The sequence below is a fragment of the Rhabdonatronobacter sediminivivens genome (assembly GCF_013415485.1).
GTDB lineage: Bacteria > Pseudomonadota > Alphaproteobacteria > Rhodobacterales > Rhodobacteraceae > Rhabdonatronobacter > Rhabdonatronobacter sediminivivens.
In genome coordinates, this window is record NZ_JACBXS010000002.1 from 1 (window position 1) to 173,642 (window position 173,642).

169 protein-coding genes, 4 tRNA genes and 1 riboswitch are annotated in these 173,642 nt (G+C 66.1%); of the genes, 103 read left to right on the forward strand and 70 right to left on the reverse strand.

Features of this window, described 5'->3' with window-relative positions; genetic code table 11:
* Nucleotides 1–1,068: VCBS domain-containing protein (locus HUK65_RS00925; RefSeq protein WP_235441688.1), on the forward strand; the 1,068-nt coding region annotated here is incomplete at its 5' end.
* A 90-nt stretch (nucleotides 1,069–1,158) separates the two neighbouring features.
* On the opposite strand, the gene HUK65_RS00930 is transcribed toward HUK65_RS00925, so the two are convergent.
* Nucleotides 1,159–2,001 (reverse strand): LOG family protein, encoded by an 843-nt coding sequence (locus HUK65_RS00930; RefSeq protein WP_179904247.1) that lies wholly within the window; start codon nucleotides 1,999–2,001, stop codon nucleotides 1,159–1,161.
* 81 nt (nucleotides 2,002–2,082) lie between these two features.
* Here HUK65_RS00930 and dapD point away from each other — a divergent pair, with 81 nt between their 5' ends.
* From dapD to trpE, 8 genes are all read left to right on the forward strand, one after another.
* Nucleotides 2,083–2,922, forward strand: a complete 840-nt coding sequence (gene dapD / locus HUK65_RS00935) for a 2,3,4,5-tetrahydropyridine-2,6-dicarboxylate N-succinyltransferase (RefSeq protein WP_179904248.1) — start codon at nucleotides 2,083–2,085, stop codon at nucleotides 2,920–2,922.
* Nucleotides 2,923–2,960: 38 nt separating this feature from the next.
* A complete protein-coding gene (locus tag HUK65_RS00940) occupies nucleotides 2,961–3,296 on the forward strand; it encodes a hypothetical protein (RefSeq protein ID WP_179904249.1) in 336 nt (111 codons plus the stop codon).
* A gap of 106 nt (nucleotides 3,297–3,402) precedes the next feature.
* Nucleotides 3,403–4,569 (forward strand): succinyl-diaminopimelate desuccinylase, encoded by a 1,167-nt coding sequence (gene dapE / locus HUK65_RS00945; RefSeq protein ID WP_179904250.1) that lies wholly within the window; start codon nucleotides 3,403–3,405, stop codon nucleotides 4,567–4,569.
* Complete coding sequence (locus HUK65_RS00950; RefSeq protein ID WP_179904251.1) at nucleotides 4,562–4,993, forward strand: GNAT family N-acetyltransferase; 432 nt, start codon at nucleotides 4,562–4,564, stop codon at nucleotides 4,991–4,993. The genes dapE and HUK65_RS00950 overlap by 8 nt, the downstream gene beginning before the upstream one ends.
* 38 nt (nucleotides 4,994–5,031) lie before the next feature.
* Complete coding sequence (rnr, locus tag HUK65_RS00955) at nucleotides 5,032–7,284, forward strand: ribonuclease R (protein WP_179904252.1); 2,253 nt, start codon at nucleotides 5,032–5,034, stop codon at nucleotides 7,282–7,284.
* A gap of 239 nt (nucleotides 7,285–7,523) precedes the next feature.
* Nucleotides 7,524–8,699 (forward strand): acetyl-CoA C-acyltransferase family protein, encoded by a 1,176-nt coding sequence (locus HUK65_RS00960; RefSeq protein WP_179904253.1) that lies wholly within the window; start codon nucleotides 7,524–7,526, stop codon nucleotides 8,697–8,699.
* Nucleotides 8,700–8,989: 290 nt separating this feature from the next.
* Nucleotides 8,990–10,837 (forward strand): SurA N-terminal domain-containing protein, encoded by a 1,848-nt coding sequence (locus HUK65_RS00965; RefSeq protein ID WP_179904254.1) that lies wholly within the window; start codon nucleotides 8,990–8,992, stop codon nucleotides 10,835–10,837.
* Nucleotides 10,838–10,851: 14 nt separating this feature from the next.
* Entirely contained in the window at nucleotides 10,852–12,378 is a 1,527-nt protein-coding gene (gene trpE, locus HUK65_RS00970; RefSeq protein WP_179904255.1) for an anthranilate synthase component I, read from the forward strand.
* A 6-nt stretch (nucleotides 12,379–12,384) separates the two neighbouring features.
* Here the strand turns inward: trpE and purN are convergent, their stop codons facing one another.
* Both purN and purM read right to left on the reverse strand, forming a co-directional pair.
* Entirely contained in the window at nucleotides 12,385–12,984 is a 600-nt protein-coding gene (gene purN / locus HUK65_RS00975) for a phosphoribosylglycinamide formyltransferase (protein ID WP_179904256.1), read from the reverse strand.
* A complete protein-coding gene (purM, locus tag HUK65_RS00980; RefSeq protein WP_179904257.1) occupies nucleotides 12,981–14,033 on the reverse strand; it encodes a phosphoribosylformylglycinamidine cyclo-ligase in 1,053 nt (350 codons plus the stop codon). The genes purN and purM overlap by 4 nt, the downstream gene beginning before the upstream one ends.
* A 138-nt stretch (nucleotides 14,034–14,171) precedes the next feature.
* Here purM and HUK65_RS00985 point away from each other — a divergent pair, with 138 nt between their 5' ends.
* Together HUK65_RS00985 and HUK65_RS00990 are read left to right on the forward strand one after the other, a co-directional pair.
* The gene (locus HUK65_RS00985; protein WP_179904258.1) at nucleotides 14,172–15,059 is read left to right on the forward strand and encodes an MBL fold metallo-hydrolase; all 888 of its coding nucleotides are present in this window, start codon (nucleotides 14,172–14,174) and stop codon (nucleotides 15,057–15,059) included.
* Between the two features lie 56 nt (nucleotides 15,060–15,115).
* A tRNA-Ile gene (locus HUK65_RS00990) sits at nucleotides 15,116–15,192 on the forward strand.
* A 199-nt stretch (nucleotides 15,193–15,391) separates the two neighbouring features.
* Here the strand turns inward: HUK65_RS00990 and HUK65_RS00995 are convergent.
* The 4 genes from HUK65_RS00995 to HUK65_RS01010 form a co-directional block, all read right to left on the reverse strand.
* Entirely contained in the window at nucleotides 15,392–15,544 is a 153-nt protein-coding gene (locus HUK65_RS00995) for a hypothetical protein (protein ID WP_179904259.1), read from the reverse strand.
* Between the two features lie 100 nt (nucleotides 15,545–15,644).
* The gene (locus HUK65_RS01000; protein ID WP_179904260.1) at nucleotides 15,645–16,289 is read right to left on the reverse strand and encodes a response regulator; all 645 of its coding nucleotides are present in this window, start codon (nucleotides 16,287–16,289) and stop codon (nucleotides 15,645–15,647) included.
* The gene (locus HUK65_RS01005; protein WP_179904261.1) at nucleotides 16,286–17,530 is read right to left on the reverse strand and encodes a sensor histidine kinase; all 1,245 of its coding nucleotides are present in this window, start codon (nucleotides 17,528–17,530) and stop codon (nucleotides 16,286–16,288) included. The genes HUK65_RS01000 and HUK65_RS01005 overlap by 4 nt, the downstream gene beginning before the upstream one ends.
* A 12-nt stretch (nucleotides 17,531–17,542) precedes the next feature.
* Nucleotides 17,543–18,484, reverse strand: coding sequence for a hypothetical protein (locus HUK65_RS01010; protein ID WP_179904262.1), 942 nt, complete (start codon nucleotides 18,482–18,484; stop codon nucleotides 17,543–17,545).
* 229 nt (nucleotides 18,485–18,713) lie between these two features.
* Here HUK65_RS01010 and HUK65_RS01015 point away from each other — a divergent pair, with 229 nt between their 5' ends.
* On the forward strand, nucleotides 18,714–19,388 hold the full coding sequence (locus HUK65_RS01015; RefSeq protein ID WP_179904263.1) for a hypothetical protein: 675 nt from the start codon (nucleotides 18,714–18,716) through the stop codon (nucleotides 19,386–19,388).
* A 651-nt stretch (nucleotides 19,389–20,039) separates the two neighbouring features.
* Here the strand turns inward: HUK65_RS01015 and HUK65_RS01020 are convergent.
* Nucleotides 20,040–20,114 (reverse strand) — tRNA-Thr (locus tag HUK65_RS01020).
* An 89-nt stretch (nucleotides 20,115–20,203) separates the two neighbouring features.
* Between HUK65_RS01020 and HUK65_RS01025 the strand changes: the two genes are divergently transcribed.
* The 28 genes from HUK65_RS01025 to HUK65_RS01160 all read left to right on the forward strand — a co-directional run bounded on the left by HUK65_RS01025 (nucleotide 20,204) and on the right by HUK65_RS01160 (nucleotide 45,030).
* On the forward strand, nucleotides 20,204–20,377 hold the full coding sequence (locus HUK65_RS01025; RefSeq protein ID WP_179904264.1) for a hypothetical protein: 174 nt from the start codon (nucleotides 20,204–20,206) through the stop codon (nucleotides 20,375–20,377).
* Between the two features lie 9 nt (nucleotides 20,378–20,386).
* Entirely contained in the window at nucleotides 20,387–21,652 is a 1,266-nt protein-coding gene (gene murA / locus HUK65_RS01030) for a UDP-N-acetylglucosamine 1-carboxyvinyltransferase (RefSeq protein ID WP_179904265.1), read from the forward strand.
* 4 nt (nucleotides 21,653–21,656) lie between these two features.
* Entirely contained in the window at nucleotides 21,657–22,136 is a 480-nt protein-coding gene (locus HUK65_RS01035; protein WP_179904266.1) for a DUF2948 family protein, read from the forward strand.
* Nucleotides 22,137–23,444, forward strand: coding sequence for a histidinol dehydrogenase (gene hisD / locus HUK65_RS01040; protein WP_179904267.1), 1,308 nt, complete (start codon nucleotides 22,137–22,139; stop codon nucleotides 23,442–23,444). It begins immediately after the preceding gene.
* Between the two features lie 190 nt (nucleotides 23,445–23,634).
* Nucleotides 23,635–24,000, forward strand: coding sequence for an NADH-quinone oxidoreductase subunit A (locus HUK65_RS01045; protein ID WP_179904268.1), 366 nt, complete (start codon nucleotides 23,635–23,637; stop codon nucleotides 23,998–24,000).
* Nucleotides 23,991–24,524 (forward strand): NuoB/complex I 20 kDa subunit family protein, encoded by a 534-nt coding sequence (locus HUK65_RS01050; RefSeq protein WP_179904269.1) that lies wholly within the window; start codon nucleotides 23,991–23,993, stop codon nucleotides 24,522–24,524. The genes HUK65_RS01045 and HUK65_RS01050 overlap by 10 nt, the downstream gene beginning before the upstream one ends.
* A 12-nt stretch (nucleotides 24,525–24,536) precedes the next feature.
* Nucleotides 24,537–25,139: an NADH-quinone oxidoreductase subunit C gene (locus tag HUK65_RS01055; protein ID WP_179904270.1), complete on the forward strand. Its 603-nt coding sequence runs from the start codon at nucleotides 24,537–24,539 to the stop codon at nucleotides 25,137–25,139.
* Nucleotides 25,140–25,160: 21 nt separating this feature from the next.
* Nucleotides 25,161–26,033: a sulfotransferase gene (locus HUK65_RS01060; protein WP_179904271.1), complete on the forward strand. Its 873-nt coding sequence runs from the start codon at nucleotides 25,161–25,163 to the stop codon at nucleotides 26,031–26,033.
* A gap of 4 nt (nucleotides 26,034–26,037) precedes the next feature.
* Entirely contained in the window at nucleotides 26,038–27,255 is a 1,218-nt protein-coding gene (locus HUK65_RS01065) for an NADH-quinone oxidoreductase subunit D (RefSeq protein WP_179904272.1), read from the forward strand.
* On the forward strand, nucleotides 27,255–28,355 hold the full coding sequence (locus HUK65_RS01070; protein WP_179904273.1) for an NADH-quinone oxidoreductase subunit E: 1,101 nt from the start codon (nucleotides 27,255–27,257) through the stop codon (nucleotides 28,353–28,355). Before HUK65_RS01065 ends, HUK65_RS01070 begins: the two co-directional genes overlap by 1 nt.
* Nucleotides 28,356–28,422: 67 nt before the next feature.
* A complete protein-coding gene (locus tag HUK65_RS01075; RefSeq protein ID WP_179904274.1) occupies nucleotides 28,423–28,962 on the forward strand; it encodes a hypothetical protein in 540 nt (179 codons plus the stop codon).
* Between the two features lie 57 nt (nucleotides 28,963–29,019).
* Complete coding sequence (locus tag HUK65_RS01080) at nucleotides 29,020–29,247, forward strand: DUF5337 family protein (protein ID WP_179904275.1); 228 nt, start codon at nucleotides 29,020–29,022, stop codon at nucleotides 29,245–29,247.
* Nucleotides 29,248–29,256: 9 nt separating this feature from the next.
* Nucleotides 29,257–30,555 (forward strand): NADH-quinone oxidoreductase subunit NuoF, encoded by a 1,299-nt coding sequence (gene nuoF / locus HUK65_RS01085; protein WP_179904276.1) that lies wholly within the window; start codon nucleotides 29,257–29,259, stop codon nucleotides 30,553–30,555.
* 174 nt (nucleotides 30,556–30,729) lie between these two features.
* Nucleotides 30,730–31,185, forward strand: a complete 456-nt coding sequence (locus tag HUK65_RS01090) for a DUF5333 family protein (RefSeq protein ID WP_179904277.1) — start codon at nucleotides 30,730–30,732, stop codon at nucleotides 31,183–31,185.
* 3 nt (nucleotides 31,186–31,188) lie between these two features.
* A complete protein-coding gene (gene nuoG / locus HUK65_RS01095) occupies nucleotides 31,189–33,201 on the forward strand; it encodes an NADH-quinone oxidoreductase subunit NuoG (protein WP_179904278.1) in 2,013 nt (670 codons plus the stop codon).
* 50 nt (nucleotides 33,202–33,251) lie between these two features.
* Entirely contained in the window at nucleotides 33,252–33,611 is a 360-nt protein-coding gene (locus HUK65_RS01100) for a hypothetical protein (RefSeq protein ID WP_235441705.1), read from the forward strand.
* 15 nt (nucleotides 33,612–33,626) lie between these two features.
* Nucleotides 33,627–34,664, forward strand: a complete 1,038-nt coding sequence (gene nuoH, locus HUK65_RS01105; RefSeq protein WP_179904280.1) for an NADH-quinone oxidoreductase subunit NuoH — start codon at nucleotides 33,627–33,629, stop codon at nucleotides 34,662–34,664.
* Between the two features lie 3 nt (nucleotides 34,665–34,667).
* Nucleotides 34,668–34,862: a hypothetical protein gene (locus HUK65_RS01110; RefSeq protein ID WP_179904281.1), complete on the forward strand. Its 195-nt coding sequence runs from the start codon at nucleotides 34,668–34,670 to the stop codon at nucleotides 34,860–34,862.
* On the forward strand, nucleotides 34,862–35,353 hold the full coding sequence (gene nuoI, locus HUK65_RS01115) for an NADH-quinone oxidoreductase subunit NuoI (RefSeq protein ID WP_235441689.1): 492 nt from the start codon (nucleotides 34,862–34,864) through the stop codon (nucleotides 35,351–35,353). The genes HUK65_RS01110 and nuoI overlap by 1 nt, the downstream gene beginning before the upstream one ends.
* 78 nt (nucleotides 35,354–35,431) lie before the next feature.
* Nucleotides 35,432–35,833 carry a carboxymuconolactone decarboxylase family protein gene (locus HUK65_RS01120; protein WP_179904283.1) on the forward strand — a complete coding sequence of 134 codons (402 nt, stop codon included), beginning with the start codon at nucleotides 35,432–35,434 and terminating at the stop codon, nucleotides 35,831–35,833.
* Between the two features lie 5 nt (nucleotides 35,834–35,838).
* Nucleotides 35,839–36,453 (forward strand): NADH-quinone oxidoreductase subunit J, encoded by a 615-nt coding sequence (locus HUK65_RS01125; RefSeq protein ID WP_179904284.1) that lies wholly within the window; start codon nucleotides 35,839–35,841, stop codon nucleotides 36,451–36,453.
* 101 nt (nucleotides 36,454–36,554) lie between these two features.
* Nucleotides 36,555–36,860: an NADH-quinone oxidoreductase subunit NuoK gene (gene nuoK / locus HUK65_RS01130; RefSeq protein WP_179904285.1), complete on the forward strand. Its 306-nt coding sequence runs from the start codon at nucleotides 36,555–36,557 to the stop codon at nucleotides 36,858–36,860.
* 4 nt (nucleotides 36,861–36,864) lie between these two features.
* Entirely contained in the window at nucleotides 36,865–38,829 is a 1,965-nt protein-coding gene (gene nuoL, locus HUK65_RS01135) for an NADH-quinone oxidoreductase subunit L (protein ID WP_179904286.1), read from the forward strand.
* Complete coding sequence (locus tag HUK65_RS01140) at nucleotides 38,829–40,382, forward strand: NADH-quinone oxidoreductase subunit M (protein ID WP_179904287.1); 1,554 nt, start codon at nucleotides 38,829–38,831, stop codon at nucleotides 40,380–40,382. The genes nuoL and HUK65_RS01140 overlap by 1 nt, the downstream gene beginning before the upstream one ends.
* Before the next feature lie 14 nt (nucleotides 40,383–40,396).
* Complete coding sequence (gene nuoN / locus HUK65_RS01145) at nucleotides 40,397–41,836, forward strand: NADH-quinone oxidoreductase subunit NuoN (protein WP_179904288.1); 1,440 nt, start codon at nucleotides 40,397–40,399, stop codon at nucleotides 41,834–41,836.
* The gene (locus HUK65_RS01150; RefSeq protein ID WP_179904289.1) at nucleotides 41,826–42,596 is read left to right on the forward strand and encodes a biotin--[acetyl-CoA-carboxylase] ligase; all 771 of its coding nucleotides are present in this window, start codon (nucleotides 41,826–41,828) and stop codon (nucleotides 42,594–42,596) included. The genes nuoN and HUK65_RS01150 overlap by 11 nt, the downstream gene beginning before the upstream one ends.
* Entirely contained in the window at nucleotides 42,587–43,360 is a 774-nt protein-coding gene (locus HUK65_RS01155) for a type III pantothenate kinase (protein WP_179904290.1), read from the forward strand. The genes HUK65_RS01150 and HUK65_RS01155 overlap by 10 nt, the downstream gene beginning before the upstream one ends.
* Nucleotides 43,357–45,030, forward strand: a complete 1,674-nt coding sequence (locus HUK65_RS01160) for a ribonuclease J (protein WP_179904291.1) — start codon at nucleotides 43,357–43,359, stop codon at nucleotides 45,028–45,030. Before HUK65_RS01155 ends, HUK65_RS01160 begins: the two co-directional genes overlap by 4 nt.
* Before the next feature lie 129 nt (nucleotides 45,031–45,159).
* On the opposite strand, the gene HUK65_RS01165 is transcribed toward HUK65_RS01160, so the two are convergent.
* Nucleotides 45,160–45,768: a CDP-alcohol phosphatidyltransferase family protein gene (locus tag HUK65_RS01165; protein ID WP_179904292.1), complete on the reverse strand. Its 609-nt coding sequence runs from the start codon at nucleotides 45,766–45,768 to the stop codon at nucleotides 45,160–45,162.
* A 265-nt stretch (nucleotides 45,769–46,033) separates the two neighbouring features.
* Here HUK65_RS01165 and HUK65_RS01170 point away from each other — a divergent pair, with 265 nt between their 5' ends.
* The 6 genes from HUK65_RS01170 to HUK65_RS01195 all read left to right on the forward strand — a co-directional run bounded on the left by HUK65_RS01170 (nucleotide 46,034) and on the right by HUK65_RS01195 (nucleotide 51,679).
* Nucleotides 46,034–46,990, forward strand: coding sequence for a hypothetical protein (locus HUK65_RS01170; RefSeq protein WP_235441690.1), 957 nt, complete (start codon nucleotides 46,034–46,036; stop codon nucleotides 46,988–46,990).
* An 11-nt stretch (nucleotides 46,991–47,001) separates the two neighbouring features.
* The gene (locus HUK65_RS01175) at nucleotides 47,002–48,726 is read left to right on the forward strand and encodes a hypothetical protein (protein ID WP_179904293.1); all 1,725 of its coding nucleotides are present in this window, start codon (nucleotides 47,002–47,004) and stop codon (nucleotides 48,724–48,726) included.
* Nucleotides 48,723–49,547, forward strand: a complete 825-nt coding sequence (locus HUK65_RS01180) for a glycosyltransferase (protein WP_179904294.1) — start codon at nucleotides 48,723–48,725, stop codon at nucleotides 49,545–49,547. The genes HUK65_RS01175 and HUK65_RS01180 overlap by 4 nt, the downstream gene beginning before the upstream one ends.
* A 226-nt stretch (nucleotides 49,548–49,773) precedes the next feature.
* A complete protein-coding gene (locus HUK65_RS01185) occupies nucleotides 49,774–50,229 on the forward strand; it encodes a GNAT family N-acetyltransferase (RefSeq protein WP_179904295.1) in 456 nt (151 codons plus the stop codon).
* Nucleotides 50,226–50,792 (forward strand): peroxiredoxin, encoded by a 567-nt coding sequence (locus HUK65_RS01190; protein ID WP_179904296.1) that lies wholly within the window; start codon nucleotides 50,226–50,228, stop codon nucleotides 50,790–50,792. The genes HUK65_RS01185 and HUK65_RS01190 overlap by 4 nt, the downstream gene beginning before the upstream one ends.
* A 26-nt stretch (nucleotides 50,793–50,818) precedes the next feature.
* A complete protein-coding gene (locus HUK65_RS01195) occupies nucleotides 50,819–51,679 on the forward strand; it encodes a DMT family transporter (protein WP_179904297.1) in 861 nt (286 codons plus the stop codon).
* Between the two features lie 187 nt (nucleotides 51,680–51,866).
* Here HUK65_RS01195 and HUK65_RS01200 read toward each other — a convergent pair whose 3' ends face one another.
* The 6 genes from HUK65_RS01200 to HUK65_RS01225 form a co-directional block, all read right to left on the reverse strand.
* Nucleotides 51,867–52,274 (reverse strand): F0F1 ATP synthase subunit epsilon, encoded by a 408-nt coding sequence (locus HUK65_RS01200; protein WP_179904298.1) that lies wholly within the window; start codon nucleotides 52,272–52,274, stop codon nucleotides 51,867–51,869.
* A 13-nt stretch (nucleotides 52,275–52,287) separates the two neighbouring features.
* Nucleotides 52,288–53,715 (reverse strand): F0F1 ATP synthase subunit beta, encoded by a 1,428-nt coding sequence (gene atpD / locus HUK65_RS01205; RefSeq protein WP_179904299.1) that lies wholly within the window; start codon nucleotides 53,713–53,715, stop codon nucleotides 52,288–52,290.
* An 18-nt stretch (nucleotides 53,716–53,733) separates the two neighbouring features.
* Entirely contained in the window at nucleotides 53,734–54,603 is an 870-nt protein-coding gene (locus tag HUK65_RS01210) for a F0F1 ATP synthase subunit gamma (RefSeq protein WP_179904300.1), read from the reverse strand.
* A gap of 20 nt (nucleotides 54,604–54,623) precedes the next feature.
* The gene (gene atpA, locus HUK65_RS01215) at nucleotides 54,624–56,162 is read right to left on the reverse strand and encodes a F0F1 ATP synthase subunit alpha (protein ID WP_179904301.1); all 1,539 of its coding nucleotides are present in this window, start codon (nucleotides 56,160–56,162) and stop codon (nucleotides 54,624–54,626) included.
* Nucleotides 56,163–56,723, reverse strand: a complete 561-nt coding sequence (locus HUK65_RS01220; RefSeq protein WP_179904404.1) for a F0F1 ATP synthase subunit delta — start codon at nucleotides 56,721–56,723, stop codon at nucleotides 56,163–56,165. It lies immediately after the preceding gene.
* A gap of 222 nt (nucleotides 56,724–56,945) precedes the next feature.
* Nucleotides 56,946–57,776: a class I SAM-dependent methyltransferase gene (locus HUK65_RS01225; RefSeq protein ID WP_179904302.1), complete on the reverse strand. Its 831-nt coding sequence runs from the start codon at nucleotides 57,774–57,776 to the stop codon at nucleotides 56,946–56,948.
* Between the two features lie 61 nt (nucleotides 57,777–57,837).
* On the opposite strand from HUK65_RS01225, the gene gloB reads away from it, so the two are divergent.
* The 3 genes from gloB to HUK65_RS01240 all read left to right on the forward strand — a co-directional run bounded on the left by gloB (nucleotide 57,838) and on the right by HUK65_RS01240 (nucleotide 59,882).
* Nucleotides 57,838–58,605, forward strand: a complete 768-nt coding sequence (gene gloB / locus HUK65_RS01230) for a hydroxyacylglutathione hydrolase (protein WP_179904303.1) — start codon at nucleotides 57,838–57,840, stop codon at nucleotides 58,603–58,605.
* An 82-nt stretch (nucleotides 58,606–58,687) separates the two neighbouring features.
* On the forward strand, nucleotides 58,688–59,542 hold the full coding sequence (locus HUK65_RS01235; protein ID WP_179904304.1) for an SPFH domain-containing protein: 855 nt from the start codon (nucleotides 58,688–58,690) through the stop codon (nucleotides 59,540–59,542).
* Nucleotides 59,543–59,546: 4 nt separating this feature from the next.
* The gene (locus tag HUK65_RS01240) at nucleotides 59,547–59,882 is read left to right on the forward strand and encodes an NfeD family protein (RefSeq protein ID WP_179904305.1); all 336 of its coding nucleotides are present in this window, start codon (nucleotides 59,547–59,549) and stop codon (nucleotides 59,880–59,882) included.
* Between the two features lie 105 nt (nucleotides 59,883–59,987).
* Here the strand turns inward: HUK65_RS01240 and HUK65_RS01245 are convergent, their stop codons facing one another.
* Nucleotides 59,988–61,010: a ribose-phosphate pyrophosphokinase gene (locus HUK65_RS01245; RefSeq protein ID WP_179904306.1), complete on the reverse strand. Its 1,023-nt coding sequence runs from the start codon at nucleotides 61,008–61,010 to the stop codon at nucleotides 59,988–59,990.
* A gap of 127 nt (nucleotides 61,011–61,137) precedes the next feature.
* Between HUK65_RS01245 and HUK65_RS01250 the strand changes: the two genes are divergently transcribed.
* Nucleotides 61,138–61,737, forward strand: coding sequence for a 2-hydroxychromene-2-carboxylate isomerase (locus tag HUK65_RS01250; RefSeq protein WP_179904307.1), 600 nt, complete (start codon nucleotides 61,138–61,140; stop codon nucleotides 61,735–61,737).
* On the opposite strand, the gene serS is transcribed toward HUK65_RS01250, so the two are convergent.
* A complete protein-coding gene (gene serS / locus HUK65_RS01255; protein WP_179904308.1) occupies nucleotides 61,734–63,023 on the reverse strand; it encodes a serine--tRNA ligase in 1,290 nt (429 codons plus the stop codon). The genes HUK65_RS01250 and serS overlap by 4 nt on opposite strands.
* Before the next feature lie 169 nt (nucleotides 63,024–63,192).
* Between serS and HUK65_RS01260 the strand changes: the two genes are divergently transcribed.
* Entirely contained in the window at nucleotides 63,193–63,783 is a 591-nt protein-coding gene (locus tag HUK65_RS01260; protein ID WP_179904309.1) for a 5-formyltetrahydrofolate cyclo-ligase, read from the forward strand.
* Between the two features lie 34 nt (nucleotides 63,784–63,817).
* On the opposite strand, the gene HUK65_RS01265 is transcribed toward HUK65_RS01260, so the two are convergent.
* On the reverse strand, nucleotides 63,818–64,678 hold the full coding sequence (locus HUK65_RS01265; RefSeq protein ID WP_179904310.1) for an RNA polymerase factor sigma-32: 861 nt from the start codon (nucleotides 64,676–64,678) through the stop codon (nucleotides 63,818–63,820).
* A 98-nt stretch (nucleotides 64,679–64,776) separates the two neighbouring features.
* Between HUK65_RS01265 and HUK65_RS01270 the strand changes: the two genes are divergently transcribed.
* Nucleotides 64,777–65,400: a MarR family winged helix-turn-helix transcriptional regulator gene (locus HUK65_RS01270; protein WP_179904311.1), complete on the forward strand. Its 624-nt coding sequence runs from the start codon at nucleotides 64,777–64,779 to the stop codon at nucleotides 65,398–65,400.
* Nucleotides 65,401–65,404: 4 nt separating this feature from the next.
* On the opposite strand, the gene gpt is transcribed toward HUK65_RS01270, so the two are convergent.
* From gpt to fabI, 3 genes are read right to left on the reverse strand one after another with little or no spacing between them, the layout of a single operon-like run.
* Complete coding sequence (gpt, locus tag HUK65_RS01275) at nucleotides 65,405–65,908, reverse strand: xanthine phosphoribosyltransferase (protein WP_179904312.1); 504 nt, start codon at nucleotides 65,906–65,908, stop codon at nucleotides 65,405–65,407.
* Nucleotides 65,905–66,567, reverse strand: coding sequence for a LysE family translocator (locus HUK65_RS01280; protein WP_179904313.1), 663 nt, complete (start codon nucleotides 66,565–66,567; stop codon nucleotides 65,905–65,907). Before HUK65_RS01280 ends, gpt begins: the two co-directional genes overlap by 4 nt.
* Nucleotides 66,568–66,570: 3 nt before the next feature.
* Nucleotides 66,571–67,395 carry an enoyl-ACP reductase FabI gene (gene fabI, locus HUK65_RS01285; RefSeq protein WP_179904314.1) on the reverse strand — a complete coding sequence of 275 codons (825 nt, stop codon included), beginning with the start codon at nucleotides 67,393–67,395 and terminating at the stop codon, nucleotides 66,571–66,573.
* Between the two features lie 94 nt (nucleotides 67,396–67,489).
* Between fabI and pdxH the strand changes: the two genes are divergently transcribed.
* From pdxH to HUK65_RS01305, 4 genes are all read left to right on the forward strand, one after another.
* The gene (pdxH, locus tag HUK65_RS01290) at nucleotides 67,490–68,095 is read left to right on the forward strand and encodes a pyridoxamine 5'-phosphate oxidase (RefSeq protein WP_179904315.1); all 606 of its coding nucleotides are present in this window, start codon (nucleotides 67,490–67,492) and stop codon (nucleotides 68,093–68,095) included.
* 133 nt (nucleotides 68,096–68,228) lie between these two features.
* Nucleotides 68,229–68,774 carry a cold-shock protein gene (locus HUK65_RS01295; protein ID WP_179904316.1) on the forward strand — a complete coding sequence of 182 codons (546 nt, stop codon included), beginning with the start codon at nucleotides 68,229–68,231 and terminating at the stop codon, nucleotides 68,772–68,774.
* Nucleotides 68,752–69,255 (forward strand): DUF192 domain-containing protein, encoded by a 504-nt coding sequence (locus HUK65_RS01300; protein ID WP_179904317.1) that lies wholly within the window; start codon nucleotides 68,752–68,754, stop codon nucleotides 69,253–69,255. The genes HUK65_RS01295 and HUK65_RS01300 overlap by 23 nt, the downstream gene beginning before the upstream one ends.
* 60 nt (nucleotides 69,256–69,315) lie before the next feature.
* Nucleotides 69,316–69,392, forward strand: a tRNA-Pro gene (locus HUK65_RS01305).
* A 184-nt stretch (nucleotides 69,393–69,576) separates the two neighbouring features.
* Here the strand turns inward: HUK65_RS01305 and HUK65_RS01310 are convergent.
* From HUK65_RS01310 to HUK65_RS01370, 13 genes are all read right to left on the reverse strand, one after another.
* A complete protein-coding gene (locus HUK65_RS01310) occupies nucleotides 69,577–71,235 on the reverse strand; it encodes a BCCT family transporter (RefSeq protein ID WP_179904318.1) in 1,659 nt (552 codons plus the stop codon).
* Nucleotides 71,236–71,269: 34 nt separating this feature from the next.
* Nucleotides 71,270–71,683 carry a universal stress protein gene (locus HUK65_RS01315; protein WP_179904319.1) on the reverse strand — a complete coding sequence of 138 codons (414 nt, stop codon included), beginning with the start codon at nucleotides 71,681–71,683 and terminating at the stop codon, nucleotides 71,270–71,272.
* 377 nt (nucleotides 71,684–72,060) lie between these two features.
* Nucleotides 72,061–73,014, reverse strand: coding sequence for a 2-hydroxyacid dehydrogenase (locus HUK65_RS01320; RefSeq protein WP_179904320.1), 954 nt, complete (start codon nucleotides 73,012–73,014; stop codon nucleotides 72,061–72,063).
* Nucleotides 73,015–73,027: 13 nt separating this feature from the next.
* Nucleotides 73,028–73,363: a tRNA-binding protein gene (locus HUK65_RS01325; RefSeq protein WP_179904321.1), complete on the reverse strand. Its 336-nt coding sequence runs from the start codon at nucleotides 73,361–73,363 to the stop codon at nucleotides 73,028–73,030.
* A complete protein-coding gene (gene proC / locus HUK65_RS01330) occupies nucleotides 73,360–74,166 on the reverse strand; it encodes a pyrroline-5-carboxylate reductase (RefSeq protein ID WP_179904322.1) in 807 nt (268 codons plus the stop codon). The genes HUK65_RS01325 and proC overlap by 4 nt, the downstream gene beginning before the upstream one ends.
* A 95-nt stretch (nucleotides 74,167–74,261) precedes the next feature.
* Nucleotides 74,262–74,765, reverse strand: coding sequence for a type III secretion system chaperone family protein (locus tag HUK65_RS01335; protein WP_179904323.1), 504 nt, complete (start codon nucleotides 74,763–74,765; stop codon nucleotides 74,262–74,264).
* A gap of 214 nt (nucleotides 74,766–74,979) precedes the next feature.
* The gene (locus HUK65_RS01340; protein ID WP_179904324.1) at nucleotides 74,980–75,879 is read right to left on the reverse strand and encodes a bile acid:sodium symporter family protein; all 900 of its coding nucleotides are present in this window, start codon (nucleotides 75,877–75,879) and stop codon (nucleotides 74,980–74,982) included.
* A gap of 36 nt (nucleotides 75,880–75,915) precedes the next feature.
* Entirely contained in the window at nucleotides 75,916–77,658 is a 1,743-nt protein-coding gene (locus HUK65_RS01345; protein WP_179904325.1) for an AMP-binding protein, read from the reverse strand.
* Between the two features lie 106 nt (nucleotides 77,659–77,764).
* Nucleotides 77,765–78,616 carry a hypothetical protein gene (locus tag HUK65_RS01350; RefSeq protein ID WP_179904326.1) on the reverse strand — a complete coding sequence of 284 codons (852 nt, stop codon included), beginning with the start codon at nucleotides 78,614–78,616 and terminating at the stop codon, nucleotides 77,765–77,767.
* A gap of 60 nt (nucleotides 78,617–78,676) precedes the next feature.
* Nucleotides 78,677–79,984: an HlyC/CorC family transporter gene (locus tag HUK65_RS01355; RefSeq protein ID WP_179904327.1), complete on the reverse strand. Its 1,308-nt coding sequence runs from the start codon at nucleotides 79,982–79,984 to the stop codon at nucleotides 78,677–78,679.
* A 90-nt stretch (nucleotides 79,985–80,074) separates the two neighbouring features.
* Nucleotides 80,075–80,782 (reverse strand): MgtC/SapB family protein, encoded by a 708-nt coding sequence (locus HUK65_RS01360; RefSeq protein WP_179904328.1) that lies wholly within the window; start codon nucleotides 80,780–80,782, stop codon nucleotides 80,075–80,077.
* A gap of 147 nt (nucleotides 80,783–80,929) precedes the next feature.
* A complete protein-coding gene (mgtE, locus tag HUK65_RS01365; RefSeq protein ID WP_179904329.1) occupies nucleotides 80,930–82,294 on the reverse strand; it encodes a magnesium transporter in 1,365 nt (454 codons plus the stop codon).
* A gap of 390 nt (nucleotides 82,295–82,684) precedes the next feature.
* Complete coding sequence (locus tag HUK65_RS01370) at nucleotides 82,685–83,905, reverse strand: MFS transporter (RefSeq protein ID WP_179904330.1); 1,221 nt, start codon at nucleotides 83,903–83,905, stop codon at nucleotides 82,685–82,687.
* Nucleotides 83,906–84,001: 96 nt separating this feature from the next.
* On the opposite strand from HUK65_RS01370, the gene HUK65_RS01375 reads away from it, so the two are divergent.
* From HUK65_RS01375 to HUK65_RS01410, 8 genes are all read left to right on the forward strand, one after another.
* Nucleotides 84,002–84,631 (forward strand): DNA-3-methyladenine glycosylase family protein, encoded by a 630-nt coding sequence (locus tag HUK65_RS01375; RefSeq protein WP_179904331.1) that lies wholly within the window; start codon nucleotides 84,002–84,004, stop codon nucleotides 84,629–84,631.
* Nucleotides 84,628–85,314, forward strand: coding sequence for an alpha/beta hydrolase (locus HUK65_RS01380; RefSeq protein WP_179904332.1), 687 nt, complete (start codon nucleotides 84,628–84,630; stop codon nucleotides 85,312–85,314). Before HUK65_RS01375 ends, HUK65_RS01380 begins: the two co-directional genes overlap by 4 nt.
* A complete protein-coding gene (locus HUK65_RS01385) occupies nucleotides 85,311–86,444 on the forward strand; it encodes an acyl-CoA dehydrogenase family protein (RefSeq protein ID WP_179904333.1) in 1,134 nt (377 codons plus the stop codon). The genes HUK65_RS01380 and HUK65_RS01385 overlap by 4 nt, the downstream gene beginning before the upstream one ends.
* Nucleotides 86,441–87,592 carry a CaiB/BaiF CoA transferase family protein gene (locus HUK65_RS01390; protein ID WP_327787009.1) on the forward strand — a complete coding sequence of 384 codons (1,152 nt, stop codon included), beginning with the start codon at nucleotides 86,441–86,443 and terminating at the stop codon, nucleotides 87,590–87,592. The genes HUK65_RS01385 and HUK65_RS01390 overlap by 4 nt, the downstream gene beginning before the upstream one ends.
* Nucleotides 87,593–87,714: 122 nt before the next feature.
* Nucleotides 87,715–88,005, forward strand: a complete 291-nt coding sequence (locus HUK65_RS01395; protein ID WP_179904334.1) for a glycine zipper 2TM domain-containing protein — start codon at nucleotides 87,715–87,717, stop codon at nucleotides 88,003–88,005.
* Between the two features lie 176 nt (nucleotides 88,006–88,181).
* Entirely contained in the window at nucleotides 88,182–89,210 is a 1,029-nt protein-coding gene (locus HUK65_RS01400; protein ID WP_179904335.1) for a homocysteine S-methyltransferase family protein, read from the forward strand.
* A complete protein-coding gene (metH, locus tag HUK65_RS01405) occupies nucleotides 89,207–91,918 on the forward strand; it encodes a methionine synthase (RefSeq protein ID WP_179904336.1) in 2,712 nt (903 codons plus the stop codon). Before HUK65_RS01400 ends, metH begins: the two co-directional genes overlap by 4 nt.
* Nucleotides 91,919–92,012: 94 nt before the next feature.
* Nucleotides 92,013–94,343: a mechanosensitive ion channel domain-containing protein gene (locus HUK65_RS01410; RefSeq protein ID WP_179904337.1), complete on the forward strand. Its 2,331-nt coding sequence runs from the start codon at nucleotides 92,013–92,015 to the stop codon at nucleotides 94,341–94,343.
* 61 nt (nucleotides 94,344–94,404) lie between these two features.
* On the opposite strand, the gene alr is transcribed toward HUK65_RS01410, so the two are convergent.
* On the reverse strand, nucleotides 94,405–95,457 hold the full coding sequence (gene alr, locus HUK65_RS01415) for an alanine racemase (protein WP_179904338.1): 1,053 nt from the start codon (nucleotides 95,455–95,457) through the stop codon (nucleotides 94,405–94,407).
* Between the two features lie 90 nt (nucleotides 95,458–95,547).
* Between alr and radA the strand changes: the two genes are divergently transcribed.
* Both radA and HUK65_RS01425 read left to right on the forward strand, forming a co-directional pair.
* Nucleotides 95,548–96,912, forward strand: a complete 1,365-nt coding sequence (gene radA / locus HUK65_RS01420; RefSeq protein WP_179904339.1) for a DNA repair protein RadA — start codon at nucleotides 95,548–95,550, stop codon at nucleotides 96,910–96,912.
* A 33-nt stretch (nucleotides 96,913–96,945) separates the two neighbouring features.
* Nucleotides 96,946–97,506: a CvpA family protein gene (locus HUK65_RS01425; RefSeq protein ID WP_179904340.1), complete on the forward strand. Its 561-nt coding sequence runs from the start codon at nucleotides 96,946–96,948 to the stop codon at nucleotides 97,504–97,506.
* Nucleotides 97,507–97,565: 59 nt separating this feature from the next.
* On the opposite strand, the gene metG is transcribed toward HUK65_RS01425, so the two are convergent.
* Nucleotides 97,566–99,284, reverse strand: coding sequence for a methionine--tRNA ligase (gene metG / locus HUK65_RS01430; protein ID WP_179904341.1), 1,719 nt, complete (start codon nucleotides 99,282–99,284; stop codon nucleotides 97,566–97,568).
* Between the two features lie 150 nt (nucleotides 99,285–99,434).
* Between metG and HUK65_RS01435 the strand changes: the two genes are divergently transcribed.
* The 3 genes from HUK65_RS01435 (at nucleotide 99,435) to aat (ending at nucleotide 103,485) form a co-directional block, all read left to right on the forward strand.
* Nucleotides 99,435–101,012, forward strand: coding sequence for a gamma-glutamyltransferase family protein (locus HUK65_RS01435; RefSeq protein ID WP_179904342.1), 1,578 nt, complete (start codon nucleotides 99,435–99,437; stop codon nucleotides 101,010–101,012).
* Between the two features lie 276 nt (nucleotides 101,013–101,288).
* Nucleotides 101,289–102,710, forward strand: a complete 1,422-nt coding sequence (gene murD / locus HUK65_RS01440) for a UDP-N-acetylmuramoyl-L-alanine--D-glutamate ligase (RefSeq protein WP_179904343.1) — start codon at nucleotides 101,289–101,291, stop codon at nucleotides 102,708–102,710.
* Nucleotides 102,711–102,822: 112 nt separating this feature from the next.
* Nucleotides 102,823–103,485, forward strand: a complete 663-nt coding sequence (gene aat, locus HUK65_RS01445) for a leucyl/phenylalanyl-tRNA--protein transferase (protein WP_179904344.1) — start codon at nucleotides 102,823–102,825, stop codon at nucleotides 103,483–103,485.
* Here the strand turns inward: aat and HUK65_RS01450 are convergent.
* Both HUK65_RS01450 and HUK65_RS01455 read right to left on the reverse strand, forming a co-directional pair.
* Nucleotides 103,449–103,796, reverse strand: a complete 348-nt coding sequence (locus HUK65_RS01450) for a DUF2155 domain-containing protein (protein WP_179904406.1) — start codon at nucleotides 103,794–103,796, stop codon at nucleotides 103,449–103,451. The two genes, aat and HUK65_RS01450, sit on opposite strands and share 37 nt — an antisense overlap.
* 56 nt (nucleotides 103,797–103,852) lie before the next feature.
* Nucleotides 103,853–104,227, reverse strand: a complete 375-nt coding sequence (locus HUK65_RS01455; protein ID WP_179904345.1) for an NADH:ubiquinone oxidoreductase subunit NDUFA12 — start codon at nucleotides 104,225–104,227, stop codon at nucleotides 103,853–103,855.
* A gap of 334 nt (nucleotides 104,228–104,561) precedes the next feature.
* On the opposite strand from HUK65_RS01455, the gene HUK65_RS01460 reads away from it, so the two are divergent.
* From HUK65_RS01460 to HUK65_RS01470, 3 genes are all read left to right on the forward strand, one after another.
* Entirely contained in the window at nucleotides 104,562–104,969 is a 408-nt protein-coding gene (locus HUK65_RS01460; RefSeq protein WP_179904346.1) for a helix-turn-helix domain-containing protein, read from the forward strand.
* A 116-nt stretch (nucleotides 104,970–105,085) separates the two neighbouring features.
* Nucleotides 105,086–105,787, forward strand: a complete 702-nt coding sequence (locus HUK65_RS01465) for a LuxR family transcriptional regulator (RefSeq protein ID WP_179904407.1) — start codon at nucleotides 105,086–105,088, stop codon at nucleotides 105,785–105,787.
* Between the two features lie 239 nt (nucleotides 105,788–106,026).
* Nucleotides 106,027–106,194: a YdcH family protein gene (locus tag HUK65_RS01470; RefSeq protein ID WP_179904347.1), complete on the forward strand. Its 168-nt coding sequence runs from the start codon at nucleotides 106,027–106,029 to the stop codon at nucleotides 106,192–106,194.
* 97 nt (nucleotides 106,195–106,291) lie between these two features.
* On the opposite strand, the gene phbB is transcribed toward HUK65_RS01470, so the two are convergent.
* Both phbB and HUK65_RS01480 read right to left on the reverse strand, forming a co-directional pair.
* Nucleotides 106,292–107,014: an acetoacetyl-CoA reductase gene (phbB, locus tag HUK65_RS01475; protein WP_179904348.1), complete on the reverse strand. Its 723-nt coding sequence runs from the start codon at nucleotides 107,012–107,014 to the stop codon at nucleotides 106,292–106,294.
* A gap of 103 nt (nucleotides 107,015–107,117) precedes the next feature.
* Nucleotides 107,118–108,290, reverse strand: coding sequence for an acetyl-CoA C-acetyltransferase (locus HUK65_RS01480; RefSeq protein WP_179904349.1), 1,173 nt, complete (start codon nucleotides 108,288–108,290; stop codon nucleotides 107,118–107,120).
* A 224-nt stretch (nucleotides 108,291–108,514) separates the two neighbouring features.
* Here HUK65_RS01480 and hspQ point away from each other — a divergent pair, with 224 nt between their 5' ends.
* The gene (gene hspQ / locus HUK65_RS01485; protein WP_179904350.1) at nucleotides 108,515–108,841 is read left to right on the forward strand and encodes a heat shock protein HspQ; all 327 of its coding nucleotides are present in this window, start codon (nucleotides 108,515–108,517) and stop codon (nucleotides 108,839–108,841) included.
* A gap of 55 nt (nucleotides 108,842–108,896) precedes the next feature.
* Here the strand turns inward: hspQ and HUK65_RS01490 are convergent, their stop codons facing one another.
* Together HUK65_RS01490 and HUK65_RS01495 are read right to left on the reverse strand one after the other, a co-directional pair.
* Nucleotides 108,897–109,352 (reverse strand): ATP-binding protein, encoded by a 456-nt coding sequence (locus HUK65_RS01490; protein WP_179904351.1) that lies wholly within the window; start codon nucleotides 109,350–109,352, stop codon nucleotides 108,897–108,899.
* 32 nt (nucleotides 109,353–109,384) lie between these two features.
* Nucleotides 109,385–109,726: an STAS domain-containing protein gene (locus HUK65_RS01495; RefSeq protein ID WP_179904352.1), complete on the reverse strand. Its 342-nt coding sequence runs from the start codon at nucleotides 109,724–109,726 to the stop codon at nucleotides 109,385–109,387.
* 124 nt (nucleotides 109,727–109,850) lie between these two features.
* On the opposite strand from HUK65_RS01495, the gene HUK65_RS01500 reads away from it, so the two are divergent.
* Nucleotides 109,851–111,017 carry a thiolase family protein gene (locus tag HUK65_RS01500; protein ID WP_179904353.1) on the forward strand — a complete coding sequence of 389 codons (1,167 nt, stop codon included), beginning with the start codon at nucleotides 109,851–109,853 and terminating at the stop codon, nucleotides 111,015–111,017.
* 41 nt (nucleotides 111,018–111,058) lie between these two features.
* Here the strand turns inward: HUK65_RS01500 and moaA are convergent, their stop codons facing one another.
* Nucleotides 111,059–112,063 (reverse strand): GTP 3',8-cyclase MoaA, encoded by a 1,005-nt coding sequence (moaA, locus tag HUK65_RS01505; RefSeq protein ID WP_179904354.1) that lies wholly within the window; start codon nucleotides 112,061–112,063, stop codon nucleotides 111,059–111,061.
* A 121-nt stretch (nucleotides 112,064–112,184) separates the two neighbouring features.
* On the opposite strand from moaA, the gene HUK65_RS01510 reads away from it, so the two are divergent.
* A complete protein-coding gene (locus tag HUK65_RS01510; RefSeq protein WP_235441693.1) occupies nucleotides 112,185–112,661 on the forward strand; it encodes a D-galactarate dehydratase in 477 nt (158 codons plus the stop codon).
* A gap of 138 nt (nucleotides 112,662–112,799) precedes the next feature.
* Here HUK65_RS01510 and speB read toward each other — a convergent pair whose 3' ends face one another.
* The 5 genes from speB to HUK65_RS01535 all read right to left on the reverse strand — a co-directional run bounded on the left by speB (nucleotide 112,800) and on the right by HUK65_RS01535 (nucleotide 119,053).
* Nucleotides 112,800–113,654, reverse strand: coding sequence for an agmatinase (gene speB, locus HUK65_RS01515; RefSeq protein ID WP_179904356.1), 855 nt, complete (start codon nucleotides 113,652–113,654; stop codon nucleotides 112,800–112,802).
* Nucleotides 113,651–114,817 (reverse strand): carboxynorspermidine decarboxylase, encoded by a 1,167-nt coding sequence (locus HUK65_RS01520; RefSeq protein ID WP_235441694.1) that lies wholly within the window; start codon nucleotides 114,815–114,817, stop codon nucleotides 113,651–113,653. The genes speB and HUK65_RS01520 overlap by 4 nt, the downstream gene beginning before the upstream one ends.
* Nucleotides 114,817–116,043, reverse strand: a complete 1,227-nt coding sequence (locus HUK65_RS01525) for a saccharopine dehydrogenase family protein (RefSeq protein WP_235441695.1) — start codon at nucleotides 116,041–116,043, stop codon at nucleotides 114,817–114,819. The genes HUK65_RS01520 and HUK65_RS01525 overlap by 1 nt, the downstream gene beginning before the upstream one ends.
* Entirely contained in the window at nucleotides 116,036–117,946 is a 1,911-nt protein-coding gene (speA, locus tag HUK65_RS01530) for a biosynthetic arginine decarboxylase (RefSeq protein WP_235441696.1), read from the reverse strand. Before speA ends, HUK65_RS01525 begins: the two co-directional genes overlap by 8 nt.
* Nucleotides 117,947–118,051: 105 nt before the next feature.
* Complete coding sequence (locus tag HUK65_RS01535; protein WP_179904358.1) at nucleotides 118,052–119,053, reverse strand: Hint domain-containing protein; 1,002 nt, start codon at nucleotides 119,051–119,053, stop codon at nucleotides 118,052–118,054.
* A 151-nt stretch (nucleotides 119,054–119,204) separates the two neighbouring features.
* Between HUK65_RS01535 and HUK65_RS01540 the strand changes: the two genes are divergently transcribed.
* Both HUK65_RS01540 and rpsA read left to right on the forward strand, forming a co-directional pair.
* Nucleotides 119,205–119,363, forward strand: a complete 159-nt coding sequence (locus HUK65_RS01540; RefSeq protein ID WP_268839214.1) for a DUF2256 domain-containing protein — start codon at nucleotides 119,205–119,207, stop codon at nucleotides 119,361–119,363.
* A gap of 171 nt (nucleotides 119,364–119,534) precedes the next feature.
* Entirely contained in the window at nucleotides 119,535–121,214 is a 1,680-nt protein-coding gene (gene rpsA / locus HUK65_RS01545; RefSeq protein WP_179904360.1) for a 30S ribosomal protein S1, read from the forward strand.
* A 65-nt stretch (nucleotides 121,215–121,279) separates the two neighbouring features.
* Here the strand turns inward: rpsA and HUK65_RS01550 are convergent, their stop codons facing one another.
* From HUK65_RS01550 to HUK65_RS01560, 3 genes are read right to left on the reverse strand one after another with little or no spacing between them, the layout of a single operon-like run.
* Nucleotides 121,280–121,753, reverse strand: a complete 474-nt coding sequence (locus HUK65_RS01550; RefSeq protein WP_179904361.1) for a CinA family protein — start codon at nucleotides 121,751–121,753, stop codon at nucleotides 121,280–121,282.
* Nucleotides 121,750–122,247 (reverse strand): phosphatidylglycerophosphatase A family protein, encoded by a 498-nt coding sequence (locus HUK65_RS01555; RefSeq protein WP_179904362.1) that lies wholly within the window; start codon nucleotides 122,245–122,247, stop codon nucleotides 121,750–121,752. The genes HUK65_RS01550 and HUK65_RS01555 overlap by 4 nt, the downstream gene beginning before the upstream one ends.
* Nucleotides 122,244–123,398: a bifunctional 2-C-methyl-D-erythritol 4-phosphate cytidylyltransferase/2-C-methyl-D-erythritol 2,4-cyclodiphosphate synthase gene (locus HUK65_RS01560; protein ID WP_179904363.1), complete on the reverse strand. Its 1,155-nt coding sequence runs from the start codon at nucleotides 123,396–123,398 to the stop codon at nucleotides 122,244–122,246. The genes HUK65_RS01555 and HUK65_RS01560 overlap by 4 nt, the downstream gene beginning before the upstream one ends.
* Nucleotides 123,399–123,607: 209 nt before the next feature.
* Here HUK65_RS01560 and dusB point away from each other — a divergent pair, with 209 nt between their 5' ends.
* The 5 genes from dusB (at nucleotide 123,608) to ntrX (ending at nucleotide 130,918) form a co-directional block, all read left to right on the forward strand.
* A complete protein-coding gene (gene dusB / locus HUK65_RS01565; protein ID WP_268839215.1) occupies nucleotides 123,608–124,624 on the forward strand; it encodes a tRNA dihydrouridine synthase DusB in 1,017 nt (338 codons plus the stop codon).
* Nucleotides 124,621–125,739 carry a two-component system sensor histidine kinase NtrB gene (locus tag HUK65_RS01570; protein WP_179904364.1) on the forward strand — a complete coding sequence of 373 codons (1,119 nt, stop codon included), beginning with the start codon at nucleotides 124,621–124,623 and terminating at the stop codon, nucleotides 125,737–125,739. Before dusB ends, HUK65_RS01570 begins: the two co-directional genes overlap by 4 nt.
* Nucleotides 125,740–125,742: 3 nt before the next feature.
* A complete protein-coding gene (locus tag HUK65_RS01575; protein ID WP_179904365.1) occupies nucleotides 125,743–127,128 on the forward strand; it encodes a response regulator in 1,386 nt (461 codons plus the stop codon).
* 150 nt (nucleotides 127,129–127,278) lie between these two features.
* Nucleotides 127,279–129,522, forward strand: coding sequence for a sensor histidine kinase NtrY-like (locus HUK65_RS01580; protein ID WP_179904366.1), 2,244 nt, complete (start codon nucleotides 127,279–127,281; stop codon nucleotides 129,520–129,522).
* Between the two features lies 1 nt (nucleotide 129,523).
* Nucleotides 129,524–130,918, forward strand: coding sequence for a nitrogen assimilation response regulator NtrX (gene ntrX, locus HUK65_RS01585; RefSeq protein WP_179904367.1), 1,395 nt, complete (start codon nucleotides 129,524–129,526; stop codon nucleotides 130,916–130,918).
* A 45-nt stretch (nucleotides 130,919–130,963) separates the two neighbouring features.
* Here the strand turns inward: ntrX and HUK65_RS01590 are convergent, their stop codons facing one another.
* Nucleotides 130,964–131,623 carry an alpha/beta hydrolase gene (locus HUK65_RS01590; protein WP_179904368.1) on the reverse strand — a complete coding sequence of 220 codons (660 nt, stop codon included), beginning with the start codon at nucleotides 131,621–131,623 and terminating at the stop codon, nucleotides 130,964–130,966.
* A gap of 226 nt (nucleotides 131,624–131,849) precedes the next feature.
* Between HUK65_RS01590 and iscR the strand changes: the two genes are divergently transcribed.
* From iscR to HUK65_RS01645, 11 genes are all read left to right on the forward strand, one after another.
* The gene (iscR, locus tag HUK65_RS01595; RefSeq protein WP_179904369.1) at nucleotides 131,850–132,308 is read left to right on the forward strand and encodes a Fe-S cluster assembly transcriptional regulator IscR; all 459 of its coding nucleotides are present in this window, start codon (nucleotides 131,850–131,852) and stop codon (nucleotides 132,306–132,308) included.
* A 100-nt stretch (nucleotides 132,309–132,408) separates the two neighbouring features.
* Entirely contained in the window at nucleotides 132,409–133,455 is a 1,047-nt protein-coding gene (locus HUK65_RS01600) for a cysteine desulfurase family protein (RefSeq protein WP_179904370.1), read from the forward strand.
* 41 nt (nucleotides 133,456–133,496) lie between these two features.
* On the forward strand, nucleotides 133,497–135,017 hold the full coding sequence (sufB, locus tag HUK65_RS01605; protein WP_179904371.1) for a Fe-S cluster assembly protein SufB: 1,521 nt from the start codon (nucleotides 133,497–133,499) through the stop codon (nucleotides 135,015–135,017).
* Between the two features lie 5 nt (nucleotides 135,018–135,022).
* Entirely contained in the window at nucleotides 135,023–135,256 is a 234-nt protein-coding gene (locus HUK65_RS01610; protein WP_179904372.1) for a hypothetical protein, read from the forward strand.
* 59 nt (nucleotides 135,257–135,315) lie between these two features.
* The gene (gene sufC / locus HUK65_RS01615; protein WP_179904373.1) at nucleotides 135,316–136,071 is read left to right on the forward strand and encodes a Fe-S cluster assembly ATPase SufC; all 756 of its coding nucleotides are present in this window, start codon (nucleotides 135,316–135,318) and stop codon (nucleotides 136,069–136,071) included.
* The gene (gene sufD, locus HUK65_RS01620; RefSeq protein WP_179904374.1) at nucleotides 136,071–137,375 is read left to right on the forward strand and encodes a Fe-S cluster assembly protein SufD; all 1,305 of its coding nucleotides are present in this window, start codon (nucleotides 136,071–136,073) and stop codon (nucleotides 137,373–137,375) included. Before sufC ends, sufD begins: the two co-directional genes overlap by 1 nt.
* Before the next feature lie 132 nt (nucleotides 137,376–137,507).
* Nucleotides 137,508–137,999, forward strand: a complete 492-nt coding sequence (locus HUK65_RS01625; RefSeq protein ID WP_179904375.1) for a YIP1 family protein — start codon at nucleotides 137,508–137,510, stop codon at nucleotides 137,997–137,999.
* Nucleotides 138,000–138,012: 13 nt separating this feature from the next.
* Nucleotides 138,013–138,600, forward strand: a complete 588-nt coding sequence (locus tag HUK65_RS01630) for a Yip1 family protein (RefSeq protein ID WP_179904376.1) — start codon at nucleotides 138,013–138,015, stop codon at nucleotides 138,598–138,600.
* Nucleotides 138,593–139,813 carry a cysteine desulfurase gene (locus HUK65_RS01635; RefSeq protein ID WP_179904377.1) on the forward strand — a complete coding sequence of 407 codons (1,221 nt, stop codon included), beginning with the start codon at nucleotides 138,593–138,595 and terminating at the stop codon, nucleotides 139,811–139,813. The genes HUK65_RS01630 and HUK65_RS01635 overlap by 8 nt, the downstream gene beginning before the upstream one ends.
* Before the next feature lie 12 nt (nucleotides 139,814–139,825).
* Nucleotides 139,826–140,623 carry an aspartate dehydrogenase gene (locus HUK65_RS01640; RefSeq protein WP_179904378.1) on the forward strand — a complete coding sequence of 266 codons (798 nt, stop codon included), beginning with the start codon at nucleotides 139,826–139,828 and terminating at the stop codon, nucleotides 140,621–140,623.
* A 1-nt stretch (nucleotide 140,624) separates the two neighbouring features.
* Nucleotides 140,625–141,167: a DUF2726 domain-containing protein gene (locus HUK65_RS01645; RefSeq protein ID WP_179904379.1), complete on the forward strand. Its 543-nt coding sequence runs from the start codon at nucleotides 140,625–140,627 to the stop codon at nucleotides 141,165–141,167.
* A 1-nt stretch (nucleotide 141,168) separates the two neighbouring features.
* On the opposite strand, the gene HUK65_RS01650 is transcribed toward HUK65_RS01645, so the two are convergent.
* Complete coding sequence (locus HUK65_RS01650; RefSeq protein ID WP_179904380.1) at nucleotides 141,169–142,995, reverse strand: ATP-binding cassette domain-containing protein; 1,827 nt, start codon at nucleotides 142,993–142,995, stop codon at nucleotides 141,169–141,171.
* Nucleotides 142,996–143,056: 61 nt separating this feature from the next.
* On the reverse strand, nucleotides 143,057–143,383 hold the full coding sequence (locus HUK65_RS01655; protein WP_179904381.1) for a hypothetical protein: 327 nt from the start codon (nucleotides 143,381–143,383) through the stop codon (nucleotides 143,057–143,059).
* A 103-nt stretch (nucleotides 143,384–143,486) separates the two neighbouring features.
* Nucleotides 143,487–143,707: riboswitch (cobalamin riboswitch) on the reverse strand.
* A gap of 119 nt (nucleotides 143,708–143,826) precedes the next feature.
* On the opposite strand from HUK65_RS01655, the gene ccmA reads away from it, so the two are divergent.
* The 5 genes from ccmA to HUK65_RS01680 are packed head-to-tail and all read left to right on the forward strand — an operon-like array spanning nucleotide 143,827 to nucleotide 146,577.
* Nucleotides 143,827–144,453 carry a heme ABC exporter ATP-binding protein CcmA gene (ccmA, locus tag HUK65_RS01660; protein ID WP_179904382.1) on the forward strand — a complete coding sequence of 209 codons (627 nt, stop codon included), beginning with the start codon at nucleotides 143,827–143,829 and terminating at the stop codon, nucleotides 144,451–144,453.
* Nucleotides 144,450–145,106 (forward strand): heme exporter protein CcmB, encoded by a 657-nt coding sequence (ccmB, locus tag HUK65_RS01665; protein WP_179904383.1) that lies wholly within the window; start codon nucleotides 144,450–144,452, stop codon nucleotides 145,104–145,106. The genes ccmA and ccmB overlap by 4 nt, the downstream gene beginning before the upstream one ends.
* 54 nt (nucleotides 145,107–145,160) lie before the next feature.
* Nucleotides 145,161–145,892 carry a heme ABC transporter permease CcmC gene (ccmC, locus tag HUK65_RS01670; protein WP_179904384.1) on the forward strand — a complete coding sequence of 244 codons (732 nt, stop codon included), beginning with the start codon at nucleotides 145,161–145,163 and terminating at the stop codon, nucleotides 145,890–145,892.
* On the forward strand, nucleotides 145,889–146,047 hold the full coding sequence (ccmD, locus tag HUK65_RS01675) for a heme exporter protein CcmD (RefSeq protein WP_179904385.1): 159 nt from the start codon (nucleotides 145,889–145,891) through the stop codon (nucleotides 146,045–146,047). Before ccmC ends, ccmD begins: the two co-directional genes overlap by 4 nt.
* Nucleotides 146,044–146,577 carry a DsbE family thiol:disulfide interchange protein gene (locus HUK65_RS01680; protein WP_235441698.1) on the forward strand — a complete coding sequence of 178 codons (534 nt, stop codon included), beginning with the start codon at nucleotides 146,044–146,046 and terminating at the stop codon, nucleotides 146,575–146,577. Before ccmD ends, HUK65_RS01680 begins: the two co-directional genes overlap by 4 nt.
* A gap of 108 nt (nucleotides 146,578–146,685) precedes the next feature.
* On the opposite strand, the gene ftsH is transcribed toward HUK65_RS01680, so the two are convergent.
* The 8 genes from ftsH to HUK65_RS01720 form a co-directional block, all read right to left on the reverse strand.
* Complete coding sequence (gene ftsH, locus HUK65_RS01685) at nucleotides 146,686–148,503, reverse strand: ATP-dependent zinc metalloprotease FtsH (RefSeq protein WP_179904386.1); 1,818 nt, start codon at nucleotides 148,501–148,503, stop codon at nucleotides 146,686–146,688.
* A 230-nt stretch (nucleotides 148,504–148,733) separates the two neighbouring features.
* Nucleotides 148,734–150,362 carry an alpha-D-glucose phosphate-specific phosphoglucomutase gene (locus tag HUK65_RS01690; RefSeq protein WP_179904387.1) on the reverse strand — a complete coding sequence of 543 codons (1,629 nt, stop codon included), beginning with the start codon at nucleotides 150,360–150,362 and terminating at the stop codon, nucleotides 148,734–148,736.
* On the reverse strand, nucleotides 150,359–152,224 hold the full coding sequence (gene malQ / locus HUK65_RS01695) for a 4-alpha-glucanotransferase (RefSeq protein ID WP_179904388.1): 1,866 nt from the start codon (nucleotides 152,222–152,224) through the stop codon (nucleotides 150,359–150,361). The genes HUK65_RS01690 and malQ overlap by 4 nt, the downstream gene beginning before the upstream one ends.
* The gene (glgX, locus tag HUK65_RS01700; RefSeq protein WP_235441699.1) at nucleotides 152,221–154,305 is read right to left on the reverse strand and encodes a glycogen debranching protein GlgX; all 2,085 of its coding nucleotides are present in this window, start codon (nucleotides 154,303–154,305) and stop codon (nucleotides 152,221–152,223) included. The genes malQ and glgX overlap by 4 nt, the downstream gene beginning before the upstream one ends.
* Entirely contained in the window at nucleotides 154,306–155,727 is a 1,422-nt protein-coding gene (gene glgA, locus HUK65_RS01705; RefSeq protein WP_179904389.1) for a glycogen synthase GlgA, read from the reverse strand.
* A gap of 10 nt (nucleotides 155,728–155,737) precedes the next feature.
* Nucleotides 155,738–157,006 (reverse strand): glucose-1-phosphate adenylyltransferase, encoded by a 1,269-nt coding sequence (gene glgC, locus HUK65_RS01710; protein ID WP_179904390.1) that lies wholly within the window; start codon nucleotides 157,004–157,006, stop codon nucleotides 155,738–155,740.
* A 48-nt stretch (nucleotides 157,007–157,054) separates the two neighbouring features.
* Nucleotides 157,055–159,250 carry a 1,4-alpha-glucan branching protein GlgB gene (gene glgB, locus HUK65_RS01715; protein ID WP_179904391.1) on the reverse strand — a complete coding sequence of 732 codons (2,196 nt, stop codon included), beginning with the start codon at nucleotides 159,248–159,250 and terminating at the stop codon, nucleotides 157,055–157,057.
* A 28-nt stretch (nucleotides 159,251–159,278) separates the two neighbouring features.
* Nucleotides 159,279–160,145, reverse strand: coding sequence for an SDR family oxidoreductase (locus HUK65_RS01720; RefSeq protein ID WP_179904392.1), 867 nt, complete (start codon nucleotides 160,143–160,145; stop codon nucleotides 159,279–159,281).
* A 102-nt stretch (nucleotides 160,146–160,247) separates the two neighbouring features.
* Between HUK65_RS01720 and HUK65_RS01725 the strand changes: the two genes are divergently transcribed.
* The gene (locus tag HUK65_RS01725) at nucleotides 160,248–161,042 is read left to right on the forward strand and encodes an alpha/beta hydrolase (RefSeq protein WP_179904393.1); all 795 of its coding nucleotides are present in this window, start codon (nucleotides 160,248–160,250) and stop codon (nucleotides 161,040–161,042) included.
* 4 nt (nucleotides 161,043–161,046) lie between these two features.
* On the opposite strand, the gene truA is transcribed toward HUK65_RS01725, so the two are convergent.
* The gene (gene truA, locus HUK65_RS01730) at nucleotides 161,047–161,814 is read right to left on the reverse strand and encodes a tRNA pseudouridine(38-40) synthase TruA (RefSeq protein ID WP_179904413.1); all 768 of its coding nucleotides are present in this window, start codon (nucleotides 161,812–161,814) and stop codon (nucleotides 161,047–161,049) included.
* A 119-nt stretch (nucleotides 161,815–161,933) separates the two neighbouring features.
* Here truA and HUK65_RS01735 point away from each other — a divergent pair, with 119 nt between their 5' ends.
* Nucleotides 161,934–162,506 (forward strand): antibiotic biosynthesis monooxygenase family protein, encoded by a 573-nt coding sequence (locus tag HUK65_RS01735; protein ID WP_179904394.1) that lies wholly within the window; start codon nucleotides 161,934–161,936, stop codon nucleotides 162,504–162,506.
* A 7-nt stretch (nucleotides 162,507–162,513) separates the two neighbouring features.
* On the opposite strand, the gene HUK65_RS01740 is transcribed toward HUK65_RS01735, so the two are convergent.
* From HUK65_RS01740 to HUK65_RS01765, 6 genes are all read right to left on the reverse strand, one after another.
* Nucleotides 162,514–163,338 (reverse strand): universal stress protein, encoded by an 825-nt coding sequence (locus tag HUK65_RS01740; RefSeq protein ID WP_179904395.1) that lies wholly within the window; start codon nucleotides 163,336–163,338, stop codon nucleotides 162,514–162,516.
* A gap of 88 nt (nucleotides 163,339–163,426) precedes the next feature.
* Complete coding sequence (locus tag HUK65_RS01745) at nucleotides 163,427–164,356, reverse strand: hypothetical protein (RefSeq protein WP_179904396.1); 930 nt, start codon at nucleotides 164,354–164,356, stop codon at nucleotides 163,427–163,429.
* Between the two features lie 147 nt (nucleotides 164,357–164,503).
* The gene (locus tag HUK65_RS01750) at nucleotides 164,504–165,040 is read right to left on the reverse strand and encodes a winged helix DNA-binding protein (protein ID WP_235441700.1); all 537 of its coding nucleotides are present in this window, start codon (nucleotides 165,038–165,040) and stop codon (nucleotides 164,504–164,506) included.
* The gene (locus HUK65_RS01755; RefSeq protein ID WP_179904398.1) at nucleotides 165,037–166,341 is read right to left on the reverse strand and encodes a TRAP transporter large permease; all 1,305 of its coding nucleotides are present in this window, start codon (nucleotides 166,339–166,341) and stop codon (nucleotides 165,037–165,039) included. The genes HUK65_RS01750 and HUK65_RS01755 overlap by 4 nt, the downstream gene beginning before the upstream one ends.
* A complete protein-coding gene (locus tag HUK65_RS01760; protein WP_179904399.1) occupies nucleotides 166,341–166,895 on the reverse strand; it encodes a TRAP transporter small permease in 555 nt (184 codons plus the stop codon). The genes HUK65_RS01755 and HUK65_RS01760 overlap by 1 nt, the downstream gene beginning before the upstream one ends.
* 71 nt (nucleotides 166,896–166,966) lie before the next feature.
* Nucleotides 166,967–167,950, reverse strand: coding sequence for a TRAP transporter substrate-binding protein (locus HUK65_RS01765; protein WP_235441701.1), 984 nt, complete (start codon nucleotides 167,948–167,950; stop codon nucleotides 166,967–166,969).
* A gap of 147 nt (nucleotides 167,951–168,097) precedes the next feature.
* Here HUK65_RS01765 and HUK65_RS01770 point away from each other — a divergent pair, with 147 nt between their 5' ends.
* The 3 genes from HUK65_RS01770 to HUK65_RS01780 all read left to right on the forward strand — a co-directional run bounded on the left by HUK65_RS01770 (nucleotide 168,098) and on the right by HUK65_RS01780 (nucleotide 172,402).
* Nucleotides 168,098–171,712 (forward strand): hydantoinase B/oxoprolinase family protein, encoded by a 3,615-nt coding sequence (locus HUK65_RS01770; RefSeq protein WP_179904400.1) that lies wholly within the window; start codon nucleotides 168,098–168,100, stop codon nucleotides 171,710–171,712.
* Between the two features lie 224 nt (nucleotides 171,713–171,936).
* Nucleotides 171,937–172,215 carry a DUF4389 domain-containing protein gene (locus HUK65_RS01775; RefSeq protein WP_179904401.1) on the forward strand — a complete coding sequence of 93 codons (279 nt, stop codon included), beginning with the start codon at nucleotides 171,937–171,939 and terminating at the stop codon, nucleotides 172,213–172,215.
* 99 nt (nucleotides 172,216–172,314) lie between these two features.
* Nucleotides 172,315–172,402: transfer RNA gene (locus HUK65_RS01780), tRNA-Ser, on the forward strand.
* Between the two features lie 589 nt (nucleotides 172,403–172,991).
* Here HUK65_RS01780 and HUK65_RS01785 read toward each other — a convergent pair.
* Nucleotides 172,992–173,642, reverse strand: a 651-nt coding sequence (locus HUK65_RS01785; protein ID WP_235441702.1) for a hypothetical protein, incomplete at its 5' end; no start/stop codon positions are given.

The window sequence follows — 173,642 nt, forward strand, 5'->3', positions numbered from 1 at the left end:
GCCGATCTGGACCCGGACGCGCTGGTCGGCACCTACGGCAGCTTCACCTTCGACGCCGACACCGGCGCCTGGGGCTATACGCTGGACAATGATGCCGACAACGTCCAGGCGCTGCCCGAAGGGATGGAGGTCACCGACACCCTGACCGTGACCAGCCTGGACGGCACCGCATCGGAAACCGTCACCGTCACCATCACCGGCGTCAACGATCCTGCCAGCATCGACGGCGATACCACCGGCGCGGTGACCGAGGATGACCCCGACGCCCAGACCGCCGCGGGGGTCCTGAGCGTGAGCGACCCGGACATGGGCGAGGATGTCTTCGCCGATCTGGACCCGGACGCGCTGGTCGGCACCTACGGCAGCTTCACCTTCGACGCCGACACCGGCGCCTGGGGCTACACGCTGGACAATGACGCCGAAGCCGTACAACTGCTGGACAAGGGGGTCGAGGTCACCGACAGCCTGACCGTGACCAGTCTGGACGGCACCGCGTCGGAAACCATCGCCGTGACCGTGACCGGCAGCGGGTTGCCGAACGCCCAGATCAGCGGGACCGTCACCGACCGGATGGGCGACGGGTCGAAGGACACCACCGTCACCTTTGCCAGTGCCACGGATGCGGATCTGAGCACCGAGACCGATGCCGCAGGTGCCTTCGGCTTCGAGGTGCCCACGGGCGACGCCGGGGTGCTGGATGCCACGCGGGACTATAACCGCGGCGATGTCGATATCACGGCGATGGATGCGCTGAACATACTGCGCCTGGCTGTGGGGCTGAACCCCGGCTGGGGCGCCCCGGCGACGGCGCATGATTTCATCGCCGCAGATGTCAACGGGGATGGTGCGGTGACGGCAATGGATGCGCTGGAAGTGCTGCGCCATGTTGTCGGTCTGGAAACCGAGGCTGCACCGCGCTGGGTATTCGTGGATGATGCGGCTGATCTCAGCGCTGTCAGCCGGGACAATGTGACCTATGAGACAGGCGTGGCGCTGGACGATATCGAGGCGGACATCGACGTCAGCATGACCGGTATCTTGCTGGGGAACATGCAGGAGTTCGCCTGATCCCCTTGCCCGGCCCGGCAACGGACCGCACCCCGGACATCCGGGGCGCGGTTTCGTGCTGGTCGTGGGGGTTTCGGTGGCGCGGGCGCCTCAGTCGGAGCCGCTGGTCGTGGTCGGCTGCGGGGCAAAGGCATCCATGCGGGCCAGTGCCTCATCGGCGCTGTCGACATAGTGGAACAGGTTCAGATCCTCGGCGCTGATGGTTCCGGCCTCGACCAGCGCGTCCCAGTTGATGACCCGTTCCCAGAACCCCTGGCCAAAGAGCAGGAAGGGGATCGGCCGCATCCGCCGGGTCTGGATCAGGGTCAGGGCCTCGAACAATTCGTCCATGGTGCCAAAGCCGCCGGGAAAGACCGTGATCGCCTTTGCCCGCATCAGGAAATGCATCTTGCGGATGGCGAAGTAGTGGAAGTTGAAGCTCAGGTCCGGGGTGACGTATTCATTGGGCGCCTGTTCATGGGGCAGGACGATGTTCAGGCCGATCGAAATGCCGCCTGCATCGGCAGCGCCGCGGTTGCCCGCTTCCATCACCCCCGGCCCGCCGCCGGTGACGATCACATCCTCACGCCCGTAGGACCGGACCGAGCGTTCGGTGATCAGCCGCGCGAACTTCCGGGCCTCCTCGTAATAGCGCGACAGTTCGGCCAGCATGGGGGTGGCGGCGGTGTCCTTTGCCTCGGGCGCCGGGATGCGGGCGCCGCCGAACATCACCACGGTGGAGGTGATGCCCCGCTCAGTCATCAGCAGATCGGGCTTGAGCAGTTCCAACTGCAGCCGCACCGGGCGCAATTCATCGCGCAGGATGAAATCGGCGTCATGGAAGGCCAGCCGATAGGCCGGGTGCCGCGTCTGCAAGGTGTCGCGGATCTCGGCCGCGTGGCGGGCGTCTTCGCCCGCATCGGGGAAGGGGCGGAAATGGTCATCCTTGCTCAAGCGAAGCTCCTGACGTTGCGTGTTTCAATTGCGAAGGCTATAGGCTGCGCAACCGTTTCACCAGCCCAGAGCAGAGAACCCATGACCGACACCGACCGCAACGACCAGCTGGAAGCCGCCATCGAAGCCGCATGGGAGGCGCGCGACACTATCAACCCGGCCACCACCGGGCCCACGCGTGACGCGATCGAGGCTACGCTGGACGCGCTGGACAGCGGCCAGCTGCGCGTGGCCGAGCGGCGCGACGGAGGCGACTGGCATGTGAACCAATGGGCCAAGAAGGCCGTGTTGCTGGGCTTTCGCATCAAGGACATGGAGCCGCAATCGGGCGGGCCGCAGGGCGGCGGCTGGTGGGACAAGGTGGACAGCAAGTTCAAGGGCTGGGATGCCGCGCGCTGGAAGGAGGCGGGGTTTCGCGCCGTGCCCAACTGCGTGGTGCGCCGGTCGGCCCATATCGCGCCGGGCGTGGTGCTGATGCCGAGCTTCGTCAACCTGGGCGCCTATGTGGACAGCGGCACCATGGTGGACACCTGGGCCACGGTGGGCAGCTGCGCGCAGATCGGCAAGAATGTGCATCTTTCGGGTGGTGTAGGGATCGGCGGTGTGCTGGAGCCGATGCAGGCCGGGCCGACCATCATCGAGGATCACTGCTTCATCGGCGCCCGGTCCGAGGTGGTCGAGGGTGTGATCGTGCGCGAGGGGGCGGTGCTGGGGATGGGCGTCTATATCGGCCAGTCCACCAAGATCGTGGACCGCGCCACCGGTGAGGTCATGTATGGCGAGGTGCCCGCCGGGTCGGTGGTGGTTTCGGGGTCGATGCCCTCCACCGGCGGGGTGAACCTCTATTGCGCGGTGATCGTCAAGCGGGTGGATGCGCGGACCCGGGCCAAGACCTCGATCAACGAATTGCTGCGGGATTGAGCGCGGCGCGCCCGGCGGTCACGGCAGGGAGGGTGGCGATGGCTGACGCAAAACCGGAGCGCGGCGGGGTGGAGGTGTTCACGCTGCTGGTCGAACTGGGCCGCGCCCGCGATGACGGGTTGCCCGAGGGCGCCACGGGCGGGGCCTTTCTGTGCTACGCCGCCGGGCGGGACGAGGCCGAGGCGGTGCGCGAAACCGTGGCCGTGCTGAAGACCGCGGGGTTGAACCCGTTGGAGGTGACGGGCCAGGGAACGCTGGCCGAGCGCCGCGCGGCGGGCGAGGAGATCGGCCCCGAGGATGAGGCGCTGATGGCGCGGGCGCTGGCGGAGAATGCGGTGATCGTGGCGCAGAAGACCTGGTTCGGGGACGCATAGGCTGGCGTGGTCGGGGGGGCTGTCTGCCCCCCGTCGCCCGTTCCGGGCGACTCCCCCCGAGGATATTTTGCAAGGGTGAAAGCGGCAGATGCGGGAAGGGGTGGCGATGGCAGGGCAGGTGGATCCGGTGGAGTTGACGGCGGCGTTGGTGCGCTGCCCGTCGGTCACGCCCGCCGAGGGTGGCGCGCTGGTGTTGCTGGAGCAGGTGCTCTCGGCGGCCGGGTTTGTCTGCACGCGCGTGGATCGGGGCGAGACGGCGAACCTGTTTGCGCGTTGGGGGGCAAAGGGGGCGGCGCGGAGTTTCGGGTTCAACGGGCATACGGATGTGGTCCCTGTGGGCGACGAAGCGGCCTGGAGCTTGGCGCCCTTCGGGGGCGCGGTCTTGGACGGCAAGGTCTGGGGGCGCGGGGCCTGCGACATGAAATCCGGGGTGGCGGCTTTTGTGGCGGCGGCGGTCGGTTTTGTGCGCGATACGCCGCCTGACGGTGCGGTGATCCTGGCCATCACCGGAGATGAGGAAGGCCCCGCCACCGATGGCACCGTGGCGCTGCTGGACTGGATGGACGCGCAGGGCGAGCGGATGGAGGTCTGTCTGGTGGGCGAGCCGACCTGCCCCGCGCGGATGGGCGAGATGATCAAGATCGGCCGCCGGGGGTCCTTGACGGCGACCATCGCGGCCACGGGGCGGCAGGGCCACGCGGCCTATCCGCACCGGGCGCTGAACCCCTTGCCGGCGCTGGTGGCGCTGCTGGACCGGCTGGCGCGGGCGCGCCTGGATGCGGGAACCGAAGCCTTCGACCCCTCGACCCTGGCGATCACCACGGTGGATGTGGGCAACCCTGCCTCCAATGTGATCCCGGCGCAGGGGCGGGCGGTGGTGAACATCCGGTTCAATGACCTGCACAGCGGGGCCTCGTTGGGCGACTGGCTGCGCGCGCAGGCGGCGGCGGTGGCGGGCGAGACCGGCGTGGCGCTGGAGGTGGCGGTCTCGGTCTCGGGCGAGGCGTTCGTGACGCCGCCCGGCGCGTTGTCGGACCTGGTGGCCGGTGCGGTGGAGGCTGAAACTGGCGTGGCGCCGGTGCTCTCGACCTCGGGCGGGACGTCGGATGCGCGGTTTGTGCGGGCGCATTGCCCGGTGGTGGAATTCGGCCTGGTGGGCAGTTCCATGCACCAGGTGGATGAACATGCCGAGGTCGCCCATATCCGTCAATTGACCGCGATCTACGGGCGCATCCTGCGGGACTATTTCGCAAAAGGGGGCGTTGATGCTTGAGATTGCGCGCAGCGATGATTTGGTCGCCTGTCAGGCCCTGCGCCGGGCAGTGTTCATTGAGGAGCAGGGCGTGTCCGAGGTTGACGAGGTGGATGGCCGCGACGGGCAGGCGCTGCATCTGCTGGCGCGCTGGGCGGGGCAGCCGGTGGGCACGGCGCGGATCCTTGTGCAGGGGGATGCGGGCAAGATCGGGCGCGTGTGCGTGTTGCGCGCGGCGCGGGGGCAGGGGATCGGCGCGGCCTTGATTCGCGCCGCCGTGGCCGAGCTGTCGGCCATGGACGGCGTGGCCGAGGCGCGGCTGGGCGCGCAGACCCATGCGCTGGAATTCTACACCCGGCTGGGCTTCGTGGCCGAAGGGCCGGAGTTCATGGACGCGGGCATCCCGCACCGGATGATGGCCCGCCCGCTGCATCCCGGCAAATGACCGGTGACGCGCCCTGGCGGCCATGCTAGGGGCAGGGGATGAAACAGCTCCCTTCTCTGGATGAATTGCGCGACTGGCTGGCGCAGAACCCTGGTTCGGGCGTGCGTGAGATTGCGCGCGCCTTTGGCATCAAGGGCCCCATGCGGCGCGAGCTGCGCCCGCTGACCGATGCCCTGGCCGACGAGGGGCTGCTGCCCCGGCGCCGCGCCAATGCCCGCGACATGGGCCGTCTGCCCCCCGTGGCCGTGCTGGAGATCACCGGCCCCGATGACGCGGGCGATCTGTTCGCCACGCCGGTGGAAGCGCGGCTGGAGGGCATGACCCCGCGTATCCTGGTGGTCACGGGCCCGCGCGACGGGGCGCTGGGGGCGGGCGACCGGGTGCTGGCGCGCCTGCAGGAGGTGCGCGCCCCGGACCACGACTATCAGGCCCGGCCCATCCGCAAGTTGGGCACCAACCCGGCCCGGGTTCTGGGGATCTTTCGCGCCGGCAGCCAGGGCGGAAGGATCACGCCCATCGACAAGGGCGCGGACCGCGAATGGATCGTCCCGGCGGGTGAAACCGGCGGCGCGCAGGACGGCGAGCTGGTGGAGGCGCAGGCGCTGGGGCGGGCCTCGATGGGCTTGCCGCGGGCGAAGGTGACGGATCGGCTGGGCGATCCCGGCGCGCCCAAGGCGGTTTCGCTGATTGCGATCCATCAGCATGGCATCCGCGATCATTTCCCCGATACCGTGGTGGCCGAGGCCGACGCCATGACGCCGGCGGGCCCTGAGGGGCGCGAGGATCTGACCGGCCTGCCGCTGATGACCATCGACCCGGCCGATGCGCGCGACCATGACGATGCCATCGCCGTGCTGCCCGATGACGACCCGGGCAACGATGGCGGCTTTGTGATCTGGGTGGCGATTGCCGATGTGGCCCATTACGTCCGCCCGGGATCGGAGCTGGACCGCGAGGCGCGGATGCGCGGCAATTCCACCTATTTCCCCGACCGGGTGGTGCCGATGCTGCCGGACCGGCTGTCGGGGGATCTGTGTTCGCTGCATGAAGGGGTGGACCGGGCCTGCATGGCCGTGCGCATGGTGATCGACGCGCGCGGGGTGAAGCTGGCGCATCGGTTCGTGCGCGGGGTGATGCGCTCGCGCGCCTCGTTGACCTATGGGCAGGCGCAGGCGGCCGAGGACGGGCGCCATGACGCGCAGACTGAACCGCTGGCCGCCGAGATCGGCGCGCTGTTTGCCGCCTATCGCGCGTTGCGCGCGGCGCGGGCGCAGCGCCAGCCGCTGGACCTGGACCTGCCCGAGCGGCGGATCGAGCTGTCTGAGGACGGGCGTGTGGCCTCGGTCGCGTTTCGTGAGCGGCTGGATGCGCATCGGCTGGTGGAAGAGTTCATGGTGCTGGCCAATGTTGCCGCCGCCGAGGAACTGGTCCGCCGCCGCAGCCCCTTGTTGTTCCGAGTGCATGAGGAACCCAGCCCCGAGAAGCTGGACGCCCTGCGCGAGGTTGCCGTGGCCTCGGGGTTCACGCTGGCCAAGGGGCAGGTGCTGCAGACGCGGCATCTCAACAACCTGCTGGCGCAGGCCGAAGGGACGGAGTTTGACGAGCTGATCAATATCTCGACCCTGCGGTCCATGACCCAGGCCTATTACGCGCCGCAGAATTTCGGGCATTTCGGGCTGGCGCTGCGGGCCTATGCGCATTTCACCTCGCCCATCCGGCGCTATGCGGATCTGATCGTGCACCGGGCGCTGATTGCGGCGCATGGCTGGGGGGATGACGGGCTGGCGCGGTCGGACACGGAACGGCTGGAGGAAACCGCGACGCTGATTTCCGAGGCCGAGCGGCGGTCCATGGCGGCGGAGCGGGACACCAATGACCGCTATCTGGCGGCGTTCCTGGCGGATCGGATCGGGGACGAGCTTTCGGGGCGGGTGTCCGGCGTGACGCGCTACGGGTTGTTCATCAAGCTCGATGAGACCGGGGCGGATGGGCTGGTGCCGGTGCGCTCGCTGGGGGATGAGTATTTCCGCCATGACGCCGAGACGCAGCAGCTTGTGGGCGAACGCTCGGGCGTGGTGTTCGGGTTGGGGCAGCGGGCGGTGGTGAAGCTGGCCGAGGCCGAGCCCGAGACCGGGGGGCTGGTGCTGGAACTGCTGGAGATCGAGGGCCAGGCCGTGGTCCGCTCCCGCGCACGCCCGGGTCGGCGCGGCGCGGTGGGGCGCAAGGCGGGCAAGTTGCGTGCGGGCAAGGCCAAGGCGCAGCGCAAGGCCGAACGCAAGCGGCGCGGGTAGGGGGTTCTCCCGCCCGTCGGCGCGGCGCAGGCGCCGCACCTCCCGTTGGGCCGGGCGCGCGCCTGCGGCGCGCGATGGCGCTCTGGCTGATGTGACATGCTGCGGAAGACACGGGACGTCTGCGGTGGTGGCCTGCCCCCTGTTCCGATGCGAATGGCGCGACGCGGGCTTGACAGGGCATGGCGATTCCGAAGGGAATGGTGGCAATCCAATGGCAAGCGTAAAGGTGAGGAGTGGAGATGGATGAAATCGTGATTTTGGGCGGCGCCCGGACGGCTATCGGGACCTTTGGTGGCAGTCTTGCGGGCACCAGTGCCATCGAGCTTGGCGCCATTGTCGCGCAGGCGGCGCTGGACCGCGCCGGGGTCGAGGCGGCGCAGGTGGGACATGTTGTCTTCGGTCATGTGATCAACACCGAGCCCGCGGATATGTATCTTTCGCGCCGTGCGGCTGTTGCGGCCGGGATTCCGGACAGCACACCGGCGATGAATGTCAACCGGCTGTGCGGTTCCGGGGCGCAGGCCGTGGTTTCGGCCATGCAGTCCCTGGCGCTGGGGGATGCCGATTTTGCCCTTGCTGGCGGGTCCGAGACCATGAGCCGCGCACCCCATATCCTGCAAGCGGCGCGCAGTGGCCAGAAAATGGGCGATGTGCGCGCGCTGGACATGATGACCGGGGCACTGACCTGCCCGTTCGGCACAGGGCACATGGGGGTGACAGCGGAGAATGTGGCGCGCGAGCATGACATCAGCCGCGAGGACCAGGACGCCTTTGCGCTGGAAAGCCAGAAGCGGGCGGCGCGCGCCCTTGAGGAAGGGCGGTTCGCGGATCAGATCGTCCCGGTGACGCTGAAGACCCGCAAGGGTGAGGTGGAATTCGCCCGGGACGAACATCCCAAGGCCACCACCCCCGAGGCGCTGGCCGGTCTGCGGGCGGTGTTCCAGAAGGACGGCACGGTGACCGCGGGAAATGCCAGCGGGATCAACGATGGCGCGGCGGCGCTGGTTCTGGCGCGGGCCGAAGCCGCAGAGGCCACGGGGCTGCGCCCGCGCGCGCGTCTGCTGGGCTATGCCCATGCCGGTGTCCGCCCCGAGGTTATGGGCATTGGCCCGATCCCGGCGGTGCAGGCACTCTGCGCGCGCATCGGACTGACGGTCGCGGATTTCGATGTCATCGAATCGAATGAGGCATTTGCGGCACAGGCGCTGGCGGTGAGCCGCGGACTGGGCCTCGACCCTGAAAAGGTGAACCCCAATGGTGGTGCGATCGCGCTTGGGCATCCGGTGGGGGCCACGGGTGCGATCATAACGCTCAAGGCATTGCATGAACTGGAGCGGATCGGTGGCAAACGGGCACTTGTGACCATGTGCATCGGCGGCGGGCAGGGGATTGCCCTGGCCATGGAGCGGCTCTGACCTGTCCCGCAGCGCGTGGGGGTGCTGCGGCGCGCTCCGGGCGCATTTGGCGCCTGATGTGCCATCAGAGGGCAGGGGCGCGGCGGGCGTGAGCGCTCCCGGGCAGCGCCCGGGAGCGCAGCCCGGGCCAGGCCCGGGCATCGCGGGGGCATGGCCCCCGCGGCACGCCCGTTGCACACCGCTCGGCCCGAGGCGTCTCACGGCCACGTCAGCACAGGCAAGAGCGCTTGCCCCCGCGCGCGGCTTTCCTTACACACCGGGGTCAACTCCGACGTGACATGAGGCAGGACATGGCGAAGAAAACCAGCACGGCCACCAAGATCGGCGGCGGCTTTCTGCTGCTTCTGCTGATTGTCGCCATGGCGGGTTTCGGCGTTGAAGGCTTCGGCACATCAGTGCGCAGCATTGGCAGCGTGGGTGATCGCGATATCTCCACCGATGAGTATGCGCGCGCCCTTCAGGAAGAGATGCGCGCCCTGTCCCAGCAGACCGGGCAAGCCGCAACCATGCAGCAGATGCAGATGATGGGCGTTGATCAATCGGTCATGCGCCAGTTGGTCATGCGCGCCACGCTGGACAATGAGGCTGACACGCTTGGCGTCTCGGTCAGCGATTCCATCGTGCAGCAGGAGATTCTTGCGATCTCGGCCTTTCAGGGGCTGGACGGCAATTTTGACCGCGAATCCTATCGTTTTGCCCTGCAGAGCGCCGGTTTGTCCGAGACGCAGTTCGAGGAACAGTTGCGCGCGGATGCGGCCCGGGGCCTTCTGCAGACCGCCGTTGTTGCCGGGGTTACCGCACCCGCCGCGCAGGCCGAGCTGTTGCTGGAATTCGCCGGAGAACAGCGTGACTTCACGGTTGTGACGCTGGGCCGGTTCGACCTGGATGCGCCGTTGCCCACAGCCAGTGACGCCATCCTGCGCCAGTTCCATCAGGACAATATCGACCAGTTTACCCTGCCCGAGGGCAAGCGCCTCTCCTATGCGCTGGTCACTCCGTCAATGCTGCTGGAAACGCTTGACGTCGAAGATGAAGCCCTGCGGGAAGAATATGAACGGCGCGCCGGCGAATTCCGCCGCCCCGAGCGGCGCCTGGTCGAACGGCTGGTCTATCGCGATGAAGCCACCGCATCCGAGGCCATGGCCCGCATGGAGCAGGGCGAGGCCACGTTCGAGACCCTGGTTGCCGAGCGTGGGCTGGACCTGGAAGACACCGACATGGGCGATGTGACGCAGGACCAGCTTGGCGCCGCGGGGGCCGAGGTCTTTGCCCTTGACGGCCCTGGAACGACCGGTCCGCACCCCACAACGCTGGGTCCGGCGCTGTTTCGTGTGAATGCGGTCCTGCCCGCGCAGGAAACGCCGTTCGAAGCCGTCCGCGATGACCTGCGCGCGGAACTGGGCGCCGACATGGCCGCCCGCATCCTGGCCCAGCAGCTCGATGATTACGAAGACCTGCTGGCCGGGGGCGCCGATGTCGCCGATCTGGTCGCCGAGACCGAGATGGAGGGCGGCGAGATCGACTGGCGTGAGGGCGAGCGTGACGGTGTGGCCGCCTATGCCGAATTCCGCGAGGCCGCCCGCGCCGCCGAGCCAGGCGATTTCCCCGAAATCCTGCTGCTGGACAATGGCGGTTTGCTGTCGGTGGAACTGGTGGAGCCGCTGCCGGCGATGCCCCAGGCCTTCGAGGATGTGCGCGAGGAGGTCCTGCGCGCCTGGGAGGAAACCGAGATCGAGGCCCGCCTGCTGCGCCAGGCCGAAGCGGTGCGCGAGGGCATGATGCAGGGGGAGCCGCTGGATGCGCTGTCTGGAACGCAGGTGAGTTTCGAAGGGCTGACCCGCACGGATTTCCTGCCCGATCTTCCGCGCGATCTGGTGACCATGGCCTTCGATCTTGGCCCCGGTGAAACCGCCGTCATGGCCGAAGGCGCGCAGGTGCATGTCATCATGCTGGACGATACGCGGGGGCCGGACCGGATGAACCCCGATGTCCAGCGGCTTGGCATGGTGATCCAGCAGCAACTGGAACAGGGCGTGGCGCAAGATGTGTTCGCCTATTTCACCACCGCGTTGCAGTCAGAGGTCTCGATCCAGCTGAACCAGTCGGTGATCGAGGCCGTTCACGCGCAGTTTCAATAAGGCAGGACCGGGCCATGGCCAGATTGACCCCCGATTTCGCGGAATTCGAGGCTGGCTGGGCGCGGGGCAGAAACCAGCTTGTTCATGCCCGGCTGGCGGCGGACCTGGACACGCCGGTGTCGCTATACCTCAAGCTGGCAGGCGCCAGCCGGGACAGTTTCATGCTGGAATCGGTCACCGGGGGCGAGGTCCGGGGCCGATACTCGATCATCGGGCTGAAGCCGGATCTGATCTGGGAATGTCACGGCACCCAGGCGCGCCTGAACCGCGAGGCGCGCTTCGACGCCGAGGCCTTTGTCCCCGAACCCCTGCCGCCGCTGGACAGCCTGCGCGCGCTGCTGGCCGAAAGCCGGATCGACATGCCCGCCGACCTGCCTGCGGCGGCGGCGGGGCTGTTCGGCTATCTGGGCTATGACATGATCCGTCAGGTCGAACACCTGCCCAACGTCAACCCTGATCCCATTGGGGTGCCGGATGCGCGGATGCTGCGCCCGTCGGTGGTGGCGGTGCTGGACGGGGTGAAGGGCGAGGTGATCGTCGTCGCCCCGGCTTGGGTGGGCTCTGGCCTGTCGGCGCGGGCGGCCTATGCGCAGGCGGCCGAACGGGTGATGGACGCGGTGCGCGATCTGGACCGCGCCGTGGCCGGTGCCGCGCGCGATTTCGGCGAGGCGACGCCGGTGGGCGAAGCGCAGTCGAACTTTGCCAAGCCGGACTATCTGGCCGCCGTGGCCAAGGCCAAGGAATATATCCGCGCGGGCGATATCTTTCAGGTCGTGCCCTCGCAACGCTGGGCGCAGGAATTCACGCTGCCGCCCTTCGCGCTTTATCGCTCGCTGCGGCGGACGAACCCTTCGCCCTTCATGTTCTACTTCGATTTCGGTAGCCCCGGCGCGGGCTTCCAGATCGTTGGCGCCAGCCCCGAAATCCTTGTGCGCCTGCGCGAGGGCGAGGTGACCATCCGCCCCATCGCCGGGACCCGCCCCCGTGGCGCCACGCCTGAGGAAGACCGCGCGCTGGAGGCCGATCTGCTGGCCGATCAGAAGGAACTGGCCGAGCATCTGATGCTGCTGGATCTGGGCCGCAACGATGTGGGAAGGGTGGCGAAGATCGGCACCGTCCGCCCGACCGAGGAATTCATCATCGAGCGTTACAGCCATGTGATGCATATTGTCTCGAACGTTGTGGGCGAGATTGCGCCTGAACATGACGCGCTGTCGGCGCTGCTGGCGGGGCTTCCGGCGGGCACGGTGTCCGGCGCGCCAAAGGTCCGCGCGATGGAGATCATCGACGAGCTGGAGCCCGAAAAGCGCGGCGTCTATGGCGGCGGCGCGGGCTATTTCGCCGCCAATGGCGAGATGGACATGTGCATCTGCCTGCGCACTGCGGTGGTCAAGGATCAGGTGCTCTATATCCAGGCCGGGGGCGGCGTGGTCCATGACAGCGACCCCGAGTCCGAATATCAGGAAACCGTCAACAAATCCCGCGCCCTGCGCCGCGCCGCCGAGGATGCGGGACGTTTTGTGGAAGGCACCAACCGCTAGCGCGGCTCAGGGCAGGTAGAGCGGCGCGCGCTCCCCTTCGGCCACGCGGCGCAGGACGGCCGGGTAAAGCTGATGCTCCATGGTCAGGACGCGGGCGGCAAGGGTATCCTCGGTATCGCCGGGCAGGACCGGCACCCGCCCCTGACCAAGGATCGGCCCGGCGTCCAGTTCGGCGGTAACCTCGTGGACGGTGCAGCCCGCCTGCGCGTCCCCGGCTTCCAGCGCGCGGCGGTGGGTGTGCAGCCCGGGGTATTTCGGCAGAAGCGAGGGGTGTATGTTCAGGATCCGCCCCCGGTAATGATCCACAAAGCGCGGGGTCAGCACCCGCATGAAGCCCGCCAGCGCAATGAGGTCGGGCGCGGCGCGGTCCAGCAGCGCGATCAGCCCGTCCTCGAACGCCGCGCGGTTGCGCCCAAAGGGGCGGTGATCCAGCGCGGCGGTGGGGATGCCCATGGCGCGGGCCTTCTCCAGCCCCCCGGCATCCGGGTCATTGGCCAGCACCAGACAGGGCCGCGCCGGGTGATCGCCGGTCATGGAGCGCGCCAGCGCCACCATGTTCGACCCCCCGCCCGAGATCAGGATGGCAACCCGCCTGGCCCCGCTCATGCCCGCGCAAGCGCCCCGGTGTAGCGCATGCCCGCGCCTTCGGTCACGGTGCCGATGCGGTGGACGGTCTCGCCCGTCGCCGCCAACAGATCGGCCAGCGCATCGGCCCGGTCGGCGGCCACCACCAGCACCATGCCGATCCCGGCGTTGAAGGTCTTGAGCATCTCGGCCTGGTCCAGCCCGCCTTCATCCGCCAGCCAGCCAAAGACCGGGGGCAGGGGCCAGGCGTTCAGGTTGATATCGGCGCCCAGGGCTTTGGGCAGGACGCGGGGCAGGTTTTCGGTCAGGCCGCCGCCGGTGATATGGGCCAGCGCATGAACCCCGCCCGCGCGGATCGCCGCCAGCGCGGGTTTCACATAAAGCCGCGTGGGCGCCAGCAGCGCCGCACCCAGGGCGGCATCAGCAAAGGGCGCGGGCGCGCCCCAGCCCAGACCCGCACGCTCCACCACCTTGCGCACCAGGCTGTAGCCGTTGGAATGCACCCCGTCCGAGGCCAGCCCCAACAGCACATCGCCCGCCGCCACATCGCGGGGCAGGGCGGCGCCGCGCTCCATGGCGCCGACGGCGAATCCCGCCAGGTCGAAATCCTTTTCGGCATACATGCCGGGCATTTCCGCCGTCTCGCCGCCGATCAGGGCGCAGCCGGACCGGCGGCAACCTTCGGCAATGCCGCCGATGATGCGGGTTGCATCCGCGACCTCCAGCTTGCCGGTGGCAAAGTAATCCAGGAAGAACAGCGGCTCGGCCCCCTGGCAGACCAGATCGTTGACGCACATGGCCACCAGGTCGATCCCGATGGTATCCAGATGCCCGGTGTCGATCGCGATGCGCAGCTTGGTGCCCACCCCGTCCGTGGCCGCCACCAGCACCGGATCGGCAAAGCCTGCGGCCTTCAGATCGAACAGCGCGCCAAAGCCCCCCAGCCCGGACATCACCCCGGGCCGTACGGTGGCCTTGGCCGCGGGCTTGATCGCCTCGACCAGCGCGTTTCCGGCGTCGATATCCACCCCGGCCTGGGCATAGCTGAGCCCGTTCCTGTCTTCTGACATGCCTGTTGTCCCCTGCGCTGCGTGGCCTTGCGCGCGCGATAGCCGATTGCGGGCCGCAGGGCAACCGGACCCGGACCCTTGACATTCTCCGCAAGGATGCCAAATACATTCCAAGTTTAGAATATATAGGAGCAGATCATGTCCACCACCCCACAGCACAGCCCCGTCGTGCGCGCATTCTTTGACCGGCCCACCGGTAGCCTGCAATACGTGTTCCATGATCCCGCAACCCTGCGCGGCGCCATCATCGACCCGGTCTGGAATTACTACCCTGAGGCCGGAGCCGTCACCACCGAGAGCGCCGACGAGATCCTGCGCTATGTGGCAGAGGCCGGTCTGACCATCGACTGGGTTCTGGACACCCACCCCCATGCTGACCATTTCAGCGCCGGGCCTTACCTGAAGGAGAAACTGGGCGCTCCGCATGGCATTGGTGAGCGGGTGACCGGCGTGCAGGAGCTGTGGCAGAAGCTCTACAACCTGCCGCAGGATTTCCCAACGGACGGGCGCCAATGGGACCGGCTGTTCGCCGAAGGCGACACGTTCATGGTTGGCGAGATCCCGGTGCGGGTCATGTTCTCGCCGGGGCACACGCTGGCCTCCATCACCTATGTCGCAGGGGATGCGGCCTTTGTGCATGACACGCTGATGATGCCGCAATCGGGCACCAGCCGCGCCGATTTCCCCGGTGGCAGCACCGAGGCGCTGTGGGACTCCATCCGCGCCATCCTGGACCTGCCGGCGCAGACGCGGATCTATGTGGGCCATGATTATCCGCCCGCGGGGGTGGACCCGCAATACATGGCCACGGTTGCCGAACACCGGCTGACCAACCGCCACGTCAAGGACGGCATCAGCAAGCAAGAGTTCATCGCCACCCGCAGCGCCCGCGATGCCACGCTGAAACTGCCGGACCGGATGCTGGAGGCGCTGCAGGTCAACATCCGCGGCGGCCGCCTGCCCACCCCCGAGGCTGATGGCCACAGCTACCTGCGCAAACCCATCGGCCGCTTCGATCCGCGCTGAGCGGGCGCGGCCAGCGACTTGACCCGGCGCCCGCATCGGCGTAGCAGACAGGCGCCGGGCCTGTAGCTCAATTGGTTAGAGCAGAGCGCTCATAACGCTTTGGTTGGGGGTTCGAGTCCCTCCGGGCCTACCAAACCTCATGGTGTTGTCGGTTCTTGGCAGATGCCCGAGGAGCATTCCCGGCGAACCTATGGGCAGGTTCATGACGGCTTGCGTCCGGTATGGGCGCGGCAGAGGCCTGGCCAAGGCATCATCCGCCACCCCTTTGCGCATCACAGATTCGGTGCCTCTGCGCCTCCGCCAGCGTCAAATGGCCGGACACTGCCATGATCTCATGCCCGAAGGTGCCAGCGGCCGCCATCCTCCATGCGCTCGACAAGCACTGCTGAAAAACAGGTGTTGCGCGAAATCCGGTCTTTGCCTTCCGCCATGCGCCGGATCGGATCGGATGGATGCGGCATCGGTATCGCGCGGGTGTTCGGCATTCAGGGCGGCCTGCCCAGGCGCATGGCCCCGCGTCTGGGGGCCGCAGGTGCCATGTCCGCGCGGCGGCAGGCAGGGCGCCCGCACCCATGTAACGGCGGCCTAGTCGCCTTCGGGCGCGCCAAGGCCCAGCCGCGCCGCATGCCATGAGGCCTCGGCGCGCGATGAAATGCCGAGTTTGCGATACACGTCCTTGATGTACCCGGCGATGGTGTGTTCGGACAGTTGCAGCGCCTGCGCCACTTCGGCATTGCGCAGGCCACGCCCGATGAGGCCCAGAACCTCGCGTTCGCGGGCGGTCAGCCGGTCATCGGCTGTGCTGGGGCCGGTGCGCTGGAAATGCTGCATGATCCGGCGCGCCACCGAAGGGGACAGGGCCGGAATGCCGGCCACCACCTGTTCAAGCTGCTTGACCAGCAGAGTGCGCGGCTGTTCCTTCAGCAGATAGCCATGGGCGCCAGCCGAAAGCGCCCCGACGATGGACGCATCATCGCCCATCACGGTTGTGACCACGCAGACTGCATCGGGCTGGGTCTGGCGCAGCCTGCGCAGCACATCCAGCCCCGATCCATCCGGCAGACCCAGATCAATCAGCGCAAGGTCGTAGCGGGCGCGTGCGCATTGCGCCAGCCCTGCGGATTGGCTGCTGGCCTCGTGCAGGCTGACCTCGGGGAAGGCTGCTGCCACGATCCCGGCCAGCCAGCGGCGGGTTTCGCTCAGATCCTCGACGATGAGCACCCGGGTCATGGGGCACCTCTGCGCTGGGTATCCAGCGGTATGTCCGCCGTGATGCATGTGCCCGCGGTATCGCTGTCAATCCGAAGGGCGCCGCCCACGGCCTCTGTCCGGTCCCGCAGATTGGCCAGCCCATTGCCCGGCCGCGCCTCATCCATATCAAAACCCCGGCCGTCATCGGTCACGCTGACATGGATCTGGCCATCGGCAAGCCGCACGGTCACCGCCACCAATGTCGGAGCGGCATGTTTCAATGCGTTCTGGACAGCCTCGCGGATGATGGAGCGCAGCATATGCGCCGTCTGCAGGGGCAGAGCGGCGGCCAGCGCATTTTCGACCTGCCAGCGCATCGCCACCCCGGCCACGAACAGTTGTTCGGCGATCCGGACGCGCAGATCGGCCAGCATTTCGTCAAAGGACAAATCCGGGTTCGAGGCGTTGTTGATGATGTCCCGCAGATCCGTCAGCGTTTCGCGGATCATCAGATCCTTGCGGGTATGGTCCGGGCTGTGCAGTGCGGCCATGAGCTGCACGCCGATATTGTCATGGATGTCGCGCGCGATCCGGGCGCGTTCTTCGGACACGCCCCTTTCATGGGCGGCGCGGCTTTCCAGGGCCTGTGCCAGCATGGCGCTCAGCTCCCTTGCGCGTTCCAGGTCGCGCGCCGAAAACAGCCTGCGCCCGCCATCTGCGTAGCGCAGCTCCATCGAGGGCAATGTGCTGATCGCAGGAATGGCCAGGGCAAGCCCGTCTTCGCGCAGGGCTGCGACGCTGACGGGGGCGACGGGCGCAATTTCCAGCGGGTTGAACATGTCGGACAGCAGTCTGTGCCAGCGCTGCTTCTGCTCCGGTTCCGGCAGGGTCAGGGCAACATCCATGATCATGCGGAACCGCTCGGCATGCGGGGGGTCCTTGCGGTGCAGCACCCACCGCGCCAGGCTGTCGCGCAAGGGCAGCCAGAGCAGCGCCACGATCAGCAGCGAGAGGGCAAAGGCAGGGGCGCGTTCGTCCACGATGGTAAAGATCAGGATCGCATCGATCCCCAGCAGCAGGATCACGCCCACCACATAGAACAGGATGCGAAAGGCCCAGGTTTCCAGTTGGAACAGCTGAAAGCGGGCGACGCCCAGGGCAACGCCCAGAAAGATCAGCAGGAAGAACACAAAGGCCACGCCCTGCGACAGAAACGCCTCCATGCCCAGCAGGTGTGGCCCGATGACGGTCACCACAAAGGCGCCGGATCCCACCAGCACCGCCAGTCCCAGCTAGGACAGGGCTGCGCGGTCGCGCAGATCGCCGCGCGTGGCATGGAATTGCAGCGCCACAAGGGTCACGATCGCCAGAAGCGCCAGGATCACCCCCAGATGAATGCCGATGGCCGGGCTTTCCATGGCCCCCAGTTGCGCAAGCGCAAACCACAGCCCCAGCACGACCACCGGCACCGCCAGCCAGCGCGGGGCAAACAGGGGGCGCGGATAGACCATGAACAGCCCGATCATCCCCATGCCAAAGACAAAGGCGCCCAGTTGGTTGAGCGCCGAGAGTGTCTGAAACACCCCTCCCGGCAGGGCCAGTTCCCGCGTTGAATACACCGCGGCCGCAAAGGCCGAGACCATCAGCCCCAGGCCGCTGAACGCAAGGCAGCGCGTTGCCCATTCGGCCCTGCGCAAGGCCCATATCCAGACACCGATCCATACCCCGCCCAGCCCCACAGCAATCTGCAGCCAGAAGGCGAAGGGCAGGCTGGTGACGGGGCGATTGGGCGCGGGCAGAAGGGTCTCGGACCGGCTGCCCCCGGGAAGCTGGACCTCCAGCGTGACCGGGCCCGCGCGCAGCATTCCCGCGATCATGTCCTGGCGGGCAAAGAAGGCGTGCATGGCGGCGTAGCTGTCCAGGGCATCGGGTTCCTCGATCAGGTCGGCGGGCGACAGCGCGAAAGTCTCGCCCTGGGCACCGGTCAGCGAGACAAGCGTCCCGATACCGGCCGCCACCGCGATGCCCGGCCGTTCGGCTGCGGGGCTTGCAGGGATCACCGCGTCGATCCGGATGCCTTCGGACAGTCCGGGCGCCGCGTTCGGAGCCGCAGCCGCAAGGCGCAATCCCAGAAAGCGCTGATCCACGGCCAGCCACAGGGTCAGGGCGGCAAGGCCAAGGCTGACCGCGACAGGGATGAAGATATGAACGACCGGCGGAATGCGTACTGGCAATGGAGCGACACCCGGTTCGGACAGGCGGTTCTGCGAAAGGGAAACAGGCAGTCGGAAACAGACCGAGTTTACCCGCCCCTTGAACATTATCAATCAGGGAAAGCGGCCTTGGCCCCCCCTGTTCAGGGGGGTGACGCTGCGGGTGGCGTTCGTAACCTCAACGCGGCGAGGAGAGGGGTCCGGCGGGCCGTCTTGCCCCTTGCTGATCGGACATATCCCGGAGGAAAATATGGACAAGCGGGTTCCCTTGCTGCGCAGGCTCTTGGTGATTTCGGCGACTGCCGCCCTGGCGGGCTGCCTTGGCAGCAACAGCGGCGGCGGCGGTGGCGGCGGCGGTGGAGGTGGAGGCGGAACCATCGGCGCGCATGATGCCCGGTTTGACGAGATCGCGGCCATGATGCCGACCACCGACATGCCCACAAGTGGGAGCGCCAGCTACGCAGGGTCGGTCAAGACCATCCTGAACGAGGGCAGCACACCCATCGGCACCTTGCTGGGCGATATCGAGTTGCAGCTTGATTTCGGCCAGGCTTTTGCAGATGCGACCTCGCAGAGCGTGACCGGGCGGGTGCATAACATCCGCGGAACGGTCGGGGATGATGATGTGACCTATGAAGGAGAGCTGACCACGGCCGCAGCACTGGACAATGGCGTGCCAAGCACCATGGCCATCAACCAGATGGCCGTCGCGGGAACGACAGTGACAACCGGCGCGATCCAGTCGAATTTCGGCGGTGAGCTGACATTGGGCGAAGAAACCGGCCAGGCCAACCTCTTGCTTGGCGGCGCCTTTTCCGGCCCCGGCGGGCAGGCGGCTTCGGGGGCGGCGGGCGGCACCCTGTGGCGGCCCGGCGGGTTGTCCGACTACACGGTGGGCGGCAACTGGTATATCGAACAGGAGTGATCAGCGCCGGACCGACGCAGCGGATCAGTGGGTTCGGGCTGCCCATCCTGTGGACGGCAGCCCGCACCAGTCCGGCTCTGTGCCATTGGCTGAGCCTTGCAAGGCCGCTTGCCCTGACCGCGCTCAGGCATCAGGTGGTGGCCCATCCGAACGCCCCTTCGGCAGATATCCGGTTCGCCGCCACCCTGTTGTACTCCGGGACGGCGGACCCGGCGCGCAGTCACCTGCTGCGCGCGGCCAAGGATCACGGCGCGGTCCGGTCACACAGGCTGGCTGAGTTTTGCGGCCCCGCCGGAAACTAACCCTGCCCAACCCACCGAAAGCGATTCACTCCAGACCGGTGATCTGCCCTTTCGGACCCATGTTGCCTGCGCAAGTTGTTCCCTGGGCCGCCATCGGACCCGCCGTTGAAGCGAACGCAACCTGGCTTCTGTCAGCGATCTGAAAGACGCAGCCCGCGGCGCTGGTCACCTCTGCGTGGTGGTGAAGAGCGCTCCAGGGCCTGTCAGGATTGCGGCCCGGCCCCGGACGCGGTCGCCCTCAACTTTCCCGTGACGTCACTTCGAAGCCCTTCGCAAACGCGACTTCGGCACCGGGTGCGTCACCAACACCCTGACGCCACAGGATTTTCTTCGGCTCATATAGGGGGAATGGTGCTGCGAGAGAGGATCGAACTCTCGGCCTCACCCTTACCAAGGGTGTGCTCTACCACTGAGCTACCGCAGCATCTGCTTCGGCGGGGTGATTAGTCGGATTTGCTGCGGCGTGCAAGGGCAATCTGGACGGTTTATGTCAGTTGCGCTACCAAGCTTGCCATGAAAAGACCGCCACAGGAAAAAACGGCCGCCGGGCCCCGCACGGATCCGCGCAAGGACCGTCTGAAAGCCGCGCTGAAGGCGAATATCGCCCGGCGCAAGGCGCAGGCGGCGGCGCGGCGCGGGGCAGGGGCGGACCGGGACGGCGATACAGGCAGCGACAGCGAAGAGTAGGAAGCGCCCATGGATTCGATCATCGTTACCGGAAATGGGCCCTTGCACGGCGAGATTCCAATTGCCGGGGCCAAGAACGCCTGCCTGGCGCTGATGCCGGCGACCCTGCTGAGCGAGGAGCCGCTGACGCTGACCAACGCGCCGCGGCTGTCGGATATCCGCACCATGACCGCGCTGCTCGAATCACTGGGGGCGGAGGTGGCGCCGCTGCAGGGCGGGCAGGTGCTGGCGCTGTCCAGCCATGCCATCGACAACCACCGCGCGGATTATGAGATCGTGCGCAAGATGCGCGCCTCGATCCTGGTGCTGGGGCCGATGCTGGCGCGGGACGGGCAGGCGGTGGTCTCGCTGCCCGGGGGCTGTGCGATTGGCGCGCGCCCCGTGGACCTGCATCTGCGCGCGCTGGAGGCGATGGGCGCCGAGCTGGACCTGCGCGATGGCTATGTCCATGCCCGCGCGCCCGGGGGGCTGAAGGGGGCCACGTTTGAATTTCCAATCGTCTCGGTCGGTGCCACCGAAAACGCCCTGATGGCGGCGACGCTGGCGCGCGGGACCACCGTGCTGAAGAACGCCGCGCGCGAGCCCGAGATTGTGGACCTGGCGCAATGCCTGCGCCGCATGGGTGCGCAGATCGAGGGCGAGGGCACCTCCACCATCACCGTTCAGGGCGTCGATCGGCTTGGCGGGGCCACGCATCCGGTGGTGGCGGATCGGATCGAACTGGGCACCTACATGCTGGCCCCGGCGATTGCGGGCGGATCTGTCGAATGTATCGGCGGGCGGATGGATCTGGTGGCGGCCTTTGCCGAAAAGCTGCGTGAAACGGGGGTCGAGGTGGAGCAGACCGAACGCGGGTTGCGGGTCAGCCGCACGGGCGACCGGGTGCGCGCGGCGAATGTGGTGACCGAGCCCTTTCCCGGCTTTCCCACCGATCTGCAGGCGCAGTTCATGGCGCTGATGTGCATTGCTGACGGGACTGCGGTGCTGGAAGAGCGGATTTTCGAAAACCGCTTCATGCATGCGCCAGAGCTGTTGCGCATGGGGGCGCAGATCGATGTCCATGGCGGCACCGCCACGGTGACGGGTGTGGAGCGGCTGCGCGGGGCGCCGGTGATGGCGACGGATCTGCGGGCCTCGGTCTCTCTGATCCTGGCGGGGCTGGCGGCCGAGGGCGAGACCGTGCTCAGCCGTGTCTATCATCTTGACCGCGGGTATGAGAGCGTCGAGTCCAAGCTGGGCGCCTGTGGCGCGCGGATCGAACGGGTGAAGGGTTGACGCCATGGCAGATGCGCGTTTCGAGGATACGAACGAGGCCCCGCTGCGCCTGCGCGCGCAGGATGCCGAGGATCTGAAGGTCATGGCGGCGCTGTTGCAGGACGCGGTCTTTCCGGTCACGGAAATGACCTATGACCGCCGCCGCCGCCGCTTCGCGCTGCTGGTCAACCGCTTCCGGTGGGAGCATGACGCCCGCCCGCCCGAACGGGTGCAAAGCCTGCTGATCGTCAACGATGTGCTGGCTGCGGCCACGCAGGGCGTGGATCGCGCCGAATCCGATCTGGTCCTGTCGCTTCTGTCGCTGGAGTTCACGCCGGGCGAGGATGGCGCGGGCACGCTGGATCTGGTGCTGGCCGGGGATGGCGGCGTGCGGTTGTCGGTGGAATGTGTGGATCTGGCCTTGCGCGATGTGACACGGCCCTATGTTGCGCCTTCGGGGCGGGTGCCGTCGCATCCGCAGGACAGCGCCGACGGAGAAAGCTGAATGCCCGTATTCCTCAACGCCGCGGACCCCGGCTTCTCGGCCGAATTCGCGGCACTGCTGGGCGCCAAGCGCGAAGATGCGCCCGATGTGGATGACACGGTGGCGGCCATCATCGCCGATGTGCGCACCCGTGGCGATGCCGCATTGATTGAGCTGACCGCCCGATTCGACCGTCTGGAACTGACCGCCGAATCCCTGGCCTTTAGCGCCGCCGAGATAGACGCCCACTGTGCCCGGGTCTGTGCCGAAGACCGCGCCGCGCTGGAACTGGCGGCCGAGCGTATCCGCGCCTATCACACCCGCCAGATGCCCGAAGATGCCCGCTGGACAGATGCCAGCGGCGCCGATCTTGGCTGGCGCTGGTCGGCGGTGGGGGCGGCGGGGCTTTATGTGCCCGGCGGGCTGGCGAGCTATCCGTCCTCGGTCCTGATGAACGCGATCCCGGCGCGGGTTGCCGGGGTGGAGCGGCTGGTGATCGCCTGCCCAACGCCTGACGGTGTGGTGAACCCGCTGGTACTGCTGGCCGCAAGGCTGTCGGGCGTGGACACCGTCTATCGCATCGGCGGCGCGCAGGCGATTGCGGCGCTGGCCTATGGCACTGAAACCATCGCCCCGGTGGACAAGATCACCGGGCCGGGCAACGCCTATGTGGCAGCCGCCAAGCGCCGCGTCTTTGGCCGCGTCGGCATCGACATGATTGCCGGGCCGTCCGAGATTCTGGTGATCGCCGATGCCGACAATGACCCGGACTGGATCGCACTGGACCTGCTCTCTCAGGCCGAACATGACGAAAGCGCGCAGGCGCTGCTGATCACCACCGATGCAGCCTTCGGGCAAAGGGTCGCGCAGGCGGTGGACCGGCGCCTGGAAACGCTGGAGCGCCGCGCCATCGCGGGCGCAAGCTGGCGCGATTTCGGCGCCGTGATCGTGGTGGAAACTCTGGATCAGGCGGCGGAACTGTCAGACCGGATCGCGCCCGAACATCTGGAACTCTGCGTCGCCGACCCTGAGGCGCTGCTGACCCGCATCCGCCACGCCGGCGCCGTCTTCATGGGCGCCTGGACGCCCGAGGCCGTGGGCGACTATATCGGCGGGCCCAATCATGTGCTGCCCACGGCGCGCTCGGCCCGTTTCTCCAGCGGGCTGTCGGTGCTGGATTTCCTCAAGCGCACCACCATCGCGCGCATGACCCCCCAGGCGCTGGCCGAGATCGGCCCGGCGGGCGAACGGCTGGCGCAATCCGAAAGCCTCGAGGCGCACGGGCTGAGCATCCGCGCCCGCCTGGACCGCCTGAACCGGCGCGGCTGAGCGCCGCAGGCGGCGCGCGCCCTGCTCTGGGGTGCGGGATTTTCTTGCAAGTCTCTGGTATACCTAATACCGTCCGCGCGAAGTGATTGCGATTTCGGCCCGGTGCGAGTTGACCGCAGGTATGGGGAAGAGTAGATCATCTTCAAGCCAACCGAAGCCGCACTGCGGCAACGCGCCAGAGGAGCCCGACGTGGAAGAACTGCTCAGGTCCTACCTTCCGATTCTGATTTTCCTTGCGATTGCCATCGGGCTGGGGCTTGTGCTTCTGCTTTCGGCAATCATCATTGCCGTGCGCAACCCGGACCCGGAGAAGGTCTCGGCCTATGAATGCGGGTTCAACGCCTTTGACGATGCGCGGATGAAATTCGATGTGCGCTTCTATCTGGTTGCCATCCTGTTCATCATCTTTGACTTGGAAATCGCCTTCCTCTTTCCCTGGGCCGTGGCCTTTGGGGAAATAAGCATGACCGCCTTCTGGTCGATGATGGTGTTCCTGGCCGTGCTGACGGTCGGTTTCGCCTATGAATGGAAGAAGGGAGCCCTGGAATGGGAGTGAGCACCTCCGTCAATACCGCTGGCCCCGACCGCGAAATCGCCGCGCAGGAGCTCAATCGGGAGCTTCAGGACCGTGGTTTCCTGCTGACCGCGACCGAGGATATCATCAACTGGGCACGCAACGGCTCGCTCCACTGGATGACTTTTGGTCTGGCCTGCTGCGCGGTCGAGATGATGCACACCTCGATGCCGCGCTATGATGTGGAGCGGTTCGGAACCGCGCCGCGCGCCAGCCCGCGCCAGTCTGACCTGATGATCGTCGCCGGAACGCTGACCAACAAGATGGCGCCGGCCCTGCGCAAGGTCTATGACCAGATGCCGGAACCCCGCTACGTGATCTCCATGGGGTCCTGCGCGAATGGCGGCGGCTATTATCATTACAGCTATTCGGTGGTGCGTGGCTGCGACCGGATCGTGCCCGTGGACATTTACGTGCCCGGCTGCCCCCCCACGGCCGAGGCGCTGCTTTACGGGATCCTGCAGCTTCAGCGCAAGATTCGCCGCACCGGCACGCTGGTCCGGTAAGGAGTGGATGGTATGACCGAAGCCCTTTCGGAACTTTTCGCGCATATCGAGCAACGCCAGCCCGAGGCGATCCTGGATCACGGTATCGCACTGGGCGAGCTGACCGTGACCATCGCGCCCGACCATCTGGTCCGCTTTGTTCAGTTTCTGCAGGTTGATGAAAACTGCAGGTTTTCTACGCTGGTGGACATAACCGCGGTCGATTACCCTGAACGGCGCACGCGCTTCGATGTGGTCTATCACTTCCTGTCCATGTATCGGAATCAGCGCATCCGGGTGAAGCTGGCAGTGGGTGAACAGGACATGGTGCCGTCGATCACCGATCTGCATCCCTCGGCCAACTGGTTCGAGCGTGAGGTGTTCGACATGTTCGGGATCCTGTTTTCAGGCCACCCGGACCTGCGCCGCATCCTGACCGACTACGGGTTCCGCGGCTACCCGCTGCGCAAGGATTTTCCGACCACCGGCTATACCGAGGTGCGCTATGACGATGCCGCCAAGCGGGTGATCTATGAGCCCGTGAAGCTGGTGCAGGAATACCGGCAGTTCGATTTCATGTCTCCCTGGGAAGGCGCCGAGTATGTGCTCCCGGGGGATGAGAAGAAAGGGGCCTGAAGGGTGGCGCAACCGGCACTCATGTTCGGGATTGGTGCGACGCGGGCAGGGACAACCTGGCTCTACCGCTACCTGCGCGCCCATCCCCAGTGCCATTTGCGCGCGGTAAAGGAACTGCATTGGTTCAACACCCATGAAAGCGCGCGGTTCGACGGGCGTGTTGCAACCCTTGAGAAGGTGCGCGACCGGGTCGCCGATGACCTGTCCCGCGCGCAGGCCGGGGGGCGCGGGACTGTCGCGGCCCTGCAGACCCGCTTGCGCGACCATGACGCGCTGATCGAACTGACCCGCGCGCGCGCCGGTCACGATGCCTATCTGGACTGGATTTCCGCCGGGCAGGGCGCGGACACGCGGCTGGTGGGGGATATTACCCCGGCCTATGCGTTGCTGTCCGAAGCCTCTTTGCGGGTGATGCAGGGGTTGCGCCAGAGCGTGCGCTTCGTGCTGATCCTGCGTGACCCGCTGGAGCGGCTGTGGTCCAATATCCGCCAGAGCGTGGGCCGCAAGGCCGCCGATGCCGACACCCTGCGCCGCAAGTCCCTGCGCGCCCTGCGCCAGTATCTGGCCGGAGAGAACGCCGCCATTGCCGCGCGCGCCGATTATCAGGGAATCCTGCAGCGGCTGGACCGGGCGCTGGACCCGCGCAACCTGCATCTGGAGTTCCATGAGCGGCTGTTCTCGGATGCCGCCATCCGGCGCCTGACCGGGTTTCTGGGGATCGACCACATGCCGGCGCCGCTGGAGCGCAGGGTGCATGCCGCCGCCCCGCTGACACTGGACCCTGATCTGGCCGCCGCCGCCCGCGCGCGGCTGGAACCGCAATACGCCTTCATGCGCAACCGTTTCGGCAGCGATCTTCCGCCGGAATGGGACTCGCACAAAACCGAGGTCTGAGACGATGGATGGAAGCCCCGCCACGGACACGCTGACGCAAGAGCAGAAGATCCGCAACTTCAATATCAACTTCGGCCCGCAACACCCTGCGGCGCATGGCGTTTTGCGTCTGGTGCTGGAGCTTGACGGCGAGATTGTGGAACGCTGCGATCCGCATATCGGGCTGCTGCATCGCGGCACCGAGAAGCTGATGGAAAGCCGCACCTATCTGCAGAACCTGCCCTATTTCGACCGGCTGGATTATGTGGCGCCGATGAACCAGGAACACGCCTGGTGCCTGGCGATCGAGAAGCTGACAGGGGTTGAGGTGCCGCGCCGGGCCTCGCTGATCCGTGTGCTTTTCAGCGAGATCGGGCGCGTGCTGAACCACCTGCTGAACGTCACCACGCAGGCCATGGATGTGGGGGCGCTGACGCCTCCGCTCTGGGGGTTCGAAGAGCGCGAGAAGCTGATGGTGTTCTATGAACGCGCCTGCGGGGCGCGGCTCCATGCGGCCTATTTCCGTCCCGGGGGTGTCCATCAGGACCTTCCGCCCGAGCTGATCAATGATATCGAAACCTGGGCGCATGAATTCCCCAGGGTCATCGATGACATCGACGCCCTGCTGACCGAAAATCGGATCTTCAAGCAGCGCAATGCCGATATCGGCGTGATCAACGAGCAGGAGATTCTGGACTGGGGCTATTCGGGGGTGATGGTGCGCGGCTCGGGGCTGGCCTGGGATCTGCGGCGCGCGCAACCCTATGAATGCTATGATGAATTCGACTTCAAGATTCCGGTTGGCAAGAATGGCGATTGTTATGACCGCTACCTCTGCCGCATGGCCGAGATGCGCGAATCGACGAAGATCATCCACCAGTGCATCGCCAAGCTGCGCGCGCCCGAAGGGCAGGGCGATGTGCTGGCGCGGGGCAAGATCACGCCGCCGCCGCGGTCCGAGATGAAGACCTCGATGGAGGCGCTGATCCATCACTTCAAGCTCTATACCGAAGGGTTCCACGTCCCCGAAGGCGAAGTCTATGCCGCTGTCGAGGCCCCCAAGGGCGAGTTCGGCGTCTATCTGGTGGCCGATGGCACCAACCAGCCCTACCGCGCCAAGATCCGTGCGCCCGGCTATCTGCACCTGCAAAGCATGGATCATGTCTGCAAGGGGCACATGCTGGCCGATGTGGCCGCAATCATCGGCACCATGGATGTCGTTTTTGGAGAGATTGACCGCTAATGCTGCGCCGACTGCACCCAGACCAGCCCGAGAGCTTTGCCTTCACCCCCGCCAATCAGGACTGGGCCGAAGCGCAACTGACCAAGTTCCCCGAAGGCCGTCAGGCCAGCGCGATCATCCCGCTTCTGTGGCGCGCGCAGGAGCAGGAGGGCTGGCTGACCCGGCCTGCGATCGAACATGTCGCCGATATGCTGGACATGCCCTATATCCGGGCGCTGGAGGTTGCGACCTTCTACTTCATGTTCCAGTTGCAACCGGTTGGCTCTGTTGCACATATTCAGGTGTGCGGCACTCTGTCCTGCATGATCTGCGGGGCCGAGGATCTGGTTGCCGTCTGCAAGGAAAAGATCGCCAAACGGCCGCACATGCTGTCCGCGGATGGCAAGTTCAGCTGGGAAGAGGTCGAATGCCTTGGCGCCTGCGCAAACGCGCCCATGGCCCAGATCGGCAAGGATTACTATGAGGATCTGACGGCGGAGAAGCTGGCAGAGATCATCGACGATCTGGCCGCGGGCAAGGTGCCGGTTCCGGGACCGCAGAACGGGCGTTTTGCGTCCGAACCGAAGGACAACCTGACCTCATTGACCGAATTCACGGGGGAGGCGCGCAATGGCTCGGTCGCGCTGGCGGTGGAGCTGAAGGACACCGTGAAGCGGATTGACGGGACTGAGGTTCCGCTGGTCACGCCCTGGCAGGGCAAGCCGCCCGCCAAGCGCAAGGATGCCAAGGTCGTGCCCTCGAAGCCCGGGCTGGCCGAGGTGATCGACGAGACTGGCACCACCATGGATGAAGCCCCGGCCAAACCTGCCGCCAAGCCCCAGGCCACCGCGAAAGAGGCCCCTGAGGGGCGCAAGCCGCAGTTGTTGACAGGCGCCAAGGGGGCGGCCGACGATCTGCAACAGATCGGCGGCGTTGGCCCGGTGCTGGAGCAGAAGCTGAACCAGTTGGGGGTTTTCCATTTCTGGCAGATCGCGGCGTGGAACGCGGAAGAGATCGCCTGGGTGGATGACCAGCTGAATTTCAAGGGCCGTGTCGCGCGCGATGACTGGATCGCGCAGGCGCGGGCGCTGGAAGAGAAAAAGGAAAAGGACAAGAACTGACCAAGGGGAACGGGGCGCTACCATCGGGGCGGGCCAAGGCCCGTGCCAGAATCGGAGGACATGACGAATGACCGAACGGAAAATGGAGAACGCCCCGCCGCTGGTGGGTTGGACGATTGCGACCGGCGCCGGGGCTGTCGCCTTCGGGGCCTCGCTGGCCGCGGTGGGGCTGGACGGGAACCAGTCGGTGTTCATCGGCGCCGTGGTGGCGCTGATCGTGGGCACGGTGTTTACGGTGGTGGACCGCGCGCTGCCGCCGCAGATCGGGCCGGGCAATGCGCCGAGCGTGGGCAAATCGGCCCCGGCCAAGGCCGCGCCAGCCGCGCCCTCGGTCGATCTGAGCAAACTGGACGGGGTGCGTCCGCAAGGGATCTCGGGGCCGTTCAACGGCACGGCGGATGACCTGCAGAAGATCACGGGCATCGGCCCGGTCCTGGAGCAGAAGCTCAACGGGATCGGTATCTACCACTACAGTCAGATCGCCGCCTGGAGCGAGGATGAGGTGACATGGGTGGATTCGTTCCTTGAATTCAAGGGGCGGATCGCGCGGGACAACTGGATCGATCAGGCGCGCGAACTTGCGTCGGACGCGACGGCAAAGGATTGAGCGCTTGCCGGCACCGTGCGGGTGACGCGCGGTGCCGGTGGGCTGAAACGGAGAAGGATGACTCGCAAGCGCGACTCCGACGAAAGAAGATTGGCATTGCAGGCCAGGCTGGCCGCGATGGTCATGGCGGGGGCGATGCTTGCCTGGATGGGGTTGCAATGGCTTGGAGGGCAACTGAACTGGGACGCGCGCTTTGTGTTCCTGTTCGATTTCGCCGCCCTGGCCGCGTTTTTCTGGGCGCTGGTGGTCACCTGGCGCATCTGGCGACACCGCCGGAACAACTGAGGGTCTAATATGCTGCAAGATCACGATCGCATCTTTACCAACCTTTACGGGATGCATGACCGGTCCCTGAAGGGGGCGCAGGCGCGTGGCCATTGGGACGGAACCAAGGCGCTGCTGGACAAGGGGCGCGACTGGATCGTGGATGAGATGAAGCAATCGGGCCTGCGCGGGCGCGGGGGCGCGGGCTTTCCGACCGGTCTGAAATGGTCCTTCATGCCCAAGGAATCCGACGGGCGTCCGGCCTATCTGGTGGTCAACGCGGACGAATCCGAGCCCGGCACCTGCAAGGACCGCGAGATCATGCGCCATGATCCGCATACGCTGATCGAAGGCTGCCTGATCGCCAGCTTCGCCATGAATGCGCATACCTGCTACATCTACATCCGGGGTGAGTATATCCGCGAGCGTGAGGCCCTGCAGGTCGCCATTGACGAGGCCTATGATGCCGGGCTGATCGGCAAGAACGCCTGCGGCTCGGGCTGGGATTTCGACCTGTTCCTGGCCCATGGCGCCGGGGCCTATATCTGCGGCGAGGAAACCTCGCTTCTGGAAAGCCTTGAAGGCAAGAAGGGCATGCCGCGCATGAAGCCCCCCTTTCCGGCGGGCGCGGGGCTTTATGGTTGCCCGACAACGGTGAACAATGTCGAATCCATCGCCGTGGTGCCGACTATCCTGCGGCGCGGGGCGTCCTGGTTCGCGGGCTTCGGGCGGCAGAACAACGCGGGCACCAAGATCTTTGCCATCTCGGGGCATGTGAACCGCCCCTGCGTGGTTGAGGAGGCCATGTCCATCAGCTTCGAGGAGCTGATCGACCGCCATTGCGGCGGCGTCCGCGGCGGGTGGGACAACCTGAAAGCCGTGATCCCGGGCGGCAGTTCGGTGCCCTGCGTGCGCGGTGAGAACATGCGCGATGCGATCATGGATTTCGACTATCTGCAGAAGGACTTGCGCTCGGGGCTTGGCACGGCGGCGGTGATCGTCATGGATCAGTCCACCGACATCATCAAGGCGATCTGGCGGCTGGCCAAGTTCTACAAGCATGAAAGCTGCGGCCAGTGCACGCCCTGCCGCGAGGGCACGGGCTGGATGATGCGCGTCCTGGACCGGCTGGTGCGTGGTGAGGCCGAGTTGGAAGAGATCGACATGCTGTGGGATGTCTCCAAGCAGGTCGAAGGCCACACGATCTGCGCCCTTGGGGATGCGGCCGCCTGGCCCATTCAGGGGCTGATCCGCAACTTCCGCGATGAGATCGAGGATCGGATCAAGGCGCAGAAGGCCGGCCGCAGCCCGGCTGTTGCCGCTGAGTGAGGCGCGGGAATGCGGGGCAGGGCGATCAGGACCATGACAGGGGCCAGCGGCAGGGGCCGCGCGGCACGGATTCGTCATGTGACCGCGCCCGGCGCAACTGGCAGGGTGGTCGCGGGGGCGCAGACCCCCTGTGACACTACGGGCGACACATGCCCCAACCCCCGGAGAATGCCGATGTTCCCCCGCTCCCTGATCCGTGTTCTGACCGCCGCTGCCCTGGCCGTGACCCTGCCGCTGGGCGCGGCCCTGCCCCAGGCCGCCGCGGCCATGCCGCAGGCGCAGGTCAATGACACTCTGCGCGGCGAGAGCAGCATCTACAACGCGCTGTTCACGGCGGCGCTGATCCATCATGTGGTGCAGGTCTGCGATGACCTGCGCGGCCCCAACCGGCTGGAGCGTGTGGCCTTTTTCCTGCCGCTCTATCGTGAGGCCCGCTCGCTGGGCTTCAGCCGCAACCAGATCGAGAATTTTGTGAATGACGAGGCCGAGAAGGCACGGATGCAGACGCTGGTGGACCGCCACCTGCAACGCGATGGGGTTGATCCGAAGGATGCCTCGGCCGTCTGTGCCTTTGGCCGTCAACAGATCGAGGAACGCACGCCCATCGGGCGGCGTCTGAGCGAAAGGTAAGCCATGTCCGAGTTGCGCAAGATCATCATCGACGACCGGGAGATCGAAGTGCCCCCGGCGATGACGCTGATTCAGGCCTGCGAGGAGGCGGGGATCGAAATCCCGCGCTTCTGCTATCATGAACGCCTGTCCATTGCGGGCAACTGCCGCATGTGTCTGGTGGAAGTGGTCGGCGGCCCGCCGAAACCCGCGGCCAGCTGCGCCATGCAGGTCAAGGACCTTCGCCCCGGTCCCGAAGGCGCGCCGCCGGTGATCCGGACCAACTCGCCCATGGTGCGCAAGGCGCGCGAAGGCGTGATGGAGTTCCTGCTGATCAACCATCCGCTGGACTGTCCGATCTGCGATCAGGGCGGGGAATGTGACCTGCAGGACCAGGCCATGGCCTATGGCGTGGATTTCAGCCGCTACCGCGAACCCAAGCGCGCGACCGAGGACCTGAACCTTGGCCCGCTGGTGGAAACCCACATGACGCGCTGCATCTCCTGCACCCGCTGCGTGCGCTTCACCTCCGAGGTGGCGGGCGTCATGGTCATGGGCCAGACCGGGCGCGGCGAGGATGCCGAAATCACCACCTATCTGGGCGCGCTGATCGAAAGCGAATTGCAGGGCAATATCATCGACCTGTGCCCGGTGGGCGCGCTGGTGAGCAAGCCCTACGCCTTTACCGCCCGCCCGTGGGAGTTGAAGAAGACCGAAACCATCGATGTGATGGACGCGCTGGGGTCCAACATCCGCGTGGACACCAAGGGGCGTGAGGTCATGCGCATCCTCCCGCGTGAGAACCATGGCGTGAATGAAGAGTGGATCAGCGACAAGACCCGTTTTGTCTGGGACGGGCTGCGCCGCCAGCGGCTGGACCGGCCCTATGTGCGCAAGAATGGCAAGCTGACCCCGGCCACCTGGGCCGAAGCCTTCGCCGCCATCAAGGCCGCCATGGCGGACAAACAGGTTGCCGGGCTGGTGGGCGATCTGGCCTCGGCCGAGGCGGCCTTTGCGCTGAAATCCCTGATCGAAGGGCAGGGCGGCAAGGTGGAATGCCGCACCGATGGCGCGAAGCTTCCGGCGGGCAACCGTTCGGCCTATGTCGGCACCGCAACCATCGAGGATATCGACTTTGCCCGCCGCATCTGGCTGATCGGCGCCAACCCGCGGGCCGAGGCGCCGGTGCTCAACGCTCGCATCCGCAAGGCCTGGCTGGCCGGCGCCGATGTGACCCGCGTTGGCGCGCCTGTGGATCTGACCTATGACGTGATCGAGGCCGGAACCGGGGCCGAGGCGCTGGTGAAGCTGGTTCAGGAGGCAAAGTCCAGCGATGATCCGGGTGTGGTGATCCTCGGGCAGGGCGCGTTACGGGGCGCCGATGGCGACGCGGTGCTGTCGCAGGCCATGGCGCTGGCCGAACGCACCGGCGCGGGGCTGCTGGTGCTGCACACCGCTGCGGCGCGCGTGGGCGCCATGGACCTGGACTGCGTGACCGAAGGCGGGATTGATGCGGCGATGGATGGGGCGCAGGTGATCTACAACCTTGGCGCCGATGAGATCGAAATCCCCGCCGGGCCTTTCGTCATCTATCAGGGCAGCCACGGCGACCGGGGCGCACACCGCGCCGATGTGATCCTGCCCGGCGCCGCCTGGACCGAGGAGCCGGGGATTTTCGTCAATACCGAAGGCCGCCCGCAAATGGCATTCCGCGCCGGGTTCCCGCCGGGGGATGCGCGCGAAAACTGGGCGATCCTGCGCGCGCTGTCGGCCGAACTGGGGGCGCCCTTGCCCTTTGACAGCGTGGTGCAACTGCGCCGCGCCATGGTTGCGGCCGTGCCGCACCTGGGCGAGATTGACCTGGTGCCGGAAAACGACTGGCAACCGCTGGCACCGGCGGAGCCTGCAGCCGGCGATTTCGCGGCGGCGGTCAGTGAGTTCTACCTGACCAATCCGGTTGCGCGGGCCTCGCAGTTGATGGGGGAACTGGCCGCGCAGGCCAAGGAACGCCGCAACGCCGCTCTGGCGGCCGAGTGAGCATGGCGCGCCCGCGCACCAGTTGGGCGGCTGCCGCCGCTCCGGCGCTAATGGGTGTCGTGGCCTGTGCCGAGGGCGCCGGGGGCAATGACCGACCGTTTGCGCCAGACTACAAGGGGGTAGAGACGCGGCTGATGGATGGTGATCTGGTCAATTTCCGCGTTGCCATGCGCGGCGCGCGCGATGAGGCCGATGTGCTGGCCTATGCACGCTGCGCTGCGGCGCAGTATGCGCTCATCCGCGGCTACGGATTTGCGCGCCATCTGCGCACGAATGTGACGCGAGAGGGTGGAATCTGGAGCGCAGATGCTGTTTACACCATCTCGCCAGCCCTGCCGCGCGGGCTGCGCACCATCGATTCCGAGGTGGTCGTCGACGACTGCCTTGAACAGAACATACCGACGGTCTGAGGGACGGGACAAACGATGGCAGATTTCTTGGATACCGGGCTGGGCATCACCCTGATGATCGTGGCGCAATCGCTTCTGGTCGTCGGGTTCGTGATGATCTCGCTCCTGTTCCTGGTCTATGGCGACCGCAAGGTCTGGGCCGCGGTTCAGATGCGCCGTGGGCCGAATGTGGTGGGGCCGTTCGGGCTGCTGCAATCGGTCGCCGACGCGCTGAAATACGTGGTCAAGGAGGTCGTGATTCCTGCCGGTGTGGACCGGCCGGTCTATTTCCTGGCGCCGCTGCTGTCCTTCGTGCTGGCGGTCCTGGCCTGGTCGGTGATCCCGTTCAACGAACGCTGGGTGCTTTCGGACATCAACGTGGCGATCCTGTTCGTCTTTGCCGTGTCATCGCTTGAAGTCTATGGCGTGATCATGGGCGGTTGGGCGTCCAACTCGAAATACGCCTTCCTCGGCTCTTTGCGGTCGGCGGCACAGATGATCAGCTACGAAGTCTCGCTGGGTCTGATCATCATCGGGGTGATCATTTCCGCCGGCAGCATGAACCTGGGCCAGATCGTTGCCTCGCAGGACACCGGCTATGGGGTGCTCGGGTGGTATTGGTTGCCGCACCTGCCGATGGTGGTGCTGTTCTTCGTCAGTTGCCTGGCCGAGACCAACCGACCGCCCTTTGACCTGCCAGAGGCGGAATCCGAACTCGTGGCCGGGTTCATGGTGGAGTATTCTTCCACGCCCTACCTGCTGTTCATGGCGGGCGAATATATCGCCATCTTCCTGATGTGCGCGCTGATTTCGCTGCTGTTCTTTGGCGGCTGGCTGTCGCCGATCCCGGGGCTGCCCGATGGCGCCTTGTGGATGGTGGCGAAGATGGCGTTCTTCTTCTTCCTGTTCGCGATGGTCAAGGCCATCGTGCCGCGCTACCGCTACGACCAGTTGATGCGCATTGGCTGGAAAGTGTTCCTGCCGCTGTCGCTGGGCTGGGTGGTTCTGGTGGCGTTCCTGGCAAAATTCGAAGTGGCCGGCGGCCTGTGGGCACGCTGGGCGATGGGAGGCTGACAGATGGACCGGCAGGAACTTTGCGAGGCACTTAGAGCCGCCAACCCAAGCGATTTGCAGCATTTCGCTATGCTTCTGGCCCATCATTTGGAGATGTCTGGGGCACGTGTGGAGGGCGGCGGTTTTCTTGGCGAGAATGAAGTGTCGGAAGCAATGGACCTCGCTATTAACGACTTATCGTCAGAAGGAGTCGAGTGATGGGTATCGACTGGGGCCGGACGGCCAAATACTTCCTGATGGTTGATTTCATCAAGGGGTTTGGGCTGGGGCTGAAATACTTTGTCGCGCCCAAGGCGACGCTGAACTATCCGCATGAAAAGGGGCCGTTGTCGCCACGGTTTCGCGGCGAACACGCCCTGCGCCGATACCCCAATGGTGAGGAACGCTGCATCGCCTGCAAGCTGTGCGAGGCGATCTGCCCCGCGCAGGCCATCACCATCGATGCCGAACCGCGCGATGACGGCTCGCGCCGCACCACGCGCTATGACATCGACATGACCAAATGCATCTACTGCGGTTTCTGTCAGGAGGCCTGCCCGGTGGATGCCATTGTCGAGGGGCCGAATTTCGAGTTTGCCACCGAAACCCGCGAAGAGCTGTTCTATGACAAGGCCAAGTTGCTGGAGAACGGCGACCGCTGGGAAGCCGAGATCGCCCGCAATTTGGAAATCGATGCTCCGTATCGGTGATCATATGACCCGTTTCGCCCGCACCCTGTCAGCGGCACCCGCATTGCGCGGGGTGGCTGTCCCTGAATGGGGGCGGGCATGAGCGAAGCGCCGAAAAACCCCTTTGCCGAGATGATGGCCCAGGCGCAGGACATGGCGCAGGCCTTCAACCCGGCGCTGCGGTCCTTTGATCCCAAGGAGATGGAGGCCCTCTGGCCCATGCTGTCGCGCGATGCCATGGAGATGTGGTTCGGCAAGACGATGAACCGCGACGGGCTGGATGCGAAGACGCGGCTGATGGTATCGCTGGCCGCGCTGGTGGCGCTGGGAGCGCAGGCCGAACCGCAGATCCGCCTGACCGTGCGGCATCTGCTGGAGGCCGGGGCAACGCAACGCGAGATCACCGAGGTGATCTGGCAGATGAGCATGTTCGGCGGCCTGCCCGCCATGCACAAGGCGCTCGAGATCGCGCAGGGCGTGTTCGACGAGACGAAGGAGTAGACCCGATGGGTGTTGCAGATATGGCGTTTTACGCCTTCGCTATCGTGATTGTGGGGGCGGGCCTGATGGTCGTCACGGCCCGCAACCCGGTGCATTCGGTGTTGTGGCTGATCCTGGCCTTTCTTTCGGCGGCGGGGATGTTCGTGCTCCTGGGGGCCGAGTTCATCGCCATGCTGCTGATCATCGTCTATGTGGGCGCGGTGGCGGTGCTGTTCCTGTTCGTGGTGATGATGCTGGACATCGATTTCGCCGCGCTCAAGGGCGAGATGGCGCGGTATTTCCCCATTGCCAGCCTGGTCGGTCTGGTGCTGCTGATGCAGCTGGCGCTGCTGTTCGGTGCCTGGACCCAGGCCGATGGCGCGCTGGGGCTGCGCCAGGCTGTCACCCCGGATCTGGATCAGGTGCACAACACCAAGGCGCTGGGGCTGATCCTCTATGACCAGTATTTCATCCTGTTCCAACTGGCCGGGCTGATCCTGCTGGTGGCGATGATCGGGGCGATCCTGCTGACCCTGCGCAAGCGCGAGGGCGTCAAGCGCCAGGACGTGATGGCGCAGATGTATCGCGACCCGGCCAAGGCGATGGAGCTGAAGGATGTGAAGCCCGGACAAGGGCTGTAGGGGATACGCGGGGCCAGTGCGGCCCCACGCATCCGACGCGATGGGCGGCGTTCAGACGGGGCAACAGACCCCGCGTGCGCCGGAAGGGAACGAGGGACCAGATGGTTGGACTTGAACATTACCTGACGGTGGCAGCGGCGCTGTTCGTCATCGGGATTTTCGGCATCTTCCTGAACCGGAAGAATGTCATCGTGATCCTGATGTCGATCGAGCTGATGCTGCTGTCGGTCAACATCAATCTCGTGGCTTTTTCGTCCTACCTGGGGGATCTGGTCGGGCAGGTCTTCACCATGTTCGTCCTCACCGTGGCTGCCGCCGAGGCGGCGATCGGTCTGGCGATCATCGTGTGTTTCTTCCGCACCCGGGGCACGATCGACGTCGAAGACGTCAATGTGATGAAGGGCTGAGAATATGGCTGTAACACTTGTCCTTGCCCCCCTTCTGGGGGCCATCATTGCCGGGCTGTTCTGGCGTGTCATCGGGGAGCGCCCCGCGCAGATCGTTTCCACGGGGCTGCTGTTCCTGTCGGCTTTCCTGTCCTGGATCATCTTCCTGACCCATGACGGCGGGGTTCAGCAGATCCAGATGATGCGCTGGATCGACAGCGGCACGCTGGTGGGTGACTGGGCGCTGCGGATCGACCGGCTGACGGCGGTGATGCTGATCGTCATCACCACGGTCTCGGCCTTGGTGCATCTCTACAGCTTCGGCTACATGGCCCATGACGAGAATTTCGCCGAGGACGAAAGCTACCGCCCGCGCTTCTTCGCCTATCTCTCGCTCTTCACCTTTGCCATGCTGATGCTGGTGACGGCGGATAACCTGGTGCAGCTGTTCTTTGGCTGGGAGGGGGTGGGGCTGGCCTCTTACCTGCTGATCGGCTTCTATTTCCGCAAGCAAAGCGCGGGCGCGGCGGCCATGAAGGCCTTCATCGTCAACCGTGTGGGCGATATGGGGCTGATCCTGGCGCTGATGGTGATCTACTTCCTGGTCGATTCCATCCAGTATGATGACATCTTTGCCGCCGCCGGAACCCTGTCGGAGACCACCGTCAGCTTCCTGTGGACCGACTGGAACGCGGTGAACCTGATCGCCTTCCTGCTGTTCGTCGGCGCCATGGGCAAGTCCGCGCAGCTGTTCCTGCACACCTGGTTGCCGGACGCGATGGAAGGGCCGACGCCGGTTTCGGCCCTGATCCACGCGGCCACCATGGTGACGGCGGGTGTGTTCCTGGTGGCGCGCATGTCGCCGCTGATGGAATATGCCGAAACCGCCATGGCCTTCGTGGTGCTGATCGGCGCCTTTACCGCCTTTTTCGCGGCCACCGTGGGGCTGGTGCAGAATGACATCAAGCGCGTGATCGCCTATTCCACCTGTTCGCAGCTGGGCTTCATGTTCGTGGCCGCCGGTGTTGGCGTCTACTCGGTGGCCATGTTCCACCTGCTGACCCATGCCTTCTTCAAGGCGATGCTCTTTCTGGGCGCGGGCTCGGTCATCCACGGGATGCACCATGAGCAGGACATGCGCAATTACGGCGGCTTGAAGGACAAGTTTCCCTATACTTTCTGGGCCATGCTGATCGGCACGCTGGCGATCACCGGCGTGGGGATCCCGCTGACCATGATCGGCTTTGCGGGTTTCGTGTCCAAGGACGCCATCATCGAGAGCGTCTTTGCCGCCGGTGCGGGCTATGCGTTCTGGATGTTGGTGATCGCAGCGCTGATGACCAGCTTCTACAGCTGGCGTCTGATGTTCCTGACCTTCTGGGGCGAACCGCGCGGCGACAAGAACACGCATGAGCACGCCCATGAAAGCCCCATGGTCATGCTGGTTCCGCTGGGTGTTCTGGCGGTGGGCTCGGTGCTGGCGGGGATGGTCTGGTATGGGCCGTTCTTCGGCTCGACCGAGCAGGTCTCCGAATGGTTCGGCGCCTCCATCTACATGGCACCGGACAACAACCTGATCACCGAGGCACATTACGTGCCCAACTGGGTCAAGGTCTCGCCCTTCGTGGCCATGCTGATCGGACTGGGATTGTCCTGGCTGTTCTACATCCGGGACACCTCGCTGCCCGGCAAACTGGCGGCGACCTTCCCGGGCGCCTATCAGTTCCTGCTCAACAAATGGTATTTCGACGAGATCTACGAGTTCCTGTTCGTGCGCCCGTCGATGGCGGTGGGGCGGTTCTTCTGGAAGAAAGGTGACGGCGCTGTGATCGACGGCGGAATCAACGGGTTGGCCATGGGGGTCATTCCCTTCTTCACGCGGCTGGCGGGACGGATGCAATCGGGCTTCGTGTTCCACTATGCCTTTGCCATGGTGCTGGGGATCGTGGCGATCGTCACCTTCGTCATGCTGACCGGGGGGGCACGCTGATGCTGAACCTTCTGTCCATCATCACCTTCACGCCGCTTCTGGCCGCCGCCATCATGGCGCTGTTCCTGCGCGGCAATGACGAGGCCACGGACACCAACGCCAAATGGCTGGCCTTCATTGCCACGGTGGCGACCTTCCTGTTCTCGCTCATCCTGCTCTTTGGCTTCGACCCGCAGGACACCGGCTTCCAGTTCGTGGAAGAACGCGACTGGATCATGGGCCTGACCTACAAGATGGGTGTGGACGGTATCTCGATCCTGTTCGTCATGCTGACGACCTTCCTGATGCCGATCACCATCGCGGCCTGCTGGACCGTCACCCACCGGGTGAAGGAATACATGATCGCCTTCCTGGTGCTGGAAACGCTGATGATCGGTGTTTTCACCGCGCTGGATCTGGTGCTGTTCTACCTGTTCTTCGAGGCCGGTCTGATCCCGATGTTCCTGATCATCGGCATCTGGGGCGGCAAGGAGCGTATCTACGCGGCGTTCAAGTTCTTCCTCTATACCTTCCTCGGCTCGGTGCTGATGCTGGTGGCGATGATCGCCATGTATGTGGACGCGGGCACCACCGATATTCCCACGCTGCTGACGCATGAGTTCAGCGCCGGGACGATCACGCTGGCCGGATGGCAGATCGTGGGCGGGGCGCAGACGCTGATGTGGCTCGCGTTCTTCGCCTCTTTCGCGGTGAAGATGCCCATGTGGCCGGTGCATACCTGGCTGCCCGATGCCCACGTGCAGGCGCCCACCGCCGGGTCGGTGATTCTGGCTGCGGTGCTGCTGAAGATGGGCGGCTACGGGTTCCTGCGGTTCTCCTTGCCGATGTTCCCGGTGGCCTCGGACCTGCTGGCGCCGCTGGTGCTGTGGCTCTCGGCCATCGCCATCGTCTATACCTCGCTGGTTGCGCTGATGCAGACCGACATGAAGAAGCTGATCGCCTATTCCTCGGTCGCGCATATGGGCTTTGTGACCATGGGGATCTTTGCTGCCAACCAGCAGGGGATCGACGGTGCGATCTTCCAGATGATCAGCCACGGCTTCATCTCGGGCGCGCTGTTCCTTGGGGTCGGCGTGATCTACGACCGGATGCACACGCGCGAGATTGCGGCCTATGGTGGGCTCATCAACCGGATGCCGGTCTATGCGGCGGTGTTCCTGCTGTTCACCATGGCCAATGTGGGGCTGCCGGGGACGTCCGGCTTCGTGGGTGAGTTCCTGACCTTCCTGGCGGTGTTCCAGGTCAACACCTGGGTGGCGCTGTTTGCGGCGACCGGGGTGATCCTGTCGGCGGGCTATGCGCTGTGGCTCTATCGCCGGGTGGTGATGGGCGAGATGATCAAGAACAGCCTGAAATCCATCACCGACATGGACCGGCGCGAAAAGGCAATGATGGCACCGCTTGTGGTGATGACCCTGCTGCTCGGCGTCTATCCGGCGGCGGTGACGGATATCATCGGCCCCTCGGTCACAGCGCTGGTGGATGGCCATGTGGCCGCGCTGGCGGCTTATGAAGCGACAACCGACGCCGCCGTGCGTCTGGCCCAGAACTGAGAAGGGGACACCCAATGATCGCGTCTGATCTGACCGTTGCCCTGCCCGAGGTGCTGCTGGCGGTATTTGCCATGGCCGCCCTGATGGCAGGGGCCTATGGCGGCAAGGACAAGCTGGCGGTGCCGATCCTGTGGGCCACGGCGGCGGTGTTCGTGCTGATGGCCTTGGTGATCGGGGTTGGCAGCTATGAGACCCGCACCGCCTTTGGCGGGCTGTTCATCGCCGATGCCTTTGCGCAGTTTTCCAAGTTGATCATCCTGATCTCGGCGGCGGTGGTAATGGTCATGGGGCAAGACTACCTGACCAGCCGCAACTTGATGCGGTTTGAATACCCGGTGCTGATCACGCTGGCCGTGGTGGGGATGATGGTCATGGTCTCGGCCGGGGATCTGATCACGCTCTACATGGGGTTGGAGCTGCAGTCGCTCTCGCTCTACGTGATTGCCGCCATGCGCCGTGACAGCCAGAAATCGACCGAGGCGGGGCTGAAATACTTCATCCTTGGCGCGTTGGCCTCGGGCCTGCTGCTCTATGGCGCCTCGCTGGCCTATGGCTATGCCGGGACCACGCAATTTGCGGGCATCATCAGCACCATTGATGAAGATGGCATGTCGCTGGGGCTGCTGATGGGGCTGGCCTTCATCCTGGCCGGGCTGGCGTTCAAGGTGTCGGCCGCGCCGTTCCATATGTGGACGCCCGATGTCTATGAGGGCGCGCCCACTGCTGTCACGGCGTTCTTTGCCACCGCGCCCAAGGTCGCGGCCATGGCGCTGCTGGCGCGGGTTGTGCATGAGGCCTTCGGCGCCGTGCCCGGGGACTGGTCGCAGATCATCGCGCTGCTGGCGGTGCTGTCCATGTTCGTAGGCGCCATTGCCGCCATCGGCCAGCGCGACATCAAGCGGCTGATGGCCTACAGTTCCATCACCCATATGGGCTTTGCCATGGTGGGGCTGGCCGCGGGCTCGGCCCAGGGTGTGCAGGCGATGCTGATCTACATGGCGATCTATGTGACCATGAATATCGGCATGTTCGCCTTCATCCTGAGCATGAGCCGTGATGGCCGTCCCGTGACCACCATCGACAGCCTGAACCAGTATGCCAAGGCCGAACCCCTGCGTGCGCTGGCGCTGCTGATCCTGCTGTTCAGCCTGGCGGGGGTGCCGCCGCTGGTCGGGTTCTTCGGCAAGTTCTATGTGCTCTGGGCTGCGGTGGAGGCCGGGATGATCTGGCTGGCGGTGGCGGGCGTGATCGCCAGTGTCATCGGTGCATTCTATTACCTGCGGATCGTCTACTACATGTATTTCGGGGTCGAGACCGACCCGCTGGACAGCGCCATGCCGCCCATTCAGTCCGGGCTGCTGATCGCCTCGGCGGCGATCATGGTGCTGGGGGTGGTGAACCTCTTTGGCGTCGAAGGTCTGGCAGCCATGGCGGCGGACAGTCTTGTCCGCTGAACCATGGCCGGAGGGTGTGGGCAAGCGCATCCTTGAAAGTGTTGACAGCACCAATGCCGAGGCCGCGCGCGTCGCGGCCTCGCTTCGTGGTCCCGAATGGATCCTGGCGCGGCGCCAGACGGCGGGCCGGGGCAGGCGGGGGCGCGGCTGGACGGACCCGGCGGGCAATTTCGCCGCCACGCTGGTCATGCACCCGCAGGAACCGCCCGAGCATCTGGCCCTGCGCTCCTTTGTGGCGGCGCTGGCGTTGCAGGATGCGTTGATCGCCGCCACCGGGCGGCCGCCCGGATTTGCCCTGAAATGGCCCAATGACGTGCTGCTGAACGGCGGCAAGCTGGCGGGTATCCTGCTGGAGACCATCCCCACCCCTGGCGCGCTGCATCTGGCCGTCGGGATCGGCGTGAACCTGCGCCATGCGCCCGCTCCGGAACCGGGCGCCGTGGCGCCGGTGGACCTGATGTCGGCCACCGGGGTCGCGCTGGACCCCGAGGACCTGCTCAACCTGCTGGCCCCGGCCTTTGCCCGCTGGGAGGGCCGGTTGCAGACCTATGGGTTCGAACCCTTGCGCCAGGCGTTCTTGCAGCGTGCGGCACGGTTGGGCCAGCGGATCACCGCGCGCACGGTGAGCGAAACCCATGACGGCACCTTTGACGGGATCGATGCGCGCGGCGCGCTGATCCTGACAACGGCGCGCGGGCGGATCACCGTGCCCGCCGCCGATGTGTTCTTTGATGAAAACGAGGCCCGCCCATGCTCCTGACCATCGATTGCGGCAACACCAATACCGTGTTTTCCATCTGGGACGGGACCAGGTTCATTGCCACCTGGCGCACCTCGACCGAGCATCAGCGCACGGCGGACCAGTATTACGTCTGGCTGTCCACGCTGATTGACGCGCGCAAGCTCAGCGTGCAGATCACCGATGTGATCATCTCCTCGACCGTGCCGCGGGTGGTGTTCAACCTGCGGGTCCTGTGCAATCGCTATTTCGATTGCCGCCCCCTGGTCGTGGGCAAGCCCGAATGCGCACTGCCGGTGGATGTGAGGGTGGACCCGGGCACGCAGGTTGGGCCGGACCGGCTGGTCAATACGGTCGCCGGGTTTGACCTCTATGGCGGCGATCTGATCGTGGTGGATTTCGGCACCGCCACCACCTTTGATGTGGTGGACAATGACGGCGCCTATGTGGGGGGCGTGATCGCGCCGGGCGTGAACCTCAGCCTGGAGGCGCTGCATGCCGCCGCCGCCGCGCTGCCGCATGTGGATGTGACCAAGCCCGAGCGCGTGGTGGGCACCAACACCGTGGCCTGCATGCAATCGGGCGTTTTCTGGGGTTACGTCGGACTGGTGAACGGGATATGCGACCGGATAAAGGCCGAGCGTGACCGCCCCATGCGGGTGATCGGCACCGGCGGGCTGGCGCCCCTTTTCGCCACGGGCGAGGCGCTGTTTGACGATATTCAGGATGACCTTACCATGCATGGTCTGCGCATCATCCACGAGCATAACAAGGACGAAACATGAGCAGCGACCGTTTGATCTATGTGCCTCTGGGCGGGGCGGGCGAAGTGGGCATGAACGCCTATGTCTTCGGCTATGGGCCCAAGGGGCGCGAGCGGCTGATCCTGGTGGATCTGGGCGTGACCTTCCCGGATATGGACAGCACGCCTGGGGTGGACCTGATCCTGCCGGACATGGCCTGGCTGGCCGAGCGTGCCGACCGGCTGGAGGCGATCTTCATCACCCATGCGCACGAAGACCACGTCGGCGCGCTGGGGCATCTGTGGCCGCAACTGAAGGCGCCGGTCTATGCGCGCGATTTCACCGCCCGGATCGCGCGCAACAAGATGGCCGAGCAGGGCCTGGACGAGGCGCAGGTGAATGTGGTCAAGACGCTGCCCGAAACGGTCGCGGCAGGTCCCTTCAAGGTGCAGTTCTTTCCGGTCTCGCATTCGCTGCCCGAGGCCTCGGGGCTGGTGATCGACACGCCTGCGGGGCGGGTGGTGCATACCGGTGACTTCAAGGTGGACAAGACCCCCGGCGTGGGTGAGCCCTTTGACCCGGAAATGCTGGGCGCGATCGGAGCCGAGGGCGTGAAGGTGCTGGTCTGCGACAGCACCAATGTCCACCAGCCGGACCCTGGCCGGTCCGAGCTTTCCCTGGCACCGGCGCTGAGCGAGCTGGTGGCGAATACCAGGGGCATGGTGGTGGCGACGACCTTTGCCTCCAACGTGGCGCGGCTGCGGACGCTGGCAAATGCAGGCGTGGAGAACGGGCGGTCGGTCTGTGTCATGGGCCGTGCGATGCTGAAGATGATCGACACCGCCCAGCAGGCCGGATTGCTGACCGATTTTCCCTCGACCATCAGCCCGGAAGAGGCCAAGGCCATCCCGCGGGAAAACCTGATGCTGCTGGTCACCGGCAGCCAGGGTGAGCGGCGGGCGGCCTCGGCGCAGTTGTCGCGCGGAACCTATATGGGCATGACCATGAAGGAGGGGGATCTGTTTCTGTTCTCCTCGATGACGATTCCGGGCAATGAACGCGGGGTGATCCACATCGCCAACGCGCTGTCGGAAATGGGCGTCGATGTGGTGGATAATGCCAGCCGGCAGTATCACGTCTCGGGGCACCCCAACCGCCCGGATCTGGAGGAGATGCACCGCCTGATGGGCGCGGGGGTGATGATCCCCATGCATGGCGATCACCGGATGCTGCGCGAACACGCCCGGATTGCGATTGCGGCCGGAATGCGCAGCGCCGTGGTGACCAATGGCACCATGATCGATCTGACCGGCGATGCGCCGCAGGTGGTGGATGAGGTCCCCACGGGCCGGGTCTATCTGGATGGCAGCCAGATGGTCGGCGCCCGGGACGGGGTCATCCGTGACCGTATCCGCATGGCGCTTGGCGGGCATGTGTTGCTGACCCTGATCGTCGATGAGGACGGCGTGCCCCTGGGCGAGCCCTGGGCCGAGGTCATGGGCCTGGCCGAGCGCGGGCGCGGCGGCCGCAATCTGGCCGAGGTGCTGGAAGATGCCGCCGCCGATTTCCTGGACCGGGCCGACCGCAAGACCATGAATGACGATGACAAGCTGAATGACGCGCTGCGCCGGGTGGTTCGGCAGACCTGCATGGAAGAACTGGGCAAACGGCCCGAGATCACGGTGGTGGTCAGCCGACTTGTGGACGGCTGAGCGCAGTCTGCCCGGCGTGACGCAGGTGTGTGCCGGGTGGGGGAAGCGCCCCCGAGCCGCGCGCCCACCCGCCCACCCTGCGCTGCTCGGGGGCGCTGTCCGGTGCCTTTGGGCACCGGACAGGGGCGGTCACCGGCCAAAGACCTTCCACGCCAGTGCGATGCGGGCCGCGGTTGTCACCAGCACCAGCACCCCGAAGCCCCATGCCAGCGGTGCAAACCAGTCCGGAAAAAGGCAGAGCGCCACGAAGAACAGGATGGTTTCGGTTCCTTCAAGCAGTCCGCCGGTGAAATAGAGCGTCTTGGTGCCATGGGTCTGGCTGCGCATACTGTGCCGTTCGGCCAGCACGGCGAAGCCCAGAAAGGACCCGCCGTTGACATAGAATGTCAGCAGCAGGAAGGCCCCGGCCACCCCGTTGGCGCCCGGGTCCAGCAGCACAAAGGCAAGCGGCACCGCAGCGTAGAAGACGTAATCGGCGGTGATGTCCAGATAGCCGCCGAAATCCGTCACGCCATGGGCGCGCGCCACGGCCCCGTCCAGCCCGTCTGCCAGGCGCGAGGCCAGCACCAGCGCCAGGGCCAGCCAGAACTGCTGGGCAGCAATCATTGCCGCTGCGGCCAGCCCCAGCACCAGGCCAATCAGCGTGACCGTATTGGCGGAAATCCCGTGCCGGGCAATGCGCAGCCCCATCCGGTTCAGCGGCGGGTCGATGATCGGGCGCAGGTGGCTGTCTAGCATCGTGGCGGGCTCCGAGGGACAGTCTACGCTATGGCAGTCCGCTCCGATGGGCGAAAATGTTTCAGGCCGGGCGACGGGGTTGTGAGATTTGCGCCACCAGTCCCTGTGCTACGTATATCCGCGGGTGGTGGATGTCTGCAACGCGCTGGAAACAGTCTTGTGATGGGGCGACTTCGGCACCGGGTTGCGCTGGCCTGTGGGGCGGCAAACGGTTTAGGCTGCGCCTGCAGAGCGGTGGCCAGGGACAGGAGGTGCGCAGGTGCGCATGGGAGTGATTGCAGCGCTGGCACTGGTGGTGCTGGCCGGATGGGCGGGATGGCGGCTTCTGGCGCCGCCCGCCCCCGCGCTGGATGGCGAAACGCGCGCGGCGCTTTACCGCGCTCCGCTGCCGGCACCGCAGGGCGGGATGGACCTGTTCCATCTGGGCCACAGCCTTGTCGGGCGTGACATGCCCGCCATGGTCGCCCAACTGGCTGCCGCCGCCGGGTTTGCGGATCACACCTACCACAGCCAGCTTGGCTGGGGCACCAGTCTGCGCGATCACTGGGACCCTGACAGGCCCATCAACGGGTTCGAGGTGGAGAATGACCATCCCCGGTTCCGCGATGCCCGCACCGCCCTGGCCGGTGGCGTGGATGCACTGATCCTGACCGAGATGATCGACCTTTCGGATGCCATCCGCTACCACGACAGCCCCCGCTATCTGGCGCATTGGGCGCATGAGGCGCGCCAGCACGCCCCCGAAGCGCGCGTCTATTTCTATGAAACCTGGCATCACTGGTCGGCGGGCGATACCTGGCTGGAGCGTCTGGACAGCGACCCCGAGGCCCTGTGGGAGGGCACGATCCTGGCACAGGCCATGGCGCATGAGGGTGTGGGCACCGTTCATGTCATTCCCGGGGGCCGTGCCATGGCGGCGTTCGTGCGCGCGTTGGAGGGGCAGGGCGGTTTGCCCGGGCTTGCGGACCGCGCCGGGCTTTTCGCGCTGGACCCCGAAGGCGCGGTCGATCGCATCCACCTCAATGACCTTGGCGCCTATCTGATCGCGCTGGTGCATGTGGCCACGCTCTATCATCTGGACCCGCGCGGATTGCCGCATGCCCTGTTGCGCGCGGATGGATCTGCGGCGGATGCCCCTTCGGCCGAGGCCGCCGCGCTGATGCAATCGGTGGTTCATGATGTGGTCCGCCAGATACCGACTACCGGCCTGCCCCCTGCCTGAACGGAGTTGCCATGCGCCTGCTTTCCCTGTGCCTGTTCCTGCTGTTGCCCCTTCACGCCCAGGCGCAACAGGGCACTGAATCCCCGCAGGCCGCGGGCACCGCGCCCTGGCTGGCCTTCAATCTGTCCGGCGTCAGTGACTGGAGCGCGCAGGTCCCCTTCATCGACCAGATGCGCAGCGCGCGGAGTTGGACGGGCCATCTGCCGGGACAATGGGGCGGATGGGACCATGATGAACTGGACCGCCGCGGCTATCTGGATGAAGACGGCTGGCCGCTTCGTGTGCCCTCGGAGCTTGAGGGGATCACCACGCTGCTCCTGACCGACATGGCACCGGATCATCAGGGGTTGGCCGGGCGCTACCGGCTGACCCATGACGGGCAGGGGCGGCTGGAGATTTCAGGCCGGGTGCAGAACCTGACCCCTGGTCGCGGACGCATGGCGGGAAGCTATACCTTCGATTATACCCCCGGCGATGGCGCCGTGATGATCACCATCCGCCGCAGCAACCCCGATGATCCCATCCGCGATATCTCGGTCATCCATGAACGCCACCAGGCCGCCCATGACGCGGGCGCCCTGTTCAACCCTGACTGGATCGCCCGGCTGCGCGGCGCACGGGCGCTGCGCTTCATCGACTGGGGGCGCACGAATGACTCCACGCTGCAGCACTGGCAGGACCGGCCCCGGGTGTCTGATTACAGCTGGGAACCCATGGGCGTGCCGATGGAGATCATGATCCGCCTGGCCAACAAGCTGGAGGCCGACCCGTGGTTCACCCTGCCGCACAAGGCCGATGATGACTACATCCGCAACGCCGCCGAGCTGGTGCGCGACCAGCTGGACCCCGCGCGCCGCGCCTATGTGGAACTGTCGAACGAGGTCTGGAACTGGCAATTCAGCCAATCCCACTGGGCCGAGGAACAGGCCCGCGCGCGCTGGGGCCAGGACAGCCAGTGGCAGCAATTCTACGCCATGCGCGCCGCCCGGATGGTGATGATCTGGGATGAGGTCTTTGCCGACCAGCGTGACCGGCTGATCCGCGTTCTGTCCACCCAGGCCGGCTGGCAAGGGCTGGAGGAACAGCTTACCGCTCCCCTCTGGCAGGCCGAAGACCCCGCCAATCCCGCCCCGCCAGAGCTCTTCGATGCCTATGCCATCACCGGCTATTTCAGCGGCGCCCTGGGGCAGGACCCAAAGGTCCATATGGTCCGCGACTGGCTGGCCGATTCCCTCGCCAAGACCGAAGCCGCGGCCGATGCCCAGGGGCTGCAAGGCAGTGAGGCGCAGGATTACATCGCGGCCCACCGTTTTGACCATGCCGCGGATCTGGCCGCGCAGGAACTCCGGGATGGGTCCATCAGCGGCGACAACGCCAATACCCTGCAGAGCGAGATCGACACCACCTTCCCCTATCACGCCGCCGTGGCCGCGCGCTGGGGGCTGGATCTGATCATGTACGAAGGCGGCACCCATGTCGTGGGCATCGGCGCCGAAACCGGGGATGACACCCTGACCGAATTCTTCGCCCATCTGAACTACGCCCCGCAGATGGGCCCGCTCTACCGAGAGCTGCTGACGGGCTGGTATCGGGCAGGGGGGGACCTCTTCAATGCCTATACCGATGTTGCCCGCCCCGCGCGGCATGGCAGTTGGGGCGCCCTGCGCCACCCGCTTGACCACAACCCCAGATGGGAGGCGCTGGTGACATTCGACCCCGAAGCCATCGCGCCATGACCGGGGGGCTCAGCATCCTCATCCCGGCCAGCAACGAAGGCCCCTGGATCGGCGCCTGCCTGTCGGCCCTGGCCCAAAGCTCGCCCGCGCCCGATGGCCCGGTGCAGGTGATCGTCATCGCCAATGGCTGCCAGGATGATACTGCCGCAAAGGCCCGCGCCAGCGCCCCGCAGATCCAGGCCCGCGGCTGGCAGCTAGAGGTGCTGGAACTTGCACAGGGCAGCAAACCCGCAGCCCTCAACGCAGGCGATGCCGCCGCAAGACACCCCGCCCGGCTCTATCTGGACGCCGATGTGCGCCCCGAACCCGCCCTTCTGGCCCAGATCTCCCAATCCCTGTGCAGCGCCGAACCGCGCTATGTCACCGGCACCCCCCGTATCGCACCCCCCCGCAGCGCCGCCACGCGCCTCTATGCGCGCGCCTGGTCCATGGTCCCCTTCAACCAGAGCGCAGCCCCGGGCTATGGTCTCTTCGCCGTCACCGCCACGGGCCGCGCCCGCTGGCAGGACTGGCCCGATATCATCTCCGACGACACTTTCGCCCGGCTTCAGTTCGCCCCGTCCGAGCGTATCCAACTGCCCGCGCAGTATGACTGGCCCCTCCCCGAAGGCCTCAGGCCCCTGATCCGCGTCCGCGCCCGCCAGGACCGTGGCGTGCGCCAGATCGCCGAGCGCTACCCCCATCTGCCTGGCCAGGATCACAAATCCCGCACCCGCCTGACCACCCTGTTCCGCGCCGCCCCCCTCGGCACGCTGGTCTATGCCGCCGTGATCCTGCTCGCCCGCCTTCAGGGTGCCTCCGGCTGGGCACGTGGCCGCTGACCTGCGCCTGCGGGTTTTACTTGCCGCACATACGCTCAGGGGGTGAATGCGCGCCTGCGCGCAGAGGGGGCAGAATGCCCCCTTGTCCGCACGCAGTGCCAGAAGGCTTGCGCGCGGAACGCGCGCTCCGCATGACTCCCGTTGCCAGCACCCCCGAATGCCGCCTGCACATTGCAACCCCCGCGCCAACCCCGTATCCCTGACGCATCTGCCGGAGTCCCTGACCATGACCACCCTCCAGATCCGCCCCGCCGCCCCTTCCGATGAACCCGCCTGGCGCCAGCTCTGGGCGGGGTATCTGCGCTTCTACCGGGCCGAGGTCCCCGAAGACGTCACCGCCGGCACCTGGGCGCGCCTCCTGGACCCGGAAAGCACCATGGGCTGCCTGCTGGCCGAACAGGATGGCCGGGTGATCGGCCTGTGCAACTATCTCTTCCACGCCAACACCTGGTCGCTGGCCCCCACCTGCTACCTTCAGGACCTCTATGTGGACCCGGCAGCCCGTGGCAGCACCGCTGCCCGGGCGCTGATCGAAGGGTGCGAAACCGTTGCCCGTGACAGGGGCGCCTTCCGCCTCTACTGGCTGACGCAGGAATACAACGGCCCCGCGCGCTCGCTCTACGATACCATCACCCCACGATCGTCCTTCATCGTCTATCGCAAGGGCCTCGCACCCCAATGAGCGTCACCCCCGAACCGCCCGACTGGTCCCGCATTCCCGCCCCCGCCGATGATGGTGCGGCGGCTCACCTGCAGGGCGCAAGGCTTCCGGCGCTGGCGCTTCCCTCGACCGAAGGTCCGCCGGTGGACCTCTCGGCGCTGCCCGGGCGCACGGTGGTCTATGTCTACCCCATGACAGCGGTGCCGGGCCGCGCGCTGCCCCGGGGCTGGGACGAGATCCCGGGCGCGCGCGGCTGCACCCCCCAGTCCTGCAGCTTCCGCGACCATTTTGCCGAGCTGCGCGCCGCGGGGGTCGATCATCTCTTCGGCCTGTCGGCCCAACCCCTCGCCGAAGGCGCCGAGGCCGCCCGCCGCCTGCACCTTCCCTTCCCTCTGCTCTCGGACGCGGCGGGGGCGCTGCGCCGCGCGCTCGCCTTGCCCAGCTTCACCGCCGACGGGATCCTCTGCCTGCACCGCATGAGCTGGGTGATCGAACAGGGCAGCATACGCCACTGCTTCCACCCGGTGTTCCCCCCCGATGCCAGCGCCGCACAGGTGCTGGACTGGCTGCGCCAACAGAGATGAGCCGACCCGCTGCAAGCCCCGCCGCCATGAGCGGGCAAAACCAGATGCTGCTGGTCGTGACGGCCGCCTCTTTCGGGGCCTCGCCGCTGCTGCTGACGCTTGCCGTGCAGGAGATCCCGCCCTTCCAGCTGGCTGCCCTGCGCGCGCTGCTGGGACTGCCGCTGATCGCGCTTGTGGCGCTCAGCTTCGGCAAGCTGCAGCGCCCCTCGGTCGCGGACGGGATCACGGCGCTGGTGGGCGGCGTCTTCGTCATTGCCATAACCTATGTGACCATGGCGGCAGGGATGCAGTATATCCCCAGCGGTCTGGGCGGCATCCTCTACGCGACCATGCCGCTCTTTACCTTTGCGCTGGCGGCGCTGTTTCTGGACGATGAGCCGATGCGGCTGTCGCAACTGGTCCGCATCGCCCTGGGCTTTGCCGGGGTGGCGCTGATTGTCGGCCCGCAACTCCTGGCCGAGGGGGTATCAGGCGCAGGCTGGGGCACGCTGATCACGCTGATCTCGCCGCTCGCCTATGCCATCGGAAATGTCTGGCTGCGCCGGCGCCCGCCGGTCAACGCGCTGATGCTCAGCACCGGCATGTTTCTGGGCGGCGCGCTGGTCCTTGTCCCCGCGGCACTGCTGGTCGAGGGCCTGCCACAACTCTCCCCGGACGGCGCCTTGCTGCTGACCTTGACGGCGCTGGTGGTGCTGGCGACGGTGCTTCCGGCGGTGCTGAACTATGTGCTGGTGCGCCGGGCAGGGGCCAATGCGGCGTCGCTGGCCATGTTCCTTTTGCCAGCCTTCTCGGTCATCTATGGCAGCATCTTTCTGGCCGAACGCCTGCCACTGCTGGCTTTTCTTGGCCTGGCGCTGGTGATCGCCGCCTCGCTCCGCCGTCACTGACGCATTGCCCCAGTCACCTGCCGGATCGGCGCGCCTGCGCGCCGGTCAGCGCCCCCGCGGCGCGCGGGTGGGTGGGTGGGGCGTGACGCGGGGGCGCTTCCCGCTTGGAACGGGCGCCAGATCCCACCCATGGAAAAGCCCCCGGCCACAGGGGCCGGGGGCGTCAATGCACGGAAGCTGCGCGCGATCAGTCTGCGCGCAATCCGTTTTCGGTGGCCAGCGCCTGCAGGTCGGCAACAGCCTTGGCCAGCATGTCCATATGCTCTTGCGGCGCCTCATCCAGCGCGCGGCGGGCATCCGTGATCATCTCGCCATAGATTTCCTGGGTGAAATCCACGGTGCCCATGCCCTTCTCGGCCAGGACCGACACACCTTCGGCACCGATCTCGGCAAAGCCGCCGGTCACCACGAAGCGCTCCTCGCCCGCGTCGGTTTCCACCGCCACGATTCCGGGGCGCAACGTGGTCAGGGTCGGTGCGTGCCCGGGCATGGCGGTCATGTCGCCTTCGGCCCCGGGGATGCGCACCGCCTTGGCCGCGACCGAGGCCAGTTTGCGCTCGGGCGAGACAAGGTCGAATTGCATTGTATCGGCCATAGCGGCGCTCTCCTCAGGCTGCGGCAGCGAGTTTTTCGGCCTTGGCGATCACATCCTCGATGCCACCGACCATATAGAAGGCAGCCTCGGGCAGGTGATCGTATTCACCGGCGACAACCGCCTTGAACGACCGGATGGTGTCTTCCAGCGGCACCTGAATCCCGTCCGAGCCGGTGAACACCTTGGCCACGTCAAAGGGCTGCGACAGGAAGCGCTGGATCTTGCGCGCGCGGGACACGGTCAGCTTGTCCTCTTCCGACAGTTCATCCATCCCCAGAATGGCGATGATGTCCTGAAGCGACTTGTAGCGCTGCAGGATGCCCTGCACGTCACGCGCGACCTGATAGTGCTCTTCGCCGACAATCTGCGGGTCCAGGATCCGGCTGTTGGAGTCCAGCGGGTCCACGGCCGGGTAGATGCCCAGCTCCGAAATCGCGCGCGACAGAACGGTGGTGGCGTCCAGGTGCGCGAACGAGGTCGCAGGCGCCGGGTCGGTCAGGTCGTCGGCGGGCACGTAGATGGCCTGCACCGAGGTGATGGACCCCGCCTTGGTCGAGGTGATGCGCTCCTGCAGGGCGCCCATGTCGGTGGCCAGCGTCGGCTGGTAGCCCACGGCCGAAGGGATCCGGCCCAGCAGCGCCGACACCTCGGACCCTGCCTGGGTGAAGCGGAAGATGTTGTCCACGAAGAACAGCACGTCGGTGCCGGACTGGTCGCGGAACTGCTCGGCCAGGGTCAGGCCGGTCAGCGCCACACGGGCGCGCGCACCCGGAGGCTCGTTCATCTGGCCATAGACCAGCGCCACCTTGGATTCGTCCAGCTTGTCGATGTTGATAACGCCCGAATCCATCATCTCGTGATAGAGGTCATTGCCCTCACGCGTGCGCTCACCCACCCCGGCAAAGACCGAGTAGCCCGAGTGCACCTTGGCGATGTTGTTGATCAGTTCCATGATCAGAACCGTCTTGCCCACACCGGCGCCGCCAAAGAGGCCGATCTTGCCGCCCTTGGAATAGGGGGCCAGCAGGTCGATGACCTTGATCCCGGTGACCAGGATTTCGCTTTCGGTGGACTGCTCGGAAAACCCGGGCGCGGGCTGGTGGATGGCGCGGTATTCCCCGGCCTTGACCTCACCCTTTTCGTCGATGGGTTCGCCCACCACGTTCAGGATGCGCCCCAGCGTGGCATCGCCCACGGGCACCTGGATCGCCTGGCCGGAATCGGCCACGTCCTGGCCGCGCACCAGACCTTCGGTGGCGTCCATGGCGATGGTGCGGACGGTGTTCTCGCCCAGATGCTGGGCCACTTCCAGAACCAGCCGCTTGCCATTGTTGTCGGTTTCCAGGGCGTTCAGGATTTCGGGCAGGTCGCCTTCGAACTGAACGTCCACAACGGCGCCGATCACCTGGGTGATCTTGCCGACGGATTTCTTGTCTGCCATGTCGTTTCTCCGGTTCCGTCAGAGCGCCTCGGCGCCCGAAATGATCTCGATGAGTTCCTTGGTGATCGCAGCCTGGCGCGAGCGGTTGTATTCGATGGTCAGCCGGTCGATCATGTCGCCCGCGTTGCGGGTGGCGTTGTCCATCGCGCTCATCCGTGCGCCCTGTTCCGATGCCGCGTTCTCCAGCAGCGCCGCAAAGACCTGCGTGGCCACGGACCGTGGCAGCAGCTCCTCCAGGATCGCTTCCTCGGACGGCTCGTAGTCATAGAGCGTGCTGGCCTCGGCATCCTCGGGCACCGGGGCGGGGATGATCTGCTGCGGCGTCGGCACCTGGCTGATCACCGACTGGAAGCGGTTGTAGAAGATCGTCGCCACGTCGAATTCACCGGCGGCAAAGCGCTTGAGGATATCCTCGGCGATGTCGCGGGCGTTGACATAGCCCACGCGCTTGACCTCGGACAGGTCCACATGGCCGATCAGATGATCGCCCAGATCGCGGCGCAGCTGTTCGCGGCCCTTCTTGCCAACGGTCAGGATCTTGACCGTCTTGCCCTCGGCCTTCAGCTTCTCGGCGCGGTAGCGCGCGATCTTGACGATGGACGAGTTGAAGCCGCCGCAGAGCCCCCGCTCGGCGGTCATCACCACCAGCAGATGCGTCTGTTCGCTGCCCGTGCCCGAGAGCAGGCGCGGGGCCGTGTCCGACCCTTGCACCGAGGCGGCAAGGCCGTTGACCACGGCCTCCATGCGTTCCGCATAGGGCCGGGCGTTTTCGGCGGCTTCCTGGGCGCGGCGGAGCTTGGCCGCCGCGACCATCTGCATGGCCTTGGTGATCTTCCGGGTCGATTTGACCGAGTTGATCCGGTTCTTGAGGTCCTTGAGGCTTGGCATGTTGCGTTCCCCTCACGCCCTCAGGCGAAATCTTTTGCGTAAGCGTCCAGCGCGGCCTTGATCTTCTCTTCCAGCTCGCCCTTCACCTTGCGATCGTTGTTGGTGATGTCATCCAGCAGATCGCGGTGTTTGGTGCGCAGGTGGTTGAGCAGCCCGGTTTCGAACCGGCCCACGTCCTTGACCGCGATCTTGTCCAGGAAACCCTGGGTGCCGGCGTAGATCACGCAGACGATCTCGGCGTTGGTCAGGGGCGAATACTGGGCCTGCTTCATCAGTTCGGTCAGGCGCGCGCCCCGGTTCAGCAGCCGCTGGGTCGATGCATCGAGGTCCGAGCCGAACTGCGCAAAGGCCGCCATTTCACGGTACTGCGCCAGTTCCAGCTTCACCGGCCCGGCAACCGATTTCATCGCGTCCGTCTGCGCCGAGGAGCCCACGCGCGACACCGACAGACCGGTGTTCACGGCCGGGCGGATACCCTGATAGAAGAGTTCCGTTTCCAGGAATATCTGCCCGTCGGTGATCGAAATCACGTTGGTCGGGATAAAGGCCGACACGTCGCCGCCCTGGGTTTCGATGATCGGCAGCGCGGTCAGCGACCCTGCGCCGTGATCCTCGTTCAGTTTGGCCGAGCGTTCCAGCAGGCGCGAGTGGAGGTAGAACACGTCGCCGGGGTAAGCTTCACGGCCCGGCGGGCGGCGCAGCAGCAGCGACATCTGGCGGTAGGCAACGGCCTGCTTGGAGAGGTCATCATAGATGATCAGCGCGTGGCGGCCGTTGTCGCGGAAATATTCGGCCATGGCGGTGGCGGCATAGGGCGCCAGGAACTGCATCGGCGCGGGGTCCGACGCGGTGGCAGCCACGACGATGGTATAGTCGATCGCGCCCGATTCCTCGAGCTTCTTGACCAGCTGCGCCACGGTGGACCGCTTCTGGCCGATGGCGACATAGATGCAATAGAGCTTCTTGCTCTCGTCATCGCCAGCCGCTTCGTTATAGCTCTTCTGGTTCAGGATGGTGTCCAGCGCCACGGCAGTCTTGCCGGTCTGGCGGTCACCGATGATCAGCTCGCGCTGGCCGCGGCCGATCGGGATCATGGCGTCCACGGATTTCAGGCCGGTTGCCATGGGTTCATGGACCGACTTGCGCGGGATGATGCCGGGCGCCTTGACGTCGGCGACACGGCGCTCGGCGGCCTTGATCTCGCCCTTGCCGTCGATGGGGTTGCCGAGGCCATCCACAACGCGGCCCAGCAGGGCGTCACCGGCGGGCACGTCCACGATGGACTTGGTGCGCTTGACGGTGTCGCCTTCCTTGATCGAACGGTCATCGCCGAAGATCACGATACCAACGTTGTCGGCTTCCAGGTTCAGCGCCATCCCGCGGATACCGCCGGGGAACTCCACCATTTCACCGGCCTGGACATTGTCCAGCCCGTGGACACGGGCAATCCCGTCCCCGACAGAGAGCACGCGCCCCACTTCGGCGACTTCGACCTCGGTGCCGAAGTTCTTGATCTGCTCCTTGAGGATCGCAGAGATCTCAGCTGCTTGGATACCCATTTATCCGACCTCTTTCATTGCATTCTGGAGGGCCGCGAGCTTCGAGCGGATCGAGGTATCGATCATCCGGGAGCCCACTTTGACAACAAGGCCGCCGATGAGCGCATCATCGACAGCCAGCTTGAGTTTGACGTCCTTGCCGATGCGGTCCTTCAACGTGCGGACCAGATCGGCCTCCTGCGCGGCGCTGAGCGCGCGGGCAGAGGTGACTTCGGCGGTGACTTCGCCCTTTTCCTCGGCGATCAGGGCGCGCAGCCCGGACAGCATCTGCGGCAGCACGAACAGCCGCCGCTTCGAGGCCATCAGCCCCAGCGCACCGGCCACCGTCTGCGACAGGCCCAGCTTGGCGGCCAGCGCGGCCACGGCGCGGGTCTGGTCGGCGCGTGAATACACGGGTGAAGCAATGAGGGACCGGAAATCGGCGCTTTCGTCCAGCGCGCTGTCGAGGGTATCGACATCCTTTTCGAGCGCGGCAAGGGCGGAGTCTTCTTTCGCCAGTTCAAAGATGGCGGTCGCATAACGCATGGCTATGCCGGAGGAGATCGAAGCTGGTTCGGACACGTCCACCCTTTCGATTCTGGTTGATCACCAACCCTCGCGCTGGGTCCGGTGACGGGGATGCACTTGTTGACGCGGCATTGCAAATCGGCGCGGGTTTAGCAGAGGCCTTCGGTCCTAGCAACAGCGAAGGTCACTGCGGCGTGAAAGCTTTCGCTGCCTTTGTGCCTTTGATCTGCGCCGGGATCGCTGCGGTGCAGCATATTCCTGCGGCAAATTGTCCTTTCATGCTTTGTCTGTCAGCCGCCGACCGGCGCCCGGGGGCGATGATTCTGCGCAAACCCGCCGCATTGCGCCATCACGGCGCAGGGCAGGGCGCACGCCGCCGGGCTGGGTCACGCCATCAAGCACCCGCAGCGGCCTGTTCACGGCATCGCGCAGCCCTGGCCGCGTGGGGGCGGGCCGTTCCAGCCGGGCCTGCACCATCAGCACGCCCCCGGCATGATAGCGCGACAGCCTGCGCCCGGCGCGTTCCAGCGGCATGGCCACGCGCAGCCAGAAGGGCGTGTCACGCGGCGGAAAGAACAGCGCGGCCTGATGGTCTTCGGGCACGAAGCCATGGGCACGCAGTTGCGCTTCGATCTGTGACAGCGAATAGGGGCGGCCCAGGGCAAAGGGCGTGCCTTCGCGCCGTGCCCACAGGCCCGAGCGGTTGGGCAGCACAAACAGCGCCTGTCCCCGCGGGGACAGCACCCGCGCGCATTCCTCCAGCACCGCTGCCGGGCGGTGGGTGCTTTCCAGCCCGTGCATGACCAGCAGAAGGTCCACGCTGTCCGTGGCCAGCGGCCAGCGGGTTTCCTCGACCAGGACGGAATGGTTGTCGAGCTCGGGCGGCCAATGCATCACGCCCTGCGGTCCGGGCATCAGGGCGACAACCCGGCGGGCCTGGTCCAGAAAGGGGCGCAGCATCGGCGCGGCAAAGCCGTATCCGGCCACCGTCTGCCCCTTCGGTTCCGGCCAGAGCGCGACAATCCGGTCGCGCACCGCCTTCTGCGCCGTGCGTCCCAGCGTGGTGGTATAGTAGAAATCACGCAGGTCGGTGACATCAAGGTGCATTGAACCCTCGGCGCATGTGTCGCATCCTTTGTCAGGTTAGAGACATTCGGAGAAATAAACCATGGCCTTGACGTTGCGCGCCGTGCCGTGCCTTTCGGACAACTATGCCTATCTGGTGCATGACACCGACAGCGGCGAAACCGCCGTGATCGACGTGCCCGAAACCGGGCCGATTCTGGAGGTGCTGAAGGCCGAGGGCTGGACCCTGGGCCATATCCTGATCACGCATCATCATGATGATCATATTGGCGGCGTGGCAGAGCTTCGCGCAAGTACCGGCGCGCGGGTTGTCGGTGCGGCCGCCGATGCGCACCGCCTGCCGCCGCTGGATGCCGCAGTCTCGGCGGGTGACAGCCATGCCATGGGGCCGGTGCGGGCAGAGGTGATGGATGTTTCCGGCCATGCCGACAATCACATCGCCTGGCATTTTCCGGACGCGAAACTCTGCTTCACCGGGGACAGCCTGATGGCGCTGGGGTGTGGGCGGCTGTTCGAAGGCACGCCTGAACAGATGTGGGCCAGCCTGCAGCGGATCAATGCCCTGCCGGGCGAGACGCTGATCTGTTCCGGCCATGACTACACCGCCGCCAACGCCCGTTTCGCGCTGAGCATCGAGCCCGACAACACCGCCCTGCAGGAGCGGATCGCGGGTTTTGATGCTGACCGCGCCGCCGGAAAGCCGATGGCCGTTGTGCCGCTGGACACCGAACGCGCCACCAACCCGTTCCTGCGCGCCGCCGCGCCGCATATCAAGGCCTCGCTGGGCATGGCCGGGGCGCCCGATGCGGTGGTCTTTGCCGAAATCCGCCGCCGCAAGGATGCATTCTGACCGTCTCCTCACCGGGCTGGCATTAACCCGACAGTCGTATATACCGTGATATGTCAGATCACCGCATTCGAAAGGGTCATGCATGGAACTCGTGATTGCGCTTGCCGGTCTGCTGGTGATCGTGGTCCTGCTGGGACTGAAGATTGTCCCGCAGTCGGAAAACTTTGTCGTCACCCGGCTGGGGGCCTATCACCGAACCCTGGACGCGGGGGTGAATGTGATCGTGCCCTTTCTGGACCGGGTGCATTCCAAGGTTCCGGTCAACGATCAGGTCCTCAACGACATCTCGCTTGAGGTCGTGTCGGCCGATAACGTGGTCTACGGTTGCCAGCTTCTGGTGGTCTATCGCATCGAAAACCCCGAAGCGGCGGTGTTCCGGGTCAACAACATCGACAATCTGGTGATCGGGCTGGTGCAATCGCTGGTGCGGTCCGAACTGGGCAAGGTCGAACTGGATCAGGTGCAGTCTGACCGCGGCTCGCTCAACGTGGCACTGCTGGAGGCGCTGGAGGATGCGGGCAAGACCTACGGCATCAGCATCTCACGCTCCGAGATCACGGATGTGAAGCTCAATGAAACCACGCAGAAGGCCATGGCCGAGGTGTTGGCCGCCGAGCGTGAACGACGCGCCGCCATCACCCGCGCCGAAGGGGTGCGCCGCGCCACCGAGCTGAACGCCGATGCCGAACTCTATGAAGCGCAGCGCCGCGCCGATGCCATCCGCGCCATCGCCGAGGCCAATGCCGAAGCCAACCGCGTGATCACCGCGTCGCTGGAAGGGGACCACGCGCGCGAAGCGCTGGTCTTCCAGACCGCGCGGATGCAGGTCGATGCGCTGGAAGGGCTGGCAAAATCCGACAATGCCAAACTGATCATGCTGCCGGGCGGGCCGTCCAACGCCTTCCGCGAGGCGGCGGCGATCCTCAAGGAGCTGTAACACCATGAGCTTCCTTGACCTTCCGGGCTGGATGATCTGGGGCATCATTGCCGTGGTGTTTCTGGTGCTGGAAATGGTGACCACGGTCTATGTGGCACTGGGGTTTGCCGTGGGCGCGGCCATCGCCGGGCTGGTGGCGTTCATGGCGCCGGACCTGGCGGTGGGCTGGCAGGCGCTGATCTGGGCCGGGCTGGGGCTGGCGGTCTGGCTGGCCCTGTCACGCTGGAGCGCGGGGCGCCGCAAATCCCGCCCCGATATCAACGATTTCGATTCGCGCGATTCACTTCCCGCATCCGACCGCCGCCGCCGCAGCTTGCCCGGCAAGGATGACGCGCCTTAGCGCCGCGGCGGGGCCAGATCGCGCGCAGCGCTTCAATCCACGGGTCAGGGGGCGGGAAACGGGGCCAGCGGCGCCCTTCACGGTCCAGATCGGCGCGGGTCCGCGTCAGTCAGGGCTGTGGTAGAGCCATTCATAGATCGGCGTCAGGGTTTCCTGTTCGAAGAGCGACGACACCGAGGTTCCATGCCAGGTGTTCAGGATCGCCTGCGCGAACAGCGGCGCCGTCGGCACCACGCGGATATTCTCGGCCTCGTTCACTTCGGGGCGGGGCGTTATGGAATCGGTGATCACCAGCGATTTCATCACCGAACTTGTGATCCGCTCCACCGCCGGGCCGGACAGCACGCCATGGGTGATATAGCTGTGCACTTCGGTCGCACCGGCGTCCTTCAGCACCTCGGCGGCCTTGCACAGGGTTCCGGCGGTGTCGCAGATGTCATCGACGATGATGCAGACCTTGCCCTGCACATCACCGATGACGGTCATCTCGGCCACCTCGCCCGGCTTTTCGCGCCGCTTGTCCACGATGGCCAGGGCGCAGCCCACGCGCTTGGCCAGTTCCCGCGCCCGCGCCACGCCGCCGACATCGGGCGAGATGATGACCACATCCTGCAACCGGCCCTTGAAATGGTGCATCACATCCATGGCAAAGATCGGCGCCGCATAAAGGTTGTCCACCGGGATGTCGAAAAACCCTTGGATCTGTGCGGCATGCAGGTCCAGCGTCAGGATGCGTTCGATCCCGGCCTGGGTGATCATGTTGGCCACCAGCTTGGCCGAGATCGGCGTGCGCGCCTTGGTCCGCCGGTCCTGGCGGGCATAGCCGAAATAGGGAATGACCGCCGTGATCCGCGCCGCCGAGGACCGCTTGAGCGCATCAGCGATGATCAGAAGCTCCATCAGATGGTCATTGGCGGGGTTCGAGGTGGACTGCAGGATGAACATGTCCTCGCCGCGGACATTCTCGAACACCTCGACAAAGACCTCCTGATCGCTGAACCGCTCCACCCGCGCATCCACCAGATCCACCGCCATGCCGCGGTGCATGGACATGCGACGGGCAATGGCGCGGGACAGGCCGGGGTTGGCGTTTCCGGCAATCAGTTTGGGCTCTGCGGTGGTTGGCATGGGGTCCTCGGTCTGGCTGGAGCAGGGGGTCAGGGGCTGAAAGCGGGAACGCCGGGGAATCGACACGTTGACACCGCTTACCACCCTGACCAATGCTTGCAAAGAAGCTGCGCAGACCGGAGGGACCATGCCACATATCGATTACTACCTGACGCCCCTGTCCCCATGGGTGCATATGGCCGGTGACCGCCCCGCGCGCATCGCCGCTGCTGCGGGGGCCAGCCTGCGTTATCTGCCGGTGGACCCGGGCGCGCTGTTCCAGCGCACCGGCGGGCTGCCGCTGGCGCAGCGTCATGAAAGCCGCCAGGCCTACAGGATGCAGGAGCTGCGGCGCTGGTCGCAGGCGCATGGGCTGCCCATGGTGTTGAAACCGCGCCATTTTCCCACGAACCCCGCGCCGGCATCTTACGCGCTGATTGCCGCGCAGGACTCGGGCGGGGGCGATCTGGCCGCGCTGCTGACGGGCCTGACCCGCGCCTGCTGGGAAGAGGAGCGCGACATCGCCGAGGATGCGGTGATCCGCGCGTGTCTGTCAGCCGCCGGGTTCGATCCGGGGCTGGTCAATTCCGGCATGTTGACCGGGGCCGAGACCTACGCCCGCAACCTGGAGGCCGCCATGGCCGCGGGCGTTTTCGGCTTCCCCTTCTTCGTGGTCGATGACGGCGAATGCTTCTGGGGCCAGGACCGGCTGGACCAACTGGCCGCGCATCTGGGGGTTGATGCCTAGGCCAGGGTGCCGTCGCGCGTGATCCGGGTGCGGCCCTGCAGATAGGGGTGCAGGGCCTGGGGCAGGATCACCTCGCCCTCGGCCGTCTGGCCGTTTTCCAGCACGGCGATCAGCGCGCGCCCCACGGCCAGCCCGGATCCGTTGAGCGTATGGACAAAGGCGGGCTTGCCGCCTTCGGCGCGGTAGCGCGCGTTCATGCGCCGGGCCTGGAAATCCCCGCAGACCGAGACGCTGGAGATCTCGCGATACTTGCCCTGGCCGGGCAGCCAGACCTCGATATCGTGGGTTTTCTGCGCGCCGAAGCCCATGTCGCCGGTGCACAGGACGACGGTGCGATAGGGCAGGCCCAGCCGCTCCAGCACGGTTTCGGCGCAGCGGGTCATGCGATCGTGTTCGGCCAGGCTGTCCTCGGGGCGGGTGATGCTGACCATTTCGACCTTTTCGAACTGGTGCTGGCGCAGCATGCCGGCGGTGTCCTTGCCCGCGCTGCCGGCCTCGGAGCGGAAGCATTGGGTGTGCGCAGTGTAGCGGCGGGGCAGGGTGGCCTCGTCCACGATCTCACCGGCGACAAGGTTCGTCAGCGTCACCTCGGATGTGGGCACCAGCCACCAGCCGTTGGTGGTCTGGTAGCTGTCCTCGCCGAACTTGGGCAGCTGGCCGGTGCCCAGCATGGCCTCATCGCGCACCAGAACCGGGGTCCAGACCTCGGTCAGCCCGTGTTCGGTGGTGTGCAGGTCCACCATGAACTGCGCCAGCGCGCGCTGCAGCCGCGCCACCGCACCCGAGAGCACCACAAAGCGCGACCCCGACAGCTTGGCCGCCATGGCGAAATCCATGCCCGGGGCGACGGCGGGGATCTCGAAATGCTCCTTCGCGGTGAAATCGAGGCTGGGCGGCGTGCCCCAGCGGCGCAGCTCCACATTGTCGGCCTCGTCGGCGCCTTCGGGGACATCATCATGCGGCAGGTTGGGGATGGCCAGCAGGGCGTCGCGCAGGCGGCTATCCTCGGTGCGGGCTTCGTCCTCCAGCCGGGCCATGTCGGCCTTTTTCCGGGCGACCAGGGCGCGCAGGCGTTCGAATTCGGCCTCATCGCCGCGGGCCTTGGCGGCGCCGACCTGCTTCGAGGCTGCGTTCTGCTCGGCCTTCGCGGTCTCGGCCTCGGTGATGCGGGCGCGGCGGGCGGCGTCGATGGACAGCAGATCTTCGGCCATGGGGGGCAGCCCGCGCCGGGCGAGGGCGGCGTCGAATGCGGCGGGGTTGTCGCGGATGGCGCGGATATCGTGCATGGGCGTCCCTCTGGATCTGGTGCCTGAATCACCTTTGCGCCCCTTATGCCGCAACTGCGGCGGCTGCGGTAGGGTGCGGATTGGCGGAATGGCGCCGCGCGGTGCCGCATCCGGGCTGGCAGGGCGGGCAGGGGCGTGGCATTCCCACTGCAGGAGAACGGGGGACGGTATGGATCAGGATCTGAGCGCGACGAAGAAAGCCACCCGCGCGGGCGCCATGCACGCAAGGGCGCAGGCCTTTGCCGCCCCGGACCGGTCCGCACGGGTCACGGCGGCCAACGCGGCGCTGCAGGGGTATCTGCACCAGCATTTCGGCGGCGATCTGAGCGCCGTGGTGCTGTCAGGCTACATGCCCATGCGGACCGAGATCGACCCCCTGCCGACCATGCGCGCCCACCCGGGGCCGGTCTGCGTGCCGGTGATCGAAGCCAGGGCGCAGCCGCTGAAGTTCCGCGCATGGCACCCCGAGGTCAGGATGATCCCCGGTCCGTTCGGCGCCGATATCCCGGCCGAGGGCGCCTGGCTGGTGCCGCAGGTGCTGATTGTTCCGCTGCTGGCCTTTGACAGCGCGGGGTTCCGGCTGGGCTATGGGGGCGGGTTCTATGACCGCACATTGCAAGCCCTGCGCGCGCCCGGGTCCGTGCTGGCCCTGGGTCTTGCCTTTGGCGCGCAACAGGTGGAGGCCGTCCCGCGTGAGGCCACGGATGAACGGCTGGACGCAATCATCACCGAAAACGGGGTGATCCGCCCCGCCGGATAACGGTGCGGCCCCGCCGTGATCCGCAGGCCGTCCGTTACTGCATCACCTCGGCACGCGCGGTGCCCGGAGGCATCAGCCTGTCGCGCAACCGGCCAAGGGCGCGTTCTTCGAGTTGGCGGACCCGCTCCTTTGAAATGCCCAGGTCCACGCCCAGTTCGTTCAGGGTGCAGGGCTCATCGGTCAGGTGGCGCTGGCGCAGGATCTGCTGTTCACGCTCGGGCAGGGCTTTCATCGCCACGCGCAGCTTTTCGCGCCAGCGGTCCAGCTGGATGCGCGAAAGGACCGCATCCTCGACCGGGGCGGCGTCATCCTCGATCGTATCCATCCATTCGCGGCCTTCGTCACCATCGCTCTGGGGCGTATTCAGCGACAGATCCGGCCCGGACATGCGGCCCATCATCAGTTCCACCTGATCGGCGGGGACGTCCAGTTCGCGCGCGACCGAGGCGCTGATGGATTCGCGCCGGGTGGGGTCATCCTCGGCCCGCGCCTGAAGGCGGCGCAGGTGGAAGAACAGCTTCTTCTGCGCGGCATTGGTGCCGGTGCGCACCACCGACCAGTTGCGCATGACGTATTCCTGCATGGAGGCGCGGATCCACCAGGTTGCATAGGTCGAAAACCGCGCGCCATTGTCGGGGTCGTATTTCTCGGCCGCGCGCATCAGGCCCAGGTTGCCCTGCTGGATCAGATCCTCCAGCGGCATCCCATAGCGCCGGAACCGCCCCGCGATGGAGACCGCAAGCCGCATATAGGCCTCGATCAGCTTGTGCAGGGCGGCCTCGTCACGATGGTCACGCCAGGCAAGCGCCAGTTCATGCTCGGTTTCTGCGTCCAGCATCTTCTGCGCCATCGAATTGCGGATGAACTGGCTGGTATGCCGATCATGCTGGGTCATGGGCGCCTCTTGGTAGCGAGTCGAAACAAATTGGTATCGCATCGCTACTATCTGCCCGGCCACTTGTCAAGCAAAGGGGCACGGATTACCTGCCCTGCATGAACGCAACCGGTGAAGATCACAGCCCTGACCGCCCCTGCACGGTGTCTGCCGGTGCGGCGGATTGCGCGGATATGATCGTGCATCTGGCGCGGCTGGCGCAGGGCGGGCCGGGCACGGCAGAATTGAGCGCCGCGCAATGGACGGCGCTGCGCTATTTTTCGCGGGCCAACCGGTTTTCGCGCACGCCGTCGGCGTTTTCGCAATATCACGCCACTACCCGCGGCACCGCGTCACAGACGGTCAAATCGCTGGTGTCCCTGGGGCTTTTGCAGCGCCAGTCCAATGAGAATGACGGCCGCAGCGCACTGATCGAGTTGACGCAGGCCGGTTGGGACACCCTGCGCCGTGACCCGCTGGCCGATCTGCAGCAGGTGCTGGAGGCGCTGCCCCCCGCCACCCGCAACGCCCTGGCCGCGGCTTTGGGCGATGCCACCGGCGCGCTGGCGCAGCGGCGCATGGCCCCGACCTTTGGCCGGTGCGAGGATTGCACCCATTGCGCCCCGTCGCCCGAAGGGGCGTTCTGTCACTGCACCCAGGCCACGCTCATGGCCGAGGAGATGGAGGCGCTTTGCGTGGATTTCACGCCGATCCGCCCCCGCCCGCAGGACGCGGTGCGCTGAGCGGTCAGCCCGCGCGATAGGGCTCCACGTATTGCAGCGCCATATCCCAGGGAAAGAAGATCCAGGTGTCCTGGCTGACCTCGGTGATGAAGGTCTCCACCATGTCGCGGCCCATGGGCTTGGCATAGACCGTGGCAAAATGTGCCTTCGGATAAAGCTGGCGGACCAGTTCCAGGGTCTTGCCGGTATCCACCAGGTCGTCGATGATCAGCACGCCAGCACCGTCTGCGCCCATGACATCGGCTTGCGGGGCCTTCAGCACCACGGCATCGGCCCTTGTCTGGTGGTCGTAGGATTTGACGCTGATGGTATCGACCACGCGGATATCCAGCTCACGCGAGATGATCATGGCCGGGGCCAGCCCGCCGCGCGTGACCGCCACAATCGCGCGCCAGGCGCCATTGTCCGGCCCGTGCCCGTCCAACCGCCAGGCCAGTGCCCGGCTGTCGCGGTGGATCTGGTCCCAGCTGATGTGAAAGCCCTTTTCATGGGGCAGGCGGTCGGTCATGGCAGCACCTCGGACGTGGCGGAAGTGGGGGGTGTGTCGGCGGGCATGGGGGCCAGCAGCCGCAGACCCAGCGCGCCCAGTACCAGCGCGCTCAGCTGGTCCAGCCTGCGGCGCGCGCCCATATAGGCCGCCCGCGCCGCAGGGCGAGACAGCGCCCAGGCGATCAGCCCGTAGCCCAGAACTTCAAGCAGCAGATGATTGCCCACGATCAGCGCAATCTGCGCAGGCGCCATCCCGGCGGGAAATATCACCACAAGGACCGCGGCGGCAAAGAGCACCGATTTCGGATTGGCCAGGTTCACAAGCATCCCCATGCCAAAGGCCCGCAAGGCGACCTGCCCGGTGGCCCGTTCCGGGGTGCCGGGAAGGGCGCCCCCGGCGTTGCGCCAGATATGCCAGGCCAGCCAGATCAGATAGGTCGCACCGGCCAGTTTCATCGCGCCATAGGCCCAGGGCACAAGCAAAAAGACCGCCTGCAGGCCCAGAAAGGCCGCCAGCGTCCAGCCGGCCGCCACCAGACCCAGGCCGCAGCCGGTGACGAAACCCAGCCACAGCCCACCGCGCAGAGTGTTGCGCAGGGCATAGAGCATGGCTGGCCCGGGGCTGAGGAACGCCGCCAGAAGCGTCACGTTGAACGCAAGGAGATGCGCCAGTGTCATGGCTCAGTGATCCTTGCGCCCGGTCACGGCGTCGATATCGGGGGCGTCCACGGCCTTCATGCCCACCACGTGATAGCCGGCATCCACATGCAGGTTCTCACCCGTGGTGCCCGTGCCCAGATCGGACAGCAGATAGAGCGCGGCCTTGCCGACCTCCTCCTGCGTCACGTTGCGGCGCAGGGGCGAGTTCAGCTCATTCCACTTCATGATGTAGCGGAAATCGCCGATGCCGCTGGCGGCCAGGGTCTTGATCGGCCCGGCGCTGATGGCGTTGACGCGGATGCCGTCCTTGCCCAGATCCTCGGCCAGATACATGACCGAGGCTTCCAGCGCGGCCTTGGCGACACCCATCACGTTGTAATGCGGCATCACCCGTTCGGCGCCGTAGTAGGTCATGGTTAGCAGGCTGCCGCCTTGGGGCATCATGGCGGCGGCGCGCTGGCAGACAGCGGTGAAGGAATAGACCGAGATATCCATGGACATGCGGAAATTCTCGGCCGAGGTGTCCACGTAGCGGCCGCGCAGTTCGGACTTGTCGGAAAAGCCGATGGCGTGGACCACGAAATCGATGCTCCCCCACAGATCGCGCAGGCCATCGAAAAGCGCATCCATGGACTCGGCGCTCGACACATCGCATTCGAACAGATGCGGCGTGCCCAGCGATTCCGCCAGCGGCAGGACGCGTTTCTTCAGCGCCTCGCCCTGGTAGGAGAACGCCAGTTCCGCGCCTTGGTTGCCCAGCACGCGGGCAATCCCCCAGGCGATGGACTTGTCATTGGCGACCCCCATGATCAGGCCACGCTTGCCGCTCATCAATTTCTCTGACATTTCCTTGCCCCTGCGCCGTGCTAGCTTTCACGCCGGTTTAGGCGAAAGCCCCGGGCGCATCAAGCCGCCAACGGGGCAGCAGGAGAGGATGACCATGAGCGACAGGACCGGCATTTTCGAAGGCGACGACCCCTTTGCCATCGCCCGGCGCTGGCTGGCCGAGGCCGAGGCGACCGAGCCCAACGACCCCAACGCCATCGCCCTGTCCACGGTGGATGCGGGCGGCCTGCCCAATGTGCGCATGGTGTTGCTGAAGGAAATCGCCGAAGCCAGCTTCGTGTTCTTCACCAATTACGAAAGCGCCAAGGCGGGCGAGCTGGACGCGGCGGGCAAGGCGGCCTTTGTGCTGCACTGGAAATCCCTGCGCCGTCAGATCCGGGTGCGCGGCACCGTGGCGCGCGAGGACGGGCCTGAGGCCGATGCCTATTATGCCTCGCGCTCGCTCAAGTCGCGGCTGGGGGCCTGGGCCTCGCGCCAGTCGCAGCCGCTGGACTCGCGCGGGGCGCTGATGGCCGAGGTCGCCCGCCAGACCGCGCGCCACGGCACCAACCCGCCCCGCCCGCCGTTCTGGGGCGGCTACCGGATCACGCCGCTGGAGATCGAGTTCTGGGCCGATGGTGCCTTTCGCCTGCATGACCGTTTCCGCTGGACGCGGCAGGATCCCGCACAGCCCTGGAGGATAGCCCGTTTGTCCCCTTGACCGGCGCTGTTCTGGCGCCATGCTGCTCCGGCCCGTCAGATGGGTGTTCGGAACTTGCAATTCGCTTTGCAATTTGCAACGAACCATTTGGCAAAATGTCCCAAAGCGGAACCGAAGGAGCAGCGAGTCCTCTATGCCGGGTAACGATGAACTCCGCCCTGTGGAGGGCCGTGTAAAATGGTTTGACAGGTCAAAGGGCTTCGGCTTCATCGTTGATGATGATGGCGGGCAGGATATTCTTCTGCACGTCAATACCTTGCGCAGCTTCGGGCAAAGCTCGGTCTGTGACGGCACATCCATACGAGTGCTTGCTCAACAGACGCAGCGCGGCTGGCAGGCGGTCGAGGTTTTGGAACTGGCCCTGCCGTCGCTTGAGGACATGACCGAAGCCGATGGCTCACCGCTCCCGCCCGGACTGGAAGATATCCCGGGCGAACCTGCGCGGGTGAAATGGTTCGACAAGGCCAAGGGATTTGGCTTCTGCAATGTTTTTGGCGAAAGTGCCGATGTCTTCATCCATATGGAAGTTCTGCGCCGTTCAGGCTATTCCGACCTGCAACCGGGCGAGGCCATCGTGGTCAAGGTTGTCGATGGGGAGCGCGGACGCATGGCGGCGCTGGTGCTGCCATGGGAACAGGGCCTGCAGGATGAAGACCATGACCGGACATCCGATCGCTGAAAGTCGGGCGCGGGCGCTTGTGGCGGCAGGTGTCCTGCTGCTCTTGGCCCTCCTGCCACGCCAGGCTGCGGCCGAATGCGCCGAGAACAGGGTGGATCTGCGCGGTGACTGGGGCAGCGCGCGGTTCAATGTGGAAATTGCCGACACCGATGCCACGCGCGCGCAGGGCCTGATGCACCGCGAATCGATGCCGCGCTGGTCTGGGATGCTGTTCATCTTTGACGGACCGGGGCGGCGCAGCTTCTGGATGGCCAATACGCTGATCGAACTGGACATGCTGTTCATCACCCCTGAGGGCATTGTCGCACATGTTCATGACCGCGCCATTCCCCATGACCGCACCCCCGTAAGCGGCGGTGACGGCATCCAGTATGTGCTGGAGATCAACGGCGGGCTGGCCGCGCAACTGGGCATTTCGACCGGGAGTGAAATGCGTCACCCGCGTCTGGATCAGGGCGTGGCAAGCTGGCCCTGCGAGTGACGACAACTGGCACATTTCGGGCTTTCCTTGCCTGTCGCTACGGGCTAAAGAGCGCGCAGTCGGGGCGTGGCGCAGCCTGGTAGCGCGACGGTTTTGGGTACCGTAGGTCGTAGGTTCGAATCCTGCCGCCCCGACCATTTTCAGCCCTTCATGATCCTTGCATCCGTGCGAAGCGCCCCCGAGCCGCGCCCACCCACCCACCCTGCGCGCCTGCGGCGGGCGCTGCCATGCGCCTGGGCGCATGGCGTGGGGGCAGGGGGGGCGGCCGAAAGGAAAAGGGGGCGCCGAAGCGCCCCCCTGGTTCGTGTATCGGTGCCTGTGCTACCTGGGCTCGCTCATCAACCCTTTGACAAGGGCGTAGCAGGCGATCAGAAGCACGATGGCAAAGGGCAACCCGGTTGATACCGCCGCCGCTTGCAGCGCGATCAAGCCGCCCCCCAGCAGCAGTGCCGCCGCCAGAAGACCCTCGAAGATCACCCAGAACACGCGCTGGCTGACCGGGGCGTTGATCTTGCCGCCGGCGGTGATGGTGTCGATCACCAGCGAGCCCGAATCCGACGAGGTGACGAAGAACACGATCACCAGGATGATGGCGATGATCGAGGAGACCGTTGCCATGGGCAGTTCCGACAGCATGCCGAAGAGCGACAGCTCGGGCACGTAATCGGCGACGACATAGCCATAGACCGCGCTTTCGGCAACGCGATCAATCACCTGCTGGATGGCGGTGCCGCCAAAGCTGGTCATCCAGATAGCCGAGACGATGGTGGGGATCAGCAGCACGCAGATGATGAATTCGCGCACCGTGCGCCCGCGGCTGACCCGCGCGATGAACATGCCGACAAAGGGCGACCAGCTGATCCACCAGGCCCAGTAGAAGGCCGTCCAGCCCTGGCGGTAGCCGTCATCATCGCGGCCCACCGGGTTCGACAGGGCCAGGATCTCGGAGAAATACGCCCCCAGGTTGCCGAAGAACTGCGACACCAGCGCCACCGTCGGACCAACCAGGATGACGAAGATCATCAGAAGGATCGCCAGCACCATGTTGAGTTCCGACAGCCGCTTCACGCCGCCATCGAGGCCCCGCAGGACCGAACCAAGCGCAAGAATGGTGATGACGCCGATCAGCAAGACGGCATAGGTCACGTTCTCGCCCGCGCCTTCGAGGCCGAAGACAAAGCCGATCCCCGCCGAGGCCTGCTGCGCCCCGAAGCCCAGCGATGTTGCCAGCCCGAAGAGCGTGGCAAACACTGCCAGAATGTCGATGACATGGCCCGGCCAGCCCCAGATACGCTCGCCAAAGATCGGGTAGAAGATCGACCGCACCGTCAGCGGCAGCCCCTTGTTATAGGCGAAGAGCGCCAGCGACAGGGCCACCACGGCATAGATCGCCCAGGGGTGCAGGCCCCAGTGATAGATCGTCGCCGCCATGGCGGTCAGGCGTGCGGCTTCCAGCGTTGCCGGATCGGCCAGTTCGCCATCCACCACGCCGATATCGCGCATCAGCGGCTGGTCACCCCAGGGGGTGGCAAAGTAATAGACCGGCTCCAGCACGCCAAAGAACATCAGGCCAATGCCCATGCCGGCGGCAAACAGCATGGCGAACCATCCGGCATAGCCGTAATCAGGCGTGGCATCCGCGCCGCCGATGCGGACCTTGCCCAGCGGCGAGATCAGAATCCCGAGGCAGACCAGCACGAAGATGTTGCCGGCCATCAGGAAGAACCAGTCGAAATTCGAGGTCAGGAAGCCGCGCATGGCGGTGAAAAGCGGTTCTGCCTGCGCCTGAAAGGCCAGGGTGAGGATGACAAATGCCACCGTGACCAGGCCGGAAATGGCGAAAACCGGATTGTGGATATCCAGCCCGAACGGGCCGATCGAGGGCGTGATATTGTCCTGACCGATCTCATAGTCGGTTTCAATGATGTCCGAAGCCCCTTCGGGCGCCGGGATGGACTCCTGCTCCTGTTCGTCACTCATGGGTATCCCCCGTTTGTGTTGTCGTCATGCGGCCTCAGCGGACCAGAAAGACCGAAACATCGCTATGGGCGGAAATCGTCGCCCCATGTCCGGCCCAGAGGTAATCCGTCACCCCCGGAACATGCGAGGCCATCACCACAAGATCGGCCTGCAACTCCTTGATTGCATTAATCAAGGTCTTGTCGGTGTCAATGGCCGGATCATGGCTGGCATAGGCGCGGGAGTGTGCGGTGATCCCGTGTTCCGCAGCCTGGTCCCGGGCAAAGGCGTCAAGCTTTTCGCCAAATTCCTGCGGCGTGCGGGCGATTGGTGTCGGGGTCTCGGCGGTGACGGACACAAAGACCACGCTGGCGCCATAGTGTTTTGCCAGATCGGCCGCGGTATTCAGGGCCTTGGGCAGCCGTTCCACATGGCCCAGATCCACAGGCACAAGAAGTTTCTGGTACACTGGCTCCCTCCTTTCTGCTTGCTTGTTTGGCATTGCGCAAAAACCAGGCGCCTCCGAAGCGCCTGCCGCACAAAAACCCTATCACGCAATCGTAGGGGTCAGAAACCTCCCGCGACTGTGAAAGTTCAAAAAACGACGTTCCGAGGTCGCAACGGGACGCCGTTTTCCAGCGCCCGGGGCACGCATGCACCAGGCACCCGCGGTCGGCGCTTTCGGGGCGGGGTGTTGCAAACCCCGGCCGCAACCCATGTGCATGAGGTTCGGGGGGCCGCCTGCTAGAGCATGTTGCGCAAAAGTGGGAACCGGTTTTGCGCGCAAAACATGCGACCACAATAAGTTAGAGCGTGTCGCGTGAATGCGAATGAACGCGACACGCTCTAGACCGGGTTTGGCAGGTCCCGCCCTTCGGCAAGCGCCACGGCATTGGCCACCGCCATCATCCCCATATCGATCCGCACTTCCAGTGCCGAGGTGCCCAGATGCGGCAACAGGACCACGTTCTCCATGTCCATCAGCGCCTGCGGGACCTTGGGTTCGAACTCATAGACATCCAGGCCCGCGCCGGCGATCCGGCCTTCCTGCAGCGCGGCGATCAGGGCGGCCTCGTCGATGATATCGCCGCGGGCGATATTGACCAGATGCGCATGGGGCTGCATGGCCGAAAGCGCTTTTGCATCAATCAGATGGCGGGTTTCGGCGCCACCGGGGACGGCGATCACCACCATGTCGGCGGCCTGCATCACCGCGGCGATGCTGTCCAGTTGCCGGGCGGCCATCCCCTCGACCGACTTGGCCGAGCGGTTGTGAAACACCACCTCCATGCCCAGCCCGTGATGGGCGCGCCGTGCAATCGCCTGGCCGATCCGCCCCATGCCGATCACGCCCAGCACCTTGCCGCTCAGATGAAGCCCCAGCATCTGCGTGGGGTGCCATCCCTCCCATTTGCCTGCGCGCACCATCCGCTCGCCTTCGCCCGCGCGGCGCGCGGTCATCAGCATCAGCATCAGCCCGATATCGGCGGTGGCCTCGGTCACGGCGCCGGGGGTGTTGGAGACGGCCACGCCCGCAGCCCGGGCCGCCGCCACATCGATATGGTTGTAGCCCACACCAAAATTGGCCAGCAGCTTGCAGCGCGGCTTGGGTACCTCGGAAAAGACCTCGGCCGAGAACTGATCGCCCAGGGTCGGCAGCACCACGTCATAGAGCGTCAGCGCGGCGCGCATCTCGCCCAGTTTCAGCGGCGTGGTCTGGTCACGCATGGTGACGGTGAAATGCTTGCGGGCTTCGGCCACAACCTTGTCGGGCAGGGGGCGGGTGATGAAGAGTTCCATTGCAGCGTTCCTTTCAGTGCATCCGCTGGCCATTGGGCACATCCTGGTCCGGGGTCAGCAGCACAACCCGGCCTTCGGCATCCGAAACCCCCAGCACCAGCACCTCGGACCGGACGGGTCCGATCTGGCGGGGGGGGAAGTTGACTACGGCCATGACCTGCCGCCCGATCAGCGCATCGGGGGTGTAAAGTTCGGTGATCTGGGCCGAGGATTTCTTCTCGCCGATCTCGGGGCCGAAATCGATCCACAGGCGGAGGGCGGGTTTGCGCGCCTCGGGGAAGGGTTCGGCGCGGGTAATCGTTCCGGCGCGGATATCGACCTTCAGGAAATCATCGAAACTGAGGGTCATTGCCCCAACTCGCGCGAGCGGTTGGCGGCGGCGGCCACGGCGAGGCGCAGCAGGGCGGGGAAGCCCTCGCGCTCATCCATAAGCACCTCCAGCGCGGCGGCGGTGGTGCCGTTGGGGCTGGTGACATTGATGCGCAACTGGGCGGGCGAGTCATCGGCGTTCTCGGCCAGGGCACCCGCCCCGGCGACGGTCGCGCGGGCCAGTTGCAGGGCCAGTTCGGGGGCCAGCCCTTCGGCCTCGCCCGCCGCGGCCAGGGTTTCGATCAGGTGGAACACATAGGCCGGCCCTGAGCCCGAGACCGCCGTGACCGCATCCATCTGCGATTCATCCTCCAGCCGCACCACCTGGCCCACGGCGGACAGCAGCGCTTCGGCTAGCGCCAGCCCGTCGGCCCCGGCCGGGTCATTGGCCACGATGGCGGTGATGCCGCGGCCCACGGCGGCGGGCGTGTTGGGCATGGCGCGCACGATCGGGGTCTGCGCGCCCAGTGCCGCAGCGAAGGCGGAAATCGGTGTTCCGGCGGCCACCGACAGGAACAGCGTGGCGCCATTGCCGAAGCTTTGCAGGGCGGGCAGGGCGTCGCCCATCATCTGCGGTTTGACCGCCACCACCACCACCGCCGGATCTGTTGGCAATTCGGCGTTCAGATGCACGCCCTGCGCGCGCAGCCAGTCCGAGGGCTTGGGGTCGATGATCCAGACCGCGCCCGGCTCCACGCCCCGCGCCAGCCACCCCGCCAGCATGGCCGAGCCCATCTTGCCGCAGCCCAGCAAGACCAGTCCCTTGCGGTTGATCCGTTCCATCGCGCCCTCGCTCCCATCGTTGCAGCGCTGCACCCTAGGGCCAGAGCGGAAGCTGTTCAAGCGGGCAGGGGACGCAGGGCAGACATGGGCTGCGCTCAGGCGCGGCCATAGGCCTCGGCGATGGCGATGCCCATGGCTTCGGCCGGGTCACGGTCGGCCCAGGTGACCAGCTGAAACGCCGGGTAGAAGCGTTCGCAGGCGGCAACGGCCTCCTGGATCATGCGGCTGATCTGGGCGCTGCTGGCCATCTGTCCGCCCGTCAGCAGCAACCCATAGCGCCAGACCATCAGGCTTTGCGCGTTCCAGAAGCTGAAACTGCCGGACCACAACAGGTCATTGGCGCGGTTGATCGCATCCAGAAGCGCGGGCTGGCGGCTTTCGGGGGGCTCCATCTCGAACGAGCAGATCAGGCGCAGCGTCTCATCGCCGCCAGACCAGGCGAGGGTCAGCGAATAGGTGCGCCATTGCCCTTCGACGGCCATGGCGATCTGATCCTCACCCACCCGGTCGAATTCCCAGGCGCGGGTTTCGGCCAGCGATTCGACGATGTCGATCGGATGGATATCGGAGGTGGTCAGATCCGTATCGGTGTATGTCATGCCCTGCCCCTTCCGCCTGTGCGGCTTGTTCGCGCCGCCTCTACCAGACCCGGTGTCGCTGGCCAAGAGCTGTGTGACCCGGGGTGCTCGTTACCAGATATGGTGGTCCTATTCCCCGAGTCTGTAAAGCAGAAAATCCGTGACCGTGCAGCGCAAACCGGGGCGGGGCGCAATATGTGGCACGATTGCATTGCCGCTGGTGCGACCGGTCCGGTCAGTTGCGCACCTTGGCGGCATCGCGGGCCAGTTCCTCACGGGTGGCGTTGCGCCGGTACCAGATGGTCACCAGCGTGGAGCTGAGCACGATGAACAGCGAATACAGCACCGGGATGAACAGCACATCCTGCTGCATTTCCCCGGTGAAGGACAGGGTGATGACCAGCACCGCCAGCGGCCCGTTCTGGATGCCGGTTTCCAGGCTGATGGTGCGCGCGCGGTTGGGGTCCTGGCGCAGGGTGCGGGCGAACCAGTAGCCAAACAGCATCCCCGCCAGGCCGATGCCGATGGTGGCCACATAGAAGGGGGCGCCGGTGTCCAGAAGCATCTGATAATTGCGCGGCACCCAGGTGACGATCAGGAACAGGATCACCACCACCCCCATGAGCGAGCCGATCAGTTCGACCGTGGCGCCGATATTGGGGTTGACCTTGCGCAGCACCATGCCCAGCGCCGTGGGCACCAGTAGCACCACCAGCACCTGCGCCACGTTGCCCGCCGGGATCACGAATTCGGCGCCGATCCCCGCCAGCCCGCTGTAGAAGGTCAGCAGGATCGGCACCATCACCACCGCCACCATGGTCGAGGCCGTGGTCATCATGATCGACAGCGCCAGCACGCCCTTGGAGAAATAGGCGAAGATGTTCGAGGTGGTCCCACCGGGCATGCAGGCGATCAGGATCAGCCCCACCGCCATCGCCGGCGGCAGCCCCAGCGCCATGGCCAGGGCAAAGCCCAGCGCGGGCATGACCAGGAACTGGCTGGTCAGCCCCACGATGATCCCGCGCGGCTTGCGGAATGCCAGCATGAAATCGCGCCAGGTCATCGACGCCCCCATGCCCAGCATGATGACCATCATCATGATCCCCAGAAGCGTTGTTTCAAGCGGTGTGATCATGGCGGGGGTCCGTTGTCTGGTGGTGGGGCTTGTGGCTCAGGCGGTTTCGAACTCGCGGCGCACCTCTGCCTTCAGATCCTTGCGCAGGATCTTTCCGATGGGCGATTTGGGCAGCTCATCGCGGATGATGACCGACCGCGGCACCTTGTAAGAGGCCAGCAGCGTCCGGCAATGCTTGATCACCGCGTCGCGCGTCAGCGGATCGCCCGCATGGTCGGGGTTGGGCACGACATAGGCGCGCACGGCCTCGCCGGTCTTTTCGTCGGGGATGCCGACCACGGCGGCCTCCAGCACAGCATCAAGCTTCGCCAGCGCGTCCTCGATCTCGTTGGGGTAGACGTTGAAGCCGGACACAAGGACCAGGTCCTTCTTGCGGTCCACGATATGCAGATAACCTTCTTCATCCATGACGGCCACGTCGCCGGTATAGACCCAGCCGTTGCGCAGGGTGCTGTCGGTATCCTCGGGGCGTCGCCAGTAGCCGTCCATGTTCTGTGGGCCCTTGACGATCAGCTCTCCGGGCTGGCCGGGGTCCACGGGGGCGTCATCGTCATCGACCAGGGCAATGTCGGTGCCGGGCACGGGCACGCCGATGCTGCCGGGGCGCGATTCCGCGCCCATGGGGTTGAAGCTGACCACGGGCGCGCATTCGGTCAGCCCATAGCCTTCGGCGACGGGCTTGCCGGTGACCTCCTGCCAGCGCCTTGCCACGGCGGCGTGCAGCGCGGTGCCCCCGGCGATGGCGGCAACCAGATGCCGGGGCGGGTGGGCAGTGAACCATTCTTCGTTCGTCAGCGCGTTGAAGAGCGTGTTCACCCCGGTGATCCAGGTGATGGGATAATTCTCGATCGCGCGTTGCAGATTCTGCACCGGGCGGGGCGAGGGGATCATCACATTGCGCGCGCCGATGTCAAAGAACGCCAGGAAATTCGCCGTGAAGGCAAAGATGTGATAGAGCGGCAGCGCCGTCAGCACGCAGGTTTCCCGGTCCATATAGGCCCGGCCCATGGCCAGCACCTGGTCGATATTGGCCAGCATCGCGCCATGGCTGAGCATGGCGCCCTTGGCCACGCCGGTGGTCCCGCCGGTATATTGCAGCAGCGCCAGGTTGCGCCGCTCCAGCCCCTGCCACCATTGCTGCGCATCGGCCTTGTGCGCGCGCCCGGCGGCCAGGGCGGCGCGGATGCGGGTGACGGGGATGGGCAGGTCGGGGATCGGCGGCAGGGCGCGCGTCCAGACCTTCTGCACGGTGCGGACGATAAATTCGGGCACGCGGGGAAAGAACTCGGGCACGCCGGCCAGCACCACGCGCTCGATGCCGCTGTCAGGGATCACATCGGCCAGCTTGTTGGCAAAGATATCCACGATCACCAGCACCTTCACCTCGGCATCGGTGAACTGGTGGCGCATTTCCGACCGGGTATAGAGCGGGTTGGTATTGACCAGAACGCAACCGGCCTTGAGCACGCCCAGCGCCACCACCGGATAGGGCAGGGTGTTGGGCAGTTGCACCGCCACCCGGTCGCCGGGGTCCAGATCGCAGTCGATGCGCAGGAAGGCGGCGAAGGCATCCGACATCTCATTCACCTGCGCATAGGTGAGCGAGCCGTTCATTCCGTTGGGCACCACGCAGGTAAAGGCGGTGCGATCAGCGTAGCGGGTGCAGGCGGTGTGCGCCATTTCGGCCAGGCTGGCATAGCGCGGCTCAGGCAGCCTGGCTTCGATATCCTTGCCATAGGCCGCAAGCCATGGGCGCCTCTCCCATTCGGGCGACGTCATTTCCGATCTCCTCCGCCTGGCGGGATCTCCCGCGCAAGTGTCCTCCTGTGCCGATCAGCATTGGCGAGGCGATCACGGTCCGTCAAGGCTGCGCGGGGAGATGACGCTACGGCCCCCCGGGAATGTGACGCTGCGGCGTTTTCGGACCGGGGCGCAGATCAGCCCAACCGCAACGCCACGCGATCTCTTGCGGGTCCAGGGTCGCGGGATCCTGTGCCAGCGACATCCTGAACGCGCGTGAGCGGTAGTTCTTCCAGTGCCAGCGATAGATCGTCAGCCCCGAGCGGGTGATATAGGTAATGGGGCTGCGCAACGGCAGCCGGTCGCGCCACTTGCGTTGCAGATAGCGATAGGCAGTGATGAAACTGGCATCCATGCCTTCGTGGAACTCGTCATTATGGACCAGGGGCAGGGAGCAGACCCAGGCGCCCTTGCCGCGGGCGCGCGCCTCGGCCACGATATCGGTGCCCCAGAGGTGATATCCCGGCAACCCTTCGTCAAAGCGCAACCCCGAGGCCCGGCGCACCACCACCAGCAACTCATCAAAGCCCAGCACCGGCAGGGGCTCCATCCCCACGCGCCCCACAATCATGCCCAATGAGGACGACCACACCGGCCCATAGCCCTTTTCGACCTCGACCATGCCAAAGGCGCCGATCAGCCCCCAGTCCGGGTCAATCGCCGTGACCTCGGCGATGCGCTGTTCCAGCACGGCCTCCCAGCCGCGGGGCAGATAGACGTCATGATGCGCCAGAACCACAATATCCGCCCGGGTGCTGTCCAGCGCGCGGTTGTTCCCTTCGGAGGCCGTGGGCGCATCCGGGATCACCGTGAGCGGCAGCACCCCTTCGGCAACGCAGGGAGAGCGGCGCAGATTGGCCTCCAGCACTTCCGGGCGGTGACTGAGCGTGGCGATTTCGATGGACGGGCGCATCGGGTCGGGCTGAGGGGCGGGCACTCGGTCTGGCATTCGGTCTGGCACTGGGCAAAATCTCCTGCAGGGGTGTGGAAGATGGCGCTACAAGGCGCGGATGCGCAGGCGGGTCAGACGGTTCTCCACGCGTTCCACCACCTCGAAGCGGAAGCCGTGAAAGCCGAACACCTGACCCTGCTGGGGGATCTGCTGTGCCTCGTGGATCAGCAACCCGGCCACGGTGATCGCCTCGTCATCGGGCAGGGACCAGTCCGTGGCGCGGTTGAGGTCACGGATGGTCATGGCGCCATCCACCAGCACCTCGCCGCCTTCGATCGTCAGCAAGGGCGTGCTTTCGGCGGTGTCGTATTCATCCTCGATCTCGCCGACGATCTCCTCCAGGATGTCCTCCAGCGTGATCAGCCCGTGCAGCGCGCCATATTCATCCACCACCAGCGCAAAATGGTTCCGCCGTTGCAGGAAATGGCGCATCTGTTCGTCCAGCGGCGTGGTTTCGGGCACGAAATAGGGCGGGCGGACGATGGATTCGAGCCGCAGGTGACGCACCCGCTTCAGCCGCCCCTTGCCATGGCTGAGATGATGGTGAACCTCGCGCATCAGGTCGCGCACGTTCAGCACGCCGATGATGTTCTCCTGCTCTCCGCGGAACACGGGCAGGCGCGAATGCGAAGACTGCACGCATTGCGCAATGACCTCCTCCATCGGCGTGTCGGCATCAATGAATTCGATCTGGCTGCGGTGCAGCATGATTTCCTCGACCGTGCGCTCGCCCAGATCCAGGGCGCCCAGCAACCGGTCGCGGTGTTCCTTTTCCAGCATCCCCTCGGAATGGCCCAGCGCCAGGGCGCCGGCGATTTCCTCATGGATGGACAGCACATGGCGGTCCGGGTCGATCCGCACGCCAAACAGCGCCAGCACCCGGCGCACGATGAACCGCACCACATTGACCACCGGCGCGAAGATCGCGACGATCGGGCGCAGCACTGGGGCCACGCGTCCGGCGGCGGTTTCGGGGTTGGTGATGGCATAGGTCTTTGGCAGCACCTCGGCAAAGACCAGAACCAGAACGGTCATCATCAGCGTGGCCAGCGCCACGCCGCTTTCGCCGAACAAGCGCGTGAACAGCGCCGTTGCCAGGGACGCGGCAAGGATGTTCACCAGATTGTTGCCCAGCAGGATGGCGCCGATCAGCCGCTCGCTGTCCTCGGTCAGCTTGAGCGCGGTTCCCGCGCGCGTGTCGCCCTTGTCTTCCTGGGATTTCAACTTGCCCCGGCTGGATGCGGTCAGCGCCGTCTCGCTGCCGGAAAAGAACCCTGAAACCGCGATCAGCATCAGGATGCACGCGATGGTGACCCAGAATGCCGTGTCCAGCAACGCACCCGCTTCCGCCATGAACTCCCGTATCCGTTTGAGCGACCGATACCTGTGGTCCGCATCAGGATCATTACGGGCGCCACGGTGGCCCGTCCAGCCCCTGCGGTGTCACGTGTGGTCGCGCGCGTCCACCCGCCAGCGCGCCGCTGTGACCGCAGGCTCCAGGCTCAGCCGCCCCACGATTGTCTCCATGGCGGCATCCGTCGTGCCTTCGGCATTGGCTTCGGCGGTGACCTCCACGCGGTCGCTGTCTTCGATATCGCGCGATTCCAGCCCCGTCAGATGCAAGCCGCCCTCGGCAAAGCCGTTCAGCAGCAATGCGCGGACATGGGCCTCCTGCGCCGAGCGGCAGACGATCTCGACCTCATAGTTGCGGGTCAGTTCGGTGCTTTCGATGGGCTGGCGGTTGAGCCGCTGCACCAGCGGACGCAATGCCAGGTTCACAAACACCACCATGCCGGTCATCAGCGCGGCGAAGTCCCAGGCCCCCGCACCCGCCAGCATGCCGACCGAGGCCGAGCACCACAGCGTTGCCGCCGTGTTCAACCCGCGCACGTTGAAGCCTTCGCGGAAAATGATGCCCGCGCCCAGAAATCCGATCCCGGACACAATCTGTGCCGCCACCCGCGTGGGGCTGATCTCGTCAGGGTAGATCGCCGAGAACACCACGAAACTGGCCGCACCCAGCGCCACCAGCGTGTTGGTGCGCAATCCGGCCAGCCGCTGGCGCCACTGCCGTTCGGCGCCGACCAACCCGCCCAGCACCAGCGCTGCCAGCAGGTTGATCGCCGCCTCTTCGAATGTGATCGGCGCCATGGTTGCCTCCTTCACGGTCTGTGTTCCCTGGACCACGCGGCGTCATCTTGCCGGAAATACGCCCGGCGGAGCCTTGCGCGGACGCGCGACGGGGGGCAGCGCCCCCCGTCCACGGCCTGCCAGCAGCAGGCAAAGGTTTCATGACGTTCAGCCGGCAGCCGCCGCCGATACATCCAGCAGCCAGGTTGCCATGGCGAAATAGATGATCACGCCGATCGCATCGGCCAGCGACGTCACCAGCGGCGCCGAAGCTGCGGCGGGGTCCAGCTTGAACTTGCTCAGGATGAAGGGCAGCGACATCCCGATGAGCGAGCCCACCAGCACGATCAGCACCATCGTCAGCGACACCACCAAGGCGATCTCCGGCCCGCCGCGGAAAATGCCGATGGCCGATACCGCCAGCGCCATGGTCAGGCCCAGAAGCCCCGCCACCGCGGCCTCGCGCGTGACCATCTTGCCCCAGTCCTTCATCCGCACATCACCCGTGGCCAGTGCGCGCACCATCATGGTGGCCGACTGGCTGCCTGCGTTGCCGCCCGAATCGACCAGCAGCGGCAGGAAGAAGACCAGCGCGATATAGGCCGCGATCGTATCCTCGAAATAGGCGATCCCCGCGCCCGAGAAGATGTTGCCGAAGACCAGGATCACCAGCCAGGGCACCCGCTTGCGATACAAGAGCCCGATGGAGGCGCTCAGCATCGAGGTGCCCAGGCCCGCCACGGCCGAGGTCTTGACGAAGCTCACGTCCTCGGCCTCGCGCGCCACGTCCATGGCATCGTCATAGGTGACGATCCCGGCCAGCCGGTCGCCGCCGTTGATCACCGGCAGGGCCAGAAGGTCGTATTTGCGGATCTTCTCCACGGCCTCCTCGCGCTTGTCCTCGGCGCGGATGAAGGGCGGCTCGCGGCGCATGATCTCCTCGACCCGCGCGTCATCGCGCGCCACGATCAGGTCGCGCAGGGACACGGTGCCGATGAGGCGGCGCTCCTCGTCCAGCACATAGGAGTGGTAGATCGTCTCGGCGTCCGGGGCCACGCGGCGCAGATGCTCCACCGCCTGCACCGTGGTCAGATGCGGCGGCACGGTCGCGTAGTCCGAGGTCATGACCGAGCCGGCCGTGCCTTCGGGGTAAGCGGCCAGCTTGCGCATGTCCTCGCGCTCGGCCTGGGCAAGTGCCGGCAGCAGGGCGTTCTTCTGATCGTCCTCCAGTTCGGCGAAGAGGTCGGCGCGTTCGTCATGGGCCATGGCGCCGAAGATCCGCGCCATGTCGCGCCGGTCCAGCGCCTGGGCCAGTTGTTTCTGGGTGTCGTGGCTGAAATAGCCGAAGAGCGTGGCCTGCTTCGCCTCATCAAGGCACAGCAGCACGCGGCTCATGTCCTCGGGCGTCATGTCGCCGATCATGCCGACGATATCGGCCGGGTGTTCGTGGCGCAGCGCGACCTTGATGGAGTTCAGGTCATTGTTGCGCAGGAAGCGGTCGAGCGCCGCCCCGTTCAGGGTTACGGTGTTCATCGGTCATACTCCGATCACAGGGCCGGACGGCCCTGCGCGCGTGACCTCAGATCAGGCGCCCTGCCGTCAGACCGGATTGATGTTCTGGAAGATGACGGCCCCATGGAACGGATCGCACGAATGCGAAACATGGCACGGGGCCGTGATCCTACTTCCGTCGTCCATGGTTGCCTCCGATGATGCGCCCGGACCATCCGGGCGCCAAAAGCGTGGGCGGGGTAACCGGCAGGAGGGGAGGTGTCAACCTCTGTTGGAAGATTTCGGCAGGGTCAGGTCGGTATGTCCACCGGGCCGGAAAAGCGCCCGAAGCGCGCGCCCACCCGCCCACCCCGCGCGCTTCGGGCGCTTTGGGGTCCTGGTGGCGGGCGGTCGCGCGATATCCGGGCGGGGTCAGACCTCACGCGGGCGGGCGGCCAGCCAGATCAGCGCCGCACCCGCCAGCACCAGGAAGGGCAGCATGGCCAGGTTCACCAGTTGCCAGCCGGTCTGCGCATCGCTGCCCACGCAGTTCATCAGCCCGCCGGAGCTGAGCGAGGCCAGGAACACGCCGCCAAAGACGATCAGGTCATTCATGCCCTGGACGCGGCCGCGTTCCTCGGGCGTGTGGTGGGCCGCCAGCATGGTGGTGGCGCCGATGAAGCCGAAGTTCCAGCCCAGCCCCAGCAGGATCATGGCGACGAAGAAATGCTCCAGCTCCACGCCCATCATCGCTACTGCGCCGGAGGCGGCCAGGATCGCCAGCCCCAACCCCACGATCCGCGTGGCGCCAAAGCGTGCGATCAGGTGCCCGGTGAAGAACGAGGGCGCATACATGGCCAGCACATGGGCCGAGACCACATTCGCCGCATCCGCCGTTTCAAACCCGCAGCCGACCACGGCCAGTGGTGACGACGTCATCACCAGGTTCATCAGCGCATAGCTGACCGTGGCGCAGATCACCGACACGGCAATGACCGGAGAGCGCAGGAGTTCCATGCGCGAGCGGGCCCTGGGGGCGCCGTCCTCGGGCTGGGCCGGTTTGGGGATGTCCAGGAACCAGAACAGGAAGATGCCGATGACATTCAGCGCGATCACCGCCAGATAGGTCCCCAGGAAGGGGATCACCATGGAATCGGCCGTGACCTTGACCAGTTGCGGCCCCAGAACGGCTGCCAGCAGCCCCCCGGCCATGACATAGCTGATCGCTTTTGGCCGGAACTCGGGGCTGGCGGTGTCGGTGGCCGCAAACCGGTAGAAGCCCTGCCCGGACATGTAGATGCCGGTCAGCAGCGAGCCCAGCAGGAACAGCCCGAAGGACCCTTGCAGCAGCGCCATGGCGCCGATCACCGCGCCCACCGTGCCGCCCGCGCAGGACAGGATGAACCCAGCCCGCCGCCCGTAGCGCTGCATGAAGGCCGCCAGCGGCGTGGCCGAGAGCATCGATCCCAGAACGATCATCGAAATCGGCAGCGTGGCAAAGCACAGATTCGCCGCCAGCGTCTGCCCGGCCAGCCCACCGATGGTAAAGATCATGGGCATCTGCGCACCCATGATCGCCTGTGCGGCAACCAGAACGGCGACATTGCGCCGCGCGCGGGCGTCGGATGGGGGGGGGAGCGTGGCCTCGGTCATGGCGCTTTGCTAGCGCCGATCCCGGCGAAGGGAAAGGGCTGTTTTCGCCCGCGCGCGCGTGGCACTGTGCCGCGAAGGCAACGGAAAGGGCGCGCAATGGTTGGACGTATTCTGCACAGCGAGGCCTGCATGGCCGAGGGCGCGGACTGGCTGGCCAGGGCCGAGCCGCGCTTCGCCGATGCGCTGGCGCTGACCGGGGTGCCGCCGCTGCGCCGGCGGGCGGACGGGTTCGACGCGCTGCTGGCCGCCATTGTCAGCCAGCAGGTGAGCGTGGCCGCCGCCCGCGCCATCTGGGGGCGAATGGAGGGGGCGGGGCTGATCTCTCCGCCCGCCATTGCGGCGGCCAGCGATGATGATTTGCGCGCCGCGGGCCTGTCGCGCCAGAAGATCCGCTATGCCCGGGCGCTGGCCGATGCGGGGATCGATTTCGACGCCCTGCGCAGCGCCCCCGATGACGCCGTGGTGGCGGAGCTGGTCCGTGTTCCCGGCGTGGGCCGCTGGACCGCCGAGATATACGCCATGTTCAGCCTGGGCCGCGCCGATGTCTTCGCCCCCAACGATCTGGCCCTGCAAGAGGCCACCCGGATGCTGTTTGCCCTGCCGGACCGCCCGCGCGAGGCCGCCCTGCGCCGGCGGGCCGAGGCCTGGTCGCCCTGGCGCACGGTTGCGGCGGGCTTGCTCTGGGCCTATTACCGCGTGGAAAAGGAACGCGAGGGGGTGGCATGACGCGGGAACTTCAATCGGGGCGTCGGGGCGCGGCGCAGGGGCGGGCGCGCTCGGTCGTGGTGTTTGTCCATGGCTATGGCGCCGATGGCGCGGACCTTCTGGGGCTGGCTGAGCCGCTGGCGCCGCATCTGCCGGACACGGCCTTCTACGCCCCCGACGCGCCGGACCCGTGCACCAACAACCCCATGGGCTACCAGTGGTTTCCCATTCCCTGGCTTGACGGCTCCTCCGAGGCGGCGGCCCAGGCGGGGCTGTTGCAGGCCGCCGATGACCTGAACGCCTTTGTGGACCGGGTGCTGGCCGACGAGGGCCTGCCGCCCGAGGCGCTGGCGCTGGTGGGCTTCAGCCAGGGCACGATGATGAGCCTGCAGATCGCCCCGCGCCGGGCGGCGCCGGTGGCGGGCGTGGTGGGCTTCTCCGGCCGCCTCATGCGCCCCGAGGCGTTGGGCGCCGAAACCGTCAGCCGCCCCCCGGTGCTGCTGATCCATGGCGATGCCGACGAGGTGGTGCCGGTGCAATCCCTGCCTGAGGCCGCGCAGGCGCTGCAAGGCGCGGGGTTCGAGGTTTATGGCCATGTCTCCAAGGGCACCGGCCACGGGATCGCCCCGGACGGGCTGTCGCTGGCGCTCAGCTTCCTGCGCGACAAGCTGCCGGGCTACACCGCCCCGGGAGGTGCCGCATGATTCTGACCGATGAACAGCGCCTGATCCGCGACACGGCCCGCGCCTTTGCCCGCGACGTGCTGGCCCCGGGGGCCGAGGCCCGCGCCAAGGCCAAGGCGATCGAGCCCGAGGTTCTGGCCCAGATGGGCGAACTTGGGTTCCTGGGCATGACGGTCCCCGAGGATCTGGGCGGCGTCGGCGCCGATTACGTGGCCTATGCCCTGGCGTTGATGGAGGTTGCGGCGGGCGATGGCGCGGTTTCCACCGTGATGAGCGTCCATAACGCGCCGTTCAATGCGATCCTGCAGCGGTTTGGCTCTCCGGATCAGCAGGCGCGGGTGCTGCGCCCTGCGGCGGAAGGGGCCTTCATCGGCGCCTTTGCCCTGACCGAGCCGCAGGCGGGGTCCGACGCCGCCGCCATCCGCACCCGCGCGCGGCGTCAGGGTGCGGGCTATGTGATCGACGGGGAAAAGGTCTTCATCACCAGCGGTGCAATCGCCGGTTGGGCGATCCTGTTCGCGCGGATGGAAGGGGCCAGCGGCAAGGACGGGATCACTGCCTTCCTCACCCCTACCGACGCGCCGGGGTATGTGGTGACGCGGGTGGAGGACAAGCTGGGGCAGGATGCCTCGGACACCGCCGCGCTGCGGTTTGACGGGCTGGAAATCCCCGAGGATCTGCGTATCGGCGAAGAAGGCGCGGGCTATCGCATCGCGCTGTCCTCGCTTGAAACGGGGCGGATCGGCATTGCCGCGCAGGCGGTGGGCATGGCGCAGGCGGCGCTGGACATCGCGCTGGCCTATGCGCAGCAACGTCAGAGCTTCGGCAAGCCGCTGGTGGCGCATCAAGCGGTGGGCTTCCGGCTGGCGGATGCGCGCACGAAGCTGGAGGCCGCGCGCCAACTGGTCCTGAACGCCGCGCGGCTGAAGGATGCGGGCATCCCCTGCCTGACCGAGGCCGCGATGGCGAAGCTCTATGCCTCGGAGGCCGCCGAGAGCATCTGCTCGGACGCGATCCAGACGCTGGGCGGCTATGGCTATACCGCCGATTACCCGCTGGGGCGCATCTGGCGCGATGTGCGGGTGTGCCAGATCTATGAGGGCACCTCGGACATCCAGAAGCTGCTGATCCTGCGGGGGATGACCGCGTGAGCACGCCGAAGGGTCCGCTGGCGGGGCTGCGGATCATCGAGATGGCAGGGATCGGCCCCGCGCCCTTCGCCGCCATGATGCTGTCGGACATGGGGGCCGAGGTCATCCGCGTGCACCCCTTGCGCGCGGGCGGTGACATCCCGCTGATGAACACGCGGTTTGACGTGCTGGCACGCGGGCGGCGGTCCATGGCCATCGACCTGAAGGCCGAGGGCGCGGCGGCGGTGCTGCTGGATATGATCGCCCGCGCCGACGGGCTGATCGAAGGCTTCCGCCCCGGGGTAATGGAGCGGCTGGGCCTGGGGCCAGCGCCTGCGCTCGCGCTTAACCCCGCGCTGGTTTATGGGCGGATGACCGGCTGGGGGCAGGACGGGCCCATGGCGCCCCGCGCGGGGCATGACATCGACTATATCGCGCTGTCCGGCGTGCTGGGGGCGATGGGGCCGGGCGATGGCCCGCCGACCGTGCCGCTGAACCTGGTGGGGGATTTCGGCGGCGGGGGCATGCTGATGGCCTTTGGCATGATGTGCGGGCTGTGGCACGCGCGGGCCACGGGGCAGGGGCAGGTGGTGGATGCGGCCATGACCGAAGGCGCGGCGCTGCTGGCGACCATGCTCTGGGGCTTTCGCGCCGGGGGCGCCTGGGGCGGCGCGCGGGGCGCGAATCTGCTGGACGGGGGCGCGCCCTTCTATGGCACCTATGAATGCGCCGATGGGGGCTTCATGGCCGTGGGCGCGATCGAGGGCAAGTTCTTTGCCGAATTCTGCACCCGCATGGGGATTGACCCGGTGCCGGCGCAGGATGACCCCACGCTCTGGCCCCAGCAGCGCGCCGATCTGGCCGCGCGTTTCGCCGCGCACCCCCGCGCGCATTGGGAGGCGCTGTTTGACGGCTCGGACGCCTGTGTGGCACCGGTGCTGGACTGGGACGAGGCCCCCGCGCATCCGCATAATGCCGCGCGCCGCGCCTTCATCGCCCCCGGCGGCGTGACCCAGCCTGCACCCGCGCCAAGGTTCTCCTCCACGCCGCCCGCGACGCCGGGCCCGGCGGGGGCGGCAGGGGCGGAAACCGGTGCTGTGCTGGCGGATTGGGGCATCGGCGCCGACCGGATCGACAGCCTGCGCGCCCGCGGGATCATCGAACCTTGATCCATCCCGGGGGAACCAATTCGCACGCAATGTGTTGAACAGTCGGCGCAACTGCACCCTTACGCCAGGTGCAAACGGGTGATACGATGCCTGGGACGTCAGGCGCATCGAAAGGGAAGACCATGACAAAATTCTTTACCGCCGCAGTACTGGCCGGGGCGATGACCGTCGCCGGGTGCCAGATGACCAGCGACCAGCAGATGCTGGCCGGGGGCGTCATCGGCGCCGGGGCCGGGCTGCTGACCGCCAGCGCGCTGCGGGCCAACACCAACTGGACCATTGCCACAACGCTGGCCGGGGCTGCCGTGGGCACGCTGGTTGCACGTAACCAGCAGACCAATGAATGCGCCTATTACGCCGGGCGCGACAGCCGTGGCAATGACGTCTATGACGTGCGGCCCTGCCCGCGCTGACCTTCTTGCAGGGCATGATTCAGAACGGCGCGGCTTTGACCGCGCCGTTTCCTTTTGGGGCCCGGAAGTGCCCGAGCAGAGTCCAGAGTATGAAATCCATTCATATTCATCATCTGAATCATGAATTTCACTTTCTGTTCCGGGTCTGGTAGGGGCAAGGCTGATCGGAGCCAATCATGACCAGACATTTCACACTTCCCGCCGCCGAAACCCGCCTGCGTAAGCTGGCCCGCCAGCGCATCCTCATGATGGATGGCGCCATGGGCACGATGATCCAGGCGCTTGGCATGGGCGAAGCGGACTACGCGGGCCAGGGTTGCGGCTGCGGCCATCACTCCGACCAGCCGCAAAAGGGCAACAATGATCTGCTGAACCTGACCCAGCCGCAGGCGATCGAGGAGATCCATTTCGATTTCGCCATGGCCGGGGCGGATATCGTGGAGACGAACACCTTTTCCTCGACCAGCATCGCGCAGGCCGATTACGGTCTGGAAGGCGCGGTGCATGACCTGAACGCCGAAGGTGCGCGGATCGCACGGCGGGCCTGTGACCGCGCCACCGCCATCGACGGGCGCGAACGCTTTGTGGCCGGGGCGCTGGGGCCGACGAACCGCACCGCCAGCCTCAGCCCCGATGTGAATGACCCCGGCTTTCGCGCCGTCAGCTTTGATGATCTGCGCATCGCCTATGGCCAGCAGATCCGCGGGCTGATCGGGGGCGGGGTGGACCTGATCCTGATCGAAACCATCTTTGACACGCTCAACGCCAAGGCCGCGATCTTTGCGGCCTTCGAGGTGTTTGGCGAAACCGGCACGCCGCTGCCGCTGATGATCTCGGGCACGATCACCGATGCCTCGGGGCGGACGCTTTCGGGGCAGACGCCCACGGCCTTCTGGCATTCGGTGATGCATGCGCGCCCGCTGACCGTGGGGCTGAATTGCGCGCTCGGCGCCAGCGCCATGCGCCCGCATCTGGCGGAACTGGCAGGGGTGGCGGATACGCTGACCTGCGCCTATCCCAATGCTGGCCTGCCCAATGAATTCGGCGCCTATGACGAAGGCCCCGAAGACACCGCCGACCAGATCGCCGATTTCGCCCGCGAGGGGCTGGTCAATGTCGTCGGTGGCTGCTGCGGCACCACCCCGGACCATATCCGCGCCATCGCCGATGCCGTGGTCGATCATCCCCCAAGGACCCTGCCATGACCCGTTACCTGCGCCTTTCGGGGCTGGAACCCTTTGTGCTGACCCCGGATATTCCCTTTGTGAATGTGGGGGAGCGCACGAATGTCACCGGCAGCGCGAAGTTCCGCAAGCTGATCGTCAACCGCGACTATGCCGCCGCGCTGGAGGTCGCCCGCGATCAGGTGGAAAATGGCGCCCAGATCATCGACGTCAACATGGATGAGGGGCTGATCGATTCCAGGGCGGCGATGGTGGAGTTCCTGAACCTTGTCGCATCAGAGCCCGATATCGCCCGCGTCCCGGTGATGATCGACAGTTCCCGATGGGAGGTGATCGAGGCCGGGCTGCAATGCGTGCAGGGCAAATCGGTGGTCAATTCCATCAGCCTGAAGGAGGGCGAGGAGGAGTTCCGCCACCACGCCCGCCTGTGCCTGGCCTATGGCGCGGCGGTGGTGGTCATGGCCTTTGACGAGGCCGGCCAGGCCGACACATTCGCCCGCAAGACCGAAATCTGCGCCCGCGCCTACGCCATTCTGGTGGATGAGATCGGCTTCCCGCCCGAGGATATCATCTTCGACCCCAATATCTTTGCCGTCGCCACGGGGATCGAGGAGCATGACAATTACGGCGTGGATTTCATCGAGGCCACGCGATGGATTCGCGAAAACCTCCCCCATGCGCATGTGTCGGGCGGGGTGTCCAACCTCTCGTTCAGCTTTCGCGGCAATGAGCCGGTGCGCGAGGCGATGCACGCGGTGTTCCTCTATCACGCCATTCAGGCGGGGATGGATATGGGGATCGTGAATGCGGGCCAGCTGGCGGTCTATGACCAGATCGACCCGGAATTGCGCGAGGCCTGCGAGGATGTGGTCCTGAACCGTCGCAGTGAAGGGACCGAGCGGCTGCTGGAGATCGCCGAGCGTTTCCGGGGTGGGGCGCGCGAGGAAAAGGTGCGCGATCTGGCCTGGCGTGACTGGCCGGTGGAAAAACGCCTGGAACACGCGCTGGTCAACGGGATCACCGAGTTTGTCGAGGCCGACACCGAAGAAGCCCGCCAGACCGCCGCCCGCCCGCTCGATGTGATCGAAGGGCCGTTGATGGCGGGGATGAATGTGGTGGGCGACCTGTTCGGCGCGGGCAAGATGTTCCTGCCGCAGGTGGTCAAATCCGCCCGGGTGATGAAACAGGCCGTGGCTGTGCTGCTACCTTATATGGAAGAGGAAAAGCGCCTGAACGGGGGCGCGGGGCGGCAGACTGCGGGCAAGGTGCTGATGGCCACCGTGAAGGGTGATGTGCATGACATCGGCAAGAATATTGTCGGCGTCGTGCTGGCCTGCAACAACTATGAGATCATCGACTTGGGCGTGATGGTGCCACCGCAGAAGATCCTTCAGATCGCGCGCGAGGAGGAGGTGGATATCATCGGGCTTTCGGGGCTGATCACGCCGTCCCTGGATGAAATGGTGCATCTGGCCAGCGAAATGCAGCGTGAAGGGTTTGACATTCCGCTGCTGATCGGCGGGGCCACAACCTCGAAGGTGCATACGGCGGTCAAGATCGCGCCCTGCTATACGCGCGGGCAGGCGGTGCATGTCCATGATGCCAGCCGCGCCGTGGGCGTGGCGGGCGCGCTTCTCAGCCCGGCGCAGCAGGATGATTACACCGCCGGTATCCGTGCGGAGTATGCGCAGGTTGCCGAACGCCACGCCCGCAGCGAATACGCCAAGCAGCGCCTCGGCTATGCTGCCGCCTGTGCCAATGCGCTGAAGCTGGACTGGGGCGCCTATACGCCCACCGCGCCGCAGTTCACCGGCGCGCGGGTGATTGATGACTGGGACCTGGCCGATATCGCGCGTTACATCGACTGGACGCCCTTCTTTCAGACATGGGAGTTCAAGGGCGTCTATCCGCGTATTCTGGAGGACCCCCAGCAGGGCGCGGCTGTCCGCGCGCTCTTTGCCGATGCACAGGCCATGCTGGAGCGGATCATCGCCGAGCGCTGGTTCACCCCGCGCGCCGTGGTGGGCTTCTGGCCCGCAAATGCGGTGGGCGATGATATCCAGCTTTACAGGGATGCGCAGCGCGCCGATGTGCTGGCCACCTTCCACACGCTGCGCCAGCAGGTGCCGAAGCGCAACGCCCGCCCCAATCTGGCGCTGGCCGATTTCGTGGCCCCCACCGGCGCAGACCATATCGGCGGCTTTGTCGTGACCGCAGGCCCCGAGGAAGCCGAGATCGCCGAGCGCTTTGACCGCGCGAATGACAATTATTCCAGCATCATGGTCAAGGCCCTGGCGGACCGCTTTGCCGAAGCCATGGCCGAGGCCCTGCACGAGCGGGTCCGGCGCGATTTCTGGGGCTACGCCCCCGATGAAGCCTTCACCCCCGAAGAGTTGATCGCCGAGCCCTATGACGGCATCCGCCCCGCGCCCGGCTATCCCGCCCAGCCGGATCACACCGAAAAGCAGACCCTGTTCCGGCTGCTCGATGCCGAGGCCGCAACCGGTGTGACCCTGACCGAAAGCATGGCGATGTGGCCGGGATCGTCGGTGTCCGGCCTCTATATCGGCCATCCGGAGGCGTATTATTTCGGCGTGGCACGGGTTGAGCGCGATCAGGTGGAAAGCTATGCCGCCCGCAAGGGGATGGATGTGGCCGAGGTCGAACGCTGGCTGGCGCCGGTGCTGAACTACACCCCCGGCAAGCACGGCACGCGCCGCGCGGCCTGAGGCGGGCATCTGCGCGCGTGTTCGGTCCGCGCGGTTTGCCTTTCCGCCTCAATGAGGTATCTCGCATGCAACATTCATGATTTAGAGGAATCGGATGCTGCTTCGTGCGTTGCTGCTGATCTTTGTCCTTGTCCTGCCTGCACAGGCGCAGACCGTTGCCGGACCTGAAGCGGCGGCTGAACCCGATGTCGCGGCCGTTCTGGCCGACATCCTGCGAGATGAGGACGCGCGGGATGCGCTGATCCGGCAACTGGAAGCTGCAGCTGTCGCCGCCGACCCGCCCTTGGCCGCGGCGCCTGAGCCTGCGCCGGAAACGCAGATGTCGCTGGCCCGCCAGATCGCCGAATACACGCGCGATGTGGCCGAAACGACGACCGGTTTCCTGTTCGGCCTGCTGGGCAATGTGACCGACCTGATGCAGGTTGCAACGGGTGAAACCCGGATCGACTGGGCGGAGCTGACCGATATTGCCTTTGCACTCGGTCTGGTGATGGTGGTCACCATCGGGTTGTTCCTTGCCTTGCGTATGCTTGGCGCGCTGATCTTTGGCGCCATGTCCCGGCGGGCGGGGCGGCGCGGGTGGATCCTGTCGGCACTGTGGCTGATAGGGTCCAGCCTGATCGATGCGCTGATCATATTGCTGGCCTGGGGCGGGGGGTATGTATTCGCGCTGTTCACTGGCGAACCCGGCGCCATGGATTTCCGCCAGAGCCTGTTTCTGAACGCCTTTCTGCTGGTCGAACTGACCAAGGTCATCCTGCGCGGCATCGCCGCGCCGCGCTATCCGAACCTGCGCTTTGCCCCCATGAGCGATGAAACCGCGGCCTATTGGTATTTCTGGGGCTCGCGTCTGGTCAGTCTGCTGGGCTATGGCGCGCTGCTGGTGGTGCCGGTGGTCAATGCGGCGGTCTCGTTCACCGTGGGGCGCAGCGTGCTGATTCTGCTGGTGGTGACGGCGCTGGTGGTTGCGGTGACGGTCATCCTGCAGAACCGCGCGCCCGTGGCCGCGGCCCTGCGCGCCCGCTATGAACGCGACCCGGGCGACATGATCGGACGGGTCGAGGCGATCATCGCCGGGTTCTGGCACTGGCTGGCGATCCTGTATCTGCTGACCCTGTTCACCGTCTGGACCACGCGCCCCGCCGATGCGCTGCAGTTCATGCTGATGGCGACCCTCAATTCGGTGATTGCCGTGGTGGCGGGCGTGGTGGTCATGGCCTTCATCTCGCGCTCGATCACGGGGGGGATGCGGCTTCCGGCGGATCTGCGCGCCAAGCTGCCGTTGCTGGAGGATCGGCTGAACGCCTTTGTTCCCGCCATCCTGCAGGTGGTGCGCATGCTGGTGGCGCTGGCGGTGCTGATTGCCGTTGCCCAGGCCTGGCAGTTCATGGATTTCCTGGGCTGGGTGGCCTCCGAAGTGGGGCGCGATATCACGGGTCGGCTGGTCTCGGCGGCGCTGGTGGTGGTTCTGGCGCTGCTGGTCTGGCTGGGGCTGTCCTCGTTCATCGAATATCGGCTGAACCCGGCAGTGGGCAAGGTGCCCACGGCGCGCGAACGCACGCTGCTGGCGCTGTTCCGCAATGCCTTTACCATTGCGCTGATCGTCATTGCCGCCATGCTGACCCTGGCCGAACTGGGCGTGAACATCGCGCCCTTGCTGGCGGGTGCCGGGGTTCTGGGTCTGGCGATCGGCTTTGGCGCGCAGAAGCTGGTGCAGGACATCATCACCGGCGCCTTCATCCAGTTTGAGAACGCCATGAATGAGGGCGACGTGGTTACAGCGGGCGGCATGACCGGGGTGGTGGAGAAGCTGACCGTGCGCTCGGTGGGGCTGCGCGATCTGAGCGGCACCTATCACCTGATCCCCTTCAGCTCGGTTGATATGGTGTCGAACTTCATGAAGGGCTTTGCCTTCCATGTGGCCGAGGTCGGCGTCGCCTATCGTGAAAACACCGATGAGGTGAAGGCGCTGATGCATCGCGCCTATGAGATCCTGGCCGAGAACGAAGAACTGGCGCCGGAAATCCTGGAACCGCTGGAGATTCAGGGGATCGTTTCGCTGGGGGACTCGTCGGTGGTGGTGCGCGGGCGGATCAAGACCACGCCGGGGATGCAATGGGCCATCGGCCGCGCCTATACCGAGATCATCAAGCGTGTGCTGGATGAGGCCGGGGTTGAAATCCCCTTCCCGCACATGACGCTCTACATGGGCCAGGACAAGGATGGCAGCGCCCCGCCGCTGAACCTGCGTCATCACGGCGGGCAGGGGGTGCCTGCGCTGCCCGCAGGCGGTGCCGACACGCGGCCTGCCGAAGGTTCTACACAGGAACGGCGCGATGCCCCGCAGGTGCCCGCACGCCCCCACGATCAAAAGGACCGCATCGCGCGCCACCAGCCCGGCACGGATGAGGCCGAGCAGGATTGACCCGCAAAACGTGGGCGGCACCCATGATGCCGCCCCTGCGTTGCAGGTCATGCGGTGTGGCTCAGGCGGCGGCTTCGCCTGCGTAGCTGCGCAGATAGCGCGGCCCCAGGGCGGTCAGGATCTCATAGCCGATGGTGCCCGCCATATCGGCCAGATCGTCAATCCCCTGCGCGGGGCAGATCAGGTCCAGGACGCGTGGGCAGTCCTCAAGCGCGCTGATATCCACTGTCAGCAGGTCCATGGAGACACGCCCCACCAGCGGGCAGGCGGTATCACCCTGGTAAAGCATGGGCTTGCCGGACAGCGCGCGCAACACGCCATCGGCATAGCCCGCCGACACGGTGGCCAGCCACATCGGCTCGGGCGCGGTGAAGGTGTTGCCATAGCCCACGGTCTCGCCCGGCTCCAGCGCGCGGGTCTGGATCACCGGCAGCGACAGGCGCACCACCGGGCGGGCATCGTCAAACGGGCGTCCGCCATAAAGGCCGATCCCGGGGCGGGTCATGTCGAAATGATACTCAGGCCCCAGCAGCACGGCCCCCGTCGCCCCAAGCGAGCGCGGCACGTTGATCCCGTCGGTCAGGTGGCGAAACTCGGCCAGTTGCCGGGCGTTCATCGGATGATCAGGCTCATCCGAACAGGCCAGATGCGACATGACCAGCACCGGTGATTGTTCCAGCGCCAGGGCGGCCACGGCGCCCCATTCGCCCGCTTCCATGCCCAGCCGGTTCATGCCGCTGTCCAGTTGCACGCCGAACGGATGGCCGGGCAGGGTTTCGAAATGCCGGGTCATCTGTTCGATGGAATTCAGCATGGGGATCAGTTGCGCGCCCCGGATCAGCCCGGCATCCCCGGCCATATGTCCGGAGTAGACATGGATGCGTGGCTCGGGGCCGACAATCCGGCGCAGGGTGGCGCCTTCCTCGGCGATTGCCACGAAGAACGCGCGCACGCCAGCGTCCATCAGCGCGGGTGCAGCCTTGGCCGCGCCCAGCCCATAGGCATCGGCCTTGATGGTGGCGGCCGTCCGCGTCTGCGGGCCGGACATGGCATCCAGCGCGCGCCAGTTGGCGCAGATTGCCGAAAGGTCGATATCAAGCGAAGCACGGGCCATGGCGCTGTGTGTTGCGCGCTCTGTGCCCATGGTCAAGCGCCAATCGACTGCGCCCTTGCAAGCCTGCATCGGGACGGGCAATAACGCCACATGAGCAAGCACGCCCCCAGCTTTACCTGCACGGCCTGCGGCGCCGGGTTTCGCAAATGGGCGGGGCGGTGTGACAGTTGCGGCGCGTGGAATTCCATTGTCGAGGAAGCGCCCCTTGGCACCGGTCCCGGCCCGCGGGCGCTTGCGGCGCGGGGGCGTGAGATTTCGCTGGGCTCGCTGGCCGATGAGGACAACCCGCCGCCGCGCCGGTCCTCGGGCGTGGCCGAGCTGGACCGGGTGCTGGGCGGCGGGCTGGTCCCGGCTTCGGCCATACTGGTGGGGGGCGACCCGGGGATCGGCAAATCCACGTTGCTGCTGCAGGCGGTGGCGGGCTTTGCGGGGCAGGGGCTTTCATGCCTCTATATCTCGGGCGAGGAAGCGGGCGCGCAGGTGCGGATGCGCGCGCGCCGTCTGGGACTGGCGCAGGCGCCGGTGCGGCTGGCCACGGAAACCGCGCTGCGCGACATCCTGACCACGCTGGACCGCGAACGCCCGGACCTTGTGGTGATCGATTCGATCCAGACCATGTGGCTGGACACCGTGGACAGCGCGCCGGGCTCGGTCTCGCAGGTGCGGGCGGCGGCGCATGAGTTGGTCAGCTTTGCCAAGCGGCGCGGCGTGTCGGTGGTCCTGGTCGGCCATGTGACCAAGGAAGGCCAGATCGCCGGGCCGCGGGTGGTCGAACACATGGTCGATACGGTGATGTATTTCGAAGGCGAGCGCGGCCACCAGTTCCGCATCCTGCGCGCGGTCAAGAACCGCTTTGGCCCCGCCGACGAAATAGGCGTGTTCGAGATGACGGGCGCCGGACTGGCCGAGGTCGCCAACCCATCGGCCCTGTTCCTGTCGGACCGTGGCAAGGCCAGCCCGGGTGCGGCGGTCTTTGCCGGGATCGAGGGCACCCGCCCCGTGCTGACCGAGATTCAGGCACTGGTGGCGCAATCCTCGCTGGGCACGCCGCGCCGGACGGTGGTAGGGCTGGACGGGGGGCGGCTGTCCACCATCCTGGCCGTGCTTGAGGCCCGTTGCGGGATTCCCTTTGCAGGGATGGATGTGTTCCTGAATGTGGCGGGCGGGCTGCGGGTCAGCGAACCGGCGGCCGATCTGGCCGTTGCGGCGGCCCTTCTTTCGGCCCGAGAGGATATCGCCTTGCCCGCAGATACGGTGGTTTTCGGTGAAATCAGCCTCTCAAGCGCGCTTCGCCCGGTGGGGCAGACCGAAAACAGGTTGAAAGAAGCGCAAAAACTTGGTTTCACCCGGGCGATCGCGCCTGCAGGAAGCAAGCTGGGCGCAGGCGGCGGGATCGACGTGTTGCAGATGTCCGATCTGACCGAGGTTGTTGGAAGTGTATTCGGGGCGGGATGACCGCCGCAAGACATAGCGGGCAGGAGACAGCGCATGGAAGGCTTTACCATCATCGACGGCGTGGTTGCGGCGGTGATCATCATCTCGGCGATCCTCGCCTATTCGCGCGGGTTGGTGCGCGAGGCGCTGGCCATCCTGGGCTGGGTCGCCGCGGCGATCCTGGCCTTTATCCTGGCCCCGGCGCTGGAGCCGCTGGTGCGCGAAATCCCCTATCTGGGCGATTTCCTGGGCGACAGCTGCGAATTGACCATCATAGCGGCCTTTGCCGGGGTGTTTGCCATCGTGCTGGTGCTCGCCTCGCTGTTCACGCCGCTGTTTTCGTCGCTTGTCCGGCGATCTGCCCTTGGCGGGATCGACCAGGGGCTGGGCTTCTTCTTTGGCGTGTTGCGCGGGATGCTGCTGGTGGCGGTGGCGCTAATCGTCTTTGACCGCGCAGTGCCGACAGGAACGGTGGAAATGGTGGACAATTCCCGCTCGGCTGCGGTGTTTGCGCGGCTGCAGGGCTCTATCGATGACGCCATCCCCGAAGACGCGCCCAACTGGATCGTCCAGAAATATGAGGAACTGGTCAGCGCCTGCGTCGTCCCGCGCTGAGGCGGGCGGGGGCGCGCCTCGCGCACACGCCCCCGGCACTGCGGCCCCCCTTGGAGGCGTTACGCCCGCTGCCCTGAAAACCGCGCGGCCCAGTCTGCGCGCTGGTCATCGGTGATCTTGGCAAACAGCACATCCGGAACAGTGAAGGCGTGGCCGGCGGGCAGGGTGTCCAGCGCCGTGCTCACATCACCGGGCCAGGACCAGTCATCGCAACCCAGCGCGGCCATGATCCGCGCGCTGGCATCCGGGATGAAGGGCTTCGAGAGCACGGCATAGAACCGGATCAGGTTCAGCGCCAGGCGGATCTGCATGGCGGCCTGCGCGGGGTCGGTCTTGAAGGCGGACCAGGGCGCGGCCTCTTGCAGGTATTCATTGCCCAGCACCCAGATCGCGCGCAACTCGGTGGCGGATTTGCGGATCTCCATGGCCTCCATATGCGCCTCATAGGCGCGCAGGCGGGTTTCCAGCGCAGCAATCAGTGTGGCCTCGCGCGCGCCCCGGTCGCCGCCATCCGGCACCACCTCACCAAATTTGGAGCGGCAGAACTTGGTAACGCGGCTGACCAGATTGCCCAGCACATCCGCCAGGTCCTTGTTGACCGAGGTCTGGAAATTCTCCCATGTGAACTCGGCGTCGCTGTTTTCCGGCGCGTGGGACAGCAACCACCAGCGCCAGTAATCGCCCGGCAGGATCTCCAGCGCCTGATCCATGAAGACGCCGCGCCCCTGGCTGGTGGAAAACTGCCCGCCGTCATAGTTCAGGTAGTTGAAGGACTTGATGTAATCCACCAGCTTCCATGGCTCGCCCGAGCCCATCAGCGTGGCCGGAAAGGACAGCGTATGGAAGGGAACGTTGTCCTTGCCCATGAACTGCACATAGCGGACATCCCCGGCGCCCTCATCCTCGCGCCACCAGCGGCGCCAGGCGGTATCGTCCAGCCCCTGCGCCTCGGCCCATTCGGCGGTGGCGGCGATATATTCAATGGGGGCATCGAACCAGACGTAAAAGACCTTGCCCTCCATGCCGCTCCAGGGCGCGCCGTCGAATTGCGCGGGAATGCCCCAGTCCAGATCGCGCGTGATGCCGCGGTCCTGCAACCCATCACCGTCATGCAGCCATTTCTTCGCGATCGAGGTCGTCAGCACCGGCCAGCCGCGCTGGCTGTCGATCCAGCCGTCCAGCCGTTCGCGCAGGGTGGATTGGCGCAGGAACAGATGCCGCGTCTCGCGCACCTCCAGATCCGTCGCCCCTGAAATCGCCGAGCGTGGGTTGATCAGGTCCGTGGGGTCCAGCTGCTTGGTGCAATTCTCGCACTGGTCGCCCCGGGCGTTTTCATAGCCACAGGCCGGGCAGGTGCCGGTGATGTAACGGTCGGGCAGGAAGCGGCCATCGGCGGGGGAATAGACCTGTTCTTCAGCCACCTGTTCGATCAGCCCCGCCGCGCCCAGACGCGCGGCCAGATGCTGGGTCAGCACCGCGTTCTGCGCGCTGGAGGAGCGGCCGAAGTGATCGAAGCTCAGCCCGAAGCCGCGCGCCAGCTCCGCCTGCACCCCGTGCATCCGCGCGCAATATTCGGCCACGGGCTCGCCGGTCTTGGCGGCGGCCAGCTCGGCCGGGGTGCCGTGTTCGTCGGTGGCGCAGATGAACATCACCTCATGGCCGCGCGCGCGCATGTAGCGGGCATACAGATCGGCGGGCAACTGGCTGCCCACCAGATTGCCCAGATGCTTGATCCCGTTGATATAGGGCAGGGCCGAAGTGATGAGAACGCGCGCCATGTCTGCCTGAATCCCCTTTGTGATGCTGGCGCCGGTGTAGCCCAAGGCCGCGGGCTTCGCCAGCCCCCCGGCGTGGCATCTGGTATATCCGGGAAAGCGGCGTTAGGGTGCACGCGAAACGCTTCGGGCGGAACAGGAAAGGGGAGCTTCATGCGCGATTTCGAGAAACCGGGCCGTTCGGCGGTCTTTGCTGCCAATGGTGTCTGTGCAACATCGCACCCGCTGGCCGCGGGCGCTGCGGTGGATATCCTCAAGGCCGGGGGCAATGCCGCCGACGCCGCGTTGGCCGCCGCCGCGGTGCTGGGCGTGGCAGAACCCCATATGTGCGCGCTGGGGGGCGATTGCTTCGTGCTGATCAAGCCCGCCGGGACCGAAACCGTGCACGCACTGAACGGTTCAGGCCGCGCACCCGCCGCTGCGATGGCCGAAAAGCTCCGTGCCGAGGGGCACAGCACCGTGCCGCTCAATGCGCCTGCGGCCGTGACGATCCCCGGCGCGGTCGATGCCTTCTGCGCGCTGTCCGAAAAGCATGGGCGCATGGAGCTGGGCCAGGTTTTCGGTGCCGCCATCCGCTACGCCGAAGAGGGCATCCCCGTCGCCCCGCGCGTGGCCCGCGACTGGGCTGCGCAATCCGACCATCTGCAAGGGGCAGCGCGGGATCTGCACCTGCCGGGCGGCAAGGCGCCAAAGGCGGGGCAGCTGTTCCGCGCGCCCGGACAGGCCGAAGTCCTGCGCCGGATCGCGCGCGAAGGACGCACGGGATTCTACGAAGGCGAAGTGGCCGAGGATTTCGCTACCACCCTCCAGGGCTTGGGCGGCTGGCATACGATGGAAGATTTCGCCGCCACGTCCTGCGACTGGGGCGATCCGATCTCCAGCACCTACAACGGGTTCGAACTGCTGGAGCACGCCCCCAACGGGCAGGGCGCCACGGCCATGCTGATCCTCAATATCCTGTCGCATTTCGATCTGGCCGCGATGGACCCGCTGGGCCCCGAACGCGCCCATATCGAAGCCGAGGCCACCAAACTCGGCTATGACGCCCGCAACCGCTTCCTGGCCGATGCCGATCATTGCACCCGCCTGGCCCACATGCTTGCCCCGGAAACCGCTACCAATCTGGCCGCCCTGATCGACCCCGCGCGCGCCATGGCCGATCCGGCAAGGCTCAGCGAAGCCGTCCACCGCGATACGGTCTATCTGACCGTGGTGGACCGCGACCGAATGGCGGTGTCCTTCATCTACTCGATCTATCATCCCTTCGGCTCGGGCATCGCCTCGCAGAAATATGGCATCATGATGCAGAACCGCGGCGCCGGCTTCACGCTTGAAGAAGGCCATGCCAATGAAATGGCGCCTGGCAAACGGCCCATGCACACGATCATCCCTGCCATGCTGCGCCATGAAGGGCGCCTGGTCATGCCCTTCGGGGTCATGGGCGGTGCCTATCAGGCCTGCGGCCACGCCCACTTCCTGACGAATCTGCTGGACTACGGGATGGCACCCCAGGCCGCGATCGACGCCCCCCGCGCCTTCCCCGAAGAGGGCATGCTGAACCTCGAGAGCACCTACCCCGAAGCCACCGCAGCCGCCCTCGCCGAACGCGGCCACAAGGTCCAGCCCGCCCCTGACCCCATAGGAGGCGCGCAGGCCATCTGGATGCATGACAGCGGCGTGCTCGAAGCCGCCTCGGACCCGCGCAAGGACGGCTGCGCCATCGGCTACTGAACCACCCCATCCCTTACGACGGGATCGCGCCCGGCCCACGGCCCCACCCACCCACCCGCCGCGGACCGGGCGCGATCCAATTCCCTTTCACCCTTGCCGAAATATCCCGGGGGAGTCCCCGCTTGCGGGGACGGGGGCAGCGCCCCCAAACCGCACGCAGTGCCAGAAAGAGTGCGCGCAGTATGCGCGCTCCGTTTGGTCGCACTGCCTGCCAGAGCTTGAAGGGCAGGGCGCTTTTGCGTCATTGTCCAGATGCACACAAACGCAGGAGCATCCATGATACCGGTTCAGGGGGTCGAAGGGCACAGGGTTGCGGTGCTCGGACTTGGGCGTTCGGGGCGTGCGACCTGTTCTGCCCTGCGCGCTGGCGGGGCTGAGGTTCTGGCCTGGGATGACAGCCCTGAAACCCGCGCGGCGGCCGAGGCGGAGGGGGTCCCCCTGCATGATCTGACCCGCATCGACTGGTCAGGCGTGGCGATGCTGGTCACCTCGCCGGGAATACCGCATCTCTATCCGGCGCCGCATCCGGTGATCGCGGCAGCGTATGTCGCCGGGGTGCCGGTGGACAATGATATCGGTCTGTTCTTTCGCAGCTTCTCGACAGCCACCAACATGGCCTTCGAGGCGCCGCCAAAGGTCGTCGCCGTGACTGGATCGAACGGGAAGTCCACCACGACGGCACTGATCCATCACATCCTGACCGAAGCGGGGATCGCTGCACAGATGGCCGGCAATATCGGCCGTGGCGTCTTGTCGCTGGACCCGCCGGGTGAGGGCGGGGTGGTGGTGCTGGAGCTCTCCAGCTACCAGACGGATCTGGCCCGCGCGCTCACGCCGGATATCGCCGTCTTCACCAATCTTTCCCCCGATCATCTGGACCGTCATGGCGGACCCGGGGGGTATTTTGCTGCGAAACGGCGTCTCTTTGCCGAAGGCGGCCCTGACCGTGCGATCATAGGCGTGGACGAGCCCGAGGGGCAGTATCTGGGCGGACAACTGGCCGAGGCGCCCGAGGACATGCGCGTGATCCGAATATCTTCCGGACGCAGGCTTTCCGGCCCCGGGTGGAATGTCTTTGCCCGCAAGGGGTATCTTGCCGAATACCGGCGGGGAAAGCAGGTGGGATCGGTCGATCTGCGGGCCATGCCGGGGTTGCCTGGGGCACATAATCACCAGAATGCCTGCGCCGCCTGGGCGGTGGCGCGCACGCTCGGCCTGAGCCCGCGCCTGATTGCCGATGCGCTGGCCAGTTTTCGCGGCCTCCCCCATCGCAGCCAGCTGGTGGCCGAGGTCGGTGGCGTGCGCTTCATCAATGATTCGAAGGCCACGAATGTGGACGCTGCCGCCCGTGCGCTGCAGGCCTTTGACCGCATCCGCTGGATTGCGGGGGGCCTGGGCAAGGAGGGGGGGATCGCCGGTCTTGCGCCGCATCTGGGATCGGTGATCAAGGCGTATCTGATCGGCCATTCCGCGCGCGATTTCGCGTTGCAACTGGGCGACACGCCCCATGCCCTGTGTGAAACCATGACGGCGGCTGTCGTGCAGGCCGCGCGGGACGCCCAGCCCGGCGAGGTGGTCCTTCTGGCCCCTGCGGCGGCAAGTTTCGACCAGTTCCCGGATTTCGAGAAGCGCGGCGACGCATTTGTTGCCGCGGTCGAGGCATGGCAGGCGGCATTTGCAGAAGGGCAGGGTGCATGAGCGCTGGCGGTGCGCGCGTGGCCGGGGGGGGCGCTCCTTACCCACATCGAGGGGGTGCGGAGCGCTGGGCCGGGGCGCGCGGGGCGCGCCGACGGCCCGGTCCGGACCTCTGATGCATGGCCCCGACCCCTCGCCGCAGCCCGATCTGACGCCGGAGCTGCTGCTGCAGGCCTATTGTGCCGGTGTCTTTCCCATGGCCGAATCCCGTGACAGCGCAGAGCTGTTCTGGCTGGACCCGCGGCGGCGGGGGATCTTCCCGCTGGACCAGTTCCGAATCTCGCGCAGCCTGGCGCGGCGCATCAGGCGCGGCGGGTTCCGGGTCAGCACCGACACGGCCTTTCGTGCGGTCATGGAGGGTTGTGCCGCGCGCGAGGAAACCTGGATCAATGACCGGATCCTTGACCTGTTTTGCGAGCTGCACGCGCGCGGCAATGCCCATTCGCTGGAGGTCTGGGAGGGCGAGACCCTGGCCGGGGGTGTCTATGGGCTGGCGATACAGGCGGCTTTTTTCGGCGAGAGCATGTTTTCGGCACGCCGGGACGGGTCCAAGCTGGCGCTGGCCTATCTGGTGCATCGGCTGCGGGCCGGCGGGTTCACCCTGTTTGACACGCAATTCCTGACACCGCATCTGGCCAGTCTGGGAGCGATCGAGATCCCCCGCGCGCGCTATCACGCTATGCTGCGCAGTGCACTGCAACAGACGGCGGATTTCAACCGGGTTTCAGGGCAGCCGGACGCTCAGTCCGTATTGCAGCCCAGCACCCAGACGTCATAGCGCGCGTGGTCGAGTGCGTTGAGTGCCGGGCTGGAGGCGATCATCCAGCCGTCGAACAGCACGGTTTCCGACCTCTCATCCCGGATGGTGAGCCAGGCAAAGGCCTCGGACGTGGGATCGTCAGGGGGGTAGCGGCATTCGGCCAAGGTGATGCGCAAGGGGCCCAACATCGCGCTGCCACCAACCTGAAGCGCAATGTCGCGGCTCGTGCCGGCGATCTTGTCAAGGCCGCGCAGCAGTGCACTGTCAGCGCGTTGCACTTGCGGGGCGCTTGCAGGGGCAGGGCCGGTCAGGCCCGCCACCGACAACATCAGGGCCGCTGCGAAGATCACGCGGAAACGCCAAAAGGCAGGCAGGCGCAGATGGGTCACTCGGGCGTCCATGCCTCGTAGTCCGAGCGCGCAGCGGGTGTCGCGCGGCGAATGGACCCGGCCGGCGCATAGGCCTGCACGGTTCCGGTCAGGTTTTCCTGATGCGGGCGCTCCCAGGGCTTGTGCGTTACCGGCACCTCGGTCGGCGGCGAATCCCAGGTGTGATGCAGCCACCCGTGCCATTCGGGGGCGACGCGGCTGGCCTCGGTTTCGCCGTTGTAGATGACCCAGCGCCGTTTGCCATCGGCGTTGCGATAGAATTTGTTCCCTTGGGCGTCTTCGCCGACAAGGACGCCTTTGCGCCAGGTGTGAAGCTGGGTGCCAAGGGTCTGGCTGTTCCACCAGGTCAGTAGCCGGAGAAGGAAATTCATGGGTGTCCTCATGGCGCGATCCTGTTCCGGGTGATAGCGCCTATTTGCGCCGGGGTCCAGATGCTGCACCTAAGGGCGGGCGCGCAGCGCATCCCCTGCGTGCGCATGTGCACAGGTGCCTGTGCAAGCCCGGTCTGTGGGCTTGAAAATGCCGCAATGTCGTGCAATCTTCGGTTGAAGACTGCGTTTCGGGCTGTGGTTCCCCTATTCCAATTGGTGGCGTGATTCGCCAACTTCCGGAGCGTAGTGGCAAGTGAGATATCCGTATGAGGGTGCGGGTGGGAGGCGTCTCGGCTTGCAGAGGACAGGGCCTCTTGGTTTGGGTGAAAAAAACATGAATGACATTGACCGACACGTGGGACAGCGTATCCGTGCGCACAGGCTTATGGCCGGGATCAGCCAGAACGAACTCGGCGAGGCAATCGGCGTTCGATTCCAGCAGGTACAGAAATACGAAACAGGGCAGAACCGTATAAGCGCCTCCAGGTTGTGTGCCATTGCCACACGGCTGGGTGTGCCGGTGCGGGTGTTCTTCGAAGGGATTTCCACCCTGCCCGAAAGCGTTGGTAGCGGCGGGCAGGACAGCGCGGCACAGGATATTTCCGGCAATGAGTTGTCGCTGTCGCTGATGCGCAAGACGGCGCTTCTGTCGCAGGCGCAACGGCGGGCGATCTGCGCGATGATCGATGCAATGGTGGAGCCGGGCGCCAAGGCTGCGTCGGCGCGTACGGAACAGGCATGATACGCATTCTGGTCATTGCAGGACCTGTTAAGGGTGCGTAACCTAGCAGACTCGGCGCGCGGCATTCTGCGTGGTGCAACAACAGGTGGACGCGCTCTGGCATAGGGGATGACACGCTGCGACTGTTCGATCTGAGTTCGGTGCCACAGGACGAGGCCCCGGTAACGGGGTTTCTGGATCAACTGTGCCATCGGTTCGAGTTCGAATATGCCGCCTATGCCGGGTTCAATTCCATGGATGGCTCGGTCCACGGGTTCGTCAACTATCCTGACGCGTGGAAAGAGCATTACAGCAAAAGCCAGTTCGAGGGAATCGACCCCACCCTGCGGATGGCTGCGCGTAGCGTGGCGCCGGTGGACTGGTCACGGCTTGAACATGACCGCGACTTCGCCACCGTCTTCAAGAGCGCGCGCGATTTCGGCATCAGTGACCGGGGTCTGACCATTCCCATTCGTGGGCCCTATGGGGACCTGGGCATGCTGAGCGTGACGCGCGACTGCACCCCGGCGGAATGGCGCAGCCTGAAGCGCAAGGTGATGGTGGATCTGCAAGGCGTCGCCGCGCATGTGCATGATGCGGTCATGCGCTCTGGCTTGGTGATGCGGGCGGTGCGTGTGCCGTCCTTGTCATCGCGTGAGCGTGAAATCCTGCAGTGGATCGCCGCGGGCAAGACGCAGCAGGATGTGTCGGATATCCTCAGCATCTCGCACCGCACGGTTGAGGTTCACATGCGTTCGGCCCGCGAAAAGCTGCATGCGCTGACCACGCCGCAGGCGGTGGCCCGGGCGATTGCGATGCGCATCATTCAGCCCCTGTAGCGGGACGCCGTTTATATGGGCCGGGGTCCGTGCAGTGATCGCGGGATGCGCTCAACTTTTGATCGCGCAGGCCGGGAGATGTGGCAAAGCCGTGCAACCAGTGGCTGTATGGCATCGCTCTGGCCACATCAGGGACAATCCGCTGCACAATGACGCGAGTAGCACCGCTAAATTCCGTGACAACCTGCGGCAACTGTGCTGCAATCACCTTGTGATGCAGTCATCAGAGGAGGATACACATGTCATTGAGTTCGCATATTCAGGAGCTCCGCCGGAAGCATGAACATCTGTCCGAGCAGGTTGAACAGGCGCAGCGCTCGCCCAGCTCAAACCCGCTGGCGATTGCGGAGCTGAAGAAGCAGAAGCTTCGCCTGAAGGAAGAAATCCAGCGCCTGGCTCCGAATTGAACGTGGTTTCGAACAGTCGCATTTGATCAACAGACAACGGCCCGCGATTGCGGGCCGTTTTTTTTGGGCGAACGTTTTTCTCGGGCGAACAAGGATATCAGCCGAAGAACTGCGCCCCGTTGGCCGAGATGGTCGAGCCGTTGATGAACCCTGCGTCATCGGACACCAGGAAGGCGACGCAGCGCGCGATTTCCTCAGGCTCACCCAGACGCCCGGCGGGGATCTGCGCGATGATAGACTCGCGCACCTTTTCCGGCACGGCCATCACCATTTCCGTGGCGATATAACCCGGGCAGACGGCATTGGCGGTGATGCCCGCGCGCGCGCCCTCTTGCGCCAGGGAGCGCACGATGCCGATATCGCCCGCCTTGGTGGCAGCATAGTTTACCTGCGCAAACTGGCCCTTCTGCCCGTTGACCGAGCTGATCACCACCACGCGGCCGAACTTGCGCTCACGCATGCCGGGCCAGACGGGGTGGATGGTGTTGAACACGCCGGTCAGGTTGGTGTCGATCACCTGCTGCCACTGCTCCGGGGTCATCTTGTGGAAAGGTGCATCACGGGTGATGCCCGCATTGGCGACCACAATCTCGATCGGACCCAGATCGGCCTCGACCTTGGCGATCCCCTCCTTGGACGCCGCATAATCGGCCACATCCCATTTGTAGGTCTTGATGCCGGTTTCGTCCGTGAACCTGGCTGCGGCTTCGTCATTGCCGGCGTAGCTTGCGGCAACGGTATAGCCCTTGTCCTTCAGCGACTTGGCAATCGCAGCGCCAATTCCGCGCGATCCGCCTGTGACCAGTGCAACCCGTGACATGGTGTCCTCCTCCGATGAATTGTTGAAACTTTGCTAACCCATGCCGACCGGCTGCGCAACAAAGTTGCGCAGCCGGTCGGTGGAAAAACTCATGCGCCCTGCGTCATCGCTCCAGGCACATGGCAACGCCCATGCCGCCGCCGATGCAGAGCGTGGCCAGACCCTTGTGCGCATCCCGGCGCTGCATTTCGAACAGCAGCGTGTTCAGGATCCGGCACCCCGAGGCGCCGATGGGGTGGCCGATGGCGATGGCGCCGCCGTTGACATTCACCACATCCGGGTTCCAGCCCATGTCCTTGTTGACAGCGCAGGCCTGGGCGGCAAAGGCCTCGTTGGCCTCGACCAGGTCCAGATCCTCGGGCTTCCAGCCGGCTTTTTCCAGCGCCTTGCGGCTGGCATGGATGGGGCCCACGCCCATGATCGACGGGTCCAGCCCCGCGGTGGCGTAGCTGGCGATGCGTGCCAGCGGGGTCAGGCCGCGGCGTTCAGCCTCTTCGGCGGTCATCAGCATGACGGCCGCAGCGCCGTCATTGATGCCGCTGGCATTGCCCGCCGTGACCGAGCCATCCTTGGTGAAGGCCGGGCGCAGCTTGGCCATGTTCTCCACCGTGGCCCCGTGGCGGATGTATTCGTCCTGATCCACCATGACCTCACCCTTGCGGGTCTTGATGGTGAAGGGCACGATCTCGTCGGCGAACTTGCCGGCCTTTTGCGCCGCTTCGGCCTTGTTCTGCGAGGTGGCGGCGAATTCGTCCTGCGCATCGCGGCTGATCTGCCATTGCTGGGCCACGTTTTCCGCGGTCTGGCCCATGTGGTAGCCGTTGAAGGCATCCCACAGCCCATCGCGGATCATGGTGTCGATGAACTTGACATCGCCCATCTTGTGACCGGCGCGCAGATGCGCGACATGGGGGCTCAGGCTCATGTTTTCCTGGCCACCTGCCAGTACGATGCCCGAATCGCCAAGCTGAATATGCTGCGCGCCCAGTGCCACCGCACGCAGGCCCGAGCCGCACACCTGGTTGATGCTCCAGGCCGCGGCTTCGACCGGCAGTCCGGCATTGACATGCGCCTGGCGCGCGGGGTTCTGGCCCTGACCGGCGGTCAGGACCTGGCCCAGGATGGTCTCGGACACCTCGGCCTTGTCGATCCCGGCGCGGGCGACGACAGCCTCCAGCACGGCGGCGCCCAGGTCATGCGCGGGGGTGTTGGCGAAGGCTCCGTTGAAGGATCCGACAGCGGTGCGCGCGGCAGATACGATAACGACATTGGTCATGGATGCTCCTCTCTCCATAGCGGCGGAGCGGGATAATCCGGATCGGCGGAACACGCTCCGTGCAACGCCCGTTTTGCATAGCTGCTATCACTCTGGTTGGCAATGCTGCGCTGCGGAAAGCCCGTTGCCGTCACGCATGGCGCGACACACTGTTTCGCCCCCGGGCCAGTCCGGCCAATGGACATGCCTTGCCTTAACGGTTAAAGAATGATTGAGGAAAAAACATGAATAAAACAATTGCCAAATATCACCTCGGGCAGATTGTCCGCCACCGGAAGCATCCGTTCCGGGGCGTTGTATTCGACGTGGACCCGAGTTTCTCCAATTCCGATGAATGGTATGAGGCCATCCCCGAGGACAGCCGTCCCGCCAAGGAGCAGCCCTTCTACCACCTGCTGGCCGAGAACGAGCAGTGCTATTATGTGGCCTATGTGTCCGAGCAGAACCTGCTGCCTGACGATTCGGGTGAACCGATCGAGCACCCGGACCTGGGCGATCTGTTCGGTGACTTCAGCGACGGTATCTATCCGCTGCAGGTGCAACTGAACTGACCGCAGCGATGCCCGCAGCCGGATCGGGCTGCGGCGGTGCGAAGGTCCACCCCCCTCAGTTGACTGGCAGAATCGGTATGCGCAGGTCCAGCCGATTGAATCCCGGGTGACAGTGATAGTCCAGCCGGTCGGTCAGGGTTCGAATGATGTGCCAGCCGAACCCGCCTTCGGGCAGGCACCAGGGCGGATCCGGTGGGGCGCTCGGAGGTGTCCCCTCGGGCAAGGGGACGCCGTAGTCCGTGACAATGCAGACCAGCCCATCGCCTTCGCAGTGCAGGACCAGCTGGATCGGGCCCGGTGCCGTTGCGTATCCGTGTTCGGTGATGTTGTTGCAGACCTCGGCCAGGACAAGCTCCGCAGTGCCAAGGGTGGCATCATCCACGCCTTGCGTGCGAAGGTGGTTGCGCAGGCGCAGCATGACCTTGCGCGTCTGCATGTCCCCGGATTGAAAGACGCAGGCAAATCCGCTGCCCGCGCCGGGTTCATCTGGAGGTATGTTGTCCCTGGTCACCTTGACAATCCTGCCACACATGGCGCGTCCCCTTATCCGGTAGCCTGCGACGCGCCGCGCTCTGGCAGCCGGTCATGCAGGGTAAACACCGTATCCATCCGCGTCAGACGGAACACCTTGGCCACATTCGGGGTCAGGCCACTCAGTTCCAGCCGCCGGTCGCCTCCCAGCAGCTTCATCACCGCGACCACCGCGCCCAGCCCGCTGCTGTCCAGGAAATCCACCCGGGACATGTCCAGGATCACCGGTGCGCCCGGCTCTGCCAGCGCCTCGCGCACGGCTTCCTTGAAACTGAGCGCGACCGCTGCATCAAGGCGTTGCTCCTCCAGCGTGATGACGAGCGCGCCATTCAGGTCCTGCGTTGATATGTTCATCGAATCCTCGGTCGCTGGTTGCGCTGTGGCTGGCCGATTGACGATCGGTCACAATCAAGGCTATGCGAGATTCGTTACCAAGAGGTTTGCAACCTGAGGTTATGGATATCCGGGAGGATGGGTTATGCGGGATGTGGTGATCATCGGGGCGTCCAGGACCCCAATGGGCGGGCTGCAGGGGGTATTTGCGGGTGTTCCGGCAGCGCGATTGGGGGGGGCTGCGATTCGTGCGGCCATGGAGGGCGCCGGGGTTGATCCCGCCCAGGTTGAGGAGCTTCTGATGGGCTGCGTGCTGCCCGCAGGTCAGGGCCAGGCCCCTGCACGACAGGCCGGGTTCGCGGCGGGGCTGACCCAGGCGGTCCCCGCCACCACGCTGAACAAGATGTGCGGTTCGGGCATGAAGGCGGCGATGATTGCCCATGACCAGATCGCCCTTGGCGCCGCCGGGATCGTGGTGGCCGGCGGCATGGAAAGCATGTCCGAGGCCCCCTATCTGCTGCCAAAGATGCGCGCCGGCGCCCGGCTGGGCCATGGGCAGGTGATCGACCACATGTTCCTGGACGGGCTGGAGGATGCCTATGACAAGGGCCGTCTGATGGGCACCTTCGCCGAGGATTGCGCCAGCCACTACCAGTTCACGCGCGAGGCGCAGGACGAATACGCTCTGGGCTCACTCTCGAACGCCCTGGCGGCGCAGGAGCAGGGCGCCTTCGATGCCGAGATCACGCCCGTTACCCTGGCCGGACGCAAGGGCAGCACCACCGTCAGCACCGATGAGCAACCCGGCAACGCCCGCCCGGACAAGATCCCGCAGCTCAAACCCGCCTTCCGGGCCGAGGGCACCGTTACCGCCGCCAATGCCAGCTCCATCTCGGACGGGGCGGCGGCGCTGGTCATGACCCATGCGGGGGCGGGCCTGCCGGTGCGCGCCCATGTGCGCGGCCATGCCAGCCACGCCCAGGAACCGGGCTGGTTCACCACCGCGCCGGTGCCTGCCGCGCAGAAACTGCTGGACCGGCTGGGGTGGAGCGTGGACAGCGTGGATCTGTGGGAGGTGAACGAGGCCTTCGCCGTTGTTCCCATGGCCTTCATGCGCGAAATGGGCATCCCGCGTGACCGTATGAACGTCAACGGCGGCGCCTGCGCGCTGGGGCATCCCATCGGCGCCTCGGGCGCGCGGATCATGGTGACGCTGCTGCACGCGCTGGAAGCCCGCGGGCTGAAGCGCGGCATCGCCGCCATCTGCATCGGCGGGGGCGAGGGCACCGCCATCGCGCTGGAACGTCCCTGAGCAACCGGGGCGCTTTCGGGCGCCTCACTCAGCCGCTCCTGTCAGCCGCCCGTGTGGCTCATGTGGCGCGAGACCTGCCCATCCACCTTCTGGCGCGAATAGTCGAAGTCATGGCCCTTGGGTTTGCGGGTGATCGCCTCGCGGATCGCAGCTTCCAGCAGGGCGTCATCGTCTGACGCCCGCAGCGGCGCGCGCAGATCGGCCATATCCTCCTGACCCAGGCACATGTAAAGCTCGCCCGTGCAGGTCAGGCGCACGCGATTGCAGCTTTCGCAGAAATTATGCGTCAGCGGCGTGATGAAGCCGATCTTCTGGCCGGTTTCCTCGATCCGCACATAGCGGGCGGGGCCGCCGGTCCGTTCGGCCAGATCAACCAGAGTGAAGCGTTCGGCCAGCCGCGCGCGCAGGTCCTTGAGCGACCAGTATTGATCCAGCCGGTCCTCGTTGCCCAGATCGCCCATGGGCATGACCTCGATCCAGGTCATGTCCATGTCGCGCGCGGCGCACCATTCCTGCATGGTGAACAGCTCATCCTCGTTGAAGCCTTTCAGCGCCACGGCGTTGATTTTCACGCGCAGCCCGGCCTCCTGCGCGGCATCGATCCCGTCCAGCACCTGGGCCAGGCGGCCCCAGCGGGTGATATCGGCGAATTTCTTGTCATCCAGCGTGTCCATGGAAATATTGATCCGCCGCACGCCGCAATCGGCCAGTTCGCGGGCGAAACGGCGCAGCTGGCTGCCATTGGTGGTCAGCGTCAACTCCTTCAGCGCGCCGCTTTCCAGATGCCGGTTCATGCGTTCGAAGAAGGTCATGATCCCCTTGCGCACCAACGGCTCACCCCCGGTGATGCGCAGCTTTTCGACCCCCAGCCGGACAAAGGTGGAGCACATGCGGTCCAGCTCCTCCAGTGTCAGAAGCTCCTTCTTCGGCAGGAAGGTCATGTTTTCGGCCATGCAATAGACACAGCGGAAATCGCAGCGGTCCGTGACCGAGACACGGAGATAGCTGATCGGGCGGGCGAACGGGTCGATGAGTGGCGCTGTCATGCGCGAAATCTATGCAGCTCTGCGCGCGGCGGCAAGTGCCTTGACGGTTGCCGTGGACCTTTGTCGGAAGTAGGTTGCGCGCATGAGGTCCAGATTCCTTTTTGCATCCCTGACATTGGCCATGCTGCTTTTGGCCGCCTGTGGCGATTCCGGGCCGTTCCAGCGCGCCGCCGCGCCAGACGTCTCCGTGCAGACGCCGGATGCCGAAACCGTGCGCCCGCAGGCACGCCCGGGAGAGGAGGGCGTCGACGCCCTGCCGCCGCTGGCGCGCAGCGCCGTGCGCACCGCCGAAACCCTGGATCGAACCACCCCTGAAGAGCGCGCCGCTGCCACCGCGCCAGCCGCTGCGGGCGCGCAGCTGGGGGAAACCCTGGCCTCGCTCGGCAACCCGGCCGAGGGCGGGTTCTGGCTGCGTACAGGGCTTGTCACCGAGGCGCAGCAAGGGCGGGTGGAAACCCGGGGCGGCGCGTCGGTGCAGGTGGAACTGCGCCCCTCGGGCAGCGCGCCCGGCGCGGGCAGCCAGCTGTCGCTCGCAGCCTTCCGCGCGCTGGAGGTGCCCTTGACAGATCTGCCCCGCCTGACCGTCTTCAGCCAGTGATCCCGGCGCGCGGCGCAACCTGCCCCCACCGACCCTGTCCGATGTCTGCATCGGACAGCGCCCCCGAGGCGTGCAGGGTGGGTGGGTGGGCGCGGCTCGGGGGCGCTTGCCTCCGCCCGTTGCAAACAGGAGCTTGCATCAGCCGCCCCGCGCAATCCCCATCAGCGCATAGGTTACTTGCGCGGCGGTGAAATCCCAGACCGGCGCGCCCTCGATGGGGGCCAGTTCCACCACATCGATCCCCACGCAGCGCCGCCCCTTCAGCGCGCTGCGCACCAGCGATAGCGCCTGATAATAGCCCAGCCCCCCTGGCACCGGCGTGCCGGTGGCGGGCATGATCGCCGCATCCAGCCCGTCCACGTCAAAGCTGATGTAGACATCCTCCGGGAAATCCTCGGGCAGGGTGATCTCGTAGATGTTGTCGGTCACCAGTTCCTCGGCATCGACGAAATCCACCTCCAGCGTCTCGCGCAGCGCGGCTTCTTCCGAGGACAGGGCGCGGACGCCGAATTGCGCCAGAGCGATGCCCTCTTCCTCCACCAGCAGTTGCATGACCGAGGCATGGCTGTGACGCTCGCCCTGATAGGCGCGGCGCAGATCGGCATGGGCATCGATCTGGACCACGCCCACGCGCCGCCCCAACCCCGCGGCGACCCCACGCACCGCGCCCCAGGTCAGGCTGTGCTCGCCGCCCAGCGTGACCGGCAGCTTGCCCGCGCGGGTGATGGCGGCGGTGCGGGCCTCCAGATCCGCCAGGGCGCGGGCGATGGGCTGGTCGCAGTCGATGGGCGCGGTGGTGTGGATGCCCTCGGCGCAGGGCTCCATCCCACGCCACAGCCGCTCCAACTGGTCCGAGGCCGCAATCAGCGCCGCCGGGCCGCGCGTGGTGCCCGACCCATAACTGACGGTCTTTTCCAGCGGCATGGGGATGACGTGGAATTGCGCGGTGGCGCGGCGCTCCTCGGGGGTCAGTTCGCTGTCCAGAAAGATCATGAGAGGCGGCCCTTGAAGTCCTGATAGTCAAATTCGCGGATGACGCGCAGCGCGTCGCTGTCGCTGTTCCAGACCGCCAGAGCGGGCAGGCGGACGCCGTTGAAGGTGGTGGTCTTGACCATTGAATAATGCGCCTGGTCCAGAAAGGCCACGCGGCTGCCGATGGCCGGGACAGCACCGAACGCATATCGCCCGATCACATCGCCCGCCAGACAACTTGGTCCCCCCAGCCGCACAAGGGTTTCGCCGCCCTCACCCAGCAGGGCCGGGCGGTAGGGGGCCTCGATCACATCGGGCATGTGGCAGGTGGCGGATATGTCCAGGATCGCGTTCGGCCCGTCATTCTCCACCACATCCAGCACTTCGCCCACCAGAATACCGGCATCCAGCGCCACAGCCTCGCCCGGTTCCAGATAGCAGTGCAGGCCGGTTTCCGCGCGCACGCGCTGCAGGAAGGCGATCAGCCCCTCGCGGTCATAATCGGCCCGCGTGATATGGTGGCCGCCGCCGAAATTGATCCATTTCAGCCGCGGCGCCAGGGCGCGGATGCGCGGAGCGATATGGTCCCAGATGGCCAGCAGGGGGGTCAGGTCCTGTTCGCAGAGCGTATGCATATGCAGCCCGTCCACGCCCTCCAGCGCGGCGTCGTCGATCTGATCCAGCGGTGTGCCCAGGCGAGAGCCGGGGGCGGCGGGGTCATATTTCGGATCCTCGCCCATGGGCAGGCCGGGGTTGAAGCGCAGGCCCACATGGATCTCGCGCGCGGCGTCGCGGATCATCGGCAGGAAGCGCGCTTTGGCGGCGGGGGTGTTGAACACGATATGGTCCGACAGCGCGATGATCTCGGCCATCTCGTCCGGTTTGTAGCCGGCGGCAAAGGTTTCGACGATCCCGCCGTAATGCTCGCGCCCCAGCCGTGCCTCCCACAGGCCCGAGGCGCAGACGCCCGAGAGGTAGCGGCTGACAAGTGGCGCCAGCTCCCACATGGAAAACGCCTTGAGCGCGCAGAGCACCGTGGCGCCAGACCGGGTCTGGATATCGGCCAGCACCCGCAGGTTGGCCTCCAGCCGCGCCTCATCCACCACGAAACAGGGCGAGGGGACGCGATCAAGGGCGAACCGGGCGAAAGCGCCCGGATCGCCCGCATGGGTCTGCATGGCCATCAGAAATCGACCGGGGCCGAGAGTTCCGTGATCTTCCACGGCAGGCCATGGGCGTTGAGCATCTCCATGAAGCGGTCGGGGTCCAGCTGTTCGGTGTTGAACACGCCCGCGCCGCTCCAGGTGCCATCAAGCATCAGCGCTGCGCCGATCATGGCGGGCACGCCAGTGGTGTAGCTGACCGCCTGGCTGCCGACCTCGCGGAAACACTCCTCATGGTCGCAGATATTGTTGATGTAATAGGTCTTTTCGCCGGAGCCATCCTTGGCGGGGCCGGTGATGATATCGCCGATATTGGTCTTGCCCTTGGTCCGTTCGCCCAGATCGCCGGGATTGGGCAGCACGGCTTTCAGGAATTGCAGCGGGATGATCTGGTGGCCCTCATACTCCACCGGCTCGATGCCGGTCATGCCGACATTTTGCAGGACGGTCACATGCTGGATATAGGCATCGCCAAAGGTCATCCAGAAACGGGCGCGCTCGATCTCGGGGAAATGCGTGACCAGCGACTCCAGCTCCTCGTGATACATCAGATACATGTTCTTGGGGCCGACCTGATCGAAGTCGAATTCGACCATGGTGGACATGGCGGGTGAGGTCACCCAGCCGCCGTTTTCCCAGTGCTTCACCTCGGCCGTGACTTCGCGGATGTTGATCTCGGGGTTGAAATTGGTGGCGAAGGGGTGGCCGTGATCACCGCCGTTGCAATCCAGAATGTCGATCAGCCGGATGCCCGAGAGGTAATGCTTGCGCACATAGGCCGCGAAGATGCTGGTCACGCCCGGATCGAAGCCCACCCCCAGCGTGGCCATCAGCCCGGCTTTTTCGAACCGTTCATGCAACTTCCACTGGTGCGAATATTCGAACTTGGCTTCCTCGGGCGGCTCATAGTTGGCGGTGTCCAGATAGTGAACGCCGGTGCGCAGGCAGGCCTCCATCAGCGCCAGATCCTGATAGGGCAGCGCGAGGTTGACCAGCAGCGCGGGCTTCACGGTTTCGATCAGCGCCACCGTGGCCCCTACGTCATCGGCGTCGATCTGGTAGGTTTCGATCACCTGCCCGGTGCGCGCCTTGACGGACTCGGCAATCGCCTCGCATTTGCTCAGCGTGCGGCTGGCGACGGCGATGCGGCCGGGGAACAGGTCCCGGTTCATCGCCATCTTGTGCAGCGTGACCGAGGCCACGCCCCCGGCGCCGATCACCAGAACGTCCTTGTTCATGTCAGCCATGGGCTTCCTCCTCATGCAGATGTTCGTAATATGTATAGCCGCCAAGGGCTTCGCGGTAGGTGTTCATCAGGATCTTGCGCTGGCCGGGGTTGATCCGCCCGGACCGCACGGCGCGCTCGACAATCGCCTTGAAGGCGTCAAGGCATTGGCGCGGCTCATATTCCACCGCTGCCAGCACTTCGGAAACGGTGTCGCCTTCGACCTCATGCTGCAGTTCCAGCACGCCCTCGTCATTGAAATCCACCGTCACCACATTGGTATCGCCGAACAGGTTGTGCAGATCGCCCAGGGTTTCCTGATAGGCGCCAACCAGAAAAACTCCTATATGGTAACGCTCTGCAGGGCGAAGTTCATGCAGGGGCAGAGCATTGTCGATCCCGTCCTCCAGCACGAACTGCGCGATCTTGCCGTCGCTGTCGCAGGTGATGTCCGACAGCACCGCGCGCCGGGTGGGGGCTTCGTCCAGCCGTTGCAGGGGCGCGATGGGCAGCACCTGGTCGATGGCCCAGACATCGGGCAGCGACTGGAACAGTGAGAAATTGGCGCGGTAGATATCTCGGTGCTCGTTCAGCTCCTCGCGGACCTCGGGGGGGACATCGCCGGACTGGGTCACCAGATCCTTGATCCGCCCCACCACATAGAGGAAAATCTGTTCTGCCCGCGCGACTTGTTCGATGTCGATCACCCCGCGACGGAAGAGCGCGCGCAGTTCCTCGCGATAGTATTCGGCATCGTTGAGGCATTCCTGCACGCGGCGCGGCGTCAGATAGCCGGTGATTGCGGCGATGTCCGACAGCATGTGGTGGTCGTCACCTTCAGGCGTGACCGGTTCGGAGCGGTCGAAATAGCTGGCCTCCAGGATATCGGCGATCAGCATCGAGGAATGCGCGACGATGGCGCGCCCGCTTTCGGTGACCAGCGTGGGGTGGGGCTGGCCGGCCTCATCCATGGCGTAGCGGACGGTTTCGACGATATTGGCGCAATATTCGTCCAGTGTGTAGTTCATGGAATTGTCGGTGGCGCGCGCCTCGCCGGTGTAGTCGATGCCCAGGCCCCCGCCCAGGTCCAGATAGTCCAGCGGCGCGCCCAGACGGCGCAGTTCGGTGAAGAAGCGGCAGGCTTCATCCACGGCCTGGCGGATGTCCATGATCTGCGGAACCTGGCTGCCCAGATGCGAATGTTGCAGGCGCAGGCAGTCCAGCATGTCGGCGGCGCGCAGGGTTTCCAGCATGTCCACCACTTCCTTGGTGGTCAGGCCAAAGGTGGACCGGTCGCCCGAGCTGTCGGCCCAGTTGCCGCTGACCCGCCGGGTCAGCTTGATGCGCACGCCGAGCATGGGTTTCTCGCCCAGGCGCCTGGCCTCGGCGATGACGGTGTTCAGCTCGCCCGGGCTTTCGATGACCAGACAGCAGTTGATCCCCGCCTTGCGCGCCAGGATGCCCAGCCGCACGTATTCGGCATCCTTGATCCCGTTGCAGATCAGCAGCGCGCCTTCGGGCAGATTGCGCGAGAGCGCCAGGATGAGCTCCGGCTTGCTGCCAGCCTCCAGTCCGAAGCCATAGGGGCGGCCGTATTCCACAATGCGGTCAACGACTTCGGCCTGCTGGTTCACCTTGATCGGAAACACACCGCGATAAACGCCGCCATAGCCATTGGCCGCAATCGCGCGGGCAAAGGTGGTGTTCAGATCATCGAGCGAGCGGCGCAGGAACGCCCCCACCCGCAGGATCAGCGGCGCATCGATCCCGCGCGCGCTCAGGTTGTGCAGAAGTTGCGGCAGGCTTGCGGGCGGATCATCGGGGCGCGCGGGGTTGACCAGCCCCAGATCGCCATTGGCGCATAGGCCCAGAATCCCCTTGCCCCAGCGGTGAATGGCGTAGCTCTTGAACACCGTGTCATCCATGGGAACTGCCTCTCCGTGCCGGACGAAATGAGGCTCCGCCATAGAAATACCGGACCCATTTCACAAGGAAAAATACAACCGCAGCGATGGATTCTTTGTGACGGTTCAGGCCGCCAGCAGCGCGGTTTCGCCGGTATCAAGCAATCGGCGGACATAGGGGGCATCGGCTGCGGGATCCGTCAGATGGGGGCGGGTCGCCGGGGCGGCTTCGGCGGGGTGCAGGCTGTCGATCACCCCGCCCTGGGCCTGCAGCAGATGGTGGCCTTCCAGCAGAAGATGCACATAGCTGGCGCCATGGGGGGCATGGTCGGTGCGGATGCCGTGGTGGTCCAGCAGGTCGCGGGCGCGGGCCAGAACCTGATCGCAGCCAAACAAGGCCGTGGCGCGCGGGTCGGTCAGCAGGATGCGCTGATCGGGGCCGAGGGTGAGCGCTTCGGAAAGGGTCAGGCCCGGCAGCGCGCCGGGTGCGATGCGGATGGGGCGCAGGGCAGGGCGGCGGCGCAGGGTTTCGGCGTCAAGGCGCTGGGGCTGCACCGACAACAGCGGCTGTGCTCCGGCATCGACCGTCAGGACAAGGTCACCGGCCCGCAGGCTGTCTGCCGGGCGCGGCCCCTGTGGCGTATCAATCAGCGTATCGGCACCGGCACAGGCCAGCTGCAGGTCTTCGCGCGTGGCCCGGCCCGGCGTGCAGGCCAGCACCCACAGCGGTTGCCCCGGCGCGGGCAGGGCCGGGGTGATCACCACCGCGCGCAGGGTGCCATCCGTGGCGCGCAGCAGCCGACCCTCGAACCGCGCATGGCCATCGGTCAGGGTAAAGCCGTCGGACGGGGCCTCGGGCGGCGCATCATCCGCAGGGGCGCGCATCGGGGCCTCGCGCCCGCTCAGCCGCGCGGCAATACCGGCGGCGCGGCGGCGCAGGCCGGTCAGGACCGACGGCAGCGGCAGGTCCAGCACATTGCCCGCCCGGTCCATCCGCAGCGCCGCCCCGTGATAACGCCATTCGGCGCCCGGGCGCAGGGCGTCCTCGGGCGCGCCGGGGATGCCATCGGTTTCGGTCTGCGCCCAGTCCAGCGCAAAGACGCCCCTGGGGCATGAATTCTGAACCATCTGCCGTGCCTGCCTCTGGATGCACCGCGTCTGGCGGCGGCGCCTGGCAACACATTAGCAGAAACCCATGCAGGCAACCAGAGTGCGCTTGCCCTTTGGCCCGCCCGCACCATCTGTGCCACCGACCCGCAAGGAGACGCCCATGCCAAGAATGCGCCGCAAACAGGACCTGCCGCAAAAGACCTGCATGGCCTGCGGACGGCCCTTTGCATGGCGGCGCAAATGGGCGCAGGTCTGGGAGCAGGTGCGCTACTGCTCAGAGCGTTGCCGCCGGGCCGGGCCTGCCTCCGGCACGGGCGGGGACGCATAATCCCTTGCCCTGCGCCCTTGGGGCGACTATAGACGCGCGCATCGGGCTGCGTGGCAGACACGCGGGCGGGATCACCCCGCGCCGCTTTTTGCGCGTTTCACCCGAAGTGCAACAGACCGGCGGAGCCAACCGTCTGGCCAGTCAAATCGAACGCAAAGGAAACTGAACCGCATGTGCGCCAAAGCTACCATGGAAGATTTCGAGGCCATGCTCAATGAGAGCCTCGAACTGGACACACCGAACGAAGGATCGGTTGTCACCGGCAAGGTCATCGCCATCGAGGCGGGCCAGGCCATCATCGACATCGGCTACAAGATGGAAGGCCGGGTCGAGCTGAAGGAATTCGCAAACCCCGGCGAAGCGCCCGACATTTCGATCGGCGATGAGGTCGAGGTCTATCTGGACCGCGTGGAAAACGCCCGGGGCGAGGCTGTCATCAGCCGTGACAAGGCCCGCCGCGAAGCCGCCTGGGACCGTCTGGAAAAAGCCTATGCCGACGAAAACCGCGTCGAAGGCGCGATCTTCGGCCGCGTCAAGGGCGGGTTCACCGTCGATCTGGGCGGCGCCGTGGCCTTCCTGCCGGGCAGCCAGGTCGATGTGCGCCCCGTGCGCGATGCCGGCCCGCTGATGGGTCTGAAGCAGCCCTTCCAGATCCTGAAGATGGACCGCCGCCGCGGCAATATCGTGGTTTCGCGCCGCGCCATCCTGGAAGAGAGCCGCGCCGAACAGCGCGCCGAGGTCATCGCCAAGCTGGCCGAGGGTCAGGTCGTCGACGGTGTGGTCAAGAACATCACCGAATACGGCGCCTTTGTGGATCTGGGCGGTGTGGACGGGCTGCTGCACGTCACCGACATGGCCTGGCGCCGCGTCAACCACCCCTCCGAGATCGTCACTATCGGCGAGACGCTCAAGGTGCAGGTCATCAAGATCAACAAGGACACGCACCGCATCAGCCTGGGCATCAAGCAGCTGCAGGCCGATCCTTGGGACGCGGTCGAGCGCAACTACATGCTGGGCTCGGTCCACAAGGGCCGCGTGACCAACATCACCGATTACGGCGCGTTTGTCGAGCTGGAGCCCGGTGTCGAAGGTCTGGTCCATGTCTCGGAAATGTCCTGGACCAAGAAGAACGTGCACCCCGGCAAGATCGTCTCCACCAGCCAGGAGGTCGAGGTCATGGTGCTGGAGATCGACAGCGCCAAGCGCCGCGTGTCACTGGGTCTGAAGCAGACCATGCGCAACCCGTGGGAGCTGTTCGAGGAAACCCACCCCGTGGGCACCCAGATCGAGGGCGAGGTCAAGAACATCACCGAGTTCGGCCTGTTCGTGGGCCTCGAAGGCGATATCGACGGCATGGTGCACCTGTCCGATCTGAGCTGGGATCAGCGCGGCGAGGAAGCCATCCAGGAATTCCGCAAGGGCGACATGGTGCAGGCCGTGGTGACCGAGGTGGATACCGACAAGGAGCGCATCTCGCTGTCGATCAAGGCGCTGGAAAACGACAGCTTCTCGGATGCGGTCGAAGGCGTGAAGCGCGGCTCGATCGTCACCTGTGCGGTGACGGCGATCGAGGATGGCGGGATCGAGGTCGAATACAACGGCATGAAGAGCTTCATCCGTCGCTCCGACCTGGCCCGTGACCGTGCCGACCAGCGGCCCGAGCGTTTCGGCGTCGGCGACAAGGTCGATGCCCGCGTGACCAGCGTGGACAGCAAGACCCGCCGTCTGGGCCTGTCGATCAAGGCGCGCGAGATCGCCGAGGAAAAGGAAGCCGTCGAACAGTATGGCTCCTCGGACGCCGGTGCGTCGCTGGGCGACATTCTGGGCGCGGCGCTCAAGGATCGTAACTGATCCGCCGCGTTGTCGGATGACGGAACCAAGACCCCGCCCGGAAACGGGCGGGGTTTTTCGTTGGCTCAGGGGTGCAGCCGCGCCAGCAGCAAGGCCAGCGCATGGTCGCGCGCGCGGGCGCGCACCTCGGCCCGGCCCGGGGCGCCGAACTCCACCGTTTCCACCAGTGTCGGGGCGCCGCGCAGGGTGGTGGCGAAGCAGACGCGGCCTTCGGGCTTGAACTCGGACCCGCCTGGCCCGGCGATGCCGGTGATGGCGACGCTGAGGTCGGCCTCGGACCGCGCCAGCGCGCCCTCGGCCATCTCCTGCGCCACAGCTTCGGACACGGCGCCATGGGTGGCCAGCGTCACCGCGCGCACCCCCAGCATCTGTTCCTTGGCGGCGTTGGAATAGGTGACAAAGCCCCGCTCCACCACGGCCGAGGATCCGGCGATATCGGTCAGCGCGGCGGCCACCATCCCCCCGGTGCAGCTTTCGGCCGGGGCGATCATCAGGCCGCGTTCGCGTGCAGCCTCAAGCACTTGCGCGGCAAGGCTCATCCCATCAGCACCCCATGGGCCAGGGCGGCTGCGGCCACCACCACCAGCGCGGCGAACACCCCCGCGATCAGGTCATCCAGCATCACGCCCAATGGCGTGTGCAGCCGGTCCGCCCAGCCCACCGGCCCCAGTTTGGTGATGTCAAAGAAGCGAAAGGCCAGGAACGCCACCACCCAGCCGGGCCAGAGCGCCGTGATCGCCACCCCCTGCATCATCGCCCCCAGCGACACCGGCCAGAGCGCCAGCCACATGCCCGCAACCTCGTCGATGACGATCTCGGACGGGTCCGGATCCTCCAGTCCCCGGGTTTCGATCACCGTCACCCACCACCCCAGCGCCGAGACCGCCACCGTCGCCGCCGCCAGCAGCCAGAACCCGCCCAGCACATGCAGCGCCCAGGCCACCGGCAGCGCGGCCAGCGTGCCCCAGGTGCCCGGGGCAGGGCGCAAGAGCCCGGCGCCAAAGAAGGTGGCCAGCAGGCGCGACCAGCTCATGCCCGCACCAGCGTGGCGGTGGCAAGTGCTGCGATGCCTTCCTCGCGCCCCGTGAAGCCCAGTCGCTCCGAGGTGGTGGCCTTGACGCTGACGCGGGCGACCTCCAGCCCCATGATCTGCGCCAATGCCGCGCGCATGGCCGGGGCGTGGGGGCCGATCTTTGGCCGCTCGCAGATCAGCGTCACATCGGCATGGGTCAGCGTGAAGCCTTGATCGCGCGCCAGATCGGCGGCATGGCGCAGAAAGATATGGCTGGCCGCGCCCTTCCATTGCGGGTCCGAGGGCGGGAAATGCTGGCCGATATCGCCCATGGCCAGCGCGCCATATATGGCATCGGTCAGCGCGTGCATGCCGACATCGGCATCGGAATGGCCCTGCAGCCCGCGGGTGTGGGGCACCAGAACGCCGCACAGCCAGCAGCCCTCGCCCTCGCCAAAGCGGTGCACGTCATAGCCATTGCCGGTGCGGATATCCATGGGCCTGTCCTTGTCCCTGTTGCGCAAGAGCGCCTCGGCGCGGGCGAAATCGCCGGCCCAGGTCAGCTTGATATTGTCGTCTTCGCCTTCGACAATGGCAACGTCAAGCCCGGCGGCGCGCGCGATCTCAACATCATCGGCGGCTTCGGTGCCGTGGCTGCGATGGGCGGCCAGAATGGCGTCAAAGCGGAACCCCTGCGGCGTCTGGGCACGAAACAGGCCGGTCCGGTCGGCGGTGCCGCGCACCCGCCCGGCCTCGCCGCGCCAGAGCGCATCGGTCACCGCCAGCGCCGGTGCGGCGCCGGGGCTATGTTCCAGCGCGGCCAGCACCCGCGCGACCAGCGCGACGCTGACCAGAGGGCGCGCCCCGTCATGGATCAGCACCCGCGCGGGCGGGTCCTGGGCCAGAGCTTCCAGCGCGTTGCGCACCGATTGCGCGCGGCTCGCGCCCCCCGGCACCAGCGTCAGGTCGGCAATGTGCAGCGCCCGGGCGCGGGGCATGTCATCAGGATGGACCACCAGCACGCAACGCCCCGGCGCTGCGGCGCGGAGGGCCTGGAGCGTGCGCACCAGCACCGGCTGGCCAGCCAGATCCCGCCATTGCTTCGGCAGGCCACCGCCCGCGCGGGTGCCACGCCCGGCGGCGACAATGATTATGGCGGTGGTATCTGACATGAGTCCTTCGCAGTTAGTGACGAATTGTCTATAGGGCCAGACAGGGGGTGCTGACAACTCGCGCGATTGCCGGGGATGAATGCCTAATTTTTAGCCTTATGATGAATAATGCGCCACAAGACTGCTGACCTTATTTGCAGCTTGCCCGCAGGGTGCTTAGATACAGTCAGAAATGCCCACCAAAGATAGCCGCAGGACAGGTGACACAGTTGCAGACCCTCACATTGACCGCCGCCAATTGCCCCGACAGGGTCGCCCGGATTACCCCTCCGGTGGTGCTGGCGCCCATGGCGGGGATCACCGACCTGCCGTTTCGCCGGGTGGTCGCGCGGTTTGGTGCGGGGCTCGTGGTGTCGGAAATGGTGGCCAGCCAGGAAATGGCACAGGAGAAGCCCTCGGTCCGGGCGCGCGCCCGGGCGGAGCTGGGCCTGGGGGACGCGCGCACCGCCGTGCAGCTGGCGGGCCGCGAGGCCTACTGGATGGCCGAGGCCGCCCGCATCGCCGCCGATGGCGGGGCCGAGATCATCGACATCAACATGGGCTGTCCGGCGAAAAAGGTCGTGGGCGGGGCCTCGGGCTCGGCCCTGATGCGCGAGCCGGACCACGCGCTGCGGCTGATCGAGGCCGTGGTGGGCGCGGTGGATGTGCCGGTGACGCTGAAAACCCGGCTGGGCTGGGATGATGCCTGCCGGAACGCCCCCGATCTGGCGCGCAGGGCCGTGGGCGCCGGGGTGGCCATGGTCACCATCCACGGCCGCACCCGCTGCCAGTTCTACAAGGGCGCTGCGGATTGGGCGGCCATTGCCGACGTGGTGCACGCCGTTCCGGTGCCGGTGCTGGCAAATGGCGATATCCGGTCGGCGGCGGATGCGCGGGCGGCGCTGCTGGCCTCGGGGGCGGCGGGGGTGATGATCGGGCGCGGCGCGCAGGGGCGGCCCTGGCTGCCCGCGCAGGTGGCCGCGGCGCTGCAGGGTCTGCCCTTGCCCAGGGCGCCCGAAGGCGCTGCGCTGGTGGATCTGGTTGCCGCGCATTATCAGGACATGCTGGGGTTTTATGGCCGGGACCTGGGCCTGCGCGTGGCGCGCAAGCATCTGGGCTGGTACGCCGATGCCGCAGGGGGCACGCCCGCACTGCGGCGCGCGCTGCAGACCGCCACCGACCCGGCACAGGTGCTGCGCCTGCTGCCGGATGCGCTGTCCCCTGAACCCACGGTGGTGGCCGCATGAACACGCCCGCCACAGGGGTCATCTGGTCTGCGCTGCCCGTGCCCGCGATGCTGATCGGTCTGGATGCGGCCGGCGAGGCCGAGCTGATCCTCGATTGCAATCCGACCTGCGAGCAGTTCCTCTCGGCCTCGGCCCGGTCGCTTCGGGGCAAGGCCCTGTTCGAGCGGATCATGATCGACGCCCCCATGGAAGAGGCGCTGACCCGCACCCGGCGCAACCGGTCGGCGCTGTTCATCAATGATGTGGAGGTCGGCACCGGCAGCCGCGCGCCGGTGACCTGCAATCTGCAGCTTGCCCCCCTGGGTGACACACCGGAAATCGTGCTGATGCTGATGTCCCCGCGCGAAATCGCCGGGCGGCTGAACCAGGCCGGGGCGGCCAAGGCGGCGGTAAAATCGGCCTCGGGGATGGCGGCGATGCTGGCCCATGAGATCAAGAACCCCCTGGCGGGGATCAGCGGCGCGGCGCAGCTTCTGTCCATGAACCTGCGCAACGGTGATCTGGAACTGACGGATCTGATCGTCGAGGAAACCCGCCGCATCCTGTCGCTGTTGCAGCAGTTCGAGGAATTCGGCGATCAGCGCCCGCCCAAGCGCCGGGCGGTGAATATCCATGACGTACTGGAACGTGCGCGCCGGTCAGCCCGGTTGGGCTTTGCCGCGCATATGTCGGTAACCGAAGCCTACGACCCGTCACTGCCCGCCGTATGGGGGGATCCGGACCAGTTGTTGCAGGTGTTCCTCAACCTGCTGCGCAACGCCGCCGAGGCCCAGCCCGATGGCGGCACCATCCGGCTGCGGAGCTATTTCGAGCATTCCCTGCGGGTGCGCGGGCAGGACGGGCAGGACCGCGCGCTGCCGCTGCATGTGGATATCATCGATGACGGCCCAGGGCTGCCGCCCGAGATTGCCGCGGATGTGTTCGACCCCTTTGTCTCGGGCCGTGAGAACGGCACCGGCCTGGGGTTGGCACTGGTATCGAAGATCATTGCCGACCATGGCGGCTGGATCGCCGTTGACAGCGCGCCGGGCCGCACGGTGTTCCGGGTGTCGCTGCCGCTGGCCCCGCGCGATGAGGGTGCCGGTTCCGGCGGCGACGCGGATAGCAAGGAGTAACCGATGGACGGAACAGTTCTGGTAGCCGATGACGACCGCACGATCCGCACCGTGCTGACGCAGGCGCTGACGCGCGCAGGCTGCAAGGTCCATGCGACCTCCAGCCTGACCACGCTGATGCGCTGGGTCGAGGAAGGGCGCGGCGATCTGGTCATCACCGATGTGATGATGCCTGATGGCAACGGGATCGAGATGATCCCAAAGATCAGCAAGGAGCGCCCCGGCCTGCCGGTGATCGTCATTTCCGCGCAGAACACCATCATGACCGCCATCCAGGCGACCGAGGCCGATGCCTGGGATTACCTGCCCAAGCCCTTTGATCTGCCGGACCTGATGAAACGCGCCGGCCGCGCGATGCAAAGCCGCCGTCCCGCGCCCCGTGCGCCCGCGCCCGGACCCTCTCCGCGGGGCGATACCATCGACACGGACCTGCCGCTGGTCGGGCGCACCCCGGCGATGCAGACGCTTTATCGGTTGATCGCACGGGTGATGAATTCGGACATGCCGGTGCTGATCTCGGGCGAATCCGGGACCGGCAAATCGCTGATCGCACGGACCCTGCATGACCTGTCGGACCGGCGCGCCTTGCCCTTTGTGGTGGCCACGTCCGAGGACCTGAATTCGGCCGATCATGCGTCCGGGGTGCTGGCGCGGGCCCGTGGCGGGACACTGGTGTTCGACGAACTGGGCGATTACGATGCCGACACCCAGACGCGGGTGGTGCGTTTGCTGGACACGCTTTCGTCAGACAGCGGGCCGCGCGTGCTGGCCACATCGCAGGCGGATCTGTCCACGCTGCTGGCCAATGGTGCCCTGCGCGAGGACCTGTATTACCGCATCAGCGGCGTGACCATCGCCGTGCCCGCGCTGCGCGAACGCATCGACGACCTGCCGCTTCTGGCCGATCACTTCCTGGCCCGTGCCGCCAGCAGCGGCGGTGCGCCGGGGCGGGCCCTGTCCGAGGACGCGCTGGAACTGGTGCGCGCCTATTCCTGGCCGGGCAATCTGCGACAACTGGAAAACGCCATGCGCCGGCTGGTGCTGACCGGGCAGGAACCCGTGATCTCGCGCGCCGAGATGGAGCAGGTGCTGCGCAACCAGCCTGCCATGGAACCCCTGCGCCCCGGCGGCGGGGGTGAGAAGCTGTCGGAATCGGTCGCGGCCCATCTGCGCCGGTATTTCGACCTGCATGGGGGCGAATTGCCGCCCGCGGGCCTTTATGCCCGTATCCTGCGTGAGGTCGAAGGCCCGCTGATCGAGATCGCGCTGGATGCCACGGCGGGAAATCAGGCGCGCTGTGCCGATTTGCTGGGAATCAACCGCAATACCCTGCGCAAGAAGATCCTGGATCTGGATATTCGCGTGACACGGCGCCGCAAATTGATGTAAAACCGCAACACAAGGCGTGGCGCAGTGGCACCGGAGATTCAGTCCCGGACCCGGAAAAGACCACGCGACAGGTGGTAAGTCTGGCGCGGCCCCGATGGGTGCAGGCGCTGCAAGCGGGGGCAGGCGGTGGTCGCGGTCGCGCAACGCAGGATGTGGGAACGGGCTGTGGCTTTGCGCCATCGGCGCCGCTTCATGACAGGTGTGACCATTGTGCTGGTGTCTCTGGCGCCGGTGCTGGTGCTGCTGACCCTGCTGGCGCTGGGCCCGATGAGCGAGATGACCACCTCGCCGCTGTTGCGGCTGATCCTGCTGGCGGATCTGGTCTATATCCTGATCGTGGCAACACTTGTGGCGGCCCGGGTGGCGCGGATCATCGCCGATCGGCGGTCGAAATCCGCCGGCTCGCGGCTGCACCTGCGGCTTTCGGGGTTGTTTGCGGCCATGGCGCTGGTGCCCACGATCTCGGTCGCGGTCTTTGCCAGCGTGACCATCAACGTGGGGCTGGAGGGCTGGTTTTCCGACCGGGTCCGACAGGTTGTGGGCAATTCGCTGGCCGCTGCCGAAGCCTATCAGGCCGAACAGGAAAGCGACCTGATCGAAGATACCACGGCGCTGGCTGCCTATATCAACCGCGCGCAGCGGGCGTTTCTGGTCATGGATGACGGGCAGTTGCGCCAATTGCTGGCCCAGGGGCAGTTGCAGGTCCAGCGCGGGCTGCGGGTGGCCTTTGTCATCGACAGCGCGGGCGAGATCCGCGCGCGCGGTGACCGGTCCTTCCTGTTCGACTACACCCCCCCCGCGCCCGAGGATTTCGAGGCCGCGCATCGCGGCGTGGTGGTGTTCCGTGACTGGCCCAACAGCGAATTCCGCGCGCTGGTGCATCTGGACACGCTGGTGGATCGCTACCTCTATATCTCGCGCGAGGTGGATGGCGATATCCTCAGCCTGCTGGACGAAACCCGTGAGACGGTGCGCCTCTATCAGCAGCTTGAGCGCGAACGCGGGCGGCTGCTGTTCGAATTTGGCCTGCTGTATCTGGGCTTTGCGCTGATCCTGATCCTGGCCGCCGTCTGGCTGGGCTTGTGGTTTGCCGAACGCCTGGCCCGCCCCGTGGGGCGCCTTGCGGCGGCGGCCGAGGCCGTGGGCCGGGGCAATCTGGACATCCAGGTCCATGAGCAGCGCGAGGATGACGAGATCGCCACCATGGGGCGGGTGTTCAACCAGATGACCCGCCAGCTGAAGGGCCAGCGCGACGCATTGCTGGAAAACACCCGCCAGATCGAGGCCCGTCGGCGGCTCTTTGATTCGGTGCTGGGTTCGGTGACCGCCGGGGTGATGGGGCTGGACAGTGAAGGGCGCGTGGCCTTCATCAACCGCGCGGCGGAACGGCTGCTGGTCTGTGACGGCACGGCGGTCCTGTCCATGCCGCTGGCCCAGGCCGTGCCGGAGTTCGAGCCCCTGTTCACCCGGCTGCGTGAAGGCCCCGCCCCCCAGGGCCGCGTGCAGGAGGAGCTGCGCCTGTCCCGCGGCGGGCGACTGGAAACGCTGCTGGTGCGCATTGCCGTGCGCGAAGGGCTTGATGCGCATCCGGACGGTTATGTGATCGCCTTTGACGATGTGACCGATCTGGTCAGCGCCCAGCGGATGGCCGCCTGGGGCGATGTGGCGCGCCGCATTGCCCATGAGATCAAGAACCCCCTGACACCCATCCAGCTGTCCGCGGAACGCATTGCGCGCAAGTTCCGTCGCAAGCTGGACGATGATGACGCCGGATCGCTGGAGCAGCTGACCGGGGTGATCGTGCGCCAGACCGGGGATCTGCGGCGGATCGTGGATGAATTCTCGCGCTTTGCGCGGATGCCGGAACCTGACCGGCGCCCCCATGACCTGGTGGCCATCCTGCGCGATGCCGCGTTTCTGCAAGAAAATGCCCGCCCGGATATCGATTTCGCGGTGACGCTTCCCGCCGATCCGATCGTGCTGGAGGTGGACGCGACCATGCTCTCTCAGGCCTTCACAAACGTCATCAAGAACGCATCGGAGGCCATTGATACACTGGTTGAAAATGGCGCACCAGAGGGCTACGCCCCACAGATCCGCATCGCCCTGGAGGATCAGCCGGATGGCATCCGCGTTACCGTGGCCGAGAACGGTATCGGCCTGCCCGAAGACCGCGCGCGGCTGTTCGAACCCTATGTGACCACGCGCGACAGCGGCACCGGGCTGGGTCTGCCCATCGTCAAGAAGATCATCGAGGAACATGGCGGCAGCTTTGCCCTGCATGACGCGCCGGTGTTCGACGGCGGCACGCATCGTGGCGCAACGGCCGAGATCATTCTGCCGCACCTGACCGGCAGCAAGACCAGATTTGAAGCAGCACGAAACGAGGTTTGATATGGATGACATCCTGATTGTCGATGATGAGCGCGACATCCGCGAGTTGATCTCGGAAATCCTGATCGATGAAGGCTATGCGACGCGGCTGGCGGCCAATTCGGATGACGCCATGGCCGAGGTCAACGCCAAACCTCCGGCGCTGCTGATCCTCGATATCTGGCTGAAGGACAGCCGGATGGACGGGATCGATATCCTGATGGCGGTAAAGCGCGGCAACCCGGATATTCCGGTGGTCATCATCTCCGGGCACGGGAACGTGGAAATCGCCGTGGCGGCGATCAAGCAGGGCGCCTATGACTTCATCGAAAAGCCGTTCAACATTGACCAGTTGCTGGTGGTCATCAAGCGCGCGATGGAAACCTCGAAGCTGCGGCGCGAAAATCAGGAACTGCGGCGGCGCGATGTCACCAGCGCCGAGATGGTGGGCGAATCGCATGCGTTCAAGGTGCTGAAGGGGCAGCTGGACAAGGTCACGCGGTCGAACGGGCGGGTGATGCTGACCGGGCCTGCGGGCTGCGGCAAGGAAGTTGCCGCGCGCTACATCCATGCCCATTCCAACCGGGCCTCGGCGCCGTTTGTGTCCGTCAGTTCCGCCAGTATCGAGCCCGACCGCATGGAAGAGGTGCTGTTCGGCCGGGAAAGCCCGGACCGCGGGGTAGAGCCCGGGTTGCTGGAACAGGCGCATGGCGGCGTGGTCTATCTGGACGAGGTCGGCGACATGCCCACCGGGACCCAGTCCAAGATCCTGCGCGTGCTGGTGGAACAGCAGTTCACCCGGGTTGGCGGCGCGGACAAGGTGCGGGTGGACCTGCGGGTGATCTCGGCCACCACGCGCGATCTGCGCGCCGATATCGCCGATGGCCGCTTCCGGCAGGAACTGTATGACCGGCTGAATGTGGTGCCCATCGAAGTGCCGCCGCTGAACGAGCGGCGCGATGACATTCCCCTGCTGGCGCAGCATTTCATCGAATTGTTCCACCGCAGCCAGGGCCTGCCGCTGCGCAAGCTCTCGGACGTGGCCGAGGCGCATCTGCAGACCATGTCCTGGCCCGGGAACGTCCGCCAGTTGCGCAACATGATCGAACGCGCGCTGATCCTGGGGGACGGCAACGGCCCGATCGACCCCGCCGATTTCCAGTCCGATTCCGCCCAGAGCGGACGCAGCGAGGGGCTGACCCTGTCCGGCACCATGGCGACCCTGCCGCTGCGCGAGGCGCGCGAGATGTTCGAGCGCGAATACCTGCTGGCCCAGATCAACCGTTTCAGCGGCAATATCAGTCGCACCGCCAGCTTTGTGGGGATGGAGCGCTCCGCGCTGCACCGCAAGCTGAAATCGCTGGGGGTGAATACCGCCAGCCTGTCCAGTGTCCGCGCGGTTCGCCAGGACGGCTAGATCAGGGCAGGGCGGCCAGGCATGGGCCTGGCCGCATGCGCGGGCTCAGCGCGTGACCTCGGTCAGGCGTTTGGTCACATAGTCGGTCACATGGCCCAGCATGGGTTTCATGTGGCTTTCCTCATCCCGGAAGAAATGGTCCGCGCCTTCGATCTGCGTATGGGTGATGGTGATTCCACGCTGTTCATGCAGCTTGGCCACCAGGGATTCAGTATCACGCGGCGGGGCGATCCGGTCGGCGGTGCCGTTGATGATCAGCCCCGACGCCGGGCAGGGCGCCAGAAAGCTGAAATCATACATGTTCGCCGGGGGGGAAACCGACACGAACCCGGTGATGTCGGGGCGGCGCATCAGTAGTTGCATGCCGATCCAGGCGCCGAAGCTGAAGCCCGCAACCCAGCAGTGGCGGCTGTTCTGGTTTATGGCCTGCAGATAGTCCAGCGCCGCGGCGGCGTCTGACAGCTCGCCCACGCCCTGGTCGAATTCGCCCTGGCTGCGCCCGACGCCGCGGAAATTGAACCGCAACACCGAAAACCCCATCTCGTAGAAGGCGTAATGCAGGTTGTAGACGATCTTGTTGTTCATCGTCCCGCCGAACTGCGGGTGGGGATGCAACACGATCGCCAACGGCGCATCGCGCTTTTCCTGCGGGTGGTAGCGGCCTTCCAGCCTGCCTTCGGGACCTGGGAAGATGACTTCTGGCATGACGCGGGGAGCCTTTTTCTGCGCTTCGGGTCGGGTGAGACGGCGGCCTGGGCTTGACGCATATCCGCAATGGGATTTAGAATACTTCTAAACTCGGGTCGCCCTCTGTCGGGCTTTCCGCAGTTAAGCTGCTGCGGGGCGCGCGTCAATGTCTTTGCAGGCAGCCCCGGGACCTGTGCCCGGTTCAGCGTGGTTTGGCCAGTGGTCTGGCGGCGGAGGACGCAAGATGAAGCTTTCGACCAAGGGGCGGTATGCGATGATCGCGCTGGTTGATCTGGCGCTGGCGCCCGAAGGGGAACTGGTCTCGCTCAATGAAATTGCGCGGCGGCAGAATGTGTCGCTGGCCTATCTGGAGCAACTCTTCGTGAAGCTGCGCCGCGCCGGGTTGGTCGACTCGGTGCGCGGACCGGGCGGTGGGTATCGGCTGGCGCGGCCCGCCGATACCGTGCGGGTCTTCGATATCCTGGAGGCAGTGGATGAGACTGTCAGCGCCCTGGAATCGGGGGCCGGAGCGCGCGGCGCGGTGTCCGGATCGCGGGCGCAGTCGCTGTCGAACCGGTTGTGGGAGAGCCTGTCGGCGCATGTCTATGTGTTCCTGCACCAGACGCGACTGTCGGATGTGGCGCAGAACGCATTGACGCCATGCCCGGCGGTTCCGACCCTGTTCGAACTGGTGGACGATTGAGCGGACGGCGCCGGGGGGGCGCTGCCCCCGTCCCCGCGTTGCGGGGACTCCCCCGGGATATTTTGGCAAGGATGAAGTTGCGATCCGGGATAGGGGACTGATGGGACGGGTCTATCTGGACTGGAATGCCACGGCACCGCTGCGCGTTGAAGCGCGCGCGGCAATGCTGGCGGCCATGGATGTCGTGGGGAATCCGTCTTCGGTCCATGCCGAAGGGCGCGCGGCGCGCGGGATCATCGAGCGGGCGCGGGCACAGGTGGCGGCGGCGCTGGGGGCGGATGGGGCGGATATCGTGTTCACCTCGGGCGCGACCGAAGCGGCGGCGCTGGCTCTGGCGGGGCGCGGGTTGGTTGGCGCGCCACTGGAACATGATGCGGTGCGGTGCTGGATCGATCCGGTGCTGGCGGTGGGTGCCGGGGGGCAGGTGACGGTGCCTGACCCCGGGCGGGCGACGTTGCAATTGGCCAATTCGGAGACCGGGGTTGTGCAGTCCGCATTGCCCGAGGGGCTGGCTGTCAGTGACCTGACGCAGGCCTTTGGCAAGATCCCGCTGGCGTTCAACTGGCTGGGCTGCGCGGCGGCCCTGGTGTCGGCGCACAAGTTGGGCGGGCCGAAGGGGATCGGTGCGCTGGTGCTGCGCCCGGGGCTTGACCTGAGCGCGCAGATCCGCGGCGGCGGGCAGGAACAGGGGCGCCGGGCGGGCACCGAGAATGTCATCGGCATTGCCGGTTTCGGGGCGGCGGCGGCGGCGGCGGCGCGGGATCTGGACAACGGGGTCTGGGATGGTGTGGCGGAAATTAGAAATATTCTAGAAAAAGCACTGGACGCTGATAGCCCGATGACTATTTTTATCGGGAATTCAGGGCCGCGCTTGCCCAACACCCTGTGCTTTGCCACGCCGGGATGGAAGGCCGAGACACAGGTGATGGCGATGGACCTGGCGGGGTTTGCCATTTCGGCGGGCTCGGCCTGTTCCTCGGGGAAGGTGCGGACCAGCCCGGTGCTGGGGGCCATGGGATATGCCGACGATGTGGCGGGTTCGGCGATCCGGGTTTCGTTGGGGCCGGGGGTCACACAGGACGATGTGCTGCGCTTCGCCGAGGCGTGGGGCAAACAGGAGCGGCGCTTTCGGGCGCGCGCTGCATAGAGGATCGGCGCCTGGCGCTGAAACGGAGAATGGGGATCGAAATGGCTGCTTTGGACAATGCCACGGAAGTACGTGAGGGCGTCGACCGCGAAACGGTGGAGACCGTGCGCTCGATGTCGGGCACCTACAAGCATGGCTGGGAAACCGATATCGAGATGGAGTTCGCCCCCAAGGGCTTGAACGAGGATATCGTGCGGCTGATCTCGGAAAAGAATGACGAGCCGGAGTGGATGACCGAGTGGCGGCTGGAGGCGTATCGGCGCTGGCTGACCATGGAATCGCCGGACTGGGCCATGCTGGACATCCCCCCGATCGATTATCAGGAGCAATATTACTACGCCAAGCCCAAGTCGATGGTGGAAAAGCCCAAATCGCTGGACGAGGTGGACCCCAAGCTGCTGGAAACCTATGAGAAACTGGGCATCCCGCTGCGCGAGCAGATGGTTCTGGCCGGGGTCGAGGGGGCCGAGGTGGCCGATGAACGCAAGGTGGCTGTGGATGCGGTGTTCGACAGCGTCAGCCTGGGCACCACGTTCAAGGATGAACTGGCCAAGGCGGGCGTGATCTTCTGCTCGATCTCGGAGGCTGTGCGCGAGCATCCGGAGCTGGTGAAGCGGTATCTGGGCTCGGTGGTGCCGCAGGGCGACAACTATTTCGCGGCTCTGAATTCGGCGGTGTTCTCGGACGGGTCCTTTGTCTATGTGCCCGCCGGGGTGCGCTGCCCGATGGAGCTGTCCACCTATTTCCGCATCAACGCCGAAAACACCGGCCAGTTCGAACGCACGCTGATCATTGCCGAAAAAGGCGCCTATGTCAGCTACCTGGAGGGCTGCACCGCGCCGAAGCGTGACACCCATCAGCTGCATGCTGCGGTGGTGGAGATCGTGGTTCTGGAAGATGCCGAGGTGAAGTATTCCACCGTCCAGAACTGGTATCCGGGCGATGAGGAAGGCCGCGGCGGGATCTACAATTTCGTCACCAAGCGCGCCGATTGCCGCGAGGACCGCGCCAAGGTGATGTGGACGCAGGTGGAAACCGGTAGCGCGGTGACATGGAAATACCCGTCCTGTATCCTGCGCGGGGATGATACCCAGGGTGAGTTCTATTCGATCGCCATCACCAACAACCACCAGCAGGCCGATACCGGCACCAAGATGATCCATCTGGGCAAGAACTCCAAAAGCCGGATCGTGTCGAAGGGGATCAGTGCCGGATTTGCGCAGAACACCTATCGCGGGCTGGTAACCATGCATCCGAAGGCGTTGAATTCGCGCAACTATACCCAGTGCGACAGCCTTCTGATCGGCGACCGCTGCGGGGCGCACACGGTGCCTTACATCGAGGTGAAGAACGCCTCCAGCCGTGTGGAGCATGAGGCGACGACCTCGAAGGTCGATGACGATCAGCTGTTCTATTGCCGCTCACGCGGGATGGATGAGGAAGAGGCGGTTGCGCTGGTGGTCAACGGGTTCTGCCGCGAGGTGCTGCAGGCGCTGCCGATGGAGTTTGCCATGGAAGCGCAGGCGCTGGTGGCGATCAGCCTGGAAGGGTCGGTAGGGTGATCGCGATGCTGCGTGATCTGCTGGCAAATCTGCCGGGTGACCTGCAGCGCGGAATGCGCGCTGACCCGCGGGCATTGATGACCGGCAAGCTGGCGGCGCTGGCAGTATCGGCGCCGATCATCATCGGTCTGGCGCTGTTCACGCCGGCCGGTGTGCTGGGGGGTGTTGCTGTCGGGGCCATTATCCAGTTGGGTCTGGGCTGGGCCATCGCCGGGCGCGACATGCGTATCAATCGCTGAGACAAGACGGAATTCGAGAACGAACACGGCCGCTGTGCGGCTCTGAGGGGATGTGAAAAATGCTGAATATCAAGAATCTGCACGCTGAACTTGAAGAAGACACCGAGGTCAAGATCCTCCACGGTGTGGATCTGGACGTGAAGGCGGGCGAAGTGCACGCGATCATGGGGCCGAATGGCTCGGGCAAGTCGACGCTGGGCTATGTGCTGTCAGGGCGTGACGGGTATGAGGTCACCGAAGGCTCGGCCACGCTCGACGGTGTGGACTTGCTGGATATGGAACCCGAGGAGCGGGCCGCGGCGGGCCTGTTCCTGGCGTTTCAATATCCGGTGGAAATCCCCGGCGTGGGCAACATGACCTTCATGCGCACGGCGGTGAACGCGCAGCGCAAGGCCCGCGGCCAGGAGGAGCTTTCGGCAGGCGATTTCCTCAAGCTGGTGCGCGCCAGGGCCAAGGACCTCAAGATCGACGCCGAGATGCTGAAGCGCCCGGTCAATGTCGGCTTTTCGGGCGGTGAGAAGAAGCGCAACGAAATCCTGCAGATGGCGCTGCTGGAGCCGAAGATGTGTGTCCTGGACGAGACCGACTCGGGGCTGGATGTGGACGCCATGAAGCTGGTGTCGGACGGGGTGAATGCGCTGCGGGACGAAGGCCGCGCGTTTCTGGTCATCACCCATTACCAGCGCCTGCTGAATCACATCAAACCGGATGTGGTGCACATCATGTCCCAGGGCCGGATCATCCGCTCTGGCGGCCCTGAACTGGCGATGGAGGTCGAGGAGCAGGGCTACGGCGATATTCTGGAGGCGGTCTGATGGTATTCCCGCGACAGAAACTTCTGGCCCAGAAGCGCGAAGCCGCCGAGGCCAGGCTTGCGCCGCTGGCGCTGCCTGCGGGCGGCAAATGGATCACCACCGCACGTGAGGACGCAAAGGCACGGCTGTCTGCCATGGGGCTGCCCGTGCGGCGTGACGAATACTGGAAGTACACGGACCCGGCTTCGCTGGTCCAGGCAGAGGCGCCTGCGGCCGCACTTTTTGATGACAGCGATGAGTCAGAGGTATTTGACACGCTGGACCCGCTGAAGATCGTTTTCGTGGATGGGGTGTTTGACCCGGAAGCTTCGGACGATCTGGCGATGGAGGGCGTGGAGATCGCGCTTCTGTCCGAAGCCGCCAAGGCCGATCTGCACTGGGCGCGCGATCTTTACGGCGCGCTTGAAGCCGACGGTCAAAGCCCGGTGGAGCGCCCCCTGGCAATCTTCAACACCGCTTTTGCCGCCGAAGGTGTGCTGATCCGTGCCACGGGCCAGGCCGCGCGCAAGATCTCCTTGATCTATCGGCGCCGCGATGCGGGTGCGGATGTGCTGCTGCATCATGTGGTCAAGGTCGAAGCCGGGGCCGAGGTGACCGTGCTGGAACATGGCCCCGCGGGCGCACGGTTCAACCAGGTCATGGAGGTGGATGTGGCCGATGGCGCCACATTGCACCATGTGCGCGCGCAGGGCCGCGACCATGAGCGCCGCACGGCGGCGCATCTCTTCGCGCGGATGGGTGAACGGTCGGTGTTCAAGTCCTTCACCCTGACCGCCAATGGCGCCATGGTCCGCAACGAGGCGGTGATCTGGCTCAATGGCAAGGGCGGTGTGGCGCATATCGCCGGGGCAACCGTGGGCGAGGGCGCGTTCCACCATGATGACACCGTGTTCATCACCCATGCCGCGCCGGATTGCGAAAGCCGCCAGGTGTTCAAGAAGGTTCTGCGGCATGGCGCCGTCGGGGTTTTTCAGGGCAAGATCCTGGTGAAGCAGCCCGCGCAATTGACCGATGGCTATCAGATCAGCCAGGCATTGCTGCTGGATGAGAACGCGCAATTCCTGGCCAAGCCCGAACTGGAAATCTATGCCGATGACGTGAAGTGCAGCCATGGGTCGACCTCGGGCGAGATTGATCCGGTGTCGCTGTTCTATCTGCGCGCGCGCGGCATACCCGAGGATCAGGCGAAACTTCTGCTGGTTCTCGCCTTTCTGGCCGAGGCGCTTGACGAGATCGAGGATCCGGACCTGGCCGACGATCTGCGCCCGCGGATCGAGACCTGGCTGCGGCGTCGGTCCGGCTGAGGCGCGCATGGGCAAGCGGGGGATCGGGGCTGCCGCCCCCGCCGCCCCGTTGGGGCGGCTCCCCCGCGCGTATTTTTGGCAAGATGAAGCCGGCAGGTCGCGCGCAAGCGAACCGGATCAGGTAGGGGCGCAGTGTCAATAACGCTGAACATTCTGGCCAGTTATCGCCGTCCGCGGCGGGTGTTTCGCGGGCTTCTGGCGCAGGGGCGGCGCGAGGACCGGGCGTTGATGTATCTGATGGTCAGCTGTCTGCTGTTATTCGTGGCGCAATGGCCGCGTCTGATGCGCGAGGCCGAAGCCGGCGGCGAGGTTCCTTTCCAGGCGCTGTTGGCCGGAGCGCTTTTTGGGTGGTTGTTCGTGGCGCCGTTGGTTTTCTTTGGCATTGCAGCGCTGTTGCATCTGGTCCTGCGGGCGCTGCGGCAGCCCAGCAGTTGGCACGGGGCGCGGGCGGTTCTGTTCTGGTCGCTGCTGTCGATCTCTCCGTTGATGCTGTTCCATGGGCTGCTTCTGGGCTATGCCGGGCCGGTTGCCGGGGCGAACGTGGTGGGGTTTGTGGTCCTTGGCGCTTTCCTCTACATACTCATCCAGGGTCTGCGGGAACTGGCTGCAGATACAACCGGCTGAGATGGAATCGTCCATGGAACTGAATGCTGCCTTCCTGCGTGCGATGCTGCGCGAAACCCTGTCCAACCCGCAGGAGGCGGCGCGCAAGCTGATCGCCATCAACCCGCCGATGGAGGCCCGCTGGCTGGCGCTGGCGGTGGTGGTGGTGCTGAGCGTGCTTCTGGGGCAGGCCAGCGTGCTTTTGATGGCCGGGAGCGATGCGCCCTTCGTGATGGGTGTTGGCGCCTCGGCGATTGTGCAGGGCGGTGCGCTGCTCATGGTGGTCTATGCGGCCCATGCGGTGGGGCGGATGTTCGGCGGCAGCGGGTCCTTTCCGGATGCGGTTCTGCTGGTCAGCTGGCTGCAGTTCATGATGGTTGTGTTGCAGGTGATCCAGGTGGCCGCGCTGGTGCTGGTGCCGCCGCTGTCGGGGATGATCGGGATCATCGCGATCACGTTGTTTCTGTGGGTGCTGACGAATTTCGTGGCCGCGCTACATGGCTTCACAAGCCTGGGGAAGGTGTTCGGGATGATCCTTGTCACCTTCATGGCGATCGCGTTTGTGGTGGCGTTTCTGCTGGCGCTGCTGGGAATTCAGGGACCGGGGATGGTCGATGCTTGATGTGGAACGGATACGCGGGGATTTTCCGATCCTGCACCGGCAGGTGAACGGCAAGCCACTGGTCTATCTGGACAATGGTGCCTCGGCCCAGAAGCCGCAGGTGGTGATCGACGCCGTCACCCGCGCCTATGCCGAGGAATATTCCAATGTCCACCGTGGTCTGCACTATCTGTCCAACCTGGCGACCGACAAGTATGAGGCCGTGCGCGGCACGCTTGCGCGCTTCCTGGGCGCCCCGCATGAGGATGAGGTGATCTATACCACCGGGACCACGCAGGGCATCAATCTGGTGGCCTATGGCTGGGCCATGCCGCGGTTTGAGCCGGGGGATGAGATCGTGCTGTCCATCATGGAGCATCACGCCAATATCGTGCCCTGGCATTTCCTGCGTGAGCGGCAGGGCGCGGTGCTGAAATGGGTGGATGTGGACGCCAATGGCGTGCTGGACCCGCAGGCGGTGATCGACGCCATCGGCCCGCGCACGAAGCTGGTCGCCGTGACCCATATGTCCAATGTGCTGGGCACGGTGGTGGATGTGGCGGCCATCTGTGCAGGCGCGCGTGAAAAGGGCGTGCCGGTGCTGGTGGATGGGTCGCAGGCCGCCGTGCATATGCCGGTGAATGTGGCACAGATCGGATGTGATTTCTACGCCGTGACCGGGCACAAGCTTTATGGCCCCTCGGCCTCGGGGGCGATCTGGATCGCGCGCGAACGGCAGGCCGAGATGCGCCCCTTCATCGGCGGCGGCGACATGATCCGCGAGGTTACGCGCGACACCGTCACCTATAATGACCCGCCGCACAAGTTCGAGGCCGGGACCCCCGGGATCGTCCAGCAGATCGGTCTGGGGGTGGCGCTGGACTACATGATGGCGCATGGCATGGAGGCCATTGCCGCCCATGAGGCCGATCTGCGGGACTATGCGCAGGCGCGGCTCTCGGGGCTGAACTGGCTGAATGTGCAGGGGAATGCGCCGGGCAAGGGCGCGATCTTCAGCTTCACGCTGGAAGGGGCGGCCCATGCGCATGACATCTCCACCGTGCTGGACAAGAAGGGCATTGCGGTGCGCGCGGGACAGCATTGCGCAGCGCCGCTGATGGATCACATGGGGGTGTCGGCCACCTGCCGCGCCTCCTTCGCCATGTACAACACCCGGGCCGAGGTGGACGCGCTGGTCGATGCGCTGGAGCTGTGCCACGAATTGTTCGCCTGAAGGGGGCTGCCGATGCATCTGGGCCTGATCGGATATGGCGCCATCGGGCAGATGCTGCAGGAGGTTCTGGAGCGTGAGGGGATGGCGCCCGCGCGGCTGACGCTGCTGGCGCGCGCCGGGTCGGTGGCGCGGGTGCGTGATGCCCTACCGCAGGCGCGGGTGGTCGATACGGTGGCGGCGCTGGTGGCCGAAGGGCCGGATCTGGTGGTGGAATGCGCCGGGCATGGTGCGGTGCGCGACCATGTGCCAGGGCTGCTGGGCGCGGGGGTGGAGTGTGTAATCGCCTCCATCGGCGCGCTGGCGGATGCGGGGCTGGAGGCGGAATTGCAGCGGGCCGCGCAGGCGGGCGGGGGGCGGCTGGTGCTCTCGGCCGGGGCCGTGGGCGGGATTGACCTGCTGGCGGCGCTGGCACCTTCGGGGATTGAAACGGTGCGCTATACGGGCCGCAAACCGCCGCGCGCCTGGGCCGGAAGCCCGGCCGAAGCGGTGCTGGATCTGCACAACCTCACTGCGCTGGCAACCTTCTTCACCGGCACCGCACGCGAGGCCGCGCGCGACTATCCGAAAAACGCCAATGTGGCCGCCACCGTGGCGCTGGCCGGGGCCGGGTTCGACCGGACCGAGGTTGCCCTGGTGGCCGATCCCGGCGTGACGCTGAACACGCATGAGGTGTCGGTCCGGGCCGGAGCGGGGGCCTTCGATATCCGGATCGAGGGGCGCGGCGCGCCGGGCAATCCGCGCACCTCGGTCGCCACGGTCTATGCCCTGGCGCGTGAGGTGATGAACCGCCAGCGCGCGCGGGTGATCTGACTTGGGCGATCTGGCCGATGTCGCCGGCCCGCTGGCGCCGCTGGTTCTGGCGCTGCTGGTGCTGGTGGCGCTGCTGGTCCTTTACCACCGCTTCACAACTCCGCGATTCGAGGCCCGCCCGCTGCTGAACAAGGCCGAACAGCGGGTGTTTGCCATGCTCTCGCGCAGCGTGCCGCGTCAGTTCGGCAAAAGCGCGCGGCTGTTTGCGCAGGTCTCCTATGGCGAGTTTCTGTCCTGCAAGGACAAGCGCGCCTTCTGGACGATCAATGCGCGGCGGGCGGATTTTCTGATCACCGATGCGGGGTTTCATCCGCTTTGCGTCATCGAATACCAGGGCAGCGGGCATTATGGCTATTCGCGCAAATCCGCCAAGCGGGCGGCGCATGGGGACCGGATGAAGCGGCGCGCGCTGGCCTCGGCCGGGGTGGAGCTGGTGGAACTGGCGCCCAAGGCCACCCCCGCGCAGGTCGATGCGCTGCTGGCAGATGCCGCCGCGCGGTGCGGCGCCATGGAGGGCGACGGCGTCACCGCGTTGCGGGGGTGACTCAGCCCTGACCCTCGGCCTGTTCGGCCAGGGTCAGCCAGTCTTCCTCGGCCTGGGCGAGGGCGGTTTGGCGGGCGACCAGCGCCTGGGATGCCTTGGCGAATTTGTCCGGGTCACGGGCGTATAGCTGCGGGTCGGCCAGCAGGGCTTCCAGCTTGGTGATCTCGGCCTCGATCCGGGCGATCTCATCAGGCAGGGTTTTCAGCCGGTGCTGGTCCTTGAAGCTCATCTTGGTCTGGCGCGGTGCAGGGGCCGGGGGCGCGGCCTGCGGGCGCGGCGCGGGGTCATCGCCGGTCGGTGTTTCTGCGGTGGGGCCAAAGCGCGCGCCCTGGGCCACGGCATCACTCCAGCCCCCGGCGTAAAGCGTGGTGTTCCCGGCGCCATCGAAGACCAGCGTCATCGAAGCCGTGCGGTCCACGAAATCCCGGTCATGGCTGACCAGCAGCACCGTGCCCGGAAACTCGCCCAGCAGGTCCTGCAGCAGATCCAGCGTTTCGATGTCCAGATCGTTGGTGGGTTCGTCCAGCACCAGCAGATTGGCCGGGCGCGCCATAATCCGCGCCAGCAGCAGGCGCGCGCGCTCGCCACCCGAAAGCGACTTGACCGGCGCACGGGCCTGGGTGGCGTCGAACAGGAAATCTTTGAGGTAGCCTACCACATGCCGGGGCTGGCCGCGCACCATCACCTGATCGGCCTGGCCAGAAACCGCCATCAGCGGATCGCCGGTCAGGTTCTCCCACAGGCTGGCCTGAGGGTCCAGTTGCGCGCGGCTCTGGTCCAGCAGGGCAACCTCCAGGTTGCTGCCGCGCCGGATGGTGCCGCTGTCAGGCTCTTCCTGGCCCAACAGCAGGCGCAGCAGGGTGGTCTTGCCCGCGCCGTTCGGTCCCATCAGCGCCAGCCGGTCGCCGCGCATGACGCGCATGGACAGGTCGCGCAGGATGGGCCGGCCGTCATAGGCCTTGGAGACGCCCTCAAGTTCAGCCACCAGTTTGCCGGACTGGGGCGCGGCCTCCAGCGCCATGGCGGCGGTGCCCTGGCGCTTGATCTGGCCCGCGCGTTCATTGCGCAGCGCGGCCAGCGCCCGCAGCCGGCCCTGGTTGCGCTTGCGCCGGGCGCTGATGCCTTCGACGGCCCAGCGTCCTTCGGCCTTGATCTTGCGGTCCAGCTTGTGGCGGGCCTCGTCCTCGGCGGCCCAGACGGTGTCGCGCCAGTCCTCGAACCCGTCGAAAGGGCCATCGCGGCGGCGCACCTGCCCGCGATCGATCCACAGCGTGGCGCGCGCCAGTGCGTTCAGAAAGGCCCGGTCATGGCTGATCAGCACAAACCCCGCGCGGGTTTCGCGCAGCCGTGCTTCCAGCCAGGTGATGGCGGCGATGTCCAGATGGTTCGTCGGCTCGTCCAGCAGCATCAGCTCCGGGGCTTCGGCCAGCAACTTGGCCAGCGCCGCGCGCCGCCGCTCCCCGCCCGAGGCCCGCCCCGGCTCAAGCGCCGGGTCGAAGGCCAGCCCTTCGGCGGCGATTTCCAGCAGGTAATGTTCGGACGGGTCCAGCCCTTGCATGGCGTAATCGCCCAAGGTGGCAAAACCCGCATAATCGGGGTCCTGTTCCATATAGCCCACGCTGACCCCGGGTGAGAGCGCGCGCCCGCCCCGGTCCGGTTCAACCAATCCGGCCATGACCTTCATCAGGGTGGATTTGCCCGAGCCATTGCGCCCCACCAGCGCCAGCCGGTCGCCGCTGTGGACCACCAGATCCAGCGCGTCAAAGACGGTGGTATCACCATAGCCAAGGGTGATGTCGGAAAGCTGAAGAAGCGGTGCCTGTGCCATGCCCGCGCTATACCCCCGGTCGCGGCCGGGGAAAACAGCGAAGTGGCCCTGGGCAGGCGGTTCAGCACACACCCCCGGCCATGGGCACCGACCGCAGGATGGTCCCGCCCGGATGGCTCAGCCGCGCGCCGGTGGCATCGACGGTCCAGTTCAGCGCACATTCGGGCAGGCCCAGATCGCGCAATGCGGTGCAGGGCGCCAGGCTGATGTGCCCTGATAGCGCGAAATCCGGTGCAAGGCTGATCTGCAGGTGATCATGGCCCTGCGCCAGCTTGTCCAGAAACAGATGCGCCGCGGGGCAGGCATTGCACCCGGCGGGGCAGCGCCCCACGGTCATCACCATCTGTTTGCGGCTGGCCGTTCCCTTGGCGGCGGCACGGGCGGTCATGGCTGCCTCTGGGGGGTAAGGGCAGGCGTGCCACGGGTTGCCCCGGGCAATAGGCGTCTGGTCATGTCGCTCCTTTCCCCGGGGCACCCCGCCCGGGTTGTTGGGTTTCCGGCATGGCTGGCAGGTCTCCCGGCTTGCAGAGTCCCGAACTGGCCCGGAGGCCTTTCGGGGAGCGGCCCGCCTTCCCGGCCCGGTTGGGTGCCAGTGGCATTGGGCGCGCGCTCCGGTCACGGTCGCGGGGGCGGCTGCGATTCGGGGGCGGGCCCCCTCTCACATTCCCTTTTCACCTGTCTGGCGACAGGCACCAGCGCATGGCTCTTGATGGTCCGCCAGACCCGGGCTGTCAACCGCCATTGCCCGGCAAGGTGTTTTGCTGCGACATGCTGGCCGCGGGGCGCGGCACCATCTTTCGGCCCCCGCAAAAACCCGCTAACGGAGAGGGCATGGTGTTGCATGTGGACAATCTTTCCTGCGCGCGCGGCGGGGTGCCCCTGCTTGAGGGGGTGACGCTGTCGCTGGTTCCCGGGCAGGCGCTGGTGCTGCGCGGCCCGAACGGCTGCGGCAAGACCACGCTCTTGCGCACGCTGGCCGGGTTGCAGCCACCGCTGGCGGGGCAGATCAGCCTGCCGCCAGATGCCGTGGCCTATGCCGCCCATGCCGACGGGCTGAAATCCACCCTGAGCGTGGCCGAGAACCTGCGCTTCTGGGCCGCGATCTATGGTGGCGGCGATGTGGCGGGCGCCATCGCGCGGATGAACCTGACCCAGCTTGCGGACCGGGCCGCGCAGAATCTCTCGGCCGGGCAGAAGCGGCGGCTCGGGCTCGCGCGGCTTCTGGTCACAGGGCGCCCGGTCTGGATGCTGGATGAGCCCACGGTGTCGCTGGATGCCGCTTCGGTCGCACTGTTTGCCGATGTGGTCCGCGACCATCTGGCCGAGGGAGGCATGGCGCTGATGGCCACCCATATCGACCTGGGCATCTCCGAAGCGCGCGTGCTGGACCTCTCGCCATTCAAGGCCCGCCTGCGTGCCCCCGGCACGGGCGACAGCTTTGACGAGGCCTTCCTGTGATCGCGCTGCTGATCCGCGACCTGCGTCTGGCGATCCGTGCAGGCGGCGGCTTTGGCTTGGGGCTGGCGTTCTTCCTGATCCTGGCGGTGCTGGTGCCGTTGGGGGTGGGGCCGGAACCGGCCGTGCTGGCGGCCATTGCGCCCGGCGTGCTGTGGGTGGGGGCGCTGCTGGCCTGCCTCTTGTCGCTGGACCGCATCTTTGCGCTGGATTGGGAGGACGGCTCGCTGGACCTGCTGGCCACGGCGCCGATCCCGCTGGAGGGCGTGGTGACCATCAAGGCCATGGCGCATTGGATCACAACGGGCCTGCCGCTGGTGCTGGCCGCGCCGGTGCTGGGCGTGCTGCTGAACCTGCCGCCCGAGGCGTTTGGCTGGCTGGTGATCTCGCTGCTGCTGGGCACACCGGCGCTGTCGGTGATCGGCACCTTTGGCGCGGCGCTGACCGTGGGGCTGAAGCGCGGCGGTCTGTTGCTGTCGCTGCTGGTGCTGCCGCTTTACATCCCCACGCTGGTCTTTGGCGCCGAATTGGTCAGCCGGGGCGCCGCGGGCCTGCCCATTCAGACGGCGCTGGCCCTGCTGGCAGGGATCACGGCGGGCTCGGTGGCGATCCTGCCCTTTGCCTCGGCCGCGGTGATCAGGATAAACCTTCGGTGAGCGATGCCGGAATTCGTTGAGACCCCACACACAGGGCGATAGGTGATCAGGACGATGTCAAGCTTCTGGGAATATGCCAATCCACGCAAGTTCATGCAGACCACCGACTGGCTCTTGCCGGTGGTGGCGTGGTCGGCTGTGGTGGTGACAGCCACCGGGTTGATCTGGGGGTTCTTCTTCACCCCCGATGATTTCCGCCAGGGATCTACGGTCAAGATCATCTTCCTGCATGTGCCCTCGGCGCTGATGGCGATCAATGCCTGGATCATGATGCTGGTGGCCTCGCTGGTCTGGGTGGTCCGGCGCCACCATGTCAGCGCGCTGGCCGCCAAGGCCGCGGCCCCCGTGGGGCTGATCATGACCATGATCGCGCTTTTCACCGGCGCGGTCTGGGGCCAGCCCATGTGGGGAACCTGGTGGGCCTGGGACCCGCGGCTGACCAGCTTCCTGATCCTGTTCCTGCTCTACCTGGGCTACATCGCGCTCTGGGCGGCGATCGAGGACCCGGATACCGGCGCTGACCTGACAGCGGTGCTGTGCCTGGTGGGCACGGTGTTTGCGCTGCTGTCACGCTACGCCGCGTTCTTCTGGAGCCAGGGGCTGCACCAGGGTGCATCCCTGTCGCTGCAATCGGGCACGCGGGTGGACTGGGCCTACAAGGCGCCGCTCTATGTGTCGATGGCCGGGTTCGCCCTGATCTTCGTGGCCCTCGTGCTGGCCGGCACGCGCACCGAAATCCGCAACCGCCGCATGAAAGCCCTTGTCGCACGGGAGCGCATGGCATGATCCCCGAACTTGGACGCTACGCAACCGAGGTGCTCTCGGCCTATGTGGTCTCGCTGGCCCTGCTGGGCGGGATCGTGGCCTGGTACTGGCTGCGCGCCCGCGCAGCACGCAGCCAGCTTGATCAGGTCGAACAAAGACAGGAACGCAACGAATGAAGTTCAAACCGCTCATGGCGCTGCCGCCGCTGGTGTTCGTCGCTCTGGCCGCGCTCTTCTACTTCGGCAACCTGCGCGAGGACCGCGATGCGCTCCCCTCGGCGCGGGAGGGCCGCGAAGCCCCGCCCGTGGTGCTGACAGAGCTTGAGGGCAAAACCCTGTTCGATGATGCCACCTTGCGCGATGGCGAGGTGAAGCTGGTCAACTACTGGGCCAGCTGGTGCGCCCCCTGCCGCGCCGAACACCCGCTGCTGGAAGACCTTGCGCAGGAGGTGCCCGTCTATGGCGTGAATTACCGCGATGACCCGGGGCGCGCGCTCGATTTCCTCGATGAACTGGGCGACCCTTTCGCCGCCATCGGCGCTGATGCAAACGGTCGCATGGCGCTGGACTGGGGGCTTTATGGCGTGCCGGAAACCTATGTGATCGCGGGTGACGGGACCGTGATGCTGCGCTTTGCCGGACCGATCACCCGCGATGTGGTCGCCAACCGCATCCGCCCCGCCATTGAAGCCGCCGCGGCACGCTGAGAGCATACGACCGCTGCCTTCTTCATCTTGCTTCAAATTCTCCGGGGGATGAGACCGCAAGGCCGAAGGGGGGGGCAGCGCCCCCCTGCTTCTGCCACACCGGGAACCTTACGCTGCCGCAGGGCGTGCAGGGCGCAGGGGCGGAAAATCCTCAGGGGTGATCGTCTCGCGCTCCAGCAGCAGTTTCGTGCCCGCTTCCAGATCGCTCCGCCGCGCCTCCAGCAATTCCAGCGCGCGCCCATAGGCGTGCTCCAGCGCGGCGCGGATGGCCAGATCGACCTCGCGCGCGGTGGCTTCGGAATGCTCGCGCGGGGCGTAGCCCACCTTGTCCTCACCCAAAAAGCCGCCGCGCTCAGGCTCCAGCACGGCCTGCCCCAGGTCCGGGTGCATGCCGAAGCGGGTGACGATCTGGCGGGCGATGTCGGTGGCGCGCATCAGGTCATCGGCGGCTCCGGTCGAGATCTCGCCCATGGCGATCTGTTCCGCCGCGCGCCCGGCCAGCAGCATGACCATGCGGTTTTCCAGTTCGGCCAGGGTGATCAGGAACCGGTCCTCGGTCGGGCGGGTCAGGGTGTAGCCCAGGGCACCGATGGTGCGCGGGATGATCGAGACCTTGTGCACCGGATCGGCACCGGGCAGGGCGGCGGCGGCCAGCGCGTGGCCCATCTCGTGCCAGGCCACGGTTTCGCGTTCCTTCGGGTTCAGCAGCCGGCCCTTGCGCTCCATCCCGGCCACCACCCGCTCCAGCGCCGAGGTGAAATCCTCCATCGTCACGCGCTCGGCGCCGCGCCGGGTGGCGTGGATCGCAGCCTCGTTCACCAGATTGGCCAGTTCCGCGCCGGTAAACCCCGGCGTCAGCGCGGCAACGGCATCGACATCCAGATCAGGCTCCAGCGATATCTTGCGCAGATGCACCTTGAGGATGGCGGCGCGGCCGGTCTTGTCGGGGCGGTCCACCACCACCTGCCGGTCAAAGCGGCCCGCGCGCATCAAGGCGGGGTCCAGGATTTCAGGCCGGTTGGTGGCGGCCAGCAGCACGATCCCTTCGCGCGGGTCAAAGCCATCCAGTTCGGCCAGCAACTGGTTGAGCGTCTGTTCCTTCTCATCATGGCCACCACCGAACCCACCGACGCCACGCCGCTTGCCCATGGCGTCCAGCTCGTCGATGAAGATGATGCAGGGCGCAGCCTTGCGGGCCTGTTCGAACAGGTCACGCACCCGCGCCGCGCCGACACCCACGAACATCTCAACGAACTCGGACCCCGAGATCGAAAAGAAGGGCACGCCCGCCTCACCGGCCACGGCGCGGGCAAAGAGGGTCTTGCCGGTGCCCGGCGGGCCTGTGAGCAGGATGCCCTTTGGGATGCGCGCGCCCAGGCGGCCGAATTTCTCGGGCTCGGTCAGGAAATCGACGATCTCCTTCAACTCCGCCTTGGCTTCATCCACTCCGGCCACATCATCGAAGGTGACCCCGGTGTTGCGCTCCACATAGACCTTGGCCTTGGACTTGCCCACATTCATCATCCCGCCCATGCCCTGGCGTTCGGCGAAGCGGCGAAAGATGAACAGCCAGACCGCCAGGATCAGTGCGATCGGGATGACCCAGGACAGCACCATCGTCAGCCAAGTGTCCTGCACGGTGCCGTCAAACTGCGCGGTCGAGCGTTCGAGCCGCTCGGTCAGGTCCGGGGGCACGATGTTGGTCACGAAATGGGTGTTGCCGTCGATGGCCTCGCGGTAGCGGCCCTGCACCTGTTCGGCGCGGACCGTGACCTCGGCGATGCGGTCGGCTTCAAGATGTTCCAGGAAGGTGCTGTAGGGGATGCGCTCGGTCACGCTGGCGGTGGACATCCAGCTTTGAAACAGCAGGAGCGCAAGGAATGCGGCGACGAAATACCAGATGTTGATTTGCTGCTGTTTGTCCATGACGTCACTTTCCTGCAGGGCGTGTGGCCTGGCCGCAGTGTCGCGCAGGCAGATGCCGAGGCGCAAGCTTGCATGACGCCATGCCGGATGCCTTGACGTCGATCAAGCGGAGCGCGCGTTCCGCGCGCAAGCCTTCTGGCACTGCGTGCGGGAAAGGGGGCGTTCCGCCCCCTCTGCGCGCGGGCGCGCATTCACCCCCCGGAGCGTGTTTCCGGCAAGATCAAGGGCGATCAGGTGATGACATCGGGGCGGGTGCGGCCAGTGTGATCGGCGATCCGCGCGAGGCCTTGGGCCGCGGCGATCACGGGGGCGAGGGCGGCTTGCGGGTCCAGGGCCAGACGGTCGGGGGCGTCTTCGAACCGTTCGAGGTAGACCCGCAGGGTCGCGCCTTCGGTTCCGGTGCCCGAGAGGCGCAGCACGAGGCGGGCGCCGCCGTCGAAGGTGATCTGGAGGCCCTGGCCCGTGGTGACGGATGCATCCACCGGGTCGGTATAGGCGAAATCCTCGGCCGCGCTGATGCGCAGGCCGTTGGCTTCGGTCCCGGGCAGGTCTGGCAGGCGGTTGCGGAGATCGTCCATGAGCTTGGTGGCGGCGGTGCTGTCGATCCCTTCGTAGTCATGGCGCGAGTAGTAGTTGCGGCCGAATTCGGCCCAATGATCGGCCATGATCCCGGCCACGGACTGGTGGCGCACGGCCAGGATGTTGAGCCACAGCAGCACTGCCCAGAGCCCGTCCTTTTCGCGCACATGGTCGGAGCCGGTGCCGGCGGATTCTTCGCCGCAGAGGCTGGCGCGGTCTGCATCCAGCAGGTTGCCAAAGAATTTCCAGCCGGTGGGGGTGGCATAGCAGTCCAGTCCGCGCGATGTGGCGACGCGGTCCACGGCGGCAGAAGTCGGCATGGAGCGGGCGACACCCTTCAGGCCATTGGCGTAACCGGGGGCCAGGTGGGCATTGGCGGCCAGAACCGCGAGGCTGTCCGATGGCGAAATATAGAGGCCGCGCCCGACAATCATGTTGCGATCGCCATCGCCGTCCGAGGCGGCGCCGAAATCGGGGGCATCGGCGGCGAACATCGTGTCCATGAGTTCCCGGGCCCAGACCGGATTGGGGTCCGGGTGGTGACCGCCGAAATCCGGCAGCGGCGTGGCATTGACCACCGAGCCGGGTGCCGCGCCAAGGGATTGTTCAAGTATTGCCTGTGCATAGGGGCCGGTGATGGCGTGCATGGCGTCGAAGCGCAGTTGAAACCCCGTGGCAAGAAGATCGCGGATCGCGTTGAAATCGAACAGGGTTTCCATCAGGGCCTGGTACTCGGCGACGGGGTCCACGACCTCGACCAGCATCTCGCCCAGGCGATGCTGGCCGGGGGTGAACAGGTCGCAATCGGGGGTGTCCAGGATCAGATACTCCTGCAAACGTTCTGATTCTGCGTGGATTTTTGCGGTGATGCTTTCCGGGGCAGGGCCGCCATTGGCAGCGTTGTATTTGACGCCGAAATCCGCGTCCGCGCCGCCCGGGTTATGGCTGGCCGACAGGATGATGCCGCCATCGGCCCCGCGTGCGCGGATCAGATGCGAGGCCGCCGGTGTGGAGAGCAGCGCGTTCTGGCCGACGATCACCCGGGCTGCCCCCGAGGCCGCCGCCATCTTCAGGATCACCTGCGCTGCATGGTTGTTGTAGAAACGCCCGTCACCGCCCAGAACCAGCGTCTTGCCCTGCACCCCGCCGATGGCGTTCCAGATACTCTGGACGAAATTTTCCAGATAGTTCGGTGCCATGAACACGCGGGTTTTCTTGCGCAGGCCCGAGGTGCCGGGTTTCTGGCCGGCGATGGGCGTGGTGGGGCGGGCATGGGTCATGGATCGGGCTTTCCTGCGTTGCGGATACGGGCGTAACTGGCGGCAGAGTCGCGCAACGTTGTGGCCTTGGCAAGGTCTGAGCATGGCAGCGGCAGGCGGCGGCGCCAGTTGGGGTGTTCGAAGACGGTGCCGGGCAGGTTGGGCTGTTCGATGACGCCGCAGATATCCTCGGCCTGGAATGCCACCAGGGGGGCAGGTGTCCGGGCCAGAAAGGCATGAAGCGTCAATGGATTATTGCCGGATGTTCCTGCAGTCTGGTCAAAGGCTGCCACCTCGGCCCGGCGGGTGGATTGTGCTGCGGGTGCGGGCGTTTCGTCCAGGGTTGCGCGCCAGTCCAGATCACGCCCCTGGCGCCACCCGGCCCAGGGGGGCAGGTCATGGGTGCCAAAGCTGACCATGGTATGGGGATCATAGCGGGCGGCGGGCAGAAAGCGGCCATCGCCCTGCCAGTCGCGTTCGAACATGGCCACGCGGCACCCCAGGATACCGGAGGCGGCCAGGGCATCGCGCAGCCCGTCGGGGATGGTGCCCAGATCCTCGCCGATTATGCTGGCGCTGGCGCGGGTGGCTTCGATGCGGACAACAGCCAGCATCGCATCACGCGGCATGGTGACATAGAGGCCGGGCAGGTCGTCCGGCATCCAGAAGGCACGCTCGAACCCCAGGATATGATCGATGCGCAGCAGACCCGCAAAACGCAGTTGCTGGCGCAAGGTCTGGGCCAGGGCCGCAAAGCCGCTGGCGGCCAGGGCGCGCGGGTCCATGGGGGCCAGGTTCCAGCGCTGCCCCTGAGGACCGAGGAGGTCAGGCGGGGCACCGAGCGAAACGCCGCGCGCAAACAACTCCCGCTCGGCCCAGGTTTCGGCCCCGGCGGGGTGGGTGCCCACGGCCAGGTCCAGATACAGCCCATGCGCCATGGGGCGGGCCGCCCGGGCGGCATGGGCCAGTTGCATCTCGGCAAGCCATTGGCACCAGGCATGAAAGGTCACGCGCTTTGGGTGCCGGGCTGCGAACTGTCGCACAAGCGGGCTGCAGGGGCTGTGCAGCTCTGCGGGCCAGTCCGGCCAATACGGGCCGTGCGTCTCGGCAAGGGCCTGATGCGTGGCGAAATCTTCGAGCGCCTGACCTTCGATGCTGCGCCAGCGGTCGAACGCGGGATCGCCCGCGAAGGCGTCAAAGCGCTGGCGCAGCGCGGCCTGTTGCGCGGCCTGGACCGGAGCGTAATTCACCAGATCGCCGCTGCTTTGGTGCGGAGTGCCCAGGTCAATATGCAAGGTATTCCAGCGTCGCCGGTGCGAGGGGGCGTAGGGGCTGTAGTTGCAGGGATCGGCAAACCCGGCATGTATGGGGTTGAGGCCCAGAAATCCCGCGCCCAGTGGCGCCAGTGCCGCGGTCAGATCGCGCAGCAGCGTGTAGGTGCCAGCGCCCGATTGCGCGCCCTCCCACAGCCCGTAAAGCGGCACCGTCAGCCCCCAAGCGGGGGCAGGCGGGGGCAGGCGCGGGGGGGCGGCCAGCAGGGTTGCGCTGCCGCGCGCCGTGTCCAACCGGTGCAGGCCCAGGGGCAGCGGGGGCAGCGCTGTGCCCCCGGGGCCGGATCCGGTGGTGCCGTCCTCCAGCGTCAGGTGCCAGTCTTCGGCGAGGGTCAGAGGGGCCGGGGTATCCGGCCGGACAATGTGCCAGTCCGGGGCGGGTGGCAGGTTCTGCAACGCATCGCGTGCATCGGCATCGGTGTCCACCTGCAGTCCCATGGCGGCCAGCACTGCGCGGCGGCTTTCGACCGGAGCGCACTGGTCCTGGCCCGCACCATCGCGATAGGCCCAGACCAGCCCCATGGCCCGGCACAGGTCATCAAATGCGCTCATGCCTCCGCGTCCAGCACCAGCGCCGAGACCGAATGCGCTGGTACATGCGCAATGGCGGCCAGGGTTTCCGGCGCGGCATCGGGGGCGGCGGTATTGATATGGCGCGACCAGACCTTGCCCTCCGGTGGGCGCGGCAGGGCCACATGCATCTCCGGCCCCCCGTTGAAGACCAGAAACAGCGCATATTCCAGATCGTCATAGGCCGGAGTCCCCGAGGCGGTGCGCAATTCCACGCAGACATGGCTCAGCGCGGGGTCCTGCCAGTCCTCGGCGGTCATGCGCTGCCCCGAGGCGTGCCACCAGATCAGATCATCCGCGCCATCGGTATCGCGCATGCGCGAATGCAGGAACCGCTTTTGCCGCAGGACCGGATGCGCCGCGCGAAAGGCGATCAGCCGCCGGGTGAAGTCCATCAGCGCGGTATCGGCCCTGGACCAGTCCAGCCAGGTGAGTTCATTGTCCTGGCAATAAGCGTTGTTGTTGCCGCGCTGGCTGTGGCCGATTTCATCGCCCGCCAGAAGCATCGGCGTGCCCTGTGACAGCAGCACCGTGGCCAGAAGGTTGCGCTTGCGCTGCGCGCGGGCGGCGGTGATGGCGGGATCGTCGGTCGGCCCTTCATGGCCCATGTTGTCGGAATAATCCTGGCCATGGCCGTCGTGGTTGGCTTCCTTGTTGGCCTCGTTGTGCTTTTGGGAATAGCTGACCAGATCATGCAGGGTCATGCCGTCATGGGCGGTGATGAAATTGACCGAACTGGTGGCGGAGCGGCCTGAATGGTCGAACTGCTGGGCTGATCCGGCAATCCGCGTGGCCAGATCGGGCACCAGACCAGCATCGCCGCGCCAGAACTGGCGGGCGCTGTCGCGGAACTTGTCATTCCATTCCAGAAACGGATGCGGGAAGGCGCCAAGCTGATAGCCGCCGGGGCCGATGTCCCATGGCTCGGCGATCAGCTTCACGCGGCTGAGCACCGGGTCCTGGCGGATGGCGGCGAAGAACGCGCCGTTGGGCTGGAAGCCATTGTCATCGCGCGCAAGGGTCGAGGCCAGATCGAAGCGGAACCCGTCCACATGCATCGCCTCGACCCAGTAGCGCAAGCTGTCCATTACCATGCGCAGCACCATCGGGTGATCCAGATTCAGCGTGTTGCCGCAGCCGGTATCATTGATGCAGTGGCGCGGGTTTTCCGGGTCCAGCCGGTAGTAGCTGCGGTTGTCCAGACCGCGAAAGCTGAGCGTGGGGCCAAGCTCGGAGCCTTCGGCGGTGTGGTTGTAGACCACATCCAGGATCACCTCGATCCCGGCGGCGTGCAGGCGTTTGACTACATGCTGGAATTCGTTGATCTGCCCGGTGGACATGTAGCGCGGTTCGGGCGCGAAATAGCTGATGGGCTGGTAGCCCCAGTAATTCGTCAGCTTCCGGTCCACCAGGAACTTGTCATTCAGAAAGGCCTGAACCGGCAGCAGTTCGATCGCCGTGACGCCCAGGTCCAGCAGATGCTCCACCGCCGCGTCCGAGGCCAGCCCCAGGAAATGCCCCGCGTGATGAACATCGCGCAGGGCGGTGAAGCCCTTGACATGCGCCTCGTAGATCACGCTCTGGGCGATGGTATGGGCGGGCGGGCGATCATTGCCCCAGTGAAAGCTGGGATCCTCAACCACGCATTTGGGCATGAAGCGCGCGGAATCGCGGGTGTTGAAGGTCAGATCCTGCGATTTGGCGGCGGTGTTATAGCCGAAAAGCGCCTCCGCCCAGCGGGGGTGGCCGGTGATCCGCTTGGCATAGGGGTCCAGCAACAGCTTGTGCGGGTTGAAGCGGTGGCCCGCTTCGGGCGCATAGGGGCCATGGGCGCGATAGCCGTAAAGCTGCCCCGGCACCAGCCCGGGCACGCGGCCATGCCAGACGTAGCCGGTGCGTTCGGGCAGGGGCAGGCGGGCCAGTTCGCGCGCCCCATCGGGCGAAAACAGGCACAGGTCAATCCCTGTGGCATGTTCCGAAAAGACGGCGAAATTCACGCCATCGCCGTCGAATTCGGCGCCGATACGGGTGTAGCGGCCCCGGGTCATCACATATTGCGCCATTCACCCCACCAGCGTTTCGAACAGCCGCGCATAGTCCCGGCTGGAGCTTTCCCAGCCCACAGGGTGCTTCATGCCATTGGTTTGCAGGCTGGACCAGACCTGCGGGCGGGCATGGAGCGCGCAAAGCTGTGCCAGTGCCGCCGAAAGTGCGGCGGCGTCATCGGGGTCATGGACCAGCCCGGTGGCCACGCCCGCGCGCAGGGCCGCGTCATTGGCATGGATCACCGTATCGGCCAGCCCGCCGGTCCGCGCCACCACCGGCACCGCGCCATAGCGCAGCGCGTAAAGCTGGGTCAGCCCGCAGGGTTCAAACCGCGAGGGCACCAGCACCGCATCCGCCCCCGCGAACATCCGATGCGCCAGCGCCTCGTCATAGCCGATCCGGACCGAGACCCCGGCCATGTCGCGCGCCGCCTGCAGCCAGGCATGTTCCAGCGCCCGGTCGCCCGAGCCCAGAAGCGCCAGTTGCCCACCGGCGGCAATGAAGCCGGGAAGCGCCTCCAGCAGCAGGTCCAGCCCCTTTTGCGCGGACAGCCGCGAGATCACCACCGCCAGCGGTCCCTTCGACGCGGGAAGCGCGAAATCCTCGCGCAGGGCGCGGCGGGCGGCGGCCTTGCCGCGCGGGGCCCGGAAGCGGTGGATATGCGGGTCCCTGGCCGGGTTCCACAGCGCGGTGTCGATCCCGTTGAGGATCCCCCCCACCAGATGCTGGCGCGCCCGGATCACCCCGTCCAGCCCCATGCCAAAGGCCGGGGTTGTCAGTTCGCGCGCATATGTGGGCGATACGGTGGTGATCCGGTCCGCCCCGACCAGCCCGGCCTTGAGCGCGCTGACATGGCCGTAATACTCATAGCCCTCAGGGGTGAAGCGCGCGCGCTCCAGCCCCAGCGCGGCGATCCGGTCGGCCGTGGTCAGGCCGTGAAAGGCGATGTTGTGAATGGTCATCACCACCGGCACCTGCACATCCAGAAGCGCCAGATATTCCGGCACCAGCGCCGCCTGCCAGTCATGCAGATGCAGCAGCCTTGGCACCCAGTCACCCAGGGCGCCCCCGGCGATCCGCGCGGCCACCTGGCACAGGGCGGCAAAGCGCAGGTCATTGTCGGGCCAGTCGTTGCCCTCGGCATCCAGATAGGGTGAGCCGTCACGGTCGTAGAGATGCGGCGCGTCCAGCACCAGCAGGTCCAGCCCGTCATGCTGCAGCGCCAGCACCCGCGCCGGGCCACCGCAGAGGTCAGGCAGGTCCAGCACCGCCACCCCGTGTCCCGCCTGCGCCATCACCATCCGATACCCGGGCAGCAGCGTGCGGACCCCCCAGCCGTTGGCGGCCATGGCGCCGGGCAGGGCGCCGGTGACATCGGCCAGCCCGCCGGTCTTGACCAGCGGCACGCATTCCGAGGCAACGGCGAGCGCCGGTTTCATGCCGCCCGCCCTAGCCCAGCGCAGCAGCGCGCCGGTCCAGCATTGGCTGTGTGATCAGCGTCACGCCGCTGTCGGTCACGCGGAACCATTTTAGATCCTCCTGCGGGTCTTCCCCCACAACCAGCCCTTGCGGTATCTGGACGCGGCGATCAAGCACCACCTTGGTCAGCCGCGCATGCCGGGCGATGGTTGCGTAGGGAAGTGCCACCACCTGCTCCAGCTTGGCAAAGGAATTCGTGTGAACGCCGGTGAAAACCAGGGAATTGCGCACCTCGGTCCCGGAAATGATGCACCCGCCCGAGATCAGCGAACTGACCGCCAGACCGCGCCGGTCCGGGTCATCATGGATGAACTTTGCCGGCGGGACGCTTTCGGAATAGGTCCAGATGGGCCAGTTGGTGTCCCACAGGTCCAGATCCGGGTCGAAATCCGTCAGGTCGATATTGGCCTGCCAGAAGGCATCCAGCGTGCCGACATCGCGCCAATAGGCGGGCGCATCGGGGCGGTGGCGCACGCAGCTGTCATCGAACCTGTGGGCCATGGCCTTTCCATGCTGCACCACGATGGGGATGATATCGCCACCGAAATCGCGCGCCGAGTCCGCGTTGGCGGCGTCTTCGATCAGCAGCTTGCGCAGGAAATCCCAGCGGAACACATAGATCCCCATCGAGGCCAGCGCGCGGGTCGGATCATCGGGCATGCCGGGCGGCTGGCTGGGCTTTTCCAGAAAGCGGGTGATCTGCCCGGCCTTGTCCACATCCATGACACCAAAAGCCGTGGCCTCGGCCCGGGGGACGGTCAGGCAGCCAACGGTCACATCGGCGCCGCTGTCCACATGTTCGCGCAGCATCACCTCATAGTCCATCTTGTAGATGTGATCGCCCGCCAGAATGACAACGTAATCAATCCCGTAGCTGTCCACGATGTCGATGTTCTGATAGACCGCATCGGCGGTGCCCTGATACCAGTGCGCCTCATCCACCCGCTGGGATGCAGGCAGGATATCCAGGTATTCGTTGCGCTCGGCGCGAAAGAAGTTCCAGCCGCGCTGGCAATGGCGGATCAGGCTGTGCGCCTTGTACTGGGTGGCGATGGCCATCTTCCGGATGCCCGAGTTCAGCGCGTTCGACAGAGCGAAATCGATGATCCGGGTCTTGCCGCCGAAATAGACGGCTGGCTTGGCGCGGTTGTTCGTCAACTCCTTCAGCCGCGATCCGCGGCCACCGGCCAGGACAAAGGCCATGGCGCGGGCCGAAAGCCGGTGTGGGGTCGTGCTCATGCGTCTCCTCCCGTCTGGTCCGGGCATGGCCGCCCGGCGTGTTGGTGTTCAGCGCGCCCCCGGGTCATGGATCAGGAACAGTGTCGCCAGCGGCGGCAATTCCAGCAGGGCCGAGGCCGGATGCCCCATCGCCGCACCCCCATCGGCGATCACCGCGCCGCCATTGCCACCACCCGAGCCGCCATAGTCGGTGGCATCGGTATTCAGCGCCTCGCGCCAGCGGCCAGCGGCGGGCAGGGGGCAGCGCCAGCGCCGGGGCAGGGGGGTGAAGTTGGAAATGACAGCCACCTGCGGCGCGCCAGGTGCATGACGGGCAAAGGCCAGCACCGACAGATCGGTGGCGCCGCCGTCCAGCCAGGCAAAGCCCTCGGGCTCGCAATCGCGGGCATGCAGCGCGGGTTCGGTGCGGTAAAGCGTGTTGAGGTCGCGCACCAGCCGTTGCAGCCCGGCGTTGGGCGGCTGCGCGGCCTCATCCCAGGCCAGTTCCGCGTCATGGTTCCATTCCGCCCGCTGGCCGAATTCACACCCCATGAACAACAGCTTCTTGCCCGGATGCCCCCACATGAACCCGTAATAGGCCCGCAGATTGGCGAATTTCTGCCAGGCATCGCCCGGCATCTTTGCCAGCATCGACCCCTTGCCGTGGACAACCTCATCATGGCTGATGGGCAGGATGAAGTTTTCGGTGAACGCATAGTCGATCCCGAAGGTCAGCAGGTGGTGGTGGTGTTTACGGTTGACCGGGTCCTCGGTCATGTAGCGCAGGGTGTCGTTCATCCAGCCCATGTTCCACTTGAAGCCAAAGCCCAGCCCCCCGTCATGGGCAGGGGCGGAAACACCGGGAAAGGCGGTGCTTTCCTCGGCCACGGTGACAATGCCGGGAACCTCGCCATAGATCAGCGCATTGGTGCTGCGCAGCATGGCGATGGCTTCCAGGTTCTCGCGCCCGCCGTGGACGTTGGGCACCCATTCCCCTTCCTTGCGCGAATAGTCGCGATAGAGCATCGAGGCGACGGCATCCACCCGCAGCCCGTCGATATGGTATTCCTCCAGCCAGTAAAGCGCGTTGGAGCGCAGGAAATTCGCCACCTCACGCCGCCCGAAATTGTAGATCAGGGTGTTCCAGTCCGGGTGATAACCTTCGCGCGGGTCGGCATGTTCGTAAAGATGCGTGCCGTCAAACCGCGTCAGCCCGTGGGCGTCGGACGGGAAATGCCCCGGCACCCAGTCCAGCAGCACGCCCAGCCCGCGCCGGTGGGCGGCATCGATCAGGTCCCGGAACTCATGCGGGGGGCCGTGGCGGATGGTGGGGGCATAAAGCCCCAGCGGCTGATACCCCCAGGACCCGCTGAACGGGTGTTCGGACACGGGCATCAGCTCCAGATGCGTGAAGCCCATGTCATGGACATAGTCCACCAGCTCATTGGCCGCTTCGACCCAGGATATCGCGCGCCCCGCGCGCCGCCGCCATGAGGCCAGATGCACCTCATAGATTGCCATGGGCGCGCGGCGATGCTGGCGGTCAGCGCGCGCCGCCATCCAGTCGTCATCCTTCCAGCCATAGCCCCGGATATCGCGCACGACCGAGGCATTGGCCGGCGGGTGTTCCGAGCCAAATCCCACCGGATCGGCCTTGAGCGGCTGCAGCGCACCATCTGCCGTGCGGATCTGGTATTTGTAGACAGCGCCTTCGCCCACGCCCGGCAGGAACAGCTCCCACACGCCGCTGGTGCCGCGCGGGCGCATGGGATGGCGCCGCCCGTCCCAGAAATTGAACTCCCCCACCACTGACACCGCCTGCGCATCCGGCGCCCAGACCGCAAAGACGGTGCCGTCAACGCCTTCATGGCGCATCACCCGCGCGCCCAGCATATGCCACAGGCGCTTGTGGGTGCCTTCGGCGAAAAGGTGTTCATCCAGCGCGCCCAGCACCGGGCCAAAGCGATAGGGGTCGTCGATGGTTTCGGTGGTCCCGCCTGTCTGCAGGGCAAGGCGATACTCCGCACCCGGCGGGATGTGCCCGGCCCAGACACCCGGCGCCACCTGCCGCAGCGGCCAGCGGTCATGACCCACCGCCGCCACGGCATCGACCCCCGGCACCCAGACCACCAGTTGCCCGGGCACGCCCCCGGAATGCGGCCCCAGCAGCGCAAAGGGATCGCCCAGCCGCGCCTGTGTGAGCGCTAACACCTGCGCCGGGCGAAGATCAAACGGAGGGTCACGCAGCGCGATACCAGAAACCATGGCGCAAGATTACGGCCTGATGCGCGTATTACAAGCCCTGGCTGCGTTCAGCCGTCAGGATCGCCGCCAACCCGCTGCGATAATCCGGATAAGCCAGCCGCACCCCCAGTTCGCGCTTGATCCGGTCATTGCGCACGCGCTTGCTTTCCGCATAGAAGCTGCGCGCCATCGGGCTGAGATCGGCGGCATCGAAATCCACGCGCGGCGGCGGCGACAGACCCAGCAAGGCTGCGGCATGGTCCAGCACATCCTGCGGCGGCGCGGGATCATCATCGCAGACGTTATAGACCGCGCCCGGAACAGGCTGGCGGATCGACGCCTCCAGCACCGCGCCGATATCCTCGACATGGATGCGCGAAAACACCTGCCCGGGCTTGATCACCGCCCGCGCATCGGGGCTGCGCAGCTTGGCGAAGGGCCCGCGCCCGGGGCCATAGATCCCCGCCAGCCGAAAGATATGCAACGGCAGGCCTGCGGTCCGCGCCAGTTCCTGCCATGCGCCCTCGGCGGCAACCCGGGCGCGGCCGCGCGCCGTGGCAGGCGTCAGGGGCGTGTCCTCATCCACCCAGCCGCCGCCATGATCGCCATAAACCCCGGTGGTGGAGAGATACCCCAGCCAGCGCAGATGCCCCGCCCGCGCCAGCGCCTTGCCCTCGGCCGCCAGCACAGGGTCCGCCCCCTCCACCGGCGCCACGGAACTCAACACATGCGACACCTGCGCGAAGGGCAAGGGCGCGCCGGGCCAGATCAGCGGCTCCACCCCCTGCGCGCGAAACGCTTCGGCCTTGTCGGGGCTGCGCGTGGTGCCGATGATGCGCCAACCCTGCGCCAGCAGCCGCGCCGCCAGCGCCTGCGCCGAATACCCATACCCGATCGAAAGCAGCACCTTGTCCATGCCGCGCACCATATCCCGCTTTCCCCGCCCCGTCAGCCCCGCTTCACCCAAGCGCCATTCGCCGCTACGCTGCCACGCAACCCAGCCAACGGAGGCCCCCTGATGACGACCCTCTGGCGCTTTGCCCTTGCTGCGGCCCTCCTCTATGCGGGGGTGGTGGCGGCTCTGGCGCTGACGCAGACAGCGCTGATCTTTCCGCGCTGGGCGATGTCGGGGGCCGAGTCGCGTTTGCCGAGCGACACCCGCCGCCTGCAGGTCGACCGCCCCGGCGGCGTCACGCTCCATGGCATGGACCTGCCCGGCCCGCGCGATGACCTGCCGGTGATCCTGGGCTTCGGCGGCAATGCCTGGCCCGCCGACGCGCTGGCAAATTACCTGCGCGCCGCCATGCCCGACCATCGGATCGTGGTCTTCCACTATCGCGGCTACGGCCCCTCCAGCGGCCGCCCCTCGGCCCGTGCGCTGGCCGAAGATGCCCTGGCCATCCATGACCACCTGCAGGCCCGGAACGTGGTGGCCGTCGGCCTCAGCCTCGGCTCGGGCCCCGCCGCCCATCTGGCCGCCCGCCGCGATCTGGCCGGGCTGGTGCTGGTCAGCCCCTTCGATTCGCTGACCAATCTGGCGCAGGGCCATTACCCCTGGGCGCCGGTTCGCCTGCTTCTGCGCCATCGGATGGAGGTCGCCCGGGACCTCGAAGGCGTCCAGGCCCCCGTCGCACTGATCGCGGCCGGGTCCGACACCATCATCCCCGCGCAACGCACCGCGCCGTTGCGCGAAGTCGCCTCGAATCTGGTGCTGGACCGCACCATCCCCGGCGCCGGACATAACACGCTCTACGAACACCCGGATTTCGTGCCGACCCTGCGCGCGGCGGTGGCCCGAATGATCCCGCCCTGACGCCTCAGGCGAACGGATCGTGCGGATAGCCTACCCCGGTCAGGCATAACCCCTGCGGCGGTGCCACCGGCCCGCAGGCCGCGCGGTCGCGCGCCTGCAGGGCATCGCGCACCGCATCGGGCGCCCAGGCCCCGGCGCCCACACGCTCCAGCGTGCCGACAATGCTGCGCACCTGATTGTGCAGGAAGGACCGCGCCCGCAGGGCAAAGTGATACTCGGTTCCATGGGGCACCGGCTGCGCCGAGACCGTCAGCTCATCCAGCGTGCGCAGGGGCGAATGCGCCTGGCACTGGCTGGCACGAAAGGTGGTGAAATCATGATGCCCCAGCAGATGCCGCGCAGCCGCCTGCATGGGCGCCAGCTCCAGCGGGTGACGCAGATGCCAGACCTGCCCGGCAGCCAGCGCGGGCGGGGCGCGGCGGTTCAGGATCCGGAACAGATACCGCCGCTCCACCGCCGAAAACCGCGCATGAAACGCATCCTCGACCCGCGCGCAGGCCAGCACGGCCACCGGGGCCGGGCGCAGATGGTGGTTGAGCGCCTCGCGCAGGCGCAGCGGGTCCCACCCCTGCGCCAGATCGCAATGCGCCACCTGACCCGTGGCATGCACCCCGGTATCGGTGCGCCCGGCGGCGGCAATTCCGGGCGCTTCCGGCTCCAGCCGGGCAATCGCCGCCTCCACCGCCGCCTGCACCGACGGCTGCCCGGCCTGCCGCTGCCAGCCCCGAAAGGGCGTGCCGTCATATTCGATCAGAAACGCATACCGTGGCATGACCGCGCGATAGCCCATCCCCGCCGCCGGGAAAAGCGCCTTTCTGCCGCGCGCTTGCCCCCGCCCGCGCCATGGTGCAGAGTGCCGCCCCGCGAACAGACCGACAGGAGACCAAGCCCATGCACGCCCTGTTCTTCGAGGTCCGCCCCCTTCCCGGGCACCTGAAGCACTATTTCGAACATGTGGACCGCCTGCGCCCGGTGCTGGCCCGCCACCCCGGCCTGGTGTTTCTGGAACGCTACAGCGCGCTGGAGGATGACCAGGTGCTGCTCTCGCACCAGCTCTGGCAGGATGAGGATGCCATCATCGGCTGGCGCCGTGACCCCGAACACCGCCGCTCGCAGACCGCGGGCCGCAAGGTCCATTTCCAGGACTATCGCATCCGCGTCGGCGAACGCGTCCTGCACCACAGCACCGAAACCGACAGCGATGCCCCTGTGCAGACCGCCACCGACCGCCCGCATCTGGTGGTCCTTTACGCCGACACCCCCGCGCAGGACCCGGCCTTTGCAAGTTTCGAAAGCGTGAACACCCCCGGGCGTTTCGCCTGCCTCGCCTCCCTGCCGAACCGCCAGGCCGCCGAGGCGCTGTTTGACCGGGTCCACACTGCCCCCGTCCTGCGCGAGGCTGCCGCCTATGCCATCACCCGCGATTACGGCATGTTCGAACGGGCCGAGGCCCCGCAACAATGACCCGCCCTCAGACCGGCGGCTTGACCACCAGAATGTCACAAGGGGGCGCACGCATCAGATCGCGCGTGTAATTGCCCAGCACCCCCGGGTCCCGCCCGGAATGGGTGCCCAGTGCCAGCAGGTCCGGCCGCAGCTCTTCGATCCGGAAGCGCAACACCTCATGCACGCCGCCGATGATGATCTCGGGCAGGGTGTCGGGCACGCCGTCCATGGCGCAAAAGGCCGAGCGCATCACTTCGGCTTCGGTCATCGACCGGGTCTGTTCCGGGTCGGTGGGGGACAGCTTGTCGCGGAGCGGCATCTGCAGGGCGTGGATCGCATGGATACTGGCACCCGGCGCAATCCGCGCTGCAACCTGCAGCGCCCGCGCGCAGGTGTGCGAAAAGGTCACCGACCCCAGCACCCGCGCATAATCCGCTGCCACCGGGCGATGCGCAATCAGCACCGGCAGGTCCGAGGCCAGGACGATCCGCTCCATGGTGGTCAGACGCAGCACATCCAGCACCCGCCGTTCCTTGTGCAGGCCCAGGATGATCAACCCCGCGCCACACTCCTGCGCCAGCGCATGAAGCGCCGCCTCGGGGGTGCCCTCCAGGACGCGGCAGTCGATGGCAACCCCTTCGTGACCCGCGGCCTCGGCGCGCAATCGGTCCAGAACCGCCTCGGGCGTCAGGGCAGGACGCAGGGCGCGCCGGACAACGCCGCCCCGTTCAAGGGGCAGGACGGATACAAACACCACCTCGGCGCCAAGGTTGCGCGCCAGCCGAACGGCCCGGCCCAGCACCCGCGCCGAACGCCGCGTCAGATCCGTCGCGGCAATGATCCTCTCCATCCCGCCCCCCGCTTTGCGCCGCTCATAGCACAGTTGACCCGCTTGCCCTAGCCGAGTTGCACGGCCGCTGGCAAGCCCGGCGCGCCCGTCAATGCCCCCGCGCCATCCGCCGATACCACCCCGTCAGCAGCATCGGCGTCAGATACATGGGGATCTGATAGACACCGATGAACAGCAGCAACACCTCTACCGCGCTGTCCGGCAACACGCCCAGGAACAGCGCGATATTTCGATTGCCCGCCGTGATGCCCATGGCGGGCGCGGCCACGGGCGTGCGCTTGCGCGACAGCGCACTGACCCCGATCTGCAGCGCCAGATTGGCGATCATGGCGACCGCCAGCGCTGCCCAGAATCCGCCGCCCCCCAGCAGCGCCGGCCCCACGGCTGACATCAGCGCCACCACCACAACGCCAAGGGTAATCGCCGCCACCCCGTCGAGCGCCTTCTCGGTCTGCGCCCCGCCACGCACCACATCGCCCAGGCGCAACGCCAGCGCCACGCCGCCCGCCAGCAGGATCAGGACCAGCAACTCCGCCACCGCCCGGATCACCGCCGCGGGGCTGCCAAAGGCCGGAATGAACCAGAACACCGGCAAGGCGGTCAATGGCAAGAGGGCGGTCCCCAGAACCAGCTGCCGCAAGGCAGGTGCCGGTGCAGCACCCGCCATGATTGCCAGATTCGGACTGCCGGTGATGGGCGCCGCCGCCAGCATCAGAACGACCCCCAGCGCCAGCGGATGCCCCAGCCAGCCCAATCCCGCAAACCCCGCGACAGCCAGGAACGGCAGCACCAACTGCAGCATCAGCACCGCACCAATGGCCCCCGGCATCCCGTCCAGCCCGGCGCGAACCCCTTCAGGCCCCAGCCGCAGCACCGCCAGAAACAGCAGCAGAACCACCATCGGCGCAATCAGGGGCCGCAACGCCAGCGCCAGATCGGGCAGGGCAATCCCCACCACCAGCCCGCCCACCAGCCAGACGCGCCCGTAGCGGGCACAAAGCCCCAGAACCCCGATCACGCCGCCCCCTGTTTCATCTTGCTGCAAACACTCTCAGGGGGTGAATGCGCGCAGGCGCAGAGGGGGCAGAATGCCCCCTTGACCGCACGCATGTGCCAGAAGGCTTGCGCGCGGAACGCGCGCTCCGCGTCGCAACGCCAAACCGGATCACAGGGCCGCAGCCGCCCGCGCGGCCTGGTCATAGGCGCCGGAAAGCGTGCGCAGCATTGCCGCCATGCGCGAGATATCCAGCGGGTCATGCCCCATCTGGCGCGCCGCACGGACCACCAGCGCCTCGCGGATCTCACCATAGCGGGTGCAAAGCGCTGCCCCGGCCTCGGTGATCGACACCGTCTTTTCCTTGCCCTTGCGCCCCTGTTTCACCAGCCCGTGCCCCACCAGCTTGCGGATGGCATAATTGGCCAGATGCGTGTCCTCGATATTCAGCACCAGACAGATATCGGCCAGGGTCTTGGGCCGGGCGCGATGATGGACCAGATGCACGATCAGCACCTCCAGCGGCGACAGGGCAGGGCCGCCCGCGGCCTCCATGCAGCGCACCATCCAGCGCTGAAAGGCATGGTTGGCCATGGTCAGGGCGAATTCCACCTCGGAGAGCGCCGGCAACTCCGATTGCGCCAGATGGGCCGAACTGACGACCGGGCCGACCTCGGGCCGGGGCTTTGATGCGTTGCTCGGGGTCATCGGCTCAGCATTGTGCCGGGCAACCATAGGGCGATCTCCGGAAACAGGGCCAGAATGGCGGTGGCAAGGACAAGGATCAGGAAGAAGGGCAGCGCATAGCGCGCGATCTCGAAAATGCCGCGCCCGGTGATGGATTGCAGCACGAACAGGTTGAACCCCACGGGCGGCGTGATCTGGCTCATCTCCACCACCAGCACCAAAAAGATGCCGAACCAGATCGGATCAATCCCCGCCGCCAGCACCATGGGCAGGATCACGCTGGTGGTCAGCACCACGATCGAGATCCCGTCCAGAAAGAACCCCAGCACGATGAAGAACACCAGCAGCGCCGACAGCAGCGCGAATTGCGAATAGCCCTGCTCGCCGATCCAGGCGGCCAGCAGGCGCGGGATGCCGGTGAAGCCCATGGCCACGGTCAGGAATGACGCCCCCGCCAGGATGAAGGCGATCATGCAGGCGGTGATGGCCGAGCCGCGCAGACTGGCGACAAAGCTTGCCCGGTCCAGCCCCCCCGACAGCCCCGAAATCAGCAGCGCCCCCACAACGCCCACCACCGCCGCCTCGGTCGGCGAGGCAAGGCCCGCATAGATGGACCCGATCACCGCCACAATCAGCAGCACCGTCGGCATCAGCAGCGCCAGCGCGCGCATCCGCTCGCGCAGGCTGGGCTTTTCGGGCGGGGGCGGCATGGCATCGCGGTTGATCAGCGACCAGATCATCACATAGCCCGCGAACAGCGCCGCCAGCATCAGCCCCGGCAGGATCCCCGCCAGGAACAGCCGCGCGATGCTCTGGTCCGCCGCCGCGCCATAGACGATCAGGATGATCGAGGGCGGGATCAGAAAGCCGAAGGTGCCCGCGCCCGCCAGCGTGCCGATGGCGATGCGCGGATCATAGCCGCGCGCGCGCAGTTCGGGCAGGGACATCTTGCCCACCGTCGCCGTTGTCGCCGCCGAGGATCCGGACACGGCGGCGAACAGCGCGCAGCCCATGATGTTGACGTGCAGCAAGCCCCCGGGCAGGCGCCGGGTGAAGGGCGCAAGCCCGGTGAACATGTCCGATGACAGCCGGGATCGGAACAGGATCTCGCCCATCCAGATGAACATGGGCAGCGCCGTCAGGTCCCAGACATTGAGCGACCCCCACATCCGCGTGGCCAGCACCGTTCCGGCGGGGGCGGGTGAGGCCAGTTCCATCGCCACCAGCCCCACGGCCAGCAGCGCAAACCCCACCCACAGTCCCATCAGCAGGAACCCGAAAAGCGTGATCACCAGGATGATCGACAGGAGTGTCAGGTCCATCACTTCGCCCCTTCGGATTCGCGGCGTTTCTCTTCGGCCCTGAAGGCCGGGTCGCCGCGCAGGGCGGTGATCAGTTCATCCAGAAGGGCCAGGCAGAAGATGACAAAGCCCGTGGTCATCACCGCCTGCGGGATCCACAGCGGAATGCGCAGCAGCCCGTAAGACACCCGCCCCATGGTATAGGTGTCCAGCATCCGCAGCCCGATATGCCAGGTGGCAAACACCGCAAGCCCCAGACCGGCGGCCAGCACCAGCACCGTCAGCGCCCGGTTCACTGCCGGTCCCACCAGCCGCAACAGCAACGTCACCCGCACATGCCCCGCCGCGCGCAGCGTGTAGGGCAGCGCCAGCGACGAGGACGCCACGAACAGGAACCCGCCGATTTCCGCCAGCGACGGCACCGCAATGCCCAGGCGGCTGAACCCCAGCAGGATCAGGCCCCGGTCCAGCATCCGGCCCGTGACCTGGATCAGCACCAGCGTTGCAATGGCGATCATCGCCAGGCACGCCCCCACCAGGGCTGCGCCATAGATCGTGTCCAGAACCCTGCGCATGAAGGCTCCTCCGCATGGATATGCAGGTGAAAGGAAATCGGGCGGGACCGATGGCCCCGCCCGTGATGCGCTCAGCGCAGGTCGTTGTAGGCATCCACCACGGCCTGTCCGGCATCACCGGCCTCTTCCAGCCATTCGGCGGTCATGGTGCCGCCGATCTCGGTCAGGCGTTCGGCCAGCGCGTCCGAAGGCTCCATGATCTCCATGCCGCCATCGGCCAGGGCGGCGATCTTTTCCTCGGTCTCGGCCATGGACATGCGCCAGCCGCGCTCCTCGGCGGCGGCGGCGGCGGTCATCAGGGCCTCCTGCGCCTCATCCGACAGGCCCTGCAGGGCCGAGCTGTTGATCAGCACGATATTCTTGGGCAGCCAGGCCTGCGTGTCGATGTAATGGGAGGTGAAATCCCAGGCGCGCGCATTCGCCCCGGTGGAGGGCGAGGTGATCATCGCCTCGACCCGTCCGGTGGAAAAGGCGGTGGGAATGTCGCTTTCCTCGACCTGCGTAGGCACGGCGCCCAGCAACTCGGCCAGCCGCTCGGTCGCCACGTTATAGGCGCGGAAGCTCAGCCCCTCCATTTCGCTGGGGTGGGTCACCGGCTGGCGCAGATACAGGCTCTGGCCCGGCCAGGGCACGGCAAACAGCACGCTCAGCCCCTCTGCCGCCAGCTTCTCCTCGACCGCGGGGCGTGACGCCTCCCACAGGGCGGCGGCATCGTCATAGCTGGCAGCCAGGAAGGGGATCGAATCGATGCCGAAAATCGGGTCTTCGTTGGCCAGCCGCGACAGCAGGATCTCGCCCAGCGGGACCACGCCCTGACGCACCACATCCTTGATTTCGGCATGGCCGAAGAGGGAATTGGCCGAATGCACGGTGATGTTGATCTCGCCATCGGTGGCTTCGCGCACATCATCGGCAAATTGCATGATGTTCTGGGTGTGAAAGATGCCATCGCCATAGGGTGTGGGCATGTCCCAGTTCTGGACCTGCGCTGCGGCGGGCATGGCGACAAGCGCCAGCGCGGCACCGAACAGGCTGTGTTTGGCGGGAATGGTCATATGCGTAGTCTCCCTGTCTGTGCCCGGTCTGCTGCGGGCGTTTGCGCAACGAAGCTGCCGCTGCGTCATTCAGAGGTTGACACACGTTTTCAATTTGTCAACGATTTATCAGTGACGGGCGGTCGGCGCCTGCAGCAGGAGGGAAAGATGTCCGAAAACGCAGCGCGCTGGGATTTCTGGATCGACCGTGGTGGCACCTTTACCGATGTGGTCGGCCGGGCGCCGGATGGGGCGGTACATCCGCTCAAGCTGTTGTCGGACAACCCCGAAGCCTATGAAGATGCAGCGATCGAAGGGATCCGGCGGCTGCTGGGCGGGCAGATAGACCCGGCCCGCATCGGCAGGGTGAAAATGGGCACCACCGTGGCCACCAACGCGCTGCTGGAGCGCAAGGGCGACCGCACGGCGCTGCTGATCACCCGCGGCTTCCGCGATGCACTGCGAATCGCCTATCAGGCCCGGCCCGATATCTTCGCCAAGGAGATCCTCCTGCCCGAACAGCTCTATGAGCGGGTGATCGAGGTTGACGAGCGCCTGCACGCCGATGGATCGGTCGAACGCCCTCTGGCGCCTGAGGCCGTGACACAGGCGCTGGAGGAGGTGAAGGCCGAAGGGATCGACGCGCTGGCCATCGTGCTGATGCATGCCTGGAAGAACCCTGCGCATGAAGTCGCGCTGGCAGACGCGGTGCGCGCCATGGGTTTCGGCCAGGTCTCGGTCAGCCATGAGGTCTCGCCGCTCATCAAGCTGGTCGGGCGCGGCGATACCACGGTGGTGGATGCCTATCTCTCGCCCATCCTGCGCCGCTATGTGGCCCGCGTCGCCGATGCCCTGGGCGCGACCCCGGCGGGCGAAGCGGGGCCGACGCTGCAATTCATGATGTCCTCGGGCGGGATGACGGCGGCCGAGGCGTTCCAGGGCAAGGACGCGATCCTGTCAGGCCCCGCAGGCGGCGTGGTCGGCATGGTGGAAACCGCGCGCCACGCCGGGTTCGACCGGGTGATCGGCTTTGACATGGGCGGAACCAGCACCGATGTCGCCCATTGCGCGGGCGACTATGAACGCGCCTTTGATACCGAGGTTGCAGGCGTGCGCATCCGTGCGCCGATGATGCGCATCCATACGGTTGCGGCCGGCGGCGGGTCCATCCTGCATGCTGAACCGGGCCGCTTTCGCGTCGGCCCCGATTCGGCAGGGGCGGACCCCGGCCCCGCAGCCTACCGCCGTGGCGGGCCGCTGACAGTGACCGATGCCAACGTCATGCTGGGCAAGCTGCAACCGGACCTGTTCCCGGCGATCTTTGGCCCCGGTCAGGACCTGCCGCTGGACCGTGACACCGTGGCCGCCCGCTTTGCGGAAATCGCCGAGGCCGAGGGCAAGGCACCTGAGGAGGTGGCCGAGGGCTTCCTGCAGATCGCGGTCGAAAACATGGCCAATGCGATCAAGAAGATCAGCGTTCAGCGCGGCTATGACGTGACGCGCTACCTGCTCAACAGCTTTGGCGGGGCAGGGGGGCAGCATGCCTGTCTGGTGGCCGATGCGCTGGGCATGGATTCGGTGCTGATCCATCCGCTTTCGGGGCTCCTGTCGGCCTATGGGATCGGCCTGGCGCGGGTCGAAGCCAGCCGCCAGCAGGGCCTTGTGCAGCGGTTGGCGCCCGAAAACGCGAGCGCAATCGACGCCGCGCTGGACGCGCTGGCCGCGCAGGTGGCCGATGACTTGGCCGCCCAGGGCGTGCGCGACACCCGCAGCCGCCGCCTGCTGCATCTGCGCTATGACGGCACCGACACCGCGCTGCAAATCCCCTATGACGGCGACCAAGGCGCCGCCCGCGCTGCGTTCGAGGCCGCGCACAAGGCGCAATTCGGCTTCACCAGCCCCGAAGCCCCCGTGGTGGTCGAGGCGGTGGAGGTCGAAGGCACCGAAACCCGCGCCGACACGGCCACCGATGCCGCACCACCCACCGACACGCGCGACGCCCACAGCGACACCACACGCCGCCTCTGGTCTGGCGGGGGCTGGCATGACGCCGCCATCTTCCGGCGTGAGGGGCTGACCCCCGGCGACACCATCCGCGGCCCCGCGCTCATCATCGAGGCCAACCAGACCATCGTCGTCGAACCGGGCTGGAGCGCCACGCTCACCCCCGCCGATCATGTGCTGATGACCCGGCATGAGGCCCAGTCCCGCCGCAGCGCCGCAGGCACGACCGAGGCGGACCCGATCCTGCTGGAGGTCTTCAACAACCTGTTCATGAACATCGCCGAACAGATGGGCGTGGCGCTTCAGAACACGGCGCATTCGGTCAACATCAAGGAACGGCTGGATTTCTCCTGCGCGGTGTTCGATGCCGAGGGCGCGCTGGTGGCCAATGCGCCGCATATGCCGGTGCATCTGGGGTCCATGGACCGCAGCGTGGAAACCGTGATCCGCCTGAACCCGGACCCGCGCCCGGGCGATGTGTTCGCCCTGAACGCGCCCTATAATGGCGGCACGCATCTGCCCGATATCACCGTCGTCTCGCCGGTGTTTGACGACGCGGGCGCGCAGGTCCTGTTCTGGGTCGCCGCGCGCGGGCATCACGCCGATGTGGGCGGCACCGCGCCGGGGTCGATGACGCCTCTGGCAACGACCGTGGACGAGGAAGGCGTCCTGATCGACAATTTCAAGCTGGTCGAGGGCGGCCGCTTCCGCGAGGACGCCTTGCGCCGCGTCCTGACCGATCACCCATATCCCTGCCGCAACCCGGACCAGAACGTGGCCGACCTCAAGGCGCAGGTGGCCGCCAATGAACGCGGCGCGGCGGAACTGCGCCGGATCGTGGACGAATTCGGTCTGGAGGTGGTGCAGGCCTATATGGGCCACGTTCAGGACAATGCCGCCGAAGAAGTCCGCCGCCTGCTGGGCAAGCTGGAGGATTGCAGCTACGAATACCCCACCGACACCGGGCAGGTGATCCGCGTGGCCATCACCGTGGACCGCGAGGCGCGCACCGCCACGGTGGATTTCACCGGCACCTCGGACGCGCAGGAAAACAATTTCAACGCGCCCGAACCCGTGACCCGCGCCGCCGTGCTCTATTGCTTCCGGGTGATGGTGGAATCCCCGATCCCCATGAACGCGGGCTGCCTGCGGCCCATCCGCATCATCGTGCCCAAGGGCTCGATGCTAGCCCCCGAATACCCCCGCGCGGTGGTGGCCGGGAATGTGGAAACCAGCCAGCACGTCACCAACGCCATCTTCGGCGCGCTGGGTGCCATTGCCAACAGTCAGGGCACCATGAACAACCTGACCTTCGGCAATGACCGGCATCAGTATTATGAAACCATCTGCTCGGGCTCTCCCGCCGGGCGGATGAATGACGGGCGGGGGTTTCATGGCACCTCGGGCGTGCATGTGCATATGACCAACTCACGCCTGACCGACCCGGAGGTGCTGGAACTGCGCTTTCCGGTGATGCTGGAGGACTTCGCCCTTCGGTCCGGCTCAGGCGGGCAGGGGGCGTTCCGGGCCGGGGACGGGACCACCCGCACCCTGCGGTTCCTGGAGCGGATGGATTGCGCGATCCTGTCCTCGCACCGCAGCCGCGCACCCCAGGGCGTGGCCGGCGGCGGCGCCGGAGAACCCGGCCGGACCGAGGTTCGCCGCAAGAATGGCCGCACCGAACTGCTGAACGCCTGCGACCAGACCGTGCTGGAGGCCGGTGAAGCCGTAACCATCATCACCCCCACAGCTGGCGGTTTCGGCACCCAGGGTGGCTGAGACGAGCGCCGCCCCCGGCGCAAGGAGCAGCCCCGGGGGCACAGGCAGAGGTCCCGCCTCGAGCCCTTGAGGCAGGGTCTTCGGCGGTTTCGCAGCCCCGGTTGTCGGAGCGGAGCGCCAACACGGCAAACGCGCTTCCACAAGGGGCAGAGGCGCGCTACCCTGTGCGCGGCGCAGCAGGGATGCGGCGCCGCGCCCGGGAGATATGCAGCGCAGGGACCGCCATGAACCAGCCATCCGATCCGATGCCGCCCCCACAGCGGGACGAATTGCTCTTGCGACTGGTCTACATGATCCTGCTTGCCATGATGATCAGCCTTGCCCAATCGATCCTTTTCGCCATCGGCGTGGTGCAATTCGTGATCCTGCTCGTCAACAACCGCGAACCCAACGAGCGTTTGGCCGATTTCGGATGCATGGTCGGCGCCTGGGTCGCCAAGGCCGCGCGCTATCTGAGCATCGCCACCGATGCCAAACCCTGGCCCTGGCGCGATATGGACTGAACCGCGATCCATCAGAGAATGCCCTTGAACGCGCCCAAGGCGGACGCTAAGCACACGGGCAGGTCAGGGTGCGGACGTCAGCCCGCGGCTGGCCGCTGCGGAAGGGTGGCAGAGTGGTCGATTGCACCGGTCTTGAAAACCGGCGACCTGCAAGGGTCCGTGGGTTCGAATCCCACCCCTTCCGCCATACATGCTAATTAAAATCTTGTTTTTATTGATAAAGCCGAAAATAAGACCCCCACGACATCCCCCACATCGACAAGGCTTGCCCCGGAATATGCCGGAAGCAAAAGCCGCGCCATCTTGTAACGCGCAACGAACATGTCCCAGATCGAGGAGTGGCCGGGGATTTGTGGGAATACGTGCGTAAAGCCGGGATTTGGCGGTAATTCAACGCGTTGCGACGTGGATGGGATCGGCGGACGAGGTGCTCGCCCTCCGGAAAGTGGGACATTTTGAACAATTCTAAGTGGCCTGAGCGCGGAGGCGAGGTGAGAGAGTCGTCGCGGCTTCAATCGTTCAAGGCACTGTGAATGCGTATGAAATCCCCGATTACAGGGCCTCTCTGGGGTGGCGTCGGTTGGCGCTGACATGGAAATTTTCTTCCACCTTTTCCACCCTGTTCCTAGTTTCGTAATATCAATGACTTACGGGCCACTCCGCCTTGAAGCGATGCAAATCCGTGGCGCGGCCTCAGCTATGCGTCGAACGCATAGCTGAGGCCGGTGAACGCGGGTGGCGTCGTCCGAGCGTACGCGCGCCCCAGCCGCCCCCGCTCACGACAGCACCTCGTTCATTGCAAAAACACGCAGATAGACAGTGTCGGACGTGCCACCGGCGGCGCGGGCACCAAGGCTGGCCACGGTGCCGCCCGCCACAAACTCCCGCGTATGCACCTCGCCTTGGGCGAAATTGCCCGTGCCTCCGGTGTTGATCGAGTTTGTGTAAAGGCGCGCAACGTCAGGACTGTCGGGAAGCACCTGAAAAACAATGCGATATGTCTTCCCTTCTTCCACAGCGAACGTGAGGTGTCCTGAATTCCCGAAATTGTTGTGAAACAGGCTCCAATACTGACCTTCCTCGACAAACTCTCCCGCCCCTGTGGTGCCTACAAGTTCCAGTGTCCCCGGCAACAGAGTCGGACCAATTTCGGCTTCACGCATCACACCGGCTTCTTGCAGCGTGGACCGCAGGTTGTGCATAGCGCCCCACAGCATCCACAACTCTGCGTCATGTGGCTGCGCGACCTCCGGTCCTGCGAGAGCAGGCGGTGCCCAGTTGCCGATGATGTCTGTGACGACAAAAGCCTCGGCTTCGTAATCCCACATAATCCCGATCATATCTCCAGGGGGGCACCTCGATTTTTGCCTTTCAGGGCCGGTTCGGCGGCCTGAAGCCTTCAGGAAGCGGCTTGGCGTGGGGCTTCG

Bases quoted from the DNA above. Each gene is read 5' to 3' on its own strand.
- HUK65_RS01025 (WP_179904264.1), top strand. From the start codon at position 20,204: ATGAAAAGACCGCCACAGGAAAAAACGGCCGCCGGGCCCCGCACGGAT.
- HUK65_RS01635 (WP_179904377.1), top strand. From the start codon at position 138,593: ATGCTTGATGTGGAACGGATACGCGGGGATTTTCCGATCCTGCACCGG.
- HUK65_RS00995 (WP_179904259.1), bottom strand. From the start codon at position 15,544: ATGCCGAACACCCGCGCGATACCGATGCCGCATCCATCCGATCCGATC.
- HUK65_RS01355 (WP_179904327.1), bottom strand. From the start codon at position 79,984: ATGGCGGAAGCGGGTGCGTTGCTGGACACGGCATTCTGGGTCACCATC.
- radA (WP_179904339.1), top strand. From the start codon at position 95,548: ATGAGCAAGCACGCCCCCAGCTTTACCTGCACGGCCTGCGGCGCCGGG.
- HUK65_RS01600 (WP_179904370.1), top strand. From the start codon at position 132,409: ATGGGACGGGTCTATCTGGACTGGAATGCCACGGCACCGCTGCGCGTT.
- HUK65_RS01560 (WP_179904363.1), bottom strand. From the start codon at position 123,398: ATGTCAGATACCACCGCCATAATCATTGTCGCCGCCGGGCGTGGCACC.
- alr (WP_179904338.1), bottom strand. From the start codon at position 95,457: ATGGCCCGTGCTTCGCTTGATATCGACCTTTCGGCAATCTGCGCCAAC.
- HUK65_RS01640 (WP_179904378.1), top strand. From the start codon at position 139,826: ATGCATCTGGGCCTGATCGGATATGGCGCCATCGGGCAGATGCTGCAG.
- ftsH (WP_179904386.1), bottom strand. From the start codon at position 148,503: ATGGACAAACAGCAGCAAATCAACATCTGGTATTTCGTCGCCGCATTC.
- sufB (WP_179904371.1), top strand. From the start codon at position 133,497: ATGGCTGCTTTGGACAATGCCACGGAAGTACGTGAGGGCGTCGACCGC.
- HUK65_RS00950 (WP_179904251.1), top strand. From the start codon at position 4,562: ATGCTTGAGATTGCGCGCAGCGATGATTTGGTCGCCTGTCAGGCCCTG.
- nuoG (WP_179904278.1), top strand. From the start codon at position 31,189: ATGTCCGAGTTGCGCAAGATCATCATCGACGACCGGGAGATCGAAGTG.
- HUK65_RS01065 (WP_179904272.1), top strand. From the start codon at position 26,038: ATGGATGGAAGCCCCGCCACGGACACGCTGACGCAAGAGCAGAAGATC.
- HUK65_RS01760 (WP_179904399.1), bottom strand. From the start codon at position 166,895: ATGCGCAGGGTTCTGGACACGATCTATGGCGCAGCCCTGGTGGGGGCG.
- malQ (WP_179904388.1), bottom strand. From the start codon at position 152,224: ATGAGCGCATTTGATGACCTGTGCCGGGCCATGGGGCTGGTCTGGGCC.
- HUK65_RS01265 (WP_179904310.1), bottom strand. From the start codon at position 64,678: ATGACCCAGCATGATCGGCATACCAGCCAGTTCATCCGCAATTCGATG.
- HUK65_RS01075 (WP_179904274.1), top strand. From the start codon at position 28,423: ATGACCGAACGGAAAATGGAGAACGCCCCGCCGCTGGTGGGTTGGACG.
- HUK65_RS01360 (WP_179904328.1), bottom strand. From the start codon at position 80,782: ATGGCGCCGATCACATTCGAAGAGGCGGCGATCAACCTGCTGGCAGCG.
- moaA (WP_179904354.1), bottom strand. From the start codon at position 112,063: ATGACAGCGCCACTCATCGACCCGTTCGCCCGCCCGATCAGCTATCTC.
- HUK65_RS01165 (WP_179904292.1), bottom strand. From the start codon at position 45,768: ATGCTAGACAGCCACCTGCGCCCGATCATCGACCCGCCGCTGAACCGG.
- nuoN (WP_179904288.1), top strand. From the start codon at position 40,397: ATGATCGCGTCTGATCTGACCGTTGCCCTGCCCGAGGTGCTGCTGGCG.
- mgtE (WP_179904329.1), bottom strand. From the start codon at position 82,294: ATGAACACCGTAACCCTGAACGGGGCGGCGCTCGACCGCTTCCTGCGC.
- HUK65_RS01090 (WP_179904277.1), top strand. From the start codon at position 30,730: ATGTTCCCCCGCTCCCTGATCCGTGTTCTGACCGCCGCTGCCCTGGCC.
- HUK65_RS01120 (WP_179904283.1), top strand. From the start codon at position 35,432: ATGAGCGAAGCGCCGAAAAACCCCTTTGCCGAGATGATGGCCCAGGCG.
- ccmC (WP_179904384.1), top strand. From the start codon at position 145,161: ATGTCAAGCTTCTGGGAATATGCCAATCCACGCAAGTTCATGCAGACC.
- atpD (WP_179904299.1), bottom strand. From the start codon at position 53,715: ATGGCAGACAAGAAATCCGTCGGCAAGATCACCCAGGTGATCGGCGCC.
- HUK65_RS01525 (WP_235441695.1), bottom strand. From the start codon at position 116,043: ATGGCTGACATGAACAAGGACGTTCTGGTGATCGGCGCCGGGGGCGTG.
- HUK65_RS01480 (WP_179904349.1), bottom strand. From the start codon at position 108,290: ATGACCAATGTCGTTATCGTATCTGCCGCGCGCACCGCTGTCGGATCC.
- HUK65_RS01410 (WP_179904337.1), top strand. From the start codon at position 92,013: ATGCTGCTTCGTGCGTTGCTGCTGATCTTTGTCCTTGTCCTGCCTGCA.
- HUK65_RS01775 (WP_179904401.1), top strand. From the start codon at position 171,937: ATGAACCAGCCATCCGATCCGATGCCGCCCCCACAGCGGGACGAATTG.
- HUK65_RS01050 (WP_179904269.1), top strand. From the start codon at position 23,991: ATGGGAGTGAGCACCTCCGTCAATACCGCTGGCCCCGACCGCGAAATC.
- HUK65_RS01570 (WP_179904364.1), top strand. From the start codon at position 124,621: ATGAACACGCCCGCCACAGGGGTCATCTGGTCTGCGCTGCCCGTGCCC.
- HUK65_RS01155 (WP_179904290.1), top strand. From the start codon at position 42,587: ATGCTCCTGACCATCGATTGCGGCAACACCAATACCGTGTTTTCCATC.
- trpE (WP_179904255.1), top strand. From the start codon at position 10,852: ATGGCCAGATTGACCCCCGATTTCGCGGAATTCGAGGCTGGCTGGGCG.
- nuoL (WP_179904286.1), top strand. From the start codon at position 36,865: ATGGCTGTAACACTTGTCCTTGCCCCCCTTCTGGGGGCCATCATTGCC.
- HUK65_RS01270 (WP_179904311.1), top strand. From the start codon at position 64,777: ATGAACGCAACCGGTGAAGATCACAGCCCTGACCGCCCCTGCACGGTG.
- HUK65_RS01225 (WP_179904302.1), bottom strand. From the start codon at position 57,776: ATGCACCTTGATGTCACCGACCTGCGTGATTTCTACTATACCACCACG.
- HUK65_RS01435 (WP_179904342.1), top strand. From the start codon at position 99,435: ATGCGCGATTTCGAGAAACCGGGCCGTTCGGCGGTCTTTGCTGCCAAT.
- HUK65_RS01140 (WP_179904287.1), top strand. From the start codon at position 38,829: ATGCTGAACCTTCTGTCCATCATCACCTTCACGCCGCTTCTGGCCGCC.
- HUK65_RS01740 (WP_179904395.1), bottom strand. From the start codon at position 163,338: ATGGAGAGGATCATTGCCGCGACGGATCTGACGCGGCGTTCGGCGCGG.
- HUK65_RS01250 (WP_179904307.1), top strand. From the start codon at position 61,138: ATGCCACATATCGATTACTACCTGACGCCCCTGTCCCCATGGGTGCAT.
- phbB (WP_179904348.1), bottom strand. From the start codon at position 107,014: ATGTCACGGGTTGCACTGGTCACAGGCGGATCGCGCGGAATTGGCGCT.
- HUK65_RS01450 (WP_179904406.1), bottom strand. From the start codon at position 103,796: ATGTTGTCGGTGGCGGGCCTGACCGGCCCTGCCCCTGCAAGCGCCCCG.
- HUK65_RS01610 (WP_179904372.1), top strand. From the start codon at position 135,023: ATGCTGCGTGATCTGCTGGCAAATCTGCCGGGTGACCTGCAGCGCGGA.
- fabI (WP_179904314.1), bottom strand. From the start codon at position 67,395: ATGTCAGAGAAATTGATGAGCGGCAAGCGTGGCCTGATCATGGGGGTC.
- HUK65_RS01260 (WP_179904309.1), top strand. From the start codon at position 63,193: ATGGATCAGGATCTGAGCGCGACGAAGAAAGCCACCCGCGCGGGCGCC.
- HUK65_RS01580 (WP_179904366.1), top strand. From the start codon at position 127,279: ATGTGGGAACGGGCTGTGGCTTTGCGCCATCGGCGCCGCTTCATGACA.
- HUK65_RS01520 (WP_235441694.1), bottom strand. From the start codon at position 114,817: ATGGCCATGCAGACCCATGCGGGCGATCCGGGCGCTTTCGCCCGGTTC.
- HUK65_RS01460 (WP_179904346.1), top strand. From the start codon at position 104,562: ATGAATGACATTGACCGACACGTGGGACAGCGTATCCGTGCGCACAGG.
- HUK65_RS01425 (WP_179904340.1), top strand. From the start codon at position 96,946: ATGGAAGGCTTTACCATCATCGACGGCGTGGTTGCGGCGGTGATCATC.
- HUK65_RS01455 (WP_179904345.1), bottom strand. From the start codon at position 104,227: ATGAATTTCCTTCTCCGGCTACTGACCTGGTGGAACAGCCAGACCCTT.
- HUK65_RS01280 (WP_179904313.1), bottom strand. From the start codon at position 66,567: ATGACACTGGCGCATCTCCTTGCGTTCAACGTGACGCTTCTGGCGGCG.
- ccmA (WP_179904382.1), top strand. From the start codon at position 143,827: ATGGTGTTGCATGTGGACAATCTTTCCTGCGCGCGCGGCGGGGTGCCC.
- HUK65_RS01550 (WP_179904361.1), bottom strand. From the start codon at position 121,753: ATGAGCCTTGCCGCGCAAGTGCTTGAGGCTGCACGCGAACGCGGCCTG.
- HUK65_RS01245 (WP_179904306.1), bottom strand. From the start codon at position 61,010: ATGCCAACCACCGCAGAGCCCAAACTGATTGCCGGAAACGCCAACCCC.
- HUK65_RS01210 (WP_179904300.1), bottom strand. From the start codon at position 54,603: ATGCCAAGCCTCAAGGACCTCAAGAACCGGATCAACTCGGTCAAATCG.
- ccmD (WP_179904385.1), top strand. From the start codon at position 145,889: ATGATCCCCGAACTTGGACGCTACGCAACCGAGGTGCTCTCGGCCTAT.
- HUK65_RS01160 (WP_179904291.1), top strand. From the start codon at position 43,357: ATGAGCAGCGACCGTTTGATCTATGTGCCTCTGGGCGGGGCGGGCGAA.
- HUK65_RS01590 (WP_179904368.1), bottom strand. From the start codon at position 131,623: ATGCCAGAAGTCATCTTCCCAGGTCCCGAAGGCAGGCTGGAAGGCCGC.
- HUK65_RS01060 (WP_179904271.1), top strand. From the start codon at position 25,161: ATGTTCGGGATTGGTGCGACGCGGGCAGGGACAACCTGGCTCTACCGC.
- hspQ (WP_179904350.1), top strand. From the start codon at position 108,515: ATGAATAAAACAATTGCCAAATATCACCTCGGGCAGATTGTCCGCCAC.
- HUK65_RS01370 (WP_179904330.1), bottom strand. From the start codon at position 83,905: ATGACCGAGGCCACGCTCCCCCCCCCATCCGACGCCCGCGCGCGGCGC.
- HUK65_RS01295 (WP_179904316.1), top strand. From the start codon at position 68,229: ATGCCGGGTAACGATGAACTCCGCCCTGTGGAGGGCCGTGTAAAATGG.
- HUK65_RS01385 (WP_179904333.1), top strand. From the start codon at position 85,311: ATGATTCTGACCGATGAACAGCGCCTGATCCGCGACACGGCCCGCGCC.
- HUK65_RS01755 (WP_179904398.1), bottom strand. From the start codon at position 166,341: ATGGACCTGACACTCCTGTCGATCATCCTGGTGATCACGCTTTTCGGG.
- HUK65_RS01375 (WP_179904331.1), top strand. From the start codon at position 84,002: ATGGTTGGACGTATTCTGCACAGCGAGGCCTGCATGGCCGAGGGCGCG.
- nuoH (WP_179904280.1), top strand. From the start codon at position 33,627: ATGGCAGATTTCTTGGATACCGGGCTGGGCATCACCCTGATGATCGTG.
- HUK65_RS01555 (WP_179904362.1), bottom strand. From the start codon at position 122,247: ATGAGCTGGTCGCGCCTGCTGGCCACCTTCTTTGGCGCCGGGCTCTTG.
- HUK65_RS01750 (WP_235441700.1), bottom strand. From the start codon at position 165,040: ATGACCCCGAGCAACGCATCAAAGCCCCGGCCCGAGGTCGGCCCGGTC.
- HUK65_RS01395 (WP_179904334.1), top strand. From the start codon at position 87,715: ATGACAAAATTCTTTACCGCCGCAGTACTGGCCGGGGCGATGACCGTC.
- HUK65_RS01000 (WP_179904260.1), bottom strand. From the start codon at position 16,289: ATGACCCGGGTGCTCATCGTCGAGGATCTGAGCGAAACCCGCCGCTGG.
- HUK65_RS01630 (WP_179904376.1), top strand. From the start codon at position 138,013: ATGGAACTGAATGCTGCCTTCCTGCGTGCGATGCTGCGCGAAACCCTG.
- HUK65_RS01035 (WP_179904266.1), top strand. From the start codon at position 21,657: ATGGCAGATGCGCGTTTCGAGGATACGAACGAGGCCCCGCTGCGCCTG.
- atpA (WP_179904301.1), bottom strand. From the start codon at position 56,162: ATGGGTATCCAAGCAGCTGAGATCTCTGCGATCCTCAAGGAGCAGATC.
- purM (WP_179904257.1), bottom strand. From the start codon at position 14,033: ATGTCAGAAGACAGGAACGGGCTCAGCTATGCCCAGGCCGGGGTGGAT.
- HUK65_RS01195 (WP_179904297.1), top strand. From the start codon at position 50,819: ATGAGCGGGCAAAACCAGATGCTGCTGGTCGTGACGGCCGCCTCTTTC.
- dapD (WP_179904248.1), top strand. From the start codon at position 2,083: ATGACCGACACCGACCGCAACGACCAGCTGGAAGCCGCCATCGAAGCC.
- rpsA (WP_179904360.1), top strand. From the start codon at position 119,535: ATGTGCGCCAAAGCTACCATGGAAGATTTCGAGGCCATGCTCAATGAG.
- HUK65_RS01055 (WP_179904270.1), top strand. From the start codon at position 24,537: ATGACCGAAGCCCTTTCGGAACTTTTCGCGCATATCGAGCAACGCCAG.
- HUK65_RS01340 (WP_179904324.1), bottom strand. From the start codon at position 75,879: ATGATCACACCGCTTGAAACAACGCTTCTGGGGATCATGATGATGGTC.
- HUK65_RS00940 (WP_179904249.1), top strand. From the start codon at position 2,961: ATGGCTGACGCAAAACCGGAGCGCGGCGGGGTGGAGGTGTTCACGCTG.
- HUK65_RS01015 (WP_179904263.1), top strand. From the start codon at position 18,714: ATGGACAAGCGGGTTCCCTTGCTGCGCAGGCTCTTGGTGATTTCGGCG.
- iscR (WP_179904369.1), top strand. From the start codon at position 131,850: ATGAAGCTTTCGACCAAGGGGCGGTATGCGATGATCGCGCTGGTTGAT.
- HUK65_RS01725 (WP_179904393.1), top strand. From the start codon at position 160,248: ATGACGACCCTCTGGCGCTTTGCCCTTGCTGCGGCCCTCCTCTATGCG.
- HUK65_RS01720 (WP_179904392.1), bottom strand. From the start codon at position 160,145: ATGGACAAGGTGCTGCTTTCGATCGGGTATGGGTATTCGGCGCAGGCG.
- HUK65_RS01650 (WP_179904380.1), bottom strand. From the start codon at position 142,995: ATGGCACAGGCACCGCTTCTTCAGCTTTCCGACATCACCCTTGGCTAT.
- murD (WP_179904343.1), top strand. From the start codon at position 101,289: ATGATACCGGTTCAGGGGGTCGAAGGGCACAGGGTTGCGGTGCTCGGA.
- sufD (WP_179904374.1), top strand. From the start codon at position 136,071: ATGGTATTCCCGCGACAGAAACTTCTGGCCCAGAAGCGCGAAGCCGCC.
- aat (WP_179904344.1), top strand. From the start codon at position 102,823: ATGCATGGCCCCGACCCCTCGCCGCAGCCCGATCTGACGCCGGAGCTG.
- HUK65_RS01575 (WP_179904365.1), top strand. From the start codon at position 125,743: ATGGACGGAACAGTTCTGGTAGCCGATGACGACCGCACGATCCGCACC.
- glgX (WP_235441699.1), bottom strand. From the start codon at position 154,305: ATGGCGCAATATGTGATGACCCGGGGCCGCTACACCCGTATCGGCGCC.
- HUK65_RS01080 (WP_179904275.1), top strand. From the start codon at position 29,020: ATGACTCGCAAGCGCGACTCCGACGAAAGAAGATTGGCATTGCAGGCC.
- HUK65_RS01345 (WP_179904325.1), bottom strand. From the start codon at position 77,658: ATGACGTCGCCCGAATGGGAGAGGCGCCCATGGCTTGCGGCCTATGGC.
- glgC (WP_179904390.1), bottom strand. From the start codon at position 157,006: ATGAGCACGACCCCACACCGGCTTTCGGCCCGCGCCATGGCCTTTGTC.
- metH (WP_179904336.1), top strand. From the start codon at position 89,207: ATGACCCGTTACCTGCGCCTTTCGGGGCTGGAACCCTTTGTGCTGACC.
- nuoK (WP_179904285.1), top strand. From the start codon at position 36,555: ATGGTTGGACTTGAACATTACCTGACGGTGGCAGCGGCGCTGTTCGTC.
- HUK65_RS01070 (WP_179904273.1), top strand. From the start codon at position 27,255: ATGCTGCGCCGACTGCACCCAGACCAGCCCGAGAGCTTTGCCTTCACC.
- sufC (WP_179904373.1), top strand. From the start codon at position 135,316: ATGCTGAATATCAAGAATCTGCACGCTGAACTTGAAGAAGACACCGAG.
- HUK65_RS01200 (WP_179904298.1), bottom strand. From the start codon at position 52,274: ATGGCCGATACAATGCAATTCGACCTTGTCTCGCCCGAGCGCAAACTG.
- glgA (WP_179904389.1), bottom strand. From the start codon at position 155,727: ATGAAACCGGCGCTCGCCGTTGCCTCGGAATGCGTGCCGCTGGTCAAG.
- HUK65_RS01500 (WP_179904353.1), top strand. From the start codon at position 109,851: ATGCGGGATGTGGTGATCATCGGGGCGTCCAGGACCCCAATGGGCGGG.
- HUK65_RS00960 (WP_179904253.1), top strand. From the start codon at position 7,524: ATGGATGAAATCGTGATTTTGGGCGGCGCCCGGACGGCTATCGGGACC.
- HUK65_RS01680 (WP_235441698.1), top strand. From the start codon at position 146,044: ATGAAGTTCAAACCGCTCATGGCGCTGCCGCCGCTGGTGTTCGTCGCT.
- metG (WP_179904341.1), bottom strand. From the start codon at position 99,284: ATGGCGCGCGTTCTCATCACTTCGGCCCTGCCCTATATCAACGGGATC.
- HUK65_RS01470 (WP_179904347.1), top strand. From the start codon at position 106,027: ATGTCATTGAGTTCGCATATTCAGGAGCTCCGCCGGAAGCATGAACAT.
- HUK65_RS01735 (WP_179904394.1), top strand. From the start codon at position 161,934: ATGCACGCCCTGTTCTTCGAGGTCCGCCCCCTTCCCGGGCACCTGAAG.
- HUK65_RS01190 (WP_179904296.1), top strand. From the start codon at position 50,226: ATGAGCGTCACCCCCGAACCGCCCGACTGGTCCCGCATTCCCGCCCCC.
- HUK65_RS01380 (WP_179904332.1), top strand. From the start codon at position 84,628: ATGACGCGGGAACTTCAATCGGGGCGTCGGGGCGCGGCGCAGGGGCGG.
- nuoF (WP_179904276.1), top strand. From the start codon at position 29,257: ATGCTGCAAGATCACGATCGCATCTTTACCAACCTTTACGGGATGCAT.
- HUK65_RS01765 (WP_235441701.1), bottom strand. From the start codon at position 167,950: ATGACCATTCCCGCCAAACACAGCCTGTTCGGTGCCGCGCTGGCGCTT.
- HUK65_RS01770 (WP_179904400.1), top strand. From the start codon at position 168,098: ATGTCCGAAAACGCAGCGCGCTGGGATTTCTGGATCGACCGTGGTGGC.
- speB (WP_179904356.1), bottom strand. From the start codon at position 113,654: ATGATCTTTCTGGACAGCGAACTGACCCCCGAGGAGCGCCGCGCCACC.
- purN (WP_179904256.1), bottom strand. From the start codon at position 12,984: ATGAGCGGGGCCAGGCGGGTTGCCATCCTGATCTCGGGCGGGGGGTCG.
- HUK65_RS01400 (WP_179904335.1), top strand. From the start codon at position 88,182: ATGACCAGACATTTCACACTTCCCGCCGCCGAAACCCGCCTGCGTAAG.
- murA (WP_179904265.1), top strand. From the start codon at position 20,387: ATGGATTCGATCATCGTTACCGGAAATGGGCCCTTGCACGGCGAGATT.
- speA (WP_235441696.1), bottom strand. From the start codon at position 117,946: ATGGATGACACGGTGTTCAAGAGCTACGCCATTCACCGCTGGGGCAAG.
- HUK65_RS01320 (WP_179904320.1), bottom strand. From the start codon at position 73,014: ATGGAACTCTTCATCACCCGCCCCCTGCCCGACAAGGTTGTGGCCGAA.
- HUK65_RS00985 (WP_179904258.1), top strand. From the start codon at position 14,172: ATGTCCACCACCCCACAGCACAGCCCCGTCGTGCGCGCATTCTTTGAC.
- hisD (WP_179904267.1), top strand. From the start codon at position 22,137: ATGCCCGTATTCCTCAACGCCGCGGACCCCGGCTTCTCGGCCGAATTC.
- HUK65_RS01535 (WP_179904358.1), bottom strand. From the start codon at position 119,053: ATGGTTCAGAATTCATGCCCCAGGGGCGTCTTTGCGCTGGACTGGGCG.
- HUK65_RS01125 (WP_179904284.1), top strand. From the start codon at position 35,839: ATGGGTGTTGCAGATATGGCGTTTTACGCCTTCGCTATCGTGATTGTG.
- dapE (WP_179904250.1), top strand. From the start codon at position 3,403: ATGGCAGGGCAGGTGGATCCGGTGGAGTTGACGGCGGCGTTGGTGCGC.
- HUK65_RS00965 (WP_179904254.1), top strand. From the start codon at position 8,990: ATGGCGAAGAAAACCAGCACGGCCACCAAGATCGGCGGCGGCTTTCTG.
- HUK65_RS01175 (WP_179904293.1), top strand. From the start codon at position 47,002: ATGCGCCTGCTTTCCCTGTGCCTGTTCCTGCTGTTGCCCCTTCACGCC.
- HUK65_RS01170 (WP_235441690.1), top strand. From the start codon at position 46,034: ATGGGAGTGATTGCAGCGCTGGCACTGGTGGTGCTGGCCGGATGGGCG.
- HUK65_RS01335 (WP_179904323.1), bottom strand. From the start codon at position 74,765: ATGACATACACCGATACGGATCTGACCACCTCCGATATCCATCCGATC.
- HUK65_RS01325 (WP_179904321.1), bottom strand. From the start codon at position 73,363: ATGACCCTCAGTTTCGATGATTTCCTGAAGGTCGATATCCGCGCCGGA.
- HUK65_RS01655 (WP_179904381.1), bottom strand. From the start codon at position 143,383: ATGACCGCCCGTGCCGCCGCCAAGGGAACGGCCAGCCGCAAACAGATG.
- HUK65_RS01690 (WP_179904387.1), bottom strand. From the start codon at position 150,362: ATGACCCATGCCCGCCCCACCACGCCCATCGCCGGCCAGAAACCCGGC.
- rnr (WP_179904252.1), top strand. From the start codon at position 5,032: ATGAAACAGCTCCCTTCTCTGGATGAATTGCGCGACTGGCTGGCGCAG.
- HUK65_RS01240 (WP_179904305.1), top strand. From the start codon at position 59,547: ATGAGCTTCCTTGACCTTCCGGGCTGGATGATCTGGGGCATCATTGCC.
- glgB (WP_179904391.1), bottom strand. From the start codon at position 159,250: ATGGTTTCTGGTATCGCGCTGCGTGACCCTCCGTTTGATCTTCGCCCG.
- HUK65_RS01235 (WP_179904304.1), top strand. From the start codon at position 58,688: ATGGAACTCGTGATTGCGCTTGCCGGTCTGCTGGTGATCGTGGTCCTG.
- HUK65_RS01300 (WP_179904317.1), top strand. From the start codon at position 68,752: ATGACCGGACATCCGATCGCTGAAAGTCGGGCGCGGGCGCTTGTGGCG.
- HUK65_RS01510 (WP_235441693.1), top strand. From the start codon at position 112,185: ATGCTGCTTTTGGCCGCCTGTGGCGATTCCGGGCCGTTCCAGCGCGCC.
- nuoI (WP_235441689.1), top strand. From the start codon at position 34,862: ATGGGTATCGACTGGGGCCGGACGGCCAAATACTTCCTGATGGTTGAT.
- HUK65_RS01100 (WP_235441705.1), top strand. From the start codon at position 33,252: ATGGGTGTCGTGGCCTGTGCCGAGGGCGCCGGGGGCAATGACCGACCG.
- ntrX (WP_179904367.1), top strand. From the start codon at position 129,524: ATGGATGACATCCTGATTGTCGATGATGAGCGCGACATCCGCGAGTTG.
- HUK65_RS01110 (WP_179904281.1), top strand. From the start codon at position 34,668: ATGGACCGGCAGGAACTTTGCGAGGCACTTAGAGCCGCCAACCCAAGC.
- serS (WP_179904308.1), bottom strand. From the start codon at position 63,023: ATGCACGATATCCGCGCCATCCGCGACAACCCCGCCGCATTCGACGCC.
- gpt (WP_179904312.1), bottom strand. From the start codon at position 65,908: ATGACCGACCGCCTGCCCCATGAAAAGGGCTTTCACATCAGCTGGGAC.
- pdxH (WP_179904315.1), top strand. From the start codon at position 67,490: ATGAGCGACAGGACCGGCATTTTCGAAGGCGACGACCCCTTTGCCATC.
- HUK65_RS01495 (WP_179904352.1), bottom strand. From the start codon at position 109,726: ATGAACATATCAACGCAGGACCTGAATGGCGCGCTCGTCATCACGCTG.
- truA (WP_179904413.1), bottom strand. From the start codon at position 161,814: ATGCCACGGTATGCGTTTCTGATCGAATATGACGGCACGCCCTTTCGG.
- gloB (WP_179904303.1), top strand. From the start codon at position 57,838: ATGGCCTTGACGTTGCGCGCCGTGCCGTGCCTTTCGGACAACTATGCC.
- HUK65_RS01310 (WP_179904318.1), bottom strand. From the start codon at position 71,235: ATGAGTGACGAACAGGAGCAGGAGTCCATCCCGGCGCCCGAAGGGGCT.
- HUK65_RS01185 (WP_179904295.1), top strand. From the start codon at position 49,774: ATGACCACCCTCCAGATCCGCCCCGCCGCCCCTTCCGATGAACCCGCC.
- HUK65_RS01180 (WP_179904294.1), top strand. From the start codon at position 48,723: ATGACCGGGGGGCTCAGCATCCTCATCCCGGCCAGCAACGAAGGCCCC.
- proC (WP_179904322.1), bottom strand. From the start codon at position 74,166: ATGGAACGGATCAACCGCAAGGGACTGGTCTTGCTGGGCTGCGGCAAG.
- HUK65_RS01540 (WP_268839214.1), top strand. From the start codon at position 119,205: ATGCGCCGCAAACAGGACCTGCCGCAAAAGACCTGCATGGCCTGCGGA.